The following is a 230,686-nucleotide window of genomic DNA, read 5'->3' as shown; positions in this document are numbered from 1 at the left end:
TTTAGATCGTTATATATATTTAGATGATGGTGTAGTAACAGCGATACAGAAATCTGAATAATTTGAGATGCAACCCTTATATAATTTGAATATGTAGGGGTTATATCTTATATCTTATATAAATACCATTCCAGTTTTTGTGGTATGTAATGTAATTCATATATTCTTAATATATTGTGTATGGTAGATTGACATCTATATGTAAGTACTACTTCCCCTACTCTTTTTATCTTATCTGAAAATTGAAGTGTATCTACTGTAATTTTCACTTCATTATCTCCTTCATAAAATTTAAATTTATAAGGTCTTATGTTTCCATTTTTATAAAATATAGCTATCATATCTACTCTTTTATTTATTACTTTCATAACTATACCTCCGAGTATTATTCTTATAATAATTATATTAGAACATTTGTTCGATGTAAAGGTCAAAAGTAACTTATAAGCAATCATTATAATAATAAATTTATTATCATTTATGATAAGATTACTTATGAGTATTACTACTCACTAATACTTCTATGGTCTTTTAGATAATATAACTTTATTAGAAAAATTGTTATTAATAATAAGTACAAAAACAATATCCCCTACTTGATATATATCATCATTTAGTTTTCTGATTTTATATTCTTCATTGTTAATATTAACTTTATAAGTAGAGCTATCAATTACTTCTGTTACTTTACCTTCAAGAGTTTTATTAAATTTCATACTTTTCAACTTTGCATCTATCAATATGTTACATGCTTCTAGAATATTTGTATCTTTATCTTTCATATAAACACCTCCATAAATTAAAAGAGGATAGATAATCTATCCTCTACTTGTTACCTACTTGTCGCCAATTGTTGAGCCTTTAACTTTATATTATTAAAAGCATTTTCTATGTCTTGTTGATTCCTTGCATTAGGAAATTCAACTTTTGCTATATTATATGTAATTTGTTCTGATTTACTTTCTTTTGTATTTGACATACCCTTTACTACTTCTCTAGCTGTTTTTAATACTAAATCTTCACTAGCATCGTGATTGTAAATTCTAGTTCCTTTCGGTAAATCATATACTTCATATCCTCGTTCATGAAGAGTAGTTAATCCGCCCCTCCAGTTATTATCACCTGTCCAGTTACTAGCAATTCGTGATGTCTTAGAAGGAGAATAATTGTAATTAGGTTTACTATACCCTCTTGAAGACCCTGTGTATTTAGGTTCTGAATATTTTACATTGATTTCTGGTGTTTTAGTATTAAAACTTAAATTATCCCACCAATTCTTAACCCTATCCCACTTAGACATGATTTCTCCAGTTTGTAAATCAACCTGTTCGGATATACCAGGAGTCATATCTTCAAATTTATCTATAACTCCAGCTTTTAATTGATCTGCCTTTTTTATAGTCTCATCTCTTTGTCTTTCTGCTTCTTTAATTAATTTATCAGCTTGATCTTTTGTAATAACACCTGTTTCATCTCTCATTTTTATTATTGCTCTCACTGACTCATCATACTGAGAATTAGCTGCTGATACAGCTTTATCACGAGCCTTATTAGCATTTTTTATTATTACAGAAGCTTGTTCCGCTGACATTCTACCATTATAACTAGACATTCTTTCCATGATAACTTTAGATTCCAATTCAGTTTCAGACATACTCTTAATAGCTGATTCTTTCATTTTCTGTTGAATAACTGATATTTTATTATATTCACCCTCTGTTAACTGTCTTTTCTCCTCTACTGCCTTATTTAATATAGCTTTTATATCTTGATTATATTTATCTATTTCTTTTTTCTTCTCAGTATTATGAGTTTGTAAAGATAATAAAGCTTCAGTTTCTTCTTTATTAGTTAATGTATCACTATTGACAAAGAAGGTCTCCATATCCTTATACATGTCTTCTAAATCTTTATCGAGACTTGTTTTGATTTGCTCGCCCATAGTTGAATATTTAGAAATTAAATTATTAGCTGTGTCTTCTGTTATTTTTGATGAATTAACATAAAAGCTAGTAAGAAATTTACTCGCATCATCGTTAAGCTTCATGTATGCTCCTACAGCTTTCTTAGTTGACTCACTAAAATTTACTATTTTATAATCTGCTGATTGTATCGCTTCTCCTGCTTCATTCATAACAGTTTTACTATCAATAAATTTCTCATTAAATAAATCAACTTCAGGAACTACATCCTTTTGCAAGTGCTTATATAATCCAACACCTGCTACAGTTGCTGCTCCTAATGCAACTCCCCAAGGACTTAATAGACCAGCCCCTACTTTTGCTGCTAAACCTAAACCACCTACACTACTTGTTGCACCTGCTGTCGCTGTTGCTACTCCTTGAGTAGCTATAGTTGCAGTTCCAATAGATCCAGTAAACTTACCTAAAACTCCTGCTATAGATCCAACTGTCGATACAGTACCCCCTGCAACTTTAAGGAATCCACCCATACCAAGGGTAAATAATCCTAATTTAGCAATAGTTTGTACTTGTTCTTCATCCATATCATTTAATTTATCCGTTAATTTGCCTATTATATCAGATGCCTTATCTATCATAGGCACTAAAGCATCACCCAATTTTATACTGCTATTCTTAAGTTTATTAAAACTTCTATTCAGTTTTTCTCCTGCTGTTTCATTTACTTTATTAAAAGCTTCATCTGTGTTACCTGTTACATCTTGCATATCTTCTAAGGTATCAATAAATTCTTTTGATTCATCGGATGCAATAACCATAGCTGCCGATCCAGCCTCTACAGAGCCGAACATATCTTTAAGAGTTAATCCGTTTTCTTCTGCATATTCTGTTAAATCTTGTAATACATCACCAAGATTTTCACCCTCTGCCATTAACTCCGCAAAAGATTTGCCAGATAAATCTCTTAATGCTATATCTGCTTTACTTCCTGTTTTAGATAATTCCGATAACATACTTCTAATATAAGTAGTAGATTCTGCTGTCTTGACACCATTTTTAGTAAGTAACACATAAGCGGAAGAAAGTTGATCTAATCCTAAATTAGTTGCACTTGCAACAGGGATAACTTTACCCATACTTGCAGATAATTCGTCTACACTCGTTTTCCCCAAATTTTGAGTTGCGATTAATGTATCACTTATTTTAGCTGTTTCTTCTGCCTCTAACTTATAACCATTTAATATAGTAGTTAATAGATCAACAGAATTAGTGGTATCAGTAAATCCACCTTTTGCTAATTTAACAGCACTACTTAAAAATTCGATAGATTTTCCACTTTCGACCCCAGCACTGATTGACTGATATAAAGCCTCATTTAACTCATTTACTCCATCACCAGTCTCATTGGATAACTCCACTATTCCTTTTTTAACATTATCCATAGAAATTTGAGTTTTATCTACAATAGTACTTACTTTTGCAAGACTCTTTTCAAAATCTAAGGCAAATTTCCCCGATGCTATTCCTGCCGCTGCAAGTGGAGCTGAAAACTTTAACAATTTATCTCCTGCACTAGATAAACCACTGCCTATATTTTTTAATCTTTCACTTGACCTTTGAAGTCCTTCACTAGCTTGAACCCATCTTGACTCTGATCTAGCTAGTTCTTCATTTATTTCTTCTAATTCTCCTGTAGTTCTTACTACTTGTCTTTCTGCTCTATTCATATTAGTAGTATAATTTTCAATTTGTCTAGCATTAGATTCTACTGCTCTTTCTTTCTGCTTATATTCTTTTTCAAGTTTTTGTATCTCTTCTTTTGCTTTCTTTACTTCTTCGGACTCTTTCCCATATAGCTCTATAGCCTCTTGATACTCTCTATTGGCTTTATCTAAACTACTTCTAAGCTTGTCTCTCTGTTTAACATTATCTTGCATTTTATCATTAGTTTTATCTATAGCATCTCTATATGTACTTACTTTCTTTCTCTGTAAATCTAATTGTTTATTTAATGCTTCTTGAACAGAACGTAATTTATCACTATCTTTTCCAAATGACTTAATACCCTGTGATGCTAATTGAAATTCAGACCTAACCTGCTTCAAATTAGAATTTATCCCTTTAATCGACTTATTATAGCCCGAACTATCCAAAATCATCTTAGTGGTTATTTTTCTTTCTACATTATTCGACATTATATTCCTCCTTTCTTAAAGGATTTGATCTATATAAACTCGTCTATCTTGATTTTTTTCTTTTTTGAATTTCCAACCATTAAATTCTCCATGTAATTTCCATAAGTCCACTATTTCTTTCATAGTAGAATTCATAAATTCATTTTTTGAATAATTTAAATGGACTTTAGCCATGTAAAAAAGCCGATCTATATCAATTTCAAAATCAGATACAGATCGGTCTTTTAGTTTTTTTCTTTTTTGTTATCTTCTTCCTTTTTGTCAGTTTCCTCTATCCCTATATAATCAAAATATAATTCTGCTGCAAAATTGGGTACATCCCCATTTAATTGATCTGATGTAAATAACTCTATTAATTCTTCTATATTCCATTCTTTTTCTATACAGGCACAAGATATTAGTTTTACTGCATTTGTATAATATTGTACTCCTTGCATTAAACCATATATTACACTTCCATAGTTTCCGTACTTCTCATCAACCTTAAATATAGTCTTATTTGTCATTTTAAAACTATATTCTTTTTCTCCAATTTTCATTTTTCTAACTTTATCTAACAATATAATCATCCTTTCAAATTTTAATCTTTTAAGTAAAAAAATAGAGAATAGGGTATATACCCTATTCTCTATACAACAGTACCTTCTGAAGCTTCTGTTGGTATTAAAACATCTGTAAAAAATGTTGTGTCTATTGTTGCTGGACAGTTCGGATCATCTGTATCAACTTGATATTGCCAAGTACCATCGCTTAATGGTTGGAATATAGCCTTCATTTCGTTACTCTGAATTTCTGCTTTTCCCTCTTGACCTTTTGCTCCGCCTTCTGGTAATTGCATTTTACCTTTGTAAAGTATTCCATATCTTTTCTCCCCATTACTTTTGTTAGCTAAATACAATAATGCTACATAGGGAGCAATATCATCGCTTTTAGATATAACACCACCTTCGGCAGCTAATTTATGTCCTAATAAATCTGCCTTTTGTGCATTTGTTAAAGTAAGTAAATTAATACCTACTTCTATTTCGTCTAGGGTGGTCATTTGAAGAACTAGTTTATTACCCCCATATCCTTTTTCTGTGTTTTGCTTTGGATTTATGCTTATCTCTTTTACATTATCAAGATATATGGGAGCATCATAGGCAATAAGCCCACCTCTTTCATCACTTGTTAATTTTGCATAATATAATTTTTCTAATCCTACAATTGTACTTTGACTCATCATTTATCATCCTTTCAATTTTTATATATTATTTTGAGTAAATAAAAAACGGATTGCCTTATGGTACAGTTCAGTCTCTTCTTCATAAAGATCAACCGATGCTGTTCTAATAAAACATGCGTTTATCATTTTTTCTTTTATTAATCTTTCTAACTCTGAATAACTACCTTTAGAGAATATATCAACTTGTACATAATAATTAGTAGCCACTTCTCTATTCTCTGTCCAATCTTCTCCACCTTCGTCATAGATTCTATATGTAACATATGGAGGTTGAACATCTTGACTTTTCTTTAAAAAATACACATAACCATTGCTTGTAAGATTAAGAATCTCAGCATGACTAAGTGTATCTTTAACTAGTTTTCTAATGCTCATTGCATCATCTGCCTTTCAATAATTCTTTTGCTAATATACTCAGTCCTTCTTTATATGTCTTATTAATACTTCTTTCGTAAAAACCAACATTAGCTTGCTGATAACTTGTACCAAATTCCTGGAATAATACATGATAATTTTGTATCTTTACTTCACCAATTATACCTTCTTTGGACTGTCTAACACTCGTTTTTATATCGTCTTTCATATCACCAGATAATACTGGCGTATTCTTTTCAACTTCTTCCTTTATTGGTTGAATTGCTGCCTTCATAGCCTTTTTCTCATTAGCTATATCTAATGTCATATCAGATAATAGTTCTTCTAAATCTTCCATACCATCAATTTCAAAACCATTCATCACTTCACAACCTCAGCTATGATTTCTAACCATTTATTTTCCTCATTGTAGTTATTGAGATATTGAATATCATATAAGATATTATTGTACCTTACCTTTTGAGATTCATTAATCCTTTTCCTATATCGTATTAGAAATCTAGTTATCTTTTTAGAATAATCAGAGTTAGATTTGAATATCTCCGACCCGCTTTTATTCGTAACTTTTGCCCATACTTTGTATATTTCTACAGGTATAGGCTCATCTAGTGGAAAACCTTCATCATCCTGTCCTTCTATCAATTCAACAATAGCGATTCTTTTATTAAGTTCACCTATATTAACTTTCATAAGTATCACCATAGCTATATTGAAGTTGAGTGATGATTGATTGAATTGAGTATCTAACTTTTTCAGAAGGCTTACAACTTAATTCTCTATTCTCATAAAAATCAGCTACTAAAACAAGTACTAATAGTTTAGCTTGACTCATCATTAAATTATTTGTTTCATCTAAGTATTCCACAATATTTTTAACAAAAGCCTCTGCATTATTTATCATAATTTGAATAGTTGAATCTTCTTCAGTATAATCACTTTCAATTCTTAAAAATTGCTTTACTTCTTCTAATGTTAATATCAATATATCACCGCCTTAAATATAAAAAAGGGCATAAAAAAAGAGCCTTTTTCTCTATGCCCCTATAAGTTTTATATTATTTTTTATACAGTTAATGTTCCTGCAATGTATATCTTATCAGAAGAATCTACCTGGATAACATCTACATACTCAATTACTCTAGCCATGGTGGAATTAGAGTTAAATCCAGCATGAGCAGAAGTTGCAAAAGCATATTTATTATTATCTACAAACTTTACAGCCTCTTCTAAGTTTCCATAGTATAATGGAGCCTTCAATGTTGTAGTTCCAGTAGTAGGTAATAAGGAATTACTATATACCTTTATAGGATATCCCATAAATCTCTTTTGAGTAGGATTAGTTGGATCTGGTTGTAAAATTGGTCTACCTTGAGAATCAACTTCACTATCTAATTTATCAAATCCATCTTGATTAGTTACAATAACTAAGCCATATTTTACAGCTTCATCTAAATCTATATTTATACTCTTCTTTAATGCTTTCCAGTCAGCAATACTCTTAACTGTTTTGCCAGTTCCTAGAGCACTAATAGCCATTTTGTTTTCTGTAATAACAGCTTTCTTAGCAAATACTTTAGCTACATAATCAATAAGATCATTATCTGTCATAGATAATAAAGTATTAGATAACTTAATTAAAGCACCTTTTTGCTTAAGTGCAAAAGATACATTTCTAAATTTAATATCATTTGCTTCGCTTCCATCCGTTCCATCTGTAAAATCTATTAATTCAGAAACAGTCTCAAAATCTTCTATAGGAAATGATCCACTTAGTGCAATTGTAGGCATGTAACCTAACACTTCTCTAAAACTTCTATAATCTCTTACTAAAGTATGAATTTTAGTTCTTACATCTTCAGGTAATAAATACCCCTCTCCATTAGCCCCAGTAGTTAATAATGCTCTTTCTTCAGTTGTTATATCTTTACCCATACTAGCTTTAATAATAGCTCTTAACTCTGCTGCTGTATCTACTTTTCTTGTCTCATTTTCATTCATATTATCATCGACCTTTCTATTTTCGATTTTAGTATCAATTTCTCTTTCTCCTTCCTCTTCTAGTTCTTTTTGTAGTTCAATTTTCTTTTGTAATTTCCTTACTTCTTCCATCTTAGCTTCAGCATCTTCTAATTTATCTTCTTGCATTAAACCTCTAGCCTCTGCTTTTACTTCCTCAACTTTTGCTAATAATTCTCTAATTTCTTTACTCATACATACAACATCCTTTCATTTTCAATTTATTTTAGATATAAAAAAAGACCTAGATTAAATCTAGCTCTAAAGATAATTTTCTTTTTCTTAACTCTTTATTTTCCTTTTCTTCAAGTTCTGTTTTAAAATTTTCAAAACTTCTACAACTTGCCTGACTATCTTCATAGGCGGGGAATGGAGTTGGACTTATTTCAAATAAATCTACTTCTAAAAGTGTCCTTTTATAAAGGTCTTCATCGTCTATGTATTCCCACTCGTCTTCTCTTACAAAAAATCCAAACGAAACACCATCCACATCACCTCTAGATACTGACTCGTAACAATCTTTTCCCCAGGTATTACTAGGTAGGTCTAGTTCAAACTTAAGACCATAATCATCCTCTCTTAATTTTAAAGTTGAATTTTTAGTACTCCCTAAAACATAATCATGATTATGATTCCAAAGTGCTTTTATAACATTTTCTTTAAGAGAGTTTCTAAATGCACCTTTAGCTACTACTTCAACAAAATCCCACATTACTTTACTTCTTTTGTTAAACTGGACTACATACCCAGAGATAGATAATTTATTATCTTCTTCTGTTGCCCTAGTTTCTAATTTCTCAATACTTATGTACCTTGTTTCCTTCTGTTTGCTCATCATATCACCTCCTCTCAAGGTTTCTACTCATTCTGAGTGTTATTCTTTTTATATTGCTCACCTGCCATTGAAACAGGTATCATATTTCCATTACAAATTAATTGATTGCCTTCTTCTTTAGATGATAGATTTTCTTTATCCCGCACCTCATTTATTGATAAGAAACCTGACTGAACACCTATTTGATAAGCTTCATATCTTGTCCTAATGTCGCTCCTCAAGATACTATCTACATTAAATCTAAAGAAATAACCTTGCTCTAATTCATTTTGTAGAAGTAACTTCCAAGTAAGCTCTTGTTCATACATAGTAAGAATTGGTTGTAAGGTATCTATATAAAATTCCTTATTTTGTTCTACTATGTTAGTATGAGTTGATCTATCTAAATTACCTAACTGATGAGGTTTTATTCCAAACCCTGATGCAATTTGTCTAATTGATAATTCATTGATTTCTAAGAATTGAGAATCTACCATTGAAGGGGTTATGGGCTGAAAGCTAAAAGGAGTTGGAACTGGTAAAATACGATGAGCGTTTTTAAGACCATTTGCCATCTTCTCAAATCTTTCCCTCATTCTATTTTCATCTTCTTTTGAAATGTTCCCTGTATATTGTAATAGTCCTGTAGCCTGTAAACCATTTTTAAAATAGTTATTTACATACTTTTCACCACTCTGAGCATTCTCTATTGTAGTTTTAAGATAATCTTTAATAGATAATCCAGTAATTCCATCCCTTGTCATGCCTTTAAAATGTAATACTTGATCTGATTTAAACTTAAATTCTGTATTTTTATCCTGTTTATAGATATACCAGATAGCATTATCTTTTCCTATAATACCAGCGTTATCTATCCAGACTTCTACTTTATTCATTTCTAAAGGATATAATCCTTTTATTTTCCCTGCATTTCTTCCTCTTTTTATAGTATCAATATAAACAATACTATGCCCTTTATCTAATCTCTGAAATTCAATCATCTTCCAGAAATCAGAACTAGACATATAGGGATTAGGTCTTAATTTTAATAAATTATATAGATAATGATCATTAGCTTTTTCAATACCTTCTTTGTTTTCTTGATACATCTTCAAAGGTAGCTTACTAATAGAATCAGTTAATATTCTAAAACAAGAAAAATAAGTAGCCTGTTTTAATTTATCTTCACTAACTCCATCAGCGTCTATATTAAATATCTTTAGAATTTCTTCATCAGATAAACTATATGAAGTTCTCTTTTCTGATTCCACATTTCTTCTAAATAACATATATTATCACCTCTCTTTCTTCAGTGGATTTCTAGCAAAATATATTCCTAACATTATAAATATTAGCCCCGTTACATATAGACCTATTATTATATTTACAATATAGGTAGGTATTATAATAAATAATAATCCTACTAAAATAAAAAAATCTTCTATGTAAATACATAGAAGTTCTAAAAATTTATCTTTTAATTTATTTAATTTTATAGATTTGATATTACCACCCCCATTCATCAAGCTTCTCATCTGTTATCTCATAATCATACGTATCATCTTCTTCGAGATATAATTTACTATAAGCAAAAATAGTAGCCACAACCATATCTATTCGAGTTTTATTCTTATTAACTTTTTCTAATAGAATGTCACCAGTAACTTTCTTAGGTTTTGCTTTAGCGTTACTCATATTCCAATCTAATAATTTATTCTTTTCATATTTAACCTTTTCACCATAAACATCATTTCTAAAGGTTTTAGTAGGTGCTGACAGTTCTGAATATGTCTGTTTAATTATATCAACATCATAATCATTGGCTAGATTCTGTAGATTTTGAATAAAATTAAATGGATCAGAACAAATCTTCTTTATTGTACAATTGTATTTTGATTCTATATTTCTTATATAATCTTCTAATAGATTATAGTCGACATATTTTCCCTCTACAATAGTACAATATCCTAGTTTCTCCATAAGGTTATAATCTATTTTTTCTCTTCTTTCTGATAGTGATAACCTTGGTAGAAAAGCATGAGATTTTAAGTAGTATATTCCCTTTTCCTTATACATAATATTTATAGCTGTTAAGTCTGTAGTTAAACTTGCATCAATAGAAACTACAACTTGTTTACCTTCTAAATCAATTGTTTCTACTTGACACTTTTTCCAATCATCCATATCAATGTATCTTTCTGATTTATCATTCGTTACAAATACATTCATATGTTTAGTGAGAAATTCAGTCTGTTCAGAAAGTTTTTCTTTTGCTACTTTTCTATTATCTTTAATTTCTTGATAATTTTCTTTAACTCTTAAAGGATTAGCCATTTCTAATCCTATATCATCCCATTCGTGACTCTTTTCAGCATAATATAGTAATGAAAATATTCTATCATCATCTATTACACCATCATAAACCTTACGTATATAATCTAGTTCCTCTATCATTATACTTTCAGATTCTGCATAAGCTGTTGTGATCTTAAACCTTAAAGGGTTCTTAACAGATAATTGACCTGATTTCATTGCATTAATGTTTTTAGAATCCCTAAAAGCTCCTATCTCATCTGCAATAAATGCACTTGGTCTTATAGAGTTATTTTTATTAGCTTCTGCTGTTCTTGCTTGATAAAAACTATTAGTTATTTTGCATGTAATTTTACCGTTTAATGTTTTTGAAGTTATAAAATGTTTTAATATATCAGGACTTGCATTAATTATCTGTGTCATAGCTTCTTTTACTTTACTTGCTAATTCTCTATCTAAACATATACTATAAAATTCACTATAATGATCTTCTATCAACATTAGAATTATAATTATCAAAGCACATATAAAAGTTTTTGCATTTTTTCTAGGTATAAACAATATATTAGTTCTATTCTTAAACTTCTTCTTATCTTCTTTAAATCTCCATCCAAAAACATTGCATAAAAAAAAGGCTTGGAATCCCCAAAGCCCTTCTAATATCGGTAATCCTACAACTCCCAAACCTGTAGCAAAATTTAAGAGTTTTAGTATACCTTCAATTTTTTCTATTTCTTTTTCATCAAAATAATATTTGAAATTATTATCATCTTGCCTTTTTAAATCATTTAAGAACCATTCACATTGTTTGATTACTTCTTTAGTAGCAACTTCTTCACCATTAACTACATCATTAGCATATTTTATTGCCTTCTCTTTTAGCATTAATTATCGCCACCTAGTAACTTTAAAACTGGATCATCTTTTTCTAATTGTTTTTGTATATTAATATTTGCAAGCTTAGCTCTACTTTGTGGACTTAAACTTAATTCATTAGTACATCTAAAGAATTCTTTAGTATAGCTTTCTTTTACTCGTAAAGCATTCTTAACTTTTCCATCTTTTTCAAATAATCCTTCATTCAATATTTCTTCTGCTTCTTGAATTCTAACTATTGCATTAGCACAAGTAGCTAATATATAAACATCTAAATTAGTTAATATGCCACTTTCTTTTAATTCTTCAACTATGTAATTAAATATAGATTTAGCTTTATCATTTAAGTATATAGGTGGCTTAATTTTATCCGATCCACCCTTTAAAGATTCTTCTGCTGCTTTTCTAGCTTCATATTCTTCTTTAGTTAAATTTTTAGACATAACATCTACACTTTTTGCAGGTCTTGCCATAGTACCACCTACCTTTCTTGAAATTTCATTTAGGGAAGTTATTTTTACCGAGAGGGAGGCTGCGACCTTTTAACCAATCAATTTTAAATTATTGACCTTACCCTACCCTCTAGTTTTTCGCATAAAAAAAGCCTAAGCCATTCAATAGACTTAGAACTACTTCTTATACTTATTCTTAACTATCTCAAATAACTTCTCTTGCATCTTCTCCTTACTATCTTCACCTTTGTCATACTGACTCTCAACATAGTTATGCATACCATTACTCAATGAAATAAGATTCTTAGGATCTAACTTCCTACTACTATTCTCTTTCATAGGAATAATATGATGAACCATAGATGCAAATACTATTTCATTATTCTCTAAACTTAATTGACATAATCCATTATCTCTCATCAATACCAACTCTCTTGTATCTTTCCATGGTTTCCTATTATAAAACCTCTGTTCTTCTTTATCTCTTCTCTTTTGCTTATATTCTCTATGTCTTTGTTTCTGTGTATCTTTATGCTCCTTACAGTACTTTAAACTAACATCTACTAAAGTATTACATCCCATTTTACTACATTTTTTTTTTAATGGCATAAAACTCACTCCTATTACTAAGTACTTAATCGAAACGACAAATTCTGACATTTATTTATGAAATAACTTGGTATAATAGTTTTGTAAAGAAAGGTTGGTGAGATAATGAATAATCAGTATTATATTTATAGATTTTTAGATAATAATGATAATATTTTATATATTGGAAGAACTAATGATATAGATAGAAGGATACTTAAAGAGCACTCTACATCTCTAGGTCATCTACCTTCAGAATGTTATCAATCAATAGAAAAAATACAATATTCTGAATTTAAAAATGAATCAGAAGAAATAGCTTTTGAAGCAATATTGATTAATAAGACAAAACCAAAGTACAATATTCAATTCAAAGATGAAGGAAATTTTGAAATAGACTTACCTGTGTTTGAATGGAAAGATTATGTTTTTCCTTACGATGGATATTTAAAATATTTAAAGAATAGAAAAAATAGTATTCAAGATATAAAAGATCTCATATTACATGAAGTAGCCAATATAGGTATTGATAATGACTTTTTAACTACTGGTTATTTAGATTTTGATGAACGAACTTCTATTAGTAATAGCGATTTAATTTTAGCTGCAGGAGATACCTCAAGTGGAAAAACTACATATGCATTAAATATTTGTTCTCACCTAGTAATGAATAGAAATAAAAAAGTTTTATACGTTAATCTAAAAGAGGATGCTGAAATATTAACTAAAAAATTAATATCAAGAGATTCTCATATTCCTTTAGAGATAATAAGAAATAATACATTTACCGAAGAAGAAGTTGAAACATACTCAAAATCTTCAACTAAGTTATATAAATCAAATATACAATTTACTAATTTAACTTATGAAAATAAGACTATAGATAGTATTATAAAAGTAATAAAAACCGACTCTTATGATTTAATTGTTATTGATGATTTACAATGTATTGTTAATAATAAAGAAATATATATAAAAGATAAGTTTCTTGAAATTATGCAAAAATTTAAAAGTCTAACTACAGATATTAAGACACCAATACTCTTACTATCTGGAATTTCATCAGACAAACTATTATGTCGATCAGATAAAAGACCTACAATTTCTGATTTAGAATACGATAGTATGAAATCATTCCCAGATATAATTAAATTTTTATATAGAAACGAATTATATAATGAAGATATAGAGCAAAGAAATATACTTGAAGTAATTGTATTTAAAAATAGATTACACAAGTTATATGTATTTGAGTTAGTATGCTTAGATAAATTTAGCGGTATATATAATTTGGGAAACAATTTCAATAATCTTAAGCCTATATAATATTATATAGGCTTTTAAGATTTATAATTGATACTGTATATTATAACTTATAAGATTTTTACTTGTAATTTTTATATTCTATTGATTAACGGGAATATATTCTTTATATTATCTCTTCCTTCACATACTGTTCCTAACTGTAATCTCATATTTAATAACCTTTTTTTACTATCTATAAAAAGATCTAACGGTCTAAACTTATCATTCATTTTCTCTATTTTCTTATGAACTTTATTTAATTCCTATAAAAATTTGTCACTAGCTTTATTTAAATATAATTGATCTCACTGTATTCCTACTGATATAATTCCATTATTGTATGAAAAAAAAGCCTTTTAGGCTCTTTTTAAAAAGGTAACATATCTAATCTTAACAGTTTCATGTTTTTATCTAGACTTGAAGATATTATTTTTGTCACTTGTGTCTTAGTGGGTTTAATATGATATGATTGTAATTGCATATACATGTTTATTACAGAATTTACATTGCTTTTATTTTTACTAGGTTCAGAAATAGAGAAGTTTTCTAATTTTATATTTTCTTTTTTGCAATTTTTATAAATATTATTTATTAAATTATCTAAATTAATTTCTTCACTTGATTCAATATCTAATACAAATTCTTCGGTATAAGAACTTACTTGATATTTATTAGTTATGTTGTTGCTTAAATTCTGGATTAAAGCTTCTAAATTATCAATTCTATCTATTACATATCCTTCTAAATTTGTTTCATTACTACTAGCAGCCACTTCCCTAAATATCTTATCCTGAGTAGCGGAATAAATAGGGTTATCTTTATTTTCAACATCTAAACAACTATTAACCATTTTTACTAATTTACTTTTTAATTCTTCAGTACCGTACATATCATCGTTATAAAATATACTTCGTTGATCTACAATATCAAATGGCAACTTTGTATTATTTTCGCATATATGTACAATAGGTTTCATTGTTGCATGTCTAACTGCTAATTCATACATAACATTTGGATTAAGACCAGTTAGATTCGCTATAACTAGATCATCTTCAATGATTCTATTTATTACTTGCTTATTAATAGATCCAGGTGATGTAATTTCATGAGCTGCCTTTATATCTGTAAAACCCATTTCTTTTAAAATTGGTTTGATGACGGAATTGATGACACCATCAGCTTTTCTCCTAATCTCACTACCATCTCCACCTATAGGTGTTATAATAAAGCACTTTTTATTTACAGTCATTCTATTCCCTCCCATATAATCTATATAATTAGACATAATATGGGAAATTCCTTCATTATTAACTAAAAGTATTATTAATTTCTCTATTAGACTCATAAAAATTCTTATATATCTCATCAATGGTCTTATTAACAAGATAATCTAAAGGTAAAATATGCAATGCTCCATTGTTTAATTTTCTAACATACCCTACTTCCTCATTTTTAGGATATAAGATTCCTTTTTTGATTGCTTCTTCTTTTGACATAAACCCTAAATTTAACAATACTTCTTCTTTTTCCTTATATTCTCTTTCAACTCCATCTTTAAATTCTTCATATTCATCAATTATTCCTTTCAATACCTTGAACTTAAGTTTTTTTATATAATTGTCTTCCTTAAATTCAGATATTAATACTTCTAAATCCTTAGATTTCATATCTTGAATCTCATCCATTTTCCATCCATATTTAATAAATCCAGTAAGATAGTGAATATCTAATTCCATAGTAACATCTCCTTTTAATTTATTATATCGTGCATAAAAAAACTCCCACAAGGGAGTTATCTAGTACAAATTGGATTGTATTCTACAATATTATATTCATCTTCAATATTGCCTTCTCTTAATTTAGTTTTTAAAACATGTATATCATCTCTTATATTAATTTTTATTTCGTCTCTTTTATTTCTTAATGCGTGAATCCCTACATCAATAATATTACTAACTGAGCTAGATTTTGATTGAATGTCATCAAATATGTTAAAAATTTCATAAAGTAAATCTGTATACTTCATAGTTGATTGAAAATTTAATTGATATTTCTCTTCTATATCGTTTCTTATGTTTTTATTTTGATCATCTAACGGAGGATAAAATATATAAATTCTATTATTCTCTATACTTTGTATTTCATTAAAAGAATCAAATTTCTTTGTAAAGTCTTTAGACAACAACCCAATACAACACTTTAATCTATAATTTATTAGCTTAATCCAAGTAAGAATAATTATAGTATTATTAACTTTTTCTTTATGATTTGCCACTTCTAACCTTTCTTTTTTTTTATCATATTTCAAACTCAGGTCATGTAATTTACTATGATAATCTAATAGAATATTGTTATATAGTAGACGTATATCTCTAGTAGTAATTGATTCATTTCTATTTTTTAGCAATTCTTTTTTAAAATCATTTATCATACCTTCACTACCAACACCTGAACACCAACCAAGGTTAGGTATACTTGTCAGTTTAATTGCATCATCGCTAAATGATAATTGTTTTCCTATAGTATTTCTTGTAACTCTAGTATCAGTGGCAATAATTGACATAGTATCAGTTACATAACATATAGCAACACTCATTATATTCCTCCCAAAGTAGAATTACTCATCTATAAAAGTAGATTTACATTTTTCTAATACATCTATTTTTCTTTTGAGTGTAATAATTTCGTTTTTAACTCTATTTTCATGCTCATTTGCATAGTCAATATTTGATTTATTCTGTTCATATTTTAAGTTCATCATATAATAAAACTTATCTAAAAGTATCTCTTTTTCTCTACTTTTCACCATATTATTATACTCTATTTCCTTTTCTTCTAGAGAACTTTGTAACTCATTAAACAATTCATTATATACAACTTCTTGCAGCTTTCTTCCTTCTAATAGCACAAAATCATCCCCTTAAATTTGTATTTAATTACATACTTCTACAAATAAAAGGAAATCCCTGCAAATTTCTTGCATTTATATCTCTGATTTTTGTATTGTTATTATTAATGATATATAATATTATTAGAATATGGATATATATTCCTATATAAACTAATTTAAAGAGGAGTTATTTTATGAATAGAATAAAAATACCTGTTATACTAGCTATAATATTCTTTCTAGTTATGTTATCTATTATTGGACTTACAATTTCTCAAGATAATTATAACTTAATTTCTAATAAAGCTAATTTTATTTTCAATATAATAATTGCAACAACTGCTATTATTTCTTCTATTTTTGTTATTTCTAGTTACATAGAGACCAATAATGCTTTTATTCTTAGTCAGAAACCTTATCTACTTATTCAACTAGAGAATAGACATAATGTATATACTAAAGAACCTGTTACTAGAATAGCTTATACAAATATATCAAATAATTCATTTGAAGACTTATCAATAAATATTACTATTCATTCAGATGATAAAAAAATAAACTGTAATGATTTATTTAATAGAAATATGTATATGGCTTCTCGTGATTCTAGAATACGTGATTTTGAAGTTTTAAATATTTCTTTAAATAAAGGTTTTGATATTAATAATATAACTAACCAAGGAAAAAGCGTAAAATTGAAAGTTTCTTATGAATTTACTTTTTTAAATAGATTAAATAAAATTAATGTTCAAGAATATGAATGGAGCTTTGAAAAGCAGTTATGGGAAATATTATAATTATATACTTCCCTTAACCTTACCAATCGTATTAACAGCATTATTAAGTAAATTCTCTACCATACCTTTTTCAATTCTATTTTTCTTTAATTGAAATTTAATTGTTTGCAAATCAAACTCTAAATCCTCTAATACTTCTCTAGTTTCTTTTCTATCCATCATATAATTAATCCCCTTTCTATTCTATAACTTCCTTCAGTACATCTACTAATTCCTTAACATAACCTTCTAAACTATCTATACTATTACTTAAACTATCTAATCTCTCATCTAATTTATCTATCCTATTATCAATATTCTTCTCACTATCTTTAATTCTCCCAACAATATCAAGAATAACTTCTTCAAATAGATGAGCGAATCTATCTTCTAATTTATCTAAGTCCTTTTCTTCCATCTAAAAGCCTCCTTTAATCCTTGAATAGATTGATTATACTCAGCAATACTTCTACTCAAAGTATCTTTATATTCTTTATCACTTAATATATTTTTTATTTCATCATTGTCATGTTTATTAATAAATGCTCTTCTCAAATATTCTATTAATGCTATAAGTCCAATAAAAACAATAAAAATAATTCCTAATATAATCTTAAACATTCTATCTTTCCACCTTTCCTGTGCTCCACGCATAAAATTGTTTTTCATTCATCCTAAGAGCCATAGCTCGATCTTCCCTATTAGGATAGTAGTTTATATAGTAAATTCCTTCTTCTATAAACAATATCTCGTAATACAACTTTCTCACCCCTTAATTTTCTGCATAAAAAAAGATACCTTTCGATAGGTATCTAAGTTATTAATATTCTTTTTCAATAGATTCTAAATACTTAATCCCTTTATCTGTTATCTGAGCGTCACCATTTACTAAAACTGTATCTATTTGAAATCTTTTAGTTACTTCCACATTTTTTTCTGTTATATAATCTTCTCTATAAAGATAAGTATAAGCATTAATTAAATTCTGAGGGTCAGGCATCTTTCCTGGAATTAAAATATACTCAGAACGTTCAGTTTCTTCATTATATTTTTGTTTTGGCTTACTATTTTCATCTCTTAAACTCTTTAGAATAGCATATACCAACTCTTCTTTACTTGTTACTGGTATAGATTTAGCTCTCATTAATATCAGCTCCCATATATTAGTATATATTTATTATTCTACGTGTACATTTAGTTTCCTTTAATTAACTTCCAATATTCCTATAAAATTTTCTTTTGTATCTAAATAAATATGATAATATACTTTTTCTTTGGTTTCTTGGTACTTACTATAATTAAATAACATAAGATATGCTGTATCAACTAAAACTTCATCATAATTACTTAAACCTTCTATTTTATCTGCATTAAAGTCAACCTTATCAATATAGTATTTACTTATGTACGTATTTATTAATGCCTTAGAATCTATTGTATTGTCCTGTATCTCTTTGCTCAACGACTTCATTTCCATATATAACACTTTATTCTCTAAGCCATATGGTAGAGCTGTAAAATTATAAACTAAAGCAACATACAAAATAATAAGCCCAGGAATCAATATTTTCTTCCTCATACAAAAACCTCCAGAATAGTTTTAATTAACTATTCTACATATAACTTTAATATCCTTTAAATTTATGCATTGTATCTATCAATTAGATTTGAATTAAATAAATCCTCAACACTTTCAGAATCTCCAATTTCAACCCAATTAAAAGATACACTTCCTAATGCTTGATCTAAATTATTATTATAGCTAATATTAGGATTTAATACTGTAATTAAACTCATCTCTCCATTATGTCCTTTTAATAACTTGGGTGCTTTATTGGTAAAGAAATCCATCATAGATTCCCTTAACTTATACTCACTTTTAGGATCTATCTTCATATTGTTATCTACTGTTTGAGGAGACACAATTAAAGCACTCAAATTTCCTTTGTCATAATTTAAACTACCATTAGATACAACTATAGGATATTTCCCATTAATAGGTTCAAATACTTGATTCGGACTTACTCTTTCTTTATCTCCATATGCTAATTCATATGCTAATTCATATGCCTTTTCTCTTTCTACAATAAATGTAGTGTAAAATTCTGACTTAATGGTACTTGTAATATAGTCTCCTTCAGTTCCATCGGCTAATATTGGTATTAAAGCATATTCATACTCTTGATTAGAACTATTTAGATAGTCATATAACTCAAATTCTAACTCTTCTTTATACGAGATTTCTTTTAAAGTTATCCAATTATTTAAATCTTCTATTTTACGTCTCTTAATTCTTATATAAGATACCTGATCACTATAGAAACTTACGTTACCTGCTAACAAATTATCCAGGAATTTAGCATGTATTACTGTTTCATATTTCCAGTCAGTTTTTAAATTACTATATTCCGACTTACCTTCTTGATCTACCATTACCTCATCAAAAACACCATGTTGCACTCTTAACTTCTTAAATTCGTTAATTGCAATCGGACTTGTGTCGAGACTATCTTTATCACTCGCAAAATCTAATCCTAAAAACATTAATTCACCCTCTTCATAATATTTATTCCTCTATACTTAACTTAATTTTATCTTCTTCTATATATAATTCTACCTCAATGTCATGTTCTTCTAATATTCTATTTATTGAATCAGCTTTTTCTATGTAATAATCTAATTTTCGATTAGCCTTATCGATATTTTCTAATAACTTTATAGCTTTTAACTCCTTCAACATACTTGTAGGCATCTTATTCAATACCTCTTGGTCAACATTAAATTGTAATATATCTCTATTAATTTTAGATACTTCACCTAAAACATTACTAAGCAAATCTATTAGATACTGATCTCTAAAATCCCTATTATAATAAGAATAATCCATTTCCTCTAATAACTCGTCTATCAATTCTTCCATCACATTACCCCCTTAGTATATCTTCCATATCCATTTCAGCCCATTGGCTCATATATGGATAATTCTCACTAAACTTCTTTTCAAAATCCTTCTTAAGGACTTTCATAATTGAGCTTACAGTCAACTTATCCTTCTTAGACATTCGACTAAACTCTCCACCTGTCCTTATTAATATTTCATCTAAAGCTTTGTTTATATATGTATAATCTCTACCTAGCATTTCTCTTTTTCACCTCTACATTAACGCCTAAACTCTCTAACTCTGCCATTAATATCTTAGCCTTTTCTTCTTTTTTGCGTTGTTCCTCAGCCTTCCTTTTTTCCTCTTCTTGCTTACGCTTAACCTCTTCTTCATCAACTATTGATCCTTCTTTAACAGCTGCTTTATATAATTTATTTAATTTATTATTTGCATCTTTAGTTATCTTAATATTGTCATATATCCTATCTCTTAAGAAATCGTGTTGGTCTTGCATGCTTTTTACAAACCCCTTAAATATGCGTTTTTGCATCTCTTCTAAACGTACATTTAATTCACTTTTAAAAATTTTCCTTATTTCATCATAGTCAATATCAATTTTTGAATTTTCAATTTTAACATCTTTACTTTCTTTCACATGAACAGCCCCTTTTTTATTATTAGATACAGTTTTCTTTTTTAACTCTTCTAATTTTTTCTTATCTTCATCTTTAATCATTTATAATAACCCCCTAGAATTCTATGATTTTATAATTTTTTCTCTTAAACTGTTACAAAATAATGGGGTGGAGTACAAAGCCCTCCACCAAAGGCGTAAATAATATGGTTTGACCAATAAGAATAGAAATTCAAGTAGTAGAGTATTAGCTGCCCTCTACAATGACGGTAACAGTTTTTAATTCTTAGATGTAAATCGAGTCTTTATTTTACGTCTCACTCTACTAGACAAAATTTATATAATTAAATTATTTATATAAGGAGAGCAAGGTATATAGCCCCTTGCAATGGCATCAAAAAGAATAGTTATCGCCACAATACTTATTTTGAGTCGTGATTGTGAGCCGACCAAATTTATAATAATATTAATTATTTACATAAAGGAGAGCAGAGTATTATAAGCCCTCTGCAATGGCAATAAAAGAAGAATTTTATGTTGCACAAGTTTTTTATTTTACGTCGCCCTTGTGAGTTCGACAAATCTATATAATATAAATTATTTTAAAAATAAAAGAGATAGTAACTTGTACCACCTCTTGTGTGTATAGAATCCTCGCTATACTCATCATGTTTTTAGTTTTTGTAGGAGCCTAGGACTTGAACCTAGATAAAACATGCAAAATTACCGTAATATCATGACTAAAACTAAAACAATAGTAAAGTTTTATCTTTATCAAAGAGTCTGCACACTCTCTAACATCAAATTAAATTTGTATATGACTCCATGATGTATTATATTTTATTGAATATAAAGTACCTCTTTTTACACCATAGACTAATGCAAGCTCGGTAGGACTTTCACCTTCATGCATTAATACCTTTATTTCTCTTACCTGATTTTCTGTTAGTATAGCTAATGGATTCCCACTACCCAACTTTGATCTGATAACTTAAATGTTAATGGTGCGTATGAATCATATTTAGAGTTATAATCATCTTCTGTACAATAGATATCTATGTAATGCTTCTCTAAATCTCTCAAATCATCTAAATCATCAACTTCCAATAAAATATCAAATATAAAATTATCTTCTCCATACTTATTAAAATCTTCTTGTAACTGTTTATTTATATGTTTATCTCGTCTTAACAAGCTAAGATGTTTCTGTATTCTTTTCTTATAGTTTACAGTGCTACCAATATAAATTTTATTACTTGATATATTTGCAATACTGTAAACACAAGCTACCTTTTTCAATTTCCTCATCTCCTAAATTTGCATATAAAAAACTACTCAAACCAAAATTGGTTTAAGTAGTTCTATAATCGATATAAATGTATTATGTATTAAAGGTTAAAAGCAGGCATCCCTTTTGCTTCGCTATCGCTTGCAAAACGTTTCCTTGCTATCCAGAAGAAAAAGCGTCTTCTGTCTAGCATATTAAATATTATAGTTTATGCTTTTTTGAAAAGTAACACTAATTAAAAGAGTTATATTATATATATACTATAATCCCTTTAAATGGTGTTACTTTTTTATATAATAAATATTAAATAAATTATAATTCATGAACGCAAGTGAATGTCATTTATTTGTTTGATTTGTGTTATATTTGATTAGTTAAAATGGAATAGAACTATCATCTGCTGTGTAAAATTCATTATAATTATTTATATAAAATCCTGTATTAGAACTCTTAACAGTTTCACACTTCAAATCATTTATACCTTCAGACATAATCAAATCAAAATCATACTTTGACATATATGTTTCTGGTAAATTCCATAATAAGTTGTTTAGTTTGTCTATTTGTAATGTATATTTATCGTAAGAATAAGGATAATATATATCATCCAAATCATCTTTTGTTTTTTTATTTTTAACTGCATCGACTACAGATTTAATAAGTCTTTCCCTTAATTCATCCGTATACTCTTTAACTTTATCTGTCTTTTGATTAATTAATTTAATACAATAAACATTCCAATAAGACAGTATATCTAGTTTTCTACTTACTTTATTTTTAAACTGTCTATTTACATCTAACAAGATTCTATTGTGAGGTTTTATTCCCATTTCTTCATAAGTTTCAATTTCATATTTTTTAATTAATAATTCCATTTTTTCATCTGCAAGATTTTCAGTAAGATTTTTATCTCTTATATTGATTCTTTTTTCATATGTAATAATACCATTTTTATGCAATCTATTTAACGATGTTTCTAGGCATTTTCTAACTATATTATTAAGTTTCTGTTGATATGTAAGCGTAACTCCTATACCTAATTTATTACTTTCTGCAAACTTTTTATAGCCTGCTTTATTTAAATCTACATATTTAGTAGTAAAAAAGTCTAATATATTCATCATTTCGCTAAAAGATTCTTCTATATAATTATAGTCTATTAAAGTATTTATTATTATTCTATCCATTAAATCTTCATACTTTGTGTTTGAAATGTGTCCGCCATTATTTATTCTGCCATCTGTTTTAGGCTTTGGCTCTGAGTACACTTCGTCGACTATAAACTTATGACCTGTTTTGTGATATTTACAATATCTTTCAAATTCTTTGATATGATATTTTCTACCTTTTCCTTTGGTAGGTTCTACATCTAATAAATTGCATAGTTGTTTATAATTTTTTATTACCTGTCCTTCCTCTAATTTCATAGGCTGCTCCTTTCGATATATATTCGATTAGATTAATTAATTATTATATTTAAACATAGCACTTCTTAACTCATCGCTGTCATTAAAAAGAAAAACTTTGTAATGTGAGTTTTTATCGTCATCTATAACTCTGTATAGATCAAAACCCGCTCTTATTAAATACGTCATCATTTTAATACTTTTTATTACGTAAAATTGGTTATTATCTTTCATTAAAATAGCCACCTTTCGATTAGATTAAATAGTTTAAGAATAGGCTACCTCGCCCTTTCTCGTCCTTAGCCGCGTTGTCGGCTTAGGGCGAGGTAGCCGAATAATATTAATAGAATATAAAATATATAAAATTTATTATTAAGCCCCCGCCCGTTTCTCGCCCGAAGCCACGTAGTGGCAGAAGGGCGGGGGCTGATACATTATACTTCTAAACTACTTAATTCAATATCCACTGTACTTTTATTTACTTTAACAACTTTACACTTTACTAATTTATATAGATAATCTCTCAAATACACTTCTTTCTCTAAATCCCATGTATCTTGATTTCTAATAGTTCCTAACTCTTCACCATTTAAAAATAATTTTAGATCTTCTCTATGAATACAAATCGAAAGAATATCTTCATCAGATATATTAAGTAATATATTTTTAATTTCTTTTACATCACCATTGAGTTTTAATAACCTACATTTAAAATCAATAAAATGCTCTAATTCTGAATTAATTTTAAATATTGTTTCATTCTCATTAAATTGTATTCCTTCCGATTCTTTAGGTATCTTTAAATATACATGACCTCTGAAATCTTTATCTACTTCGAATGTTCCTTTTTTGTTTTTTAACAACTTATTATTTAGAGGAATACTTTCTCCATTTACAACAACTTTGTTATTTTTAATACTTACTAAATTTAACTTCTCTTTTATTTCTTCTAACTCACGTAATCTAATTATTTCCGATGTAATTTTTCCTTTATTTTTTTCAATATTAAGAAGTAACCCCTCTTTAAATATCCAAGCAAAACTATAATCTTTACTCTTTTTGTTTAAAAATTTATCATTCTTGGTTTTATCTTCAGTCAATACATAGGAGATAATGACTGCCGCACTTGCTAATACTGAAGGATCATCGCCTAATTTAATATCTTTATCCTCAAATAACTTTATTTCTTCACATTTATTAATCGTTTCTTCATTTAACTCGGTATACTTTTTATTAATAATCTTCAGTTCTTTCTTAACTTTATCTGTTTTTCTTTTCTTTTCTTCTTCTATTTTTTCTTTGTTAATCTCTTTTCTTCTCTCTATAAAATCATTATGAATGGGAGCAATAGCTTTAATAATTTTAGTCATAGTTTTACTATCAAATCTATCGTAATCAATTAACTTGTTATATAACTTATTGTGATCTATCTCTATATTTTCAGGTTTAACTAATTTTTTATTTAATTGCTTAATGCTACCTTCCATATACACTTCTAAAGATTTTACAAATTTATTGAAAGGAGATTCCGAATCATTATAAAGAAACTTTTGACCACCCTTTACATGTCTTAAGAAATAAGCTTTTTTCTCTGCATGTTTCTTGATGATTTCTGGTATTGCAATCTCATCTCCAATTCCATTTTTAGCTGCATCTATATAGGCTGCTTGTAAATACTTAACAACTGCAATAGGTAACTCAACACTTCTTAAGTCACCTTCTTCTAAAGCACTATCTGCAATAGTAGTCCCCAACATAGTCACAGCACCTATTTTATTTTCTAGGTTTTTAAGCTCAAAGATATTGATTATATTATCAATGTTATATTCAACGCCATTCGCTGTAACTCCATCATCATCATTTACAATTACTTTATCTTCTAACACTGCATCTAATAATATTGGATTTTTAAATATTCCTAATAAATCTCCATCCATATCCATTCCGCTATATTTAGCCATTTCAGGCGATTTATTAGATATCTGAACTATATTATGTAGGTGTTGAATCCACTTATTATTACTAGTAACAAACTTTTCTTTTCCTACTTCATGCCATGAACACAGTGGATTACGAATACAAACTCTATAACCTTCTTCTCCACTTGTATAAAATTCATAAGGATTAAGGAAACCTGTTACCTTACTTTCATCTCTATATCCTGCCCACTCTAAAAATTGAATCATATCCGTAGCTACATATCTATAATTACCTTCCGTCCATATTTCTCCTTTACAAATATCTTCTAATATTCCTATGATCTTATATAATACTTCTTTCTGAATATGAGGTTCCCATATTAAGTCTTCATTTTTAGATAGTGCTTCATAAATAATGTCTATTCTATCATCGTCTTTATCTATATTTTTAATTATCCCTAAAAGGCTTTTAACTGAAGATACATCGCCTTCTAGAGCCTTTTCGATATATCTCCCTGTAGAATTTGCTAATTTTTTAATATCTTTCTTACTTAGATTAAGAGCATTAATAAATTGATATGTCATTTTCGTGTATTCATCTAATTTATCTTTTGCATAGTTAGCAACTCCTAATTTATTAAATCCATAGAAGTCTCTAAGTCCTTCATACTCCTGGAAGTTTCTAAATAACCATTCTTTTTTATCAGAGCCATCTTCTTTCCTACCTACTACCTCTAATTTTGCCTTAAACATAGATTCGGGTATAATCATATCTAACTCATTTACCGAATACTCTTTTCCCCAAATGCCCTTTATATGAGTAATACCTTTTTCTTTAAAGTAGCTCTTAAAATCCATTCTCACGACTAGCCCTTTTATATAATTTTGTCTTATTTGCATTGCATTAGTTGTATAATTTAATCCAAGTAACTTACTAATCTTGTCAGCCACATCATAACTCATTACTCCATTTCCATCAAAAATTTCTACTTCTATTTCATGCTTATCGTCTTCTACAACTTCGTAGCCTACTGTATATTTGTTCATTGGTATATCTGGACTTTCTTCAGTTTGGTCGAATTTATATTTTCTATAATAATTTCCTATGTAACCATAAGGTTTATCTAATTCATCAATTTTAACTCTTCTGCCTAACTCTCTCCATTGAGCAGGAGTATGACCGTCTTTCTTTTTCTTATAATTTTTCTTTAAATATTCATTGGTGAATTTCTTGTTAATTTCTTCCGTTTTAGTTATATAGTCTTCATTATATTCCTCTTCTTTTCTAAGCAATTCTTCATATTTTAAATACTCAGGATCATTAATATCTCCTTCATACTTTTTAACTACCTTCACATCTTCATATATAGTTCTAGTCATATCTTCTATTACACATATTCTAGGTTGTATAGGCAATAAATAAACCGAACTAAGCATAAGACCTATAGCACTTTCAAACTTTGATATAGTACATTTTTTTGGTGTCTTTCCTAGAGAAATAAAATCTTTGAGCTTATCATGCCATTCTTTTTCAATAAATAATGTTCTAACCTCTCTAGTCATTGATGCAGATTTACCAAATCTAATATAATGTTTATCTGCTATGTATACTCCATTTTTCATAATTTCTATATAATCATCGTTATCTTCTTTAATTCCATCAGCTTTTAATATAAAAATCTCTGGTATATAGTTTTTAATTTTATTTCCCTCTTGATCGAATCTCTCATAATTGTATTCTTTCTTCATAATTCTATATAAGGTATCAAATATTATATTTTCACTATTCGAATATTCTTCTCTATTGTCTTTATCTAAAATTAATATACCTTTTTCTTTCTTAACATCACCAAATCTATAAGCATTAACATAATATTGTTTTCTTTTTATTTTCATCACTATCACTTTGCCCCCTCAAATTTTTCTCTCTCTATTTTTTCGGTACTTGAATAATTTCTATAAATTAGGTAATATAATATATATAAAGTTAATTAAATATAGGCACGTTTAAAGAAGTGGACTATTCCACCCTTTAAAACAATGACGAATAAGGATGGTGCCACCCATCCTAATTCAGCCCTTTATTTAACTTTATAATCTAATTACATAAAACTTTTAGAAAATGGATGGTTGCAGCCATCTTTTTTCTTTTGCCTATTTTTAATATATATGTTCACTAAATTCCTCCTTTTAAATAGTAACTCTTATAAAAAACTTCCCCTAAAACCTATGTACCTTTCTCATTCACATAATTTGACCCCCTTTTCGCCAGGTACGTATAATTTTTATTATAACGCACCTTTTTCTCTTGACATTGAATTTGCAGTGTGTTATAATTTACTTAGGAACGTTGTATCCCTCTCCATAAACTATTATAGCATGTATACAGAATTTGTCAACTAAATTTTGGTTATTTTCTGTCTTTTTTTATGCCTTTTTTTATATAGTTTCTACTACTCTATTTTTATCTAAAATCAGCCTTGTAAATATTCTATCTAAATTACTATACTCATCCAATAGCCACCAAAATCTTACCTTTTCATGTATATTTAAATTAAGATACTTATTATAAAAATAATTAGTCCAACCTTCTATATTCTTAATATCCATGTTTTTAACAAATTCCCTAATAGATCCTTTACCTTCTGTCTCACATATTCCATATACCTCTTCTATGTAACTATTCATATTACTTTTTAACATTTACAATTCCCCCTAATTATTATTTTAAATAACCTCTTTAAACCAATCTCTATATCCCCTATCCTTGATTCTTTTTGATTTCCCTTTTAAATTGCTTGACATCCATAATTCCACCTCCAATAAATATAATTTCTTAACCCTTATCTATATAATATAACTCTTAGAGTTATTTGTCAATAACTTTATGCGATATTTTATAACATTTTATTGATAAATTTTAGCTCTCTGTAATATAATATAATCATAAGAATAATAAGGTGGTGAATTTATGATCAAGATTAAAGTTTCAGAATTACTAGGGAAACATAAAATGACTCAAAAGGATTTAGCAGAAAAAGCAGATATAAGACCAAATACCGTAAGTCTTCTTTACCATGAGAAAATTCAAAGATTGGATGTTGATATGATTGATAAGCTATGCAAAGTTTTTCAATTAGATGACATTAGAGATTTAATAGAGTACCTACCAGAAAATACTGATAAAAATAATTGATAAATTTTACCATTAATTAAAATATAATAAAGGAGCGATTAGATGAAGTGGCTTAATGAAAACACATTTGAGATCATAGATGAAGAAACAGGTATGTCTATAACCATTGAAGGCAATCCAAACGCAACTGAAAAAGAAACTGAAGAAATAAATATGGAATTATTAAAAATACTAGCGAGACAGGATATATAGTTTATCTTGTCTTTTTTATATTAATTAGTTATCCATAAAGAAAAAGAGTAGTTAACAGTTAACTACTCTTTTAATATTATCTAGACTTTGATTAACTTTTATTATATCTACCACATCACTATCTCTTACTTTTCTATTAGTTACTACTATAAGTTTAGGGAATACATTAAATGTCTTTTTCCATACATCAGAGTAATATAGTCTTTCATACTTCAGTATATCTGGAGACTCATTTCTAGTCTGTATTTCTACAAATGATATCATTAAAGATTCATCTAATTCTTTGTATGCTACCAATGCATCCGCTCTAATATTGCCTATACTATACTCTTTTCTAAAGCCTAATACTTCTGTCATCGATGCTATTTCTCCATAAAATGATGTTAGCAATAAACTATGTTTCCACTGCTTAGGAAATTTCAAGTAATATATATAATCTTCGCATATATTTTTTCTTGTTCTTCTGATTTCTTTATCTTCGGTTAATGCCTTTAATTTCATTTGACACCATCTTATAGTTTTGTCTTTAAAGAACACAGAGTGTAAACATCTAGTAGTTGCCACTTTATACTCTTCTAAGAAATTAATAAGATCCATATCAACTTTATTAAACATATTACACCTCCTAGAAAATTTTTCTAATAATACTTTTATTATCATCTTTTTTCTTAGAAGGTTTACTAAAATCTAACTGCTCATATTCTTCTTTGGTGAGTTTATTTGCCATGACTTTACTTGTATCATTCTTTACTACTTTCCTTTTCTTATTCTTAATTTTATTAGCAGATTGATTTATTAGCCTTTGAGCTTGAGCATAATCTAAATAAAATCCTTGAAATTCAGTTTTCTTTCCTTTTAACTTTAATATTCCATGTCCGTTCCCTCTTAATTGTTCTAATCCATCACTATCAATAATCATTCTACTATCTAAAGCTTCATCTACTCTTAAACCTATCTTAGTCGGTATATTAGCTTTTATTTGACCTGTAATAACCTTTTCTGTTTTAGATGGTCTTTGGGTAGCTAACAATAAATGAATTCCTGTAGACCTAGCCTGAGTTGCCAATATCTCTAATGTTTCTATACTATCTTTAGTATTCTTACCTCTTAATATAGCCATCTCATCAATAACCACTATTTCATGTTTCAGTTTGTTTTTAGGATTTTCTCTATTATACTTGTAAATATCATTGCAACCAGCTTTAGATATTTTATCTCCTCTATCCCTTACTTCTCTTTCAACTCTGGTTAATAGTTTAATAGCATCTTCTTTATTTGTAATAAACTCCTTAACATTAGGATGATTCACAAATATCCTTAATTCAGTTCCACCAAACTTAAGATCACACAAATATAATTTAATATCTAATCTAGTAAGGATATAAGTTAATATAGCTCTTAATAGTGTAGATTTTCCTGAGTCTGTTTCTCCTGCAATTAATATATGAACTGCTTCTTCTAAATCAATTGTTACCAAACTTTCTCCATAAGTGTAACCTATAGGTATTTCTAATTTACCTCCAACATCCAAGTCATCATAATAGTCATATTGAGTCTTTAACCTATTTTCGTAAACCTCAAGCAACATATTTCTACCTTGATGGTGTTTGATATTCAGTCTGTCGCAATCTATATATTGATATATAGCAGACTTTCTTTTCTCAAAATCATCAGTTGACATACCTCTAGGGATTCCAAACCTTAAGCAATAACCATAATCAGTATTAATCTTTTCTCTTAATCGAGGTTTATTTTCTATTCCCATAGAATCCCATAACTTATACCATTTATTACTTTTGTGTAGAAAATCATCAATAAAGTAATAACTTCCTACTCCAAATATTGCTGCTGGATATATTACGGGTAATGAAGGAGCTAGACTCATCATCCCAACCCCAGTTATTACACACAATATACTTATATCAAAGGTATTCTTTTCTTTTTTCATTGTATTTCCTCCAATTTCCATACATATTTTATGACTTGACTGGGAATACTAATTATAGGTATAAGTTTTGGCTCGGTTGGAGCAGGTCGGTCATCCACTTCTCTCGCTTCCGCTCGCTCGTTCCTTCCCATAACTATATAATACTTATATCTAATTCCCTAAAAATACACATTTCTCTACTTAGTTTCGAACGAATAGAAAATGAACACTAAATGAACATCAAAACGAATAGATAACGAAGTAAAGTAGACAATCTATTTACTCAAAGATAATAATCCTTGAAATTGATTCTTGAATTGTGATAAATCTTTTTTATCTTCTTTTTTTATATTCTTAATATCTATTCCTTCTAAATAATCTGCTAATATATCTTTTAACTTCTTTCCTTCTATATCCTGTCTTATTAGGTTTCTTATATATTTGCTAGAGTTATTTTGTGATTTCAGATAATCATATAGTTCTATTTCATCTAAAGGGAAACTTAAAGGAAATATTTTTCTCATTTTGACATCACCTTACCGATTTCATTAAATATTTCGGCATTGCCAAAACAATAATTATTTACTTGATATGACTGAGGAATTAATTCTTTAATATAATCTTTTAATTGTTCTGATCCTCCCCCACCTAAGAGTACATATCTTGCTTCGGTTAGATTAGTTATTAGTTTAACCTTCTTATATATCTCTTCTGATCTCTCTTTAAATAAAGGTTCATATATAGATTTAAATGTTTCTGTCTCATTTCTTCCTTGAATAAATAATCCATTTTCAAACTTACTTTCCATATCCCAGGCAGAAAAATCAGTATAATAGATATTGTTTATGCTATTAGCTATTTTGTCATAAATAGGTAAGATTCCTAAATTAAAGCTATCGTATCCATCGGTGATATTGCAATTCCTATAGACACTCACATCTACAGACAATCCTCCAATATCAATAGCAATAACTTTTTCATTTGAAAATTTACTTACATCTTCTCCATATAAAAAACCAGAGGATTCAGGTAATACCTGTATATCATTTATTTTAATTAATTTTCTATTAGATCCTAATATTACTTCTGTTTGCTTTCCTACATTTAGTAATTTTCTATAAGTGTCTTTAAACCTAAAATATTTACCTATAGGTAATCCAAGATTTACAAGATTATATTCTAAGTATTTATCATAGTGATTATTTGCTAATGCGTAGTAGATACAAACTTTTGTATTGTATTGAGTTGTTTTAGCCAAGTCTGTTGCAAAATCGTATTTATAATTTAATGCATGGTCTCCTACATAAAACTTTTTATCATCCATCTTGAATATTTCATGTTGATTTATCTTAAAGTTATCCTTAACAGGAGCTACTATAGATTTAAATACATTTCTGTTAGAGTCCTTTGTTAAAACACTTCCTTTGTCTATTCCGATACTATCAATATACATCTAATCCCTCCTTAAATTATTTACACCTGTATATACCGTCTCCTTTACCTTTTAGAAAGTATATACTCTTGTAAATATATATTAGTAATATATTAAAATTATTAATCAATTGTGACTACTTTTTGTAATTTTTAAGTGTTTTTTTTAATTATTGAGGAATTTAGATTTAATAAGAAGGATTTAAGGAAATAAAAAAGAACTTTAATAAATAAACATTTATATATAAGAATTAACGGGGGGATAAAATTGAAGATATCATATAAGGGATTGAGAATTCGAATGGCTGAGAAGAATATAAGAGCAGCTGACATAGTAAAAAATGCTAATGTTAGTCAAGCGACTATGACTAGAATTAATAGAGGGGAGTCTACTTCTCTAAGTATCTTATATGAGATATGCAAATACTTAGATTGTAATATAGGAGATATTGTAAAATTTATATATGATGAGTAAATTTTTTGATGTGGATTTTATTAATTAAAATATAATAGATAAATAGGATAATAAAAACAGCCCTTATATTTCGATTCTAAGGACTTCAATTTTCAAGGTATACAATGATACCATAACTTATTTTAAATAGTAACTTGCCTACCTCAACAGGCAGGGTATAGGTGATAATTCGTCTTTTATACTATCCAACATACTATTTATAAATAATATAATTGATACTATAAAAGAATTTATTCTATAAAAAACAGCCCCTTCCAGGACTGTATAATATAAAACTTATTCAAATGTTTTTTTGTAATTAGATATTAATTCTTTAGTATTCTTTTTATATTCTTCTCCAGAAGGAAAATATAATTTTTCTAGATATATTTTATATAACTTCTTTTGGTCTTTATCAGGATATGTTCCAAACATTCTTGCTACATCATCCCAGCTACCTATTTTATCAATAAACTCTTTAAATTTATCCCTTGCAATATCTGCTAAAACATCCATAGTAGGGCTTATATCTGGTATGTTAGAAAAAACTCGTAGATTTCTTTTCTTATCATCAGATGATACTTCTTTAAAACTTATTAAAACTTGTTTTTTCTTCATAAATGTATTTCCCATACTTATATAATCAAAGATAGATATTTTATATTCATCTAAAATTTCTCCTATTTTGTTAAATTGAGAATTTAAAACTTTTTGAATTTGATTGTGCTTTATTTCAGTATTTTCTTGATCTAGTGGTTCAGTTAGTATAGTTTTTGACTTATCAAATTTTGCATAAGAGTACTCTATTCTCAAATCATAACTAACATTGGCTTTAAACTTTTCTTGATTGTACTTAAGATATTCGTTCAGTTTATCTGGAAAATCCCTTTCAAAGATACTTGCATTAAATTTTATTTCTATCATTTTGTCATCTCCTTTTTATTAATTAGTTGAAATATAATAAATAATTTATTATAATGGTCTTAATAGATATACTTTTATCCCACCACATCTTATTTTTCAAAAAGTAAGAAATGCTGGGTTAGGAGATATAATATTTAGTTAAAAGTTTAAAAACTTAAAACTTAAATCTAACTTTTGCTTCTAAATCTTTTGCGGAGTATTTAGAGGTTCGTTGTTCAAAGTTATGGAAAGTATTTATTTTAGCTCTAGTGTTTGCGGCACTAGGGTTATTTTCTTTTTTAAATGGTATTTCTTTTATTAAGTCATACTGTTTCTTAAGATTGGTACATAGCTTAGTTAAATACTTATATAGATCATTCACTATAGTACCCTTTTCTGTAGATATTTTTAACTGTTGTAAAGCTTTATCTAATATATCTTGTCCAAATTTTTTTAATAATAATGATTTTATAAAGTAAAGAGTCATACTCTCTTCTTTATCAATATGTTTTTGTTTTGTCTTCTTTGGTGAACTACTATCTTTATTCTTCTGAACCACATGTGTAAAAAAATATTCGTTAACATCATATTCTTGCTTTACAGGGTTATAATTTGTCCTTTTTATAATTAATCCTTTTTCAATAAGTCTTTTTGTATATTTGAGTACAGTATTTTTAGATACTCCCATTTCTTCAGCTAATCTTCTAATACCTACTTTTGCTATACAAGTTTGCCAGTTCATAAATTTTCGTATTGTTACATAAGTACTAATTTCTAATCCTTTTAATTTTGATAGTATAGAATTGTCTACAGCTGTATAGTAGTTGTTTACTGTTTTTTGCATCATATCCACCCCTATTTAGTTTAGTTGTGGACATTGTACCATGATATTAATATATTATGTCCTCCTGCAGCAGCTACTTCCATTGCTCTTTTTAATGATTCTTGTCCCTTTATATCCTTAAAGTCATAAAGAACGTCATCACTAGTAACTTTATTAAAAGATTTTGTTTCCCAAGGTTCAATAATCTCTGTTTCATTTAAATATGAAACTAATTGTTCTATGTTTTTAACTGGTATAATTTTGATACCTTTCACTACACCGCACTCTTCTTTATTATCAAATGGTATTATAACTCTTTTCATATTCAAAGATAATAAAGATATAACCATAGGAAGAGCTCCATCAATTTTAGTTACTTCTCCATCTAAAGATAATTCACCTATAAAACAAGTATCAGAAAAATCTATATCTTTAATAATATCCATACATTTTAATATACCCGTAGCAATAGCTAAATCCATTTGAGATCCTTCTTTTTTCAAGTTGGCTGGAGATAAGTTAATAGTAATTCTATTTAATGGAAACTGATAATTACTATTATTTATAGCTGTCCTTACTCTATCCTTAGATTCTTTTATTGCTGCATCCGGTAGCCCTACAATATTAAAGCTTGGCATTCCATTTGATAGATCTGTTTCTACTTCAACTATACTTCCATCTAAACCCTGCAAAACACAAGTATTAATTTTTGTAAACATACCCACATTACCCCTTTTCTTATATACCATTTTATTATTCAATACGTTTATCTTATAATCCTTTAATTTTTTTAAATTTTAAATAATTGTTTATGTATTATTTATTATCAATTATGATAACATCTATTTAGACTATTTTTTTTTCCACATAAGTAAGGTTTTTCAGACGTAAAAAAAGTAGACCTAGAAGTCTACTCAAATGTTCTATATTTTATTTTTTGTCTCATATACAGAAAGTTTTCTTTATGAATATGTAATGACATGATATCTACTCCTGGATAATCATGTCTATAAAAGGGTATGCGTTTACCTAATGTTAAATCTCCTCCAGCATATATACAAGAATAATTAATAAACATTTCATCCATCAACTGCTCTTTTATTAAAATTGATATCAGACCAGGAGATTCTACTAATATTTTATCTAATCCTAGATCTTTGAGTTTTAATAAAAAAGATTTTATACTAAAGTATTTATTATCTCTTTCATACATTATAATTACTTCTTTAGTTTGCTCAAGTTCTTCTTCATAGCTATTAATTTCTATTTCTTTAATTGGCTTATCTAGTCTATTAGAAATTTTATTATAACCCATTTCTGTGGTCAAAATAATTGTAGGAATATTATCCTGTTGAATTATTTTATGGTTTATATCTATATCTCCTTTTCTGCTAATTATAATATTCCATGGTACTGTCATACTTTTCTGTAAATCATTGATTCTTATTTCTTCTAGATTCTTATCATATATGTGTCCAGTTATATTTTTTTCAACGTTCAGGGTTCTACTACCAAATATGATTGCATCACTATAGGTTCTTAAAAGATTCAAAACCCATAAATCTGCTAGTCCTCCATCTGGGTCTAAAAAATTCCCTTTGGATATTTCATTACTCTTTGTTTGATCTTCTAAACCTATTTTACCATCTAATGTCATAATTAGACTCCCATATAGATAAGGAAATTTATCTTTTATAGGTAAATGAAAATCACCATATATTTCTTTTATATATTTTGGTGTATTCATATTCGTTTCAATTTTTGATAGAAAAATATTTCTCAACTTAACTTTTTCTTTCGAAAATTCTATCCTATGTAACTTCATATATACACCTCCTTTAAAATACTGAATATTTGTTCTAATTATATCTATTGCCGGGGTAATAGTCAAATTAAGACATTGTTCATCTTTTTCTAACATAAAACTTAGTTTTTTTGGATTTCATTAATCATCTTTGAAAATGTTGTAAAGTATATTATAGTTTTTATATCAAATAATAATATTATGATAATAAAATTTGTTATGTATGGTTTAATAGGTCTATTGATTGAAGTTTTTTTTACTGGAATAGGTTCCCTTATATCTAATGATTTTACATTAATAGGTCATACTTATATTTGGATGTTTTTTATTTATGGATCTGCAGTTTTTTTAGAAAGAATACATGATATTATCAGAGATAAAAACTTTATAATACGAGGAGGTGTTTGGTCTGTTATAATCTTTTCTATAGAATTTGTTACTGGTTTTTTATTGCATAAAATAATTGGTGTCTGTCCATGGGACTATAGTGGAAATTCGCCCTATACTATTCTAGGTTATATAAGACTAGACTACCTTCCTTTTTGGTTTGTATTAGGTCTTTTATTTGAACAACTTCATGATTATATAGATAATTTTATGATCACATTAAAAGAGACTCCTAAGTAGGAGTTTCTTTTAATGTGATCTTTTATGTCCAAAAGGCATCAATAATATGATTTATATCATTGCTATCTGAATAAACCTCTATAATATCAAACCTAAATTGGGTATTATAGAGGTTTTTATATTTTGCGTATAGCTTAGCTACATTTATAATTTTTTTCTGTTTTCTATAGTCTACAGCTTCAAAAGGATGACCATAGCTTGAATTTCTTCTCAATTTAACTTCAATAAATGTCACGATATCCTTATCTTTAGCAATTATATCTATTTCTCCTAGCTTTGTAGTAAAATTTTTCTCAAGTATCTTATAATCTTTTTGTAAAAGGTATTTTATTGCTATTTCTTCTCCAAAATTACCCTTACTTCTATTTTCTTTCTTCATATAATCCCTTCTTTTTATCAATTTCATATACAAAGGCTAAAATACCTGCTATTGCCTCATATAACTCCGAAGGTATTTCACTACCTAATTCAATAGAAAAAAGCTTATTTACTAATTTCTCGTCTTTATATACATATATATCTTCTTTCTGTCCTGTTTCAAGGATATTAGCTGCCACTATACCTTTTCCTTTTGCTATTATCTTTGGGGCATTATCTTTATTTGTCTTGTATTTTAGAGCAATAGCTACTTTTCTATTTCTCTCCAATTTCATCACACCCTAGCATCGAAAATGTAATTATCATAATCTACATCATCTAATAGATTAAATGCTGCAACTTCTTTTGAAATATTTATATTAATGATAAAATTTTTAATACCTGATTGAACCAAATGCTTTTCTAAACTATATTTGTTTTCCTCAAAATAACTTGCAATATTTCTATCCTTTAAATTAAAAGTTATAGTGTTTCTACTTTCAACTATTTCATATGTGATGTTAACTTCATCTAAATTAATAGTATTAAGTGAAAAATAAATTTTAAATTTATCTTTTTTAAATTTATTTTTATTTTTATTGAATATAAGTATTTTATCCAATATTTCTTCATTTTTTATTTTTAATGGATAATATAATAAACTCATATTTTTATTTATATTTTTTAAATACTCTAGTTCATTTTTTGTAGAATCTAATAATGTTTTAATTTGATTATTGTCTTCATTAGAAACTTTCTTATTAATTTCTTCAACTACTTCAGTAAGTTTTGTATAATAATTTTTAATAAAAGATTTATCTGATTTTTCTCCTAAAAAATATTTATCAATTTCTATTAAATTCTTTATTTTATCTGATAGTTTTTCATATTTATTATTTGATGATAAATTTTTTATAATTTCTTTAAGATTAGATGACAGGAAATTTTTTCCTTCAATTATATCCATTGTAAATTTTAAATTTTCAAGGTTTATTTTCATATCATTCTTTATTAGAAACAACAAAGATTTAATAGTATTTTCTTTTAATTCTAATTCTTTGTTATTTTCATTAGATTGTTTATCATAAAAAAAATTCTTTATGATCGAAGATTCTTTATCTAGTTCTTTTAAATTTAAGCTTATCAGTTTATCTAATTCTTTTTCAGATATTTTATTATTAAATACTTGATCTTTTACAATTAATTGCTCTTTATTATTTTGTAAAGAAGTATTATCTAATTTATTATATAATACTTCTAAAATATTAATATTTTTAATAGTATTTGCTATGCTCTCTTTATTAATATTCATATCTAAACTTACTAATCCTTTGACCATTTCTATGTTTTTCTTAGATTCTACAAGATTATATTCATCAATAACTTTGTTGATTAAATCTATAGATGTTTTTTCAGCTAAATTTTCCTCATTAGGTTTTAAATATAAAATTCCATCTTTCTTATCTTTAACTATAAACTCTAGATTACTACCCACTCTTGCATCAAGTGGAATTTTCGTCTCAGCTTTAACTATCTCTCCATTAGCCAATTCAATAAGAATTTGGTTATTTAATTTTTCTAATAGTTTAACATCAATTATTGTTCCTTTAATGAATATATCTTTACTAGTATTATCTATAGTTTTATTTAATAATGAAGATATATTATTTAATTTCATTACATCACCATCTATAATATATTTTTTAAGAAAGTCATTCTATGAATTGGTGTAGGCCCTAACTCTTTAAGAGCTTCTCTATGTTCTTTTGTACCATATCCTTTATTTTTTTCAAAGGCATACCCTGAATATACTTCAGATAATTCAACAATAGTTCTATCTCTATAAACTTTTGCAATAATAGATGCGGCTGCTATACCATGACATTTAGCATCACCCTTTATTATACTTCTTTGCTCTATATCAATATCTATTTTTTCTGCATCTATAAGTAACATATTAGGAACTATTTTCTTTCCTTCTTTTGTTCTTAAGTTTTCAATAGCTTTTTTCATGGCTAAGTGAGTACTTTTTCTTATATTTATTTCATCTATAGTGTTATTATCAACTGAACCAATCCCTACTGCAATTGCTTTTTCATGTATTATATCATATAATTTCTCTCTGTTTTTTGGTGATACTTTTTTAGAATCCTTTACTCCATCTATCAATATATCCTTTGGCATAACTATAGCACAGGCTACTACATCACCAGCAAGACAACCTCTACCCACTTCATCTATACATGCAATATATTCATACCCATCATTCCATATCTCTTGTTCAATCTTTAACATCTTAACACTCCATTCTTCTTTATTACTTAAAAATAAAAGACTTCCATTATATAAAGGGAAGTCTAATTATATTCTACTATATATTCTTTGGTCTTTCCAATGAAATAAATCCTATAGTACCATCTCTAAACTCATCTAAAAGTATATTAGCCACTCGAGAATAATCTATTTCTTGACCCTTTAAAATACATCCTCTCCTTAATGCAATATCATCCATTACTTGAAGAGCTGTTTTATTTTCAGTGGAAACATTATACCTAGCTTCAATTTTATCTGGGGCCAAAATCAATAATTTTTCAATTAATTTTAAAGCTAAAGTTTCAATATCCATTATTTCATCTTTGATAGCTCCAGTAAATGCAAGTTTTAATGCAACCTCTTGATCCTCAAATTTTGGCCATAAAATCCCCGGAGTATCTAATAACTCAATATTTCCTTTTAATTTAATCCATTGCTTACCTTTAGTTACCCCTGGTCTATCTCCAGTCTTAGCACTTTTTTTACCTGCTAAAGTATTAATTAGGGTAGATTTTCCCACATTTGGAATTCCTACTATCATTGCTCTTACAGGTTTGTTTTTAATTCCTCTTTTTAAAAGTCTTTCTTGTTTTTCTTTAACTGCGTCATTAGTTTCGCTTATTATCCTTGATATTCCCTTGTTTTTAATAGCATCTACTAATACAGTATTAACACCTTGTTTTTTGAAGTATTCTATCCATTCTTTATTAATTTGCGGATCACTAAGATCACTTTTATTCATAATAACAACTCTAGGTTTATTATGAACTATTTTTTCAATTTCTGGATTTCTGCTACTTAAAGGTATCCTTGAGTCTATTAACTCATATACTATATCTACTAATTTTAAATTTTTCTGCAATAATTCTCTAGTTTTTTTCATATGCCCTGGAAACCAATTAATATTCATTAAATCACCCCGGTCTTATCTTTTTGTTTTTATAAATATATAAAATAATGGGACTGTCCCCAGCCCCATAATCTTATTAGTAATTTCTCTTCTCTTTAACTCTAGCTCTCTTACCAGTTCTTTCTCTTAGGTAGAAAAGTCTAGATCTTCTTACGCTACCTCTTCTAGTTACTACTAGCTTTTCGATTTTAGGTGAATGTAATGCGAAAGTTCTTTCCACACCTACTCCATAAGAAATTCTTCTTACAGTAAATGTTTCTCTATTGCTTCCGCCTTGTCTCTTTATTACTGTACCTTCAAAAACCTGAACTCTTTCTCTATTACCTTCTTTAATATGGTAATGTACTTGAACTGTATCACCAACATTAAAATCTGTAATTTCTTTGCTCATTTGTTCTTGCTCGATCATTTTAATTATATCCATGTGTATAACCTCCCTTCTGCCTAGACGTTCATATCTAAAGGATAGAGGACCGTCCGTGTTACCCATGTTATTATAGCACAGAATAGTTGATATTACAACTTATTTTTATCCCCTATTATTATATCCTGTAATGTCTTATTATCTTCTTCTGATAGATCTTCAACTTCAATCAAATCAGGTCTATTATAATAGGTCATTTTAATAGACTGATACCTTCTCCACTCTTCTATCTTTTTGTGATTTCCTGATAGTAAAACTTTAGGAACTTCATATCCATTAAAATCTCTAGGTCTAGTATATTGGGGATATTCTAATAATCCATTATAATGGGATTCATCCATAAAAGATTCATCACTTTTTAAAACTTCAGGTAATAAGCGAACTACTGCATCTATTACTGTCATAGCTGGTATTTCTCCACCAGTAAGCACGTAATCTCCTACCGATATAATATCATCTACGTAATTTTCTATAATTCTATTATCTATACCTTCATAGTGTCCACATAAAAAAACTAAATGCTCTTCACTTGAAAATTCATTTGCTATAGATTGATTAAATACTTTACCCTTTGGGCTTAGGTATATTACTCTAGAACTATCAGTCTTAATACTGTTTATAGCTCTATATATTGGTTCTGGTTTCATTACCATACCAGGTCCACCACCAAATGGATAATCATCAACCCTATTATGCTTATCATTAGAAAAATCCCTAATATTAATGTAATTAATATCTACTATATTATTTTGGATTGCTCTTCCAATAATACTTTCTCCTAAAACCGATTTAAACATATCAGGAAAAAGAGTTAATACATCTATTTTCATTCTAATAACCCCTCTATAGGCATTATTACCATTTTTTTCTCTTCTAAGTCTATTTCTTTAACGAATTCTTTAACTGCTGGTATTAGATATTCTTTATCTTTACCCTTAACCACATAAACATCATTTGCCCCTGGAGTTAATACATCCTTGATAGTTCCAATTTCTATACCATCCACAGTAACTACATTTAGTCCCTTTATTTGAAAAATAAAATAGGTATCTTCCTCTAATTCAATCATATCTTCTTGAGTTATATAAATATATTTATTTTTAAATATCAACACATCATTTATATCATTAAAGTTTTGAATCGTTATTATTGGAAAGCCTTTTTTATACCATACCTTTTCAATAATATATTCTTTATTATCTATATACATTTTATTCAAGTTATTAAATCTTTGAGGATCATCGGTTAAGGGGAGTACTTTCAATTCACCTTTTAATCCATGTGTATTTATTATCTTCCCAACTTGTATTTTATTAATCATATTTAGCACCTCTTAATAAATTATAAGAATATATTTAAAAAGGGACTAGATAAACTAATCCCTTTTATATAATCTCTACAACCACTCTTTTATTTTCTTTAATAGCAGCTGCCTTAACAACGGTCCTTATAGCTTTAGCTATTCTACCTTGTTTTCCAATTACCTTACCCATATCATCTGGGGCTACCTTTAATTCAATGATAACCGACTGTGATCCTTCAACTTCATTTACTTCTACAGCATCAGGATTATCTACAAGTGCTTTTGCAATCATCTCAACTAAATCTTTCATTTTTTCACCCCCTAAAAGCTATTATGCTTTTTTGGATTCCTCAAATTTTTCAATAACACCATTGTTTTTGAAAAGAGTGTTTACAGTATCAGTTGGTTTAGCACCATTATTTAACCATTTAACAGCCTTTTCAGCATCTATTTTAATTTCTTTTGGTTCAGAAACTGGGTTATAGTATCCAAGCTCTTCGATGAATCTTCCATCTCTAGGTGAACGAGAATCAGCAACTACAATTCTGTAGAAAGGCTTCTTCTTAGCTCCCATTCTTTTTAATCTTATCTTAACTGACATTTTATTTCACCTCCTTAAAAAGTAATATTTATTTGAAAAATGGGAAGTTCATTCTTCCTCTTTTTTTCATAGCTTTTTCCATACCAGAAAACTGTTTCATCATTTTTCTAGTTTCTTTAAATTGCTTTAAAAGTCTATTAACACTTTGAATATTAGTTCCACTTCCTTTAGCAATTCTTTTTCTTCTACTACCATCTATAATTGATGGATCATTTCTTTCATTCTTAGTCATTGATTTTATTATAGCTTCTATCTTAACTAATTCTTTATCATCAACATTTAGATTCTTAAGTTGTTTTGAATTCATACCCGGAACCATCTCTAAAATCTGACTTAGGGGTCCCATATTTTTCATTTGTTCTAATTGATCTAAGAAATCATCAAATGTAAAATCCTGATTTCTTAATTTATTTTGTAATTCCATTGCTTTTTTTTGATCAATATTAGCTTGGGCTTTTTCTATAAGACTTAATACATCTCCCATTCCTAGAATTCTTGATGCCATTCTATCTGGATGGAATGGTTCTAAATCTTCAAGTTTCTCACCCATACCAACAAATTTTAATGGTTTTCCAGTTACGGCTCTAATTGATAAAGCAGCTCCACCTCTTGCATCACCATCAAGCTTTGTTAGTACTACACCATCTATGTCTAGTTTCTCATTGAAACTTTCAGCTACAGAAACAGCATCTTGACCAGTCATTGCATCTACTACTAATAAAATTTCATTAGGATTGATTTCATTTTTTATATTACCAAGTTCGTCCATCAATCCTTCATCTATATGAAGTCTACCGGCAGTATCTACAATTATAACGTCATTACCATTTTTCTTTCCATGTTCTAAAGCTGCTTTAGCAATATTTACAGGATTCTGCTTATCTCCCATTGAGAAAACTGGTATGTCAACTTGACCACCAACAACTTGTAATTGTTTTATTGCGGCAGGTCTATATATATCACATGCTACTAATAAAGGTTTTTTTCCTTTCTTTTTTAAAAGGTTACCCAATTTACCTGATAGTGTGGTTTTACCTGCTCCTTGAAGTCCACATAACATTATTACTGTTGGAGGGTTATCTGCAAAATTAATTTTGCTCTCTTCTTTACCCATTAAAGATGTAAGTTCTTCATTAACAATCTTTACTACCTGTTGTCCAGGGGTAAGACTTTCCATAACTTCATGGCCTATAGATCTTTCTTTAACTTTGTTAACAAAATTCTTTACAACTCTAAAGTTAACATCAGCTTCTAAAAGAGCTAGTTTTACTTCCCTCATTGCTTCTTTAACATCTTTTTCTGTTAGTTTACCTTTTCCCTTTAATTTTCCAAGAGTATTTTGAAGTTTTTCAGCTAAACTTTCAAAAACCATTATCTCACCTCCTGATTATTCTCAAGTAATTGTTCAAGGATCTTTGTTATATTTTCAAATATATCTTTATTATCTTTGTTAATAGTAACTGAATGCTTTAATTCTTCTAATAAAACCTTCAATTCCTTCGTTTTAAATCTATTGTTCTCAAATTTCTTTACCAGGCCTAAAGTTTCTTCATACTTATACAGTATAGATTCAGCCCTTTTTACTAAATCATATGAGCCTTGTCTACTTATATTTAATTGCTCACCTATTTCAGTCAAAGTCAAATCGTGAATATAGTACAGTTCAATTGCTTGATATTGTTTACTACTTAAAAGCTTTCCATAAAAATCAAATAATAAACCTATTTCAACCACTTTCTCAAACATATAATCAACCTTTTTTATTAAAATAAATACATCTGTAAAGTTATTAACTTGACAGATGTATTGTATAATAGATCTTACTATTTGTCAATTATTTTATTCAGGAAAAATTGCATCCACAAAATTTTCTGGATCAAAATCCTGTAAATCATTTATTCCTTCTCCTACTCCAACAAGTTTAACAGGCACATTTAATTCTGATTGAACAGCAAAAATTACACCGCCTTTAGCAGTTCCATCTAACTTAGTTAAGGCTATTCCAGTTATATTACACGCTTCTTTAAATACCTTTGCTTGCATAACAGCATTTTGTCCAGTAGTAGCGTCAACCACAAGAAGAACCTCTTTAGTTGCATTAGGATATTCTCTACCTACTATTCTAAAAATCTTATTTAATTCATTCATTAAGTTTTTCTTATTATGAAGTCGACCAGCAGTATCACAAATTAAAATATCCATATTCCTTGCTTTAGCAGCTTGTATCCCATCAAATATAACAGCTGCCGGATCAGAGCCTTCACTATGGGATATAATATCTACATTTGCTCTATTGGCCCATTCAGATAGTTGCTCAATAGCTGCAGCTCTGAAAGTATCGCCAGCTGATAATAATACTTTTTTTCCTTCTTCTCTAAATCTGTAAGCTAATTTTCCAATAGTAGTAGTTTTTCCTACACCATTTACTCCTACTACTAATATTATAGCTGGTGAAGGATTAATATTTAGTTTGCTTTTTCCTTCAACATCTTCTAAGATTTCTTTTAATTCTTCTTTCAAAATAGATTTTATTTCACTGGCTTCAGTCAATTTTCTTTCCTTAACTTTATCTTTAACATCCTCAATTATTCTTTCTGTAGTTTCAAGACCCACATCTGCCATGATCAGCACTTCTTCTAAATCTTCAAAAAGTTCTTCATCAATTTTCTGATAAGACTTTATGATATCATCTACCTTATCTGATATACCTCTTCTTGTCTTTTCTAATCCTTCCTTAAGTCTACCAAAAAAACCTGTTTTACTCTGTTCAATATTATCATCAGATATATCATTTGTATCTTCAGATTCTTTTTTTGTTATAACCTCTTCCTGGTTATTAGTTAATTCCTCTTCATTTTTACTCTTTTTAAATAGTTTATTAAACATATTCTTCCTCCTAGCTAGCTATTTCTTCAATTAAATCAGATAGTTTTACAGATAATAATTTACTAACACCATTTTCTTCCATGGTTACACCATATAAACTATCTACTGACTCCATAGTACCTTTCCTATGAGTAATAATAATAAATTGAGTTTTATCAGAGAAATATCTAAGATACTCAGCAAATCTCACTACATTTGCATCATCTAATGCAGCCTCAATTTCATCTAATACACAAAAAGGAGTTGGTTTAAGTTTTAGTATTGCAAACAATAATGATATTGCTGTTAATGCTTTTTCTCCCCCTGAAAGAAGGCTAATGTTTTGAAGTTTTTTTCCAGGCGGTTGAGCTATAATCTCGATGGGACTGGTAAGAACATTTTCTTCGTCAGATAAAAATATATCTGCTTTTCCTCCTCCAAATAATTTTGAAAAAATCTCTTTGAAATTATCTTTTATAATCTCAAAGTTTTCTACAAACTGTTCTATCATTTTTGTTTCCATATCATCAATCACTTTCACAAGGCTCTTTTTGGCATTTATTAAATCTTCTCTTTGATTACTTAAGAATTCATACCTTTCAGACACCTCTTTGTATTGTTCAATCGAGTCAATATTTACATTTCCTAAGTCCTTTATTCTTCTTTTTATTTCTCTTACATTATTTTGTACCTTTGTAACATTTTCAATTTCTCTTCTAAATTCCAAAGCCATTTGATAAGTAAGTTCATACTCTTCCCATAGCTTATTATTGTAATTCTCTAACTGGGTTTCATACTTAGCTAATTTTATCTCCATAGTATTTATACTCTTTTGCAGTTCAGTTATATTTTTATTCATTCTCTTTAATTCTTCTTGTTCTTTATAAAAGGTGTCTAGATACAATGTCTTTTTATTCTTAATCTCAACTAAATCAGAATTACACTGAGAAAGTTTATCCTCTAACTCTTCTTTTTCTTCAGATATCTTTGCTATGATATCCTTAGTCTTTTCTATATTTATTTCTTTTTCCGATATCTCTTTTTCAATGTCTTTTCTTTTATGAAGTAGGTTTTTAATCTCTTCTTCTAACCTTGATGATATATTAATAATTTCATTTTTCTTCTGCTCTGTAGAGGCTAATTCCACTTTAACTTTTGTTATTTCTTCATTTAAATCTTTAGTTTCTTGTTTTTTATCTTCAAAATCTTTTAAATCTATTTCTATGTTGCCTTTTGTTAAGTTATTCTTTTCTTCTAGTTCTTTTATCTCTTCTTTTATATTATCAATCTGTACAACAGATTCACTTTTTTCATTTTCAAGACTCTGAATCTCTTTTGTAAATTTATTAATTCTTTTTTCTATTTCAATAAATTGTTCTTCCAAAGTACTAATCTTATTAGATGTACTATTAATATTAATTTTAAAAGAGCTTATTTGATCATTTAATTCCTCTAATGAATTTTCTAAAGTACTTATTTCCTCTTTAAGTGAAGAGTAGTCCTTTACTAAGCCATTATATTTTTCAACTTTATTATCAATTTCTTTTTTTAGACTACCAATCTCTCTGTCTCTACCTATTAAGCTACTATTATTAGTATTTTTATAATTACCACCAGTCATAGACCCACCAGGATTAAGTACATCCCCATCTAAAGTAACGATTTTAAATGAACTATTTATTTTCTTTGAAATAGTTATACCTGTACTTAAATCTTTAACAATTACTACTCTACCTAATAAATATTCAAAAATATCTTTAAACTTCGCATCAAACTTAACTATAGATGATGCTACCCCTAAAACTCCTTGATTATTCAGTATCTGTGACTCATAATCATTAAGATTTCTTCCTTTTATAGCATCCATAGGTAAAAATGTAACTCTTCCTAATTTATTCTCTTTCAAATAATCTATAAGTTTTTTTGCATCCTCTCTTGTATTAGTTACAATATTTTGAGCTGCTGCTCCAAGAGCTATCTCAATAGATTTATCAAATTTTTCATCTACCTTTATTAATTCTGCAACTACTCCTTTGACTCCCCTTTGTAAACTCTCATTCTTTTTGCAAGCTAAAAGAATATTCTTAACACCTTTATAATATCCTTCATAATGATCTTTCATATTTTCTAACATATTAAGTTTTGAGTTCCTACTTTGGATATCACCTTTTAGATCATTAATATTATCAGAAGTTATCTCAATATTTTTTCTTGAGCTCTCTATTTTACTTATTAAAGATATTTTTTCTTTATTAGAGTTATCTAATTGAATTTTCAATTCTTCCATTTCTTCAGTAATACAAGAAATTTGTGAGTTTAAACTTTCTTTTCGGTCAATTAATTGTGTTTTTTCTTCAATTATTTGTTCTAATCTTTTATCAATATTTTTATAAAAGGATTCTATTGTATTAATTTTACCTTTTTTCTCTGTAATATTATTCAAAAAATCTATTATACTGCTTTTTTTCTTTTCTATATTTTCTTCAGCTAAATTAACAACATCTTCTTGTGATTTTAGTTCATCAATCTTATCATCTAATATAGATTGAAATTTATTCATAGATAAACTTATTTTATCCTTCTCTTTTAATAGTGTCTCTAATTCTTCATTTTTTTCTTCAAAAGTCTTCATAGAATGTTCTAAGTCTGAATTAAGCCTTTTAATTTCTTTATTAAGAAAAGAGATTTGTTCATTTCTCAGTTTATAATCTCCTTCTTTTTTTTCATTCTCACTTTGGATGCATTGCTTCTTTTCCTGAATTTTTTCTATGCTTTTATCCATATTCTCTATAAGATTTTTTACTTCTTGAAATTTTTCTTCAATCTCATTTTTCTTTTTATTATTAAAGGTATATTGCTTTTCTACTAAATCCTTTTGATGATTAAGATGTTCTATTTGTTCCTTCAACCTTACAATTTCTCTTATAAATAAATTTACCTCCAAATCCTTCAGATCCTTTGTAAGATCAATATACTCACTGGCCTTCTCTGACTGAGATTTTAAAGGGTCTATTTGTTTAAATAGTTCATCTGCTATATCATTAATTCTTATTAAATTATCTTTTGTTTTTTCAAGTTTTCTCTCTGATTCTTTTTTTCTAGTTTTATACTTTACTATACCAACAGCTTCTTCAATAAGGTTTCTTCTATCATCAGACTTTGTAGATAGTATTTCTTCAATCTTACCTTGTCCTATAATAGAATATCCATCAGTTCCAACTCCTGTATCCATAAAAAGTTCTCTAACATCTTTTAATCTGCTTGAAGTTTTATTTATATAATATTCACTTTCACCAGATCTAAAAACTCTTCTTGTAACACTGACCTCAGAAAAGTCAATTGGAATTTCTTTATTTTTATTATCTAAGACGAGAGTAACTTCTCCAAATCCTAAAGGTCTACGTTTAGAAGTTCCAGAAAATATTACATCTTCCATTTTACTTCCTCTTAATGTTTTAGCACTTTGTTCTCCTAAAACCCACCTAATTGCATCTGATATATTACTCTTTCCACTTCCATTAGGACCTACTACTCCTGTAATTCCATTTTCAAAATCTATACTAGTTTTATCTGCAAAGGATTTAAATCCTTGTATTTCTAATCTTTTTAAATACATATTATTCCCCTCTTTTTGGTAAAAATCATATCAAATTATGCTTAAATAAATATTCTTTGATAAAGTATTCTTTATCTAATTTATATTTATTGACTCCATCACTAATTATTATATCTTCAGTCAAATTATTACCATTAACTTTTATACGAAAATGTAATTTAAGCTTTTCTAAATTTTCTCCTTTGTATCCAACAAAATTTGAAATTTCTTTATTATTTAAAGTGATATTTAAACTATCTGATTTAAAGTTTGTTTTTGAAAAAAACATATCTAATATATCCCCATATATTTTAGATTCAATGATCTGTCTGATAGCAGGATGGAATGGTCCTGTTACTATATCCTTATCAAAGGATATGTTATCAGTGGGCTGTAATCCAATTCTAATTACTGTAATATTATTATACTCAAATAGCATTAATATATCCTTAACATAATTAATTGTTTGATCTAAAGTTAGTGGATTATATAAACCATTTTTATATAGGGTTTCTAAATATGTTTCTTTAACTACTAATGTAGGATATATTCTTACAAAATCCGGTTTAAGTTCTATAAACTCTTTAGCTGTATACATGGATTTTAATCTTGTATCTCCTACCAACCCCACCATCATTTGTAATCCTAGTATAAAATCTTGATCCTTTATTAATTCTACTGCTTTATATACATCTTGTATGCTATGGCCTCGGTTACTTCTAATAAGAACTTCCTCATCCATGGATTGTACTCCTAATTCTATAATATCCACATTATAATCCTTTAGAATTTCTATTAATTCTTTGTTTATATAGTCTGGCCTTGTAGAGAGTCTTATCTTATCTATTTTTCCTAAATCTTTGTATTTCTTAGCAATACTAAGAAAAGATTTTTGAATATTTATATCTAATCCTGTAAAACTCCCCCCAAAAAAAGCTATTTCTTTTATAGAACTTTCTTTCATAGTACTTAAGTTATTTTCTATAATATCAACAACTTCTTTTTCCGTCATATCAGTATCTAACCCTGTAATTTTTCTTTGATTACAAAACACACAATCATGAGGACAGCCCTGATGAGGTATAAAAACAGGTATTATATAATGTTTCTTTGCCATTAATTAACTACCTTCTTTAAAGCAGATTTAGCCGCTTCTTGTTCAGCCTCTTTTTTACTACTTCCTTCTCCTCTACCTAAAACACTATTGTTATTTAAAACTTCAACAAAAAATCTCTTATTATGATCTGGCCCCTCTTCTTTAATAACTCTGTATTCTATACAACAATTGTTGCTTTTTTGTATTAATTCTTGAAGTTCAGTTTTATAATCTAAAAGTATTTCTCCCTTTACTGCTTCTTTTATGGTATCTAAAAGATTTTCTAAAATGAACTTTCTAGATACTTCTATACCACCATCTATGTAAACAGCACCTATTACGGCTTCAAAGGCATCAGATAATATACTCGTTCTATCTCTACCACCAGTAGATTCTTCTCCCTTACCTAATAATAAAAATCTTCCTAAGTCAATTTTTTTTGAAATCGCAGCTAAGGAAGGTTCACATACAACTAGTGCTCTTATCTTTGTTAATTCTCCTTCCGGATAATCCTTGTAGTTATTAAATATATAATCACTTACAATTAATCCCAATACTGAATCTCCTAGAAATTCTAATCTCTCATTATATCTTAAATTAAATTTTTTATATTCATTAGCAAAAGAACTATGAGTTAGTGCTCTATTTAATAATTTAATATCATCAAATTTATAATTAATAACCTCTTGAAATTTAATTAATTTTTGTTTCCTTTCTTTAGATAAATTTCTCATCGAATCCCTCCAATCATGTAGATATATTTGAAGATATTTTAAATAATTATCTAAAACATTTTCAACTATACCCTTTTATAGTTTACTATAATTTACACATATGATGCAAATTCTTTCAAATTATTTTTAAAATTTACAGTAAGAAAAGTCGACCTAGGTCGACTTTTTAAATATTACTCATACTTTTTAAATAAAACAGTTGCATTATGCCCACCAAATCCTAATGAATTTGATAGTGCATAATTTACTTCTTCTTTTATTGCAGTATTAGGTACATAATTAAGATCACATTCTTCATCTTGATTTACAAGATTAATAGTGGGCGGAATTATGCCGTTTTTTATGGCTAATGTAGTTGCAATTGCTTCTACTCCACCAGCAGCACCTAGAAGGTGTCCTGTCATTGATTTTGTAGAACTTATCTTAATATTATATAATGATTCCTCAAATAAATTTTTAATAGCTAATGTTTCGAATTTGTCATTGTAATAAGTTGAAGTACCATGGGCATTAATATAATTTATCTTAGACTTATCAACTTTTGCATCTTTAATTGCTAATTCCATTGCTCTCTTAGCTCCGCTCCCATCTTCTAAAGGAGTTGTAATATGGTTTGCATCACAAGTTGAACCATATCCCGCAACTTCAGCATATATTTTAGCACCTCTATTTAATGCATGCTCTAATGTTTCTAATATCAATACTCCAGATCCTTCTCCCATTACAAAACCATCTCTATCTTTATCAAAGGGCCTACTTGCTTTTTGAGGATTATCATTATTAGTTGATAAAGCCTTCATAGACGAAAATCCAGCTAATGCAATCGGAGTAATTGATGCTTCTGAACCACCAGTTATTAAAATATCTGCATCTCCTCTTTGTAGAACCTTGAATGCATCACCAATTGCATTTGTAGATGATGCACAAGCCGTAACTACTGTTTCATTAGGTCCCTTCGCATTAAAAGCTATTGCAATCTGACCTGCTGCCATATTACCTATCATCATTGGAATAAAGAATGGGCTTATCCTCTTAGGACCTTTATTTATTAGCTTTTCCTTTTGTTCTTCAAAAGTTTCAATACCTCCAATACCAGAACCAAATATAACACCAAATCTTTCATTATCTATCTCATCAGTATTTATTTTGGCATCATCTATAGCAAGTCTTGAAGCTGCAACGGCAAACTGTGTATATCTATCCATTCTTTTAGCTTCTTTCTTATCTATATAATTAACAGGATCAAAATCTTTAACTTCAGCTGCAATTTTTGTTGCATAATCAGTAGTATCAAATCTAGTTATATAATCTACACCACTTTTACCCGCTACTAATGCTTTCCAAAAATTATCTTTACCAATCCCTATAGGACTAATAACCCCAATCCCCGTTATAACTACTCTATTATTCATGACTTACCTCCTATATAGAAGTTTACTAATAAAGTCCCGACTGACGACGGGACTTTATTGTTATTTGTTGTTATTTATATAATCTACTGCATCCTTCACAATAGATATCTTTTCTGCATCTTCATCAGGTATTTCTATTTCAAAATCCTCTTCAATCGCCATGATAAGTTCAACAACGTCTAGTGAATCTGCACCTAAATCATTCTGAAATGATGACTCTAATTTAATATCTTCTTTCTCAACATCTAATTGTTCAGCTATAATATTCTTTAATTTCTCTAATACCATTACTAACACCTCCTTTCAATTTATACTGCTAATCCTCCATCTACTACTAAGGTTTGCCCAGTAATATATTGGGATAAATTACTGGATAAAAACAATACTGTGTTGGCAACGTCTGTAGCAGTGCCAAATTTATTTAAAGCAATATTTTTAAGATAAGCTTCTTTGATATCTTCATTAAGCTCTTTAGTCATATCTGTCTGAATAAATCCAGGAGCTATAGCATTTACTCGAATATTCTTCTTTCCAATCTCTTTAGCTAAAGATTTTGTGAATCCAATAATACCAGCCTTTGATGCGGAATAATTGCACTGACCTGGATTTCCAGTTATACCTACTATAGAACTTATATTTATTATACTTCCACTTTTTTGTTTCATCATTTTTCTAACAATTGACTTAGTTACATTGAAAGTACCTTTTAGGTTGACTTCTATAACATCATCCCATTCTTTTTCTGACATTCTCATGAGTAAGTTATCCCTTGTAATTCCTGCATTATTAACTAGAATATCAATTTTTCCAACCTTTTCATATGATTCTTCTATTAATTTATTAGCTTCCTCCATTTTAGATATATCAGCTTTTATAGCATATGCTTTTCTTCCTAAATTATTAATCATATCTACTACTTCTAAAGCTTTAGTAGAACTATTAGAATAATTTATTATAATATCAGCTCCATTTTGAGCAAGAGTGAGAGCGATCTCCTTTCCAATACCTCTAGAGCCTCCAGTGATAATAGCTGTTTTACCGTTAAGATCCATTTTGATCACCTCAATTAAATTGTTATATTAATAAATCTAAATCTTTTATTGATTCGATATTTATAATATCTACTTTTGTTTTTTGTTTTTTAGCAATTTTTTTTATAAATGTTGATAAAGATTTCCCAGGACCAATCTCGATAAACCTCGTTACTCCGTCATTTAGCATCTTTTCAATAGATTGCTGCCAATATACTGAAGTACAAACCTGTTTTATTAATAAATCCTTAATTTCATTTTCGTTAATATAATCTGCTGTAACATTGGATATAACATCACAATTTAAAGGAGTTATATCTATATCTTCTAAATCATTCTTTAAATTATTTCCTGCTGGTTTTAATAAACTTGAATGAAAAGGTGCACTTACAGGCAATAAAACAGCTTTTTTAGCACCATATTCTTTTGCTAATGCAACTGCTTTCTCTATTACATCTGACTCTCCTGTTATTACGATTTGTCCAGGACAGTTATAATTAGCTGCCTCAATAATTCCATTATCCCTAAGATCTTTAATTAACCTATGAGTGCCTTCAATATCTATACCTATTAAAGCAGCCATCTTACCATCGCCTTCTGGAACTGCTTCCTGCATATATTTCCCTCTGTTTCTTACAAGTTTTACAGCATCCTCAAACTTTATTGCTCCAGCATATAATAAAGCAGTGTATTCTCCTAAGCTTAATCCTGCTGTCACATCTGCTTTTACACCTTTATCTTCTAATACTTTTAATATTGCATAAGATGTTGTTAATATAGCAGGCTGTGTTATTTCTGTTAATGACAATTGCTCCATAGGACCCTCGAAACATAATTCTTTCATATTTATTCCCAATATATCTTCTGACTTATTGAACACATCTTGAGCAATTTTAAAGTTATTATAAAACTCTTCACCCATCCCGATATATTGAGCACCTTGCCCTGGGAATACAAAAGCTGTTTTCATGTACAATGCCCCCTTAACTATATATTACACAAGTAACTCTGTACTTTATTAGATTCTTTTATGATATCATCTATTATATTTTTGCAATTTTTTATATCCTTAATAAGACCACTACTTTGCCCAGCCATCACTGAACCTTGATCTATCTCACCATCAATTGCAGCTTTTTTATATGAGCCTATAGTTAATCTATCTATCTCACCTTTGTTTGATATATCTTTTTCAAGATTGATTAATTTCTTAGAAAATTTATTTTTAATTATTCTCACAGGGTGACCTGTAATTCTTCCAGTAACTATTGCATCTCTATCTCTAGCATTAACTATTTTATTTTTGTACTCAATATGAGCAATACACTCTTCTGAGCATACAAATCTGGTTCCAATTTGAACACCTTCAGCACCTAAAGATACTGCAGCTACATATCCTCTTCCATCTGCAATACCCCCGGCTGCTATAACAGGTATATCAACTTCATCAACCACTTGAGGAACAATAGTAAAAGTAGTAAGTTCTCCAATATGTCCTCCTGCTTCTGTCCCTTCAACAATAAGAGCGTCTGCTCCTACCTTCTCCATTCTCTTAGCTAATGCCACAGATGGGACAACAGGAATTACCTTTGTACCAATATTCTTTAATTTTTCAATATACTTCCCTGGATTACCTGCTCCAGTAGTTACTACACTCACCTTTTCTTCATAAAGCATTTCCATAATATCATCAACAAAAGGTGACATAAGCATTACATTAACTCCAAATGGTTTATCAGTCATTTCCTTCGCTTTTTGTATCTCTTTCTTTATTATATCTGCTGGTGCAGCACCACACCCAATGACTCCTAAACCTCCTGCTTCCGATACAGCTGAAGCTAATTCTGCAGTAGCTACCCATGCCATACCCCCTTGTATTATGGGATATTTAATATTTAATAATTTTGTTATTCTAGTATCAAACATAAATAACCTCCTACCTTTAGGATTTCCATTTCAATAAGGTAGCTCCCCAAGTTAATCCACCACCAAATCCTACTAATAATACATTCTCATTATCATGTAATTTGCCACTTCTAACTGCTTCATCCAATGCTACTGGAATTGAAGCAGAAGACATATTACCATATTTTTCTAAGTTGAGTTGAACTTTATCTAAGTCTATCTTCAGTCTTTTAGATGCAGATTCGATGATTCTCATATTAGCTTGATGAGGTATTAAATGATCGATTTCTTGTATTTTAACCTCTGACTCTTCCATAACTTGTTTAGAAGACTCCACCATCGTCTTAACCGCAAATTTAAAAACTGAATTTCCTTCCATTTTTATGAAATGTAATTTATCTTTAACAGTTTCTAAAGTAGAAGGTCTTAATGATCCTCCAGCAGGTTGAGATAATAAATCTCCTCCTGACCCATCAGCTCCTAATTTTATGGACATAATTCCTTTATTAGATTCAACCTTTGATAATACAACGGCTCCCGCACCATCACCAAAAAGAACACATGTATTTCTGTCTTCCCAGTCAATGATTTTGGATAGATTATCGGCACTTATAACTAAAACATTTTGGTATAATCCAGATTTAATAAAAGAGTATCCTGTTGATAGTCCATATATAAACCCTGTACAAGCTGCTTCTAGATCAAATGCTGCAGCATTCTTAAGTCCTAATTTCTCTTGTACAATACAAGCTGTAGATGGAAATGCCATGTCAGGGGTTACTGTAGTCACTATTATCATATCTATATCATCAGATCCTAATCCCGAAGCATCAATTGCCCTTTGGCCAGCAATCTTTGCCATGTATGAAGTAGCCTTACTCTTATCTAAAATCCTTCTTTCTTTTATACCAGTTCTAGTAGTTATCCATTCGTCAGAAGTATCTACTATACTTTCTAATTCTTTGTTTGTGAGTATATTATCAGGAATATAGCTACCAGTACCAATAATTCCGATACCAAATTCAGTATTATCCATTGTCACCCTCCATCTTTATGATTTCATTCTGAATTATTTCAACAACATTATTTTCACTAAATATTTTCGCTTGTCTTATTGCATTCTTAAATGCTTTTTCATCAGAACTACCGTGGGCTTTAATTACACCACCTTTAACACCTAAAAGTAATGCTCCACCATATTCTGAGTAGTCCATTCTTTTCTTAAAGTTCTTTAATCCTGATTTCAATAATAAAGCACCAAACTTGGTTTTTATATTTTTCATAAATTCATTTTTTAAAGCTGAGAAGATTGAAGATGCAAGACCTTCGGTTAATTTTAAGATAGTATTTCCTACAAAACCATCACATACCAACACATCACATTCACCTTTAGGAATTTCTCTCACTTCTAGATTTCCATAAAAATTAACTTTAGTTTCCTTAAGTAACTTGAAAGATTCCTTAGTTAGTTCATTTCCTTTACTTTCTTCATCTCCTATATTTATCAATCCAACCTTTGGATTGTTTATATCTAATACTTTTTCTGCATAAATAGATCCCATTATTGCAAACTGTTGTAAATTTTTAGGTTTACAGTCTACATTAGCCCCAGCATCTATGAGCAATGATACTCCTTTTTCAGTAGGATATACAGGAGATAAGGCTGGTCTATCAATACCTTTTATCCTACCTACAACAAATAATCCACCGCTTAACAAGGCTCCTGTACTTCCAGCTGATACTATGGCATCAGCCTCTTTATCTTTAACTAGTTTTAATGCTTTAACCATTGAAGAATCTTTTTTTCTTCTGATAGCTGCAACTGGTTTTTCATCAGTATTAATAATTTCATTTGCATTTAATATTTCAACTTTACTTTTATCAAATTTGTATTTACTTAATTCCTTTTTTATAATTTCTTCTTTACCTACAAGTACTACATTAACACCCAATTCATTAACTGCATCTACACTACCTTTCACAGTAACTTCTGTACCTCTGTCTCCACCCATTGCATCAATTGCTATTTTCATATTATCACTCCTATTTCATAGATACTAAAATAAATTTTCCTCTAAAGACTTCCTTTTGAGACTCAAAAATAAATACGTGAACAAAAAATTTATTTCCTCGTTTTCTTACCACTTCAGCTTTAGCTACTAATTTATTTCCAGCTTTAACTGGAGTTTTATACTTTATATTAGCCACTCCTGTTAATGCTACCTCAGCATCTATGACAGCCATAGCAATCGATTCTGCTTGAGCAAAGATATGGTGTCCTCTAATAATATTTGTTTTTTCAAAGGCCATATTTCCATTTGTTTCTAGTATAGATATTCCTGACTTACCTAATTCCAAATCAATAAGCTCACCAATAATCTCTTTACCACCTAAAGATCTAACCTTAGAATAATTTTTTTCAGCAACATTCTTTACTCTTTCTCTTAACTCTGGAATTCCTAGTTCTAGTCTATCCAGTCTTATAGTTTGAATACTTACATTAAAAATTTGAGTAAGCTCTTCATCTGTTAAAAATGGATCTTTTGATAATCTTTCTTTTAGTTCTCGTTGCCTATCTACTTTAGCAATTCTTTTTTTCATACTATCACCTCAAGTTATAACTTGAAATTAGTACCTGTTACTAATAGTTAGTATATATTATTAGTGATAATTTATCAAGTGCTAATTTCAACTTTTTTTATTTATAAATAATAATAAACTTGTGCATGTCAAATACACAAGTTTATTATACCAAATATTTCTTCATTTTAAAAAACAAGATAATAAAAAAGATAGCGTATAAACACTATCCTTTTATTATTTAACTTCTTTAACCTCTTTATTTTTGTAAAAACCACAAGCAGAACATACTCTATGTGGTAATTTTGGCTCATGACATTGTGGACATTCCATTATGTTCGGTTTCACTGCCTTATAGTTTGATGCTCTTCTTTTATCTCTTCTTGATTTTGATGTTTTACGCTTTGGTACTGCCATTAAAAACACCTCCTTATTAGTCCATTAATTCTTTCAGTTTAGCCAACCGAGGATCAATATTCTTATCTTCACAATTACATTGACCTTCATTTAGATCTCTTCCACAATTAGGACATATTCCTTTGCAATTCTCATCACAAATTGTCTTCATTGGTAAAGAAAGCAATATTGAAGATATAATTGGTTCTGTTAAGTCCAGAGTGTATCCAGATACTACTATAAGTTCTTCTTCAGATGCTTCTTCTTCATCATCTTCAAACTTAATCTTATAATCAAGAGTACTCTGCTCTTTAACAGAAGTATCTTTTAAGCATCTAGCACAATTACTTTGAAACTCAAAGTAAACCTTAGCCTGTAAATAAATTCCATCATCAGTATTATATATACCACCCTTTATTACTGTTGGCTTAGTTAATTTAATATCATTTTCCTCAGTTTTAATCTCATTGATTTCAATTGTATCATCCAGATCAATCTGAAAATCGCTTCCGTTGATAAGATTAGATAGGTCAATTTTCATTTTTATTCACCTCTTATTACGACCAAACTTAATTATATTAAGTAATATTAGTTTTGTCAAGTTTTTTTGTTGACAACTTACATAATATTTCTATTATAATACATATCTAGTCATGTACTATATTAAAGATTTAGTATCTCGAGCAATCATTAACTCTTCATTTGTAGGAATAAGAAGAGCTTTAACTTTAGAATCAGTAGTACTGATTACTGTTTCTTTACCTCTTACTTTATTCTTATCTTTATCAATGCTTATACCCATAAAATCTAAACCTTCACATATTGCTTCTCTTGTTTCAGGAGAGTTTTCACCTAAGCCAGCTGTAAATACAACTGCATCAACTCCGCCCATAATTGCTGCATATGCACCAACATATTTCTTTACTCTCGCTGTAAATTTATCTAAAGCTAATTTAGCTCTATTATTTCCTTCTTCTGCTGCTTCTTCGATATCTCTAAAGTCACTACTTACTCCTGAAATACCTAAAACACCTGATTTTTTATTTAGTAATGTATTTATTTCACTAATACTCATATCTTCTTTTTCCATTAAATATATAATAATAGCTGGATCAATATCTCCACTTCTAGTTCCCATAGCTAATCCTTCTAATGGAGTGAATCCCATACTAGTATCGATAGACTTACCATTTTCAACAGCAGTTAAGCTTGCACCATTACCTAAATGACAAGTGATTATTTTTAAATCTTCAAGATCTTTACCTAAAATTGCAGCTGCTCTTTGAGATACATATTTATGAGATGTACCATGGAATCCATATCTTCTAATTCCATATTTCTCATATAACTCATATGGTAATGGATAAATGTAAGATGATTCTGGCATTGTTTGATGGAATGCAGTATCAAATACAGCTACCATAGGTGTACTTGGCATTAACTCTTTGCATGCTTGAATTCCCATGATATTTGGTGGGTTATGTAACGGTGCTAATTCAGAACATTCTTCAATAGCTTTTAATACTTCTTCATCAATTATTACAGAATCAGAGAATTTCTCTCCACCATGTACTACTCTGTGACCTACTGCATTTATTTCATCCATAGATTTAATAGCTCCATGATTTTCATCAACTAATGCATTTAATACTATTTCAATAGCTTTTTTATGATCGTCCATTGGTCTTTCGATAGATACACTTTCTTTCCCTGCAGGTTTATGTTTTACTATAGAACCCTCTATACCTATTCTTTCTGCTAATCCTTTAGCTAGTACTTCTTCATTTGTCATATCAATTAATTGATATTTAAGAGAAGAACTACCACAGTTAATTACTAAAATTTTCATATTCATCCTCCTAGCTTCTTATTCTAACATATTAATGTTATTATAATTTCAATAAAAAATCAACCTTATATCTATTGTCGAATTATTCAAAAAGAATATAAAGAGAATATAGTTTGATTATTCAACCGATTAATATGTATAATATTATTAACATTTATTTGATTTATAAACTTTAGGAGGCAAATATGAGAGTTGTAGGACTTATTACAGAATATAACCCTTTTCATAACGGACATAAGTATCACTTAGAACAGTCAAAAGTTCAAACAAATAGCGATTATAGTATAGCTTTAATGAGTGGAAATTTTGTTCAAAGGGGCGAACCAGCAATAGTAGATAAATGGCATCGGGCAAAGATGGCAATAGACTCTGGAGTAGATTTGGTATTAGAATTACCTACAATATATTCTACAATGAGTGCAGAGTTTTTTTCTTACGGAGCAGTAAGGTTGTTAAATTCTTTGAATGTAGTAGATTCTCTTTCCTTTGGAAGTGAGTCAAATGACATTGAGTATTTTGATAAAATTGCTAGTACTTTACTAAATGAATCAGAAAATTTTAAAAACATACTAAAGAATTATTTAGACAAAGGGTTATCTTTTCCCCAAGCTAGAACCAATACCTTAAAAGAAATTTTAAATGATAAAAATATAATTGATATTGTAAAAAGCCCAAATAACATCCTTGCAATAGAGTATATTAAAGCACTAAAGAAATTAAATAGTACTATTACCCCTCATTCCATTCAAAGAATAGTAGCAGACTATAACCAGGCTAATTTAACAGGAGAGATATCTAGTGCTACTTCAATAAGAAAGACTTTATTAACAGATAATTCTTTTATTAAAAATTCCTATGAAGCTATGTCTACTTCAACTCTAAAGCATATAGATCAATACCTTCATAAATACGGAAAGTTTAATCAACTGGCTAATTTCAATGATATTTTATTATACAAATTACGAACTATTAATCCTCAACATATGAGAAATCTTATTGATATAGAGAATGGATTAGAAAACCGAATAATAGAAGCATCTAATCAATCAAATAATATTATTTCTATTATTAGCTCAGTAAAAACAAAAAGATACACTTATACAAGATTGCAACGAATACTTACACATATTTTATTAGACATAAATTATGATAAAAACTACATATTAAACTTTCCTTTGTATGCCAGAGTACTAGGATCTAACTCAAAAGGGTTTAAAATAATTAATAAAATAAAATCTAATTCAGAAATTCCTATTATTAACAAAGTAGCTGATTATAAAAAAAGTAATAACAACCCTATGTTTGATTTAGATATAAAGGCATCTAATATTTATTTCTTAGGTACAAACAATAATACAAAAATTAAAAGTAATTTTGATTATTATATTTCACCATATATTAAACTAGCTAATAAATAAAAAGCTAGTTTTTTTATAATTAATAATAACATAATAGCACTCCCAAATAAATATAATATAATACACTTAAACTGGGGGTCTATAATGAATTATTTAATATATTCTATATCATTTTTTATTACTATATGGGTAATTAAACAATTACTAATATCTAAATTTAAAATTAAAGGATTAATTTACCCAATTCTTTTTGTAACACTAATTATACTTATAGTATTAAACCCTAAGAATTGTATAAAAGCTGCATTAGATGGTGTTAATATATGGTTTTTTACAGTATTACCTTCATTATTACCATTTTTTATACTTTCTGAAATAACTATTAGATTAGGTGTAGTAAAATTTATTGGTTCTTTAATGAGTCCATTGATGATTCCTTTATTTAATGTTCCTGGAGAAGGAGCTTTTATATTCACAATGAGTATAACCTCAGGCTACCCCGTAGGATCAAAACTTATATCAAGGCTTAGACTTGAAAATAAAATCACTAAAATTGAAGCTCAAAGATTAGCATCATTTTGTTCTACATCAGGTCCCTTATTCATGATTGGAGCAGTTTCGATAGGTATGTTTAATAATGAAATTTTTGGTATCATTATAGCTCTATCTCATTATTTAGGTGCTTTAACAGTAGGGTTACTCTTCAGATTTTATAAGTTCGGATATAATTCAAATTATCCAATTCATAAATATAAAAATATGGTTGCAGACTCATATAATAATTTAGTATCAAAAAAAAATATAGGTTCTATAATGTCTGACTCTGTTAATGATGCTATGAGTACAATTCTAGTAGTCGGTGGTTTTATAATATTTTATTCAGTAATAATAGAGATTTTAGATTCTCTAAATTTTATTCATATTATAACAAATATAATTAATAACCTAGGAATCTCTATAGATGGCAATGTTATAAAAGGATTTGTGTTTGGTCTTATTGAAATTACAAATGGATGTAAAATATTGTCTGAATCTATTAATAGTGGAAGCTTACTAGTTATCACCCTTGTAAGCATAATTATTGGATGGAGTGGTTTATCAATTCATAGTCAATCCCTTAGCTTCTTTTCTAAAACTGATATTAATAATAAAATATATATTTTTTCTAAAATGATTCATGGTTTATTCTCAGGAATATTTACAATCATTTTATACCATTTTATAAATACTAAATCTGTAAATGTATTTAGTAATACTGTGTTAATTAGCGCTAGACAATTATATTTTAAAGGTTTTATTAATAGTTTTTATATATCATCTAGATTAATATTCTTTATCTTGCTCCTTCTATTAGTATTATCTATAGGGTCAAAAATACTTTACTCTATTTATAAGTTTGTATTTAAAAAGGACCTATCATAGATAGGTCCTTACATTCCATTTAACTCTTCTCTATTATTTTCTAATGTTTCAATTAATGAACCTACGTCCCTTTGTAAGTTACCTAGTTCACCTTGTACTGTTCTTAGTAATTCATCTGCATATTCTTTAGCACCTAATCTTATATCTTTTGCATTACTCTGTGCTTTAGAAATTATCTCATCAGATCTATCTTGTGCTCTTTTTGTTATTTCATCCTTTTCAACCATTTCTTCTATATGTACTCTAGCTTCTTCAATAACAGTCTCTGCTTCTTTTTGAGCTTCAGCTAATATTCTTTGCCTTTCTTCTCTGATCCATTCAGCTTGCTTAATTTCATCTGGAAGTTTTATTCTTATTTCTTTTATTATTTCTAATAATTCATGTCTATCAACTAGAGCTTTACCAGATAAAGGTATAGTTGAACTATCTTCTAAAATATCCTCAATTTCATTTAATAATTTTAATAAATCCAATTACTATTCCCCCTTCATTTTTTGGTTTATTGCTTTTTCTACTATATCCGGTACTAATTTACTTATATCTCCATTAAATTTTGCCACTTCTTTAACTACACTAGAACTTACAAAAGAATATTTATTACTAGTCATTAAGAAAAAGGTTTCTATATCTTCATCTAGTAACGTATTGGTAAGAGCCATTTGGAATTCATATTCAAAATCTGAAACTGCTCTCAATCCTTTTATAAATATAGATATGTCTTTTTCCTTTGCATAATCAATTAACAAGCCTGTATAGCTATCAATTATTACATTATCTAAATCTTTTGTAGCTATCTCTAATAACTCAACTCTTTCTTTCACATCAAATAGAGCTTTTTTTGATGGATTATTTAGAACAGTTACGATAATCTTGTCAAATTTTTGACTAGCTCTCTTAATAATATCTAAATGGCCGTAAGTAACTGGATCAAAGCTTCCTGGATATATTGCAGTCATTTTTATTACCTCCTCTATTTCAAAAACGAAACACTTGTATCTCCATAATTTCTTGTATTTATACTATATTTATTACTAAAAGCTGTTAAATCTAATGCTTTCTCATGTTCTACTATGATTAAACCGTCTTTTGTTAACAAGTCATACTCTATTATAAATTCTATACTTTTTTCAACTAATCCTTTATCATAGGGAGGGTCTAAAAAAATGTAATTAAATCTAATACCCTTATTTCTTAATACTCTTAAAGCCTTATCATATGTATTCTTATAAACTTCTGATCTGTCATTGAACTTTGTTTTATTTATATTTTCTAATATTGTCTTATAGCTTGAAATATCACTATCTATAAAATAACTTTTTTTTGCTCCTCTACTTAAAAACTCTATTCCTATACTACCACTACCAGCAAAAAGATCTAATATAATAGAATCAGGATGAATATCTCCAATAATATTAAATAAAGTTTCTTTTACTCTATCTGTTGTTGGCCTAGTATTTGTTCCTTTGGGAGCTTTTAATTTATGTCCTTTTGCTATTCCCGTTATTACTCTCAAAATTAATTCCTCCAATAACTTAATAATTTTATTTTAGCATATTACACTTTTGGTTACAAAGTATAATTGAAAAATATGAATATTTATGTTGAAAATAGTATAAAATAACTAAGTAGCAAAATCTATTCCCCTTTTGCTATACCTTCATCTATCACTAAACTCTTTCATAACAAACCAGAATATAGTAAATTAAAAGAAAGATTATATAATCTTTCTTTTAATTTTATTTTCACATTATTATTATAACCATAATTATTAATTAAAAGAAATTTCTTTTAAATTTTCATTAATAAGTTTATCTACTCTATTTCTGATTTTTATATTTTTAGGCAAATTTAAAGTAGCATCCTCTAATAAAATTTTTTGAGCTTCTTTTTGAGCTATTTTAAGTATTTCCATGTCGGTAAATATATTAGCTATTTTAAGTTCAGGAATACCGTGTTGTTTTGTACCAAAAAATTCTCCTGGCCCTCTTAATTCTAGGTCTTTTTCAGATATTATGAATCCATCTGTTGTTTTTTCCATAATTCTCATTCTTTCTCTAGCAACTTTGTTTTTACTTTCATTTATTAATATGCAATAAGATTTATATTCTCCTCTACCAACTCTACCTCTAAGTTGATGTAATTGAGCTAGACCAAATCTTTCAGAATTCATTATAACCATAATATTTGAATTGGGTACATTTACTCCTACCTCAATAACTGTAGTGGATACTAAAATATCGATTTCTTTCTCTTTAAATTTATTCATAATGTCTTCCTTATCCGAGGGTTTCATTTTTCCATGTAATAAACCTACACTATATTTATCCTTATATAGCTCATCTATCTCTTGATAAACTTCTGTTGCAGACTGTAAATCTAAAGTTTCTGATTCTTCTACTAGAGGACAAACAATATAAGCTTGTCTTCCTTGAACTATTTGCTTCTTTACAAAATCAAATACTCTTGATTTCATAGTATTATTAACTGCATAAGTATCAATTTTTTTTCTTCCCGGTGGTAACTCATCTATTATTGATATATCCAAATCACCGTATAATATCATAGCTAAAGTTCTAGGTATAGGAGTTGCTGTCATTACTAATACATCAGGAGTTTTACCTTTTTCAGAGAGCTTTGCCCTTTGTCTTACACCAAATCTATGCTGTTCATCTGTTATAGCTAGTCCAAGTCTCTTAAAGTCTACTCCATCTTGAATCAAAGCATGGGTTCCTACTAGGATATCAATATTACCGTTTTTAACATCTTCTAAAATTCTTAATTTTTCTTTAGCACTCAAACTTCCAACTAAAAGTTCACATCTAATTCCAAAATCTTTCAACAGCTTATTTATTTCATCATAATGTTGAGTCGCTAATATTTCTGTAGGTGCCATCATCACCGACTGATATCCTGATACAGTAGATTTCAACATAGCCAATATTGCTATAATCGTCTTACCAGATCCAACATCTCCTTGAACTAATCTATTCATTACCTTAGTAGATTCCATATCTTGCTTTATTTCTTTAAAAACACGATATTGGGCTGATGTTAAGTTAAAAGGAAGCTTATTTAAAAATTCTTCACTTCTATCATACTTATGAAATTCAATTCCTACCTTATTTTCCCTCAATTTAGATTTAATTAAAAATAAACCTAACTGTAATATAAGAAATTCCTCGAAAACTAGACGATACTTTGACTTTTTATAAGTTTCCCTATCCGTAGGGAAATGTATGTTTTTAATAGCTTCATCTATAGATATTAAATTAAGCTCATCCCTCATTTTCAAGGAAAAAATTTCATCTAATTGGGATGTGTATGTTTTAATTGTACTTTTTATTATTTTTATCATTTCATTATTTGTAAGTTTATTTGTTAATGGATATATGGGTACAATGCTTCCTACTCTTGAATTATCTTTACCTTTACTGTATATAGGACTTTGTATTTGTATCTGTCCATAGGATATATTAACTCTACCATTTACTCTAATTACATCCCCCACTTTAAAAGTATTATTAATATAAGGTTGATTAAAGTAAACCATATAAGCCAAACCAGTATCATCTTTTATAGGTATCTTTGTAATAGATACACCTTTTTTAGGTCTTAATGTAACAGATGATCCGGAAACCTTAACATATAGAGTTACCTTCTCTTTATTTTTACAATCTCTTATTTTTGTAATACTGCTTCTATCCTCATAGTCTCGGGGAAAATAAAATAGTACATCATATATTTTTTTAATTCCTATTTTTTTAAGTTTTTCTGCACGTTTGGGTCCTACACCCTTTAAGTACTGGACAGAATCATATAAATTCATTAAATCACCTCTAAACTATTATAAACCTCTACGAACATATAAAAATAATTTGTATGTTCGTAGAAGTTTAATTTTAAACCAGATTGCAAAGTTTCTTAACCTGATTTTTAAATTTTTCTGATTTTATATAGAATAAAAGGAGATAGTAACCTATCTCCTTTTATTCTATAGATATTAAATAGTAATATAAAGGCTGACCACCATATATAGTCTCAACGTCTAAATCTTCAAATTCCTCTTGTAATTTTTCAGCTAATTCATTAGCATCTTTCTCTTCAACATCTTCTCCATAGAATAATGTTATTATATCATTATCTTCATCTACAGATTCTTTTAAAAGCTCTAAAGTAACTTCATTTATACTTGAACCTACTGCTTTTATATCTCCATTAGTAATTCCTATTATATCATCTTTTTTAATTTCTTTATTATTAATACTTGTATCCCTTACCGCATATGTTATCTGCCCTGTTATAATATTAGTTATGGCATCTTTCATATTTTCAAGGTTATCTTCTAGCTCTAATTCTTCATCAAAAGCCAATAAGGCAGATATTCCTTGTGGAATAGTCTTTGTTGATAATACCTCTATGTTTCTCTCACTAAGTTCCTTAGCTTGGTTTGCTGCCAATATAATATTACTATTATTTGGTAATATTATAATGTTTTCTCCTGTCACTTTATCAATTGCTGATAATATGTCCTCTGTGCTTGGGTTCATAGTTTGTCCACCAGAGATAATAAAATCTGCATTTAAATCTTTAAATACATTTTCTATTCCTTTACCCATACTAATTGTTATAAAGCTATATTTCTTATTATCTTTCTTATCTAATTGAGTAAGATCATTATCCTCTATATGTTGATTTCTATGTTGAAATCTCATATTATCAATTTTTATATCGATTAACTCACCAATTTTTAATGCTTCTTCTAATACTTCACCAGGGTTATTAGTATGGATATGAACTTTTATAACTCCTTCAGATCCAACTACTAACATTGAGTCACCATACTTTGATATATAATTTCTGAATTCTTCTGGCTGATATTCTGTTTTATTGATAATGAATTCAGTACAGTATCCAAATTTTATTTCACCATCTTCAGTAGCTTTTTGATGTATTTTAATTTCTTCCTTTTTAAAATCTTCATCACTTATCACAATTTCTTTTCCTGTGATAGCTTCCAATCCACCCTTAAGTATATAAATAAGTCCTTTTCCTCCAGCATCCACAACTCCTGCTTGTTTTAACACATCTAACATGTCTGGAGTTCTTCTCAAAGCATCTTCACCTTGTTCAATTACTTTCTCTAGGAAGGATTGTATGTCATCTTCAGTTCCTACTAGCTCTTGAGCCTTCTCTGCAACTTCTCTCGCTACTGTTAGTATTGTACCCTCAATAGGCTTCATTACAGCCTTATATGCTGTCTCAGAGGCTAGTTTAAAGGAATTTGCTAACGTCTCAACATCTATTACCTCTTTACCTTGCAATCCTTTGCTAAATCCTCTAAGTAATTGAGACAAAATTACGCCTGAATTTCCTCTTGCTCCCATTAATGAACCACTTGAGGCAGCTGAAGCAATGGATTCAATACTATCATTACTATTATTTCTTATATGTTTTACCGCTGATTGCATCGTAAGAGACATATTCGTACCTGTATCCCCATCCGGAACAGGGAAAACATTCAATGAATTTACTGTCTCCTTATTTTCATCTAATTTATTTGCAGCATTAACAAATGCTTTTTTTACAATAGTGCTTTTTAAGTATTCAATTTTCAAAACCACTTCCTCCTAACTCTACTTTTGAACTCTTACGCTTTGTACATGAACGTTTACTTTATCTACTTCCATACCAGTAAGGTTTTCTATATTATATTTAACTTTATCAATTATATTATTTGCAACAACAGAAATTTTAGTACCGAATTGTACCACTATGTATAGATCTATAGTTAATTTATTATCATTACTATGAACTTTTACACCTTTAGTTAGATGTTCTCGTTTTAATAACTCAACTAGTCCATCCTTTGCATTTTTAAGTGACATACCTACTAGACCATAACATTCAATAGCTGCCATTCCTGCTATTGAAGCTAATACATTATCATCGATATTAATATTTCCATATTGATTACTAATTTTTCCAGGCATCCCTTAGCCTCCTTTTATTCTTTATAATTATATATATATTTTACCCTATTATTGCCTACTCTTCAACTTATCATTCTAGTAAACTATTTACCCATCTCTATTAATATAATCAAAATCAAATAAAATTTCAACTTTTTATTGCAAAAACACTAATTTTTGTGTTAAAATAATTTGTGATAAAAATATTGATATTTACGAAATAGCTTCTTGAACCATTAGAAGTTAGGAGGTGTTTTAAAATGGCTAAATTCTGTGAAGTATGTGGAAAAGGTAAAGTAAGTGGAAATAATGTAACATTCTCAAAGCGTCATACAAGGAGAACTTGGAGTCCTAATATTAGAAAAGTAAAGGCAATAGTGGACGGTACGCCTAAAAGAATATATGTATGTACAAGATGTTTAAGATCTGATAAAGTACAAAGAGCATTATAATACATCATGGCTTCCCTGGGGAAGCCATTTTATATTATCTATGTTTTATAACATCCTAAAAAATGTCCAACCTAATAGAAGAAATAATACACCTAAAATTAATAACCAAACTCCAACCGGAACAACTTGAATTATTAATATTAAACCAATTACTCCCAAAATTATTCCTATTAGTCTGTTATATTTTTTTTTATAATAATAGCACTTTCTGACAAACCTTTTCATAAAATAATCCTCCTATATAGGATATTATATTTTATTATATTAATATTTAGAATTTCTGTGACAAAAAAAAGAGACTATTACTAGTCCCTTGATAGTATCAATAAACCTCTTCCTGAATCAATTTTTATAATTCCTTTTTCATCTATAAGTCTATTACTTATCCCATATGTAGATGATTTGAAGAACTTCTCATTTTTTGTATCATATTCAAATCCTTTAAGAGTTACACCTATTAAATCTTCTAATAAAGGAACTATCGAAACATAATCAAACTTGTTCTTAGTTAAAGTAATTTCTTTCTCTATTACTAAGATCTCATTATTATCATCAATAATTCTTGCTTTCACACCCCTATCAGATAATTTAAATAGTAGCATTATATTACCTAAAGAGTGATCCATTCTAGTTCCTAATACTCCTATCATGGTTATGTTTTTAATGCCTTGTTCAATTGCATAGTCTATAGATAACTCTAGATCAGTTTTATCTTTTTCAGGAGGAAATGTATACACTTTTGTTTCGCTATTTTTATAATACTCTAAGAGTTTTACACTTAAAGTATCAAAATCTCCCACTAAAACATCCGGTAAAATACCTATATCATATAAATACTTACCTGCACCGTCTGCAACGATGATTATATCAGAGTTATCAACTAAATCCATTACTCTCTTATTACTTAAAAAATTTCCTCCACCAATTATTAATGCATTAATAAATATCACCTCTATAATTAAATATTAACTCTTATCTTTAAGATAAGAGTTAATATTAGAATAATATTTCTTTGTATTTTTGTGTTTCCGACTTTATATCCTTTGCTTTAAATATCCCGGATCCCACCACAAAGATATTTGCTCCCCAACTTTTTATTTCTTCTATATTATCAAGTTTGACTCCACCATCAACCTGAATGTCAATATCTAGATTTTTTTCTTCAATTATAGATCTTAATTTCATAACTTTTTCTTTCATTTCTTTTATTAAGCTTTGACCACCAAATCCTGGATTTACTGTCATTATTAAAACCATGTCTAAATTTTCAAGGACATATTCTATAGTTTCAATTGGAGTAGCTGGATTTAAAGATACTCCTGCTTTTATTCCATGATTCTTGATTTGTTGTATTGTTCTATGGAGATGTACTGATGACTCTTGATGGACAGTTATAATATCAGCACCTGCATCTACAAAATCATCAATATATCTTTCAGGCCTTTCAATCATAAGATGAACATCAAAGGGTTTATTAGTAATTTTTCTTAAATTCTTTATAACAGGAGCACCAAAGGTTATATTAGGAACAAACAATCCATCCATTACATCTAAATGAATATAATCAGCTCCTCCTTCTACTATTTTATTTATCTCACTTTTCAGATCACTAAAGTCTGCTGAAAGTATTGACGGCGAAATTTTATACATATCTAGTACCTCCTAAAGTTCTTTATTTCATCTAAAAACATCAAATAATTATTATAACGTTCTTCACTTATTTTACCTTCTTCTAATGCGTCTTTAACACCACATTTTGGTTCTTTATAATGCTTACAATCATTAAATTTACAATCAACACTATATTCTAATATCTCTGGAAAATAATCTTGCAACTCATTTTCCTCAATAAAGTTGATATCCAAAGAACTAAATCCTGGAGTATCCACTACCCATCCACCAAAATACAATTCCATTAATTGAGAACTTCTTGTAGTATGTTTTCCTCTTTTTGTTTTTTCACTTATTTCTCCTGTCTGTAACTTTAAGTTAGGTTGAATAGTATTAAGTAAAGAGGATTTTCCCACTCCAGAGGGGCCTGCAAAAACTGATATCTTATCTTTTAATACTTTCTTAAGCTCTTCTATTCCTTCCTCTTGCTTTGTGCTTGTATTTATTATTTCGTACCCTGAATTGTTATAAATATTATTTATTTTTTCTAATTCATCTTTTTCTAATAAATCAATTTTATTGAAACAAATAACAGCATCTAAATTTTCTTTTTCTGCTAATATCAAAAACCTATCTAATAACCATAAATTAGGTGATGGATCTTTTAAGGCAAATACAATTATAACCTGATTAACATTAGCTACAGGTGGCCTTATTAAAACTGTGTCTCGCTCTTTAATTTCCATAATATAACCCATGTCATCTATATCATTTAATTCTATTAGTACCTTATCTCCTACTAGGGGCTTTATTTTATCCTTTCTAAATAATCCTCTAGCTTTGCATTCATATAATCCTTTATCTGTTTTCACATAATATAATCCGCCGATACCTTTTATGATTATACCTTCAAGCATGTATTTTCCCCCTAAAACTTAACATCTTTAGTTTGTGCTTCTTCACCATCATAATACACAGTAATAGTTACATCACCTTCGCCTGTAATAGATGTTTCAAATTCTTTTTCTGAAGTATTATGAACTTCTTCATAGACTAGTTCTCTCTCTCCATCTTCTGTTTTATATACCTGAACTTGAACATCTCTATCTTCTTCAGATTTTGGTAATTTGAACTTAAAGTTTTTTGTTACTGGTTCTTCTTCTGGCTCTGGCTCTGGAGCAGGTTCTGTTCCTTTGCTAATACTGATATTTATTGCAGTGCCTTCTTCTACTTCTTTGCCTGATGGTTGACTTTGCTCATAAACAATTCCTTCTGGAACTCTTTCATTAAACTCATAGGTTATATCTCCCAATTTCAGATCATAGGCTGACAAACTATTTTTTGCTGAATCCACATTAGATCCAATCAATGTTGGAACTGTGGTAAGCTTTGATTCGGGGCCTTTGCTAATAACATAATCAACTTTACTCCCTTTTGCAACTTCTTCTCCCGCTTCTGGAGATTGACTTATAACTATATTTACTGGCAAATCACTGAATTCTTCAGTTACATTACCTTTCTTCAAATCCTTATCATTCAATAGTATTTCTGCATTATTGTAATATTGACCAGCTATTTTGGGTATTGTTACTACCTCTATTCCTTGACTTATGATTACATCTATTACACTTCCCTCAATAGCAGTTCTGCCCTCATTTTTACTCTGTTCTATTATTATACCTTTTTCATATTCTGAATTATATTCTTCTTTTACTACCGATATATTTAGCCCTAATTCTTCTGCTTTTAACTTAGCCTCTTCTACTGTGCTTCCTATAAAATTAGGTACTTGTACTTCGTCGTCATTTAAATAACCCTGCAACAAGAAAAATCCCAAAGCTGCTCCAGCAGTAATTAAAAATGCTAATATAATAGCTAGGGTTGCTACTCTTTTTTTCTTTTTGCTATTTTTCTTATTATTTCTTTTTGGTGATGATTCAGTGACTTTATTATTATTTATACTTTCATCATCAATAATAGGCATAGCTTGAGTCGGGCTATCTTCAAAATCATTAAATAAAATAACATCATCTTCTAAATTGTTTTTTGATAATCTTAGATCCTTTAATAGTTCCTCAGCAGTATCATATCTTAATGATTTATCTTTTTGAGTTGATTTTCTAATAATTTTATCTATATTTAACGGTATTGAATTATCGATTTCTCTTGGAGGTTTAATTGGATCTTGAATATGCATTAGAGCAACAGATATTGGACTATCACCATCAAATGGTAATATACCAGTTATCATTTCATACATTACTATACCCAATGAATAAATATCTGATTTTGCGTCAGTATATCTTCCCTTAGCTTGCTCAGGAGAAGAATAATGTACTGATCCAATAGTATTGCTTGTTTGAGTTATTGTAGAGCTAGTTACTGCCCGAGCTATACCAAAATCAGTTACCTTAACCTGACCATCCTTTGTTATCATAATATTATGAGGCTTTATATCTCTATGAATAATATGGTTTTCATGGGCATGGTTTAAAGCCTCCGCTATGTGAGTAGATATATTTATTACTTCTAAAGGTTTAAGTTTACCATTATTTCTTATATGTTGTTTTAATGTTATTCCATTAATATATTCCATTACAATATAGTAAGTATCATCTTCCTCTCCTACATCATATATATTTACTATATTAGGATGAGATAAACTAGCTGCTGCTTGTGATTCTCTGTTAAACTTTTTAATAAACTCTTCATCATGAACAAATTCTTTTCTTAATACTTTTATAGCAACAAATCTATTTAGTAGACGACATCTTGCTTTATACACTAAAGCCATACCGCCCCCACCTATTTTTTCAATAATTTCATATCTATTACCTAAAGTTTTTCCTATCATAATATCTCCCCTTTATTACTTATCAACCTTTATAATTATTACAGTAGAGTTGTCATATCCCCCATTATCGTTGGCCTTATTTATAAGAGCATCACAGATAACTTGAATATCTTCAGTAGTATTTATTAATTCAATAATCTCCCTTTCACTAACCATATTGGTTAATCCATCTGTACATAATAATATAATATCATTTTTCTGCAAATCATAAGTGTAAATATCTATTTCAATATCATTGTTAGTACCTAGTGCTCTAGTAATTATATTTTTTTGAGGATGATTAATTGCTTCTTCTTCTGTGATAGTACCATTTCTAACCAATTCTGCAACCAAAGAGTGATCTTTAGTTAATCTAGTTATCATATTGTCCCGTGCTATATAGGCTCTACTATCTCCTATATGTCCAATATATAGTTTGTTTTTATAAATACAACCCATTGTAACAGTTGTACCCATACCTTTATAGGATTTGTTTTCATTAGCAGCTTTAAATATCTCTTCATTACTTAGAGTCAAAGATTTTTTAATAAAGCTTTCAATAGATAACTTTTCTTCTAATAACTTATTTAGGTATATATCAGCATTAGTCTTTATTATCTCAATAGTAATCTCACTTGCTATCTCGCCTCCATTATGTCCACCCATTCCATCTGCTACAGCAAAAATTGGTAGTTCATCATAATGATTAATATAATAAGAGTCTTGATTGGTATCCCGTACCTTTCCCACATGAGAACATGATCCACAGTTCATAAAAACCCCCCCAAATTAATATTTCATATAATCACTTCTTAACTGTCCACAAGCAGCATTGATATCTGCTCCCATTTCTCGTCTAATAGTTGCATTAATTCCTTTTTTAGTTAATAATTCTTTAAATTCTTTTGCATAATTAGATGTAATTAAATTACTTTCCTTTATAGGATTTAAAGGTATGATATTGACATGGCATAACATTCCTCTAAGTAATTCAGATAATTTTTCTGCATCTTCTTTTCTATCATTAACATTGTTTATAAGAGTATATTCAAAAGTCACTCTTCTATTAGTTGTATTAATATAATACTTAGTAGCATCAATTATTTCTTCTATAGTGTACTTATTCGCAATAGGCATTATCTTTCTTCTTTCAGCATCAAAAGATGAGTGTAGTGATATAGATAAAGTTATTGGGATGTTTTCTTCTGCTAATTTATATATTTCTGGAACTAGTCCACAAGTTGATAAAGTGATATTCCTATTACTTAAATTTTGACCATCTTTATCATTTAATAATCTTATAAATTTAATGACGTTATCATAATTATCTAAGGGTTCACCAGAACCCATAAGTACAATATTACTTATTTCTTCATTTATATCTTTTTTTATTTTATAGACTTGATCTAAAATTTCTGAGGGACTTAAATTTTTTACTAAACCCTCTTTAGTAGATGCACAAAATTCACATCCCATTTTACAACCTACTTGAGTAGATAAACATAAAGAATTTCCATGTTTATATTTCATTCTTACACTTTCTATTATATTACCGTCTTCTAATAAAAATAAATATTTTATTGTATTATCTAGTTTAGATTCAAATTTCTTTAATATTTTAATATTTCCTATATAATATTCATTTTCTATCTTCTCTTTCAATTTATCAGAAAATACGGTTATATGTTCTATTTCTTCAATTAATTTTTCATGAATCCATTTAAATAATTGTTTTGCTCTAAATGACTTCTCACCAAGGGAAGTTAATATTTCTTTTAATTCCTCCAGGTTACAGGATTTTAAATCTATTTTTTTCAAATATATCCTCCTAACTTAAATTTCATTGAAAATATTATATCATATTTAACTCTAAATTATTTAATTCTCTTTAGTTTTGCAATAAAGAAACCATCAGTTCCATGGATATTAGGGTATAACTCAATATATCCTTTTTTTAAACTTTCATTATCATCCATATCTACTGTGTTAATTTCCACTAATGAATATTCATCATTTAATTTTAAAAATTCATTTATAACATTCATATTTTCTTTTTTTGTTAATGTACATGTACTGTATATTAATATTCCATTAGTTTTTACATATTCTGCTGCATTTCTCAAAATTGTTATTTGCATTTTTGATAGAGTATCTAAATCACCAATGCTCTTATTCCATCTTATATCAGGTTTTCTTCTTAAAAGCCCTAACCCAGAGCAAGGTGCATCAACTAAACAATAATCTACGGATTTCTTCAATGAGTCATCAAATATTAAAGCATCATACTCCTCAGTATTTATTATATCAATATTTAGTCTTAATGCATTCTTGTTAATAAGATCTAATTTATGATCAAAAATATCTCTTGAGATTATCTTTCCTCTATTATTCATTGCTTCAGCTATATGGGTAGCCTTACCTCCAGGACCACTGCAAATATCCAGTACTATGCTACCCTCTTTTGGATCCATGACCTGGGCTACAAGCATGGAACTTTCATCTTGAATAGTAAAATAACCTTCTTTAAATTCTTTTAACTCTGTGATATTTCTTGGCTTACTAACTATTAACCCATCCTTTGAGTAATTTGTTTTTTCTGCTAATATATCATGACTATTTAATATCTGAATTAATTCATCTCTGGTAACGATATTTCTATTTACTCTTACACTTAAAGGGGGATTTGTATTATTGGATTTTAATAGTTCTTCTGTAAAACTCTCTCCAAAATCCTTTATAAAAACTTCCACTATCCATTTTGGATGAGAATATTTAATTGATAAATACTCAATTAAATTATTTTTCTTATTAGGTAAGTATTCTTTACTTTTATTTCTTGAAGCATTTCTCAATATTCCATTTACATATCCAGATAGTCGTTTTTTATTAAAGCTTTTTGTTAGATCTACTGATTCATTACAAGCAGCTCTATCAGGTACATGCTCCATAAAATAGATTTGATAAACACCTATACGCAAAATCTGTAGTATAATAATATCTATTTTATTGTATTTAGTCCTTGATAAATTCTTTATGATATTGTCTATATAAAGCTTATTTTCTAACACTCCATATACTAACTCCCTTATTAGATTTTCATCTCTTATGTCCTTAACTACCTTGACTCTTTTATTAATCTCAATATTAGAAAATGCTTTTAATTCCTCTACTGAATGTAATATTTCCACTGCAATTTTTCTAGCATTATAATTCATTTACATCCTCCCATTTTATATAATTGGTTATAAGTTATGTATAATCATTTTATAATTCCTTTAAAAATAAATTAATTATAAAAAAAGGGGTATTTCCCCTTTTAATTATATTTGCTTATATTATATGTCTTTTATAAAAAATTTAATAGCCTCTTCTAAACTATCTATACTAACTTTAGTATTTATGCATGGACCATTAGGTCTCTCATTAATAACTCCTATCACTGGTAACCGTTTTACATCATTAATCCCACTAGATAAATCTCTTTCACAAGCAACAGCAACTATTGCTTTAGGTCGTAAACTCATAATCCATTTTCTTGCTAAGGTACCTCCAGTTGCTACTACAACATTAAAACCATACTCTTCTTTTAGTTTGATTATTTTATCTATATCACATTTCCCACACTTTACACAATTATTAATATCATTTGTTATTTTATACTTACATTCAGAATACTGAATGCAATGAGGCAATAATATTAATAAATCTTGTGGTTTTATTTTAATATTTTTTGATTTTATTAATAAATTATTTATTTTTGTATATATTAATCTGATTTTATCTTTATCTATTCTTGTTATTCTAGCTAGTGCTACTAGTATTGGATAATATAAAGATACAGAATAATATAATATCTTAGATTCTATCTTATTTAACTTTTTTTCTTTAAAAAGTTTTAATGTAAATATAATTATCAAAAAGATACTTATTAATACTAACGAAAATATAAATGAAAATATTAAAACAATATCTTTTATTAATGTAAAATTATCTGTTAAACTTATTGATAGTCCTATTATTAACATTATAGAAATTATTAAAACCATATATGAAAGCACTATTATGAAACTTTTTTCTTCCTTCAATTCATCACATCCAAATTTACTTACTTAATTTTTTTCCTATTTCAATAGTATTCCCCTTTAAAAAGTCCTTTACTTTCATTCTTTTCTTACCAGGAAATTGAATTTCTTCAATAATTATAACTCCATTTGAGACTTTGACATAGATTCCTTCATCCTGAACTTTTACTATTTCTCCCTTTGTACCACTAAAAGTCTCATTCAATGTATCTACTTTGTATATTTTAAATTTATTTCCATCATAATAGCTATATGCTACAGGCCAAGGGTTTGTACCTCTTACTAGATTTTTAATGTCCTCCTTATTTATATCCCAGTCAATTTCCCCTAATGTTTTATCCATCATTGGAGCATAAGTAGATAAATCATGATTTTGTTTTTCTGGTATTATTGTATTATTTTCAAGGCCATCTAATGTTTTAATGATTAGCTCTGCCCCTATATTCATTAATTCATCATGAAGTTCTCCAGCTGTCATATCTTCAGGTATTAAAATCTTTTCTTTTAAAAGCATATCCCCACTATCAAGACCTTTTTCCATTATCATCGTAGTTATTCCTGACTCTTTTTCACCATTTATTATAGCCCAATTTATTGGTGCAGCTCCTCTATATTTAGGTAGCAGAGAAGCATGTATATTAACACAACCATATTTAGGGATATTTAGAATATTCTCCTTCAATATCTGTCCATAAGCTACTACTACAATTACATCTGGATTTATATTACTAATCTTTTCAAAACTTTCAGGAGTATTTATATTCATTGGTTGATAAATTTCTAATCCCAATTCTACCCCTTTACTTTTAACAGGGGTAGGAAGTAATTTCTTGCCCCTACCCTTTGGTTTATCAGGTTGTGTTATTACTAATTCTATAGAGTGACCTTCATTATGCAGTTTTTCAAGAGCTGGAACTGCAAAATCTGGTGTACCCATAAACACTATATTCATAAAACCTACTCCTCTTCTTTTTCTAATTTATCAATATATAGTACTCCATCTAAGTGATCAATTTCATGACATAATGCCCTAGCTAATAAACCATCTGTTTCTATAATTATATCTTCACCATTAATATCCATATATTTAACCTTTACTCTCTCTGGTCTCTTTACCATACCAGATTCATCAGGTATGCTTAAACATCCTTCTACGTCTATGGATTCTCCCTTTTGTTCAATTATTTCAGGGTTTATAAGTTTTATTGGTCCTTCACCAATATCAATAACTACAGCTCTTTTTAATATACCAATTTGAGGGGCTGCTAGTCCTATTCCATCCTCTTTATACATTGTATCAACCATATCATCTAATAAAGTTAATAACCTATCATTTATATTTTCGATTTTTCTAGACTTCTTTCTTAAAACTGGATCGCCTACAAATCTTAATTGTCTAATTGCCATTTTAATACCTCCTATATAACTGAATTTGGATTAATATCTATGCTAATCGTAATTTGATTTATAGGTATATTATACTTATTTTTAATACATACCCAATATATGATATTCTTTATCATATTTAAATCTTTATCATTAGCTTTTACTAATATTTGCCATCTATACTTGTTTTTTATTTTCGGTATAGGTGCAGGATTTGGCCCCACTATACTATTATTTATGTCAAATTTACTATTCTTATACTCTATATTTTTTATTATAACATCTGAGACCCTCTTTGTTATATTTTCTAATGATTTTTGATTTGTACTACTGAATACTATAGATATTATATTAGTAAAGGGTGGATAATTAAATGCTTTCCTTAACTGTATTTCCTCTTCATAAAATCCTTTATAATCATGCTGCTTTGCATAGAGTATACTATAGTGATTAGGATCATATGTTTGAATTATTACACTCCCCTTATCTTCACCTCTTCCTGCTCTACCAGCCACCTGAGTAAGTAATTGAAAAGTCCTCTCAGAAGCTCTAAAGTCAGGTAAATTAAGTGTCAAGTCTGCAGCTACTACACCTACTAAGGTTACATTAGGAAAATCTAATCCCTTTGAAATCATTTGTGTACCCACTAATATATCAACTTTCTTATTTCTAAACCTATTTAATATTTCCTCATGGCTATTTTTTTTACTAGTGGTATCTAAATCCATTCTTTCTACTGGATTTTTTTCAAAGTTTTCCTTTACAATTTCTTCAACTCTCTGAGTTCCAATACCAAAGTATTTTATATATTTACTTTCACAGTCAGGACATATTTCAGGAGGTTTCTTAGCAAATCCACAGTAATGGCACTTAAGCCAACCTTTATTTTTGTGATAAGTTAATGAAATATCACAATGAGGGCATTTCTCTACATAGCCGCATTTTCTACAAGAAATAAAAGTAGAAAAACCTCTTCTATTTAAAAATAAAATTACCTGATTATTATTATTTAAACTACTATTAATTTCACTATATAAATCCTCACTAATAATTGATTTATTGCCTTTCTCTAATTCGTATCTCATATCGATTATTTTTACATCAGGCATATTCTGATTATTAGCTCGTTTATTCATTTCAATTAAATTATATACACCATTTTTAGCTAAATAATATGAATTTATAGATGGAGTAGCTGATCCTAAAACCAATACCGAACTTTCTAACTCACATCTTTTTTCAGCTACTTTTATAGTATCATATTTAGGATTCATACTTGATTTATAACTATTTTCATGTTCTTCATCTATTATAATAATACCTAAATTACTGAAAGGTGCAAACACAGCAGATCTAGCTCCTATTGCTATATCTACTTTACCTTCTTTTATTTTTCTCCATTGATCATATCTCTCGCCTAAAGAAAGTTTACTATGAAGAATAGCTATTTTTTTACCAAATCTACTTACAAACCTCTCTACAGTCTGAGGTGTTAGAGAAATTTCTGGAATCAATACTATAGCTTGTTTATCTTCACTTAATACTTTTTCGATTAATTGTAAATATACTTCTGTTTTTCCACTACCTGTAACACCATGAATTAGAAATTTATCATCAAATTCTTTTATTATACTATCATATATTATTTCGTGACAAATTCTTTGTTCTTCAGTTAGAATTTTATTGTTTGTTTTATTGAATTCTTTATTCAGTATTTCTCTAGTTACTTCCTGATCAACTATTTTTATCATTTTTTTATCTTCTAGGGCTCTAATAGATGAATTATTTGAATTAGTCATTTCTATGAGCTCAGATAGCTTAATAACGCTATAATCCTTTAAAAAAATAATAATCTCTTTTTGTTTATGAGCTCTACTATTAATCTTTTTTAAGGCTTCCGACATATTTTCATTATCAAAAAGTTTTAATACAAATTTTTCAGATTTCTTATTAACTTCCTGTTCTATTTTGGTTTCAATATCAATAATACCTTTATTAATTAAGGATTTTATACTGCTATGAATATGGTTTATCTCTAAATGTTTCTTTAAATTCTCTAGAGATTCTCCATTATTTTCCTTTAAATAATCTAATATTTTCTTTTGATTATTTGATTGTATATCATCCATTTTTTCCTCAGCAGAATCTAATAGATAAATACACTGTTTAACTTTTTGAGTGATACCGGTAGGCATTATTGTTTTAAACACTTCAATATATTGTGCTAGGTACTCTCGCCTCATCCATATTCCTAACTCTATTAACTCTTTAGATAGAATAGGATCTTCATCTATTATGTCACTTATATTTTTCAACTTTTTCTCATCAAAATTAATTGAATTTGTTATATTTATTATTAAACCTTGTAAAGATTTATTACCTTTACCAAAAGGAACCATAACTCTCATTCCTATTTTAACCCTATCCTTCATATCAAATGGTATTTTATATGTATAAAGGGTATCAGTGTTAGAGCTCTGATTGTCTACTATTATTTCTGCAAATATACCCATTTATATCAGCCTCTCCAAGTTTTTGTTTACTCTATTATATCAAATTTCATTATAAGCGGTTTACATTTTATCATAAAAAATTGAAGCTAGTAAACTAGCTTCATCTTTTTATTTAATATTATCTAAAATTATTTTAGCTAAATTCTTCTTACTCATTAAAGGATATTCTTTTCTTGTTCCATCATTTTTTAATATTATAGCTTTATTAGTATCTCCTTTAAATCCAGCACCCTTTTCTGAAATATTGTTAGCAACTATCATATCAAGATTTTTATTTTTCATTTTCCCATTAGCATACTCTTCCATATGTTCTGTTTCTGCTGCAAATCCTATAATCTTTTGAGCCTTTTTAATTTCTCCACATTTTCTTAAAATATCAGGATTACGAGTAAATTCTATAGACATATCTCCTTCTGATTTTTTTATTTTATTTTTACTATAATATAATGGTCTATAATCAGAAGGTGCTGCAGCTTTTATAAGTATATTAGTAGAACTAAAATATTTTATAGTTTGCTCATACATTTCTTCGGTAGTTTTTATATCAATTACCTTAACTCCAGAAGGCTTTTGAAGATTCGTGGGTCCAGTGATTAAAGTTACATTTGCTCCTCTATCTCTGGCTTCTTCAGCTAAACTATATCCCATTTTCCCACTAGAATGATTAGTTATATACCTAACAGGATCAATAGCCTCTAAAGTGGGTCCTGCAGTAATTAAAACATCTTTTCCTTTAAAGTCTTTTTTTTTATTAAAATGATCAACTACATAATCCACTATTGTTTGAGGATCTGCCAACTTACCTGGGCCTATATCACCACAAGCTAGCCTTCCTTCTCCTGGTGGTATAAATTCATATCCTAAATTCTGAAGTTTTTCCATGTTTTGCTTATATAATGGATTCATAAACATCTGAGTATTCATAGCTGGAGCAAAAATCACTTGGGATTTAGTAGCCATTATTGTAGTACTTAACATATCATCTGCAATTCCATTAGCAACCTTACCTATTATGTTAGCTGTGGCAGGAACTATTAAAAATATATCAGCTTTTTGTGCTAAACTTATATGTTCTATATCCCATTTTAATGGTTCCTTAAACATATCTACTGTTACAAAATTTTGTGACATCGATTGAAATGTTAATGGAGTAACAAATTTAGTAGCGGATTCGGTCATTATTATATCAATATTAGCATTCAACTTCTTCAAACGACTTACTACATCCACTGCTTTATAAACAGCTATTCCTCCTGTAACCCCTAAAACAATATTTTTATCCTTAAGCATAATACTCACTCCCTATTTAATACTTGTCATATCAGGTCTTGTGTAAGTTACTTTATCCTCTGCTACTTCATGTAGTGCTATGGAAACTGGTTTAGTGGAGTTTACATCCACAAATGGATCACTACCTTCTACTAATTGTCTAGCTCTTTTTGATACTAATAATACTAAAGTGTATCTACTATCAACTTTTTTTAAAATGTCATTAACTGAAGGATATAACATTTTTTATACCTCCTCTATATTTTTAATTAGATTTTTTTGTCTATTTACTTTACATTTTTCAGCTTTAATAATTGCTTTTATATTATCTACTGCAGACTCTACTGTATCATTTAATACACCATAATCATACTTAAATACATACTTCAATTCTTTATAAGCGGACTCTAATCTATTAAGCATTGCTTCTTTTGTTTCTGTTCCTCTTTTTTCTATTCTGTTTTTCAACTCTTCCATTGAAGGTGGAAGTATAAATATAAATACACCATCTGGATATATTTCTTTAACTGAAAGAGCTCCTTGAATATCAATTTCTAAAAGAACATCTTTTCCCTCTTCTAACATATCTAATACATTACTCTTAGGAGTACCATAATAGTTGCCATACACCTCAGCATGCTCTAAGAATTGTTTTTCTAATAGCATATCTTGAAATTTATCCTTGGTGATAAAAAAGTAATTCTCACCATCAACCTCACCTATTCTAGGATTTCTTGTAGTAGCAGAGATTGATATATTCAAATCCAATTCATTTAATAATTCTTTACATATAGTTCCTTTACCAGCTCCTGATGGGCCTGAAACTACAATTAATAATCCTTTAGACATCTAGATCTCCTTTCTATTCTTTGATAATATCTTCTTCTATTTTATAGTCTAATCTATGGGCTACAGTTTCAGGTTGAACAGCAGATAAAACCACATGGTCACTGTCAGTTATAATAACAGCCCGGGTTCTCCTTCCATAAGTCGCATCAATTAACATTCCTCTATCTCTTGCTTCTTGTACAATTCTCTTTATAGGAGCAGATTCTGGACTAACAATAGCTATTATTCTGTTACCTGAGACAATATTTCCAAATCCAATATTAATTAGTTTTATTGTCAAAATTTATCTCCTCCTAACTATTCAATATTTTGAATCTGTTCTCTTATCTTCTCTAGTTCACTTTTTATTTCAACTACACTATTTGTAATCTCTATATCTCCAACTTTTGAACCAATAGTGTTAGTTTCTCTATTCATTTCTTGTATTATAAAGTCTAATTTTCTTCCAATTGAATCTTCAGATTCCATTGTTTTTATGATTTGATCAATATGGCTATATAACCTTACAATTTCCTCAGTTATATTAGATTTATCAGCAAAATAAGCAACTTCATTAGCTAATTTCATTTCATCAACTTCCACTGATTCATCTAAAATTGATTTTATTCTATTTTCAAGCTTTTCTTTATATTCTTCTACAACTATAGGAGACTTCTCTTCTATCTTGTTTGCTAAAGATTTAATATATTTAGATCTCTTTATTATATCTTCACCTAATTTTTTACCTTCTTCTATTCTCATATTATATAATTGATCTAAAGCTTCGTTTAATGCTTCGTTTAATACATTCCAAATAACATCCTCTTCTTCTTCTTTCTTTTCTACATTAATTATGTCTGGATATTTTATTATTTGGTCTATTGTTATTAGTGGATTTAAACCTAGTTCTTTATTTAATGTTTCTAATGCTTTCATATAGGATTTTGCTAAATCAATATCCACCATTACTTCTAGATTTGATGCTTTTAGATTTTCTAAGTTTATGTATACCTCAACTCTACCTCTTTTAACTCTATCTTTTATATTCTTTTTAATCTTCTCCTCGAGATATGATAAATGCTTAGGCATCCTTACTATTATATCGTTATATCTATGATTTACAGACTTAACTTCAATTGTAAATCGTCTTAATCCATCATCATTTTCTCCTCTACCGAATCCAGTCATACTTTTAATCAAAAAAATCAGCCTCCTAAATATTATAATCAATTCTACCACAAATTAGACTAAAGTCAATTATAGGTATATTCCTTTACAAATTATTTCTGCTGGTCCTGTCATATATACATCCTCATTTTCTGTATTTATATCAACATCTCCTCCAGGAAGATGAAGGGTAATATGATTATCTGTATCATGAATTAATGTACTAATAACAGCACTAGCTGATGCTCCTGTACCACAAGCTAGAGTTTTACCAACACCTCTTTCCCATGTAACAAGTTTTATATTTTGTTTATCTATTATCTCACAAAAGTTGACATTTGTTTTATTTGGAAATAAATCATGTTTTTCAATCATTGGGCCTATTTTATCTACATCCACTTTATCCAAATCATCTACAAATAATACCGTATGAATATTACCTAAATCAATAGTTGATATTCTTATAGGGGTATCATCAATAACAATCTCTTTATTAATAAATCCTTTTTCATCCCCAATTGGTATACCTTCACCTTTATAATGAGCTTTACCCATATTGGCTTGAATTATAGATTCCTTTCCATCACTCTTAATTATTCTAATTTTTACTGGTCCAGCTAGTGTTTCTACTATAAAACTATCTTTACATAGTATATCATTCTCATAAACATACTTAGCAAAACATCTGATACCATTTCCACACATCGGAGCCTCACTGCCATCAATATTAAATATCTGCATTCTAATGTCATTTTTATGAGATTCTTTAATAATAATCAATCCGTCTCCACCTATTCCTAAATTTCTATGGCATATTTCTTTAGCCAATTTAGAATAATCTTCATTATTATCACTTCTTCCATCAATTATAATAAAATCATTTCCTAATCCGTGATATTTAGAAAAATTTAACATATTCATCCTCCAATCTGCTATTTTATATATATTATTCTGCAATTTATCTATATTAGTAATTATACTACTAAATTATCCTTTTGATTTAAAAAACCCTTCTATTTATTACTGAATCTTAATATTTGAATATAGTCATCTTTATAAATATCTCTATTGATGTTATAATACAAAATAAAATGAATTATCGGAGGAATAATTATGTCTTTAGATGGAATTACATTAAGAAGCTTGGTTTATGAGCTTTCTGAGAAATTAATAGATGGTAAAATAAATAAAGTTTATCAACCTGAAAACGATGAATTAGTTATAGATATACGAAACAAAGGTAAAAACAATAAGTTAATTGTATCAGCTAGTAGTAATAATCCCAGAATACACTTTACTAATCAGACCAAAGAAAACCCTCAATCTCCCCCTATGTTTTGTATGTTATTAAGAAAACATTTACAAGGTGGTAGGATTTTATCTGTTAATCAAGAAGGTTTTGAACGAATTATAAGTATTATAATATCAACATACGATGAACTAGGTGTGTTGTCGGAAAAAGAGTTAATAATTGAGATCATGGGCAGACATAGTAATATTATACTAATAAATAAAAATGATAGAACTATTATAGACTCTATAAAAAGAATAACTTCGGATATAAGTAGCGTAAGACAAATACTGCCTGGTATGAAATACACCTTACCTCCTGCTCAAGATAAGACTAGTCCGATTAACTTAACTCAAGAGAAGTTTAATGAACTTATTAATAGTATTAATGAAGGAATAAAAGTCTATAAATTCATTTATCAAAGCTTTATAGGTGTTAGTCCTTTAGTAGCAAAAGAAGTTTGTTCTAGGTCTAATATTTATGAGAATTTAAACCTAGCTGACTTAACTGACGAAAATAAGAATAAACTCTATTTATCATTTAAAGAACTTGTTGACACTGTAATGAATGGGGACTCTTCCCCCACTATGGTTTACAACGATTATAAAACAAAAATTCTAGGTTTTTCAAGTATAGACCTTGTACAATTCAACGAAAGTATTAAGATATATTTTGAATCAACCAGCGAACTATTAGATACTGTATATGAAACAAAGGACCGATTAGACAGAATAAAACAAAAATCTTTATCCTTAAAAAAGAATATTAAAACTAAACTTGATAGAGATAAAAATAAATTATCAAAGCAAAAAGAAGAACTGTTTAATGCTAAAAATAGAGAAAAATACAAGATCTATGGAGAATTAATTACAGCCAACATATATAGAATCGAAAAGGGTATGGAAATTTTGGAAACTGAAAATTATTATAATGATAACGAGTTAATACAAATAAAGTTAAATCCAAATTTTACGCCATCACAAAATGCTCAAAAATACTTTAAGAAATATAATAAACTTAAAAGTGCTTTTAACGAAGTATCAACTCAAATTTCATTTACAGAAGAAGAAATCAACTATTTAGAAAACATATTATTAAGTATTGAAAATGCAACAAATTTACCAGAATTAGAAGAAATAAGAGACGAGTTAATTGAAGGTGGATACATTAAAAATAGAAAGAAATATAAACCCCAAAATAAAAAAAGTTCTCAATCTAAACCTCTTCATTATATATCAAAAGATGGCTTTGATATTTATGTCGGTAAAAATAACAAACAAAACGATAATTTAACATTAAAATTTGCAGATAAAGAAGATATTTGGCTTCACACAAAAGATATACCAGGATCCCATGTTATAATCAAAAAAAGTAATAAAGAAGTTCCCAATGATACTATATATGAAGCAGCTCTATTAGCAGCTTTTAATAGTAAAGGAAAAGTGTCAAGCAATGTCCCAGTGGATTATACGGCAAAGAAAAATGTTAAAAAACCTAATGGTGCAAAACCAGGAATGGTTATATATGAGAATAACAGTACTATTTATGTTACACCAACAGAAAAAGAGATTAGTAATATAAAAAAAGAAAAATAATTTCTATATCAAAAAAGCTCTCAATTGAGAGCTTTTTTTGACAATTTAAGTTGAATAAATATCATAGGAATTATTATAGTAGTAAATATTCCTATAGCAAAGTATCTCAAATAGTCAAATAAGTATGTATCAGGAAATATTATTTTGAATAAAGTCCTTGTACCTAAAAGAATAGAAATACCTAAAATAAATTTAATCAACTGTATATGTATTTTTGCTTTAACACTGAATTTAACCCTATTTTCCTGAATAAAATAACCTAATAAGGCTCCACTAATCAATGCAATTAATTTTAAATTGCTTTCGCTCATAAATATAATCAATAATATATTTGGTATTACAATTGAAAAAATAAAGACATTCAATATATGATATTTAAAAGGAGTTATCTTATCTATAATATACTCACCTATCACAGCAAATAAAATACCAAATGCCAATCCACCTAATACATCTATTGGCCAATGTACCCTTAGATATAATCTTGAAAAACCAACTAACAATATAATTAATACACCTAAAATATATATACTAGTCTTTTTAAGTTTTTTCATTGTAAAAAACCAAAATGTTGTGGTGCCTTGGGTATGACCACTGGGAAATGCATACCCAGGAGCTGATTGCTCATATAGTGGATTAATTCCCTCAAACATAAAGGGCCTTTCAGTGGCAAATACTGTTTTTAAAACACTGTTGCCAAAGACCGAAAAAACCAGTATAGTAAACATCTTTGCCCCTACATTTTTGCTAATACACCAGTAAACTACTGTTAAAGCAAGTATATAGAATAACTCTCCTCCAATATTTGTAATGAATATAAATAATCTATCCAAAACTGGATTGCTTAATTTTTGAATTCCCATCAATATTTCTGTTTGCATAAATCCACCTCAAGCTATATAGATTTAATAATTAATAATATTATAATTATATACAATAAATGCTAAAAAAAACAGGGTATATTTTCATATACCCTGTAGCCAAATTCTTATACACTTTCAGGTAGTAGTTTATTTATAACTATACCTACAATAGCGGCTAAACTTAAACCAACAATCTGTATACTGTCTGTTATTTTTATACCGATTAAGCCACTGAAAGCTTGAGTTCCATCTATTGTATAAAGACCTTGTTTAACTTTTAGAATTTCTGTACCTATACCTATTACTAAAATCAATGAAGCTACTATTAAATTTCTATTACTAGAAAAGTCAACTTCAGCTGTAGTTAAAGTTCTTATACCTACACTTGCAATCATACCGAAAAGTATTAAGCTTACTCCCCCCATTACAGCTACAGGTATTGTTTGTAAAACAGCTCCAACTTTCCCTATAAAACTCACTGATATTGCTATTACGGCAGCTATTCTTAGTATAGAAGGATCATAGTTTTTTGTTACTGCTAGTACACTGGTATTTTCACCATATGTTGTGTTTGCAGGACCTCCTAAGAACCCAGCAAATAAAGTTGCTAGTCCATCACCAATAAGTGTTCGATGTAGTCCAGGGTCTTTAATAAAGTCTTTACCTACAACTGCTCCATTAGTTGTTATATCTCCAATATGTTCCATGAAAACTGCTAAAACTATTGGTGCTATTATCGCTATAGCTTCTATACTAAACTTTGGTAAAGTAAATTCTGGTACACTTAATACCGAAGCTTCTGTTATCGGAGTGAAATCTACTATTCCTAATGCCATTGACATGGTATAGCCTACTAATACACCGCACAGTATTGGAATTACTTTAAACATTCCTTTGCCAAATACAGATACAATAATTACTGTAGATACTACTACCAGTGATACAAGCCAATTATTAGATGCCATTTCAATAGCAGTAGGGCTTAATATCAATCCTATCACTATAATCATTGGTCCTGTTACAATTGGAGGAAAGAATGACTTAACCCTTTCTACTCCGAAAAATTTGATCAAACCTGCAAAAAGTAAATATAATAGTCCTGAGGCAATTATTCCCCCTTGAGCATACCTTAGATCACCAAATCTAACGGATACTGCGCCTATAACGGGAATGAAAGCAAAACTTGATCCTAAAAAAACTGGTACCTTTCCTTTTGTAACTAAGTGAAATATCAAAGTTCCCATTCCAGCACAGAACAGTGCAACCGCAGGATTTAGTCCAGTAATCATAGGTACTAATACTGTAGCTCCAAACATTGCTATAACATGTTGTATGCTTAAAATACCCTTTCTAAATACATCTTTACTTCCAATACCTTTAAAACTTTTTGTCTTTACCATAGTCTTTTCTGCCATAAAAAAAACCTCCTTAAATAGTTTAGGAGGGAGATTACTCTCCCTTTTTCAGTCTCACAGGACCGAATTAAAAGGTTACGCCTTTTCTGTAATTGTAACTTCATCTTTATTATCTGTTTCTTTAAATTTAACACTAATTACTTCTTCCTTTGAAGTTGGTACGTTTTTACCAATAAAATCTGGTCTAATCGGTAATTCTCTGTGACCTCTATCTATTAATACTGCTAATTGTATTTTTTTTGGTCTCCCATTATCTACAATAGCATCTAACGCAGCCCTAACTGTTCTTCCTGTATATAAGACATCATCTATTAAAATTATAGTTTTATTAGATATATCTGTTTCTAGATGGGATTTTTTTACTAGAGGATTATCTGCTAACTCAGATAGATCATCTCTATATAATGTAATATCAAGTTCTTGTATAGGGACTTCCTTTCCCTCTATCTCTTTAATCTTATTAGCTATACGCTGGGAAAAAGGTACACCTCTTGTTTTTATTCCTATTAAGATTAGATCTTCTACTCCTTTATTCTTTTCAATAATTTCATGAGAAATACGAGTTGTGGCTCTATTTATAGCTTTTTCATCTAATATTATTGCTTTAGTCTTCATATTCTCACCTCCATTTAATAAATAAGTTCAAAAAAACTCCTTATCACTGATAAGGAGTTTTGAATACACTACTAGCTCAAACTCTTAATTCCTTATCAGCCTCTCGTGCTAATTTAAAGGTTCACTTATTTTTTTATATCATACCATATAAAATTAATAATGTCTACTTTTTCTCTAACAAATTTAATATCTTAGCGAAATCTTCTGGTAATTCAGAATCAAACTCTAAATATTCCTTTGTTCTAGGATGTTCAAATCCTATGATCTTAGCATGCAAAAGTTGTCCATCTAGATTAAATTTTTGATCTTTAATTCCATACAATGGGTCTCCAACTATAGGGTGATTAATATATTTCATATGGACTCTTATTTGATGAGTCCTACCAGTTTCCAATCGAGCTTCAATTAGTGTATATTTACCAAATCTTTTTAAAACTTCAAAATGAGTTACAGCATCTTTACTATTTTCCCTAGTTACACACATCTTTTTTCTATCTTTAGGATTTCTACCTACTGGTGCATCAACAGTTCCTTTATCTTCATTAATATTTCCTTCTACCAACGCTTGATATCTTCTTGTGATTGAATGCTCTCTAAGTTGTTCAGATAAGCTCATATGAGCGATATTTGTTTTTGCTATCATTAGTAACCCTGTAGTATCTTTGTCTATCCTATGTACAATTCCAGGTCTTATAACACCATTGATTGATGATAAAGTCTTTAATTTATAAAGTAAGGCATTTACTAGAGTTTTATTGTAATTACCTGGAGCTGGATGAACCACCATCCCTCTAGGCTTATATACTACAGCCACATCCTCATCTTCATATACTATATTGATATCAATATTTTCTGGCTTAACTTCTAACTTTTTTGGTTCTGGTAATTCAACTAGGATTTTATCGCCTTCATTAATACTATATTTAGCTTTAATAGTACGCTTATTCACAGTAACTCTTCCATTTTTAAGAAGTTTTTGTATATAAGATCTAGAAACTTCATTCAATTCTGATGCTAAGTATACATCAATTCTTCCTTCAGACTCTTCATCTACTATTAATTCAATTATATCCATTAAATCACTCTTTCTAATTTACTTCATGTTTATTAGTTAAAACTAATACTACTAATAGGATAGTACCTATCACTATAAAACTATCAGCTATATTAAAAACTGGAAAATCATAAAATCCCCAAAAGTTAACATCAATAAAATCAATTACATATCCAACTCTTAATCTATCAATAAAATTACCTATAGCTCCGCCAATTATCATTACTAAGCTATAATTCATAATTTTAGTATTATTATATTTTTTTATGTAATAGATCATACCTAGTACTATTAAAATTGTAATTACTAAAAAGAACATACGTTGATATTTCATTATACCAAAAGCAGCTCCATAATTTTTTACAAAATTAAATTGAAGAAATTCATTGATAAGAACGATTGGTTCAGATCCTTTCAAAGTGTTTAATGCCCAAAATTTTGTTAGCTGATCTAATAAAATGATTAGAATAGGAATAATATACATCAAATCCTCCTTATGATTAATATAATAATATAATAATATAATAATAATGTATATTATCAATAATTACAACCATAACATAGAATACAATAATAAGGACTATTGACAATAGCCCTTATTATTCTTTTTGATCATCAGGGATATCTTCCCTATTTTCATTACTTAATTGACCTTTATAATAACCTTCAGGTATGTTTTCTACATCCTCTACTGCCCCACTTTCTTTTTCATCAAATACGTCAAACATATCTCCTCCATTATTTGAAGGATCCTTATCTATCTTATTAAACTCTTCTACTTTCTGAAGGATATCTTCTCCATCAGTTCCTACATAATTTTCTTCACTGTTGTCCTTATTAGTCCTTCCAAAAGAATTTTTTAGAAATTCTTCCTCTACTGGTCTGTCACTCATAATAGCTCTTTCTACTTCTTCCTTGTGATCAATACATGTTACTGTATAAGGTATTATATCTAACCTTTCCTCTTCTATTTCCTTACCACATACAACACAATTCCCATAGTTATTCTCTTCAATATTTTTTAAAGCAATATCTATTTTATTAAGTATCATCTTTTCTCTATCTTTTAAATTAATGTTTTGTTCCTGCATAAAAGTTTCAGTCCCAAGATCTGCTGGGTGATTATCGTATACTGATAATTCATTTGTAGATTCTTGTAATGAACCTTCATGTTCTTCTTCTAAATCATGAATTGTATCAATTATCTCATTTCTTTCTTTAATTAACATTTCTTTATACTTTTCCATTTCATTTGTATTCATAGATACCCTCCTAATTTTGTCTATATTATTATCATACCCAAAAAGAAAACCCCACTATCTATATAATGGAGATTTCTTTGTTTATTTATTCAACTGTAAAAAGTCAATAATAAGTAAAAAAATAACAAATTATCTTTTTTAAATTTTGCATTCCAAAATTCAGATAATAATAGGAAAAAAAACAATAGATAGTCAGTATTTTCTCTTTCCATATAAACACCTCACGCTAGTTATATTACTATTGTATGAAGTAATATAACTAGCGTGACATTATTTTATTCCAGAAATACAATCAAAAACTCTATTAGTCTCTTCAATCAATTCATCAAATGCTCTAAAATCTATAGATTGATGTCCATCAGATAAAGCCTCCTCTGGACTAAAGTGTACCTCTACCATTATACCATCAGCTTCTACAGCTGCTGATGCCTTAGACATTGGTGCAACTAGACGTCTTACCCCTGTTCCATGACTAGGATCTATTATTATTGGTAATTTTGTTAGAGCTTTTAATATTGGGACTACTGTAAGATCTAATGTATTACGGGTATAGTTATCAAAGGTTCTTATACCTCTTTCACAAAGAATAATGTTATCGTTACCTTCTAATGCAATATACTCAGCTGCCATTAACCATTCTTCTATTGTAGCAGTCATACCTCTTTTTAACATTACTGGTTTATTCACCTTACCAACTTCTTTTAACAAAGTATAATTTTGCATATTTCTAGAACCTATTTGAATAATATCAACATAATCAATAGCATCTTCTACATCTCTAGGATCTAGAATCTCTGATACTATTTTCATATTATATTTTTCTCCACACTCTTTTAAATATTTGAGACCTTCAAATCCTAAACCTTGAAAAGAGTAAGGAGATGTTCTAGGTTTAAATGCTCCTCCTCGAAGAATTTTTATATTCTTTTCAGAAAGATATGAAGCTATCTTTTCTATTTGACTTCTACTCTCAACAGAACAAGGACCACCAATTATTGTAAAATTATTATCTCCTATTTTTACATTATCTCCTAAATCTATGACCTTTTTCTCTTCTTTATCTTTTCCAATGTATTTTAAATTCACTTTAATTCCTCCATTGCTGCTTCTTATAACCTACATAAAATTCTCTTTAGTATATTTACAGATTTATTACTAGCATCAATAACAAATTCATTAAAATTATTATCTGCAGAGCCATCGGCCTTATCAGAAATTGCTCTTATTATTACGAATGATATTTCATTGATATAACATGTATGACCAATTGCAGCTCCTTCCATTTCTACACAATAAGCATTAAATTCATCCCATAAAAACTTTTTCTTTTCTGGACTTGCCACAAAAACATCCCCAGAAACAATTCTTCCTTTATACACTTTATGATCTGCTAGTTCCATTTCTGTTGAGTTTATTGCTAATTCTACAAGCTTATTATCAGATTTGAACTTTGATATGTTTAGTCTTGGTATTTCTCCTAATTTGTATCCAAAACTTCTAGCATCAAAGTCATGTTCTAAAACATCATCAGATACTACAACATCTCCTATTTCAATATCTTCTTTTACTCCGCCAGCTACACCAGTATTAATTATAGTATCTACTTTATATTCTGATATTAGAATTTGTGCTATAATTGCAGCATTTACTTTTCCTATACCACATCTTACTAATATTATATTCTTACCCTGAAACTTGCCACTATAAAATATAGTCTGGGCTTTTATATCTTCTGAATCTATTTCCATCTCATTTTTTATGATTTCAATTTCTTCATCCATTGCTCCAATAATACCTAATTTCATTATAACGCCTCCATTTTTATTACTTATTAAATTATATATATTTTTAAAATTACGTCAAGTAATATATTTCTCTTAACATTAGAAAAAGGGGTTACCCCCTTAATTTTCTTCAGCTAATTCTTCTATAAAAAGTTCTTCTGACATTTCTAGTTGGGATCTAAGTAAAGTCTTAAACTTCATTTTAAAAAGTAACATTTCTTTTTTTGAATCTTCATATTCTTGATTAATGCTAATGACCTCTTTATTAGCGCTATCAATAATATCTTTGGCTTTCATTTCAGCTTCCTTAATCATGTTATCATATTTTGCTTTAGCATTCATATTAACCTCTTCAGCAGTCTTCTGAGCAACAACTAAGGTATTCTGTAATGTCTCTTCAATACTAGTATAATGTTTAAGTTGGTCATTTAACAAAGCCATCTTATCCTTCAATTCTATGTTTTCCTTATATAATTTCTCATAATCAGCTATAATTTCATCTAAAAAAGTTTCTACTTCTTTTATGTTATATCCCCTTACCCCTTTACCAAACTCTTTGTTTTGAATGTCCAATGGTGTTAACATTGCTACCCCTCCATTATATGTATTTATAAATTTGAATTCTTAATCTTCCTTTTTTAGATTCCCCTAAGATATCTTTTAATTTTACTCTTCCTTTTTTCCTTACAGATATTAAGTCCCCTTCATTAACTAGATAGGAAATATTATCTATAGGTTTAAAATTCACCTTAGCCTTATCACTTTTTATAATATTAGAACTATCACTTCTTGATATATTAAAAGCAGCACTAATAATTGTATCTAGTCTTAGAGAGGAAACAGTGGTAATAATCTTATTGTATTCCTCTTCAACATTATCAATCTTTTGAAGGGAAATCTCTTTGGAATCTACTGATTCTTTACCAACAGTATCTAGATTAAATATTATATAATCTGATAATTCACTACTAATTATTATTTGAGTGGATTCATCAGAGACATTGATATCACCTATTTTTTCTCTCTTTACTCCTAAACCCATTAATGCTCCTAAGAAATCCTTATGACCTAGATTTGCATGTTTATATTTTGCTTGGACTTCTATTGCTGATATTGTACTTTCTAAATCTGAATACTTTAAATAGTCAGGATACATTACTATTACTTTTCTTTCAGCATTATCATATCCACCTTCTTCATGGTATGATATGTCATTAAATCTATTTAGTATAGAATATGATAACTCTCTTTGATAAGGATCAAGAAAATCAGAAGAAACAATACTATGATTTCTAATAACCTTTTCTATATTATCTAATATCTTTCGTAAAGTTATAATCTGATCTTCATCCTGTATATGTTCTAAATATTTTTTCTTATCCCCAATCATATATAACTCCTAATATAATAATCTCATTATAAACCCGCTAACTAAGTCTAAGAAAAGAAATGCGAGTAATGGTGAAAAATCAAACATACCTGTACTGATTCCTAATTTATTAATTAAGTTTCTAAAAGGAGCTAATATAGGCTCTGTAATACGATAAATAAAATTCAACAAAGGATTTCTTAAATCTCTAATTATTAAAGTTAAAAAAATCCTTGCTATAATTAATATTTTCAATAAATCCATAAACATATCTACTGCTTGAGCTAAAACGTAATTATTTAATATCACTAAATCCACCTCTTATTTATTTCTTCCAAGGAAATAATCCCTTGTTTTTTAATTCTTCATGTAATCTACCATCTATTTCAACATTACTAGGTGCTAAAATAAATATATCTTTTGCAACTTTTTGAATATTACCCTCTAATGTATATATTGCTCCACTAGTAAAATCAAACACTTTTCTCTTTTCTTCATTTTCTATTTCTTGTAAATTTAATACTACAGGCTTTCTATTTTTTACATCATCTATAACTTTAACTATATCTTCATATTTTGTTGGTTCATGTATTACTAATTTTATATTACTATTAGTATGAATATTAAATACTTTCTTTTGTTTTGATTTACTAAATGATCTGTCATCTTCTACTAGATTTTCATTTTCTTCCATCTCATCATATTCTTCTTCTAGATCCTCTAAACCAATAAAATACTTAACTTTATTTAAAATACTTCCCTTTTCAGACATTTTTATTCCTCCTTATTTTCTCTTTCCAAAAATTCCTGTTCCTACTCTTATAATATTTGCACCTTCTTCTATGGCTACCTCAAAATCATTTGTCATCCCCATAGATAAATACTCCATTTCAATATGTGCAAGCTGCTGATTCTTTACTTCTTCAAATAATTCTTTAGCTTCTTTAAATACATATCTTATGTTTTGTGGATCCTCATCATAGGGAGCCATCGTCATTAAGCCTTTTACTTTTATATTAGGATATTCTTTTAAAACCTTTAGAAACTCCATAACATTCTCTTTTTTTAATCCAAATTTACTTTCTTCTTCTGCGATATTAACCTGTACTAATACATCTATTACTTTATCTATCTTTTTTGCTCTTTTATTTAGTTCCTTTGCTAGAGATTTTCTATCTAGCGAGTGTATTAAATCTACTTTATCAATAATATATTTCACTTTATTTGTTTGCAAATGGCCTATCATATGCCAATAAAGATCAGAATCACCTAATGTCTCATACTTTTTTGTTATTTCTTGAACTTTATTTTCTCCAATATCCTTTAGTCCTAATTCTATAGCCTCTGACATAATATCCACTGGGATTGTTTTTGTTACAACTACTAGGTTAATATCCTTTCTCTCTCTATTACTTCGATTACAAGCTTCATTGATTTTCTGTTCAATTTCTCTGATATTTTCATTAATTGAAATATTAATCCCTCCCTATTTCTCAATATATTTATTTATTAAATTTCCATCAATTATTACTTCATCATAACTAGTGACAGTACTATATCTTTCTTTATCTTCTCCAATATATATGTTGCCTCTTTCTCCCTGGTCAACAATACTAAAATCTTCATTTTCATAAAGTATCTTGATAGGCTTAAACTTAATAACAGTATCAACATTTTTAGTATAAACACCTTTTAATCCATCTTTCTCTACTATTGCCTTAGAAGGTATTTTTAATCCTTCGTATGTTTTTAATATTAAATCAACCTCAAGAAATCTTTCCTTGTAATACTTATGTAAAAATGAATCAAACTCAATTAAAACTAAGGTATTTTTTTTATCTGATTTTAAATTAATAATATTACCTTTTAAATCTTGTCCATCTTCTTTTACTCTTACTCTGATATTATCTCCTTTATTCAAACTATTTGCTTTTTCAATTGGTAGCTTAGCTAATATATACCAATTAAAATTATTTATTACTTTGACTACAGGTTGTCCAAATTCTATCTTAGTAAGTTCTTTTGTATTAAATGGTGTTTGTTTATCTAAATTTATATCCTTAGGTTCCATAGTTAAAACATTTTTATAGGAATAAACCTCTTCTAAATTATCAAACTCATAAGAAATAATTCCGGGTTCTTTACTGTAATATGTATTATTATTATTGTTCATATCTTTAGTTAATCTATTCTTCTTTTCTTCTAATTCCTCTATTCTTTGGGCTAGGAATCCTTCATTCTGTGTCATTTTATTCTTTTTACCTATTTTTTCTTCCAACTTTTCCCTTAAATCATCCAAACCTTCTGTTTCATCATCTTTTACTTTTGATGATATTTTTTTAGTAAGGACGTCTATCTCATTTTGAAGTTTCTTAATATCATCACTAAATAAAATATTTGATTTATTATCATCTTTTAATTTAGCTATTTTTTTATCTACTTCTTCAATCTGAGTATTATAGTCATAATTAGAGGAGTTGGAGTTATGAGTGACTAATTTTTCACCTTTACCAATCTTTTCTCCTTCTTCATAGTGAAACTTTAAATTACCCTCACCTTTTGACTCATATATACTTTCTTTTTTAACTACTATTGTCTTACTCTCAATAGTCTTTTCAATTCTTTCTTTCTCAATTAGATGTGTGCCTGAATTACTACTATAGAAACTAGGAAAAAAAGCAAAAAGAACACATGCAATTATAGCAATTAAAATACCTAGTCTTATTCTTTTTTTTCGTTTTCTTCTAATCTTTCTTTCCTCTTTTGACATTTTCACACCTCTATATCTAATATTATATATTTCTATATTATTTCAGTTTTTCCTGCATGTTTTTTATAAAACATAGGAAATTATAAAATTCACTTGAAAATTCGTCAATTTTATAATTTCCCAATATATTTTTAGAAAAATTTTCCATACTTACTAACCACTCTAATCTTTCTTATTTTATTAACTTTTAATCTCATTATTTCATTAGAGTGTGTAACTAATAAAAGTAAATTTTCTCTTTTTTTGGCACCAATAATTATACCATTGAATTTTTCTTCATTATTTAGTACTAGAGATATTTCGTCTCCAGACCTAACTTTTAATTCACCTATTAAAAATTCACTTATATCTGTTTCTTTTATATGATCATTGGTAACTACTTTATTATCTATTAAAATAGTATTATTTTTTAAATATACTTTTTCTTTTATTACCACTAGTATATATCCTATAGAGCTAACACTCAGGAGTACATATAAAAGATTTTTTAAAAAATATATTATCAAAATCATCACTACCTTCTAATTTCATTAATATTTTTAGATTATTCTTCTATAGAAATAAGTATAACATAATTTTTGCCAATTAGAAATATGGCTAATATACCTATTATACAGTGCTTATTTAGATATTTTTAAAATAACTTTACAAAAAAGTTATTTTCTTATATAATATTTTTTATTAACGGGATGTGGCGCAGTTTGGTAGCGCACAAGTCTGGGGGACTTGGGGCCGCTGGTTCAAGTCCAGTCATCCCGACCATATCATACATTAAAGGACTAAGGTATATACCTTAGTCCTTTAATGTATGATTAAATAATAATGCAGATCAAACCTCCACTACCATCATTAATAATTCTTTGTAATGTTCTTTGAATCTTACTTCTAGCATCCATTGGCATCATATTAATCTTACCTTGTAATTGTTCATTAACTAGGTCATGTAAAGATTTTCCAAACATATTTGATTGCCAAATTTTTGATGGATCATTTTCAAATTCATCTAATAAATACTTGACTAATTCTTCGCTTTGCTTTTCAGTTCCAATAATTGGAGATACTTCTGTTGTAATGTTAGCCCTAATCAAATGAAGAGATGGTGCATTTGCCCTTAGCTTAACTCCAAATCTGTGTCCTTCTTTAAATGTTTCTGGCTCTAATAATTCTAGCTCATCTAAACTAGGAGGAACTAAACCATATCCACTCTCTCGTACATCGTCTAAAGCTTTCTCTAATCTATCATATTCTTTTTTTGCTGATGAAAGCTTAGTAATAAGACTTAGCATCTGATGCTCTCCATTAATGTCATATCCAGTAGATTCACTAATAACCTTGTAGAACAGAGCTTCATCAATTGATATATCAACATTTACAATTCCTTTTCCTAAATCTATTTCTTTAATATTAACTTTTTCAATTATGTCACATCCGTATATTTCATCTGCCGCTTTATTTATCTCACTCAATTTTTGTATTGATGACGTATTTTCTATCACTGAATCTATTATCTTTTTCTTAATCCAATGGCTAGTTGTTAATCCATCTACCCAACCAGGTAAATCAATATTTATTTCTTGTATTGGAAATTCTAATAAAACTTTATCTAAGATTTCCGTTATATCACTCATGCTTAAATTCATACAGTCAGTAGCTATAACAGGCACTTTATATTTCTCCTCTAAGTTTTCTTTTAAAGCTACTGTACTGTCTAGTTCAGGATGTTTAGAGTTTAATAATAATACAAAAGGTTTATCTAATTCTCTTAACTCTTTTATTACTCTTTCCTCTGAAGGTATATAACTTGACCTTTCAATATCTGTAAAAGATCCATCAGTAGTAACCACTATTCCTATAGTAGAGTGATCTGTAATTACTTTTCTTGTGCCTATCTCTGCTGCTTCTTCAAAAGGTATTTCTCTTTCATACCAAGGGGTAGTAACCATTCTTGGTAGCTGATTCTCTTCATGCCCTAATGCACCTTCCACCAAATAACCTACACAGTCTACCATTCTTACTTTTAACTTAATATTATCATTTAATACTAGGTCCACTGCTTCACTAGGTACGAATTTTGGCTCTGTAGTCATTATTGTCTTTCCAGCACCACACTGTGGTAATTCATCATTAGCTCTTTCCTTCCTATGTACATTTTCTATATTAGGAATTACAAGTTGATCCATGAACTTCTTAATAAATGTGGATTTACCTGTTCTAACAGGTCCCACAACTCCGATATAGATATCGCCATCAGTTCTTTCTGCGATTTCTTTGTATATATTGAACTTATCCACTAACTTTCCCTCCTTTATAAAATAAAATAGATAGTTTCATAGCTCTTCTTAACATTATATATATTGTATTTCTATTGATAATATTACATGCTTGGGAAAGTTTTTTTAAAAAAAGAACATACCTAAGTATGTTCTACCATGAAGATATTTCATTTTCAACAATATCTGCTATCTCATGGGTTTTATCTCTTAACATTAAATTGATCACAGAATTCTTAACATCTTTATTTTCATACAATACTCCATAAATTTCATCAACAATAGGCATGTCTACACCATATTTCTTAGATAAATTATAAGCAGATTTCGAAGTTTTTATTCCTTCTACAACCATACCTACTGAAGTAATTGCTTCATCCATACTTAACCCTTCACCTATTTTTATACCAGCTCTTCTATTTCTACTATGCATACTAGTACACGTAACAATCAAGTCTCCAATACCGGAAAGTCCAGCAAAAGTCATTTTATTTGCTCCCATTTTCTCTCCAAGTCTAGCAATCTCAATTATACCTCTATTCATTAATGCCGCTTTTGTATTATCTCCGTATTTTAATCCATCAGATATTCCAGCTCCTAAAGCTATAACATTTTTAAGTGCACCACCAAGTTCAACACCTATTACATCAGGATTTGTGTATACTCTAAATTTGGGAGTCATGAAAAATTCTTGAATATACTCAGCCACTTCTTTAGTTTTAGATGCAACAACTACTGCTGTTGGGATATCCTTAGCTACCTCTTCTGCATGGGATGGTCCTGATAATATAGCATATTTTGATGTAGGAACCAATTCCTCAACTATTTCTGAAATACGTTCAAGAGAACCTACTTCAATTCCTTTTGCTACATTAACTATTATCTGACCTTCTTTTAGATCGTTTTTAATCATTTCTAAGGTATTTCTAACCCCATGGGTAGGTACAGCTAATAAAATTATATCTTTATTATGTATAGATTTTTGAATATCACTTGTTATATTAATATTGTTAGGAAGAACTATACCGGGCAAATACTTTACATTTTCTCTTATCTTATTCATATTAGCTTCTTTCTCTTTATTCCTTACCCATATATCAACATCAATACCTTTTTTCGCTAATAGTATTGCTAAAGCTGTACCCCAGCTTCCTCCACCTAATATACCTATTTTTTTATCCATTGTTTACCTCCATTCTTATGCTTTCTGTCCTAACTTAGATTCTTCTCCGTTTAGAAGTCTTTTGATGTTGGTTTTATGTCTATATACAGCCATTAATGAAAGGATTACTAGAAAAATAAAATATTCCAAATTAAAAGGATTAACTACTAATAAAGATATAAAAGGAACTAAAGCCATGGCAGATATAGACCCTAATGAAACATATTTTGTTTTAATTATAATTATTATTCCTATAATTATTGCAATAATAGCCGGTATAGGATTAATAAAGGAAGCTGCTCCGATTGTAGTAGCTATTCCTTTACCCCCCTTGAACTTTAATACAACTGGCCAATTATGTCCTACAATAACAAATACCCCTGCTATAAGACCTCCAGTATCTTGTAAAATCATTCTTCCAACTATTACTGCTACTATTCCCTTTAATGCATCTACGAAAAATGTAAACAAAGCAATTTTTTTACCAAAAACTCTCAATGCATTGGTAGCCCCAGCATTACCACTGCCTTTTGTTCTAATATCAACATTTTTTAAATACTTACCTAAAATATAAGATGTTGAAAAATTACCTATCATATAAGATATTAGTATAACCAAAAGGATTTTAAACAAAATTATTTCCCCCTTTCCCTAAATTCAAATAGAATCGGTGTTCCCTCCAATCCGAAGGATGTTCTTATTTGATTTTCTAAATATCTTGCATATGAAAAATGCATTAATTCTTTATCATTTACAAAAATCACGAATTTAGGAGGCTTTGATGCCACTTGAGTTGCATAAAATATCTTTAATCTTTTACCTTTATCAGATGGTGGTTGATTCATCAATATAGCTTCTCCTACTATATCATTCAGTACCCCTGTACTTATTCTCATGGCATGATTATTAGATACAACTTTTATTAAATCAATTATTTTATTTATTCTTTTACCAGTTAATGCAGATATAAATGCTATAGGTGCATAAGCCATAAATGCTAATCCTTCTCTAACATCTTTTTCAAAAGATAAATAAGTCTTATCCTCTTTTTCTATTAAATCCCATTTATTAACTAATATTATAGTAGCTTTTCCGTTATCATGGGCATATCCAGCAATTTTTGTATCTTGCTCTGTAACCCCTTCTTCAGCATCTATAACCATTAAACATACATCTGCTCTTTCTATTGCAGTTAGTGCTCTTACTACACTGTATCTTTCAATATTTTCAGTTACTCTTTTTCTTTTTCTCATACCAGCTGTATCAATAAATACGAATTTATCATCACCTACGTTAAAGGGAGTATCTATAGCATCCCTTGTAGTTCCAGGAATATCACTAACTATAACTCTTTCTTCTCCTAGAATCTTATTAATTAATGAAGATTTTCCTGCATTTGGTTTTCCTATTACTGCTACCTTAATAACATCTTCTTCATATCCAATATCTTTATCTTCAGGGAATAGTTTGATTGCTTCATCCAATAAGTCACCTATTCCATATCCATGACTGGCAGAGATCATAACAGGCTCTCCTAAACCTAATTCATAAAATTCATAAATGGTACTTGGAGGCGTATGTGAATCAACTTTATTTGCTACTAGAATAATTCTTCTTCTAGATTTTCTTAACATATTTGCTACTTCTCTATCTGTAGCTGTTAGTCCTTCTGCTCCATCAACCATAAAAAGTATAACATCCGCAGTCTCTATTGCCATCTCAGCCTGTTGTCTCATCTGCGATAGGATTATATCTTCACTGTCAGGCTCTATACCTCCCGTATCTATCATTGAGAAATAATTATTTAACCATTCACCTTCAGCATAGATCCTATCTCTTGTTACTCCAGGTTTATCTTCTACTATTGATATTCTTTTTCCTGCAATTCTATTAAATAATGTAGATTTTCCAACGTTTGGTCTTCCAACTATAGCTAAAATTGGTCTTCCCATTTCATCACCTCTTGTTTATTAATGTACTAATAAAATCTTTTCCATTTACTTCAGAAACAAGTACACTTTTATTTAATTTATTATTTATTTCTTCTAATGTAACATCATCTAAAAAAATCTCTTCTCCACTTCTTAACATAGATCTTGGAATAATTAATTCATCAAATCCTTCTACTTTATTAACTTGCTCTAATAGGTCAGATCCAGTTACTAATCCAGATACAGTTATAGTTTCACCAAAGAATCTGTTTTTAATAGATATTACTTTAATATTCAACCCTTTTATTTTAGAACTAATCATTTCACTAACTTCTTCCATAAATTTATAAGCAGAAGTTCCTGTTGCTATTAATACTGTTTTATTTAATTCTATGTCTTTTAAATTTAATAATTCATTTTCTATACCATTTTTAAATTCCCTCAAAAGTCCAACTCCATTTTCAATTTGAGGAAATCCTTCATATTCTTCAAAGGAAGGTATAGGTTTTTCCGCCAATATATAAAACTCATCAGAAGCAAATACAAATCGTGTACCTATCTTTACTAAATAATCATTTTGATAAGATTTGATTTCTTCTAATAATCTCTGGGATTTTTCTTTATCATAATAATCTAAAACAGGTAGTTCTTTTCTATGCTCTGTTATTCCAACTGGCACTACTGCCATACTTTCTATATTAGGATAAAATTCAGCTAATTCCTTTACTGTTCTTTTTAATTCACTACCATCATTTACTTCTGGTATTAATACAATTTGAGCATTCATCTTTATATCAGCTTCATTAAATCGTTTTAATATATTATATAACTTTCCAGCATTTTTATTATTTAACATTCTAATTCTTAAATCTGGATTTGTAGTATGAACTGAAATATTAATAGGACTTATTCTATATTTTATAATCCTATCAATTTCTTCTTCACTCATGTTCGTTAATGTAATAAAATTTCCCTGTAGAAAAGATAATCTTGAGTCATCATCTTTAAAGTATAGCGTTTCTCTCATTCCTTTTGGTAATTGATCAATAAAACAAAACATACAGTTATTTCTGCAGTTTTTTGCCCTATCTATTAGAGGATTAGAAAAGTTTATTCCTAAATCTTCATCATATTCTTTTTCTATCTCTAATTCCCATACTTCACCATTTGGTTTTTGAATATCAACCAAAACATAGTCATCTGCAATGTGAAATTTATAATCAATTATATCTTTTATATCTTGTCCATTTATTGAGAGTAGAATATCTCCCTTTTCTACTCCTAGCTCTTCAGCTATACTATCTTTCATTACTTCTTCTACTATATTTGCATTCTTATCAATATTTCTTAATTCCATAATTTACTCCTTCTAATTAGTACCAGGTATTAATATTATACCATAACTATCCCTTTTTTCCTATCACACTTAGGTTATACTATCACTATATATTATAAAAATCAAGATATATTACTTTGCTATGGTTAATGTCTAACAACCACAAAACAATCGTTTTCTAGATCATGAATCATGCCTAGAGTCACCTTAGCAACCTTTAATGCTATTTGCTCCATTTCTTCTTTATCATTTGCGTAAAAAACAGGAACACTTCCCCCTTGTACTACATCTTTATTTGTAGTAATAATTGCTAGTATTGCTTCTTTAATACCTATATCCATAACTCTCCTCCTTTAATCAGCAGCCTTTTTACCGTATTTTGATGCTAAAGGTTTTCTTTTAGCACTTTCTAAAACTAAAGTACTTTTTACTATTTCAATTAAACACTCAACGTCAGGTTCTAATGCAACAATAGAAAGCACTAGATTTCCATTCTCAGAATTTCTTCTGATCATAGGTGTAAAGTCAGGTTCATCAACATCTTTTCTAATTCCTAACTGTGCAGCTGCTTCATGGGTAATTGCTTGTCGTTGACCTACATTTGCAATGGTAGCTAATCCATTTTCATCTTTAGGAATTATCTCTACAGCGATTCCTTTTTCTATATATATCTCTCGGGAATCTTCAAATCCTACATTCATGATAACTATTCCATTAACTAATAATAAAGGACCATCAAAACTAATAGTGGCCTCTTTAACATCAGCTATTTCTCCTAATACAGATCGCTTGATTTTTTTATTTAAATAGATTATTACTGCTATACCTATTATTACTCCTATTAATACGGATATTTGATCCCCTACTCCAAATCTACTAGAACTAAAAATAGAAATGCTTACTAAAACTGATGTGATCATAGATACATAGTTTCTAGCTTCGAAAGATTTTGCAATATCTTCAATATAAGCTGTACCTCTAGGTATTAATTCCGTAGGCTCAATATTATCAAGACTCTGTCTTTCTAAGTTTCTAACATCTCTAAACTGTTGAGCAGCTAAAGATAAAAATGTAACAGCACTATACTGCTCTGCTGCTATGGCTGGTATTGCTAATGCTCCTAAACTAGCTGCTATGGCCCCTAATGTAATATGTGAAAATGCAGCTTGAGGATAGCTAGGATATTGCCTATAATCTATTCTTAACATTGATAATCTAGATAAAAATCCCAATATAAATGATGGTACAATAATATATCCATAATCAATCATTTAATCACCTTTACAAAGTTTTATAAAATTAGTGTACCTCAATTAATCATAAATATTCTAATACTTGATGGAGTAGGGATGGAATTTTAAAATATAGATTTCATAGAATAAAAAGAATAAAAAGAATATCTTCCATACTGCTAGATAGTTTAATAAAAAACTAACAGTTGAAGATATTCTCCATAGTATAAAATACACTTTTAATGCAACAGTTTGTTAATAACTTAGTTCATTTTTATTTCTTAAAAAAACCACCTATATAAAAATGTTCTTTCTCTCCTTCAGTTGTATCCAAATCTACTTGATTCTCAAGTTCTAATTTATCCTCACTAAGAATATATTTATATAAATTTTTCTCATAATCTATTGCATATAATATATTATCTTGAATTTCAATCTGGCATACATTATGTCCAAGTTCTATTAACTCGATTTCTTTTGTTTCAATATCATAAATAGAAATTTCGTTCCCTTCACCTATTACTAAATTACAATGAACAATAAACAATTTATTATTATATTCTATAATATGTGAAGGTGAATCGGATTCTAGCTGTATCTTTTCAAAAGTTTCATCATTCATATGGAAGACAGACATTGTATCATTTTCTAAATCTTCTTTTCCATCGCCTTGTTTTGTAGTATTTGTAAAATAGAGATCATCACCGATTACTACTGCCCCCTCATGGACTAGTCCATGCTCTATAATATTATATTCTTTCTCTATTCTTAATTTTTCAATATCAATTTTATACAGATAAGATTCCACTTTCGACCCTCCAAAAGCCATAAGATTATCATCAGTAGGTTCCATTAATTCAATAAAAATCTCTGAAAATTCTAATGTTTTTATTTCCTTTAAGTTCTTATCATAGCGAGCAATGATGGAAGTGTGATTCCATGTAGCTACACCAAAAATATACTTATCTGTGATGCAAAAGCTATTCATATTTTGGAGTCCCATATCGTACTCTTTAGTCTCACCTGTTTCTAGATTCAATTCAAAGATAACAGTTTTTTCCTTCCGATTACCAATCCCTTGTGGAACAACATACATATAATTATCAAATACTTTAGGCGGGTAAAAGTAAGATCCCATACTTCCTAAATTATATTCTATTGAATTAACTTTGGCTAAGTCAATATCATAAAAAGTTAGTCTACTTCTATTTTTCTGTTCAGTGGTTTCAATAACACCAACACTGTAATCCTTATTGTATTCTGTTTTCTCTTTTTCTGTATCACAAGCAAAAAGTAATAATACACTTATTACTACCATAAGTATTATTATTAGACGTTTCAAACTCACACCCCCTCGTATAATTAAGTATATTCCAGTAGTTTAATTACTGGAATATACTTATAGTTCAGTATTATTTCTGGTAAATTGTATAAGTATTACTTGAAGTAACAAGCTCTAATGGGTGTATAGCTGATCCAAATTCGGCGGTATCTAAATTAATACCATATAAGTCAGCAAAAGCCGCATATACAAGCTGTGAACAATAGAATTTAGATCTTGTCCATTTATTAGGGTAAACCCAATTGTATGGTTTTCCTCTTTGTCTGTATGCCCAATTCGATGCCTCATTATCTTGTGAGGTAGTAGTACCACGTACTGTAACACCATAACAAGTAGTTTTCGAGGTATTCCAGTTATTTTTACCTGTTGTAACACCATTACTTAGGGATTCAACAACTTTTTCTTTAGTCCATATGATAGCAGCATGTCCTGTAGGTATTAACCCTTTATAGGCATCTGCTGTAACCAAAATCACACCATATCTCGTAGGATAAGTGCCAAATCCCATTGTCGTAATACCGCTCTCTCCGGTTGCTTTATCTGGGAGAATAGGCTCAGAATTTGCATCCTCAAGAAGTTTTTCAACTTCTTCTGTATCAAATTCAAAATTACTATCAGCCGTACTTTGGATATTATCAATATCGTAATTGCTATCAGGAACTGGATTGTATTTTGAGTCATCTGAAGCATATACGCTTAATCCAAACCCAACAACCATTATAAGGGTCATTATCAAAACTGTTGTTAATCTATAAATACTTTTTTTCATCCCAAATTCCTCCTAATTTTTAGTAAGTTATATTATTTATCTTTGCCTTATTTTCTTGAGTAAAAGAAAATATTATTCTAACTTATACATCGGAATCCCCCCCTGAAAAATTATTGATAGATTTAGTGATAAGATATTAATAAGTCAATATACTGTGTTTCACTTAATATTTTATGATATTTCCTTTTAGAATTTTCATTTATGATATTTTTTAATATTCTGTCATTTTCTACTAATATAATACCATTTTTTAGTATTTTTGTAAATTAAAATTTAAAAGAATTTACCATTATAAAAACTGATACTAATAAAAGATTGTTTAGTGGAACTAACTAACTTTAAAGAGAAAAATAAATAAAAACAGGGTGCAGATCAATTTACTATCCGCTACCCTGTTTTCCTCATTATAACTTTATTTTTGTACTTATAATCACTACTACATTCATTCCTGTAATCACTAAGATAATTATCTCGTAGGTAGATCAAATTTACTTGTCAATTGGTGAACCTCTTCTTTCAATCTTTCTGGACTTTCTTTTTGTGTTAAGCATCTAAATATTATATCTGCTATTATATCCATTTCTTTTTCCTTCATGTTTCTAGTAGTTATAGCAGGAGTACCTATTCTAATACCACTAGTAACAAATGGGGACTCTTTATCAAAAGGAATTGTATTCTTATTTACAGATATATCTATTTCAGTAAGTAATTTTTCTGCCTCTTTTCCAGTTAGACCATTCCCGATAACATCTATTAATATTATATGATTATCCGTTCCTCCTGAAACTAATTTGAGACCTCTATCTTTAAGCCCCTCTGCCAATGCCTTTGCATTCTTTATAACTTGGTTTTGGTATTCAATAAATTCCTTACCCATTGCCTCTTTAAATGCCACTGCTTTAGCAGCAATTATATGCATTAAAGGTCCTCCTTGTATTCCAGGGAATATTGCCTTATCTATTTTCTTTGCATGTTCTGCCTTACAAAGTATAGCTCCCCCTCTAGGTCCCCTTAAAGTTTTATGGGTTGTAGTTGTAACGAAATCTGCATACTCTACTGGATTCATATGTAGACCAGCAGCTACTAAACCAGCTATATGAGCCATATCTACCATTAGATATGCTCCTACTTCATCAGCTATTTCTCTAAATTTCTTAAAATCTATTTTTCTAGGATAAGCACTAGCTCCAGCTACTATAAGCTTCGGCTTATTCTCTTTAGCCATTTTAAGTACTTCATCATAATCTATAGTTTGTGTTTCTTTGTCTACACCATAGGAAACGAAGTTATAGTATACTCCAGAGATATTTACAGGGCTTCCATGGGTTAAATGTCCTCCGTGGGATAAATCCATACCTAGAACTGTATCTCCAGGCTTTAATATACTAAAATAAACTGCTATATTAGCATTTGATCCGGAATGAGGTTGTACATTTGCGTGATCTGCTTTATATATTGTTTTCAATCTTTCTCGAGCTAAATCTTCAGCTAAATCTACATATTCACATCCTGCATAATATCTTTTCCCAGGATATCCTTCAGCATATTTATTTGTCAATATACTACCCATGGTTTCTAGCACAGATTCACTAACATAATTTTCAGAGGCTATTAATTCTAGTCCCTCTTTTTGTCTGTTAAATTCTTTGTTAATTATTTCATATATTTCTTTATCTTTTTCTTGTATGTTTTTCATAACCCTCATCACCCTTTCTATGTAATACTTATTATATTAATCAAAAACCACAAAATAGTCAAAACATTATTTTCCTATCATCCCTTTATAATAATATACCCATAATGTTATAATATATATTAAAATCATAATCCTTTCTAAGGAGGATCCCAATGGAAAAAAAAGAAATTAAAAATTTATTAGTAATGTCTATATTAGCTGGAAAAATAATGCTTCGAAATGGTGCCGAAACCTATAGAGTAGAGGATACCATAGCAAGGATATGCAAATCAAGAAATATACAGTATGTCCAAACCTTTGTCACTCCAACTGGGATATTTCTCTCAGTTGAACATGAGGATGACTTATTTTCTTATATACAAAGAATTAAATCTATAACTATTGATTTACATAAAATAGATGTGGTTAATAATTTTTCTAGAAATTTCGTTAATTCCGATATGACTATATCTGAAGGGATGGATATTCTAAATAATATAGAGCAAATTCTTCCCTATAAAAGTATTATAAGATACCTATTTGCTGGCTTTGCCGGTAGCTTTTTCACTCTTATGTTTGGAGGAAGTTTATTAGATTTTTTAGCTACATTTTTAACAAGTTCCTCCCTATTAGTTCTAATAGACAATGTAAAAAAATTGCCTATCACATTCTTTTTAAGTAATGTAATAGGAGGTATATTTGTTACTCTATTTTCTATTATTTTATATAAATTAGGAATAGGAGAAAATATTAATGTAATAATTATTGGTTCACTTATGTTATTAGTTCCAGGTGTTGTTATTACCAATGCTATAAGGGATTCAATATCAGGAGACTTTATATCAGGAGTATCAAGAGCTGTTGAAGCAACAATTATTGCTTTAGCTATTGCCTTTGGTGTAGGGGTTACATTAAAACTTATTTTTAATACATTTGGTCAAATCTCAAATATTGGAGGATTAATTTATGCTCTACTTTAAAAACTTTATATTTGCCTTTATATCAACTATAGGTTTTTCTATAATATTTAATATCTCTAGAGACTCAATCATTAAGTCTGGACTAAACGGTGCTATAGGTTGGATTATATATACTATACTTAATAACACATTTAATTCTCCAGTGGTTGCAGCTTTCTTTGGAGCCTTAAGTGTAGGGTTATTAGGAGAATTTTTTGCAAGGTTCTTTAAAAAACCAGCAACTATTTTTATAATTCCTGGAATGGTTCCATTAGTTCCTGGCTCAGGTATGTATTATACAATGCTTGCAATTACAGAAAAAAGATTTATCGATGCAGCTAATATAGGTAGTGAAACAATATTTATTGCAGCAGCAATCGCCAGTGCTATAATCATATCTATATCTATGAGTAAAATAATAAGAGCATCAAAGTCAAAGAAAAGTTATTTATAAAAAGCAAGATATAAGATTGTACTTAACTGGTTCTTAGATTGGGTGCCAGTAAATCTAAAGTATTCTTTATTATTTTTAAAACATATTATTGCCGGTATCGTAGTAATCTCAAACTCAGATAATACTTTTGAGTTTAGATCTATATCAATAGTATGAATAATTATATTATTTTTCTTAGAATTCTTTAAATTATTAAAGAATTCTAAAGCTTTTGAATCAATTATAAGTTTAGTTGAAAAAAAATATATTAATACAGGAAATTTATTATTTACTATGTCATCAACAATATTATCATATATATCTTTAGACAAAAAAATCCCTCCAAGTATATCTATTTATAAATAGATATACTTGGAGGGATAAAAATATACATTATTTTGTGTATTTAACCATAATGTTTATTAAATCTTGTATAGCTTCTTCACTATTATCATTATCAATTATGTCACGTTTGATACAGTTTTTCATATAATTCTCCAGTATTAAACCTCCGACTTTATTTAGAGCAGACTTAGCAGCAGCAATCTGGATTAATATATCTCCACAATATTTATCCTCATCTACCATTTTCTGAATACCTTTTATTTGGCCTTCTACTTTTCTTAATCTAGTTATCGTACTTTTTTTAGTATCTAAATCTTTCATTTGAAGTTCCTCCATAGACTATAATACTCTCACTAATTTCAATTCTGAAGATTTGCTGTTTTTTATTCTATTATCGATAAATTTCAATATGAAATAGGACAAACCTAGAAAACCCAGTCCAGTTAGAAGTCCTAAGGATTCATAATTGCCAAATCCCCTAGATTGGAAAAAATAGATTCCACTTGAGATTCCTACTATAAGCATAATAAGTGGAATAACGTATGCAATAAAGGCAGATTTCATTAAACTCTTTGTTTCCATTTCTACCTCTACAAAATTACCAGTTTCTGCACCTATTGTATTCTTAATATTTATTCTCATGGCAGGTACACTACATCCACCGCCACAACTACTACATTTATCACCACAAGCTGTGGTTCTTCTTACATCCACTACTGCAATGTCATCTTTTGTCTCAATAACATAGCCTATTTGATCCATTGTTCTCCCTCCTCATGGCTACCGACTTAGTTCATATTATAATAATATCATAACATATTCTTCCCATCAATTTATTCTATATTAATTAATACTTAATCATTTTTGCTAATTAAAGATATGTTTAGTTCTTCTAATTGATCCTTGTTTACTCCAGAAGGTGCCTCTGTTAATAGAGATGTAGCATTCTGTGTTTTGGGAAATGCTATTACATCTCTTATATTTTTCATACCCGTTAATAACATTATCAATCTATCGAATCCGTAAGCAATACCTCCATGAGGTGGAACACCATATTTAAAAGCTTCAAGTAAAAATCCAAACTTACTCCATGCTTCTTCCTTAGTAAAACCTAATGCATTAAACATTCTTTCTTGTAATTCAGAGTTGTTTATCCTGATACTTCCCCCACCAATTTCATCTCCATTTATAACTATATCATAAGCTTTAGCTCTAACTTTTTCTGGTGAAGTTTCCAATATATCTATATCTTCATCTACTGGATGGGTAAATGGATGATGCTTAGCTACATATCTATCTTCCTCTTCATTGTACTCAAATAATGGAAATTCAGTTATCCATACAAATTCGAATTTCTCATCATCAATAAGGTCCAATTGTTTAGCTACTTCAATTCTTAAATGTCCTAAAGAATCAAGTACAACTTTTTGCTTATCAGCCACTATAAATATTATATCTCCTAATTTAGCATTAAAGTTTTCGATTATATTATTAATTTCTTCTTCACTTAAGAATTTTGATATAGGAGAGTTAATTCCCTCTTCATTTATCTTGATCCATGCTAATCCTTTTGCCCCATAGGTTTTGATATATTTTTCTAATTTAGAAATTCCTTTTCTACTGAATTCACTTTCATATCCATTTACATTAATAGCTCTTACTTCTCCTCCGGTATCTACCGTATCACTAAATACTTTAAATTGAGAGTCTTTAACTATTTCTGATATATTACTAATCTCAAAACCAAATCTTAAATCAGGTTTATCTGAACCATATTTATCCATGGCTTCTCTATATGGCATTCTCTTAATTGGTAAATCAATCTCAATACCCTTTAATTCTTTAAATATTTTATAAATAAGTTTTTCATTTAATCTAATTATGTCCTCTATATCAACAAATGACATTTCCACATCAACCTGTGTAAATTCTGGTTGTCTATTAGCTCTTAAATCTTCGTCTCTAAAACATTTTACTATCTGATAATATCTATCCATACCAGAGACCATTAACATCTGTTTCATAAGCTGAGGTGATTGTGGTAATGCAAAGAATTTATTTGGGTTAACCCTACTAGGTACTAAATAATCTCTAGCACCTTCTGGTGTAGGTTTAGTTAGAATTGGAGTTTCAACTTCTACAAAAGAATTCTCATCAAAGAAATCTCTAACTAACTTTGCGGTCTTATGTCTTATTTTAAGATTATTTTGCATAAAAGGTTTTCTTAAATCAAGATATCTATACTTTAATCTCATTGCATCTGAAACATCATCATCATCTTTTATATAAATTGGCGGTGTTTGAGATTCATCTAATATTTTAACCTCTTTAACGAAAACTTCAATATCACCTGTAGGTAAATCCTTATTTTTAGAGTGTCTCTCAACAACATTTCCTTTTATAGCTATAACATATTCATTTCTTATTTTATCAGCTTTATTAAAAGCATCTTCAGAAATGTCTGTATCAAATACAATTTGGGAGATTCCTGTGGTATCTCTTAAATCTACAAATATTAATCCACCTAAATTTCTTCTTTTCTGAACCCATCCCATCAACACTACTTCGTCATTGATATTACTACTTCTTAAATCTCCACACATATGTGTTCTTCTTAGACTACCTAATTTTTCACCCATCATATTACCTCCCTAACTTAACTTTTATACTTTCTACTAAATTACTTAGTTTAATTTCTTCTTGTTCTCCAGTTTTCATATTTTTAATGCTTAATACATCTTTATCTATTTCATCTTCTCCAATAACTATAGTATAAGTAGCATCTATTTTATTAGAATATTTGAATTGAGCCTTAACACTTCTATCAAGATGATCCATATCTGAAGATATACCTATTCTTCTTAATTGATTAACTAGTTTCATTGACAATTCTCTTGCCTTTTCACCCATAGTAACAATAAAAATATCTAATCCTTCTGGTTTAGGAATTTCAATATTATTATTCTCTAGAGTAAGTAATAATCTTTCCATACCCATACCAAAACCTATAGCAGCAGTTTCAGGTCCTCCGATTTCTTTAACCAGACCATCATATCGACCACCACCACACACTGTACTCTTAGCACCTATTTCACTTGAAATAAATTCAAAAGCAGTTTTTGAATAGTAATCTAACCCTCTAACTATTCTAGGGTTAACCAAATAATCTATATCTAATACATCAAGATACTTTTTTACCCCTTCAAAGTGAACATTGCACTCTTCACATAAATAATCGATCATCACTGGAGCCTCTTCTAATTGAGTTTGACAATTATGATTTTTGCAATCTAATATTCTCATTGGATTTTTGTCAAATCTCGAATTGCATGTATCACATAAATTTTCCAATTTAGATTCTAAATAATCTTTTAAAGCTTTGTCATAATCCCCTCTACATTCAGGACAGCCTATACTATTAATCTGTAACTCTACATTAGTGATACCTAATTTCTTATATAAAGTATCCACGATACTGATTACTTCTGAATCCACTGAAGGATTTTCACTACCATATACTTCTACTCCAAACTGATGATGTTCTCTAAGTCTCCCCTTTTGTGGTCTTTCATATCTAAAAACAGGTGTTACATAAAAAGTTTTAATAGGTTGAGGATCAGCATAAAGTTTATTTTCTACGTAAAGTCTAGCTGCTGGCGCTGTACCCTCAGCCTTTAGTGTTATACTCCTTCCACCTTTATCTTCAAATGTATACATTTCCTTTTGTACAACATCAGTTGTTTCTCCTACACCTCTTTCAAATAGTTCCGTATGCTCAAAAGTAGGGGTTCTCAGTTCATGGTATCCAAAATCCTTGCATACCTTTCTAAACATATCCTCTAAGTATTGCCATTTATAAGATTCCTTTGGTGCAACATCCTTCGTTCCTCTTGGAGCTTTTGTTAACATAATGTAACCTCCTTTAAAAATATATGTAATTATTATTTTAGACAATAAAAAAACTCTTATCCCTGAAAAGGGACGAGAGTTTTGATTCCCGTGGTACCACCCTAGTTGATTATATAATCCACTCATTAGATCCTTAACGGAGATAACCGGATAATCCTAGTATTATTTCAGATTATCTACTCTGAGGTGTCTTCATTAATCATTAGTATCGGTTCCCAGCTACCACCGACTCTCTGGAACTAATTAAATCAATTACTCTTCCTCTTCACAGTATTTTTATATTGTAGACTATTATAGTTTATTATGCTTCCGCTGTCAACATATTATTTATCCCGATACTTTTCCTATCAATCATCTCATCTATTCTATCAATATAATCTTTTAGACTTTTAACATTTGGTACCCTTTCTAACCTATTCTGACTTGGATAATACACTTTAGATATAGCTCCTGCTCCAACACCTATTATCGTTTGTTTTTCTTCCATTATCAAAATATTATATATGCACTCCTTATCTTCTTTTGCATATCCAACATTTTCAAAGTTACCAAGGATTTGTTTCTGTCGATACATATAATAAGGTTTCATACCCATTCTTGCTGCATAGTCTTCAGTTAATTTAAGCATTTTTTCTATTTTTTCACCTTCAGCAATATCATATTTTTCTTTTTCATTATTTAGTTTAGACGTCTTCTTTATGGCTAAAGTATGAACTGTTAGGTTCTCTGGGTTTAATTTTGATAAATGATTCATAGTATTATTAATATCTTCTAGATCTTCCCCAGGTAACCCTACAATGATATCCATATTTATAGATTTAAATCCCTTATCTTTAGCTATTATATAAGCTTCTTCTATATCCTTTGGACTATGATTTCTACCTATTAATTTCAAGGTTTCTCCATTCATCGTTTGGGGATTTATACTTATTCTATCTATATGATTATCTCTTAGAGCTTGTAAAATTTCTTCATTAATTGTATCTGGTCTTCCAGCTTCCACAGTAAATTCAGTTATATTCTCTCTTCCAAATAGATCATTTATAGAACTAATAATCTTCACCAAATTTTCTTTAGGTATCGATGTAGGTGTACCTCCGCCGATATAAACAGTATTTATTGTTTGTCCTTTCATTAATTCAGCAATCTGTCTTATTTCATATAATAATGTCTCTGTATAACTATCTACTAAATCTTCCCATTTCTCTAGGGTATATGAAGGAAAAGAACAATAGACACATTTAGTCGGACAAAAAGGTATACTTACATATAGATTATAGTTACTTTTATCTAGAGGATAAAGATATTTTGACTCAACTTCTGTTATTTCTAATAATAACTGGGCTTTCTCCTTTGCAATCAAATATTGCTCAGTTAATATATTAAAGATCTCATCTTTATTAATACCTTTTTCTCTTAATTCATGAACAATTTTAGAAGGTCTAATTCCTGTTAAAATACCCCATGGAGAACTGATATTATTTACTTTTTTAATAGCTTCATATAAGGATTTTTTTGTCCCTACACTTGTTTTCTTTTCAAAGTCTCTTCTAATATTAATATTATCTATATCATTAATAATATTATCACTTATTAACTTTCCTTCTTTATAAATCTCAGTTCTAATAACATTATCTTCTAAACTACTAATAATATATAAATTTTCATTATCGATAGAGTCATAATCCACAAATTCAATTTCTGAAGTCTCCATAAGTATACGTAATAACTCATAGATATTATGAGAATTTTTATGACCATTTAAATATACTTTTATCATATTATTATCCCCATTAATTTAATAGTTTTTTATAAAAGGATTTGTTGCCTTTTCGATGCCTATGGTACTAGAGGGGCCATGTCCTGACAATACAGTGATATCGTCATCATATTTAAGCAATTTATTTTGAATTGATATAATTATATCATCAAAGGAACCGCCAGGTAAGTCCGTTCTACCAATAGATCCTTTAAATAAAGTATCCCCTGTGAAAATTTTATTATCTATTTTTATTGAAATACTTCCAGGGGTATGTCCAGGAGTATGTATCAATTCCCCTTCAAGATCTCCAATTTTTAATTTTTCGCCATCTTTTATTAATCTATCCGGTTTCACTTCTATAGGAGATATTGGCATTTGGCTAGATAAATTAATATCTTTGTTCATCAACATTTCTTTATCTAACTCATGTATTAATATAGGAGCATTGATTTGTTTTTTCAGTTCAATTAATCCCCCTATATGATCTCCATGTCCATGGGTCAATATGATATATTTGATATTTAACTCATACTTATTGATGATACTCATTATTTCATCTACATCACCAGCTGGATCTATTACTATTCCATCCTTTGTATTTTGTGAACCAACTATATAGCAGTTTGCTGCATATACTCCACAAGGAAGTCTTTCTAATATCATATATAAATCCTCCTTAGTTAAAAATTCTTTTTACTATCTAATAATATTGTTACTGGACCATCATTTACTAAGTCAACTTTCATATCAGCTCCAAATTCTCCTGATTCAACATTTATATCATACTCAGAACAAGTAGAAATAATTTTTTCATAAAGAATATTCGCATCCTTAGGTTTAGCTGCACTCATGAAATTTGGTCTTCTTCCTTTTCTACAGTCTCCGTACAAAGTAAATTGGGAAACTATTAATAGTTCCCCTTTTATATCTAAAAGCGATAAGTTCATTCTCTCATTTTCATCTTCAAAAATTCTTAAATTTATAATCTTATCTGATAGATACTTTATATCATCTAAACTATCTTCTTCTCCAATTCCTAAAAGTACTAATAGACCTTTGGAGATTTCACCTGAAATATTATTATCTACAGTTACCTTAGCTGTACTTACTCTTTGAATAACAGCCCTCATTTATTATCACCTCTATGTTATTACTCTATATACATCAATAACACCTTTGATTCTCTTAAGCTTCTTTATTAAATCATTAAGTTGTTCTACATCTTTGATTTCTAGCGTAAGATTAACTATTGCTAATTTCTCTTTATTTGTTCTAGCATTTAAAGATGATACTAATAAATTTGCATCAGAAAGCAATTTAGTTACCTCCGATAAGAGTCCTGGTCTATCAGTCCCTTTGACTTGGATTTCTGCTTGATAGGATACTTTATCTTCTGTATCCCAATCCACTTCTATGAATCTTTGATCTTTACCTAAATCTAATATGTTTGGACAGTCACTCCTATGGACTGATACTCCTCTACCTCTAGTAATATATCCTTTAATATCATCTCCAGGTACAGGATTACAACACTTTGCAAACCTTACCTTAACATTGTCTATACCGCTTATTTTAACCCCTTGGACAGGTTTTTTATTTTTTCTAATCTTTAATTGATTATTAAGATGCTCTTCTTCATCGGAAATCTTATAATATTCCTTATGATATTCTTTAAGCTTTGTAGTGATTTGTGCTAAAGAGATATTTCCATATCCTAAAGCTGCATATAGATCATCTACATTACTAAAGCTTAGTTTATCAGCAACTCTTTCTAACCACTCTTCCTTCAATATCTCAGTAATTTTATATCCCTGTCTTTTAATATCTTTTTCTAACTTATCTTTCCCTTTAATAATATTTTGAGATCTCTCTTCCTTCTTATACCATTGTTTGATTTTACTTTTGGCATGGCTACTCTTTACTATTTTTAGCCAATCTCTACTAGGTCCATTACTATTAGGAGAAGTTAGTACAGTAACTATATTTCCGTTTTTAAGTTTATAATCAAGGGGGACAATTCTACCGTTTACCTTTGCTCCTACACAGGTATTACCAACAGCAGTATGAACTCTATAAGCAAAATCTATAGGGGTAGATCCAGCAGGTAAATTTATTACATCTCCCTTAGGCGTAAACACAAATACTTCATTATTAAATAAATCTATTCTTAAAGATTCCATAAATTCTTTAGGATCTTTCATTTCTTTTTGCCATTCAAGCATTTGTCTTAACCAAGTCAACTTTTTATCAAAATCACTATCTTCAGTATTTCCTTCTTTATACTTCCAATGGGCTGCAATACCGTATTCAGCAGTCCTATGCATATCCCAAGTCCTTATTTGAATCTCGAAGGTTTCCCCATTTGGACCGATTAAAGTAGTATGCAATGATTGATACATATTTGGTTTGGGCATTGCTATATAGTCTTTAAATCTACCAGGTATTGGTTTCCATAAAGTATGAACAATTCCTAAAGCACCATAACAGTCTTTAACTGAATCTACTATTACTCTTATAGCAGTTAAGTCAAAAATTTGTTCAAATACTTTGTTTTGATATACCATTTTTCTATATATACTATAAAAATGTTTAGGTCTACCGCTTATTTCACACTCTATATTAACATCATCTAGATTTACTTTTAATTTTTCAATAACTTGATTGATGTATTCTTCTCTCTCTTTTCTCTTTTTAGAAACTTTATCTACTAAATCATAATATCCTTCAGGATCAATATATCTTAAAGATATATCTTCTAGTTCCCATTTAATTCTAAATATACCCAATCTATTGGCTATAGGTGCATAAATCTCAAGAGTCTCCAATGCCTTTTCTTTTTTCTTCTCGTCAGACATATATTCTAGCGTTCTCATATTATGGAGTCTATCAGTCAGTTTTATTATAATAACTCTGATATCTTTAGCCATAGCAATGACCATTTTCCTTAAATTTTCAGCTAATCTTTCTTCTTTTGTACTATACTTAATTTTTTTAAGCTTAGTAACACCATCTACTAGATTAGCAACTTCTTCTCCAAATTCTTCCATAACATTATCATAGGTATTTTCGGTATCTTCGATAACATCATGAAGTAGACCAGCCACTATAGTATTTATATCCATATTTATATCAGCTAAAATCATCGCAACATTAACAGGATGAATAAAGAATTCTTCACCGGAATTTCTAAGCTGCCCCTCATGGGCGGACTTAGCAAAATAGAAGGCCTTTTCAACCTTCTCTAAATCACCTTGAGGGTTATATTGTTTTATTTTATCTAGTAGTCTTTCTAATGACAACTAACCCACCTTCTCTACTGTCAAAATTTAATAATACTAATAGTATACCACATAGAATAGGAAGTCAAAAGTAAATAGTTCCTAACTCTATTTAAGATTATTATAGTATATTATTTTATTATTGTGAATTTTAAAAACTACAATTTACTATTAAAATTCTTGTACAAATTGTATAAAAAAATGCACCTAAGTGCATTTAATATTTTATTAATGATTTAACATTGTACCCTTCTAATTTTTCGATACCTTTTAAGAACTCTAATTCAATCATGAAGTAAACACCTACCACTTCTCCACCTAATTTTTCAATCATATTTATAGTAGATTGAACTGTTCCACCGGTAGCTAATAAATCATCTGCTATAATTACTTTGTCTCCAGGATTTATAGCATCTTTATGAATTTCTAATGTATCCGTTCCATATTCTAACTCATATTCATAACTGTAAGTATCTGCTGGTAATTTGCCTGGTTTTCTTACCGGTACAAATCCAGCTTTTGTAGCGTATGCTAAGGGTGCTCCTACTAGAAACCCTCTTGCTTCAGGACCTACTACAATATCATATTCTACCTCTTTTGCTATTTCTGCTAATGCATTAATGCAATAATTGAAAGCCTCTTTATCTTTTAAAACAGTAGTTATATCCTTAAAATTAATACCTTCCTTAGGAAAATCCTTAATATTTCTTATTTTATCTCTTAAGTCCACTTTTTTTCCTCCTCCATATCCTATAAAATATAATTATTCAAACTTTTCAATAGTGGAGCATCACTAATATTAACTTTAGATGATACTTTATTTATTTTAATATAATAATTATTATTATCTAATTTTTTATAATCTAATAATCCAGTTTCCTTAAATATATCCAACGATAACTGTAATTTTACTACATTAATATTTATATTCCTACTTCTTAAAGAATCAATATATTTTATCATATTAAGTTTAAAAGATTTATTAGTCAAGAATGATTTATATATATTTCTTAATTCTTCAATATTTGGCGTCCATTCTGATATCATCTCTTTATTGTAATTTAGATCATTTTCTTCACATAATATCTCCACATTGTCATGAACAGTTCTTATAGTATAATATATTTCCTCAATAAAAGGCAAATCATATAATATTACTTCATCATATTTTTCTTTTAGTATGCTTTCATTAGTAGGATTTATAATAATTATATTTTTTCGTATTTTTTGCTCTTCACTATATCCAAAAGAGGTATTTTTAAATATATCTCTTCCTTCTCTATTCATTGCATTTAATATATTTTTTAAGTTGATTAAGTTATTAATATATACTTTTATATTTTTATCACTTTTTAATTTTTTAATTAAATAATTTAATTTATTATCTAAATTATTAAAATTAAAATCCTTAGAGTATAATTTGTATCCCTTACTAAAGACATCATTCAAGCTATTATAGTATCGATTTTCTATATCATATTCTATCTTTGGTTTAATAATATCTTTTATCATTATTTGAACCTTTTTATTTCCCATATATTCATTTATATCTAATGAACCTATTATATTTATCAAGTCAGTATTGCAAATATCATCTACATAATATCCTAAATTAAATCCAATACCATCAATTTGAATCCCTTTATATAATATTTCCATTTTAAGATGGGTTTTATCTTTTCCTACTCCCTTGATATTTGTAACTATTGCATCTTCAAATAAAAAAATTGGACTAGAATTACCCATACCAAAAGGAGCAAGTTTTTTTAGTTCATTTACTGTGTTTAAGCTTATATCATCTACTTCTACTGTTGAATCGATAACTATCTCTTGACAAAAATCTTCCTCTTCTAATTCTTTATCAACCCAAGTGTTTATTTTTTCTCTAAAAATTTCAATATTTTCTTCTTTAATTGATAATCCCGCAGCCTGTTTATGACCTCCGAAACCTAAAAAAAGATCTTTTGAATTCTTTAGTGCATCATATATATTTAACGTTGAAATACTTCTTGCAGATCCTCTACCTTCTTTATTTTCATCAATAGAGATAAGAACAGAGGGTCTATGATATTTTTCAGTTATTCTAGAGCTAACTATACCTATAACTCCATGATGCCAGTTATTAGATGCTAATACTATAACGTTATCTTTCTCTAAATTTCTCTTTTTTATAATTTCTTCAGCATCTTCTAGTATTTTTCCTTCTACTAATTGTCTGTTCTTATTTTCCTCATCTAATTCTCTAGCAATATTTAATGCTTTTTCATAATCATCTGAAGTGAATAGTTCTACTCCTTTTGTAGCATAGTTCATTCTTCCAGCTGCATTTATTCTTGGACCTATTACAAAACCTATATGACCACTAGTAATATCTTTATCTTTCAACCCAGTAACTTCAAGTAAGGCTTGTATCCCTAGATTAGGAGTTTCCTTAATCAATTCCAAACCTTTTTTCACTATTAGTCTATTTTCATCCATTAAAGAAACTACATCTGCAACTGTTCCTATAGCAACAATTGGAAGAAGTAAAGAGTAGTCAATATCAATTTTTAACGCCTTACTAATTGACTGTACAAGCTTAAACGCTACTCCTACTCCAGCTAATTTTTTAAAAGGATAATTACTGTCTTCTCTATTAGGGTTTATAACAGCTATAGCATTAGGAAGTATATCTCCGCAGGTATGGTGGTCAGTTATAATAATGTCCATTCCTAATTCATTGCAGTATTCAACCTCTTCAACAGAAGTTATACCACAATCTACTGTTATTATAAGATCCCCTTTATTTTCATAAATATATTTGATAGCATCTTTATTAACCCCATAACCTTCTGTGTGACGATCTGGTATGTAATACCTTACTTCAATTCCAATTTGAGATAAAAAAGTAACAAGCAATGAGGTACTTGTTACGCCATCTACATCATAGTCACCATAAATCCATATAGTATTATCTAGCTCTATAGCTTCTAGTATTCTATCAGTAGCTTTACCCATATCATTTAATAAATAAGGATCATAAAAATAATTATAATCAGGATCTAAAAACTTAATTATTTCCTGATTATCTTTTATTCCTCTATTAAATAAAACTCTAGATACTAATGGAGATATTTTCAATTCTTGGGAAATTCTTTGTATATCACTTTTTTCTTGTTGTAAAACCTTCAAAAACTTTTCATCATTTTTTCTCATATAATTCACCTACAATATTTTAAAAACACATATAATATTATAGCTAATAGATGGATTATATTCAACTTAAGTTATCATTCTTTTTATTATCTAAGTTTTCAGCTGATATATTTTCTGTGTTTTCTTCGTTAACTAATATATCATCTTTAGTATCATTTTCAAGGGTTTCAACAGGAGATTCTGCTATACTATTTATTTCTTGTAGCTTTGTATTCTCTTCTTTTAATTTACTAATTTCATGCTTCTGATCTTTGATTTTCTTAGTTAATTTTAACTGTCTAAACAATCCTAAAATCGTCACAATAATTGCTCCAAAAGCCGCTGATATAAAGATTACTAAGGCTTGGGATACTGGTATGTTTGTAAATAAAAAGTTAATATTTACTACATCAGAGTTCTGTAATGCAAATACTGTAATAAGAATAGCGAATAATAATGACACAATGAATCCTAATTGCATATGTAATCCTCCTTTTATTTTTTATTTCCCCAAGAATGAAAAATTATAGATAGAGCTAAAATAATCCCCATTATACCAGCTATTAAAAATCCTATTAATCCAATTCCAGACATCCCTAAGATTTCAGGCCCAGTCTTAGATTGTATTATAGTTGAAGAACCTATTATTATAGCTGCTATTATAAGACTTATTGATAGCTTATTTGATACTGTATTTAATTCTCTTTTTATTTCATCTATTCCTTCATGATTCATTGTAATGTTTACTTTATCTTTATCAATTTTATACAATATATTATTTAGCATCCCGGGTATTTCTTTAATATCATCCAATCCATCATATATTGTATTATATGTATTTTTAAATATTTTTTTAGGACTTAACTTATCCCGTCTTATTTCTTCTAGTAAATCTTTTGATACATCTGTAAGGTTAAACCTAGGATTTAATCTTTTACCTGTACCTTCTATAGTTATTATGGCCTTTATTAATAGTATCAGTTGACTAGGCACCCGTACTTTATGTTTAAAAGCTATTCTTAATACATCATTTAAAGCATCACTAAACCTAAGCTTATCAAAAGGAACATTATAATAATAATTTAATGCATAATTAATATCTCTTTTAAAAAGCATCAAATTCGTTTCTTTAGGGATACTATCCATTTTATATAAAACTTCCACTATTTTATCTGAGTTTTTATGTACTGAAGACCTTAATAATAATATCAATAATTTCATACTTTCATCATCTAAGTAACCTACTATTCCAAAATCCACAAATCCAATTTTATCTTCATTCACTACAAATAAATTACCAGGATGAGGATCCCCATGAAAAAAACCATGTAAAAATACTTGTTCCATATAAAGTTTTGCTATATTAAATGCAATTTTTTCTTTATCATATTTTCTATTATTAATTTCTTTAATATTACTTATTTTTAGTCCATTTATCTCTGAAGTTATTATTACTTTTTTAGTTGTAAATTTCCAAAATACTTTTGGTATAATTATATTATTATTATCTTTAAAAGTTTCTCGAAAGTTTTCATAGTTTTGTGCTTCAATAGTATAGTCCAATTCTCTATTTATTGTTATAGAAAAATCATTAAGTACCTCTCGAAATCTCACTACATTTTTCTTTACTAAATAATCATCTAAAATACCAGCTATTGTCTCTAATATATCTAAATCTCTTGAGATTATTTTATCTATATTAGGCCTTCTTAGTTTTACTACTATATTTTCTCCTGATTTAAGAGTACCTCTATATGCCTGACCTATAGATGCTGCTGCAATAGGTGTTTTATCAAATTTCAAAAATACTTCTTCAATATTTAATCCCGTCTCTTCTATAAATATTTTCTCAGCCATTTCCCATGGAAATACAGATACGTTATCTTGTAATTTCGAAAGTTCTTCAACTATATTCTCTGGCAAGAGATCATATCTAGTACTTAGTAATTGTCCTAGTTTTATATATGTAGGCCCTAATTCTTCTAAAGCCATTCGTATCCTTTCAGGTTTACTAAAATCTTCACTTAATTTACTAGATCTTTTAAAGAATACTTTTTTTATTATACCTTTATTATGTAATTTTTCAGCTATCATACTAAACCCATATTTTCTAAGTATATCTGAGATTTGTTTATATCTCTGCATTTTATTAAATTTATTTTTAATCATAAATAACCTACCTTAACCATATTTACTCTATTATTAATTTACCCTAAAAATAGTGATATTAATTAATTTAATGATATTATGAGAATAAATTATAGTTATATCTATTTTTCTAGTCATTTTTGGTAAAAAAAATCTCAGGAAACCCTGAGATTTTATTTTGCTTTTACTTTTAAGAGATACCATACTGGACTTGCAATGAAAATTGATGAATAAGTACCTACTACTACCCCTACAATCAATGGTAGAGCAAAGTCTTTTATAGCCTCTACTCCAAAGATATAAAGACATGCAATTGCTAATAATGTAGTAAAAGATGTATTTATTGATCTTACAATTGTTTGAGATACACTGGTATCAATTAATTTATTATATTCTGTCTTTTTAAATAGCTTTTGATTTTCCCTTATTCTATCGAAAACCACTATTGTATCATTTATAGAGTATCCCACAATAGTTAACATTGCAGCTACAAAGGATGAATTAACTGGCAATTTAAAAATTGCATATACAGCAAGAGCAATTAATATGTCATGAATTAATGCCAAAATAGCTGAAATACCAAATTTAAATTCAAATCTAAAAGTAATATATATAAGCATACCTATTGTAGCTATTACTATAGCTAATAAGGCTTTATTTCTTATCTCTTTCCCTATAGAGGGTCCAAATTGTTCAGACATCATAGGTTCATCAGCTTCTAAATTGTATTTTTCTTTAAACTGATTAAATACTTCAATTCTTTCATCACTATTTAAACTTTTAGCAGTTTTAATAATAACTTGATTTCTTTCATCTCCTGCATGAATAACGTCAGCATTTTTATCAAATTCATCTGTAATCTCTCTAATTTCTTTTACTGGAATTGTTTCACCTAGATCTATCTGAATATGGGTACCACCAGTGAAATCAATTCCAAAGTTAAGCCCACTGATCATCATCATTACTATTCCAATCAAGATAACTATTGATGATATTATAAAAAATATATTTCTCTTTTCAATAATTTGTAAATTCAATTTTCTCCCCCCTATGCTACGAATAATTTTGTATTCTTAGTTATATTCATTCCAATAAATAATTTTAATAATAATCTAGTAACAACCACCGCTGTAATCATAGAGGCGATAATACCTATTATTAAAGTTACTGCAAATCCTTTGATAGGTCCTGTACCAAAACTAAACAAAACTATACCTGCAATAAGGGTAGTTATATTAGCATCTAAAACAGTTGATAATGCTTTTTTAAATCCTGAGTCAACAGAAGATCTTAATGACTTACCTGCTCTAATCTCCTCTTTAACACGCTCAAATATTACAACATTAGCATCTACTGCCATACCAATAGATAAAATTAATCCAGCTATACCAGGCAAGGTTAAAGTAGCCTTTAAACTAACCATTGTAAATAGTACCATCATAATATATATACTTAAAGCTATAACAGATACCAGGCCTGGAATTCTATAGAATAATAGCATAAATATAAATATTAAAATTATTCCAATAATACCTGCATATATTGATTTGTCAAGAGATGTTAATCCTAAAGTAGGTCCTATTACAGAAGCTTGAACCTCTTCCATCTCTACTGGTAGTGCACCTGCTCTAATCAATGTTGCAAGTTCTGTTGCGTATTCAATATCGAAACCGCCTTCAATAGAAGCTTCACCATTGTTTATAACACTACTAACCGCTGGAGCTGAAATCTCCTTACCATCTAATACTATGCTTATTATCCTTCCATCACCCACAGGCTTTGCCATGGCTCTCTCAGTACCTTCTCTAAATAACTCCGCTCCTTCTGAGTCAAAATTTAATGATACTGCAGCTTCCTTCTTTCCAGTAACTTGATTTTCAATATACATTGGTTCAGATTCCTCTACATTCTTACCAGTAACAATAATATTACCTTCAGAATCAATGAACTGAAGCTCTGCAGTCTTTCCTATCATATCTAAAGCTTCTTGAGTATTTTTAAGACCTGGAAGTTCTACTCTAATTCTATTATCACTTTCGATAACAATATTTGGTTCTGTTACTCCTAATCCATTAACCCTTTGATCAATAATGGATTTTGCCTCTTGCATTTTTTGATTTAATTCATCACCAGTTGCATCAGTTTGAGCTTCCAAAACAACATATACTCCACCTTCTAAGTCTAGTCCTAAATTAATAGACTCTCTCACCGGCTCAATCTCGTACTTTCCTAAGTTTAGACCATTAGCTGCAATATATCCCCCTAGCACTACTAATGAAACTATTAAAAGGAAAATAATCAATTTTTTCCCATTCATATATTTGCCTCCTTAATTTATGATAATAACTATTATATCAAAAATTTAATACTTGTACTATTTATCTTTTGATTAAGTAAATAAATATAATCTTTATACTTACTTAAATATTTATTTATGTCCTTGAGAAAGTTTCACATAATGGTCTGCAGAATCTTGTAAGCTCTTTATTTCTTCTTCAGTTAAATCCCTTACAACCTTAGCAGGGGATCCTAATACAAGAGTTCCTGATGGGAATCTTTTCCCTGGTGTAACAACACTTCCTGCTCCTACAAGAACATTTTCTTCTATGATAGCTCCATTTAATATAATAGCACCCATTCCAATTAAAACATTATTCTTTAATGTACATGCATGTACTATTGCTTTATGACCTATAGTAACATTATCTCCTATTATAGTAGGGTAATTATCCTCTATATGCATTATTGTTCCATCCTGTACATTTGTATTTTCCCCTATCTCAATTTTATTACCATCAGCTCTTAAAACGCAGTTATACCATACACTCGAATTTTTCCCAATTGTTACATCTCCGATAACATCGGCGCTTTCTGCTATAAAACAACTTTTATCAATTATAGGCTTTTTTTCTTTATAGTTTTTTATCATTTTATCTCCTCCTAATCATTAAGATTCGCTAGTATAGAAATTGAACTTTCTATTCTTTTCTTTTCCATTTCACACCCAATTTTAAATGGTTTCATTATATCATTATTGAAGTTATATGCATTAGCATGACAACCACCACTACAATAGAATCTTGCCCAACAATCATTACACTCATCTTTGTTATATACATTTGCTTTATTAAATTCATCTACTAATTTATTGTTTTGAATTCCAGTATCTAAAGTACCAAGCTTAAAATGTTCATCTCCAACAAATTGATGACAAGGATATAAATCCCCTTCTGGTGTAACAGCTAGATATTCTACCCCGGCACCACAGCCTGATACTCTTTTAATAGCACATGGGCCTTGATTTAGATCTATTGTAAAATGGAAGAAATTAAATTCTTCATCTTTTCTTTTAATATTGATATAATCCTTTGATAACTTATCATACTCTTTTAATATATCTCCGATATGTTCTTCTAATATAGCATACTCTTGGGTAGGTTCAGTCACCACTGGTTCAACTGATACACTTTTAAATCCAATATTATATAATTCCTTTATGTCCTTAGAAAAATCAAGATTTTTTGAAGTAAATGTACCTCTTACATAGTAATCTTTATCCCCTCTTAATTTTACCATTTCTAAAAATTTGGGAACTATGATATCAAAGCTACCTTCTCCATTAATTGTCTTTCTCATATTATCATTAACATCTTTTCTTCCATCTAAACTTAATACCACATTAGACATATGCTCATTAATGAAATTCATCTTATCTTCATCTAATAATAAACCATTTGTAGTTATGGTAAATCTAAAGTTTTTATTATATTCTTCTTCTAAGGTTCTACCATAGTGTACTAATTCTTTTACTACATCAAAGTTCATTAAAGGTTCTCCACCAAAGAAGTCTACTTCTAAATTTCTTCTATTTCCTGAATTATTTACTAGATAGTCTAATGCCTTTTTACCTACCTCTAAACTCATAAAGGACTTGTCCCCATCAAAATCTCCTTGAGAAGCAAAACAGTATTCACACTTCAAGTTACAGTCGTGAGCTATATGTAAGCATAGAGCTTTTACTATTTTTTCTTCATTGAATTTAATATCTTTTATATAACTATCCTCAGTAAATAAAATACCATTTTCTTCAAGCTCTTTAACTTCCTCATAACCTTCTTTTATTAGATCAGTATCATACTTAGATGATAATATCTCATATATTTCTTCTAAAGCTTTTTCCACATACAAATCAATCATATCCCATATCAATTCATCAACCACATGAACTGACCCACTGTTTATATCAAGTACTACATTCTTATCATTCTGCTTAAACTTATGTAAGTTTCTCATTTTCTTCCTCCCATATTCTGATAATATCTATTTTATAGTAAACATCCTATATCTTCAATATATTTATAGATTGAACTTTTGGTTTAATTTCATATAAAAATGCTAAACGATAAAAAAGTAGTGATTAACCACTACTTTTTTATTACTTAGTATTTTCGCAAATTTGATTTCCTACGGTACATGATGTTTTACATGCTGATTGACAAGAGGTTTGACATTCTCCACAGCCGCCATTTACTATAGTGTTTTTTAGGTTTTTACTACTTAATGTTTTAATATGTTTCATAAGATACCTCCTAATCCATAATTTACGTTTAAATTATATCACAAAGTATATTTCCTATAAAGTTTTATTTTAAGTTCACTCCTATCATTCCTGCTAATATCCCGGTTACCAAACCGATAATGAGTTTAGTCAGAGTATACGTAGAGAATTGGAAATCCTTCATAAATATCATACTAAATATGATAAGAATAACGATATATACTAAACCTACTACTCCTCCATTTAAAAATCCTCTTTTACTAGTATTTATCGACATTTTAATGGCTCCAAGACTTATCGATATTATTAAAATTATTGAATCAATTAATGGTATCAAGTTCTCCGATAGTTTAGTATAAGTTAATATTAATGTAAATAAAACAAAGAAGATTAAAGTTACAATAAAGCTTAAGATCAAGCTCTTTCCTAATAATACCCCATAATTAATAGATGTTTTATTACTATTCACACGAACACCTCCTACCCTTAATCAATACATATGCTATTATTTTTGTTTTATGCCAACAAAAAAAGTTAGGTGTGTTTAATTACAATAAAAAAAGATTGGTTTAAACCAATCTTTTTTTATTCGTTTATATTGTTTCCTATTGCCCACTTCTTAACTTCAAATTTTGTCTTGTCAGATCCAATTTCTATAGTTACATCATCTTCTTTGATTTTCACAATCTTACCAATTATTCCACCGATAGTAGTAATCTTGTCTCCTACTTGAAGATTATTTCTCATTTCTTTAATTTTTTTATCCTTCTTTTGTTGTGGTCTAATTAAAAGAAAATAAAAAATTGCTAAAAAACCAATGGGAAGAATTAATGCTCTCAACGTATCTACCATTGTATACACCCCTTTCAAATATAATATATATTTGTATCACTATTTAGTATTCTACAAAAACTTTAAAAACCCTTTAATTCTATAAATCATATCCATACTTTTTATAAAATTCTTCTCTATACTCTAATAATCTATCTTCTTTTATTGCTTCTCTTATGTTTTCCATAAGTTTTATTAAGAAGTATAGATTATGAGTTGTAGTTAATCTTGATGCTAGTATCTCATTTGCTTTAAATAGATGTCTTACATATGCTCTAGTATAGTTTTTACATGCATAACAATCACACTCAGGATCTAAAGGTGTAAAGTCTTTTGCATACTTTGCATTTTTTACTACTAATTTTCCTCTACTAGTTATAACAGTTCCATTTCTTGCAATTCTAGTTGGAAGTACACAATCTGCCATATCAATTCCTCGTATTACAGCTTCAAATAGATAATCTGGAGTTCCCACCCCCATTAAATATCTTGCTTTATCTTTAGGTAATAATGGAACTGTATAATCTAATACTTCATACATTATATCAGCAGGTTCTCCTACACTAAGTCCTCCTACTGCATATCCTGGAAAATCTAATTCTGTTATTTCTTTTACGCTCTGTTCTCTTAAGTCTTTATACATTCCACCTTGAACGATTCCAAAAATTGCTTGAGTATCAGGTTTTTTATGAGCTTCTTGGCATCTCTTTGCCCATCTTGTTGTTCTCTCTAATGATTTTTTTACATACTCTCTAGAAGCTGGATAAGGAGGGCATTCATCAAATGCCATAGCTATATCTGAACCTAATGAATTCTGTATCTCTATGGATTTTTCTGGACTAATAAAGTGTTTGGACCCATCAATATGAGACCTAAAATGTACTCCCTCTTCTTTTATTTCTCTTAGCTCACCTAAACTAAAAACTTGAAAACCACCACTATCAGTAAGTATCGGTCTATCCCAATTCATAAATTTATGAAGACCACCGGCTTCTTCTATTAACTCATGTCCTGGTTTAAGATATAAATGATATGTATTACTTAATATTATTTGAGCCTGCATATCTTTCAATTCTTCTGGTGTCATAGCCTTTACTGTGGCCTTAGTTCCCACTGGCATAAATATTGGAGTTTCAATTACCCCATGAGGAGTATACAATTTTCCTAATCGTGCTTTTGTGTTTTTTTCTTCTTTTATAAGTTCATATGTTACAGCCATCTTAATCCTCCTATTTGTTTACTAAATTATAAGCATAGCATCGCCAAAGCTGAAAAACCTATACTTTTCATCTACAGCTACTTTATAAGCATTTAATATGCTCTCTTTTCCTGTTAATGCACTAACCAACATTATTAATGTAGACTCTGGCAAATGAAAATTAGTTATTAATCCATCAATAACTTTAAATTCATATCCTGGATAAATAAATATCTCTGTCCATCCTGAACATTCTTTTACTTTACCTTCTTCGTCAGTAGCAGATTCTAAAGTTCTAGTAGATGTAGTCCCTACAGATATTATTCTACCACCATTTTCTTTTACCTTATTAATAATTCCCGCCGTTTCTTCGCTTACCTCGAAAAATTCTGAATGCATTTTATGTTCATTCACATCATCTACCTTTACGGGTCTAAATGTACCTAATCCTACATGTAATGTAACATAGGCGATTTGTATACCTTTTTTTTCTATTTTGTCTAATAAGTCTTTAGTAAAATGTAATCCTGCTGTAGGTGCAGCAGCTGAACCTTCCTTTTTAGAATATACAGTTTGGTATCTTTCTCTGTCTTCTAATTGAGCAGTAATATATGGAGGTAGGGGCATTTCACCTAGCTGATCTAAGATCTCTTGAAATATACCTTTGTAGATAAATTTAACTACTCTAGTTCCTCCTTCTTTTATATCTAATACTTCTCCTTTAAGTATTCCATCACCAAATTCTATAACATCTCCAACCCTTGCTTTCTTTCCTGGCTTAACTAGAGTTTCCCACTGGTCACCTTCTATGTTATTTAATAAAAGAAACTCCACTTTACCTCCAGTGTTTTCTCTCTGGCCTAAAAGTCTTGCAGGAATAACTCTAGTATTATTTAATACTAAACAATCTCCCTCTTCTAAATAATCAATTATATCACTAAATACTTTATGTTCTATATCTCCATTTTCCTTATCTAATACTAACAATCGAGACTTCTCTCTATCTTTAAGAGGATGTTGTGCTATTAATTCCTCTGGCAAATCAAAATAAAAATCACTAGTTTTCATACAATCATCCTTTGCTTATTACTTAATAATACTTCTTAATATTATTAGAAAAATTTTCTAATAATATTAAGAATAACTGTCAAAATAATACTTAATACTATTGATGTTATTACTGGAAAGAAAAAAGTAAAATTTCCTTTTTTTATTACTATATCTCCTGGTAATTTTCCTAATCCAAGTTTACTACCTATTGATACTATTATCCCTATAATTATAATAATAAATCCAATAGTAATTATGGTTCTTCCAATATCATACATGTTTATTCCTCACTTTTAATATTGAAATGATCTAAACATCTTTTAGTGACTACTCTACCCCTTGGAGTTCTATTTATAAATCCAATTTGTAATAAATAGGGCTCATAAACATCTTCTATAGTATTTCTTTCTTCTCCTATGGAGGCTGCCAGGGTATCTAAACCTACTGGGCCATGATTAAACTTGTTTATAATTGTTAATAGTAGTCTCTTATCAACATTATCTAACCCAAGCTCATCCACTTCTAATAGATCTAATGCCTTTTCAGCTACAGCTTTTGTAATATTACCATCTTCTACAACCTCTGCATAGTCCCTTACTCTTTTTAATATTCTATTAGCTATTCTAGGAGTTCCTCTTGACCTTTTTGCTATCTCTAAAGCTCCTATTTCATCTATTTTTACATCTAAAATACTTGCTGATCTGATTATGATACTTTTTAAATCTTTCACATCATAATAGTCTAATTTACATATAACACCAAATCTATCTCTTAGGGGTGAAGTAAGTAACCCTGCTCTAGTTGTTGCACCAATTAAAGTAAATTTAGATAAGTCTAACCTAATCGACCTTGCACTTGGTCCTTTACCTATTATTATATCTAGTGCAAAATCTTCCATAGCAGGGTATAGTATCTCTTCTACACTTCTATTTAAACGATGTATCTCATCAATAAATAGCACATCGTTTTCTCCTAAGTTGGTAAGAATCGCCGCTAAGTCCCCTGGCTTATCTATAGCAGGGCCTGATGTAATTCTTAAGTTAACCCCCATTTCATTAGCAATGATACTTGCCAGGGTAGTTTTCCCCAACCCAGGAGGGCCATATAATAATACATGATCTAATGATTCTTCCCTGCTCTTTGCTGCTTTAATGAATATCTTTAATTTTTCTTTGACCTTATTTTGTCCTGTATAATCATCTAATGACTTAGGTCTTAATGAAGTTTCTATATCAAAATCTTCATTTTTCACATCACTAGTCACAATCCTATTTTCCATCTCTTCCATAATTATCTCCTTCTATTGTTTTGATAATTCATTTAAAGAAAGTTTTATTATTTCTTGAGTCTTTAAATTTTCAGTATTTAGTTTATTCATTGCATTAGTTGCCTCATATTTAGTATACCCTAAAGACATTAGAGCATCTAAAGCTTCATCAATATTTGAATTCATAGAGACTGGTTTAGATTCTAATTTATTAATATCATAATCTTTAACCTTATCTTTTAATTCTAATATCATTCTATTAGCGGTCTTTTTACCTACTCCTGGTGCTTTAGATAAAGTATTTGGATCTTCACTTATGATAGCAAATTTCACTTCATCAACTGATAATGCAGATAAAATTCCCAAACCTACCTTTGGACCTATCTTTGACACGGATATCAGGTTTAGAAATAATCCTAATTCTTCCTTCGAAATAAACCCATACAGACTCATATCATCTTCTCTAACATGTAGATGAGTAAATATCTTATACTCCTCATTTAACTTAATATTAGCCATTGTTTGCATGGATGTATTTATTTTGTATCCTATCCCATTATTATCTAATACAATATAATCTTCTGATATTTCTTCAATATATCCTCTAATATAACTATACATTATATACCTCCATTATTTCATTCTAAATAAGCTATCAAATTGTCCTGAGTGAGCATGACATATAGCTACTGCAAGGGCATCTGCTACATCATCAGGTTTAGGTATTTCTTTTAAGTTCAATAATATCTTTACCATCTCTTGAACTTGTCTTTTCTTAGCTCTACCATAGCCAACAACTCCTTGCTTTACTTGTAGAGGAGTATACTCAAATATATCTAATTTCTGATTCATAGCTGCTAATATCTCAACACCTCTAGCTTGTCCTACCTGTATAGCTGTTTTTACATTTTTATTGAAAAATAGTTCTTCTATAGCTACTGCATCAGGTTTATATTTCAATAAAACTTCTGTCAAATCATCATAAACAGATTTTAATCGTGCTGGTGAACTCATTGTTGAAGGGGTAGTTATTGCACCATAATCTATAACTTTAAAGTTATTTCCTTTATATTCAACTACTCCATATCCAACTATAGCAATACCTGGATCTATCCCTACTATTATCATAATATCCTCTCCTATGTCCTAAAACTTTAAGCTATGTACTATGTATCGTATCTTATTGTATGTATAAGCATCTATAATTTTATCACATTTTAATAATAAAGAAAAAATAGAAAGTAATAAAATCCAGCTACTATATTAAGCTCTGTAATTCTAACTTATTATATATATTCAAATCAACAAAAGTTAAACTGGATCAGTTTAACTTTTGTATGATTATTTAACTTATAAAATTTTCTATAACTTCTCCTATATCATCTAAGTCATCTACAACTATTCCATTTCTTAATCTCTCTTTATCATATTCACCTAATAATTGAATAGATTGTTCTAAAGTTTTGAACAATACCCTATCACCATTCTCATCTATTTTATATATGGCAACCTTACCTTCATTTTCACCAACAATATAATGATCTGGACATAAGCTATCCTTTACTTGTTTAATTACCACTCTATTAGAATCAAATTTTAAAACCTCTTTATTGGACTCTTCATCAAAGCTATCTTCTAAAGCTTTTCTGTTCATTCCAATATAATCATTCTTATTTACCTGGAAATCTCTTATGTTATGCTCACATTTAGTATAAAAAATATCATATTCGATGATAGTATCCTCAGTGATTTCTTTCCCTTCACTTCCATTTATTTCAGTAGTTAATAATTCATCCATACTTTCATTCTCTTCATTCTCCTTGGTGATATTATCATTTGAATTCTTATCAAATCCTATTTCTAAAATTGTAAAAACCAAAACTACTACTGAAAAAATCAATCCTATAGATAGATAAAAAATTTTAGAAGAATTTTTCATAATATCCCTCCTATACTTTATAAAGGGTTATTATTTCCAATAAAAAATATTATATACACTATAGGACGTATAAGACCCCTATTACAACTTTGTGAAGTACGTAAGTTATTAATAGGGGTATCTTTTTAGTACTCTATCATTTAAAGCATACCAGCATGAATCTTTAAATATATTCATAAGGTTTTTGTTCAGTTCACGAATTATTGCATTATATACTTTGTCTAATTCTTCATCAGTGAAATTAATTTTCTCCTCTTTTATATTAAACTCGTGAGGATTGAATTCTAGTTTTAATTGTCTATCTATATAGTTATCTATATTTTTTAATTTAGGTCTAATAACTTTATTTGCAAATATATCTATTAAATCAGTATATTCTCTAGTTTCTTTTTCTTTGTACTCTATTTCATCTCTTATATTTCTTCTTATTTTATTTACTTCGTTATTATTGTAGTTAAAATGAAAAAGGTATTTTTTCTCATATAGAATATCTAAATCAAAATATTTTAACGCCATTTCCTCTAATACATTTATCCATTTATTATTATAAAATCCATATTTATACCCCTCTAAATAAAAACAAAGTTCAATTCTATCAATATCTTCATGTATAACTTTAGTAATTGCTCTAGAAGTAGCTGAGGGATTATTTCTGTCCTTCAAAATATTCTTAATTCTATTATTAATATTTCTTGTGCAAATGTACTGAGGGTAAATGTTGCTGATGTTTTCCTCTAAGTCATACAGTGATAGTAATATGTAAATAGAATTAATATCGTTATTAAATAAAAATCTATTTTTTAGACCTTCGTATAATTCCCATAGTTTTACTGCGGAAGCTGGCAACTCTATCCCTCCTTCTCTAGCAATTATTGCCAATATAAATTAAAATAAACCTATATAAATATAGAGTTTTTTTGTTCTTAAAGTTATGGTAATATATTATCTAATAATAGTATTGGGAGTGATTCATTATTAAATTCTGGGATCCTAAATTAAAAAATAATTTAAAGAGATATATATTCCAATGTACTCTTGCAACAATTTCAATAATGTTTATTTTACTATTTCTAAACCTATTTGTATATACTACTATAATAGCAAGTTTAGGTGCAACTACTTTTATAATTTTCACAATGCCCAGTGCTTATTCAGCAAAAACAAAAAACATATTAGGTGGATATACAGTAGGTATAATCTCAGGAATTATATTTAATAGCATGTCCTTAGTATTAGTAGACAAAATAGACATGATAAATTTGTCTATGCTATATATGATAACAGGAGCTTTATCAGTTGGTATAACTATTTTTGTCATGGCTATAACAAATACTGAACACCCACCTGCAGTGGGTATGGCTTTGTCACTCATACTAACACCATGGAATTATCAATCACTACTTTATGTTTTTATTTCAATCCTTTTAATGATCTTAGTTAAAAGACTATTAAGAAGGTGGTTAATTGATTTACAATAAATTCCGACAAAAAAAGTCTTGAGTCTTTATTATACTAGTATATAATGTTTTTTTCAATACTTATTAGTCGAATCTTGTAGTTATATGGATAAAACTCTTAAAAAAAATATAAAAGTGAGGGCACCTCACTTTTATGCTAAATTAAACCCAGTCAATTATGTTTATATGCTTATATTATATATTAATTTAATAATAAATAAAACACCTCTATAGAGGTGCTTTATTTATATAAGCTATAAAATTTATAATTTTTTCCTTCTTAATTGAACTCTTTTTTTCCAGGCATGTAATCCCAATGAGACTCCTATTACTCCATAAGCAACGAAAGCTCTGAAAAATTCCCCTATTTGAGCATCCCCAAATAAATTTTTTCCCGCTAAGGGTGATACTATAAATAGGGTGTGGAATAAAGTTGTTCCTAAAATGGCCTGACCTATGGTTGCTTTAGATACTGAAGCCCCCCCAATAAGTAAAGCTGCTATAGAAAACATACCAATTTGCTCATGACTACCATAAGTGTTTAATGTCCCTAAGTTTTGTAGGAATATAATCTGTCCCCAAGCAGCCAAGACTATAGAAATAACAATTGCAAGTACCCTTATCCTGCTTACATTAATTCCAGATACCTTAGCAATATGTTTATCCTGACCTACTGTTCTAAACTCTTGACCTATTTTTGTTTTGACTATAAGAAGATTAAACGCACATAAAGCCACAATCACTAACATAGTAACTAAAGGTAATTTGATCATACTAACAAGTGAGTTACTTGTAATTACATATATAGATACTCCAATGCCAATAACTAAAAGTATCATAGTAGTTATATATTTACTTTTACTTAATGTATTTTTATAGGAATCTTTTTTGCTCCTAAAATAAAGATAAGAGTATATAATTATGCTGACTACACAACTAACTAGGAGTACCTGAAATAAAGGAAGCTTAATGATATCATCTAAAGCATATTTAATACCTGTAGCTTTAACTCCCCCGGATAAATCTATAGTATTTCTAATCCCAACTCCTCCACTAAGCATTAGTACTGGATTTTTCATAGGTATTAATGTACCTACTAAAAATAAAAATATTAATTGATAGATACCATTAGCAAAAAAGCCAGTGATCATGCTAGCAATCATTTCTTGTCCTTTGGTTTTATTTAATAACTTTCCAGTTAAAAGCCCTAATAATAATGCTATTGGAAATGCTAAGGCTATAGCTAAAAGAAAGCCATTAAGACCTGTTATTCCCCAATGAGTTACACAAATGATAGCTATTTGACCTGCCATAGCTCCCACTACAATACTAAAGTTCAAACCCATACCAGCTAATACCGGAATTATAAGAGCTAATACAAGAAAAGAATTTCTAGTGATTCTTGTTACTAACTCATTTAAAATAAAAGATATAGGCAATTTAGATAGTACTACTCCAATTAAACATAAAATTACAAATATAATAGTAACCATATTATTAAACATAATTTTTTTCGTCTTTTTTCCTAATGTTTCGTTATTAATACTCTCCTTCAATAAATCATTTGAAGTTGTCATATTAATCATCACCCCCTACTTTTGTTAAAGCATATAGGATAATTCCGTTCTGAATTATCATTCTAGCAACTTCAGATAAATTACCCTCACTTACTATCTTATTGGCTACAGGTAATGATATTGTTAATAAACCTTGGAACAATAAAACACCTAATATAACATGAGAAATTTTTGCCCTCTGTGCAGAAGCTCCTCCTATTAGAATTGCAGCTACTGCTGGGAAAGCCATCATTAAAGGTGCTTGATATAATTGTAAAAAACCATAACTTTGAGCATATACCAATATACCAATAGCTCCCAAAACAGTAGATAATATAGTACCTACTGTCCTTGCATTATTCACATTGATACCAGAAGCTACTGCAAACTTAGGGTTATCCCCCGCTGCTTTCATTGATATACCAGTCTTACTTCTTAAGAAAACCCAAACTATTAGGCATAGCATTAAGAAGAAAGCTAAAAGCCCTGTTGGAATAGTAATATTTCCAATAGAAACAGGGGCAATTTTATTTAATATTTGTGCATATCTACCATCTAATGATATAGTTACCCTCAACCCTTTACCTATGGGCCAAATCATCTCAGGGCTTTTAAAAGGCATTAATATCCAAGCAATACTCATAAAAAACACTGCTGAAAATCCAGTATAAGTAGCTACCATCATCTCTGATCCTTTTACTGCATTTAATATTTTCGCATATAAATATCCTATTATTAGTGCAAAAGGAATAGAAATTGCGATGGCTGCAAAAAAACCTGTTAAACCGGTTAAGTTAAGTTCAATACTTATTAAGCCCCCTAACAAACCACAAATTATTCCTAGGGGCAGTCCAAAGTTTGGCCCGGTTCCTGATAGTATTGCTGGTACCATAGCTAAAACTAATACACCATTCATACCTATCCTTACTAATGTATCCTCCATTAATATACTCACAGGTAATTTTAAGACATATGCCAATATAATAAGTAAAAAGAAAAAACTGATTATTATCAATCTAGGAAGGCCTAATGTATTGATCATTCTTTTTAAACTACTTGTCATTTATAAAGCCCCCTTTTTATTTATTTTGTTATATTCACCGGCCATCATTAATCCAAAGGTTACATCACTTTCATCAGGACTTAATATACCCTCTACTTTTCCTTCTGCTATTATTGCGATTCTATGACATATTGTTCTTAGCTCTGCTAGTTCACTAGAGGTCATTATTATAGTCATTCCCAATTCTTTATTGAGTTTATATAATAAATCTAACACTAGTTTTTTAGCCCCTATATCTATACCACGAGTAGGTTCAGAGACTAGCAAAATATCAGGTTTTAAGGTTAACGCCCTAGCTATACATACCTTCTGCTGATTCCCACCACTCAATCTTCTAGTAATTTGTTCCGGGCCTCTACATCTAATATCAAGATCCTTAATCATTTTTAAAGCATGACTTCTGATTTCTTTTTTGGACTTTTGTGTAAAGGGACCAATTTTTGAAATATACCTTCCTTGCATTTGAATTGCAGTAAGTACTATATTCATTTCAATAGAAGTATCTAAAAGTAACCCTACCCCTCGTCTGTCTTCTGATACAAAAGATAACCCTTTATTTAAGGATTCAGTAGTATCATTTAAGTTTAATTTTTTATTGTTTATTGTCACTTCTCCACTAGATTCATATAATCCCATAAGACCATTAGCAATGCCTATCTTTCCTTGACCAGCTAAACCACCAATACCTAAGATTTCTCCTTTTCTAACCTCTAAATTAATCCCTTTAGCTGTTTCTCCAGGCATATCAACTTCAAAATTTTTAATAGAAAGTATTACTTTTTTATTTTTAAATTCCTCTTCATTACTTTCAGCATTAGCTATCTTTTCTATTTTTCTTCCTACCATCAGTTGAGCTAATTCAATGATATTTGTATCTTTTTTTGGCTTAGAGGCAACTAATTCTCCGTCTCTAAGAATAGTAATATTGTCTGAAACCATCATAACTTCTTCTAACCTGTGGGTAATAAATACTATTGCTATTCCATCAGTTGCTAATTTTTTCATAGCTGATAATAGATTCTCAGCTTCACTTTCAGTAAGGACAGCTGTAGGTTCATCAAATACAAGCACTTTAATATTACTTTTATCTATTTCTCTTGCAATCTCAATAAATTGTTTATATCCTACTGGTAATCCCTCTACCATTGACCACTCTTCAATATCCATTTCTAATTTATCCAAAGCTTTTCTCGTATCTTGATTCATAGATTTCACATCTAAAGTTTCTAACTTCTCACCTAATATTTTACTTATTAAATTACTCTTACTTTTTTCTCTGTTTAATTTTACATTTTCAGTTATTGTAAATCCAGGAATCAACATGAACTCTTGGTGTACCATTCCTATGCCTAAATCCATAGCTTCTTTAGGGGACTTTATGTCCACTTTTTTCCCATCAATTAATATATCACCAGTATATCCACCAGTAGAGTGAATAACAGGCATGCCAAATAATATATTCATTAAAGTAGACTTCCCTGCTCCATTTTCTCCTAATATGGCATGAATTTCTCCAGGTTTGATCTTTAAGTCTATACCTTTTAATACTTTATTATTAAAATATTCTTTTTCAATATTTTTCATTTCCAAAGCAACATTGCTCATCTGCCAATCCCCCTTCTATATTATCGGAGAGTAAATTATATAAGGCTATCTGACCAGATAGCCTTATATTTGATTAACTATTAAAAATCAATAAAATCAGATAAAATCATTAAATAGTTATCATAAGTCTTCTCTGTATTTTCATCTGTATAAGGAACTATAGTCATATCTATTTCCATTCCTGCATTCTCTTTTACATATTCATTAAATTTCTCTGTTACTTTATCTACGTCTAATTTACCATCAGTGTCACCCTCTATATATGCTTTTGCATATTCTGCTCCAGCTTCAACAAACATCATATTCATAGGTACTGGCCAAGTAGAGAATCTTCCCTTTCCGCCACCTTCTTCAATTTTTCCACTGATTTCATCTATAATAAAATTAATATCACCTTTTTTATCTTCAGGAATTTCTATTCCTAAAGCTCCTGGATATCCGTGGAATGGAGATGGACAACATTGTTGTGGTAAAATAGCTCCTTCAGTTAATGCTGATTTAATTAAAGGTTCTTGCATAGAGCAATTTGTAGCAAATAGAGCAGTATTTTCACCATACTCTGATATCTTTCTAGGAACATCTTCTAATATAAACTGTTGTGCTCCAGATACTCCAGCATCTCCTGTTGGGTCTGGTGCAGTTGCATCTACAAACTCTAAACCTAATTCTTCACAAGTCTCTTTAAATAAATCTCTTCTTGCAGCTAATAATGCATATGACATATGTCTAGGGAATGAATAATGAACAAATGTTTCTGCTCCTTGCTTCTTAGCCTGTTCTATAACAGCTGTACCCATTCCTAATTCATCCATTTGGAATACTACATCTGCTTTTGAAGCGATCATATTTGGATCTTCACCAGCAGTTCCTACTACAAACAGGATATCTTCTCTCATTTCCTTAACCTTATCTATAGCAGCAGATGTTCCAGGAATACCTTGAACAATTACTATAGCTTTAACCTTAGGATCAGATGCCATACTAACTATGTTAGCAATAGTAGTTTCTTGCTCTTTCATAAATTGATCAGGATAAGTTTGGATAATAACTCTATCTTCTCCATACTTCTCTAATACTCTTTCAGCAGCTCTATATTCTTCTTCATTCTGAGATACAGTACCAGTCATAATACCTATTTTCCAATCTCCTTTGGGTTTATCACTAGCTGAGTCCCCTCCACAAGCAGCTAAACTTAGTACCATTACTAAAATCAATGTTAAACTTAATAGCTTCTTCATCAAAAATTCCCCCTCATTTAATACTATTTTTCAAAGCTTAAGTTTCGAAACTATTCCTCCTTTCTCATTTTAAATACTATGACTTGTCTTTAAAATTAAATTTATTATTTTTATATGTATATTCTTGTACAAAAAAATAATTCCTAAAACTTTAATAAATAATGAAGTATACAGAATATTAAAAATATTTAAAAGCTAATTCACTGGATTTTGTAATATAATATAAATATAGAGATAAAAGGATCGTGATATTATGAAAATAAGTAGAAAAGAAAGGAAAAAATTAAGAGAAAAATATCCAAAACAGGTCATAAAAAGAGCCCTAAAAGCATCTAGTTCAGAAAAGGATCTAAAAACCAATCTTGAAATGTTCTTAGAGTCCTACAAAAGAACATCAGAATTAAATTATAATCCTTACTCTGGCACTCAAGTGAACGATACTAAAGGGCCTTGTCATCAATAATAAAAACAGGACCTGAATCAGGTCCTGTTTTTGATTAATCAATTTTTTTAAAGTACTCTTTTATATGAAAATATATAACACTAAAAAATAATTAAATCTTTCTTCATCGATTACTCCTTTTATTTTTTATATATCTTATTATTATAATGATATAAGTAAATAATAGTAGAATAAAAGAAATAAGATGACTAATTTTATATGTTTCATAGATCATTAATGTAACAGCAATATAAATCCAAATAATTAATTGAATAAAAACTACTATTAAATTTACTTTTTTATCATCTATCATATGTAAGACCCCCTAGAATAATTCTAATATAATTTCAAATAGAAGTTTTAAAGGATTTTTTGACTTATAAAATATCCCAAGTCCTATCAATATTACTCCTAAAGTAGTTAAAAACCAACCCAAAATACCATTAAACATATAAAAATTAAATTCAATAATAAGAGTGATTATTCCTAAACCTATTAGTATAATATTAATATTATTTTTTATCCCTTTCATTAATTAACCTTCTTTCATTATAAATTCCATACTACATTCCAATTATAAAATCCTGATATGACTTTTCATCAGCAAAATAGTTATTAATAATACTGTAATCAGATTCTTATTCATTTCCATCCCCCATAATTTACATAAATTGAACTAAAGCTAAAAATCCAATTCCTAATAATAAATCTACAATCCCTGCTGTAGGAAATAATTTCAAGTTTACTTCTTTAATTTGATTTGATAGCTCTTTTAATAATTCTTTATAGAAATCTAAGTGTCTTATCTCTTTTAAATTAATTTGTAATGAATTAAGAGGTTTGCGGTAAAATATAACCTCATTATTATAACCTTTTAATACTAATTCATCTTTATTAACCACATATGATATGTTTTTCTCCTCTAAAATACTCATAAGAATTGATGAGAAAGTTTCACCATTTACATTATACATGGTATAGACTCCTCTCTGTCCTAGAAATATTAAAGCAAATATTAGTATGAAAATAGATATTATAAATATTCCACCATCAATTTCAATAAATCGCGAGATGATAATTGCTAAGAAAAAAAAGTTTTGAATTATTGCTTCATACTTGCTTCTCACCATAAACTTTTTACCACTAATAACAATAAGTCCATAAATAATATAGAAAATCCCAAAAAGTATAAAAATCACCTTATCCATTATTTTCCTCCCCACTTTATAAAATTTCAAATAAATTTTCCTATAAATAAAAACATCTGAATTGTCAGATATTTTTATTTATGTTAATCATACCATATATTAACAGTTTTTACTTTCAAAAATTAAAAACACCTCTAAAATCTATAGATTTTAGAGGTGTTTTATTATGCTATATAATTATTCTTCTTCCATATCCTCAGGCATGTCCCAGTTATGATAAACTTCTTGAACATCGTCATTATCTTCTAATGCATCTATAAGTTTTTCCATAGTTTTGATGTCTTTAAATGTCATGATTACAACATTTAAAAGGTATAGATTGAAAATATCATTGATATAAAATTTCTCTATTTTTTTATTATGTATATCGTAGTTCAACTAAGATTTTAAATTTTCATAAAAACCGTAGTTCAGATATAGTGAATTTTTCAGTATATCATAGTCTAATTATAACAGTTTTTATATTATAATAAAAATAAAAATTTCAAAAGTAAATCTAGCTTAATGGATATATTTAGTAATTATATTAGTTAAATCACTCTACTTCTCTCACAGTTACAAAAAATGTTTTACATTCTCTTTCTATATTTTGTTGTTTATTCTCTTTTGCTTTTTTTCTCCTCACTAAGACACAATGCAATTTTATGAGTAATGATACAAACAATATTACCCATGAAGTATTAATAATTATCTGAATTGCTAATTGATGGTTAGAAGGTTCAATTACTGTTTGAAAAATCCATTCATTAATATACCCGATAACCATTGCACTGTTTATAAATATAATTCCCGAAATAATGTCCACATGAGCTAATTGTTTCTCTTTTTTATTTCCGTTAAGACTTTTAAGTAGAGTATAATTTATATCATCCTCTTTAGAACTTTCAAATAATGTTCCATCTATTACTACTAAAGGAAGTATAACGGTAATCATCAAGGATGCTATCTCAAAAAATAATCTTAATATATTTTCTCTAGTAACACGAAGAAAGAAAATAGGAATTATTATAAATAATATTGATATAAATATTGTCTTGATACATAATATTATATATTTACTCACCATGAGAGTAACTTGATTTTTTGACATACTTAACCCACCTTTTAATTAATTTTAAAAATAATTTATTGTTATCAATATTCTTTTCTTGAATATGTTATAAATAAGAAACAAATATTTATTTATTTTTAAAACCACTAATATGCTAGTAATTATAAGTTTAAAGGATAGTATAATGATATATAAAATGCTTTATTATTACACTATATCTTCTCCATACCATAAATCAGTAATATCTAAATCACATTCTCTAGGATTTGCTAAATGATGATTAACCTCAAATGTACAACAATAGCATTTTGCTTCATATGTATACCTAAAATGTTCTATCATCTGCCCTTCTTCATCTATGTTCAATTCTTCATCTTCATAAATTGTTAATGTTCTTTGTCCACAAACAGGACATTTAATAATTTTAGAAACATTCTGAGACTGCTCTTCATAATTCAGCATCTCAGTTGTTCTTCTAATAACTTGGTCATCGAAAATTTTAAAACTAGAGTTAAGCGGATTTTCATATGATGCACGACCTATTTCTTTTAAATATGCTACTTTATCCATATTATAATCCACTTCCTCAAAAACATTAATTATTTCATCTATTACATCAATGCCTAAAAAGTTATTTTTATACTTCCATACATTTCCTAGTTTTTCTCCTTCATTTAATTCTAAGATTTTTTTTATTATAGGTAAAAGATACTTACCAATAAATATATCTAGTGATTTATACTTTAATATAAAGCTCCCACGATGCACTATTCTATTTCTAAAATTATTTAATTTAATTAATGCATCTACATTTTTTCTTTCAATTAAAAAATCTATCCTTCCATCAGAGTAGATTGATTTACTTTTAACTAAATCTACCAGCATTCTTAACGATTTAGAAAATTCAATAGTAAATATTTTATTATATTCTTCTGGACTAATCTCTTGTTTTTTTATCAATTTATGAAGAATTAGTGGGTCTCTAACAAAATCAATTACTAATAATTCATCTTCATTTCTTAAGTACTCCTTAATTATAAGTTCAAAAAAATGATGTAAGTATACTATAACTTTAGAGTATTCTTCATAATAATTATATGTAAATAAATTAACACCTTCAGAGTTAAATTTTAAAGCTCCTATACGATATTTTATAGAAGAATATGTTGTGAAATATGATTTCAAAGCAATCCTTAGAGATAATATTGCTAAATCTGACATCCTTTCGTTCTCATCTATGTGTAGTAATATGGTATCTTTTTCCAATTCATCCAAATCCATCTTTTACCCTCCTAAATAGTAGTTTAGTTAAAGTTTCTTTTTTATAATTAAATGTTCTTACTCTATCTCCATAAATACTATATAAAAAAATTGTCTAGAAAATCTAATTGATTAATTACAATACACTTATTATTTTCCCATAATCGATTTAAGTTATATTCACCATAAATTGAATCAAATTTCAAATTAAAATCTTCATATTTGGATTCAGCGTTACTTTTTAAGTTCCTATTTAAGAAAGCTGATAATGTATCAATCATTATTAATCGTAATTGATTATTAAAATATTTATCCAATTTAATATCATTTATATTGATTTCATTTATAAGTGATGAAGTTTTATAATTTTTTAAAACTATTTTATTATACAATAAAGGTTTTTTTAACTTTATTGATATTAAAAAAGAATATACAATCCCCATTACAGCTGAATAGGCGTCTGAATATTCTTTACCATCCTTATGAAAAATTGTAGATGGTAATATGATTTTTAAATAATAAAATAATTTGTCAATATCTCTTAAGCTATAATCCATTAAGTCAATCATCTTTTTAAGATATACCCAAAACCAATTATCTCTATTAAGTTTATATGTATTAATCATCATTTCAACATAATTTCTTTTATCTGGAATCGGTAAACTGTAATCCAAATCTATAAATCTTCTTAGATATCCTAGTGAGTCCATATCTTGTCCATATAAAGTAGAAATAGAACAAGAAAGTTGTTGCTTATCTAAAGAAATAATAAAAAAGTAATTATCAATATCAAATAAATGTTTTATCTTCTCTAGTGTTTCTATAGCAAAAGAAGGTCTACATCTATCTAGCTCATCAATGAAAAAAATTATTTTCTTATTTTGCTCTTTTTGAAATTCTATTAAAGTTTTTTTAAATTCACTTTTTGCGTTTTTACTTTGCTTAAACTTACTATATTCTACTTCTCCTAATTTACCAGCCAAATCTACAAATTCACTTTCATTGAACTCACCTAATTTAACATCTTTAACATCCAAAATTCCATTAGTTAGTAATCTTAGTCCAATTGGCACAGTTTTCTTAATAAGTTGAGCACCATATTTTTTAATGTTATCAATTTTATCATTTTTCCCATTATACTGTTCTTCTAATTGATAAATTATGGCTAATAATGGGTCATCACTATCATCATTTTCCCAAGCATTAAAATATATTGTTTTATAGTCCTCTATGGATGCTAAATATTCTTTCCACATTTTTATAAATGTTGTTTTACCGGTTCCCCAAGGAGCATCTATTCCAACAACTAAATTCCCATCCATATTATTAAAAATTTTAGTAAAGTTTTCAGCGATTGGTTTCCTGTTTAATATATCATTTTTAAAAGGTTCTTCTCTTGGAATTTGGATATCGTTGTCCTTCATATTTATTCCCCCACCCCTTCTTATAAGTAGAATCTTATGATTTCATCAAATATTCACTTATAATAGCTTTTAGTAGTTATTCTGCATTACTATTAATTTCCTTGTTTTTATATTAAATTATATATTGTCCTGTAGGTATTTATCAATATCACCAAATTAAAAATACTGGTAATTACCAGTATTTTTAATTTACTTCTTTTTATATCGAAACTTACTTTTAATTCTTGTTATCTTATGTTCTATTTTATTTTTTTATTTTTAATATTTACATAATTCCCATAGATATCATTTAACTGTATTTTTAATAAGTTGTTATAAAAAGTAATTACTTTGTTTATTTCAGTATTATTTTTATTTACAAGTTCTAGTGCAAATTGATACTCTTTTTTCTTCTCTTTTTTATATTCCTCATCAATTTTAACCTCTTTTTCTATATCCTTTTTTAATTCAATAACATTATTTAATATTATAAACTTAATATTGCATATATTTTTAAAAATATGTTGACCTTTTGAAATTACTTCATTCAAATCATGTTTATATTTTAAAAGTAGAATTTCATTAGTATCTACATAATTATTAAAAATTTCTAACTTTCTTCTAAATCTACGATTTAAAGTATCAATTTCTTCATTCAAATCAGAGTTTCTTTTAAATCTTTCTTGTAAAATATTATTATCATTATCCTCAGAATAAGATTTTTCATAATATATAACCATATTCATATGATAAAGATATATTCTATTATTTAGCTTTTCAAGTATGTTTATAAGTTCTTCTATATATTTTTTAGTTTCTATATAACGTTCTTGTTGTAACTCAAATATTACTTTTTTCTTTTGTATAGCAAGATTACTCCACCATGTTATAAAACCACCTATCAAAACTCCACCAATTCCAGAAAGTAAATTTGATAATATATTCACCCTATCCCACCTAATTAATTTTATTTAATAGTATTTTTTTCTTTTCTATATATTCTTCCTCCGTTAATACTTCTTTTTGTTTTAAATTAAATAATTTCTCTATTTCATTTAAAACATCTAATTTCTCATGAATTATGTCTTCTGCTATAACTGGTGTTCCTGAAATAGAGAACATAATCATATTATTCTGTGTAATTAAATATTCAACTTCAGTTCCCACTATTGCATTTGCCCCTAATTTATATGTCTTATATTTTATTAATTTCAAAACATCTTCTTTTATTGTTTTAAATTTACTACTATATGCACCTTGACCTCCTATAATATCATTAATAGATGCACTAAACTCACTTAAAATTCCAGTTCCTATCATTGACTCTTCTGTAAGCATATTAAAATATTTGACTATTCTTCTATTTTGAAGTATCTGAGTGGTAGTAACTAATATAGAATTTATTTTTTCTTCTTTATCAGAGGAGCTTAAACTTATGTCTTCTATTTCTGCTAATTCTTCTATTTCATTCTCATCTAATTCAACTTTAAAATCTTTATTTATATTACCATCTTTTCCTGTGCCACAATTCCAACAAATATCAAATTCATCTTGATGTTTTTCTCCACATTTTTTACAGTTCCACATATTATTCCCTCACAGTCACAATATTTTTAACACATAAAATATATAACTTATTATCACATAAATTTATAAAAAGAGATAAATTATTCATGATTGTACTTAAGATTTATTAATCAATTAGAGTTCAATTTAAATAAATATTCTACATTTTCCATTATAATCCTTCATATTTCTAAAAATTAAATAAAATGAAACTGAATTTATTGCCCAGTGATATACGTACTAATTCAAATAAGATAGTAAAAGATACCTATTTTACTGTAAACTACCCCCCTTCTATTATTTCTATAATCTATTTAAACTTATTTGTTTATTTATCAATACTTTCAACTTCCGAGAATTATTTGAAAACACTAATGAATTTTTCAGTTGTTTTCAATTTGTTTGCATTTATTAATCATTGACATTGGAATTAACTAGTTATAAACTATCTATATAATAGTTACTGGAGGTGAATTATGAGGAAACAAATGGCATTTTATATGACACAAAAATCATCTAAGCAACTTGATGAAATTCAGAAAATTTTCGAAGAAAAAGAAGGTAAAGTCACTAAAGCATATATTCTTAATCAATCAATTAATAAATATTATGACTACATTATAGACTTTTATAACTTAGATAAAAAGTCAGAAGAATAAATATCATTATATACATAAAGTAGTAAACCTAAAACAAATGTTTTAGGTTTTCTTTTTTTATAGAGTATTGACTTTTATATATTTATTATATATAATTTAAGTAGTTAATAGCTAGTTTATGGCTATTTATTTTATAAGGAGATAAGTAAATGACTAAAATTAAAAACTGGAAGAAATTAAAAAAAACAAAAAAGGAGGAATATAAAAAATATGAGAAGTCAAAATGACATTATAAAAACTTTAAAGCAACAACCAATAGAAGATGTTAGAAAAAAATATTATGAAAGTAAAACTAAGCTTTTATCTCGAGATGTTCAAAAATTATATCATTTAACAAAAGGGTTTAATCTTGCTCTGTATGATATGGCTAAAGAATTTTTTGATGAAAATATTGTAAATAATGGAAAAGGTTTAAATGATAATCAAAGAGGTCTTAACTTCCTTGGATATCAGCGACTTATAGCCATGACCTTATAAGAGATGCAATAGTAAAAAATATAAAAGAATTTGATAAGCTTTCCCCCTAAGGATAGCAATGAGACAAATCGTAAACTAAATTCAAATCAATTTGTAAAGCATTAAATAAAAAACAAGAAACACTTTTAACTACAACTGTAAAGAGTAAAGTTATTGAGCAAAAATGTAGTAAAATATATACACAATTTTATAAGAAATATGAGGAGTGTCTAGAAAATGGGTCAATTAGCAATCAGGATACAACAATTGACTGATGAGCTCAACAGAATAGTAAAATATATTGATAAAAAAGATGACGATGATGATAATGAAATGCTTTTCAGAGCTATTTTTATCCTAGAAGATATTAGAAAATTTATTATGGGGAACCCAGTAGTAAGATATGATGTAAAAAACAACCAACCTTTTTTACTTTTTCCAGATGGAAGAAAAGAATATTAATAATAATTTTATTGTATGATAAAGTTTTCAATATTATAAAAAAGAGCATGAAAACCTTGTTTTATCTTAGCTTCATGCTTTAAATTATTATACCTATCCGTATAATAAGTATATTAATTGTTACATTATATAAATACTCTCACTTGCTTTGTCTATCTCTTCTTGATGCGCTCTGATATATCTTTGTTTTGTTGCTATGCTATAATGATTTAATAGTTCCTTTACAAGCTCAATATTATTCTCATTATGTTGATAAATAAATAAAACATACATTTTTCTAAAACTATGAGTAGATATATTTGATAGCTCCAAATAGACTACTAATCCTTTAATAAATAAATTCTATAAAAATATACCAACTCATCTAAATTATGTATTCTTAATCATAATAATCTATGTTTTAAAAGTTACAAATAAGAAAAAGCTAGGATTTCTCCTAGCTTAATTGAGTTACATATCTACATAATAAAATTATTTTTCTATATTAAATTCACTTTTCCAATTTATTAATTTCTCCTCCCAAATGCTTAATGTTTTCATATTTCTTTGCATCCTAATAGCTTCTTTTAAGGTGTTAGTACATTCTTCATCATTCATCATAAATTCAGTATTTGCTTTATCATGTAGAAAGGCACTTTGAAAGTACCCACTTACTTTCTTTTCTTTGCCTTTTTCTATTGCTTGATTAATATAGTTTAGTGCTTCTTCATAATTCTTTAATCCTCTTTCAACTTTACACATGTTTTGCAAGTAAAATGGTTGTGATTTATCATCAAAAACCTCTGAATACTCCTTAGCCAATTCATATTCTTCTGCTTTAATATATAAGTCCATTAATAATTTCCTATCATAATCTTTATTAATATCACTTCTAAGAAAAAATTTTTCGCTAATTTTAAATATTTCTTTCATTTTTTCATTTTTCTCTTCTTCTTTAGTTATAATCTGATTATATTTAATCATATTATAATACGATGAAAAAATTTCTGCATAAGACTTACATATAGTTTTATTTTCATTTATGTATTGAGGATATGGCAAATTTTCACACAAGATATTGAATTGTTCTGGAAAATTATATGACAAGTCTCTAGCAAATTTATTAATTATTCTATATGGTTGGTCAAATTCTGAATGTAAAGATATTAATAAAATTTTAATAAATTTATTAATATCTTTATAGATATATTTATACTTTATGTCTGAACATACCTTTTGATGTAACAAATCATAAAATGACAATACTATTGTAATTGGGACATTTGAAGTATTATCACTTCCCAAAACAATATTAAAATAATCAATACTTTCATCTAATTCCTTTTTAGATACATATATTCTTGCTAATTGTAACATAGATTGATAATATTCATTATTCATATCAAGAGTCTTTAGTAAGTAGTTCTTAGCTTCAGTTAAATAATTAATCCATTTATATATTTTACCAATATGATGAAAAACTAAAACTTTTGTTTCTAAATCTAATTCTTTTGTTTGTTCAATATTTACAAGTTTATTTATATACTCTTTAGCTTTGAGTTCATATTCTTCTTTACTTTCTTTTTTAGTTAATAATAAGTCTAATTCGCATTTTTCAATGTATATTGCAATATCATAATAATTATTCAAGTCTAAGTTCACTGTCTCAATTTTACTTATTATTTCTTTAGCTTCTGAAAAGTAATCTTTAGACATTATGATTGCATATAGTAAAATCTTTTTATCTATTTTAATATTTTTATTATTATACTTATTATATATCAAATTATTATGTGTCCATATAAAAGTATAATAATTTATATCTTTAATTATATTCTTTTCCTTTAAAAAGCTAACTAGCTTTTTGTCAAAACTATCTTCAAATTTGTTTTCATCAATTAATGCATTTATTGAGTCCATTACCAATTGATGTACTGTAAAGTATTCATTATTATCGTTAATTATATTTCTCTTAGTTAGATTGCGAACTTTAATAGAACTTAGTAAATATTTGATAAATTCTACATGTATCTTAGTAGAGTTTAAGTAGTTAAGAGAAGATAGTTCTTTTTGATAGTTATCCAAATATCTCCCTATTAATCGGGTACATATTTTCATATTGTTTTCATCATCAATACTATGTATATCATCAATATCACTAGAAATATCGTCCCAATTAAAATCATCATTATTAATTCCATTTTTTATTAGATTTAATACTAATGGGTAACCATTTACTTTATTAATAATCTTTTCTAACTGATTTTTGATAGGATTTGGATAGCATTCATTTAATATTCGTTTCGAAATACTTTTATTAACACCATCTAATTTATAAACTTCACTCTCATGTAAATCTTTTTGCAATGAGGTAATAATTAGTTTAGATTTATTTTTATTTATTTTTTTAAACTGCTTTTTTATATTAGTTACATTATTGTTTAAGTTATCAATAATTACTAAAACACTGTATTTTTCAATAAAGTATTCAATATTAACTTTTTGACCATAATTATCTAATCTAATACTACTAAAATTAATAATATTATTATTTTGCAAATCACTACTTATCCATAAAATAGCATCAAATGAGTTTTTTAACTCACTGGCTATTTTAATACTAATCTCTGTCTTACCTACCCCACTTAAACCATATATTTGAATTAAATCAACTTTTTCCAATTGATTTATTATCTCTTGTTCTTCTTCTCTTGAATAATAGTGGTTTTTATATCCTGGTAACTTGTTATTATTAGGTAATATTTTGTATATTTCTGATGCAATAGGTGTGTACTTTAGAATATCATCAACTTTATTGTGTGTTAAATTTTCAAATATTACTTCACCAATTCTTTGAGCATCATATACATATATTTTTTTATTTTTAAATCTTTTATCATCCTTAATCTTGCTTTTTAAATTATTAAAATGATTACCAGTACAATACAAATTAGAAAACAAGTATATATTCTCGCATTTTTGTGATTTTTCAATACATTTTAGAGCATCATTAATTGGTTTATCATAATTGGTAAAGTAATCTTTGTCAGTTCCTGCTTGTCCTACTATGCTAAAATCATCCTCATAAAAATCCCTAGTGTAACCAACAGGCTTAGCAAATAAATTGTGTCCCTTATGTATAACTTCGTCTTGAATTATTATATTTAGTATATCTCTGCAAAAATACTCAAATTCTGTTCCGTTTAAAACTTCTAGTTCTTTAACGATACTATTAATAAAATTCCTTTTTAATAACTTCATTTTATTCCTCCTACTTGAATTGAATAACATTTCAGCATTACCCTCTTAATATATTCAAAATATAATAAAATCTTCGTTTTATTTAGTTATAGCAATATAATTGTTTTTATATTCTATTGATTTTACAGATTTAATTTCTATATCTTCGTGCTTTTTCAAATTAGTAAATGCAAAATTATTATAATCTAATTCCGTTACACCATTATAAATAATTCCATTATATCCAATTATATTGCAACAATCTCTAATATAGTTAGTAAATAAGTAACATCTATTTACTAATTTATTTTCAGTATTTTCTACACTAATAAACCCTTCAAACTCATTGAAGATATTGTTAATATTTAATACTTTTAATTCCCTTTCAACTGTAAATTCACCAATATCAATTATATCTCCAACTTGTGGATGTATTTCATAAGGTATGCTATCTTTCAAATCTGAACAATACAAAACTGAAACTCCTACAGAATTATATCTTCCATGCGAAGCTAACCCACTTGGAGGACTCCATAATTGCTTCTTACTATATTGCCTTTCATATTTTTTTCTTTTTCTTCCTCTATACAATTTCATAGAAGGTTGTACAGTTTCGAAATAGTTCTTCTTATAACATTTCTTCAGTAAATTGTATATTTTCTCGCCAATAATATGTTTGTATGCCACCATAGGATTATAATATATATGTTCAATAAAATCCTCAACTTCATTCTCTTTAAACTCTATATCAAATTCATCACCTAATCTATTTAGTCCTTCAGTGTCAATATGAATTTTTTTGTGGCAATTAGGACATACGAGAAGATAATCACCAGTATTATATACATCAGATTTTTCATGAGATTTAACTTGGTGTAATTCTAAAATTTGTTTATTCTTTGGTTGGAATCCGCATATATCACAACCTGATTTTTTTAGTAATAATTTTTCTCTTATATATGGAAGTTCTTTACCTCTTTTTATATTTCTTACTCGCTTTTTTTCACAACTAAATTCGTCAATCATTTCTTCTTCATATTTTTTTCAAATTTATCCTTATCTAATTCATTACTCATCTTAATACCTCACTTTTCATAAAGCTATTTATCTACCTAATAGATTAATTATATTTTCCAAAATTAACTCTTCTGCTTCTATATTTTAAAAAAATTGCTAAACCTTTAGGGTTATGGAATTACTTCCAATCTCTATTATCTCTGAATTTAATAATTTCTAAAATTACTTCTTCTAGACTTTTATTCAACTTATTGTGCATCCTTTCTTAACAAACTAATTATGTGTAAATTATTATACTTGTAAGAAGTTTTAGATTTAATTATATTTCTTTTTTCTTTTATAATTAAATCTATCTAACTTAAAACTTTTTATTATCTAGTTACTAATATATAATACTTCTACAACAATTGTCATATTCCTCCATATTTTTTATTCTTTGAATTTCCTCTGTACCAGATGTACTCCACATTCAACCAAAATAAAAAACACCCATTCTACTGTAAACTACCCCCCCTCAGTAAAATAGGTATCATAATCTCTATTACATTATGCAAATACTCTCACTTGCTTTGTCTATCTCTTCTTGATGTACTCTTATATATCTTTGTGTTGTTGCTATACTAGAATGATTTAATAATTCCTTTACAAGTTCTATATTATTATTATTGTTTTGATATTGAAGTATAGCATACATTTTTCTAAAGCTATGTGTTGATATATTTGACAGTTCCAGATAATCAGTAATAATTCTTAATTGTTTTTGTACAGCTCTAACTCCAAATCTATTAAATAACTTTTGATTAGATTTAATACTATTCTCTATAGCATAATCCTTTATCAATTCTATAATTTGTGGATTAACTTTGCGATTTTGAATTTTAGAGGTTTTCTCTTCTTCCAGAATTAACTTTCCATTTCTAAAATTACTTACTTTTAGACTTAATACATCCCCAATTCTCAAACCTAAGTTAGCTTGTAGTATTAAAGCTAAGAATAATTTTTGATTAGGTCTAAAGTTTTTTGTTTTCCCATCTTCTTGATATGTAAATCCATCTGTAATAAGTTTCATTATTTCTTTATACTCTTGCAAATCTATAGGTCTAGTAATCAATGCTCTATTCCCCTTTCAATGTTCTTTTTCTTTATTATATCACAATAGTTCGTGTTTTGTATCGAAAGAGTTCGTGATATAATTATGATTTTAATTACTGACCTCTTCAATTGAGTTAATTACTCATCTACATTAAATAGTTCGTGTTTTAAGGAAAAGACGAACTTGAATATACTCTAAAACTTCACATGGTAATTTTTTGTAACAGAGTGAAGTTTACTAAGTCTATAATTGTAACAATATCAATTAGCCTAATATACATAATTACTAGAAATAATAAGTCACTTTTATTAACGCAAAAAAATAACACCACCACGGTAACACACGTGGTTTAGTGCTTTTTTATTATTTAATATTAGTTTTATGTTATGATGTTCTAATTTTTTAGAAAAATATTATACTTTAAGTAGTAAAATCATGTTTCTGAAGATATATAAAGGAATATATATTATATGTAGGACAAACGTATATTAGATGAAAATGGCAAAGTGCAAAGTATTATAAAGAGATAGTAGGAAAATATTGTTTTGACTAATTCAAATACATCTAACATAGTTAAATAAAGTGTTACTATAGTTTAAAACACTTACATATAACTAAGATTAGATAACACTTGTATTTATTAAAAATGACTAACTAACACTTGTATTTATTAAAAATGACTAACTAACACTTGTATTTATTAAAAATGACTAACAATAGGAGGTGATATAATAGAATGAAAATGAACACTACAAAAGTGAAAAAGCCACTTTACACTATAGGAACTAGCGTTATAGCAGCTTTAATCACTCATATCATTATCCAATTTGTTCAAACCTCGACTGCATGGACACAACTCTATATAATATTATAAGGTCTAGTCCACCCTATATTAATCATAATAAATATAATGTTTTCCATTTTCCTGGACATGATGAATATCTTTTTCTCTCCATATATCATTGATTAAACTACTTCTCTTTTTCAGTTTACTCCAATAATCTCCTGTTATATCAAGTTCTTCTCTTATCTGCTTAATCTCAGTTTTTTCTCCACTCCAGTTTTTTAGCCATTCACTTAATTTAACTTCCTTGTTATTTGCCCCATTCTTACCTTTTCTTTTAGAAACAAGTAATAATTCATTAACCTCTATCTTATCAATTTTACATCCTGTAAACCTTTGTTCAAGCATTTGTAATAGCATTTTATCAGGATTGAATATATAAGCTGTAACTTCTTCTTCAGAGCTGAAATCTCTTAGTTTTGTTCTGAAAATCTCTTGTTCAAAGTCTGATACAATTTTACAAAACTTATGAAAAGTTATATTAGGAACATTAAATTTATATCCATCTAACTTAACAAGTCCTGTAGTTAGAAATTTTCTTGCTTCTTCATCTTCTATAAATTCAAAGTACTTTTCATGGAGTTTATCAAATCCAAAAACACATAAATATGATGCTATATACTCATCACTTGGATACACATTCCATCCTATATGCACTATTTGATTACAGTCTTGCCATGTATTTTTACCTTTTGTATTGTTAAAGTAAGGTATTATTTCTTTATCATCTTTTATATCAAAAACAATATTATCATATCCTTTAAGTTGCTCTTTAACAATTGGTGAATAATTCATATAGGTAACAGCATATACTTTCCCTTTATCAACTATATCTCTTTTAATCCAATCTGTTACTGCTTTTATCTTCTCTGGTTTTTCTTTTAAAGCATTCTTAGAGAAATTATCATCAATAACCTTAAACTCTAAATGTTCATATTTTTTGTAATCATTAATATCTAGATAATTAAAAATTTCACTGTAGGAGGGGTCACTTTCAGATGTAGCATCAAATATAACTGTATTTATACTATTGTTCCAGTCAAAATTGATATATTCTAATATATTAAAATACCTCCTATTCTTAGTATTACACCATAGACCACCTTTAGTGAGTAATGTTTCAATTGCATTAATTTTATATCTATATCTAAATTTATAATATTTATTCCAATTTATGATGAATTTACTACTAAAAAACTTGTCTTTATCCTCATAAATTATTGCATTTCTATCATCAGAATGTTTATTCATTAGCTCTATAATTTTTTCTTGTGCTTGTACAAGTTCGTCTTTAAGAAGTTTTTTATCACTTTTGATATTCTCATTACTATATGCAGATATTTGATTAATATTTGTAATCATTTCCTCTATAATTCTCATGTCAATGTCATCTGTATTCTCAAGTTTAGGTTTTTCATCAATTAATAATAATTCCCTTTTTCCTTTGCTCTTATCTATTTTTTCCCAATTAACAAATTCTTTCAACTTATTTTCTGATAAATAATTATACAATCTTGCATTACTCATAGCAACTATTGGACTATTTATCTGTTCATAGAATTGTCTAAAGACCTTACATCTTTCAAATTTAGGACAATTAGTTCTTGTACAATTTCGCTCATCATACTTCTTTATATTATTTAAGCATATACTTTCACTCCAACCTTCTAATACATATATCCATGGAGTTAATTTTACTTTTTTATTTCCTCTATCATCATAATATTTATCCTCTTTGTATGCTCCAACATTGTCTTCAATATATTTTTGTAATTGTTTTAAATCTTCTATTCTATCTGTAACTATTACTGCTCCCCATCCATCATCTTTAATTTTAGCTTCATTAATTTTAGTTTCTAGAAAAGTTCTAATAAGTGTTGACTTTCCAAAACCAGCTTTTGCTGGTATTAATACTGGCTTATTATCTTTAAATCCACCACTTAATACTCTAGTACAATCATATGAAAATCTTAATTGCTGAGGTGATATTTTCTTCTTATATGATTGGGTGAAAATATTATTATACTTATTCACAACTTTATTTGCAAAGTCGTTTACTTTATCATCATTATAAATCAAAGCATCAACTTTTAAATTTTGTATCATCTTTTTTTGCATATAAAGTAATTTTTTTCCTGTTGCTGAATACCACACTTTGCTAATAACATCATGAAATATTTCTTTCTCTTTTGAAATAGGTTCTTGTGAATTACTTTCTATATCATCAATATTAATTTTAGGATAATCCATTGTTGTTTCTTCTTCGGTTGCTTCTTGATTATCAACATCCTTATCATTTTTTTTCTTTAATAGTTCAGGATGATTTTTTAAAAATGTACTGGCTTTACAATAGATACTTTCTAAAATTTCAATGTCTTTATCAGTTAAATACCACTTAAGTTCATCTTTAGAGTCCAATGCACCCTTCAGAAAGTTTAAAATAGTATTTGGTTCTATAATTTTATCCTCCATGTTATAACCTTTTTCGCACTCTACTTTAATCATTGATTTTAAAAATTCTAAAGTTCTATCATCAATTTGAGGTGAAGTGAATATTTTAATATCTGGTAACTTAGGAAGTCCACTATTCAACGAGTATATACTTTCACTGAAATAATTATAGAGATAATACATTGTCTTTATTTGTTCAGTACTTTCAAACTTAAATCCTAGTATATCAAACTCAGGTTTCTCATTACTTGTATCCAAAATTACGAATAGAAGTTTATAGATATAATCATAATCTAAGTGATTACTTCTTAATATTTTTTCAACTTCAAAATTTTCTCCAAATTCACATTTTTCATTTAAATCTAGTATAAGTCTTTTATTTAAATCAGATTTTTTCTTAAATTCATTGTAATCAATGGTCTCTTTAAACTTTTTTATAGCTTTTTCATCTACATATTTAAACAATTCATCTATATCCAAGGATTGCTTTGTCTTCATTTAATCACCCCTTTTAATCCCTTTTATTTCTCTCAATAATTTTCAACTGTATATATTACCATTTAATGAATATTGTTTTACTAATTATACCATATTAATTTTAGCTAATTCACTTAACATTTGTTAACTGAGCCATTTATAGAGGTTTTAATCTTGATAAAATCAAGGTTTTAATGTCAAATTTTACTTATTAAATTATTTAATTAATTTATCGTAACATATTTTAAAACTCCTATCATGACAATCAAATCAGTTAAGTAGTTAGTGATTTTTATATATGGTAAAATAAGTATAAGAAAGCCATACAAATATATGTTTTCTTAGAAAAGTTACTATAATTTGAAAGGGAGGTATTTATATGTCATTAACTTCTATGCTAAAAGGTAAAACTGACAAGGATAAACAGTTCCAGAGTATATTAAGAAATATAGTTACTCCGAGACCAGTATTTTCTACAGTATCTGGAAACAAACCTTTTTCTTCTGAATACAAAGAATTAGCACCATATAATTTGAGTAAAACTTATTATTCAACTATTGTTGGAACGGGGTTTGATTATCTTGCAAGATTTATGATTGCTAGAAAATTAAAAATTAAGGACAGTAAAGTACTTGCTTATAATAATCTTGTCGCTGAATATGGTCTCAAAGTATTAGAAGAAATGCTAGAAGGAAGACAATACAAAATTCTTAATAAAAAATATAATAAAGGCATTAAATTATGTAAAAGATTTGTTTATAATAAAAATATCGATTTTGATAAATTACTAAACTTTTCTGGATATTTAGCTTCGCTTGAAGTTATTAGAAGGTCAGGACTTCCACCTATGAATATCCAAGAAAGTCTAATAGAAGATATAAGCATAGAAATTATTAATGATTTAAGGAGATTGTGTGATATCTTTCAAAATAAATTCATTAATTCAGGAGTTATAAACGAAGATAGTAATGTCATATTTAATCCTCGATTTGGAATAGGTTCTTTGTGTTGTAAAGGGGCTGATGCAGATTTATTTATAGATGGTACATTGTACGATTTTAAATGTACTAAAATTAGAGGGTATAGATGGAAAGACTCTGCACAAATTGTTGGATATTACCTATTAAACAATATCGATATTAGATGTGGTGGAAAAGGTATGGGAATTGATGAGCATGGAATGGAATACAGAATAGAGAAACTTGCTTTTTATAAAGGTAGATATGGTGAAATAGAAATTGTTGACGTAAAATCATTAGATAAAAATAAGATTGAACAAGGGATAGAAGAATTGAGAAAACTATGGAACTTAACCTTTATATAATAACTATTAAAGCGCTTATGCTTATAATTTATCTATCAATAAAAAGTATTAGAGTTTTGATTTGTTATAATAAATTACCACTCTAATACTTCTTATTATATTTATATACTATAGTATATACAATCAGCAAAAGAATGAAATAAAATATAATTTATATTAGTAATTATGTATTAATCGTCTTATACCTAAATATTATTTATATCTTAGATAAGTATTTTTTTAGTACTTCTACAAACTTTATAAACATAACTCCTACCTCTTCAGTGTAATTAATTAACCCTTTATTCATATCACAACTCATCTCTTTATAAACTCTTAACCAATCTGAATTTTTTACCCCTTCTTTTACTTCACAGGAATATTGTAATTCATTTTCAATATATTCTTTTTTGGCAAAATATATATCATTTAGTTTTTCTGATACTATACTGTTCCTTGCAGAAAGTTCTAATCTGAATTGTCCTTCTCTCTTCTTATAAACAAGCGCAAAAACTAAATTACTATCTATTCCTGAATAAATCTTGACATATGGTTTTCTATTATTATAATAAGCCTTATGTCCTCGTTCATTTGCCATAGAAACTATTTTATTAAAGAAATGTATTACTTCATCTGATTGCACTATTTTTCCTTTTGATTTATTAACTTTTTTCTTGTTTATAAAATAATCCTCTATATTATATGGAGGTATAATTTGATTAACATCAATAATTATTTCTTCATTATTATTTATTAGATATGGAACAATTGATTGACATTTTATATCAATATTGTTTTGTGATAACCACGCACATACCGATAAAATTCGTTTATCTATTTCTTTTCCAATAATTATAATTCTTTGAGATGAATTTAATAGTCCATTCAATAAATCTTCAGAGTCTACTTCTAAAAAATTCATTATATTATCAAGTGCATCTTCCTCTATATTGAATTTTTTTAAATACTCATCATATATATCTACAATTTCATTCGGTGTTAGATTAGAGCAATATGAACAATATTTAAGTGCTTGAAAATCAACATTTCCACCTGTCTTATCCCTTTTAACTTCAATTATTACTAGATTACCATCTTTATCTAAACCTAATAAATCTAGTCTTTCGTTAACTTCAAATTTATCATACTCATGAGCAATAATAATAATTTCTTCTCCTAGTATAGATGAGTCTTTTCTTATCCATTCTTCTATATTATCTCTTTCTTTTAAATTGTTATCTGAAAATGTAGTCATTGTAATTTTTTCTAGTTCGTTGTTATTTTGATTAAGTTTATACATATTTTCCCCCTTTGAATATATACCTGAACAATACCTATACTACTTAAAATTTTCATTACAATTTCTAATAATGTTTATCCAATATTTTAAAAAAATCATCACATTATTCCCTTGATTTGATTTTATATTTATTGTATCATATTCACCTTTGATATTTTTACCTTTGGAGTTATATTGCTTCATCTTTGACAAACTTGATAGCCTAATACATCTACCTTTTTATTTTTTCTTCAAATATAATTACATATATACTTGTTACAACAGAACAACAGACCTTAAAATAATAGTTTCACTCCTGTATGATTCATCCCTCACAATAAAATTAATAATAGGCATTTATTGTACTGAAAATTTAAATCATTCATTAAATGAAAAGTTTGGACATACTTATTTATTAAAATGTTTAAAAGAAGGAGTAGTTAATGTCTCAGAGCTTACATTACTTAAACAAATTGTTCATTAATAAATTATCATTTATATCATACAATAAGCTATAGAATGTAATCTTATTTAATTTATATTAGTATTAATATTTAAAATAGAAGGTATATTTAAATTCCTTACTTCAACAATATATTCTAAAAACTCTTCTCTAGTATTTCCTACAGTCCCAAACACATTATGATAACTACCACTTTTATTAGGATTATGACATTCCTTACATAATGTAATTCCATTATCAATAATAAATCTTTTCTCTATGAAGTCTGCAAAGTTATCTAAATGATGGACTTCAAGATTACCACTTTTTTTATTTCCACATATTTGACAACTATAGTTATCCCTCTGCATTACTTTATTTCTCCATCCCTTATATTTTGGTGTGTTCATTATTATTTGTTTTTCAGGTGTTCTTCCATTTTTCCAATTAGGATTAAGACTTCCTGTTCTTCTTACCCCATACATAGGATTTTTTTCACCTTTAAATATTCCTCTTTTTCTAAGAGTCTCTGATATTTTATCCTTCCATTCTTGGGTACTTTTTTGTCTAATCATTCTTTCAGTTGTTTCAATGTTTTTATATAATTTTATTCCTTTTTGTATCCAAATTGTGTATGCTTTGTCTTGCAAATTCTTTAATGTACGGTTAGGAAAATGTTCTTTTATAAGTTCTGTATTCGTCTTAGATGAATATAGTTCAATAAAAACTTCTTCTTCTTCCAAAGACCATTGTTGAGCGTCTGATATTGCAAAATTCTCTCCTTTACATTCCTTACAAATATTTCTATATCCATCATTACATGCGATATCCTTAGGAAAATGAATTGCATCAAAAGGATAATATTCTCTACACTTTTTGCATTTTTTATGTTTTATATTATCTATACTTTTATATAATTCATCGTCTGGTATATTTTTATAATCATTAGTACGTTTCAAATTCATTTTATTTGCTCTACTTCTAATTGCCTTCCATGTTCTACTAGGCAATAATTTTTGCAATTCTTCTTTTGTCAATATGAGATAACTTTCTATTAAAATATCAATTTCTCCATCTGACCATAGAGTATATTTCTTCTTTGGATTAAATTTTCTTCCAGCACACTCTAAACAAGTATTTTCTAGTCCATCAAAACTTGTTTTAGATATTAAAAAGAATTTATTTGTACTTGGAAGTTCTCTCTTACACTTTCTACATATTTTATGACCTTCTTTACACCCAATTCTTCTTCTTTTTATTAAACAAGAAGTACAAGCCATGTAGTATCCATCCTTTGAATTTTTGTTCGTTTTAAAATTAGAAATATGAAGTATTTTTTTACAGTCTATACATTTCTTATGTTCTTCTGGAATAACCTCTTTTTTCACGTTGAATATTTCCTTCTTGTATCTACATTCCTTACATTGAGTTGTAAGTCCATCTGGTCTGTTTTTATCAGCATTAAAATATTCTTTACTTTCAGGAAGTTCTCTTTTACATTTACTACACTTTTTAAAGCCTTCCTTTACAGGATTAGGTATTAAATAGTTATACCCTTGACACTTTCTACACGTCCCTCTAAAACCATCTTTACTATCTTTACGCTTCTGATAATAAGTTTTATTTAAAGGAAGTGTACTACCACATTTTGAGCATGTTTTTTCACGCATTTACAATCACCTATTCAACATTAGATTTATTGTTAGAAAACATATAATTTTCTTCTAGTTAGTTATATACTTGAAATCTTACTTTTTTATAATTCTATTAGTATCATTATGAAATTATCTCTTAGTTTGAAAGTGAAATTTATCTTTTCTTATAACTACTTATAATGTAATCATAGCTACGCCTACTATCTTTATCATCCTTTCCAACAAATATATATCTTTATTTTCAAAAATTTTATTATACTCAAATATCCCAACATAACTCTTCACTATCACATAACATCTAAGAATGTATTTATATTCCATTATTTTACACGTTTCTTGTTTTTTTATAAAGTTATTATATCATACTAAATCCATTAAACATCTGTCAACTGAGCTATTCACAAAAGTTTTGAAGTTGATAAAACCAGAGTTTTAATGTCATATTTCATAGTTAATTTTATAATTAAATTATTGTAATGATATGTATTCTATATAAAATAATCATCAAAGTAGAAGTTTGCTAATAAATGTAAATTATAGTATCATAATATTAATCTTTTTTTAAGGAGGGGGATATAAATTAATAATCAACAGTTATTACCATATGATGAAACAAATCCTGTATCAATAGAAGAATACGCTAAAAAACTTATAGGAAAAACATTTAGAGAAGTAATAGATGATATTGAAATGAAGAAAGGTAATAAGGGTGGACTCGGTCAATTATTAGAAAAATACTACTTTCAATATCAACTAAATTCTGATAGTGAACCTGACTTTAAAGAAGCAGGTGTAGAATTGAAAGTAACCCCTTTTAAGAAAAATAAAAGTAAGAAAAAGCCTTTCTCTGCTAAGGAAAGATTAGTGCTTAATATTATAAACTTTGAAACTATTGTTTACGAGACTTTTCACAATAGTTCCTTTCTTAATAAAAACAAACTATTACTTTTAATATTTTATCTTCATGATTTCGATATACCTAATAAACTTGATTTTCTTATCAAATATGTACAGTTATTTGAATATCCTCATGAAGATTTTAAAATTATTGAGCAAGATTGGAATACAATAGTAAATAAAATTAAATTAGGTAAAGCACATGAATTATCAGAAGGAGATACTATGTATCTTGGTGCTTGTACTAAAGGTAGTAAAAAAGCAGATAGTTATAGAGTTCAACCTTTTTCTGATATAAAAGCACCCCAAAGGGCTCTTTCTTTAAAAAGCACTTATATGAACTACATACTGAGAAACTATATACTAAAACATAAAACTACTTATGAGCCTATCATTAAAGATAAATCTATACTAGAAAATCAAACTTTTGAAGAGTATATTGTAAATAAAATATCTGAACACCATGGAAAAAGTATTGATACACTTTGTGAAGAATTTAATGTTAGTAAAAGTGCTAAACAAAAAACTACTCAAGTAGCATTAAAAATCTTAGGCTTAAAGTCAAATAAAGCAGAGGAATTTGAAAAAGCAAATATAAAGATGAAATCAATACGTATCCAATCTAATGGAAGAATAAAAGAACATATGTCTTTTCCAACTTTTAAATTCATTGAATTAATAAAAGAAGATTGGGAAACTTCAACCTTTAGAACTATGTTAGAAGAAACTAAGTTCTTCTTCATTATTTATAAATTTAATTCAAATAATGAATTGATATTAGAAAGAACTATGTTCTGGAATATGCCTATTAATATCTTGGATACAGAAGTAAAATATGTTTGGGAAAAAACTGTTAAGATAATAAATGATGGTGTAAAGTTAGAAAAAGTGGGAAAAAGAACATTTAATAATTTACCATCAGCATCTAAAAACCCTGTCTCACATGTTAGACCGCATGGTAAAGATGGTAGTGATACTTACCCTCTACCTGATGGTAGAGATATGCCTAAGCAAAGCTTTTGGTTAAATAACTCTTTTATATTAGAACAAATTCTAGAGAATGGAGATAATTATGACTAAAAAAAGCAATTTTCAAGCAGATATGCAAGGAGAAAAAATATTAGCTGGATTTATGGATAAATTCTTTTATAATAAATTGGATATATCAAATTTTAAAAGATTTAATGCTGATTCCAGTGTAGAAGATTTAAACATACAAAGAGATGGCATTGATTTGAATTTCACTTTTGATAATAAAAGATATATAATAGATGAAAAAGCATCCCTTCATTATCCAGAGGGTTTACCAACTTTTGCCTTTGAATTAAAATTTAAAAATAGCAGTAATCTTTGGAGAGATGGATGGTTTATTGATAACTCTAAGTTAACTACTCATTATTTAATATCTTGGGTAAAAAGAAAATCTATTGACCTTATAAATTTGAAAGAAGATGATATTAATACGGTGGAGGTTATTTTATTAGAGAAAAAGAAACTTAAAGATTTCATAGAAGAGAATTACAAACTTAATAATGAAGGAATTAAAAATCAAGTTAAATCAATAATTAGTAAAAATAAATTTGGACAGTTACATTCTATTGGAGATTACAAGTTTCCTCGGTTTCATTATACTCCTTCTAATAAATTGCAAGAAACACCTATTAATTTAGTAATTCATAAGAAAACTCTAATTAAGTTATCTGATTTTCGTTTTATTGTTTATCGAGATAGACCTTATGCTAAGTCTGATAATTCTCACCTTTGGTTGAAGAGTGAATTTCAAATAAATAAATAAATAGAGGTCATAGACCTCTATTTTATTCTTCTATTCTTCTATTCTTTTAATTGGTATTCGTAAAATTTCTTCATTCTCAAGGTAGTAATACCTTTCATCTTCATTACTTATCCATTCATCTTCTTTTAGGATTTTATCTAGTTCAAAAGCTATACTAAAATGTAAATCTATAACTTGATTTGTTTCTTTATCGAAATCTACCCCTACTCCGTTATTTTCCATCTTTACATCAGCATACATTAAATTTTCTTTCTTATGAGTACTTAGTAATTTCAACTATATCACTCTCCCCTATTATAACTATTATACAATACATATAATGTATTTAAAAAAAGTATTAGTATGACTAATTATTTATCTAAATATTATATAATATTATTTATTCCTCTTTCTTAAATATATCAACTAAAGCATTTCCCATTTTTTCAACAAGTCCAACAACTAAAGCATTTCCCATACAAAAATATCTAAACCTTTCTGACATTCCTTTATTAGTCCAGTTATCATCAAACCCGTTTAATCTTTCACATTCAACAGGTGTTAATTTTCTCAATCTATTTGTTTGAGGGTCTCTAATTATATGTGTACTTCTATTTTTTGAAGACTCACTTGTTAACATTGTTCTAGATGGTTTATCTATAGGGTCAGGAAATGCTATGGCTCCTTCTGAGAAAGTATATTTATGTCCAGTTTTGCTTACTCTCTCTATCCTCTTAGAACCTTTCATATAATCCCAATCATCAAGTTCGCCATTCAAATAATACTTTTCATCAACGTCTTTCTCCAAAATATCTCCTAGAGTTTTAACATCTCCTTTAAAGTCAGGTAAAGTTTCTTCTGTATAAATTTTACCTTTTCTCATTATGCCTGAGTTTAAAAACATAAAACTAAAATTATCAGAGACATCTACCAAACCATTATAATCAAATTCAATTTCTTTAGGAATTTTCTTTGGATTAGAATTATCTTGAATTGGGAACTCTTTTTGAAAAAATCCCTCTTTATGTAGATATTCCCTTAAAGAATTATACTCTAAACACTCAGAAAATCGAGTATCATTTTTATATGCAAATATGAAAACTCTTCTTCTTCTTTGAGCAAATCCATACTCTGCTGCATTAATTACTCTCCATTCTACAGAGTAATTAAGATTGTTTAAACATGCTAACATGACTCCAAAATCTCTACCCCTTTGTTTACTAGGAGATTTCAATAGTCTATCCACATTTTCTAATAAAATAAATGAAGGATTTTTCACTTTTAAAGTTTCATATATACTCCACCATAAAACTCCTTTTTTACCTTGTATTCCTTTGGCTCCTGTACTTGCTACACTATAATCTTGACAAGGGAAACCTCCAACCAAAAGGTTATGATTAGGTATAATAGATTTATCCACTTTATTAATATCTATATTTACATGCCTATCAGACTCTCCAAAATTATGTATATAGCATTGAAAAGCATCTTGTGACTTTCTCTTTGGCTCCCATTGATTTGACCATACAAAATCCCAATCTTTAGATGCTTTCTCTAATCCTAAACGAAAACCTCCTACACCAGCAAATAATTCACAAACCGTTCTTTCCATGTTCATCCTCCTACTAATTACCTTTTCAATAAATATGATAATTACTTATTTTTTCTATTTTTTATTTCACTAGCAATTAGTTCAACTGCTTTTTCTGAAAAATTACTCCCTTTACCATGTTTTAATATTTCTTGTTTTGTATTTTCTCTTATATAAATCTTAAAACCTTTTTTCTTTTCGCACTCATCTAAAGGTGTTCTTCCTGCCCCTTTACGAGTTCCTCCTCGTTTTCCATTACTCATCTAATCACCTTCTTGATTATATCATTGTTTGTTTGATTTTACAACCCTTAAAATCAAACATTTGTTCTTTTCTAGTTTAATTATAATATCTATACATTATTTTATTATAATAGTTATTATCCAATATGTACATAGTTGCTTGAACCTAGTCAACTTCAACATATAGATGGTAATAAAGTATAAATATTATTTATTTAAACTACTCAACGGACTTGTACATATACCTTTCTCTATTATTTTCTCGTTTGTCAGCGATGATAAGTATGTCTGAGTGATATTTATTTTAGAATGTCCAAGCAATTTTGAAACTGTATAGATATCATTATTTTCTAACATTTTTACTGAATAATAATGTCTTGCAGTATGTGGACTACACCTTATTTGATTTCTTACTTGTGCAATTGTTCCAGCTTTCTTATATATTCTTTCTAAAGCCTCAACTGTTAAAGGTCTTCCAGTTCTACTTAAAAAGTAATTGTTAGGGATTTCTTTACCTTTAAAATATATACTTTTATGTTTATTGTATCTTTTAATAACTTTTCTAAGTTCCAATGAAATAGGTACATATCTTTCTTTATTCCCTTTTCCCCTAATAAATAACCTATCTTCTTGTATATGATTATTCATGATATTAATAGTCTCACTTGCTCTTATACCAGTATCTAATTGTATTGATACAATCGTTTTATTTCTGGCATTTAAATAATTAGAAAAATCATAAACTAATAACATCTTACTAACTTCATTATCATTAAATACTTCTATCACTTTTTTCTCTTCCCTTGAAAATTTCACTTTCTCCATTGGATTAATTATTATATATTCTTCTTCTTTACAGTACCTAAAGAATGCTCTTAGAACCTTGTTTATAGAATTAAGGTATACATTTGTACATCCACTATCACTTTTACTCTTAAAATACTTTTTAACGTGGATTGGTTTGATATCATTTATATCCTTAATATTCATTTCATTATCTAAATATTTTAAGAATAATGCTGTTGTATTTCTATAACTTTTAATTGTTTTTGGTGATAATCCCCTTGATTGACTATTAAATAAAAAATCTTCAAATTCTAAATACAAAAAAAACACCTCCATATTATTGTTGTTTATACACAATAAAAATAGAGATGTTTATCTTAATTCATATTTTTATATCAATGAAGTTCACCTTAATTCAAGTATATATAGATAGACTTCAAAATTAATGTTTATCATAATACACCTTAAAAATTAAAGTTTTATATTTTCCATCATTGGCTATACCTATTGAAATCACTTAGACATAAACACTATTCATCAAGGTCAGACGGCATGTCCCAATTATGATAAACTTCTTGAACATCGTCATTATCTTCAAGAGCATCAATAAGTTTTGCCATAGTTTTAATGTCTTTTTCCTCATCAAGCTTTGTTTCATTTTGTGGTACAAAGGTTACTTCAGCTGTAGCAAATTTATATCCTTCAGCTTTAAGAGCATCTCTTACATCCTTGAAGTCTTCTGGTGCTGTAGTGATCTCAAAGTATTCATCTTCTGCTCTAAAATCCTCTGCTCCAGCTTCTATTGTCTGTATCATTAGCTCTTCTTCGTCAGTATCTTCAGTTCTCTCAATGATAAAAACACCTTTTCTATCGAACATGAAGGATACGCATCCTGTTGCTCCTAAATTACCATTATACTTTGAGAAATAGTGTCTTACATCTGCTGCTGTTCTGTTTTTATTATCTGTAAGACATTGAACCATTACTGCCACACCATTTGGTCCATAACCTTCATAAGTAATTTCTTCATAATTAGCTCCATCTAGATCTCCAGAGCCCTTCTTTATAGCTCTATCTATATTATCATTTGGCATATTCTCTGCCTTTGCTTTTTCTATAGCATTAGCTAGATCTGTATTATACTCTGAATCATCTCCACCTTCTTTTACAGCAACTGTTATTGCTCTTGCTAGTTTAGTGAAGACCTTAGCTTTCTTTGCATCTTGTCTTCCTTTTCTATGTTTTATATTGGCCCATTTTGAATGTCCAGCCATAATTATACCTCCTTAAAATACCATAAATATTAGTTGTAGAAAACTAATATTATTCTAACATAATAATCAAATATATTAAAGTAAAAAGAAGTAGGCAATCACCTACTTCTTAAAGCTATCTTATCTAATTGATTATCTGCCTATCCAAAGATTCCTGTACTTAAATATCTTTCTCCATTATCCGGAGCTATAACTACTACTTTTTTACCTTTTCCTAACTCTTTAGCTTTTTCTATAGCCACATGTACTGCCGCTCCTGAAGATATACCAACTAGTATTCCTTCTTGTCTTGCTAATTCTCTCATAGTATTAATAGCATTTTCTTCTTCTATTTTTATAACACTATCTATTATTTTCATGTTTAGTACCCCTGGAATAAACCCTGCTCCAATACCTTGTATTTTATGGGGTCCTGGATTACCTCCGGACATAACTGGAGATCCCTCAGGTTCAACAGCTAATATTTCTATGCTTTCAATCTCGTCTTTTAATACTTCTCCTACACCTGTCACAGTACCACCAGTACCTACCCCTGCTACAAATGCATCAAAGTCATTATTCATCTGTTCTAATATTTCTTTAGCTGTAGTTTTTCTGTGAACATCTGGGTTGTGTAAGTTCTCAAATTGTTGAGGCATAAAGTATGTCTCATTATTATCAGCTAACTCTTTAGCTTTATTAATAGCTCCATTCATCCCTTGGGCTCCCGGTGTTAATATTAATTCTGCTCCATAAGCCTTTAATAAGTTTCTTCTTTCCATACTCATTGTATCAGGCATAACTAATATAACTTTATAACCTTTAGCTGCGCCAACCATTGCTAATCCTATACCTGTATTCCCACTAGTTGGTTCGATAATAGATGTATCTTCTTTTAATAAACCTAGTTCTTCTGCCTTTTCTATCATATTTAAGGAAATTCTGTCTTTTATACTACTTCCTGGGTTAAAGTACTCTATTTTCACATATACATCTGCTGAATTATCACTAACCATTTTGTTCAATTTTACCATTGGTGTTTTCCCTACTAAATCACTGATATTATTTACAACTCTCATTTATACAACCTCCTATTTTTATACCCATTAATTCCGACTGGTTTTAATGGTTTTATTATATTTTATGTAATTTATATTGTCAAGTGCATATATTATATCCTTTTAGTAAAAATTATAATAAAATCTTTTAAAGGTGATATCTTATGAAAAGAACTTTATCTCTGGTTGTTATTGGTCTAATTACAGGACTAGTTAATGGACTTTTTGGTGCTGGTGGTGGGATGTTAATTGTTCCATCCCTTATTTATATAATTCATCTTGAAGAACATAAAGCTCATGCAACAGCTATTACTGTTATTTTACCCTTATGTATAACAAGTACTTATATATATTTTAGAAATGATTTAATTAATTTTAATATAGCTTTATTTGTAGCTATTGGTAGCACTATAGGAGGTTATATAGGAGCTAGACTTTTAAAACATGTTCCTAATAAAATACTCCGTAAGGCCTTCAGTATTTTAATAATCTATATTTCTCTTAGGATGATAATAGTATGAAACTAATTTTAATTGGTTTCTTATCCGGGATATTAGGAGGTATGGGCATAGGTGGAGGCACTATACTTATTCCAGCGCTAATATTTTTTGTTTCTATAACTCAACAACAGGCCCAAGGAATCAACCTTATAGTTTTTATACCTACTTCTATTATCGCTATCTTTATCCATTATAAGAATAAAAACCTAGAAACTAAAATAATTCTTCCAATAATTATCACAGGATTAGTAGGTTCAATTTTTGGTAGTATAGTAGCAACAAAAATCGAGCCTGAAAACTTAAGAAAAATATTTGGTGTATTTATGCTTCTAATAGGAATTTATCAATTTTTCAATAAAAAATAGACGACGAATTAAATTCGTCGCCTTTATTTACTTATTTTAATGCCCTAATGCTACTAACACACAGTCATTATGAATTACTTTAAATTCATTGTCTTTTGCCTTATTTACTACTTCATCATTAGAAGTACCAGGTTGAAACCATAAATTCTCAATACCTTTATCCTTTGCCTTATCAATAGCTGCTAAACTTACTTGTGGTGGAACAACAAAATCCAACACATCTGGAGTTACCGGGAGATCTTCAATGCTTTTATAACATTTTTGTCCTTCAATATCATCATACTTTGGATTAATAGGATATACTTCATAATTATTATCTTTTAGCTTTTTATATATTTTGTAACCAAACTTCTCTTTATTAGGACTTACACCTAAAACAGCCCATACTTTTTTATCTAACATTTCATTCCTTAAATTCTCGTTATTCATATTTATCCCTCCTAAATTTAATAGTACCCTCACTATTATATTAATAACATTTCTATTTTATTATATTTCCATCCTTAATGGATAAAAATTCTTCATCCAATTCTATTATCTCAACTTTACCACTAGTTAAGTTCATCAATAAGCTTTCTAAATTATCCCGTTTATTTTTCTCAGATAGTATAACAATATTTACTGCATCATCATATATAACATCATCTATTATATATATTGAATTATTTAATTCATTTTCTACTTTTCCATATAAGGTATAGTCTATTCTAGCTTTTATCCTATTAAATAATACTTTTTGTACTATTAATGAAGCTTTTAGACCTATCTTAGCTCCTCGTGTATATGCCCTTACTAATCCCCCAGATCCCAGTTTAATGCCTCCAAAGTATCTTGTAACAACAACTACTACATTTCTTAAATCTTCCTTTTTTATAACTTCCAAAACAGGTATCCCTGCTGTTCCAGTAGGTTCACCATCATCACTATATCTTTGAATATTACTATTTTCTCCAAAAACATAAGCCGACACATTATGATTGGCATCTTTATGCTTTTGTTTTATTTCATTAATAAACTCTATCGCTTCTTCCTCTGACTCAATAGGTTTAGAATATCCAATGAACTTTGACTTTTTCTCTATAAACAGATCTTCACCATATGTATGTACTGTATTGTATTTATCCTTCATAATATCGCTCCTTACAAATACTAAAAATATTATAACATAGAGTGACATACTCCCACCACTTGAAGAAGTGGGGGCTTCTCGTTCGAATAGCCTAACGGCTACAGCATAAGCGAGCTATCCCCGTGTGCCCCACGGTTCTATTCGTTTACGCAAATAACATGCGTAATCCTTCATTCCTTATGTTTATACTTGCGTTATAATCCCTGTCTAGAGTTGTATCACAGACTTCGCAGTGGTATTCACGTTCAGAAAGCAATAATACCTCTTTTACTTCACCACACCTACTGCACATTTTTGAGCTTGGAAACCACTTATCTATTTTGACTAGCTGTTTACCTTGTTCTCTCAACTTGTAATCAAGCATTGATACAAATAAGCCAAAGCTATTATCAGCGACACTTTTTCCAAAGTTTAGTGCCCTGGACATCCCCTTCATGTTCAAGTCTTCAATACACACGACATCTACGACATTGGTTATCTGCCTCGATAATTTGTTCAAGAAATCTTTTCGTTGATTCGACACCTTTTCATGAAGTTTTGCCACTTTGATACGCTGTTTGTTTCTGTTATTACTGCCTTTCTCACACTTGGATAATTTTACTTGTTCTCTTTTCAGTTTCAATAGGGATTGTCGATAATACCTTGGGTACTCGGCTGATTTTCCATCAGATGATACAATTAATTCTTTCATGGAATAGTCAAGCCCTAAGAAAATTTCCGGTTCAACCGGCTCTATATAATCCTCGTATTCATACAGGATACTTGCATAATATTTCTCAGTCGGTGTTCTACTAATCGTTACAGATTTAAGCCTGTAATTATCAGGTACAGCTCTATGCTGTTTAATTTTCACTGCTCCCAGCTTCGGCAACTTGATATAACCTCGCTCTAATTTTATGTTCCCATTTACACAGTTTGTTGTATAACTTCGATGATTATTTTTCTTGGATTTGAATTTAGGAAATCCAATAGCCTTATCACGAAAAAAATTCTTATAAGCTTTATTCAAGTTGAGCTGTGCATTAGCAAGAGCCAAGCTATCTACTTCTTTTAGCCATTCAAACCCTCTTTTATACTGAGATGGCGTATTGCTTAGACTTTTACCTGTTTCTTTGTAATGTTCAATTCTATCAGCAAGCATTCTGTTATAGATAAAACGTACACACCCGAAAGTCTTGGCTATTAAGATTTGCTGTTCAGTATTTGGATATATTCTGAATTTAAATGCTTTATTCAATGTTTTTCACCTTGACTTTCGATATATTTCTTAATCACTTCAATAGGTGCACCACCTGTTGTCAACAAACAATAGCTTCTTGACCAAAAATATTCTTTCCAAAGTTTTTTGCGAACACCTGGATATTCTTTTTTTAACAACCTTGAGCTTGCACTTTTATAGGCATTTATGAACTTCGATAATTCGCTATTTGGATGGGCTTTGAATAATATATGAACATGATCTTCGTCATGATTCCATTCCATTAGCATTATATTGTAATTTGGTGCAATATACTCGAATATTTCTTTCGCACGTTCTGATATGACATCATCAAATGCTTTTCGCCTATATTTGATGACTAGCACCAGATGATAATACATCAAGAATACTGAATGATTATTATTGTCTAATTGCATTGCTCTTACCGCCTTTAGTATTATACTACTGAATATAATATATCACTTTTATAAGGCAAAAACAACCGATTCATCTCCCACCTACGCTCTCACTGCGTGAGCAAGGAAGGGTAAGAGGAGGAAGATTTCTCGGTTTTTAGATTAAATTTTATTATAATATAATTAAATTTTTGACAGTAAAAAAGGAGCAATATCGCTCCTTTTTTATACTACAGCTAAGTCTTCTTCTTTAAATTTTAAGTATTTTTTATAGGAAAGATGAACAAGGGATTTATCCTGGCTATAGGTTATTTTTTCTACAGCATCCTCAATACTATAAAATCCTCCATCCTTAAATTCATCTTTGTTTATATTATAATCAAGGCTATTTGCTTCCATGATAAACCATATTATTTCATTACAAACAGGTTTTTGTCTAGATAAAGAATAAAATTCGTAGCTGGTTTCTCCGGCAGTAGACACTATTTTGAAACTTAAGCCAGTTTCTTCCCTGACTCTGTTCACGGCAGTCTCTATCGCAAGATCTCCAGTACGAATTTTTCCTTTAGGCAATACCCACTCATCTTTTTCATTTTTTAAAATAAACACCATGTCTTTATGAAAAACAACTCCACCAGCGCATATTCTTAAGAGCATATGTAACGCCTCCTTATTTATTTATTAATTATATAATATAATAATTTGTCAGAAAATTCAATACATTTCCATAATATTTAATGGTAATAATAAACCATATTATTGCAAATTATAATAAAATAATGTTTAGGAGGTATGAAATGCACATCATATATCATTGTGTAGGCGGAACTCATTCATCTGCAATTGCTGCAGCTATTCATTTAGGTATGTTACCTAATGATAAAAAACCACAACTAAATGAATTAATGGATTTTCCTTTTTTTGATAAATTAAAAAAGGATCAGCAAGGAAGGATATTATTACGGGGAATTGATGAGAAAGGTAATCAAGTATATACAATCAGTCGACAATTTGCCCCAGAGTTAGTTATTCCTGCTATCATTGATTCTTATACTATTGCTGGGGGAAATTTAGATAATTTATTATTAATTGATACTATGCCCGCTGTAAACCTTTTAATGAAAATAGGCGGATTTAGTTCTAGAAGACTACATTTAGTCTCCTTCGGAAGACCTATCGTAGCAAAGGGTACATTACAAGCCTATGAAGATTTAATAAAAATAGTAAAGGATACAAAATCTAAGATGATTTAGTATCCTTTATTTCTGATATAACTTCTTTTGCAGCTCGTTTTACATAATCTTTTTCCCTTGTGTCCTGCAATATGTGTTCTAATAAGCTAATAGTATTATTATCTCCAATTTTTCTTAGGGATTTTATAGCATATTGTTTAACTTGTGGATTTTTATCTTCAAATAATCCCTCTAGAATTTCTTTATATTCTACTTTGCCAATTTTTCCTAAAGCCGAACAGGCTAATCTTCGAAAATTAACATTTTTACTTTTTAATTCCATCTTTAGAAATGGAACTAACTTCTCATCTTTTATTTCACCAATCAACCATATAAGTATCATTCTATCTTCTGGGTTCTTAAATTTAATATATCTTTTATAAATCTCTTCTGTTAAACTTTGTATTTCTTCCTCAGATAAGTTATTCAGATAACTAACCCTTTTGCTTTTTTCCATACTAATTATATTTATTAATCTATCATTTTTCTTAAATTCAGAGTACTTAATTTTTCCTTCAATAATATGTTTTTCTACCTCTTTATGTGGAATATTTCTAATCTTAGATATAATTTCGATGCTTTTCCCTTCCGAATATAATAGATAACTTATATGAAAGCTTTCCATTTTATCTATATTGCTCCATTTAAGAATCATATTAAATCACCTAGTCAATAATATATTTTTTATATTTATTATAGTCTTTATTATTTAATGTTACATCTATAAAAGTTCCATTATCTTTATGCTCAAACTTTTGGACATTGTAATTATTAAAGATATAGGATGCTATATCAGTATCTGCATAAGGAATCAATAAATTAGATCTATAAAATTTATCATTAAGGGCTAATTCGATTTCATTCCATAGCTTATCGATATTTATCTTCTCTTTTGCGGAAATGTACACCTTAGGTCCTTCTATACTATAATTAATATCTTCACTATTTTTCTTATCGATTTTATTAAATACAGCGATAATTGGTTTTTCTGTAGCTTTTAGTTGTTTTAATATATCTAAAGTTGTTTTTACTTGAATATCAAAATCATCATTAGTAACATCCACCACATGAAGTAATACATCTGCATAATTAACTTCTTCTAATGTCCCTTTAAATGCGGCAACCAAATGAGTAGGTAATTTACTTACAAAACCAACTGTATCAATAACAAGGGCCTTTTGACCATTAGGCAAATTAGTCTTTCTTAGAGTAGTATCTAAGGTAGCAAATAACATATCCTCAGTATAGACATCCTTTTCCTCTGAGTATTCACTGCTAAATTTGATTAATTCATTAAATAATGTAGATTTACCTGCATTTGTATATCCTACTAATGCAATGATAGGAATATCAGAGGAAAGTCTATTTTTTCTCTTAACTTCTCTTACATTTTCTACTTCCTTTAATTGTTTTCTTATTTCATCTACTCTAGATTCAATATGTCTTCTATCCGTTTCTAGCTTCTTTTCTCCCGGGCCTCTCGTTCCTATCCCTCCACCAAGTCTTGAAAGTTGTGTGCCTAGTCCTGTTAATCTAGGAAGTCTATATTTTAATTGAGCAAGCTCTACTTGTAACTTTCCTTCTTTAGTAGTAGCTCTTCTTGAAAATATATCTAATATTAATGTAGTCCTATCAATAACCTTCCTCTCTAATACCTCTTCAATATTTCTCAGTTGTGCACCAGATAATTCATCATTAAAAACTACAGTATCGATATCAAGCTCATCACAATAATTTGCAATTTCACTTAACTTACCTTTTCCACTATAAAAGGTAGCATCTATTCTGTGTTTATTTTGAATAACAGTGCTTACAGGAGTACCCTCTGCAGCTTTCACTAGCTCTTTTAACTCCTCCATAGAACTTTCGATATCAAAATCCTTTTTACTATTTAAATTTACTCCTACTAATAACGCTCTTTCTTCTAAATGTTTTTCCATTAAAATCACCTCATATTCTTCATATTATATAGTATACCAAAAAAATATATTATTTTAATCAACTACGTTTAAAAAATCTTCCTTAGGTACATTTATATAACTATCCGGTACATCCCCTACTATTACTGTTTCTGCTATAGGTATAGTTGTAGTTATACTTGCGGTGTCAGAAGCTAGTGGAACAATAATCCTTACATCAGCTTTAATTATTAAATAAACCCTGTGTATTGTTTGGTTAATTCCTGATTCCTGAAATTCAGTTGCAAAATCTACTGTTACAGATCCCTGGGGGACCATCTCCATGTTTATTTTAGGACCGTATTGGGATAAAATTTCACTACCGAAAGCATTTCCTAAAGGTATCTTCACCTTATTTATCCCTGTTTGTCTTATCTGATCTTGAACTCCCAATGCTACATCCGAGGCTATATTTGTCATTAGTATTGTATTAGCTTGCATTAAAGTTAATTTACCCTCATTATCATATTTTAAAAATATCAAATCTCTATATTGTATTTCTCTACCTATCTTCTCTTTTACAGCATCGTTTATTGCTTGGGTTGCAACCATTCGTGCTTTTACTTCACTTATAGCAAGTATAGTAGGTCTAATATTCCTATCTACTATAATAAATCCATAAAATAAAAATACAATTATAACTACAATTACTACATATCTTTTCTTAAAAGGTTTATTTCTCATTGATACCCCTCCCTGTATACTATTATATGTGTAACTAAATCTTAATTTACCTATTATTAAATTTGTTATATAATATATTTTAATGGATATCATTAATAAGGTGATACTTAGGTAATTAATTTAACAACATATTATTTTCTATGGTATAATTATCTTGAAATTATTTATCATTACCTTCATGAATATAAAGGAGGTCTACAAAATGTCGAATGAAAATGAAAAGAAAAATAAAAGAACCAAGCCTAAAAAGAAGAATAAAAACAGTAAAAAGAAGGTATTTACTGTTTTAAAAGTAATTTTAATTGTGCTTCTATTAGGTGCATTTATTGGTGCAGGTACAGTAGGTGGATTAGTATATGGAGTAGTGAAGGATACCCCAGAAATCAACCCATCCTATGATATCAATACTTTAAATGAAAATTCAAAGATTTATGATGCAAATGGTACTCTAATTGAAGAAGTACTTACAGAAGAAAAGAGAACAATTGTAAGCCTTGATCAAATGTCTCCTTATATAGAAGATGCTTTTATAGCTGTTGAGGATGAAAGGTTTAGAGATCACTTTGGTATTGATTTAAGAGGTATTGCAAGAGCAATTGTTGTGGATATAAAAACTAGATCCTTAGATGAAGGAGCTAGTACAATAACTCAGCAGTTAGTAAGAAACCTCTACCTTACCAAGGAAAAAGCCTTTACACGAAAGATAAGTGAAATGTATTTAGCAGTGAAAATGGAAAAAGAAATATCTAAAGATGATATTTTAGAAGCATATCTAAATACAATCTACCTAGGACAAGGATCCTATGGTGTGCAAGCAGCTTCTAAAACTTACTTTAGTAAAGATGCCAAGGACTTAACCATAGCAGAAGCTGCATTGCTTGCTGGTATCACAAAAAATCCTACAAGAAATCAACTATATAGTAGATTAGATCCAGAAACTGTAGAAGAAGATAATCCTCATATTGTAGGTACTGTTGAAGTCCTAGGTAAAACATATGTGGCAGTATTTAATGATGATATAGTCTCTAGACAACAAACTATATTATCTAAAATGAAGGAACAAGGTATGATTTCAGAAAGTGAATATAATGAAGCTATAAATGAAGATGTAGTTTCCCTTATAAATCCAGGACAAATGAAAAATGACAATATAAGTACTTCTTACTTCAATGACTATGTAAAAGATAAAGTTAAAGAAGATCTTATCAACAAAGCAGGCTATTCAGAAGAAGAAGCAGAAAATGCATTGTACACCCATGGACTTAAAATATATACTACTATAGATATTGATATGCAAAAGAAGATTGAAGGTATATATGAGTCCTTTTCACAGACAATGAGTAAGGGTGGATATAATAAGTTAATAAACATACCATTTTCTAATGGAAATATTGTAGATAGTGAAGGAAAAATACTATATTATAAGAAAGAAAGTCTTCTAAATGAAGAAGGTAATCTTATAATTCCAAAGGATTCTTATACTTTAGATGAAAGTGGAAACTTAACAATAAAGTCCTCTAGAATATATTATGCAAACTTAAATATAACTGATTATTATACTATGAAAGATGGAGTATTATATACCCATCCTACTTGGTCTTTAGATATACCTAAAGAAAGTTGGACTGTTAACAAAGAGGATAAAAGCTTTACTATAAGTTCAAGTTATTTAAATGAAAATAAAAACTTTTATACTGTAACTGAAGATAATACATTATTGATTACATCAGAAAGATTTTATGCAGATGAAAAAGGAGTAATACAACCTCAATCAGCAATAACTATAATGGATCAGCATACAGGCCAAGTTAAAGCTATTGTTGGTGGTAGAGATGATGAAGGTCAAAGAATATTTAATAGAGCAACTAATGGTGCTAGACAACCCGGTTCTGCTATGAAGCCTTTAGGGGTATATACTCCGGCTCTAGATAATGGATTCACTGCAGCATCAGTAATTGATGATGTGCCCCATTATGATAAGGGTAGACTATGGCCTAAAAACTATAATTCCAATGCTTACTATGGGCTTACACCTTTAAGAGAAGCTGTAAGAAAGTCCTATAACGTTTCAGCAGTTAAATTCTTAGAAAAAGTAGGTACTAATACTTCAATGGATTATCTAGCACGTTTTGGTATCATTAATACAGAAAATCCATCTGATGATACTTTCATAATGGCTGAGGAAGCTAAAGGTGGAAATTTTGATGAGGATAGTCTTGGTGCTTTGGCATTAGGTGGTATGACAAAGGGTGTCAGCCCCTTAAGAATGACAGCTGCTTACGGTGCCCTAGCAAATAAAGGAATATACACTGAGCCAATAGTCTATACAAAGATAGAAAATAATAAAGGTGAAGTAATAATAGATAATAAGCCTAAACAAAATACAGTAGTAAATCCTCAGGTAGCATATATGATGACAAATGTTTTAGAATCTGTTGTTAAACCTGGTGGTACTGGTACTAGAGCTAGAATACCTGGTATTTCTGTAGCTGGTAAAACCGGTACAACATCCGATAAAGCAGATACGTGGTTTGTAGGATACTCACCATATTATACTGCTGCTGTATGGATTGGTAATGATAGTCCTGCTATTAGAATGACTGAGAGTAGTGCCATCGCTTCTCATTTATGGGGATATATCATGAATCAAGTTCATGATGGCCTTGATAATGCTAGATTTGATGTACCAGATGGTCTTGTACGTAGAGATGTATGTATAGATTCAGGAAAATTACCTACAGAATTATGCTATAAAGATCCTAGAGGTAGTAGAGTCCGTACAGAACTATTTGTAAGTGGAACTCAGCCTAGAGAAAGATGTGACGTACACGTTGAAGCAAAAGTTGATACATCAACTGGAAAGATAGCTACAGAATATTGTCCTGAGGATTTAGTAAAATCAGGAGTATTTATACAAAGGCCTATCCCCTATGATCCAGCAAAGAATAAGGGAATCAAACCTAGGGATTATCAATATCAAGTGATCAATGAAGTATGTGATGAGCATAACGAGAAAACATTGAAAGATTATTTAGATGATTTATTAGGTGACGATGAAGAAGATGAAGATGAGGATGGTAAGGATAAACCAGAACCACCACCTGAAGAAGATGATCCAGAGATAACGAAAAAGACTGAGAAAAAAGAAGAAGAAATTGCATTTAACACAATCAAAACAAGTAATCCCGACGAAGCTAGAAATGGTGAACCTGGTATTAAAGAAGTAACTTATGAAGTAACCTATACTGATGGTAAGGAAACAAGCAGAAAAAAGCTAGGTGAAAAAGTAATTAAAAATCCAGTAGACAAGGTTGTATATGAGCCTAAAGAAGAGGATCCACCCCCTGAAAAACCAGAATAAGAAGAATAACATATTTAAAGGAAGGCAAATGCCTTCCTTTATTTTTTTGATGTTTTATCAATAGGCCTTAATATCTCTGGTCTTCTTTTCACTTCAGGAATTGGTTTTCTAGTTACGATGGTTGATAAAGCTCTCCTATTAAATGGTACCAATGGCCACATGTAGTTTATACCACCAAAGGACTTAGTATTAAATAACACTATTATAAACAGAATAAACCCTACCAATAGACCATAGGGTCCAAACAGTCCTCCAGCAACTAGCATAACCAATCTAAAGAGTCTCATTGCTAAAGAAAACTCTACACTAGGAGTAGCAAACATTCCTATACCAGATATGGCTGTATATAATACAGTCTCAGGAATTATCCATCCTACCTTAACTGCAAAATCACTGAGTAGTAATGCTCCTATAATACCTAGAGAAGTTGTCAATGCATTAGGTGTATGTATTGAAGCAATCCTAAGCATATCTAATCCTATCTCTAGTACTAAGAATTGTAAAAGTAATGGTATCTCCCCTATTTCCTTTGGCCCAATAAAACTCAAAGCTTCAGGTAACAACTCAGGATTATTTGCTAAAACAAGCCATAAAGGACTGGCAACTAATGAAAAGAAAATAGCTAAGAATCTGACCCATCTCATATATGTTCCTATTGTTGGGTTTTGATAATAGTCTTCTGCATGTTGTGTAAAATGAAACATAGTAACAGGCAATATCATAACACTGGGAGTAGTATCTACTATTATAACAATATGACCTTCCAATAAATGAGCAGCTGTTACATCAGGCCTTTCAGTAAATCTAGCTTGAGGAAATGGATTCCAGGTCTTACCTAGAATATATTCTTCTAAACTTTTTTCTGCCATTACTAATGAATCAATATCTATTTGTTCTAATTTTTCTTTTATGTCCTTTACTAAGTCTTCATTTGTTATATCTTCAATATAGCCTATGACTACATCTGTTTTAGATCGTCTTCCTACATTAGTAATATGAAATCTTAGATTAGGATCTCTAACTCTTCTTCTTATAAGAGCGGTATTAAAAATTACTGTCTCTACAAATCCATCCCTAGATCCTCTTGTGACCTTCTCTAAATCCGGTTCCTGTGGACCTCTTGCAGGATAGGTCCTTGTATCTAAAATGATAGCTTTGTTAATTCCATCTATAACCAATACTGATGCTCCAGATAAAATCATATATTCTATTTCATCATAGCTATCAGATTCACTACATTCAATATAAGGTATTTTTTTAGTGATTAACTTTTCTAATGTATTAGGTACTATCTCCTCATGCTTTGTATTCTGCAATATAGCTAATAGATATAACATAATGTCATCTTTAGCAAATCCATCTATAAAAAATACTGCTGCCTTTTTACCACCAATAACTATGTCTCTTCTTACAGTATCAAAACTAGACTCTACACCGATTTTTTTAGATAAATAATTGATATTATCTTCATATTTATCAAATAATTTCATTTGCTTTTCTTCCTCTTAAGTATTTCCGTGAAAGCCTTTGTTATAACAGGGGCTCCTATCTTGCAATCATCTTGTCCATTCATCTTACCAATATCACCAATACCTACAATAAGAGGAAAATTATAGTCCTCTAATATATCTACAGTATCTCCATATACTCTATCTACCCCGGTTGGCTCACCATTTTTATCTACTCCACTATCTACTATATTTCCTCTACAATCTATAGAAAAATCTACCTTTACTCCAGCCACACCTTCAGTATTAGATGCTACAGCCACCACTCCTACTACTTCTACTCTATCGTCTGTTACTATATCACTAAAAGCATGTTCCCCTACTCCATATCCTGGATCCCCTTTATCATCAACCATAACAACTACAGGGTCATACTTTGCAGTAACTACTAAATTAACTATATCCTTTCCCGTTAATTCAGTGGGATTCCCCCAGGACTTTGATATACATCTTCCACCTACATTATTTATTGCTACCTCTATAGCTTTTCTTGCCTTCTTATCTCCATCGGTTACAACTATAATTTTTCTTTTTTCTATCATATAATCATTCCTTAACTTTTAGTTTTAGGGTCAAATATTACTGCCATAATATATCCAAAAACAATTGCTGCTGCAACTCCTCCTGCAGTAGCTATTACTCCACCAGTAAAAATACCAATAACCCCGGATTCTTTTACTGCTTTCACTGCCCCTTTTGCTAGTGCATATCCAAAACCAGGCAAAGGTACAGTGGCTCCTGCTCCACCAAAATTTACTATAGGCTCATATATTCCAATAGCTGTTAAAATAACACCAGAGGTTACAAAGCTAACCAGTACATGGGCAGGGGTTAATTTAGTACCATCCATAAGAAGTTGGCCAATAACACATATCAGTCCACCTACTATAAAAGCTTTAATATAATCCATTTTAACCCTCCTTCCCTAAACTAGTACAAACACTTACTGCATGAGCTATACCTGGAATTGACTCTCCCTGTTGAGCACTAGTTGGAGAATGTAGGGCTCCAGTAGAAACTAATAGGATTCTATTTATTTTTCCATTCTCTAATAAATTATAGAAGTATCCATTAAATACAGAGGCGGAGCATCCACATCCACTTCCTCCTGCATGGGTATCTTGTTTTTCATTGTTAAATATCTCTAACCCACAGTCTCTATGCTTTTCAGTTAAGTCTAACCCTTCTTCTTTAGCTAAATCAAGCAATATTTCTTTACCTATAGTTGCTAAATCTCCTGTGACTATATAATCATAATCATCTAAAGTGAATCCTGTGTCTTTAAAATGACTTATTATTGTATCTGCAGCCGCTGGGGCCATAGCTGCTCCCATATTATTAGCATCTTTAATTCCAGGATCTATAATTTTCCCGGTAGTTATATGGGTGATATAGGGACCATTACCTTCAGAGGAAACAATTGATGCTCCAGATCCTGTAACAGTCCATTGAGCTGTAAGAGGTCTTTGATTCCCTAATTCTAAAGGGAATCTAAATTGTCTTTCTGCCGTACTAAAGTGACTTGATGTTACACAGATTACTTTATCTGCATATCCACCATCTACAATCATTGCTCCTAAGCTTAATGATTCTGACATTGTAGAACATGCTCCATATAGTCCAAAGAAAGGAATTTGTAAATCCCTAGCTGAAAATCCTGAAGCTATGATTTGATTTAAAAGATCTCCTCCAAAAATATAATCAATTTTATTTAATGGAAAGCTTATTTTATCTAGAGCATTTTTAATAGCTTCTTTTTGTAATTTGGATTCACTCTTTTCCCAAGAATCTTCTCCAAATAGGTCATCCTCAATTATTACGTCAAAATATTCCTTTAAAGGTCCCTCTCCTTCTTTTGGTCCTACTATTGTTCCAGTGGATACTATAGAAGGTGGATTCAATAACTTCACCGTTTGAGCTCCCATTTTTTTAATAGCCATCTTATATTCCTCCTACTTAGTTACTAAATAATATATCAGTGCATATATTACCGAAGAACCATATCCATATACTAGTACAGGTCCAGCTATATTAAACATTCTAGCAGCTACTCCAAATACATAACCTTCCCTTTTATATTCCATTGCTGGAGACACTATAGAATTAGCAAATCCTGTGATAGGAACAATAGATCCAGCCCCAGCAAATTTACCAAGTTTATCATATAATCCTAATCCAGTAAAAAAGGCTCCTAAAAACACAAGAATAATCGGGGTTGCTGTAGCTACATCTCCTTTACTTAACCCTTTAGAAGTAAAATAATTTGTAAGCCATTGCCCTAAAATGCATATCAATCCTCCTACAAAAAATGCCTTTATCGAATTCTTCAAATAGTCTGGCTTAGGTACTTTCTTATCAACGTATTTACTATATTCTTTATTGTTTATATTTTTCATAACTGTCATCCTTTCATCAAATCATTATAATTTATCTAAGATTAACCAATCTAACAAAGATCCAATAACCTTTCCTAGAGAAATAGCTAAAACAGGTATATGTACAAGATCCCCTAGTTTAAATCTCTTCTCCAATACAGGTATAACATTTAATACTTCAGCTAAAGCTGCAGCTAAAAGTCCAATAAATGCCCCTAAAAGTACTCCAATAGGTATAAGTAATAGCTTAGAGCTAAATATTGAAATATAAAAAAATTCAACTACTGTTATAAGTACTACTGAAGATACTAATACCCTTTCATAAAAAACTATTAGATTTGAAGAATCGCTTACCTGGGCTAATCTTGGTACCAAATCTAATAAAGTTAAAAAAGATGCTATGGCTGTACCAACAGTAATCCCTCCAGCAATTCCAATTATTATAAGTAGTATATATCTATACATAGCTTCACCTAGTTTCCTTTTTTATTATGTTTAGTTATATCTAGAATATAATCATCAATATTTTTTTTATAGGAATGCATCTCAAGTTCTAATGGACTGGGCTCATTTTTATTTTTCTTTCTTAATAATCTATTAAAAAAAGTTACCATTCCCACTCCTAATCCCAATGAATATGGTACTTTTAGATAAAGAGGACTTATTTCCCTCTCCCCAGTAACTATATAATTAATATCTTCTAAACTATCCTCCATATTTACATCATCATGAAAATTGATTATTGCTATTGCAGCACCAAAAAATAATAACAATGAAATAACTCCTATTTTTAAAAATTTCAAGATACTTATTTCTTTTTTATCATTTGTTATATTAATCAATATTTCAGGGGATCCAAAAACTGTTATATTTACATCCCTATCAATCTCTTTAATTTTTTTGATTAAAGAGATTAAGGAGATAACCTGATTTTTGTCATAGTTCCCCACTTCTCCCACATGCAAATCTTCTATTCTTATTTGAAATCCTTTATCTTCAGAAAATGCTGATGCTACATCCTTTAATTTTATCTTTGAATTTGGTTTCATTGTTACTTTAGGTTCAATTTGTAAAAACAATTCTTTATTATTAATAATAAACCACCCCTTAATTAACCATAACCAGAGTTGAACCACTAGGCTTTTCATTATAAGAATTGTTATTTTCATATAGAAAATATAAAAAACTAAATAATAATAAAAATAATATTATAATTAAAACATTTCTATAAAAATTTTTCATATATCACATCTCCAGTTTTAATTATTATTTGCAATTTGGTGTTTTTAATGCAAAAAAATGAAGACATAAACTATGCCTTCATTAAATCATCCTTTAAATCATTTAATATTCTTTTTTCTATTCGTGAGACCTGAACTTGAGAAATACCCATTTTTTTAGCTATTTCAGTTTGAGTTTGATCTTTAAAATATCTTAATATAATTATCTGCCTTTCTCTAGGCTCTAATTTTCTTATTGATTCTTTTAAGGTAATCTTATCAACTATTTCAAAATCACCTGGAGCCTCATCTTCAAGTTTATCTATCAAATGTATAGGTGATCCATCATTTTGATGAATAACATCATATAAATACTCTGGAGAGTAGTTTGACTCTAATGCCATGACGATCTCTTCTTTATCCACCTTTATCTCATCAGATATCTCTTGGATGGTAGGTTCTCGTCCATATTGCTTAGAAAGTCTTTCTTTACTCTGTTTAACCTTATTGGCAGTTTGTTTCAATGATCTACTTACCTTTATAATACCATCATCTCTTAAAAATCTCCTTATCTCTCCTATTATCATAGGAACAGCATAAGTAGAAAATTTCACATTATAGCTAGTATCAAATTTTTGAATTGCTTTTATGAGTCCAATTGAGCCTAATTGAAATATATCCTCAGACTCATATCCTCTGTTAGAGAACTTTTTTATTACACTTCGAATAAGCCCTAGATTATGATTCACTAAAATATCTTGAGCATTTCCGTCTCCACCTTGAGCTTTCAAAATTAGTTCGATTGTTTTTTCATGACTTAATAAGTCATGACTTTTGTTTTGAGCATTAGAAGATTCCATAAATCTCTACTCCTCGAAAGATATTTTATTGAATTCTTTTACCATTTTTATCCTAGTTCCTTTATTCTCTTCAGAAAAAATCTCAAGGTTATCCATAAAAGTTTCCATCACAGTAAATCCCATTCCTGATCTTTCTAATTCTGGTCTAGATGTATAGAAAGGTTCCATTGCTTCTTCGATATTTGATATACCAGTACCAAAGTCTTCTATTATTATTTCCAACCTGTTTCCTATAATATTGCATTCAATGATGATCTTTTCAATTCTATTTTCATAACCATGAATTATTGCATTTGTAACGGCTTCCGAAACAGCAGTTTTAATATCTGCTAGCTCTTCTATTGTTGGATCTAGCTGAGATGCAAAAGAAGCAACAACAACTCTTGCAAATGCCTCATTTTGAGATTTACTAGGTATTTCTAATTTCATCGTGTTATCCTTCATTTTTTTAACTCCCCTTTATAAATGTTGTAGGACTTCTTCTTCAGAATCATAAACATCAACTAACTTATGTATTCCCGACATATCCAGAATTTTTGCTACTCTAGGATTTACATTAGTGAGAAAAACAGTTCCCCCTAATTCATTTACTAGCTTATATCTCCCCATTATTAGACCAATTCCTGAACTGTCCATGAAATTCAATCCTTGGAGGTTAAGAGATATATTCTTATATCCATTCTCATTAATATGGGAATCAATCTTTTCTCTTATTTTTTGGGCATTATGATGATCTAGTTCACCATTCAAATCAACAAATAAAGTATTTTTTTGATTATTAAATTTTATATTCACTATTTTTTCCCTCCTATTTTTGTTGCTAGTTTTCTTATTCTCTAATTATAATATATATCCCTTCAATGAAATCTGACTTATTTTATATTCTTTTAGCTTGTTTTGTAGTATTTTGGCATATAGATGATAAATAAATCAATATTAAAGTTAATTTATCTATTCAAATGGTATAATAATTATAGGAGGTGGTGTTTTTGAAGGCACTTTTTACATATGATTACGGACAAGAGGAAATGAAAAGAATAGAAAAATTAGGATATGATATTATAGTAAAAAAGGAAAAAGGAATTGAAGTTACCAAAGATATAAAGGATATTGATGTATTAGTATGCTATAATCCATTTGAAACTTTAGAAATAAATAAATTAGACAATTTAAAATGGATACAAGTATCTAGCATAGGAATAGATCAAGTACCTAAAGAAACAATAAAAGAAAAGAATATTATACTTACTAATAATAGAGGTGGTTATAGTATCCCTATGGGAGAATGGATTGTACTAAAGATTCTTGAGATGCTTAAAAATAGTAAGGAATTATATGAAAATCAAAAAAATAAAAAGTGGAAGATCGATACCTCTATATTAGAATTATATAATAAGACAGTAGGGTTTGTAGGTACAGGTACCATCGCCCAAGAAGCAGCTAAAAGACTACAGGGATTTGGTGTAGAAGTACTAGGCCTCAATACTAAAGGTAGGGATGTAGAGTACTTTGATAAATGCTATGCAAATGAAGAAATAGAAACACTATATAAAAAATCAGATGTAGTTATTATCTCAGTCCCTTATACCAAAGATACCCATCATATGATAGACGAAGAAGCCTTTAATAAAATGAAGGATGGAGTTTATTTAGTAAATATAGCAAGAGGTAGTATAATTAATGAAAAGGATATGATAAAAGCCCTAAAATCTGGTCAAATCAAAAAAGCTGCATTAGATGTTTTTGAAGAAGAACCATTACCTAAAAATAGTGAACTATGGGACTTAGATAATGTAATAATCACTTCTCATAGCTCATGGATGTCCGAGATGAGGAATGAAAGAAGATACAATACCATATATAAAAATATGAAAAGATATATTAATAATGAAGGTCTGATAAATAAGGTAAACATAGAGAAAGGATATTAGAGGCATATGCCTTTAATATCCTTTTATTTTATTCACTAACAATTCGTTCACTAAGTCTTTCCAACACTTTATTCTTATCCATTCCTAGACTTATATCTTCTCTATAAAGTATCTCTATTACTTTTTTATCTAACTTAGAATATTCTTGATTTAAAGATTCACCTTCATACTCATGAAAGATACTATCTTTATATTTTGGTGAGTCTTTTCCCATACCTAGTGCTTGGGTTACCTCTTCTATAATAAGATGACTTCTGTCCCTTTGGTTTGTTCCAAAGGTACCTATTAGAATAGTAGCCCTATCTATTTCAAATTTCCCTTTTGTATAATATGTAAAATAGCCCACATTGCCTTTTACAGCCCCTGGAATATACTCTCGAAAATCCCCTTGGGGCACGAAGTACATATTAATATTTTCATTATCTTCTACAATACTAAGCTCTATTGTTTGAATGATATCATTCAGTTCACCTACAACTCCTCTAAGTTTTTTCAAATCATTTTCAGTTGGATTACCACCAACTTTTATCCTTACATCTGATACCCACTTTTTCACATAGGGGGAGCCTCCATATTCGGCTCCAAGGGCAATCTCAGTGAAGTAATTTACTTCTTTCTGAGTATAAGTAGTATTATCAATAGTAAAGGGAATTTCCTTCTCTACACTCAAATTATTTCTTTCCTTTACAGCAACTATCCTAAAAACATGTTCACCCTCTTCTTCAAAAGTAGAACCTAATTCGTATTCATTATCATCGATCGTAGTTTTGTAGCTTACACCCTCTACTTTTTCAACATTGATCTTAACACTTTTAAAATAGATTTTATTCTCTTCTATTCCTGCCACTGATGGTGTCTCTGGAGGTATAGTGTCAATCTCAAATGAAATTTCTAATTCGGTTGATTTCTCATCCCTTGTAGCTTCTATTACTAAAGTATGTTCACCTTCCTTTTCATAAGGACTCCCAAGTTCATACTCTTCTCCATCTATAGTTGATCTATATTGAACGTCTTCTTCTCTTTGCTTTAATGAAATCTCTATTGGCTCTCCATATATCTTTCCTTCTTCTACCCCTTCAACAATGGGCTTTTCAGGAGCAGGCTTACTGCAACCAATAAGTGCAAGGGAAATAATCATAATAAAAAGTAAAACTACAACTTTTTTCAATGTTTGAAACCTCCTAAATAAATATTAATAACTTTAAATAAAAGTTCAAGTCATTATAAGTAAATAGCCACATATCTATAGATACGTGGCTATTTACTTATAACATGAATTTATTTACTACTGAAACATATTATATACTTCTTCAACATTAACTACCTTGCTTCTTCCAAATCTAAGCATCTCTAAACCCATCTTCTTTCTTTCAGGACTAAATGAAGCTGTTGTTTCAATTGGTACAATACAATTATAATTTAATGAAAATGCATAACTACAAGTTTCTAATACACAAACATCTGTAGCAGCTCCCACAATTATTAGATTACTTATGTTATGATCCTTTAATAATTCATCTAACTTTGTATTAAAAAATGCATTCCATCTGTTCTTTACTATCAATTCTTCATCTTCCCTAGGTGCTAAAGGTGGTATAATTGCAGCATCTTTAGATCCTTTCACAAAGTGATTGTACTTTTTCACTTCAAATCTTTCATCTAACATTTTCCAGTCATTAAAGTCTTTATCATACTCAGTTTTGATATTGACAACTAGCATATCATTCTCATTAAAATAGTCTTTTAATTTAACCATAGGAGTTACTATATCTTCTTGCTTTGTTACATCAACATCCAACATTTGTACTAAAGACCCGTCTGGTGCCCCACCACCATATTGCATATCAACAACTAATAATGCTGTTTCCATTTTTTTCAACATTTAAACTCCCCCTTATATTATTTACTCACAATAATATAATACTATTTTAATTAGAGAAATCTGTCAATAAATATACTATATATTGTAATCATACCCTATATGGATATAATAAAGCTCTAAGAGAATTATATTCAGTAGATAATGTTTTTTTAAAGGCCCTATTAAATACTTAGGAATTCAAACATATAAAAATAAATCCGTACCCAAGGATACGGACTTATTATACTCAACCATTTAAAGAAACTTACCTTTGATATAGAATGGTCTGTGCTATTCCTATAAAATACTCACTTTCTCTTCGAATATGATTTATTACAGTTTCTGCTACAGGATTATTAATTGCCCCTTTACTTTCAGCTAAAATTTGTTCTAGTAACATAATAAATTGTTGACTTTGCTCGATTGCATAACAGATAAATTCCATTATTTGTTGAGTAAATATAGGATCTACTCCACCTTTAGATCTAATTAATGTTTCAATATATCTTACTGCCATCCCTTCAGTTTCATTGAAACTTTTTTGATAACTTTCCAGTTCTTTTACAAACCTATCTTCTAGATTAGGTATGATTTCTCGAATAACTACCGTATGTTCAGCTTCTTGTCTTTTCCAAAATTCCATTTCATCTAATACTCTATATAGATTCTTCTCACCATAATAAAACCTCATAATATACCTCCTAAATATAAACTATTCGATTTATATTATTCGGTCTATTAAAATATAGTGACTTTAGATAAAATATTCTTTTAATCTATATACAAAGTATTTTATATAAATAATTTCTCAAGTATATCTCTCTGTTCATCCTCATGTAACTTACCTTCGGGAGCAAGATGAAATATAACTTCATCCTCTCTCCATAGCCCCCCAATAATTGATGTCATATGAGTAGCACATTCTTTTAGCATTTCAAATTGTACATCTAGATTATTAGTTTCATACATTTTTCTAATATACTCATATAACACTGAATCATTATTTTTTATGTAATTTAGTTGAGTCTTTGGTTTACCTACCTCTAAATTCTTGATTCTAGCATAGCATTCTAAAAACCAATCAAAGGATGAATATATAAAGTATCTTGAATACAACTCATTATCATGTAAACGGTGCTTTAATTTATCTATAACATGCTGAAAAGTAAATCTATACATACTTATTTCAAAGTTTGATAAATCCTTAGGAACCTTCCATTTAGCCTCTATATGATCTAAAGCTGCTTTAACTCTATTATCCCTATCATAAAGTATTTTAGAATTTAAATGAGCTAGCATAAACTCATTTGATGGACTATCTTTGAAAAGTTCATCAATAGATAAGAGCATACAGTCAATAGGTATCCCAGCAAGATGAAAGTGTAATCCATTTATATTCTCTGATATGGTTTTATCAAATATAACGGTTAAATCATAGTCTCCACCCTGCTTCATATCCTTATAAGTTCTTCCACCGTATTCAACAATTCCTATAACTTCATCATTTTTCTTTAAATGTTCAATAAAACTTTCAATATCCCTAAAAGTATTTGTATCTAACATTATATATAACCCCTCCATAAATATAAACATTATATCAGTTTATATTTAACAGAATTTTTTGTCAATAGTTTTATTATAATTTTCTTAGCAAGTTTAAAACTACATTACTAAAGTAAAATAGATACCTAATTTGTGTTAAAATTAAATATATAAATCAACTCAAAGGAGAATTTTTATGTACAAAATTTTAATTATAGAAGATGATAAGACAATCGCAAAATCTATAAGGAACCATATTAAAACTTGGGGATATGAAGCTGAATATGTAGATGATTTTCAACAAGTAATGACCAAATTTGTATCCTATGACCCACAACTTGTATTACTAGATATATCTTTGCCCTTTTATAACGGGTTCCACTGGTGCAATGAAATTCGAAAAGTATCTAAAGTCCCTATTATCTTTATCTCATCCGCATCTGACAATATGAATATTGTTATGGCTGTAAATATGGGAGGAGACGACTTTATTGCAAAACCCTTTGATTTAAATGTTTTAACAGCAAAGGTTCAAGCTATACTTCGCCGTACATATGATTTTGTAGGCCAAACAAATCTATTAGAACATAGAGGTGCAATTTTAAATACTAGTGAAGCTTCAATAACCTACAATAGTAAAAAATTAGATCTTACTAAAAATGAATATAAGATACTGCAAATACTAATGGAGAATAACGGTAAGATAGTTAGTAAGGATTCAATTATGACCCGTTTGTGGGAAACAGATAGTTATGTTGATGAAAATACCCTATATGTTAATATTACAAGACTCCGTAAGAAATTAACATCTATAGGTTTAGAGGACTTTATTGTGACAAAAAAAGGTATTGGATATATGGTGAAGTAACATGAAAAGAACTCAATCATTTGAAATATTTAAATCTTTTTTTAAAAGCAACCTAAAAAAAATCATCTTATTTTTTATTTGCATATTGATTTTTGTTTTTGTGTTTTTTTTATATAACCTCCCAATTGAACCTGTATTATATGGAGCAATTCTTTGTGGAATAATAATTATTATTGTTAACATCATAGAGTATTTGCATTATTATTATAAAATTAAGAGTCTTCGAGCTGTTAAAAACAATATGAACTTTAACCTAGATAATCTACCAAGTACAAATCATTTATTAGAACAAGAATATCAAAATGTTATTGAAAATTTTTATCAAGATAAATTAAATATGACCTCTAAATTTGATAAAGATAAGAGTGATTTAATAGATTACTTTACTTTATGGGCCCACCAAATTAAAACACCTATTGCTGCCATGGACTTACTACTCCAATCAGGGGAAAATATTGATAGTGATGAACTTTCATTGGAGTTATTTAAAATTGAGGAATATGTAGAAATGGTACTCCAATACCTTCGATTGGATAGTGAATCCTCTGATCTAGTATTAAAGTATCACAATCTTGATAACATAATAAAACAAGCTATCCGGAAGTATGCAAAAGTATTTATTCGTAAAAAAATTAAGCTAGAATATTTAGAATCAAATTGTGAAGTACTTACAGATGAAAAATGGCTTTTATTTGTTATTGAACAGATACTGTCAAATTCATTAAAGTACACAAATAAAGGTGAGATATCCATCTATATGGAAAGGGATCATAAAAAAGTATTAGTTATTGAAGATACAGGTATAGGAATTGCTCCCGAAGATTTACCTCGAGTTTTTGAAAAAGGTTTTACAGGCTATAATGGAAGAATAGATAAAAAATCTACAGGTATTGGTTTGTATCTCTGTAAACGAATCCTTACCAAACTATCCCATTCTATTACTATTGAATCTCAAGTTAGTAAAGGTACAAAAGTAAAAATAGACCTAGATACTATTGATATAAGGTTAGAATAAAGTACTAAAAGGAATATATTCTAACCTTACAATATTGAAAGGTTAGAATCAGAAATGTAAGTTAAAGCAATGGCAAGGTTATTGTGTCCTTTGTTATACTGAACATGAGTAAAAAAGGAGGTTTTTTATATGACTATTTTAGAAGTAAATAATCTTAAAAAAGTATACACCACTCGCTTTGGTGGAAATCATGTTCAAGCATTGACTAATGTATCCTTTACTGTAGAAAATGGAGAATACCTTGCTATTATGGGAGAATCAGGCTCCGGGAAAACAACTCTTTTAAACATCCTGGCTTCCCTGGATAAACCGACTAGTGGTGAGGTACTTCTAAATGGGAAAAGTATAGTGTCTATAAAAGAAAAAAATATTTCGAAATTTCGTCGGGATAATTTGGGATTTGTTTTCCAAGACTTTAATTTACTAGATACTTTTTCTATACAAGATAATATCTTCTTGCCTTTGGTTCTGTCCAGAACATCCTATGAAGAGATGAACAATAGATTAAAACCAATTGCAAAGAAGCTAGAGATCGAGGACATCTTGAATCAGTACCCTTATGAAGTATCCGGTGGACAAAAACAGAGGGCAGCAGTTGCTCGAGCCATAATCACCAATCCAAAGTTAATTCTTGCAGATGAACCAACCGGAGCATTAGATTCTAGAGCAACAGAGGGACTCCTTCGTCTCTTTAAAGATATCAATAACGAAGGACAAACAATCCTTATGGTAACCCATAGTATAAAAGCTGCAAGCCATGCGAAAAGAGTACTATTTATAAAAGATGGGGAGGTTTTCCATCAGCTTTATAAGGCATCTATGACAGATGAACAAATGTATCAAAAAATTTCCGATACTTTAACTACCATTGCAACAGGTGGTGAAAGAAAATGAATAGATTCTTTTATATGAAACTAGCTTATATAAATATCAAGAAAAATTCCCAAACCTATATACCTTATATTTTGTCCTGTATTGGTACTGTGATGATGTATTATATCATGTATGCTTTATCAGCAAATAAGGACCTTGATAATATCTCAGGTGGTGCACAATTAAAAAGTATACTTTTTCTTGGTTCTTTTGTCATTGGTTTTTTTGCTGTAATTTTTCTCTTTTATACCAATAGCTTCTTAATAAAACGGAGAAAAAAAGAATTTGGACTATTTAATATCCTTGGTATGGAGAAAAAACATATTGCAAAAATAATATGCTTCGAAACACTATATGTAGCATTTATTAGCTTTGTAGCAGGGATACTAGGGGGTATCTTACTTTATAAACTTATGTATCTACTATTGCTTAAAATTTTAAACTTTGAAATCACTCTAGGTTTTTACGTCTCTACATCAGCTATGTTTACTACATTAGTGCTTTTTAGCATTATATTTCTATTAACATTATTAAATACCTTAAGACAAATCCACCTTGCAAAGCCAGTTGAACTCCTGAAAGGTGGTCAAGTAGGAGAAAAAGAACCAAAAACTAGATGGTTACTAGTAATTATAGGTCTATTGTGTCTAGGGGCTGGATATTATATTGCCGTAACTACGGAATCCCCTATAAGTGCTATAAATCTTTTCTTCGTGGCAGTAATATTGGTAATTATCGGTACCTATTGCTTGTTTACTGCAATAAGTATAGCAATCCTGAAAGCACTTCGCAAAAATAAAAACTATTATTATCAAGCCAATCATTTTACATCTATATCAGGAATGATTTACCGAATGAAACAAAATGCGGTAGGTCTTGCTAGTATCTGTGTACTAGCCACCACAGTACTAGTTATGGTTTCTTCTACTGTGTCCCTTTATAGTGGTATGGAGGATGTATTACGTACTCGTTACCCAAGAAATATAATGATTACATCACAAGGTATTTCAAATCAACATATTGAAAATATTAATGATTCTGTTTCAAATATATTGGATAATCATAAGGTAGAAGCTAAAAATATGTTTGACTATAGATATTTAAGTTTTCTTGCAAGACAAGAAGATAATACTTTTACAGTAGATAGTGACATCTCATATTCCACTAAAAATTTAATTAATCTCAATTTTATACCTTTAGAAGATTATAATCGAATTGAGAATAAGTCTTTAGAGTTAAATGATGATGAAATTTTTATTTATTCGGTTCGGGAAGAATATAACAAAGATACTATTTCAATTTTTGACAAAAAGTTTAAGATAAAAGATAAACTAAATTCTTTTAAAGAAAACGGATGGTATTCATCCTTAATAATAGGAACTCATTATATTGTAGTAAAGGATATGAATGTGTTAAAAGAAATATATCAAACTAAAAAGGAAATCTTAGAAAAAAATAAATCTAATCCAAGTTATTATTTAGGATTTGATTTAAATACCGATGAGAAGGAATCTATTGCTATATATAAGAATCTACGTGCCAACCTAAATGAAAAATATCCTGATAGTTTTATAGAATCAGTGGCATCAGAAAAGGAATCCTTTTATTCACTGTATGGTGGACTTTTCTTTCTAGGAATTTTTCTAAGTATACTCTTTCTCCTAGCAACAGTATTAATTATATATTATAAACAAATATCAGAAGGCTACGATGATAAAATTAGATTTGAGATCATGCAAAAAGTGGGTATGAGCCATCAAGAAATCAAAAAATCAATAGGCAGTCAGATCCTAACTGTGTTCTTCATGCCTCTAGTTGTTGCAACAATCCATATCGCCTTTGCTTTTAAGGTAATTACTAAAATGCTTGCAATACTTAACTTGACCAATATAAGCTTATTCGTATGGTGTACAATTGGATCTATAGCAGTGTTCTCACTATTTTATGCTATTGTATATATAGTAACCGCCAGAGTATATTATAATATTGTGAGATAAAAACTACCTGTCAGGAGTGCTTTCTTATTGCACTCCTTTGAACAGGATTTAAAAATATATCATCACATTAATACGTCCTTAATAACACTCCACTTTTCAAACTTGTAATCATACTTTTGAGTATTAGCTGGACTAGTAGAAGGGAGTAAATGAAACTCCTTAATTCCTTCAATATCATATCCTATATACCTTTTAAATAATTGCTGTGATTTTGTACCATTAAAGAAAACATACTCTATATTTGGATACTCTTTAAAAAATTCATGAAAATCATTAGAAGTTTCCTCTTTTATATTTGTATCAAGACTCCCTTCCCTCTTACAATACTTAAGCACATCCCATAAGGCTATATTGTTATCCAATATAAATCTATATCTCTTATCAAAATCCTCATCAATATCTTTATTAAATAACTCATATATTATCTTCCAAAATTGATTCCTGGGAAAAGCATAATAATTACTTTGTCTTAGAGATTCAGCTCCAGGCATAGATCCTAGAATCAATACTCTACTATTTTTATCAACAATTGATTCAAAAGCTTCTAACATTAAATCACTTCCTTATGTTATTATTTAAATAAGATACCCTATAAGAATTAGTATTAATTAAAAATTACTTTGATTTACTGATTCTTTTTTATAAACTATAGAAACGGAGATGATTATATGTACAAAGTTGGCTTTATTGGAGCAGGAAATATGGGATATAGTATGATGAATGGATTATTAGAAGTATATTCACCTCAAGATATTACTTTTAATTCTAATACGATAAGTACTAAAGAGAGAATTAAAAATGAATTAGAAATTGATTATAGAGAATCTAATATAGAGGTGGCAAAGGAATCACAGTTTATAATATTAGCTATTAAACCTTATATGTATGGTAAAATTCTAGAAGAAATTAAAGAAGAACTAACATCAGATAGTATAGTAGCAAGTATTGCTCCTGGAATATCAGTAGAAGAAATAAAGAAAATGATAGATAATAAATCAAAAGTAATGAGGGTTATGCCTAATACCCCTGTTCTAGTAAAAGAAGGAATGTCTCTAATATCCTATAATGAAGAAGAATTAACTCAAGAAGAAATTAGTGATATAAAGAAAATATTCTCTTCCTTTGGAAAGATAGAAATATTGGAAGAAAAGTACATAGATATAGCAATGCCAGTAACAGGAAGCTCTCCTGCTTACGTATTTATGATGATCGAAGCCTTAGCTGATGGAGCTGTAAAACTAGGTCTTAAGAGAAACATCGCATACAAGGTAATATCCCAAGCAGTTCTAGGCTCAGCAAAACTAGCTCTAGAAACAGGAACTCATCCTGGTGAATTAAAAGACCAAGTATGCTCCCCTGGTGGAACTACAATAGAAGCAGTAAGAGTACTAGAAGAAAAAGGCTTCAGATCTTCTCTTATAGAAGCAGTAATAGCAAATTATAATAAAGCACAAAATATGAAATAGAATCAAAATTAGGATACTAGCAAATTGCAGTATCCTTTTCTTTTACCACTAATCTTTATCTATAGAACGCCGAGCATGTCATTCAAAGCGTAGCGAAGAATCTTATCTTTTATTAATCCAGATATTCTTCATCAAATAGTAAACTATAATTATTGGTATAGAAAAAATGATAGCCATCACTGGATCCTCAGTATATGTAACCAAACTCACACCTAAAATAGCGAATATAAAAGCTTCTATTAAATCTCTAAATTTAATTTTCTTCATACATAATCCCCTTATTTTTTGTCCTAAACGTACAAGTATATCTCCCAATTTAAACATTTCACCCACATATCCAGCAAAATTCATCCAAAGTTTCATAATTACCATCCCAATAAATACTATTGCTAAAATTTTCATGCCCAATTGAATATAACCCATATATATCTCCTCTCCTATAACTCTTATTTATGGCTGTATTAGTTGAAGATTTTAATACTGTTTAAATAAGTTTTAATTGACTATTTCGTAGTTTATTGTATGTTTTTCTAGCTGAAAAAATTTTATCTAGATGTGTATTTGTAGTCAATAAATAACATTCCTATAATTTGCATTAAATGAAAAGTCAGAAGAGAGTAAAAATGTATAGGATTTAATATAAGGTATTCCTCTGAACTATAGACAAAAGGAGTAATACCCCAAAAAACAACTATAATATAAGGTAATAAATAATAATACCTATAGTATTTATAATGTTTTTCTATTATTTTAACATCTTTCTTAATATGAATAGGTCTCCTTTTTCCTATGAATAAATTAATAATCCCGTATGATCCTAAAATTATAAAGATAATAGACGCAATTTTCCAATAAGTCATAACAAATCTTCCTAAAGAAATAAAGATATATGCTATTGGTTGGTAAGTTTTAAATATACTCTTAATTATCATAATAGTACTTTTGACAAATTCAATCTGAAGTTATCATATTGCATAGTTTAAAAATATTGTATCTTAAGTTTTTATATACTTAATATAAAAGATATAATGAAAAAAGCACTACTAAGTATAGGTATATACCAATATCTCTTTTCACTTTTGGGAGTATTTAGCCAATCCGGTTTAAATACTACTATAGAGTGTAAAAGTAAAAAAAGAAGTGGATATAAAAAAACTACTATGTTCTTTGATGAAAAACTATAACCACCAGATCCAATATGGCGAACTAAATTTTCAGGTATTAAACTCCATAATATACTTCCTAACAAAATTGGTAATAAACAAATAATCGAACCAATTAAAAACTTTTTTTCTTATTCATAAATAACTCCCCTAAATTTAAAATTATATTTACTTCGCATAATTCTACAATTCTGTATCTAAAATTAAGCTTCTATATAAAAGCATTAAATTCCTTTAAAAAACATCAATATTTTGTCATATATACTATTTTCTGTGGGCTTCAAAATGAAATAACATATCATTATTTCTAACTATTGGGTGCTTTTTATACTTTTATCAAACGAATAACATAATAATAGTGACAATTCCAACTATTAAACCCACTACCATAACTGAATACCTTACTATCTTATTTGGAAAAACGATACTAAAATTCTTTAATCTAATAAATCCTAAAACAATAAATAAAGCAACAAATATTTTTGTAAGATTATTCATAATTACCCCCATTTTATTTATGTTTTTAGTCTAACACATGAAATAATACTATAAACAATACACTTAAACTACAATTTCATTTCTATATAAATTATATCATAAATTTGGTAATAAATTACACTTTATTGTATCTAATATTATCTAAAATCTTCTCTATATTCTAATAGTCTAATACAAAAATAGAAACACTTACATCAGTAAGTGTTTCTATAGTTAGTAAAGCACAATTTTTTTAGTTTTATCACTAAATTTCTAAATTATATAACTAATTTAATTAGATTTTCTGAAGGATCCTTTGTGTATAAATGATCTCCTTCTTTCATTACAGGATATTCTAATTCCTTCAATCTATCAATAGCATCATTTCTTGACTTTTCATTAGGAAATTGAATACTATAATACTCCATTCCTGCTGAATTCTCTGGTAAGGGCTCTGCCCCAACTCCATTCCAAGTATTTATAGCTATATGATGATGGTATCCTCCAGAGGATAAGAATAAAGCTGAATTTCCCATTTCTTGAACTAAATCAAATCCTAATCCATCCATATAAAATTCTCTAGATTTACTTAAATCTCCTACATGGAGATGAATATGTCCTATAATTGTATCCTTAGGCATTCCCTCCCAGGTATCATTTTCTGCTTCTGCTAAAAGATCATTATAATCTAGAGGATTAGTTGTCATTTCTACTTTATTATTTCTCCATTCCCATTTACTACTATCAACATCAGAATATACTTCTATTCCATTATCATCCGGATCTTGAAGATAGATTGCTTCACTTACTCCATGATTTGACCCTCCAATTATTGGATGATCTTTTTCCTGAATGTTTTTTAAGAATAATCCTAATTGGGATCTGCTCGGCAATAATAGAGCAAAATGATATAGCCCAGTTCTCTTTTCTATCTTTCTTCTAATATCCTTTGGCTCCTTCAGTATAACTAAAGGATTTACACCATCAGTACTTAAAGTCGCTTCCTCTTCTGTCTCTTTTAATATTTTAAATCCCATAATATCTTTGTAAAATTCTAAAGACCTTTCTAAATCTTCTACCTTTAGTACGATTTGAGTTACATATTTATTTTTATTATTGTGAAATTTTTTCATTTTCATCACCTTTAATTAAAATATTTTATTCTAACTAATTTATACCCTTATAGAGTCTATTAAAAAATATATTTTAATTAAAGTACCATAATTAAAGGTATCAAGGTAGCTAAGAAAATACTCACTACATTCACAATATCATTATTAATATATTTTATACCTCTTTTTAATATCGTCTCTTTTCCATCAATGAATTTCTTTTCAGTTTCTTTTCTTTCTTCATCCATATATATACCTTGTATAAAAGCACCTAACATAGAATCAATCACAGATCCAAGTAATCCAGATAAAGAGACGATTAATACATAAAGAATGTTTACATCAAGCTCTAGAACAATATTAAAATATATTGAGGAATATACTGCTATTAATAAGGCTCCTAGAAAGCCTGAAATTGTCCCTAGGGGACTCACTGCTCCTGATGTACCCTTAGGTACTCTTTTAAAACTCCTTAAATGGAAAGGCCATTTCTTGTCCAATATACCGATTTCCGTAGACCATGTATCTGCATTTGCTGCAGCAAATGCAATAGTAAATAACATTAAATATATAGGAGAATCAAAAATTAAATATAATATTCCATATATTAACCCAACTCCTCCATTGGCAAAGACCTGGGTCATATCCCTATTCCCCGTCTTATCAAACTGATCAGATACTTGTTTTTTATCCCTCTTCTTATAATGACTCAATACTGAAGATGAAATAAAGAATAAGATCATAGTAGAAGCTCCATAAAATCCGGTAGTTAGATATATACCAGTACCTAAAACAATAGCCCCTATCATACCACTTTTAGTTAATGATTTCTTTTTATATGCAAGGATGCCTATAATTCCACTGAATATTAAACCTACAACAAATCTATAATTATATATTATTATACTATTATCAAATGATACTAATATATATCCCACTAATGCACTTATAAGTGGTACAGTAATATTGTCTAGTCCATAGGGTGTAACCAACTCTAATACCGTAGCAATAAAAGCTATAATAATTGAAATCATTAATATATTTATACTAAAGGATATTGAAAAACTAAGAACAATTAAACTCACCATCATAGATACTGCAAACATAGTAAGGGTTCCTATGATAGACTTCTTGTTCTTACCTATGTGAAACTGGTTTAGACCATAATTTACCCCTATTAATGCAGCTAGTCCATCTCCATAACCCATGATAAGGATACCAATAGCCCCTATATAAATATTTCTTTCCCAGAATAACAAAACTAAAATAAGTAAAGATATAGGATAATATACAGTACCTAGAGAATCTTTATCTTCTCTCTCCATACTACTAAATACACCTTTTTTATAAGATAAATAATTAAGTATGATAAAAATAATCGGCGGTATCATAGCATAGTACATATTATCTATAAGAAACATAGCTACAATCCACCAATTTGATACACCTATATGTACAAACTTTCTATTAAATTCTTCATCCGCATTAGTAAATCTATTTAAAATTTCTCCTAATATAAGAATCATAAAAACAAATATAAAAGATATAATTAATCCAATTAAATTACTACTCATCCACAAACCTCCCCAAATTGCCAATTATCTACATTAAGGATATTATATATTATTAGAAAAGTTTGTTCAATTTATTTTAGTTTTACACACAAAAAACCAGACTCATGTAAATCCGGTTTTTAGTGTGTAATTTATTTATAGTTTTTAAATTTATCTTAACCATTAATTTAATCTATTCTTTCCATGCTTCGAGATGCTATAATATCTACTCCTGTATCTAATATATTTCTTACAATTACATCATTTGATTTTATAGGAGCTACTATATCTAAATCATTAATTATTTCCATACATTGAAATAATTTATCTTTAGGTAATCCATCATTGCTTATAACTGGTATTCTCTCATAAAAAGCACCTTTTATTTTTACTGTTGTAGTTAATACTCTAGTAGGATTGGTTACTTCTTTTATACCATACTTTTCTCCCCTAATACATTCATTACCTTCTACTTTATATCCACTATCATAATTTGAATCTTCCTGTATAGTAAGTCTACATCCTACTGGACATACTATACATATTTTTTCATATTCCTTCATATTAATTCTCCTCCCCTTGAACTTCAACCGTAATATTAGAAATATTTTTATCCTTTATATTTATAACTGGTATTTTAATTCTTTCCATTTCACCGGGAGCCAAATGTTTCTTTTTCATTTCTTTTATTGTTTCTCCATCTGCTTTAATAACTAATTTTACGTCTTTATATACATCTGATACTCTCATAAACATATCTAAAGTATTATCTAAATTTTCAACTCTTATTTTGTGAGGGATTATATATCTTATCCCCTTTTTTGCTTTTGTATTTATTACGTGATTATCTCTTGTAATTTCTTTTTTTATAAATTTAGCGGCATTTTTTCCTGCTCTCATACTTTCCTCAGTCACATAATCTACAAGGTCATGAACATGCACAACATTACCACATGCAAATATACCTTTTATATTTGTTTCCATAGATTCATTTACTTTTGGTCCATTAGTAATTGGATCTAGTTCTACTCCCGCACTCTTTGATAATTCATTTTCTGGTATTAATCCAACAGAAAGCAGCAGAGTGTCACAATCGTAAAGTTTCTCAGTTCCTGGTATAGGCTTTTTATTTTCATCTACCTTAGCTATAACTACACCTTCTACTCTATCTTTTCCCTTTATATCTACTACTGTGTGACTTAATAACAAAGGTATATCAAAATCATCTAAACACTGAACAATATTTCTTGTAAGTCCACCTGAATATGACATAAGTTCTGCAACAGCCTGCACTTCTGCTCCTTCAAGTGTAAGTCTTCTAGCCATTATAAGCCCTATATCTCCAGATCCTAATATTACTACTTTTTTCCCTACCATGTATCCTTCCATATTTATAAATCTTTGAGCTGTTCCAGCAGTATAAACTCCTGCAGGTCTAGTTCCAGGTATTGATAATGCTCCTCTAGGTCTTTCTCTACATCCCATCGCCAATACTATTGCTTCTGATTTTATCTCCATAAATCCGTCTTTTGAATTTATAGCACTTATTATTTTGTCTTCTGTTATATCCAAAACCATAGTATCTAACTTATATTCTATATTTAGACTTTTTAATTCATCTATAAACTTTTCTGCATATCCTGGACCTGTCAACTCTTCTTTGAATACATGAAGCCCAAATCCATTATGAATACATTGTTGAAGTATTCCTCCTAATTCTTTATCTCTTTCTATAATTAAAATGCTATCAGCACCATTTTTTTTAGCCTCTATCGCAGCAGCTAACCCTGCTGGTCCTCCTCCTATGACCACAATATCATAATTTAACATAATACCACTCCTATTATTTATATTCTAAATATACTAATAGCATCTTAGGATTTAGTTTTTCCTGTCAATATATTAGATTTCTGCCCATCTTTCATTATTTCTTCTATATCCTTATCTAGTTCTCTTGCTAATATTTCCATCACCCTTGGACCACAAAAACCACCTTGACATCTTCCAGCTCCTGGTCTAACTCTGCGTTTTATCCCATCAACTGTTGTTGGTCCTCCATTTTTCTTTATACTATCTACTATCTCACCCTCTGTTATATTTTCACACCTGCAAATAACTCTACCATACCTTGGATCTTTCTTTATTAACTCAGCCTTTTCTTCTTTACTTAATTCATCGAATACAATCATTTTTCTTCGAGGATTAAACTCTTTGTTTTCTTCTAAATTATTAGATATATTTTTAATTATATCTAATACATATTCTGCTATTGATGGAGCAGATGATAAACCAGGTGATTTTATTCCCGCAACATTTATAAACCCTTTTGCATCTTCAGATTCTTCAATTATAAAATCTCCTGTATTAGGCTCTGCCCTAAGACCTGAAAAATTAGTTATTGTTTTATGAAATGGTATGTTTTCTATACTCTTTGAAGCGGTATTCTTAACATAGTCAAGATTATCACCGGAAGTTTGTGTTTCATCCCTTTGATCATCATTCAATGCCTGGCTATCTGGACCAACTATGATATTTCCATGGACTGTAGGAGCTATTAAAACTCCTTTTCCAAATTTATTAGGAACTTGAAATATAACATGATTAGTTATATTTGATGCACTTTTATCTAAGATATAGTATTGTCCTCTTTTAGGGGTTATTTTAAAACTTTCTTTGGCTACCATATTATTTATTTTATCAGCATATACACCAGCACAATTTATTATATATTTTGATTGCATTTCTAAATTATTAGTTAATATTTTATATCCTTTATCTATCTTTTTAATGTCCTTAACTTCATTATTAAGAAAAAGCTTTGCTCCATTATCCATTGCATTTTCAGTAAGAGCTATAGCTAATTCATATACGCCAACTATTCCTGCTGTTGGAGAATATAATGCACCTATTACATCATTATTTATATTAGGCTCCATTTTTAAAATCTTATCTTTATCTATTATTTCCACATTAGGTATTTGGTTTTCTATTCCTCTGTTGTATAACTCTTTTAATGCCTCCATTTCTTCATCATTGAAAGCTAGTACTAAAGATCCTATTCTTTTAAAAGGTACATCTAATTCTTTACATACCTTATCAAACATAGGATTCCCTGATGCATTGAATTTGGCCATTTTTGTACCTGGCTTTGCATCATATCCACCATGGACTATGGCACTGTTTGCTTTAGTTGTACCATTAGATACTTCATTATCTTTTTCTACAATAGCTATATTTAGTTTGTACTTTGATAATTCCCTTGCTATATAACTTCCTATGACTCCAGCCCCTATTATTGCTACATCATACATTAAGACTGCCTCCTTTTTTTATTAATAAAAAAGACCACACTAAATTTGACCTATCATTCCATAGGTAAATTAATGCGGTCCTCTTCATCTCAAACCTTTATTTTTTATTTTTAAATTATTTATGTCTTTTACTTATCTTCTTCCCACTTTAGTGATCTAGAAATGGCTCTTTTCCAATTTGAATATAGATAATCTGACTTTTCTGAATCCATTTCTGGTTTGAATGTTCTATCTACTGAATACTTTTGACAAATATCATCTTTGTCTTTCCAAAAATCCACAGCTAAACCAGCTAAATATGCAGCTCCAAGAGCAGTTGTTTCTGTTACACTTGGTCTATTTACTGGAACTCCAAGTATATCAGATTGGAATTGCATTAAGAAATTATTTACTACTGCTCCTCCATCAACCTTTAATTCCTTTAGATCTATACCTGAATCCTGTTGCATAGCTTCAAGTATATCTTTACTTTGATATGCAATAGATTCTAGTGCTGCTCTTATAATATGGTTCTTATTAGCTCCTCTAGTAAGTCCAACAATTGTACCTCTAGAATACATATCCCAATGAGGTGCTCCTAATCCAACGAATGCTGGTACTATATACACTCCATTAGAATCCTTAACTTTACTTGCAAAATACTCACTATCTGATGCATCACTTATTAATCTTAATTCATCTCTTAACCACTGGATTATAGCTCCTCCAACAAATATACTTCCTTCTAATGCATAATTAACTTTTCCATCTATTCCCCAAGCTATTGTCGTGAGAAGTCCATTACTTGATTTCACCATTTTTTCACCAGTATTCATAAGCATAAAACAACCAGTTCCATAGGTATTTTTAGCCATACCATCATCATAACAAGCTTGTCCAAAAAGTGCAGCTTGTTGATCTCCTGCTATACCAGATATAGGTATTTCTGCTCCTCCGTAAGTTTGAGGATCAGTGTGTCCATATACTTCACTAGAAGACTTAACCTCGGGTAACATTGAAGCTGGAATACCTAACTCTTCTAAAAGCTTTTCATCCCACTTAAGTTCTTTAATGTTATATATCATAGTCCTTGAAGCATTAGTGTAATCAGTTATATGATCTTTACCTCTTGTTAAATTCCATATGAGCCATGTATCTACATTTCCAAATAGTAATTCACCATTTTCAGCCTTTTCTCTAGCACCTTCAACATTATCCAGTATCCATTTGATTTTTGTACCTGAAAAATAAGCATCTATTACTAATCCTGTATTTTCTCTTACATAATCTTCTAACCCTTTTTCTTTTAAATTATCACATATATTAGCGGTTCTTCTACATTGCCATACTATTGCATTATAAATAGGTTTTCCAGTTTTCTTATCCCAAACAATAGTTGTCTCTCTCTGATTTGTGATACCTATAGCAGCAATTTCTTGAGGTCTTATTCCAGCAGTTTCTAGTACTTCTCTAGCAACACCACTTTGAGACCCCCATATTTCCATAGGATCATGTTCTACCCAACCTGGTTTAGGATAAATTTGTTTAAATTCCTTCTGAGCAACATTTACTATTTCACTATTATGATTAAATAGTATAGCTCTTGAACTTGTAGTTCCTTGATCTAATGCCATAATATATTTCTTTTCCACACTATCTCCTCCTCATATAATATACTGATTTTATTAAAACTTTTCCTTAAACCCAAACACTAAGAATAGCTTGGTATACTACAGCACCTATTATACCACCTACTATCGGTGCAACAACTGGTATTATGCCATAGCCCCAGTCTGAATCTCTTTTTCCTTCTATAGGAAGTATAGCATGGGCAATTCTTGGTCCTAAATCTCTAGCAGGGTTTATAGCATATCCTGTAGGTCCACCTAAACTTAGACCTATACTCCATACTAAGAAACCAGCTAATAATGCACTCAATACACCTACTCCATTATTTCCATTATTTATTCCTAAAATTCCTATTACTAATAATGCAGTACCTATTACTTCTGTTATAGCATTCCACTTATAATTTCTTATTGCTGGGGCTGTACAAAACACTCCTAATTTTGTATCTGGATCATCAGTCTTTGTAAAATGATTCCTAAAGGATACAAATACCAATATTGCTCCTACCATAGCTCCAAGTACTTGAGATATTATATATCCTGGCACTAGTGACCATGATATCTTTCCAATTACAGCAAATCCAATAGTTAATGCAGGATTTATATGAGCTCCACTCACCCATCCAGTAATATATGCTGCCATAGCAACTGCAAGTCCCCATCCAGTAGCAACAACAATCCACCCTGAACCTTCTGCTTTTGTCCCTTTCAAGGAAACGTTTGCAACAACTCCATCACCTAATAGTATAAGTATCATTGTTCCTAAAAACTCCGCTAAATACATAGCCATATTTGACATAAAAAGTCCCCCTTAAAATATTTAATTATACGTTAATAAGATCACTAACCACTACATATACCATACATCTTTATTACTTGTAGATACACCGACAGCTCCTGCGCTAATACTTTCAATCACATCCCCCTTATCTCTTATTAAGCCCCCTGTAATGATGGGTATTTTTGTTTCATGGTGTATCTCTTTTATTATTCTAGGCATTATGCCTGGAAGAATCTCAATTGCATCTGGTTTTGTAGACTTAACAAGATTTATGCCTGATTTCAAAGATAATGCATCTAATATAAAGAGTCTTTGAATAGTAAACATATCAAATTCTCTGGAAATCCTAGCTATATTACTTTTTGTTGTAATTATTCCGTCTGGCTTGATGTTCTTAGCAATATATTCCAAGCTCCATTTATCTTGAGAAATACCATCTATTAAGTCAATATGAACAAATACTCCTTTTCCCTTTTCTTGGAACTTATTTATTATGTCTTTAAGATTCATAATATTACCCGTCAATAAAAAAACATTTTTTGAAGGAGATTTTAATGCTTCATCTACCATATTTAGATCATTTACTGCGCTTATTATAGGATTCTCATGTATGTTTGTAAAGAATTTAGTTGCCATATTCTAACCTCCAACTTATATTTACAATAACTCTATATTATATTTTCCAATAACTACAACTTATATTTTAAAATAAAAAAAGGGCGCTTTAAAAGTTGCCTATCATTCCATAGGCTTCTCTTGCGCTCTCTTAGTCTCAAATTATATTCTATTTTCACAATCTTCTTACATTTAGTTTATTTGTTTTAAAGTAGCTTGTCAATAATCGTTATATCTTTATCAATGTCTATTTATCTATATTTCTCATTTTTATTTATATAAATTCTTTATTGTACTGAATCAGTAACTTCTTCCCTACTTGCAATTTTATTCATTGGAATATTCTTATACATGAGTATCAATTTCTTAAATCTAAGCCTTCAAAACATCCCTTGACAATTCCCAATTCCAGCTGTAGTTCTTTTTTATATCATTTACAAACTCTATTTTTATATTTATATTTATTGCATCTATAATTTCAGTTTCAGTTACTTTTTCACACCTAAATATAATATTTTTTTCAGGGTTTTTTGTCAGATATTTTTCCATTGAAGCTCTTTTTATCTATTATAATAGGTTCTCTATATGGAATTATTTTTTTATTTTTAACTAGTTCCACTCCCTATTTCGTTAAAATATATACAATATTTGATGCTATAGCTACACCTAAAACTACGCTCCAATTATGCTTACATAATACATATGATTACCCCTTTACGATTTTTAAGGTACGTATTAATTCTATAACCATAAATTTATAATAAAAAAACCAATAAGTATTTCTTAAAATTTTAAGAAATACTTATTGGTAAAATTATAACTCTATCCTTTATTGCTAAATGATGCTTTTAACTAAAACTTACATTATTACCTTAACTCTATCTTCTAGTGATTCAAACTCTTTATCTCCTGCTGGTACAGTTGGTTTACCAAAAGGCATCTGAGCTATAAGCTTCCAATTACTAGGTATGTTCCACTCATTTTTAACATCCTCTTCAATTAACTCATTATAGTGCTGTAAAGTGGCTCCTAATCCTTGAATATCGAAAGAAGTCCATACTATAAACTGTAAAATACCTGAAGCTTGTTGTGACCACATAGGGAAATTATCTTTATACAATTCAAATTGCTCTTGTAATCCTTCTATTACACTTTGATCTTCAAAGAATAATACAGTACCATATCCACTTCTAAAAGACTCAATTTTTTCCTTAGTATCACTAAAATTCTTCTCTGGTACTACTTTTCTTAGAGCATCTTCAGTTATATCCCATAACTTCTTGTGCTTATCTTTAAGTAATAATACTACTCTACCACTTTGAGAATTAAAAGCAGTAGGAGTATATTTCACAGCTTCCTTCACTACTTCTTCTATTCGTTCATCAGAAATAGGTGATTCATCACTTATTCCATATTTACTTCTTCTTGACTCTATAGCTTCATAAAAATTTCTAGTCATTTATTAAAACCCTCCTAAATTTAGATACAATCATTATCTATATTTATAATTTACCTCTTTTAGAAGGAATATAACTAATATTTCATTTAATTAACATTGAATCCTTATATATCTTTTTTAGCATCCTCATTATAATTTGTTTATCAAATTAATCCTTTCTTTATAATTATATGTCTAAAAATCTATATAGTAATATATAATACAACTTAATATTCTTTATTATTAAGAATTAGACATGTTGTTTTTATACTAATGGATATTAAAGTGATTAATATTAATAAACTAGTAATATATAATATACTATTAGATATATTATTGAATTTTAGAAATGTAAAGATGCTATTACTTAGCTTTTTAGGTATCAGTCCTATTAAAAATGGGGTTAAAAATATTACACTTGCACTAACTATTTGAAGCTTAACATATCCAAGCTTAAAAGTTAAAGGAACATAAATTGAAAAAAATAATTCTACCAGTAAAAAAGTTACTAAAACTTCACTTTGTTCTATACTACCTACCTTAGTAATATCTAATTTTGATAACGATACAAATATACCTGTAATAATAAAGAATACTATTGTAACAACAATTATTTTAGATAAAGCAATTAAATGATTTGGCATTGGTGTAGTCTGTATATAAATCATTCCTTTATGTTTCATTTCCTCAATAGAAATCATATGATACGTCATGAAAGTTAGCATAAATATTAACAACATATATAACAAAAACCCATTAGCTTGAAATTCAGGAGTTCTAAAAGATATAAAAATTGGAGCTATTATACTAAATAATAACATTACAATTATATACTTTTTTATTTGTAAAAAATCTTTCTTTACCAAATTTATTAATGATTTCATAAATTAATACACCTCCGTTTTTGCTAAAAATATTTCATTTAAATTTGTTCTTTCAATAATTATTTCAGGAAATTCCTTTCTTATCTTTTCATATTTATTGGTAATTGCACTAAATCCATAATTTGTTTTATTTATAAGACTTAAATCACTCTTATTTAACTTTTCTAATATTTCATTATTTCCTTTTATAAGTCTGTATTCTTCCAAGAGCTCATCTTTACTAACTTGTTCTAAAATTTCTCCATTATTTATAATTATTATTTCATCAGCTACTTGCTCCAAATCACTGGTAATATGAGTTGAAAAAAATACACTTTTGCCATCTTGTTGCACATATTCACTTAAAATTTGCATTAATTCCTTTCTCACTTCTGGATCTAAACCTGATGTAGGTTCATCCATAATTAATAAATCTGCATTATGAGATAGAGCTAAGGCTAAAGCATACTTCATTTTCATTCCTTTTGATAGAGATGATATTAATTGTTTTCCATCTAACTTAAACCTCTTTATATAATTTTCATATTTCTTATTGTTCCAGTTAGTATAGGTCGACGAAACTAGATCCTTCATCTCATTTAATGTTAAATTATCATAAAAGTATCCTTCATCTAAAACTACACCTAATCTATCTTTTATATCTTTCTTATTTAAATTAGGATTACTAAAATAATGAATCTCTCCTTCATCTTTATGTACAAGTCCTAAAATTATTTTTATTAAAGTAGTCTTTCCAGTACCATTTTTACCTAGAAATCCGGTTATACAATTTTCTTTAATATTTATATTAATATTATTGAGAATAAAGGACTTAAAATGCTTTGAAACTTTACTTATACTTAATACATCTTCCATAATTATACCTCCTCATAAACTATATCTAACATTTTATGTAATTCTTCTATATTAATATCTAACATATTTGATATAGTAATTAAATCAATTAATTTCTCTTCTATAAGAATTCTTTTGGTATCTTCAATTAAGTCTTTATTCCCTGCAAGTACAAACGTTCCCTTTCCAGCTTTACTAGAAACAAATCCTTCCTTTTCCAACTCATCATAGACCCGTCTAATAGTGAGAATACTAACATTTAAATCTGTAGAAAACTTTCTAATAGAAGGTAGTAGTTCTCCATTATCTAAGTCACCTTCTAGAATTGCTGATTTAACCTGTTCCTTAATCTGCTCATATAAAGGTTTTTCTGAGGTATTAGATATAATAATATTTAAATTTCTCAACGTTCCACCTCCAATGTGTATGTCTATACATCACATTATACACACTAAATACTTTAAAGTCAATACAAAAATTATTTTATTTAAAAACCTCCTCCTATCATAGGTATCCTCCAATATCCATAATTCTTTAAGACAATCTAAATTTCTTATAATAGGATACATAATTATAAATTATTAGAACTTAAGTTTAGTTTATATTCAATAGTAATTAGAATATTTATTCTATTTATTATCTATACACACATAAAAAATCCTTCTTATTCTGTTAAAGAAGGATTTTTAAATAATTATTTATTTATATTGTACTATCTGCTATAGGTAAATGTTCAATTTCTCCCAATCTAAACTCTACATTTGTATACCCACTTTCCATAGCATTTTCTCTTGATAGCTTAATCATATCCGGTGTCATATCCACACCTATCACATACCCAGTATGCCCCACCTGCATTCTAGCAAGAAAACAATCAAAACCACCTCCACTACCAAGGTCAAGTACCGTTTCTCCTTCTTTAAGTGAGGCAATAGCAATAGGGTTTCCACATCCTAATGCCATATTAGATTGGGACGGTACATTCGAAAGATCATCCTTGGAATACCCAATCTTGATAGATGTTTCATTAATATCCACTGGATCATCACTGCAACTGCATCCTCCTCCACAACAACTGGCTTCAGCGCCTTTCTGTGCTACTTCGGAATATTTTTTTCTAATAAAATCTCTAATATCTTCTTTGTTTTTAGTCATTAAACACCCTCCATCCATTTTTCATTTAATATGTTCTCAACTATACAGACGTATTAAAAGAAAAAAAGACGCAATTTTACGCTAAATTCTCTAACAATATTTGCATTCACTACTTTTATGTTTATAATCAATAATATTACCTCTTCTATCCATATCCAGTTGACAGCATTCTAGAAGCATCCTCTTCAACATTTTCCTAGCACGTTGTACTCTTGATTTTGCTCCAGATATAGATATACCAGTTTTTTCGCTCAACTCTTTCTGTGTCATGTTTTGAAATTCAGTTAGAATAATAGCTTCTTTGTATATATCAGGTAAATTATCTACCATTACTTTTAAACAAGAGGCTATTTCAGCATTATTTGACAGTTCTTCTTCTTTAAAATTCCCTAAATTTTCAGGCAGTTTTATACTCAAATGATTCTTATCATTTCTCCTATAGAAATCAATTATAGTGTTACGAGTTATTTTATATATCCATCCATGAATTTTATTATCATTCTCCAAACTCTCAATATTATTATGTATTTTAATAAAAATTTCCTGCAAAATATCGTCACAGTCTTGTTCATTTGATACTCGTTTCTTAATATATCTTTTTAGTGGTATACTGAAGTCATCCCAAACACAACTTATACATCTATTCACAGTAACTCCCATCCCTTTCAATTAACTCTGTTTCTACATATATATTATATTCTATAATAATTTTTATATTATTCATGTACATGTTACAGTTGTATATTAAAAAATTAATCGGTATAGTATGCTGATATATCTGTTCTTCTGATAACCCTTAGTATAATGTTTTGTCACTACATTAATCATCGTACCTATCTACCAGTTCTCCTTTAATGTTATATAATTCTGCAGGATCATTTTTAGTATTGTTCCAGGTACCTCGACTATCAAGCCAATGAAAATCTATATCTGAATTTCTTTCAGAATCCCCTACTTTTACATCTGAATTTGGATCTAAAGTAAATTTAGGAAATGTAAAAGATTGATTACCATTTACTGATATAATTTTCCAACCTTTAAGATTTACTGCCTGGTTTCCTGAATTTTTAATTACAATATATTCAGCCTTTTTATCCAATTCAGTAATCATTACTTCTTTATTCATAGATTCTGTTTGTTTCTCCGATGGTGCTTGAGATTCTAATTTTGCATTTACTTCATCTGGATTTATATTATCAAATTCATCCTTTACAATATTTCCTTTTATATTATATGTGTAACTATAATGACTCGGAATCTGTGTTTCAGTATTTGGATAAGTTATAATAGCCACAAAGTCTGTACATCCACCGGCATCTCTAATTACCTTTTCCATGTATGCCTGGTCACCATGTCTATTAAGTGTACTATTCTGTGGGGTTATATTATATGCATTGGAAACCCCTCCAAGAGAATCGGCAATCACATGACCCTCATCCAAGGTTGGACTTTCAACACCAGGCACTTTTGCTTCATCAGAATAATATCTTCCAGTTGATAAAACATCTTCAGTTGAATCATCCTGAGGTATTATTTTCTTTGCAGTTACTTTTACTAATTGACCATATTCATTAGTAAATGCATAATATTCTCTATCACCAAACCCTATATCAACTACCACATTAGCTTCTCTATGGCCGGATTGATCCCCACCTTCAACTTCAATAAGTGTATATCCTTCAAAGGGATCGCTACAACCTACAAATATAAATAAAGATGTTATGATTAAAGTAAGAACAAATAATTGTAATCTTTTCTGCGATATATACATAAATAATTCTTTTATTTTAGCCATCTTATATACTCCTTACAATTTAGTATTTTTCAGTCTTATTATTAGCACTAAGGTTTTCTTTCTCCTTTAGTGCCCATTACATTTTATATTAAGATAACAATAAATTCAATTGATCTAATAGTGCTAAAAAATAGCTCATTTTAATAATAAAAGAATCTTCTTAGCCTTTATTAAGAAGATCCTTACACTCACAGTTAAGTATTAATTTCATCCTATATAATATCCAAACTTAGTTGAACATTTTTCATACGGTAAGATTCCATCTTTCTGTCAGTAATCTTATCATATTCTTCTACATTCCCTATTAACATTGGTGAATTAACATCATGTTTTAATTTATTAATCTTCATTGATTTATCACTAAAATTAGCATAGCAGTATAAACACCCATGCTTACAGGTATTATATGCTCCTATATCTATACTACTGACACATCCACAGATTTCCCTTTGATTTTTATCTTTCTTTATATCTAAATCTTGTCCAACTATCTTTGATATTATCTCTAAGTCTATGCACCTAGCATTATTAATGCCTACTTGACATAAATCAACCTCTTCTGAGCAAGATTCTAACCTAATATTATATTTATCAGCTATTTTATATAGTTTTTCTCCTAATATAAGCATCTTTTCTTTATCTATATCTATTAGATCTATATTTTTCATATTTTTCTCTGTCTTTCTATACATTTCAATAAAGCTAAATACACATTTCTCAGTATAAGAAGATAATCTAGATGCTAAGTATTCAAAATATTTTTCATGATAATCTATGTCTATATCCTCAGTTAATATTATAGGGTCATACCTCCATACTACTCTTTCTCTCTCTATTTTCTCTGAAAGGTTTTGAAAAGAATCTATTATATCATTCTTTTTAGAAACATTTCTTTCTATAGTCTTATCATAAGGGTTAATAGTCACTTGAAAATAATAATTATATTCTTTAAGCTTATCCAAGTGCTCTAACATATTAGTAGGATCTTTAGTCCAGAATACAATACAATCAATTATATCAGGATTTAATTTCACTCTACTTACCTGATGATAATTCATAGGATTTCTGACTAATACCTCTCCTGCTTCAAGCCTATTAAAAAACCATTCAGTATAGTATGCTGGTATATCAGTTCTTCTGCTTACACTTAGTATCATAGTATATCCACTCCATTAATCAACTTTCATAGTGCTTTTATTACCAATTTATAGATTTATTTTAAAAATATATACTGTTTTTAAAAACATAAAATTTTTCATTGTCCCACTTTATATTCTTCATATATTCTCCCTCATTAAATTTAAAAGTTATTTTTAAGCTTATATGCCGTTACACTAATTTGATAAGCTCTCTTCTAATCATTTAGTTTAATAAGTCTTTATAAGTATCTCATTATCTACTACTCCCTATCCACCACATGTATAATCCCTTCATTAGATAACAACTTTTCATCCTTAAAAAATGAAGGATATATATTATAATTCTCTATATCATTTAGAGGAATCCACTCTAAGCTTTCTTCGATACCATCTTCTGTTAGACTTTTATTAATTAAACTATAGTCTTCAATTGGTTTCATATAATAATACATGGACAATTCATGGTATTCTTCTCCTGTGGGATCTAATATGAAAAAATTCTCATGGATATATCCCATTCTATCTATTTCAAAGGATATACCAGTCTCTTCATATACTTCTCTCCTGATAGCTTCTTCCATACTTTCGTGTAGATGCACACGGCCCCCTACTGAATAATAATAGGGACTGCTACTGCTTTTGACCATTAATACTTTATTATCATGAATGATTATTGCTCCAACTCTATAATTAAATTTTCCTTTTTCTGTTTTGAAGGTACAATCCATTATAATCTCCCCCGCTTCATAGTTAGTTGTATTCAATAGTTTCCATTTCATTAAATACTTCTTCTATTAGTTCAATATCTATCTCACCGTTAGTTGCTTCATAATTTTTATTTTTTCCTCCAGAAGCATACCTGGTTGAATTATCTTCCTCTATCTTTTCTATAATATTAACATCTACATATATATTTTTTTCATCTAAAACAGCAATCCTTAAGGATTCATAGGTGTTGTTATTTGCTAACCTAATATAATATTTATCAAGAATACTACTGTGTTCTACTTCTTTAATTTCTAAATCCTTAAATATTCCTAATAACCTTTCTACATCCTCTGGCTTTTCACTTCTCTTATCTATAAAATCATTCTCATCAGTAGGATACTTTGTCATTGATACTCTATGATAACTTTCCTCTTTATAATTATCTAGAATTAGTTCTTCAAAAGTTCCCTTCTCTCCCCTATTAACTATCATAAATACTAAAACTAATATAATTGCTATAGCTAAAGTACCTATTATTCTTTTCTTCAAATATATCTCCCCCTGTGAACCTTTTATTTATATCATATATTAAAAGATCAACACTTCCTTTTATTATCCTATTTCATCAGAAGGAGGTTCCACTAATTCTACAAAATTCCAAGTCTTACCCTTATCTTCGGATTTATATTTTGCTTTAACTCTGCCTCCCATAATATCTCCTTCTGGTCCCTGACCTACTAAAAGAAATAATTCTCCATCTTCCATGTAGGGGGTTTCTGGTTGGATAAAAGGCTCATAAGTATTATCCATATATTCCACTTCATGAACAGGTAATATTATAGGTTCAAATGTTTTGCCTCCATCTTCTGTCCTATAAAAGTTTGTTTCTTGATAAATAATAAAGCCTATATTTTCATCTATAAAGCCTACAGAATGTAAAAGCCAAGTCCAAGGTCCATTTCCTACTTTTGTCCAAGTAATGCCCCCATCTTTAGTTTTATAAATTGTTTGCATTTCTTGGGACATTGTTCTTTCTCCTGTGGCTATAACATAACCAGTTGTAGGCGTTGGAAAACTTACAAATTTTACTCTATTACTTTTTAATGTTTGATTTATTACTGAGGTTTGCCACGTATTGCCCCTATCCTCAGAATATATAATCTTAAGGTTACTTTCCCTATTACCACCATAGACAAAAGCTGTTTTTTCGGGAGTTATTATATAACTTCCTTCTTGAAGTTTATTATAATGCTCTCTTCCATCTCCAACTTTTACTAAGGTTTCTAATAAAATAGGAACCTCTTTCCAGCTACTTCCCTCATCATAGCTTACATAACAGATTCCATCTTCTATTTTATAAGTATATTGCTCCTTTTCATAAGGGATTTCAGCTATATACTCTTGCTCATATTCGTCCTTTTCCTTTTCACCACTAGTATTATACTTTTCTAAGTCATATCCTGCGGGTCTCTGTAACTTACTTAGGGTATAGATAAAATCCCCATCGGTGTAGCTCCCCTCTTCAAACCATAGCACCCATTGACTTCTAATTTTATTATCCTCTATAACGCCATTCCAGTTAGAGGCAGTCATCTCATCGATTTCCTTGGGTACAATATCGAAAGTAATTTGAACTATATTATCTTCTTTTATTTCAATACTATCAACAGTATATTCAGTAATCTTTTTCTTTCTAGGTACATAATCCCTCTGATATTGTTTAATGTATTCCTCTAGCCATTTCTCTCCCACTTTTGTTATATCACTTGTATCAGTCTCAACAGTAAATCCCTCGGGAGGCTGATAAACAAGCTTATTTTGTTGATATTTATAATAGCTATAATACCCTATAGATATAATCGCTATAGTTATAAAAATAATTAATCCTATCTTATATATTTTCTTCTTTTGTTCCATGAATCTACTCTCCTTATTAAGGTTAATATTATTAAATATATATTACCATATATGGATCTAGTGGAGTCACTATCTCCATCATGATTTACAGCCCTGATTAAAGCTTTTTTAAATTCTTTTTCTTTTAGGGCACAATACAGAGCAATAGCTAATGCTTCTTCAGCAATCTATCCTTTTCCTAAATTTGATATACTATTTCACTTTCATCACTACTATTAGCTATTTCTATTATTCATATAACTCATTAAGTAACTTAAAGTCAATATTTTCATCTATTACTTCATACCAATAAAATTTAGAGTCATTATATAATTTATTAACCTTTTTATCTTTGTCATATTCTTCCTCTAATGTAGATACTATAATTAGAAACTGATTTTTACTAGCTATATTTATAGATATTTCATCATATCCTTCACTACTTTTAATCCAGATTTCTTCAATAGGAAGATTATCTTCTCCTTCTATTTCTCCTGCTTCTTTAACTGTTAGACTATTTAAGTATTTTATTAGATTTTCTACATCTCTCTTATTTAAATCTGATCTTTCATCTTTATTAAGTATCTTAGAAGGTTTTCTCATATAGACTTCATCAAATTCTATTTCTATTGAATGCTTTGATTTTAAGTAATCTACTAGTCCCCCTTCTATTTTCTTCTTTCCAAATTGTGATAGAATACTAAATACAATAAATATAAGGACTAAAATTAATATTTTCTTCTTCATAAAACCCTCCTGATATTTCTACTAATAATATTTATTAAATCATTACTCACCTTATCCTACTTATTAAGAATTTCTATATTTAATATCCTTTCCCCTTCTTATTTTACAAAATATTCTATTTTGAAACTACACTATCCCCTCGTACCTTAGTGTAGCATCTAATTCTATCTTTTTCTCATTTATAGCATTATAGATACAGGTCTTTAAATAGCTTATTGTATTTTTAATATTTATACTTTGACTTATTTTCTTAAATTTATTGATAGCATATTTTATTGTGAAGTGATCTAATTTTCTTATATCCTTCTCTACTATATTAGAGAGGATATAGTTCTCTCCTATTTTTACTCTTTTTTCCTTTTCAATATCTAATAATAAGAGCCTTATAGTATGGGCTACTGCATCTCTATAGGTTTCATCTAATGAGTCTATATAGCAATTTGTTTGATATTGCATATCATTTTAAAAGAGGATAGAACAGTAATAACAAGTTGAGAAATGAATTTGAATTAATAGAGATTATAGGTTAGTATTAATTTATTATAAATTAAACTCAAATTTAGAGGGGGATAAAATGAAAAAGCGTCTAATAATTATCTTAATAAGCGTTACAGTATTATTAACTCTATCAATAGACTATGGTTGGAGGATATTTGGCTTTGATGCTTGTTCAAGTAGTATACCTTCTGTTACTGAGATAAAGGTAGAAGATAATACAGTTAATTTGAGGGGAACAACATACTATAGTGCAGACCATTTTGTGGGGCACATCACAGAAATCAAGGATAAAACTTTATATGTGGGAATGAGATATCAATTATTTACAATATTTCATGGCGGTGGAAGTTTTAATATTAATATCTCATTAAAAAATGTTGATATTGATAAAATATATATTAAGGGCAAAAGTTCATCGGAGTTAATCTGGGAAAAGGAAAATAAAAAAGAATAGAGTGTGAAATTCACTCCATTCATGTAATATCAATATGTGTATATGTAAGTTAAGCTAATTTTGTCATGCTGTACTTTAAGTTATCTTTTTAAATAGTTTTAAAAAAGTACAAAGTATTATTGGACTTCTTTTCTTTGTTTAATTGATAATTTAGAAAAGACTAAATTTACTATAAAGTAAGCAAATGCCCATATTGCTATGTCAATTATTAGCTTCATCAAATTAAACTCTTTAGTAAATATATTATAAGACAAACCAGTTGCTAAAGTAATTGCTTTTGCAATAATGTAAATAAATAAAAATTTAATAATTCCATTCTTTTTCAATATATTTTCCTCCTATGCTATTTCTAGTGGTGCAATATTATAAAATTCTATAACAAAGCATTAAACCCTTTAAATCAGTACCTATATTTTATCATATATTACTAAAACATGATAAGATAATGATAAATACTTTTATTTGGGAGGTTATATATTTGTACTACACTATTCAAAGTATTATATATATTTTAATAATGATACTTGGATTTGGATATCTAGTTGTATATCTTAAGAAAAAAGAAGAAAATAATCATCATGAGAAAAAATATAGGTTATTTTTCTTAATAATATTGATATTTCTTTTTATTCTCCAAGGATTAGTTGATTATATATATGGAATAAATTAAATATTATAGATATAGTTAAATATTAATAAATAACTTAACTTTTTAATATTAAGTATACCTTTGTATAACTCTAGCATTATTCCCTATTCTTTTTAATTCTTTTAGATTCAGTCGTTATTGATCCAATGATAGCATATATACATATAAAAATAATAATTACAACTGAAACTTTTCTCATAAAAGGAAACTCAAATATTAAATCTATTAGACGAGTTCCAAATGAAATTGCTATACCTAAAAAAATAATGGCAACAAAATAATATTCATCTTTTGTTTTTAGTTCCTCTCGATCTTCTTTCTTTGAAATGATGTAGATAGTAGAAAATAAAGGACCTTTTTGTAAAAATGATAAAATAGAAACAATCAAAGATAGACTCATCATTATTGTTAATGTAATAATTAGCATTATAAATGTCACTCCTTTTATATAATGTAACTAATCTTTATTTTTCTTTTTTGAAGATTAAGTATAGCCCTATTCCTATAGCTATAATAGTACTTATATATATTGTATTTGGTATGTAATTACTAATATCTGTCCAATATTCAGGGGTTGTTTGGTCTATGTACATTGTTAACTGTGATAGTGAGGTTTGTATACTAAAGGTTAAAATACTTAAGGCTATTATTAATAATCCTGCTATTTTTTGAGCTTTCATTTATATTCCTCCTACAAAAGATTATATTTTTATTAATATTTTTAATCTTTTTTGATGGTGATTATTTATCATATGTAGAGTTAGTATCTTTTTAACTTTGCCTTACTTTTCTTATATAAAGACTTATAGAATAAATAAGAGATGTTGCAGCTAAGAATATAAGTACTATACTTAGCCAATTAGGTATTGGTACTATATAGCGATCTATTAAAGATGTCCCTGAAGAAATTGCTAATGACAATATTAAGAAAGCTAAACTTCTACTTTTCATTTTTTTCCTCCTGATTAATATTTTAAACTTATAACTTTTTGAGGTAATAATACTAATCCGACTTTTTATATTTATAGAATAATAATTATAAATACTATTCCTACAAAAATATGTAAAAGACCTGAAAGAGGAAATGTTTTTTGGTTAATTCTTTTAATTTTTATTTTAAGCTCTTTTTTCAGTTCTTTATAAAAGGGTAAGTCTCTGATTTCACGAAATTTAATATCTACTGAATTAAAGCTGCCTCTACAATATATAGTCTTATTTTTATAATTTTTCAAGATCAGCTTATTTTTCTCCTCTTCATAAGAAATATCCTTTTCATTTAGAATGTCAATAAGTATAGACTTTACCATTTCACCTTTAATATTTCTTATAGTATAATTTTCTCTATTAAGCACAATAAGCATTATCCACACTGGGGTTATCACAATTAGTAATCCTAATAAATGATATTTTCCATATTCCATTTCAAAAGTATCCATAATGAGTGGAGTCATGGAGATAAACATTACAAATATATATCCAAACTCCCCCTTTTCAATAAATTTTCTTCTAGTTAATAAAACTATTCCATGTATTATTAATATAATTCCTCCTATTATAATAATATTCTTATTCATTTATTTTCCCCCGATCAATATAGATAGCGTTAAACATTAATACCTTATTATGTGACAATTATCCCCTCCCAATTATCAATGATAAAGATTCTATTCTACTATTACCTAGCTAAGATTGATTACTTTCGTACCTTCTAAAAACAAACTTAATTATGAGCAATAATAAAAGTGCATATAAAAGATATGATAATATTCTTATATCATAAGAAGCAGAATTTTCTAATGTTCCTTTAATCCCTATAAACTTTATACTTGCAGATACAAAAAAACTATAAAAATTTTTATTAGATAATTAATGATACTCATTTGAAAATATCCCCTTTAAGTTAAATTTCAACTATTATTATACTTATTTTACCATATATAGGGGTTCTTATAAAACTATTATTTCAGGCTTATTGATAACATCTGAACTTCTCTATTTAAACCTTCATAGTTAGCCCTTTTCCATTTTCCATTGGTTCACAAATTACTTCGAAACTCTACATTTTTTCATATTGGAGTCTAACAAATAGCACATATAGTAAAATATAGATTATACTTTAAAGGAATTTAATTGTGAATTTACTCATAAATTTGCCACTTACAGAACCATATATCGACCAATTATTCTTTAATACTATATAGAAATTGTGCAATATTTTAAATCTTTGAATCATATAATGTCCAATGTATTTATATTATAAAAATAGGCTGTGTTATTCTTAATTGTTGATATTATTTAGTTAAGATCTAATTTGTCATAATATAGCTAAAATTTTAGTTATGACAAACTCAAATAGTAAAAAATAAAAAGGAGAGAATGCAAAATACACGCTATCCTAGTAATATCAATATGTATGTAGCTTTATATGAGTTTGTCATAATGATAGTTAAGACAAACTCATATAAAGCTATATTTTGATTCTAATAGTCATAAAACATAATTATGAAAATAAAGAAGATATTGAACTATCAATTCAACCAATTAAAATCCAACCAATCAAGTGGTATAAAGGGTAAAATCATTTTAATAGTTAGTGCTAATGGACCTTCAATCCCCCCCATTAAAGATGCGAACATGAAAAATAAGATAATACATACATTAATTAGTACTAATAATATATTTATCAAACTTACACCAACAAAATACATTAAAATAATAGAGCTATAAAATCCTATCCACATTGTTGAAAACATGGGATTTAAAAATTCTATGCTAAGAATATCAGTTATATCTAATAAAAATATTGTAGGATATATTAATGTTGAAATTATTATAATTAATTTTAAAAAAATGTTTTTTTGAATTAAGTTCTTTAAAGTACTTATATTTTCTCTTATAATCATATCTATTAGCGCCCCCTTTATTTTTCTCATAATCTTACTATCGATAGCTTTATTTTCAACTAAGTTCTATTCAATTTGGGATCTATATTTTACCATATATGAGATTTTGCGGCTAGTGAGTGGAATGAGTTTGTCATAATTACTATTAAGTAAAACTCATTTTATTAAATATTATATATATTCAGGTACTATGATAGCTTAGATACATAGAAATATAAGAGAAAAGCTATCAATATCACCGATACTATAATATTAATATAAGCACCTTTCTTTTTATATATTTTAATTAATCTTATTCCTATAAGAAGCATAAACAGTAATTGCGAAAATAACGCTAAAGTAAGTAATATATTCTGATATTGAGTACCTGCATATCTAACTCCTATAGAGAAAAGAATTATTATAGATAGTATTGGTAATAAAGGAATTCCTATTTTATAACCTATAAAGTTCTTATCATTAATATTAAACATAAATTTCCCCCTAAATTTGAAACAGATAATTAATTACAAATATTATACCATATATTAACAATAAAAATAAGGAGAAGTACTGTTTCGTAGGCTATTGTACATTATAATCTCAAAATATTTTTTTAGAATATTAATGACGTATAAAAAATTTTTGTGTAAGAACGTCATTTTTAGTACGAAACCATACATTATTTCACGTTGGAATCCGATAATAAATAGAACATTTGGAAAAATATTGATTATAATTTAGAGGGAATTAATGCTTTCATATAGAACTTTAGGTTAGACACATAGTTGTAGAAAAGTGTGAAGTAAAGGATGTGAACATATGAATTGGAAAAGACCATGGGGAGTAACTTTGATTGGATATTTTTATATCTTTAGTGTACTTATCTTGATGATTACATTAATTACTAACTCTACTGAATCAACTGACCTTGCAATTAGGTTTGGGTTGCCAAATATATCAGAAAATGCTGTTAAAGTACTAGTCATTTTGATTTACTTAACAATGATATATGGATATTTAAAACTAAAAAAATGGGGTTATTGGATATTAATGACTAATTCATTCTATTTACTATTAAGAAATATAATCATATTTCAGGAAGATAGTCCACAACTATCTTATTCTAGTATGATAGTATCTATTATATTTTATAGTACAATAATTATATATACTCTTATAAAGAGAGAATATTTTTATGTAAAATATATTAGATCATAATATTTAAGAAGCAAGACAATAAGAGTAATTTATAACGTATTGTTTCAAAACTATGCCACAAAATTATTCAATATTGAATTTTACTTAATAGTAAATATGACAACCTGAGTAAATTTCATAGTTATGAAGTCTCAGATATGGTAAAATAAGTATAACTGAACAGTAGGATATTTTTTATTCATATGGGGGTGTTAAATGAAATTATATAGGTTTATTGGAATATTGGGTTTATTAATAGTTATGGTAGGGCTACTGGAATGTGAAAACTTGGATGTAGATCAAGAAGTATATACCTCGACAGAAGATGAATTAGTTGAAATTGTAAAGGTTTTAAAACAAAATAAATATGAATTTAAAAAGTTGAATATTACTATTGATCAGTTTGTAGAAAATACTAAAGAGATTCGACCAAATGGTTACGAAGATTAAAATATACAAAAGGAGGTATTATGAAGAACTATATAAAAGTAATTATATTTGGAATTATTGAGATATTGTACTTTGTAATATTAGGTAAAAAT

Annotated in this window: 264 protein-coding genes, 1 tRNA gene, 2 pseudogenes and 1 other annotated feature (1 of these 268 cut by a window edge); of the genes and pseudogenes, 37 read left to right on the top strand and 230 right to left on the bottom strand. The window is 28.6% G+C overall.

From position 1 onward, the window contains the following. A protein-coding gene (locus GOQ27_RS15270) for an outer membrane protein assembly factor BamD (RefSeq protein ID WP_203367744.1) crosses the window boundary here: on the top strand, positions 1 to 61 show its end. It extends 1,196 nt beyond the left edge of the window; the window shows 61 of its 1,257 coding nt (coding positions 1,197-1,257); its start codon lies off the left edge, out of view; the stop codon is at positions 59 to 61. A gap of 46 nt (positions 62 to 107) precedes the next feature. Here the strand turns inward: GOQ27_RS15270 and GOQ27_RS15265 are convergent, their stop codons facing one another. The 17 genes from GOQ27_RS15265 to GOQ27_RS15185 all read right to left on the bottom strand — a co-directional run bounded on the left by GOQ27_RS15265 (position 108) and on the right by GOQ27_RS15185 (position 12,797). Further along, on the bottom strand, positions 108 to 368 hold the full coding sequence (locus GOQ27_RS15265; RefSeq protein ID WP_203367743.1) for a hypothetical protein: 261 nt from the start codon (positions 366 to 368) through the stop codon (positions 108 to 110). Positions 369 to 521: 153 nt separating this feature from the next. After that, positions 522 to 782, bottom strand: a complete 261-nt coding sequence (locus tag GOQ27_RS15260) for a hypothetical protein (protein ID WP_203367742.1) — start codon at positions 780 to 782, stop codon at positions 522 to 524. A 50-nt stretch (positions 783 to 832) separates the two neighbouring features. Further along, on the bottom strand, positions 833 to 4,117 hold the full coding sequence (locus GOQ27_RS15255) for a phage tail tape measure protein (RefSeq protein WP_203367741.1): 3,285 nt from the start codon (positions 4,115 to 4,117) through the stop codon (positions 833 to 835). A gap of 15 nt (positions 4,118 to 4,132) precedes the next feature. Further along, the gene (locus tag GOQ27_RS15250; protein ID WP_203367740.1) at positions 4,133 to 4,291 is read right to left on the bottom strand and encodes a hypothetical protein; all 159 of its coding nucleotides are present in this window, start codon (positions 4,289 to 4,291) and stop codon (positions 4,133 to 4,135) included. 50 nt (positions 4,292 to 4,341) lie between these two features. Next, entirely contained in the window at positions 4,342 to 4,677 is a 336-nt protein-coding gene (locus tag GOQ27_RS15245) for an RNA polymerase subunit sigma (RefSeq protein ID WP_203367739.1), read from the bottom strand. A 68-nt stretch (positions 4,678 to 4,745) separates the two neighbouring features. Then, positions 4,746 to 5,339 carry a major tail protein gene (locus GOQ27_RS15240; protein ID WP_203367738.1) on the bottom strand — a complete coding sequence of 198 codons (594 nt, stop codon included), beginning with the start codon at positions 5,337 to 5,339 and terminating at the stop codon, positions 4,746 to 4,748. A gap of 21 nt (positions 5,340 to 5,360) precedes the next feature. After that, positions 5,361 to 5,717 (bottom strand): prohead protease, encoded by a 357-nt coding sequence (locus tag GOQ27_RS15235; RefSeq protein ID WP_203367737.1) that lies wholly within the window; start codon positions 5,715 to 5,717, stop codon positions 5,361 to 5,363. Positions 5,718 to 5,721: 4 nt separating this feature from the next. Further along, positions 5,722 to 6,078, bottom strand: coding sequence for an HK97-gp10 family putative phage morphogenesis protein (locus GOQ27_RS15230; protein ID WP_203367736.1), 357 nt, complete (start codon positions 6,076 to 6,078; stop codon positions 5,722 to 5,724). After that, on the bottom strand, positions 6,078 to 6,407 hold the full coding sequence (locus GOQ27_RS15225; protein ID WP_203367735.1) for a phage head closure protein: 330 nt from the start codon (positions 6,405 to 6,407) through the stop codon (positions 6,078 to 6,080). The genes GOQ27_RS15230 and GOQ27_RS15225 overlap by 1 nt, the downstream gene beginning before the upstream one ends. Then, positions 6,397 to 6,699 (bottom strand): head-tail connector protein, encoded by a 303-nt coding sequence (locus GOQ27_RS15220; RefSeq protein ID WP_203367734.1) that lies wholly within the window; start codon positions 6,697 to 6,699, stop codon positions 6,397 to 6,399. The genes GOQ27_RS15225 and GOQ27_RS15220 overlap by 11 nt, the downstream gene beginning before the upstream one ends. An 80-nt stretch (positions 6,700 to 6,779) precedes the next feature. Next, positions 6,780 to 7,928 carry a phage major capsid protein gene (locus GOQ27_RS15215; protein ID WP_203367733.1) on the bottom strand — a complete coding sequence of 383 codons (1,149 nt, stop codon included), beginning with the start codon at positions 7,926 to 7,928 and terminating at the stop codon, positions 6,780 to 6,782. Positions 7,929 to 7,977: 49 nt separating this feature from the next. Beyond that, positions 7,978 to 8,568 carry an HK97 family phage prohead protease gene (locus GOQ27_RS15210; protein ID WP_252187865.1) on the bottom strand — a complete coding sequence of 197 codons (591 nt, stop codon included), beginning with the start codon at positions 8,566 to 8,568 and terminating at the stop codon, positions 7,978 to 7,980. Between the two features lie 23 nt (positions 8,569 to 8,591). Continuing rightward, complete coding sequence (locus tag GOQ27_RS15205) at positions 8,592 to 9,836, bottom strand: phage portal protein (protein WP_203367731.1); 1,245 nt, start codon at positions 9,834 to 9,836, stop codon at positions 8,592 to 8,594. 6 nt (positions 9,837 to 9,842) lie between these two features. Beyond that, a complete protein-coding gene (locus GOQ27_RS15200) occupies positions 9,843 to 10,082 on the bottom strand; it encodes a hypothetical protein (RefSeq protein ID WP_252187864.1) in 240 nt (79 codons plus the stop codon). Further along, positions 10,054 to 11,745 (bottom strand): terminase large subunit, encoded by a 1,692-nt coding sequence (locus GOQ27_RS15195; RefSeq protein ID WP_203367730.1) that lies wholly within the window; start codon positions 11,743 to 11,745, stop codon positions 10,054 to 10,056. The genes GOQ27_RS15200 and GOQ27_RS15195 overlap by 29 nt, the downstream gene beginning before the upstream one ends. Then, the gene (locus tag GOQ27_RS15190) at positions 11,745 to 12,209 is read right to left on the bottom strand and encodes a phage terminase small subunit P27 family (protein WP_203367729.1); all 465 of its coding nucleotides are present in this window, start codon (positions 12,207 to 12,209) and stop codon (positions 11,745 to 11,747) included. Before GOQ27_RS15190 ends, GOQ27_RS15195 begins: the two co-directional genes overlap by 1 nt. Before the next feature lie 156 nt (positions 12,210 to 12,365). Continuing rightward, positions 12,366 to 12,797, bottom strand: a complete 432-nt coding sequence (locus GOQ27_RS15185; RefSeq protein ID WP_203367728.1) for an HNH endonuclease — start codon at positions 12,795 to 12,797, stop codon at positions 12,366 to 12,368. Positions 12,798 to 12,902: 105 nt separating this feature from the next. On the opposite strand from GOQ27_RS15185, the gene GOQ27_RS15180 reads away from it, so the two are divergent. Further along, positions 12,903 to 14,102, top strand: coding sequence for a DnaB-like helicase C-terminal domain-containing protein (locus tag GOQ27_RS15180; RefSeq protein WP_203367727.1), 1,200 nt, complete (start codon positions 12,903 to 12,905; stop codon positions 14,100 to 14,102). A 346-nt stretch (positions 14,103 to 14,448) separates the two neighbouring features. On the opposite strand, the gene GOQ27_RS15175 is transcribed toward GOQ27_RS15180, so the two are convergent. Genes GOQ27_RS15175 through GOQ27_RS15160 form a run of 4 tightly spaced genes read right to left on the bottom strand, consistent with a single transcriptional unit; the run spans position 14,449 to position 16,989 of the window. Further along, on the bottom strand, positions 14,449 to 15,330 hold the full coding sequence (locus tag GOQ27_RS15175; protein ID WP_203367726.1) for a hypothetical protein: 882 nt from the start codon (positions 15,328 to 15,330) through the stop codon (positions 14,449 to 14,451). A gap of 58 nt (positions 15,331 to 15,388) precedes the next feature. Further along, positions 15,389 to 15,817: a hypothetical protein gene (locus tag GOQ27_RS15170; RefSeq protein ID WP_203367725.1), complete on the bottom strand. Its 429-nt coding sequence runs from the start codon at positions 15,815 to 15,817 to the stop codon at positions 15,389 to 15,391. A gap of 56 nt (positions 15,818 to 15,873) precedes the next feature. Next, positions 15,874 to 16,677, bottom strand: coding sequence for a hypothetical protein (locus GOQ27_RS15165; protein WP_203367724.1), 804 nt, complete (start codon positions 16,675 to 16,677; stop codon positions 15,874 to 15,876). A 21-nt stretch (positions 16,678 to 16,698) separates the two neighbouring features. After that, the gene (locus GOQ27_RS15160; protein WP_203367723.1) at positions 16,699 to 16,989 is read right to left on the bottom strand and encodes a hypothetical protein; all 291 of its coding nucleotides are present in this window, start codon (positions 16,987 to 16,989) and stop codon (positions 16,699 to 16,701) included. A gap of 176 nt (positions 16,990 to 17,165) precedes the next feature. On the opposite strand from GOQ27_RS15160, the gene GOQ27_RS15155 reads away from it, so the two are divergent. Then, the gene (locus GOQ27_RS15155; protein WP_203367722.1) at positions 17,166 to 17,768 is read left to right on the top strand and encodes a hypothetical protein; all 603 of its coding nucleotides are present in this window, start codon (positions 17,166 to 17,168) and stop codon (positions 17,766 to 17,768) included. Here GOQ27_RS15155 and GOQ27_RS15150 read toward each other — a convergent pair whose 3' ends face one another. The 15 genes from GOQ27_RS15150 to GOQ27_RS15085 form a co-directional block, all read right to left on the bottom strand. Continuing rightward, positions 17,769 to 17,930: a hypothetical protein gene (locus GOQ27_RS15150; protein WP_203367721.1), complete on the bottom strand. Its 162-nt coding sequence runs from the start codon at positions 17,928 to 17,930 to the stop codon at positions 17,769 to 17,771. A gap of 16 nt (positions 17,931 to 17,946) precedes the next feature. Further along, the gene (locus GOQ27_RS15145) at positions 17,947 to 18,165 is read right to left on the bottom strand and encodes a hypothetical protein (protein WP_203367720.1); all 219 of its coding nucleotides are present in this window, start codon (positions 18,163 to 18,165) and stop codon (positions 17,947 to 17,949) included. Then, entirely contained in the window at positions 18,147 to 18,368 is a 222-nt protein-coding gene (locus GOQ27_RS15140) for a hypothetical protein (RefSeq protein WP_203367719.1), read from the bottom strand. Before GOQ27_RS15140 ends, GOQ27_RS15145 begins: the two co-directional genes overlap by 19 nt. A gap of 1 nt (position 18,369) precedes the next feature. After that, a complete protein-coding gene (locus tag GOQ27_RS15135) occupies positions 18,370 to 18,507 on the bottom strand; it encodes a hypothetical protein (RefSeq protein WP_203367718.1) in 138 nt (45 codons plus the stop codon). 60 nt (positions 18,508 to 18,567) lie between these two features. Then, positions 18,568 to 18,891 (bottom strand): BTB/POZ domain-containing protein, encoded by a 324-nt coding sequence (locus tag GOQ27_RS15130; RefSeq protein ID WP_203367717.1) that lies wholly within the window; start codon positions 18,889 to 18,891, stop codon positions 18,568 to 18,570. Between the two features lie 60 nt (positions 18,892 to 18,951). Then, entirely contained in the window at positions 18,952 to 19,326 is a 375-nt protein-coding gene (locus GOQ27_RS15125) for a hypothetical protein (RefSeq protein WP_203367716.1), read from the bottom strand. A 62-nt stretch (positions 19,327 to 19,388) separates the two neighbouring features. Further along, positions 19,389 to 20,291 carry a hypothetical protein gene (locus GOQ27_RS15120; RefSeq protein WP_203367715.1) on the bottom strand — a complete coding sequence of 301 codons (903 nt, stop codon included), beginning with the start codon at positions 20,289 to 20,291 and terminating at the stop codon, positions 19,389 to 19,391. Positions 20,292 to 20,313: 22 nt separating this feature from the next. Beyond that, entirely contained in the window at positions 20,314 to 20,667 is a 354-nt protein-coding gene (locus GOQ27_RS15115; protein ID WP_203367714.1) for a hypothetical protein, read from the bottom strand. 4 nt (positions 20,668 to 20,671) lie between these two features. After that, on the bottom strand, positions 20,672 to 20,887 hold the full coding sequence (locus GOQ27_RS15110) for a hypothetical protein (RefSeq protein WP_203367713.1): 216 nt from the start codon (positions 20,885 to 20,887) through the stop codon (positions 20,672 to 20,674). Further along, the gene (locus GOQ27_RS15105) at positions 20,877 to 21,365 is read right to left on the bottom strand and encodes a hypothetical protein (protein ID WP_203367712.1); all 489 of its coding nucleotides are present in this window, start codon (positions 21,363 to 21,365) and stop codon (positions 20,877 to 20,879) included. Before GOQ27_RS15105 ends, GOQ27_RS15110 begins: the two co-directional genes overlap by 11 nt. Before the next feature lie 852 nt (positions 21,366 to 22,217). Further along, positions 22,218 to 22,562, bottom strand: coding sequence for a GIY-YIG nuclease family protein (locus GOQ27_RS15100; protein ID WP_203367711.1), 345 nt, complete (start codon positions 22,560 to 22,562; stop codon positions 22,218 to 22,220). A 363-nt stretch (positions 22,563 to 22,925) separates the two neighbouring features. Then, positions 22,926 to 23,978 carry a hypothetical protein gene (locus tag GOQ27_RS15095; RefSeq protein ID WP_203367710.1) on the bottom strand — a complete coding sequence of 351 codons (1,053 nt, stop codon included), beginning with the start codon at positions 23,976 to 23,978 and terminating at the stop codon, positions 22,926 to 22,928. Between the two features lie 36 nt (positions 23,979 to 24,014). After that, complete coding sequence (locus GOQ27_RS17555; protein ID WP_350445927.1) at positions 24,015 to 24,191, bottom strand: DUF5659 domain-containing protein; 177 nt, start codon at positions 24,189 to 24,191, stop codon at positions 24,015 to 24,017. 200 nt (positions 24,192 to 24,391) lie between these two features. Further along, entirely contained in the window at positions 24,392 to 27,772 is a 3,381-nt protein-coding gene (locus tag GOQ27_RS15090) for an RNA dependent RNA polymerase (protein ID WP_252187878.1), read from the bottom strand. A 543-nt stretch (positions 27,773 to 28,315) separates the two neighbouring features. Continuing rightward, positions 28,316 to 28,579: a hypothetical protein gene (locus GOQ27_RS15085; protein WP_203367708.1), complete on the bottom strand. Its 264-nt coding sequence runs from the start codon at positions 28,577 to 28,579 to the stop codon at positions 28,316 to 28,318. 268 nt (positions 28,580 to 28,847) lie between these two features. Here GOQ27_RS15085 and GOQ27_RS15080 point away from each other — a divergent pair, with 268 nt between their 5' ends. Both GOQ27_RS15080 and GOQ27_RS15075 read left to right on the top strand, forming a co-directional pair. Then, positions 28,848 to 29,072, top strand: a complete 225-nt coding sequence (locus GOQ27_RS15080) for a helix-turn-helix domain-containing protein (protein WP_203367707.1) — start codon at positions 28,848 to 28,850, stop codon at positions 29,070 to 29,072. 42 nt (positions 29,073 to 29,114) lie between these two features. Then, positions 29,115 to 29,264 carry a hypothetical protein gene (locus GOQ27_RS15075; protein WP_203367706.1) on the top strand — a complete coding sequence of 50 codons (150 nt, stop codon included), beginning with the start codon at positions 29,115 to 29,117 and terminating at the stop codon, positions 29,262 to 29,264. 51 nt (positions 29,265 to 29,315) lie between these two features. Here the strand turns inward: GOQ27_RS15075 and GOQ27_RS15070 are convergent, their stop codons facing one another. From GOQ27_RS15070 to GOQ27_RS15055, 5 genes are all read right to left on the bottom strand, one after another. After that, a complete protein-coding gene (locus GOQ27_RS15070; RefSeq protein WP_203367705.1) occupies positions 29,316 to 29,879 on the bottom strand; it encodes a hypothetical protein in 564 nt (187 codons plus the stop codon). A gap of 10 nt (positions 29,880 to 29,889) precedes the next feature. Continuing rightward, complete coding sequence (locus tag GOQ27_RS15065; RefSeq protein ID WP_203367704.1) at positions 29,890 to 31,212, bottom strand: FtsK/SpoIIIE domain-containing protein; 1,323 nt, start codon at positions 31,210 to 31,212, stop codon at positions 29,890 to 29,892. Then, positions 31,209 to 31,343 carry a hypothetical protein gene (locus GOQ27_RS17375; RefSeq protein WP_286673039.1) on the bottom strand — a complete coding sequence of 45 codons (135 nt, stop codon included), beginning with the start codon at positions 31,341 to 31,343 and terminating at the stop codon, positions 31,209 to 31,211. Before GOQ27_RS17375 ends, GOQ27_RS15065 begins: the two co-directional genes overlap by 4 nt. 123 nt (positions 31,344 to 31,466) lie before the next feature. Then, the gene (locus tag GOQ27_RS15060) at positions 31,467 to 31,715 is read right to left on the bottom strand and encodes a hypothetical protein (protein ID WP_203367703.1); all 249 of its coding nucleotides are present in this window, start codon (positions 31,713 to 31,715) and stop codon (positions 31,467 to 31,469) included. Beyond that, entirely contained in the window at positions 31,712 to 32,644 is a 933-nt protein-coding gene (locus GOQ27_RS15055) for a ParM/StbA family protein (protein WP_203367702.1), read from the bottom strand. The genes GOQ27_RS15060 and GOQ27_RS15055 overlap by 4 nt, the downstream gene beginning before the upstream one ends. Positions 32,645 to 32,890: 246 nt before the next feature. On the opposite strand from GOQ27_RS15055, the gene GOQ27_RS15050 reads away from it, so the two are divergent. Beyond that, on the top strand, positions 32,891 to 33,097 hold the full coding sequence (locus GOQ27_RS15050; protein ID WP_203367701.1) for a helix-turn-helix domain-containing protein: 207 nt from the start codon (positions 32,891 to 32,893) through the stop codon (positions 33,095 to 33,097). A gap of 276 nt (positions 33,098 to 33,373) precedes the next feature. Here GOQ27_RS15050 and GOQ27_RS15045 read toward each other — a convergent pair whose 3' ends face one another. From GOQ27_RS15045 to GOQ27_RS15030, 4 genes are all read right to left on the bottom strand, one after another. Beyond that, a complete protein-coding gene (locus GOQ27_RS15045; protein ID WP_203367700.1) occupies positions 33,374 to 34,000 on the bottom strand; it encodes a hypothetical protein in 627 nt (208 codons plus the stop codon). 154 nt (positions 34,001 to 34,154) lie between these two features. Then, on the bottom strand, positions 34,155 to 34,823 hold the full coding sequence (locus GOQ27_RS15040) for an Lrp/AsnC family transcriptional regulator (protein ID WP_203367699.1): 669 nt from the start codon (positions 34,821 to 34,823) through the stop codon (positions 34,155 to 34,157). Between the two features lie 20 nt (positions 34,824 to 34,843). Then, the gene (locus GOQ27_RS15035; protein WP_203368064.1) at positions 34,844 to 35,551 is read right to left on the bottom strand and encodes a magnesium chelatase domain-containing protein; all 708 of its coding nucleotides are present in this window, start codon (positions 35,549 to 35,551) and stop codon (positions 34,844 to 34,846) included. A 161-nt stretch (positions 35,552 to 35,712) separates the two neighbouring features. Next, complete coding sequence (locus tag GOQ27_RS15030) at positions 35,713 to 36,627, bottom strand: dihydrofolate reductase family protein (protein WP_203367698.1); 915 nt, start codon at positions 36,625 to 36,627, stop codon at positions 35,713 to 35,715. A 180-nt stretch (positions 36,628 to 36,807) separates the two neighbouring features. Here GOQ27_RS15030 and GOQ27_RS15025 point away from each other — a divergent pair, with 180 nt between their 5' ends. Further along, positions 36,808 to 37,233 (top strand): putative ABC transporter permease, encoded by a 426-nt coding sequence (locus GOQ27_RS15025; RefSeq protein WP_203367697.1) that lies wholly within the window; start codon positions 36,808 to 36,810, stop codon positions 37,231 to 37,233. A gap of 22 nt (positions 37,234 to 37,255) precedes the next feature. On the opposite strand, the gene GOQ27_RS15020 is transcribed toward GOQ27_RS15025, so the two are convergent. From GOQ27_RS15020 to GOQ27_RS14890, 27 genes and pseudogenes are all read right to left on the bottom strand, one after another. Continuing rightward, complete coding sequence (locus GOQ27_RS15020; protein WP_203367696.1) at positions 37,256 to 37,612, bottom strand: YraN family protein; 357 nt, start codon at positions 37,610 to 37,612, stop codon at positions 37,256 to 37,258. After that, positions 37,596 to 37,886: an EscU/YscU/HrcU family type III secretion system export apparatus switch protein gene (locus tag GOQ27_RS15015; RefSeq protein ID WP_203367695.1), complete on the bottom strand. Its 291-nt coding sequence runs from the start codon at positions 37,884 to 37,886 to the stop codon at positions 37,596 to 37,598. Before GOQ27_RS15015 ends, GOQ27_RS15020 begins: the two co-directional genes overlap by 17 nt. Continuing rightward, on the bottom strand, positions 37,886 to 39,268 hold the full coding sequence (locus GOQ27_RS15010) for a hypothetical protein (protein ID WP_203367694.1): 1,383 nt from the start codon (positions 39,266 to 39,268) through the stop codon (positions 37,886 to 37,888). Before GOQ27_RS15010 ends, GOQ27_RS15015 begins: the two co-directional genes overlap by 1 nt. Positions 39,269 to 39,279: 11 nt before the next feature. Then, positions 39,280 to 39,894, bottom strand: a pseudogene (locus GOQ27_RS15005) (ribonuclease HII); the annotation flags it as partial. A gap of 67 nt (positions 39,895 to 39,961) precedes the next feature. Beyond that, the gene (gene ylqF / locus GOQ27_RS15000) at positions 39,962 to 40,813 is read right to left on the bottom strand and encodes a ribosome biogenesis GTPase YlqF (RefSeq protein WP_203367692.1); all 852 of its coding nucleotides are present in this window, start codon (positions 40,811 to 40,813) and stop codon (positions 39,962 to 39,964) included. Positions 40,814 to 40,889: 76 nt separating this feature from the next. Further along, positions 40,890 to 41,237: a 50S ribosomal protein L19 gene (gene rplS, locus GOQ27_RS14995; RefSeq protein WP_203367691.1), complete on the bottom strand. Its 348-nt coding sequence runs from the start codon at positions 41,235 to 41,237 to the stop codon at positions 40,890 to 40,892. 92 nt (positions 41,238 to 41,329) lie between these two features. After that, positions 41,330 to 42,067: a tRNA (guanosine(37)-N1)-methyltransferase TrmD gene (gene trmD / locus GOQ27_RS14990; protein ID WP_203367690.1), complete on the bottom strand. Its 738-nt coding sequence runs from the start codon at positions 42,065 to 42,067 to the stop codon at positions 41,330 to 41,332. Beyond that, a complete protein-coding gene (gene rimM, locus GOQ27_RS14985) occupies positions 42,064 to 42,558 on the bottom strand; it encodes a ribosome maturation factor RimM (RefSeq protein ID WP_203367689.1) in 495 nt (164 codons plus the stop codon). Before rimM ends, trmD begins: the two co-directional genes overlap by 4 nt. Positions 42,559 to 42,622: 64 nt before the next feature. Further along, positions 42,623 to 42,850 carry a KH domain-containing protein gene (locus GOQ27_RS14980; RefSeq protein ID WP_203367688.1) on the bottom strand — a complete coding sequence of 76 codons (228 nt, stop codon included), beginning with the start codon at positions 42,848 to 42,850 and terminating at the stop codon, positions 42,623 to 42,625. A 21-nt stretch (positions 42,851 to 42,871) separates the two neighbouring features. Next, positions 42,872 to 43,141: a 30S ribosomal protein S16 gene (rpsP, locus tag GOQ27_RS14975; protein WP_203367687.1), complete on the bottom strand. Its 270-nt coding sequence runs from the start codon at positions 43,139 to 43,141 to the stop codon at positions 42,872 to 42,874. A gap of 28 nt (positions 43,142 to 43,169) precedes the next feature. Next, positions 43,170 to 44,513 carry a signal recognition particle protein gene (gene ffh, locus GOQ27_RS14970; RefSeq protein WP_203367686.1) on the bottom strand — a complete coding sequence of 448 codons (1,344 nt, stop codon included), beginning with the start codon at positions 44,511 to 44,513 and terminating at the stop codon, positions 43,170 to 43,172. Further along, positions 44,513 to 44,887, bottom strand: a complete 375-nt coding sequence (gene ylxM, locus GOQ27_RS14965; protein ID WP_203367685.1) for a YlxM family DNA-binding protein — start codon at positions 44,885 to 44,887, stop codon at positions 44,513 to 44,515. Before ylxM ends, ffh begins: the two co-directional genes overlap by 1 nt. 93 nt (positions 44,888 to 44,980) lie before the next feature. After that, positions 44,981 to 46,027: a signal recognition particle-docking protein FtsY gene (gene ftsY, locus GOQ27_RS14960; protein WP_203367684.1), complete on the bottom strand. Its 1,047-nt coding sequence runs from the start codon at positions 46,025 to 46,027 to the stop codon at positions 44,981 to 44,983. A 10-nt stretch (positions 46,028 to 46,037) separates the two neighbouring features. Continuing rightward, complete coding sequence (gene smc, locus GOQ27_RS14955) at positions 46,038 to 49,622, bottom strand: chromosome segregation protein SMC (protein ID WP_203367683.1); 3,585 nt, start codon at positions 49,620 to 49,622, stop codon at positions 46,038 to 46,040. Positions 49,623 to 49,647: 25 nt separating this feature from the next. After that, the gene (locus GOQ27_RS14950; RefSeq protein ID WP_203367682.1) at positions 49,648 to 50,718 is read right to left on the bottom strand and encodes an elongator complex protein 3; all 1,071 of its coding nucleotides are present in this window, start codon (positions 50,716 to 50,718) and stop codon (positions 49,648 to 49,650) included. Then, positions 50,718 to 51,431 (bottom strand): ribonuclease III, encoded by a 714-nt coding sequence (gene rnc, locus GOQ27_RS14945; protein WP_203367681.1) that lies wholly within the window; start codon positions 51,429 to 51,431, stop codon positions 50,718 to 50,720. Before rnc ends, GOQ27_RS14950 begins: the two co-directional genes overlap by 1 nt. Before the next feature lie 173 nt (positions 51,432 to 51,604). Continuing rightward, complete coding sequence (fabF, locus tag GOQ27_RS14940) at positions 51,605 to 52,843, bottom strand: beta-ketoacyl-ACP synthase II (RefSeq protein WP_203367680.1); 1,239 nt, start codon at positions 52,841 to 52,843, stop codon at positions 51,605 to 51,607. Positions 52,844 to 52,903: 60 nt separating this feature from the next. Beyond that, entirely contained in the window at positions 52,904 to 53,131 is a 228-nt protein-coding gene (acpP, locus tag GOQ27_RS14935; RefSeq protein WP_203367679.1) for an acyl carrier protein, read from the bottom strand. A 20-nt stretch (positions 53,132 to 53,151) separates the two neighbouring features. Further along, on the bottom strand, positions 53,152 to 53,895 hold the full coding sequence (gene fabG / locus GOQ27_RS14930; protein ID WP_203367678.1) for a 3-oxoacyl-[acyl-carrier-protein] reductase: 744 nt from the start codon (positions 53,893 to 53,895) through the stop codon (positions 53,152 to 53,154). Positions 53,896 to 53,917: 22 nt separating this feature from the next. Beyond that, positions 53,918 to 54,844, bottom strand: a complete 927-nt coding sequence (fabD, locus tag GOQ27_RS14925) for an ACP S-malonyltransferase (RefSeq protein WP_203367677.1) — start codon at positions 54,842 to 54,844, stop codon at positions 53,918 to 53,920. Between the two features lie 17 nt (positions 54,845 to 54,861). Continuing rightward, positions 54,862 to 55,800: an enoyl-[acyl-carrier-protein] reductase FabK gene (fabK, locus tag GOQ27_RS14920; protein WP_203367676.1), complete on the bottom strand. Its 939-nt coding sequence runs from the start codon at positions 55,798 to 55,800 to the stop codon at positions 54,862 to 54,864. A gap of 16 nt (positions 55,801 to 55,816) precedes the next feature. Further along, positions 55,817 to 56,815 carry a beta-ketoacyl-ACP synthase III gene (locus GOQ27_RS14915; RefSeq protein ID WP_203367675.1) on the bottom strand — a complete coding sequence of 333 codons (999 nt, stop codon included), beginning with the start codon at positions 56,813 to 56,815 and terminating at the stop codon, positions 55,817 to 55,819. Beyond that, the gene (gene plsX / locus GOQ27_RS14910; RefSeq protein ID WP_203367674.1) at positions 56,808 to 57,812 is read right to left on the bottom strand and encodes a phosphate acyltransferase PlsX; all 1,005 of its coding nucleotides are present in this window, start codon (positions 57,810 to 57,812) and stop codon (positions 56,808 to 56,810) included. Before plsX ends, GOQ27_RS14915 begins: the two co-directional genes overlap by 8 nt. 10 nt (positions 57,813 to 57,822) lie before the next feature. Continuing rightward, the gene (fapR, locus tag GOQ27_RS14905) at positions 57,823 to 58,380 is read right to left on the bottom strand and encodes a transcription factor FapR (protein WP_203367673.1); all 558 of its coding nucleotides are present in this window, start codon (positions 58,378 to 58,380) and stop codon (positions 57,823 to 57,825) included. Positions 58,381 to 58,596: 216 nt separating this feature from the next. After that, a complete protein-coding gene (gene rpmF / locus GOQ27_RS14900) occupies positions 58,597 to 58,776 on the bottom strand; it encodes a 50S ribosomal protein L32 (RefSeq protein WP_203367672.1) in 180 nt (59 codons plus the stop codon). 16 nt (positions 58,777 to 58,792) lie between these two features. Further along, the gene (locus GOQ27_RS14895; RefSeq protein ID WP_203367671.1) at positions 58,793 to 59,296 is read right to left on the bottom strand and encodes a YceD family protein; all 504 of its coding nucleotides are present in this window, start codon (positions 59,294 to 59,296) and stop codon (positions 58,793 to 58,795) included. A 117-nt stretch (positions 59,297 to 59,413) separates the two neighbouring features. Beyond that, positions 59,414 to 60,604, bottom strand: a complete 1,191-nt coding sequence (locus GOQ27_RS14890) for an acetate/propionate family kinase (protein ID WP_203367670.1) — start codon at positions 60,602 to 60,604, stop codon at positions 59,414 to 59,416. Positions 60,605 to 60,789: 185 nt separating this feature from the next. Between GOQ27_RS14890 and GOQ27_RS14885 the strand changes: the two genes are divergently transcribed. Together GOQ27_RS14885 and ylbJ are read left to right on the top strand one after the other, a co-directional pair. Continuing rightward, on the top strand, positions 60,790 to 62,022 hold the full coding sequence (locus GOQ27_RS14885) for a nucleotidyltransferase (RefSeq protein WP_203367669.1): 1,233 nt from the start codon (positions 60,790 to 60,792) through the stop codon (positions 62,020 to 62,022). An 84-nt stretch (positions 62,023 to 62,106) separates the two neighbouring features. Then, the gene (gene ylbJ, locus GOQ27_RS14880) at positions 62,107 to 63,384 is read left to right on the top strand and encodes a sporulation integral membrane protein YlbJ (RefSeq protein WP_203367668.1); all 1,278 of its coding nucleotides are present in this window, start codon (positions 62,107 to 62,109) and stop codon (positions 63,382 to 63,384) included. A gap of 8 nt (positions 63,385 to 63,392) precedes the next feature. Here ylbJ and GOQ27_RS14875 read toward each other — a convergent pair whose 3' ends face one another. From GOQ27_RS14875 to GOQ27_RS14850, 6 genes are all read right to left on the bottom strand, one after another. Continuing rightward, positions 63,393 to 63,857 carry an ATPase gene (locus GOQ27_RS14875; RefSeq protein ID WP_203367667.1) on the bottom strand — a complete coding sequence of 155 codons (465 nt, stop codon included), beginning with the start codon at positions 63,855 to 63,857 and terminating at the stop codon, positions 63,393 to 63,395. Between the two features lie 3 nt (positions 63,858 to 63,860). Continuing rightward, a complete protein-coding gene (coaD, locus tag GOQ27_RS14870) occupies positions 63,861 to 64,340 on the bottom strand; it encodes a pantetheine-phosphate adenylyltransferase (RefSeq protein WP_207751322.1) in 480 nt (159 codons plus the stop codon). 14 nt (positions 64,341 to 64,354) lie between these two features. Beyond that, the gene (rsmD, locus tag GOQ27_RS14865; protein WP_203367666.1) at positions 64,355 to 64,897 is read right to left on the bottom strand and encodes a 16S rRNA (guanine(966)-N(2))-methyltransferase RsmD; all 543 of its coding nucleotides are present in this window, start codon (positions 64,895 to 64,897) and stop codon (positions 64,355 to 64,357) included. Between the two features lie 255 nt (positions 64,898 to 65,152). Continuing rightward, positions 65,153 to 67,210 (bottom strand): ATP-dependent DNA helicase RecG, encoded by a 2,058-nt coding sequence (gene recG / locus GOQ27_RS14860; RefSeq protein ID WP_203367665.1) that lies wholly within the window; start codon positions 67,208 to 67,210, stop codon positions 65,153 to 65,155. A 160-nt stretch (positions 67,211 to 67,370) separates the two neighbouring features. Beyond that, positions 67,371 to 69,005 (bottom strand): DAK2 domain-containing protein, encoded by a 1,635-nt coding sequence (locus GOQ27_RS14855; protein WP_484477135.1) that lies wholly within the window; start codon positions 69,003 to 69,005, stop codon positions 67,371 to 67,373. 12 nt (positions 69,006 to 69,017) lie between these two features. Beyond that, positions 69,018 to 69,374, bottom strand: a complete 357-nt coding sequence (locus tag GOQ27_RS14850; protein WP_203367663.1) for an Asp23/Gls24 family envelope stress response protein — start codon at positions 69,372 to 69,374, stop codon at positions 69,018 to 69,020. Between the two features lie 239 nt (positions 69,375 to 69,613). Here GOQ27_RS14850 and rpmB point away from each other — a divergent pair, with 239 nt between their 5' ends. Continuing rightward, positions 69,614 to 69,805 (top strand): 50S ribosomal protein L28, encoded by a 192-nt coding sequence (gene rpmB, locus GOQ27_RS14845; protein WP_203367662.1) that lies wholly within the window; start codon positions 69,614 to 69,616, stop codon positions 69,803 to 69,805. A gap of 45 nt (positions 69,806 to 69,850) precedes the next feature. Here the strand turns inward: rpmB and GOQ27_RS14840 are convergent, their stop codons facing one another. The 18 genes from GOQ27_RS14840 to dapF form a co-directional block, all read right to left on the bottom strand. Continuing rightward, complete coding sequence (locus tag GOQ27_RS14840; RefSeq protein WP_203367661.1) at positions 69,851 to 70,030, bottom strand: hypothetical protein; 180 nt, start codon at positions 70,028 to 70,030, stop codon at positions 69,851 to 69,853. An 80-nt stretch (positions 70,031 to 70,110) separates the two neighbouring features. Then, positions 70,111 to 70,755, bottom strand: coding sequence for a thiamine diphosphokinase (locus GOQ27_RS14835; protein ID WP_203367660.1), 645 nt, complete (start codon positions 70,753 to 70,755; stop codon positions 70,111 to 70,113). Positions 70,756 to 70,801: 46 nt separating this feature from the next. Next, complete coding sequence (gene rpe, locus GOQ27_RS14830; protein ID WP_203367659.1) at positions 70,802 to 71,455, bottom strand: ribulose-phosphate 3-epimerase; 654 nt, start codon at positions 71,453 to 71,455, stop codon at positions 70,802 to 70,804. Between the two features lie 2 nt (positions 71,456 to 71,457). After that, positions 71,458 to 72,333 (bottom strand): ribosome small subunit-dependent GTPase A, encoded by an 876-nt coding sequence (gene rsgA, locus GOQ27_RS14825; RefSeq protein WP_203367658.1) that lies wholly within the window; start codon positions 72,331 to 72,333, stop codon positions 71,458 to 71,460. Positions 72,334 to 72,344: 11 nt separating this feature from the next. After that, positions 72,345 to 74,270: a Stk1 family PASTA domain-containing Ser/Thr kinase gene (pknB, locus tag GOQ27_RS14820; protein ID WP_203367657.1), complete on the bottom strand. Its 1,926-nt coding sequence runs from the start codon at positions 74,268 to 74,270 to the stop codon at positions 72,345 to 72,347. A gap of 15 nt (positions 74,271 to 74,285) precedes the next feature. Next, the gene (locus GOQ27_RS14815) at positions 74,286 to 75,023 is read right to left on the bottom strand and encodes a Stp1/IreP family PP2C-type Ser/Thr phosphatase (protein WP_203367656.1); all 738 of its coding nucleotides are present in this window, start codon (positions 75,021 to 75,023) and stop codon (positions 74,286 to 74,288) included. A gap of 15 nt (positions 75,024 to 75,038) precedes the next feature. Next, a complete protein-coding gene (gene rlmN, locus GOQ27_RS14810; protein WP_203367655.1) occupies positions 75,039 to 76,067 on the bottom strand; it encodes a dual-specificity RNA methyltransferase RlmN in 1,029 nt (342 codons plus the stop codon). Between the two features lie 56 nt (positions 76,068 to 76,123). After that, complete coding sequence (rsmB, locus tag GOQ27_RS14805) at positions 76,124 to 77,464, bottom strand: 16S rRNA (cytosine(967)-C(5))-methyltransferase RsmB (RefSeq protein WP_203367654.1); 1,341 nt, start codon at positions 77,462 to 77,464, stop codon at positions 76,124 to 76,126. Between the two features lie 120 nt (positions 77,465 to 77,584). Then, positions 77,585 to 78,334 carry a DUF116 domain-containing protein gene (locus tag GOQ27_RS14800; protein WP_252187862.1) on the bottom strand — a complete coding sequence of 250 codons (750 nt, stop codon included), beginning with the start codon at positions 78,332 to 78,334 and terminating at the stop codon, positions 77,585 to 77,587. Positions 78,335 to 78,350: 16 nt separating this feature from the next. Continuing rightward, the gene (fmt, locus tag GOQ27_RS14795) at positions 78,351 to 79,283 is read right to left on the bottom strand and encodes a methionyl-tRNA formyltransferase (RefSeq protein ID WP_203367653.1); all 933 of its coding nucleotides are present in this window, start codon (positions 79,281 to 79,283) and stop codon (positions 78,351 to 78,353) included. Between the two features lie 5 nt (positions 79,284 to 79,288). Then, complete coding sequence (gene def / locus GOQ27_RS14790) at positions 79,289 to 79,738, bottom strand: peptide deformylase (protein ID WP_203367652.1); 450 nt, start codon at positions 79,736 to 79,738, stop codon at positions 79,289 to 79,291. 11 nt (positions 79,739 to 79,749) lie between these two features. Next, complete coding sequence (gene priA / locus GOQ27_RS14785; RefSeq protein ID WP_203367651.1) at positions 79,750 to 82,230, bottom strand: primosomal protein N'; 2,481 nt, start codon at positions 82,228 to 82,230, stop codon at positions 79,750 to 79,752. Between the two features lie 108 nt (positions 82,231 to 82,338). Beyond that, positions 82,339 to 83,520, bottom strand: a complete 1,182-nt coding sequence (gene coaBC / locus GOQ27_RS14780; protein WP_203367650.1) for a bifunctional phosphopantothenoylcysteine decarboxylase/phosphopantothenate--cysteine ligase CoaBC — start codon at positions 83,518 to 83,520, stop codon at positions 82,339 to 82,341. A 12-nt stretch (positions 83,521 to 83,532) separates the two neighbouring features. After that, positions 83,533 to 83,742 (bottom strand): DNA-directed RNA polymerase subunit omega, encoded by a 210-nt coding sequence (gene rpoZ, locus GOQ27_RS14775; protein ID WP_203367649.1) that lies wholly within the window; start codon positions 83,740 to 83,742, stop codon positions 83,533 to 83,535. A 3-nt stretch (positions 83,743 to 83,745) separates the two neighbouring features. Continuing rightward, positions 83,746 to 84,348, bottom strand: coding sequence for a guanylate kinase (gene gmk / locus GOQ27_RS14770; RefSeq protein ID WP_203367648.1), 603 nt, complete (start codon positions 84,346 to 84,348; stop codon positions 83,746 to 83,748). A 13-nt stretch (positions 84,349 to 84,361) separates the two neighbouring features. Continuing rightward, complete coding sequence (gene remA / locus GOQ27_RS14765; RefSeq protein WP_203367647.1) at positions 84,362 to 84,628, bottom strand: extracellular matrix/biofilm regulator RemA; 267 nt, start codon at positions 84,626 to 84,628, stop codon at positions 84,362 to 84,364. A gap of 17 nt (positions 84,629 to 84,645) precedes the next feature. After that, positions 84,646 to 85,527, bottom strand: coding sequence for a YicC/YloC family endoribonuclease (locus GOQ27_RS14760; protein ID WP_203367646.1), 882 nt, complete (start codon positions 85,525 to 85,527; stop codon positions 84,646 to 84,648). A gap of 57 nt (positions 85,528 to 85,584) precedes the next feature. After that, positions 85,585 to 86,409: a diaminopimelate epimerase gene (dapF, locus tag GOQ27_RS14755; RefSeq protein ID WP_203367645.1), complete on the bottom strand. Its 825-nt coding sequence runs from the start codon at positions 86,407 to 86,409 to the stop codon at positions 85,585 to 85,587. Between the two features lie 198 nt (positions 86,410 to 86,607). Between dapF and GOQ27_RS14750 the strand changes: the two genes are divergently transcribed. Next, complete coding sequence (locus GOQ27_RS14750; protein ID WP_203367644.1) at positions 86,608 to 88,380, top strand: Rqc2 family fibronectin-binding protein; 1,773 nt, start codon at positions 86,608 to 86,610, stop codon at positions 88,378 to 88,380. 20 nt (positions 88,381 to 88,400) lie between these two features. Here the strand turns inward: GOQ27_RS14750 and GOQ27_RS14745 are convergent, their stop codons facing one another. From GOQ27_RS14745 to GOQ27_RS14675, 15 genes are all read right to left on the bottom strand, one after another. Next, the gene (locus GOQ27_RS14745; protein WP_203367643.1) at positions 88,401 to 89,261 is read right to left on the bottom strand and encodes a phosphatase PAP2 family protein; all 861 of its coding nucleotides are present in this window, start codon (positions 89,259 to 89,261) and stop codon (positions 88,401 to 88,403) included. 107 nt (positions 89,262 to 89,368) lie between these two features. Continuing rightward, entirely contained in the window at positions 89,369 to 90,658 is a 1,290-nt protein-coding gene (locus tag GOQ27_RS14740) for a uracil-xanthine permease family protein (RefSeq protein ID WP_203367642.1), read from the bottom strand. Between the two features lie 75 nt (positions 90,659 to 90,733). Next, the gene (gene pyrR / locus GOQ27_RS14735) at positions 90,734 to 91,273 is read right to left on the bottom strand and encodes a bifunctional pyr operon transcriptional regulator/uracil phosphoribosyltransferase PyrR (RefSeq protein ID WP_203367641.1); all 540 of its coding nucleotides are present in this window, start codon (positions 91,271 to 91,273) and stop codon (positions 90,734 to 90,736) included. A gap of 163 nt (positions 91,274 to 91,436) precedes the next feature. Then, positions 91,437 to 92,348, bottom strand: coding sequence for an RluA family pseudouridine synthase (locus GOQ27_RS14730; RefSeq protein ID WP_203367640.1), 912 nt, complete (start codon positions 92,346 to 92,348; stop codon positions 91,437 to 91,439). 13 nt (positions 92,349 to 92,361) lie between these two features. Next, positions 92,362 to 92,811 (bottom strand): signal peptidase II, encoded by a 450-nt coding sequence (lspA, locus tag GOQ27_RS14725; RefSeq protein WP_252187861.1) that lies wholly within the window; start codon positions 92,809 to 92,811, stop codon positions 92,362 to 92,364. Positions 92,812 to 92,926: 115 nt separating this feature from the next. Beyond that, positions 92,927 to 93,589 carry a TraR/DksA C4-type zinc finger protein gene (locus GOQ27_RS14720; RefSeq protein ID WP_203367638.1) on the bottom strand — a complete coding sequence of 221 codons (663 nt, stop codon included), beginning with the start codon at positions 93,587 to 93,589 and terminating at the stop codon, positions 92,927 to 92,929. Positions 93,590 to 93,859: 270 nt separating this feature from the next. After that, positions 93,860 to 94,675: a bifunctional 3-deoxy-7-phosphoheptulonate synthase/chorismate mutase gene (locus tag GOQ27_RS14715; RefSeq protein WP_203367637.1), complete on the bottom strand. Its 816-nt coding sequence runs from the start codon at positions 94,673 to 94,675 to the stop codon at positions 93,860 to 93,862. Between the two features lie 23 nt (positions 94,676 to 94,698). Continuing rightward, positions 94,699 to 95,394 carry a 5'-methylthioadenosine/adenosylhomocysteine nucleosidase gene (locus tag GOQ27_RS14710; RefSeq protein WP_207751321.1) on the bottom strand — a complete coding sequence of 232 codons (696 nt, stop codon included), beginning with the start codon at positions 95,392 to 95,394 and terminating at the stop codon, positions 94,699 to 94,701. Positions 95,395 to 95,493: 99 nt separating this feature from the next. Next, positions 95,494 to 95,958, bottom strand: coding sequence for a DivIVA domain-containing protein (locus GOQ27_RS14705; protein ID WP_203367636.1), 465 nt, complete (start codon positions 95,956 to 95,958; stop codon positions 95,494 to 95,496). 13 nt (positions 95,959 to 95,971) lie between these two features. Further along, positions 95,972 to 96,763 carry a YlmH family RNA-binding protein gene (locus GOQ27_RS14700; protein ID WP_203367635.1) on the bottom strand — a complete coding sequence of 264 codons (792 nt, stop codon included), beginning with the start codon at positions 96,761 to 96,763 and terminating at the stop codon, positions 95,972 to 95,974. A 9-nt stretch (positions 96,764 to 96,772) separates the two neighbouring features. After that, positions 96,773 to 97,051 (bottom strand): YggT family protein, encoded by a 279-nt coding sequence (locus GOQ27_RS14695; protein WP_203367634.1) that lies wholly within the window; start codon positions 97,049 to 97,051, stop codon positions 96,773 to 96,775. 16 nt (positions 97,052 to 97,067) lie between these two features. Then, positions 97,068 to 97,514 carry a cell division protein SepF gene (locus GOQ27_RS14690; RefSeq protein WP_203367633.1) on the bottom strand — a complete coding sequence of 149 codons (447 nt, stop codon included), beginning with the start codon at positions 97,512 to 97,514 and terminating at the stop codon, positions 97,068 to 97,070. Positions 97,515 to 97,526: 12 nt separating this feature from the next. Continuing rightward, positions 97,527 to 98,210 (bottom strand): YggS family pyridoxal phosphate-dependent enzyme, encoded by a 684-nt coding sequence (locus GOQ27_RS14685; RefSeq protein WP_350445936.1) that lies wholly within the window; start codon positions 98,208 to 98,210, stop codon positions 97,527 to 97,529. 18 nt (positions 98,211 to 98,228) lie between these two features. Beyond that, positions 98,229 to 99,512 carry a biotin/lipoyl attachment domain-containing protein gene (locus GOQ27_RS14680; RefSeq protein WP_203367632.1) on the bottom strand — a complete coding sequence of 428 codons (1,284 nt, stop codon included), beginning with the start codon at positions 99,510 to 99,512 and terminating at the stop codon, positions 98,229 to 98,231. A 131-nt stretch (positions 99,513 to 99,643) separates the two neighbouring features. Further along, a complete protein-coding gene (locus GOQ27_RS14675; RefSeq protein WP_203367631.1) occupies positions 99,644 to 99,949 on the bottom strand; it encodes a hypothetical protein in 306 nt (101 codons plus the stop codon). A gap of 248 nt (positions 99,950 to 100,197) precedes the next feature. Here GOQ27_RS14675 and GOQ27_RS14670 point away from each other — a divergent pair. Continuing rightward, positions 100,198 to 100,274, top strand: a tRNA-Pro gene (locus GOQ27_RS14670). Between the two features lie 50 nt (positions 100,275 to 100,324). Here GOQ27_RS14670 and spoIVA read toward each other — a convergent pair. The 10 genes from spoIVA to GOQ27_RS14620 form a co-directional block, all read right to left on the bottom strand. Further along, the gene (gene spoIVA / locus GOQ27_RS14665) at positions 100,325 to 101,803 is read right to left on the bottom strand and encodes a stage IV sporulation protein A (protein WP_203367630.1); all 1,479 of its coding nucleotides are present in this window, start codon (positions 101,801 to 101,803) and stop codon (positions 100,325 to 100,327) included. 133 nt (positions 101,804 to 101,936) lie between these two features. Further along, the gene (locus tag GOQ27_RS14660; protein ID WP_203367629.1) at positions 101,937 to 102,965 is read right to left on the bottom strand and encodes an NAD(P)H-dependent glycerol-3-phosphate dehydrogenase; all 1,029 of its coding nucleotides are present in this window, start codon (positions 102,963 to 102,965) and stop codon (positions 101,937 to 101,939) included. A gap of 15 nt (positions 102,966 to 102,980) precedes the next feature. Beyond that, positions 102,981 to 103,577 (bottom strand): glycerol-3-phosphate 1-O-acyltransferase PlsY, encoded by a 597-nt coding sequence (plsY, locus tag GOQ27_RS14655; RefSeq protein ID WP_207751320.1) that lies wholly within the window; start codon positions 103,575 to 103,577, stop codon positions 102,981 to 102,983. A 2-nt stretch (positions 103,578 to 103,579) separates the two neighbouring features. Next, positions 103,580 to 104,896, bottom strand: coding sequence for a ribosome biogenesis GTPase Der (der, locus tag GOQ27_RS14650; RefSeq protein ID WP_203367628.1), 1,317 nt, complete (start codon positions 104,894 to 104,896; stop codon positions 103,580 to 103,582). Between the two features lie 4 nt (positions 104,897 to 104,900). Beyond that, the gene (locus GOQ27_RS14645) at positions 104,901 to 106,232 is read right to left on the bottom strand and encodes a DUF512 domain-containing protein (protein ID WP_203367627.1); all 1,332 of its coding nucleotides are present in this window, start codon (positions 106,230 to 106,232) and stop codon (positions 104,901 to 104,903) included. Positions 106,233 to 106,357: 125 nt separating this feature from the next. Further along, on the bottom strand, positions 106,358 to 106,552 hold the full coding sequence (locus GOQ27_RS14640) for a capping complex subunit for YIEGIA (RefSeq protein WP_203367626.1): 195 nt from the start codon (positions 106,550 to 106,552) through the stop codon (positions 106,358 to 106,360). Positions 106,553 to 106,564: 12 nt separating this feature from the next. Next, positions 106,565 to 107,482 (bottom strand): YIEGIA family protein, encoded by a 918-nt coding sequence (locus GOQ27_RS14635; protein ID WP_203367625.1) that lies wholly within the window; start codon positions 107,480 to 107,482, stop codon positions 106,565 to 106,567. A 235-nt stretch (positions 107,483 to 107,717) separates the two neighbouring features. Further along, the gene (locus tag GOQ27_RS14630; RefSeq protein WP_203367624.1) at positions 107,718 to 108,785 is read right to left on the bottom strand and encodes a hypothetical protein; all 1,068 of its coding nucleotides are present in this window, start codon (positions 108,783 to 108,785) and stop codon (positions 107,718 to 107,720) included. 70 nt (positions 108,786 to 108,855) lie between these two features. Further along, positions 108,856 to 109,554 (bottom strand): YiiX/YebB-like N1pC/P60 family cysteine hydrolase, encoded by a 699-nt coding sequence (locus tag GOQ27_RS14625; protein WP_252187860.1) that lies wholly within the window; start codon positions 109,552 to 109,554, stop codon positions 108,856 to 108,858. 466 nt (positions 109,555 to 110,020) lie between these two features. Continuing rightward, the gene (locus GOQ27_RS14620; protein WP_484477134.1) at positions 110,021 to 111,259 is read right to left on the bottom strand and encodes a serine hydroxymethyltransferase; all 1,239 of its coding nucleotides are present in this window, start codon (positions 111,257 to 111,259) and stop codon (positions 110,021 to 110,023) included. Positions 111,260 to 111,402: 143 nt separating this feature from the next. Here GOQ27_RS14620 and GOQ27_RS14615 point away from each other — a divergent pair, with 143 nt between their 5' ends. Continuing rightward, complete coding sequence (locus GOQ27_RS14615; RefSeq protein ID WP_203367622.1) at positions 111,403 to 112,209, top strand: threonine/serine exporter family protein; 807 nt, start codon at positions 111,403 to 111,405, stop codon at positions 112,207 to 112,209. Beyond that, positions 112,196 to 112,642, top strand: coding sequence for a threonine/serine exporter family protein (locus GOQ27_RS14610; RefSeq protein WP_203367621.1), 447 nt, complete (start codon positions 112,196 to 112,198; stop codon positions 112,640 to 112,642). Before GOQ27_RS14615 ends, GOQ27_RS14610 begins: the two co-directional genes overlap by 14 nt. Here the strand turns inward: GOQ27_RS14610 and GOQ27_RS14605 are convergent. The 28 genes from GOQ27_RS14605 to GOQ27_RS14470 form a co-directional block, all read right to left on the bottom strand. Then, complete coding sequence (locus GOQ27_RS14605; protein ID WP_203367620.1) at positions 112,633 to 112,953, bottom strand: thioredoxin family protein; 321 nt, start codon at positions 112,951 to 112,953, stop codon at positions 112,633 to 112,635. The two genes, GOQ27_RS14610 and GOQ27_RS14605, sit on opposite strands and share 10 nt — an antisense overlap. Positions 112,954 to 113,014: 61 nt before the next feature. Further along, positions 113,015 to 113,287: a metal-sensitive transcriptional regulator gene (locus tag GOQ27_RS14600; protein WP_203367619.1), complete on the bottom strand. Its 273-nt coding sequence runs from the start codon at positions 113,285 to 113,287 to the stop codon at positions 113,015 to 113,017. An 18-nt stretch (positions 113,288 to 113,305) separates the two neighbouring features. After that, complete coding sequence (locus GOQ27_RS14595; RefSeq protein ID WP_203367618.1) at positions 113,306 to 113,728, bottom strand: SoxR reducing system RseC family protein; 423 nt, start codon at positions 113,726 to 113,728, stop codon at positions 113,306 to 113,308. Between the two features lie 92 nt (positions 113,729 to 113,820). Further along, on the bottom strand, positions 113,821 to 115,605 hold the full coding sequence (gene aspS, locus GOQ27_RS14590) for an aspartate--tRNA ligase (RefSeq protein WP_203367617.1): 1,785 nt from the start codon (positions 115,603 to 115,605) through the stop codon (positions 113,821 to 113,823). A 4-nt stretch (positions 115,606 to 115,609) separates the two neighbouring features. Beyond that, a complete protein-coding gene (gene hisS, locus GOQ27_RS14585) occupies positions 115,610 to 116,875 on the bottom strand; it encodes a histidine--tRNA ligase (protein ID WP_203367616.1) in 1,266 nt (421 codons plus the stop codon). Between the two features lie 65 nt (positions 116,876 to 116,940). Continuing rightward, positions 116,941 to 117,153 (bottom strand) — a binding site (T-box leader). A gap of 23 nt (positions 117,154 to 117,176) precedes the next feature. Continuing rightward, positions 117,177 to 118,655 carry a coproporphyrinogen dehydrogenase HemZ gene (gene hemZ, locus GOQ27_RS14580; RefSeq protein ID WP_203367615.1) on the bottom strand — a complete coding sequence of 493 codons (1,479 nt, stop codon included), beginning with the start codon at positions 118,653 to 118,655 and terminating at the stop codon, positions 117,177 to 117,179. 18 nt (positions 118,656 to 118,673) lie between these two features. Then, positions 118,674 to 119,300, bottom strand: coding sequence for an MBL fold metallo-hydrolase (locus GOQ27_RS14575; protein ID WP_203367614.1), 627 nt, complete (start codon positions 119,298 to 119,300; stop codon positions 118,674 to 118,676). Positions 119,301 to 119,317: 17 nt separating this feature from the next. Next, entirely contained in the window at positions 119,318 to 119,767 is a 450-nt protein-coding gene (dtd, locus tag GOQ27_RS14570; protein ID WP_203367613.1) for a D-aminoacyl-tRNA deacylase, read from the bottom strand. Positions 119,768 to 119,779: 12 nt separating this feature from the next. Next, the gene (locus tag GOQ27_RS14565) at positions 119,780 to 121,936 is read right to left on the bottom strand and encodes a RelA/SpoT family protein (RefSeq protein WP_203367612.1); all 2,157 of its coding nucleotides are present in this window, start codon (positions 121,934 to 121,936) and stop codon (positions 119,780 to 119,782) included. Between the two features lie 196 nt (positions 121,937 to 122,132). Further along, a complete protein-coding gene (locus tag GOQ27_RS14560) occupies positions 122,133 to 122,645 on the bottom strand; it encodes an adenine phosphoribosyltransferase (protein ID WP_203367611.1) in 513 nt (170 codons plus the stop codon). A gap of 20 nt (positions 122,646 to 122,665) precedes the next feature. Beyond that, complete coding sequence (gene recJ, locus GOQ27_RS14555) at positions 122,666 to 125,110, bottom strand: single-stranded-DNA-specific exonuclease RecJ (protein WP_203367610.1); 2,445 nt, start codon at positions 125,108 to 125,110, stop codon at positions 122,666 to 122,668. Positions 125,111 to 125,171: 61 nt separating this feature from the next. Continuing rightward, positions 125,172 to 125,570: a LapA family protein gene (locus GOQ27_RS14550; protein ID WP_203367609.1), complete on the bottom strand. Its 399-nt coding sequence runs from the start codon at positions 125,568 to 125,570 to the stop codon at positions 125,172 to 125,174. Positions 125,571 to 125,584: 14 nt separating this feature from the next. Further along, positions 125,585 to 127,258: an ABC1 kinase family protein gene (locus tag GOQ27_RS14545; RefSeq protein ID WP_203367608.1), complete on the bottom strand. Its 1,674-nt coding sequence runs from the start codon at positions 127,256 to 127,258 to the stop codon at positions 125,585 to 125,587. A 152-nt stretch (positions 127,259 to 127,410) separates the two neighbouring features. Continuing rightward, complete coding sequence (gene secF, locus GOQ27_RS14540; protein ID WP_203367607.1) at positions 127,411 to 128,274, bottom strand: protein translocase subunit SecF; 864 nt, start codon at positions 128,272 to 128,274, stop codon at positions 127,411 to 127,413. An 11-nt stretch (positions 128,275 to 128,285) separates the two neighbouring features. After that, on the bottom strand, positions 128,286 to 129,554 hold the full coding sequence (gene secD / locus GOQ27_RS14535; RefSeq protein WP_203367606.1) for a protein translocase subunit SecD: 1,269 nt from the start codon (positions 129,552 to 129,554) through the stop codon (positions 128,286 to 128,288). A gap of 111 nt (positions 129,555 to 129,665) precedes the next feature. Then, complete coding sequence (locus GOQ27_RS14530; protein WP_203367605.1) at positions 129,666 to 130,166, bottom strand: gamma carbonic anhydrase family protein; 501 nt, start codon at positions 130,164 to 130,166, stop codon at positions 129,666 to 129,668. An 11-nt stretch (positions 130,167 to 130,177) separates the two neighbouring features. Next, positions 130,178 to 131,530 (bottom strand): thioether cross-link-forming SCIFF peptide maturase, encoded by a 1,353-nt coding sequence (gene scfB / locus GOQ27_RS14525; RefSeq protein ID WP_203367604.1) that lies wholly within the window; start codon positions 131,528 to 131,530, stop codon positions 130,178 to 130,180. A gap of 142 nt (positions 131,531 to 131,672) precedes the next feature. Then, entirely contained in the window at positions 131,673 to 131,816 is a 144-nt protein-coding gene (gene scfA / locus GOQ27_RS14520; protein ID WP_203367603.1) for a six-cysteine ranthipeptide SCIFF, read from the bottom strand. A 64-nt stretch (positions 131,817 to 131,880) separates the two neighbouring features. After that, positions 131,881 to 132,264 (bottom strand): TIGR04086 family membrane protein, encoded by a 384-nt coding sequence (locus GOQ27_RS14515; protein ID WP_203367602.1) that lies wholly within the window; start codon positions 132,262 to 132,264, stop codon positions 131,881 to 131,883. A gap of 116 nt (positions 132,265 to 132,380) precedes the next feature. After that, positions 132,381 to 132,647: a preprotein translocase subunit YajC gene (gene yajC, locus GOQ27_RS14510; protein ID WP_203367601.1), complete on the bottom strand. Its 267-nt coding sequence runs from the start codon at positions 132,645 to 132,647 to the stop codon at positions 132,381 to 132,383. Positions 132,648 to 132,726: 79 nt separating this feature from the next. After that, complete coding sequence (gene tgt, locus GOQ27_RS14505) at positions 132,727 to 133,845, bottom strand: tRNA guanosine(34) transglycosylase Tgt (RefSeq protein WP_203367600.1); 1,119 nt, start codon at positions 133,843 to 133,845, stop codon at positions 132,727 to 132,729. 21 nt (positions 133,846 to 133,866) lie between these two features. Next, on the bottom strand, positions 133,867 to 134,892 hold the full coding sequence (gene queA / locus GOQ27_RS14500) for a tRNA preQ1(34) S-adenosylmethionine ribosyltransferase-isomerase QueA (protein WP_203367599.1): 1,026 nt from the start codon (positions 134,890 to 134,892) through the stop codon (positions 133,867 to 133,869). Between the two features lie 44 nt (positions 134,893 to 134,936). Beyond that, positions 134,937 to 135,152: a DUF2905 domain-containing protein gene (locus GOQ27_RS14495; RefSeq protein ID WP_203367598.1), complete on the bottom strand. Its 216-nt coding sequence runs from the start codon at positions 135,150 to 135,152 to the stop codon at positions 134,937 to 134,939. A gap of 2 nt (positions 135,153 to 135,154) precedes the next feature. Then, a complete protein-coding gene (gene ruvB, locus GOQ27_RS14490; RefSeq protein WP_203367597.1) occupies positions 135,155 to 136,162 on the bottom strand; it encodes a Holliday junction branch migration DNA helicase RuvB in 1,008 nt (335 codons plus the stop codon). A gap of 12 nt (positions 136,163 to 136,174) precedes the next feature. Continuing rightward, positions 136,175 to 136,762 carry a Holliday junction branch migration protein RuvA gene (gene ruvA / locus GOQ27_RS14485; RefSeq protein ID WP_203367596.1) on the bottom strand — a complete coding sequence of 196 codons (588 nt, stop codon included), beginning with the start codon at positions 136,760 to 136,762 and terminating at the stop codon, positions 136,175 to 136,177. 12 nt (positions 136,763 to 136,774) lie between these two features. Next, positions 136,775 to 137,269, bottom strand: a complete 495-nt coding sequence (ruvC, locus tag GOQ27_RS14480) for a crossover junction endodeoxyribonuclease RuvC (protein ID WP_203367595.1) — start codon at positions 137,267 to 137,269, stop codon at positions 136,775 to 136,777. A gap of 217 nt (positions 137,270 to 137,486) precedes the next feature. After that, positions 137,487 to 138,080, bottom strand: a complete 594-nt coding sequence (locus GOQ27_RS14475; RefSeq protein ID WP_203367594.1) for a BofC C-terminal domain-containing protein — start codon at positions 138,078 to 138,080, stop codon at positions 137,487 to 137,489. Positions 138,081 to 138,188: 108 nt separating this feature from the next. Beyond that, positions 138,189 to 138,926, bottom strand: coding sequence for a hypothetical protein (locus tag GOQ27_RS14470; protein WP_203367593.1), 738 nt, complete (start codon positions 138,924 to 138,926; stop codon positions 138,189 to 138,191). Between the two features lie 125 nt (positions 138,927 to 139,051). Here GOQ27_RS14470 and GOQ27_RS14465 point away from each other — a divergent pair, with 125 nt between their 5' ends. Continuing rightward, positions 139,052 to 139,558, top strand: coding sequence for an HPP family protein (locus GOQ27_RS14465; protein ID WP_425475022.1), 507 nt, complete (start codon positions 139,052 to 139,054; stop codon positions 139,556 to 139,558). Positions 139,559 to 139,800: 242 nt separating this feature from the next. Here GOQ27_RS14465 and GOQ27_RS14460 read toward each other — a convergent pair whose 3' ends face one another. From GOQ27_RS14460 to GOQ27_RS14445, 4 genes are all read right to left on the bottom strand, one after another. After that, positions 139,801 to 141,123, bottom strand: coding sequence for an ABC transporter permease subunit (locus GOQ27_RS14460; RefSeq protein ID WP_252187859.1), 1,323 nt, complete (start codon positions 141,121 to 141,123; stop codon positions 139,801 to 139,803). Next, positions 141,116 to 142,156 (bottom strand): ABC transporter permease subunit, encoded by a 1,041-nt coding sequence (locus GOQ27_RS14455; protein ID WP_203367591.1) that lies wholly within the window; start codon positions 142,154 to 142,156, stop codon positions 141,116 to 141,118. The genes GOQ27_RS14460 and GOQ27_RS14455 overlap by 8 nt, the downstream gene beginning before the upstream one ends. Continuing rightward, the gene (locus GOQ27_RS14450; protein ID WP_203367590.1) at positions 142,157 to 143,761 is read right to left on the bottom strand and encodes a sugar ABC transporter ATP-binding protein; all 1,605 of its coding nucleotides are present in this window, start codon (positions 143,759 to 143,761) and stop codon (positions 142,157 to 142,159) included. 80 nt (positions 143,762 to 143,841) lie between these two features. Next, entirely contained in the window at positions 143,842 to 144,999 is a 1,158-nt protein-coding gene (locus GOQ27_RS14445; RefSeq protein ID WP_252187858.1) for a DUF3798 domain-containing protein, read from the bottom strand. A gap of 253 nt (positions 145,000 to 145,252) precedes the next feature. On the opposite strand from GOQ27_RS14445, the gene GOQ27_RS14440 reads away from it, so the two are divergent. Next, a complete protein-coding gene (locus GOQ27_RS14440) occupies positions 145,253 to 145,462 on the top strand; it encodes a hypothetical protein (RefSeq protein ID WP_203367588.1) in 210 nt (69 codons plus the stop codon). Positions 145,463 to 145,565: 103 nt separating this feature from the next. On the opposite strand, the gene GOQ27_RS14435 is transcribed toward GOQ27_RS14440, so the two are convergent. The 9 genes and pseudogenes from GOQ27_RS14435 to GOQ27_RS14395 all read right to left on the bottom strand — a co-directional run bounded on the left by GOQ27_RS14435 (position 145,566) and on the right by GOQ27_RS14395 (position 151,950). Beyond that, positions 145,566 to 145,754, bottom strand: a complete 189-nt coding sequence (locus tag GOQ27_RS14435) for a hypothetical protein (RefSeq protein WP_203367587.1) — start codon at positions 145,752 to 145,754, stop codon at positions 145,566 to 145,568. Positions 145,755 to 145,766: 12 nt separating this feature from the next. Further along, a complete protein-coding gene (locus GOQ27_RS14430; protein WP_203367586.1) occupies positions 145,767 to 145,973 on the bottom strand; it encodes a hypothetical protein in 207 nt (68 codons plus the stop codon). A gap of 130 nt (positions 145,974 to 146,103) precedes the next feature. Beyond that, complete coding sequence (locus GOQ27_RS14425; RefSeq protein ID WP_203367585.1) at positions 146,104 to 146,649, bottom strand: hypothetical protein; 546 nt, start codon at positions 146,647 to 146,649, stop codon at positions 146,104 to 146,106. A 177-nt stretch (positions 146,650 to 146,826) separates the two neighbouring features. Next, positions 146,827 to 146,931, bottom strand: a pseudogene (locus GOQ27_RS14420) (YebC/PmpR family DNA-binding transcriptional regulator); the annotation flags it as partial. Between the two features lie 253 nt (positions 146,932 to 147,184). Then, a complete protein-coding gene (locus GOQ27_RS14415; RefSeq protein WP_203367584.1) occupies positions 147,185 to 147,739 on the bottom strand; it encodes a hypothetical protein in 555 nt (184 codons plus the stop codon). Between the two features lie 168 nt (positions 147,740 to 147,907). Beyond that, on the bottom strand, positions 147,908 to 148,981 hold the full coding sequence (locus GOQ27_RS14410) for a hypothetical protein (protein ID WP_203367583.1): 1,074 nt from the start codon (positions 148,979 to 148,981) through the stop codon (positions 147,908 to 147,910). 77 nt (positions 148,982 to 149,058) lie between these two features. After that, on the bottom strand, positions 149,059 to 150,384 hold the full coding sequence (locus GOQ27_RS14405; protein WP_203367582.1) for a KAP family P-loop NTPase fold protein: 1,326 nt from the start codon (positions 150,382 to 150,384) through the stop codon (positions 149,059 to 149,061). A 239-nt stretch (positions 150,385 to 150,623) separates the two neighbouring features. Continuing rightward, positions 150,624 to 151,310, bottom strand: a complete 687-nt coding sequence (locus GOQ27_RS14400) for a hypothetical protein (protein WP_203367581.1) — start codon at positions 151,308 to 151,310, stop codon at positions 150,624 to 150,626. A gap of 10 nt (positions 151,311 to 151,320) precedes the next feature. Next, on the bottom strand, positions 151,321 to 151,950 hold the full coding sequence (locus tag GOQ27_RS14395) for a heavy metal-binding domain-containing protein (RefSeq protein WP_203367580.1): 630 nt from the start codon (positions 151,948 to 151,950) through the stop codon (positions 151,321 to 151,323). A 455-nt stretch (positions 151,951 to 152,405) separates the two neighbouring features. Here GOQ27_RS14395 and GOQ27_RS14390 point away from each other — a divergent pair, with 455 nt between their 5' ends. From GOQ27_RS14390 to GOQ27_RS14380, 3 genes are all read left to right on the top strand, one after another. Continuing rightward, positions 152,406 to 152,588, top strand: a complete 183-nt coding sequence (locus GOQ27_RS14390; RefSeq protein ID WP_203367579.1) for a hypothetical protein — start codon at positions 152,406 to 152,408, stop codon at positions 152,586 to 152,588. Between the two features lie 210 nt (positions 152,589 to 152,798). Beyond that, a complete protein-coding gene (locus tag GOQ27_RS14385; RefSeq protein WP_203367578.1) occupies positions 152,799 to 153,065 on the top strand; it encodes a hypothetical protein in 267 nt (88 codons plus the stop codon). 216 nt (positions 153,066 to 153,281) lie between these two features. Beyond that, on the top strand, positions 153,282 to 153,506 hold the full coding sequence (locus tag GOQ27_RS14380) for a hypothetical protein (protein WP_203367577.1): 225 nt from the start codon (positions 153,282 to 153,284) through the stop codon (positions 153,504 to 153,506). 120 nt (positions 153,507 to 153,626) lie between these two features. On the opposite strand, the gene GOQ27_RS14375 is transcribed toward GOQ27_RS14380, so the two are convergent. The 5 genes from GOQ27_RS14375 to GOQ27_RS14355 form a co-directional block, all read right to left on the bottom strand. Further along, positions 153,627 to 153,818 (bottom strand): site-specific integrase, encoded by a 192-nt coding sequence (locus GOQ27_RS14375; protein ID WP_203367576.1) that lies wholly within the window; start codon positions 153,816 to 153,818, stop codon positions 153,627 to 153,629. A gap of 159 nt (positions 153,819 to 153,977) precedes the next feature. Further along, positions 153,978 to 156,746, bottom strand: a complete 2,769-nt coding sequence (locus tag GOQ27_RS14370) for a tetratricopeptide repeat protein (RefSeq protein WP_203367575.1) — start codon at positions 156,744 to 156,746, stop codon at positions 153,978 to 153,980. 78 nt (positions 156,747 to 156,824) lie between these two features. After that, complete coding sequence (locus tag GOQ27_RS14365) at positions 156,825 to 157,751, bottom strand: HNH endonuclease signature motif containing protein (protein ID WP_203367574.1); 927 nt, start codon at positions 157,749 to 157,751, stop codon at positions 156,825 to 156,827. 532 nt (positions 157,752 to 158,283) lie between these two features. Next, the gene (locus GOQ27_RS14360) at positions 158,284 to 158,853 is read right to left on the bottom strand and encodes a tyrosine-type recombinase/integrase (protein ID WP_203367573.1); all 570 of its coding nucleotides are present in this window, start codon (positions 158,851 to 158,853) and stop codon (positions 158,284 to 158,286) included. Between the two features lie 874 nt (positions 158,854 to 159,727). Further along, positions 159,728 to 162,628: a hypothetical protein gene (locus GOQ27_RS14355; RefSeq protein WP_203367572.1), complete on the bottom strand. Its 2,901-nt coding sequence runs from the start codon at positions 162,626 to 162,628 to the stop codon at positions 159,728 to 159,730. Between the two features lie 358 nt (positions 162,629 to 162,986). On the opposite strand from GOQ27_RS14355, the gene GOQ27_RS14350 reads away from it, so the two are divergent. Further along, positions 162,987 to 163,931: a hypothetical protein gene (locus GOQ27_RS14350; protein WP_203367571.1), complete on the top strand. Its 945-nt coding sequence runs from the start codon at positions 162,987 to 162,989 to the stop codon at positions 163,929 to 163,931. 196 nt (positions 163,932 to 164,127) lie between these two features. Here GOQ27_RS14350 and GOQ27_RS14345 read toward each other — a convergent pair whose 3' ends face one another. After that, the gene (locus GOQ27_RS14345) at positions 164,128 to 165,210 is read right to left on the bottom strand and encodes a PDDEXK family nuclease (RefSeq protein ID WP_203367570.1); all 1,083 of its coding nucleotides are present in this window, start codon (positions 165,208 to 165,210) and stop codon (positions 164,128 to 164,130) included. 510 nt (positions 165,211 to 165,720) lie between these two features. Beyond that, on the bottom strand, positions 165,721 to 167,301 hold the full coding sequence (locus GOQ27_RS14340; RefSeq protein WP_203367569.1) for an HNH endonuclease: 1,581 nt from the start codon (positions 167,299 to 167,301) through the stop codon (positions 165,721 to 165,723). 564 nt (positions 167,302 to 167,865) lie between these two features. On the opposite strand from GOQ27_RS14340, the gene GOQ27_RS14335 reads away from it, so the two are divergent. After that, entirely contained in the window at positions 167,866 to 169,263 is a 1,398-nt protein-coding gene (locus tag GOQ27_RS14335; RefSeq protein WP_350445934.1) for a Sau3AI family type II restriction endonuclease, read from the top strand. Continuing rightward, on the top strand, positions 169,256 to 169,978 hold the full coding sequence (locus GOQ27_RS14330) for a hypothetical protein (protein WP_203367567.1): 723 nt from the start codon (positions 169,256 to 169,258) through the stop codon (positions 169,976 to 169,978). Before GOQ27_RS14335 ends, GOQ27_RS14330 begins: the two co-directional genes overlap by 8 nt. Before the next feature lie 30 nt (positions 169,979 to 170,008). Here the strand turns inward: GOQ27_RS14330 and GOQ27_RS14325 are convergent, their stop codons facing one another. The 6 genes from GOQ27_RS14325 to cysK all read right to left on the bottom strand — a co-directional run bounded on the left by GOQ27_RS14325 (position 170,009) and on the right by cysK (position 174,908). Continuing rightward, on the bottom strand, positions 170,009 to 170,254 hold the full coding sequence (locus GOQ27_RS14325) for a hypothetical protein (protein ID WP_203367566.1): 246 nt from the start codon (positions 170,252 to 170,254) through the stop codon (positions 170,009 to 170,011). A gap of 103 nt (positions 170,255 to 170,357) precedes the next feature. After that, entirely contained in the window at positions 170,358 to 171,569 is a 1,212-nt protein-coding gene (dcm, locus tag GOQ27_RS14320) for a DNA (cytosine-5-)-methyltransferase (protein WP_203367565.1), read from the bottom strand. Positions 171,570 to 171,610: 41 nt separating this feature from the next. Beyond that, complete coding sequence (locus GOQ27_RS14315; RefSeq protein WP_203367564.1) at positions 171,611 to 171,811, bottom strand: hypothetical protein; 201 nt, start codon at positions 171,809 to 171,811, stop codon at positions 171,611 to 171,613. A gap of 186 nt (positions 171,812 to 171,997) precedes the next feature. After that, a complete protein-coding gene (locus tag GOQ27_RS14310) occupies positions 171,998 to 172,897 on the bottom strand; it encodes a tyrosine-type recombinase/integrase (protein WP_203367563.1) in 900 nt (299 codons plus the stop codon). Positions 172,898 to 173,106: 209 nt separating this feature from the next. Continuing rightward, positions 173,107 to 173,850: a YebC/PmpR family DNA-binding transcriptional regulator gene (locus tag GOQ27_RS14305; RefSeq protein ID WP_203367562.1), complete on the bottom strand. Its 744-nt coding sequence runs from the start codon at positions 173,848 to 173,850 to the stop codon at positions 173,107 to 173,109. A gap of 140 nt (positions 173,851 to 173,990) precedes the next feature. Next, a complete protein-coding gene (gene cysK, locus GOQ27_RS14300) occupies positions 173,991 to 174,908 on the bottom strand; it encodes a cysteine synthase A (RefSeq protein WP_203367561.1) in 918 nt (305 codons plus the stop codon). Positions 174,909 to 175,051: 143 nt separating this feature from the next. Here cysK and GOQ27_RS14295 point away from each other — a divergent pair, with 143 nt between their 5' ends. Together GOQ27_RS14295 and GOQ27_RS14290 are read left to right on the top strand one after the other, a co-directional pair. Further along, a complete protein-coding gene (locus GOQ27_RS14295) occupies positions 175,052 to 175,408 on the top strand; it encodes a sulfite exporter TauE/SafE family protein (RefSeq protein WP_203367560.1) in 357 nt (118 codons plus the stop codon). Continuing rightward, the gene (locus GOQ27_RS14290; protein WP_203367559.1) at positions 175,405 to 175,752 is read left to right on the top strand and encodes a sulfite exporter TauE/SafE family protein; all 348 of its coding nucleotides are present in this window, start codon (positions 175,405 to 175,407) and stop codon (positions 175,750 to 175,752) included. The genes GOQ27_RS14295 and GOQ27_RS14290 overlap by 4 nt, the downstream gene beginning before the upstream one ends. A gap of 36 nt (positions 175,753 to 175,788) precedes the next feature. Here GOQ27_RS14290 and GOQ27_RS14285 read toward each other — a convergent pair whose 3' ends face one another. The 5 genes from GOQ27_RS14285 to GOQ27_RS14265 form a co-directional block, all read right to left on the bottom strand. Then, positions 175,789 to 176,181 carry a CoA-binding protein gene (locus tag GOQ27_RS14285; protein ID WP_203367558.1) on the bottom strand — a complete coding sequence of 131 codons (393 nt, stop codon included), beginning with the start codon at positions 176,179 to 176,181 and terminating at the stop codon, positions 175,789 to 175,791. A 52-nt stretch (positions 176,182 to 176,233) separates the two neighbouring features. Continuing rightward, positions 176,234 to 176,881, bottom strand: a complete 648-nt coding sequence (locus GOQ27_RS14280) for a YigZ family protein (RefSeq protein WP_203367557.1) — start codon at positions 176,879 to 176,881, stop codon at positions 176,234 to 176,236. A 145-nt stretch (positions 176,882 to 177,026) separates the two neighbouring features. Continuing rightward, the gene (locus GOQ27_RS14275) at positions 177,027 to 178,118 is read right to left on the bottom strand and encodes an RNA-guided endonuclease TnpB family protein (RefSeq protein WP_203367556.1); all 1,092 of its coding nucleotides are present in this window, start codon (positions 178,116 to 178,118) and stop codon (positions 177,027 to 177,029) included. Continuing rightward, the gene (gene tnpA / locus GOQ27_RS14270) at positions 178,115 to 178,516 is read right to left on the bottom strand and encodes an IS200/IS605 family transposase (RefSeq protein ID WP_203367555.1); all 402 of its coding nucleotides are present in this window, start codon (positions 178,514 to 178,516) and stop codon (positions 178,115 to 178,117) included. Before tnpA ends, GOQ27_RS14275 begins: the two co-directional genes overlap by 4 nt. A 204-nt stretch (positions 178,517 to 178,720) precedes the next feature. Then, complete coding sequence (locus GOQ27_RS14265) at positions 178,721 to 179,152, bottom strand: NUDIX hydrolase (RefSeq protein ID WP_203367554.1); 432 nt, start codon at positions 179,150 to 179,152, stop codon at positions 178,721 to 178,723. 140 nt (positions 179,153 to 179,292) lie between these two features. On the opposite strand from GOQ27_RS14265, the gene GOQ27_RS14260 reads away from it, so the two are divergent. After that, complete coding sequence (locus GOQ27_RS14260) at positions 179,293 to 179,748, top strand: DUF3189 family protein (RefSeq protein ID WP_203367553.1); 456 nt, start codon at positions 179,293 to 179,295, stop codon at positions 179,746 to 179,748. Here the strand turns inward: GOQ27_RS14260 and GOQ27_RS14255 are convergent. The 3 genes from GOQ27_RS14255 to yunB are packed head-to-tail and all read right to left on the bottom strand — an operon-like array spanning position 179,735 to position 182,369. Continuing rightward, positions 179,735 to 180,382: a HEAT repeat domain-containing protein gene (locus GOQ27_RS14255; RefSeq protein ID WP_203367552.1), complete on the bottom strand. Its 648-nt coding sequence runs from the start codon at positions 180,380 to 180,382 to the stop codon at positions 179,735 to 179,737. The two genes, GOQ27_RS14260 and GOQ27_RS14255, sit on opposite strands and share 14 nt — an antisense overlap. A 10-nt stretch (positions 180,383 to 180,392) precedes the next feature. Beyond that, the gene (gene hflX, locus GOQ27_RS14250) at positions 180,393 to 181,667 is read right to left on the bottom strand and encodes a GTPase HflX (RefSeq protein ID WP_203367551.1); all 1,275 of its coding nucleotides are present in this window, start codon (positions 181,665 to 181,667) and stop codon (positions 180,393 to 180,395) included. A 54-nt stretch (positions 181,668 to 181,721) separates the two neighbouring features. After that, entirely contained in the window at positions 181,722 to 182,369 is a 648-nt protein-coding gene (yunB, locus tag GOQ27_RS14245; RefSeq protein WP_203367550.1) for a sporulation protein YunB, read from the bottom strand. Between the two features lie 202 nt (positions 182,370 to 182,571). Here yunB and GOQ27_RS14240 point away from each other — a divergent pair, with 202 nt between their 5' ends. Beyond that, positions 182,572 to 185,730: a PBP1A family penicillin-binding protein gene (locus GOQ27_RS14240; RefSeq protein ID WP_203367549.1), complete on the top strand. Its 3,159-nt coding sequence runs from the start codon at positions 182,572 to 182,574 to the stop codon at positions 185,728 to 185,730. A 38-nt stretch (positions 185,731 to 185,768) separates the two neighbouring features. Here the strand turns inward: GOQ27_RS14240 and GOQ27_RS14235 are convergent, their stop codons facing one another. From GOQ27_RS14235 to spoIIAA, 10 genes are all read right to left on the bottom strand, one after another. Then, positions 185,769 to 187,220, bottom strand: coding sequence for a spore germination protein (locus GOQ27_RS14235; protein WP_203367548.1), 1,452 nt, complete (start codon positions 187,218 to 187,220; stop codon positions 185,769 to 185,771). Beyond that, positions 187,217 to 187,780, bottom strand: a complete 564-nt coding sequence (spoVAEA, locus tag GOQ27_RS14230) for a stage V sporulation protein SpoVABEA (RefSeq protein ID WP_203367547.1) — start codon at positions 187,778 to 187,780, stop codon at positions 187,217 to 187,219. The genes GOQ27_RS14235 and spoVAEA overlap by 4 nt, the downstream gene beginning before the upstream one ends. 11 nt (positions 187,781 to 187,791) lie before the next feature. Then, complete coding sequence (spoVAE, locus tag GOQ27_RS14225; RefSeq protein WP_203367546.1) at positions 187,792 to 188,148, bottom strand: stage V sporulation protein AE; 357 nt, start codon at positions 188,146 to 188,148, stop codon at positions 187,792 to 187,794. A gap of 1 nt (position 188,149) precedes the next feature. Continuing rightward, positions 188,150 to 189,178 (bottom strand): stage V sporulation protein AD, encoded by a 1,029-nt coding sequence (gene spoVAD, locus GOQ27_RS14220; RefSeq protein WP_203367545.1) that lies wholly within the window; start codon positions 189,176 to 189,178, stop codon positions 188,150 to 188,152. Positions 189,179 to 189,190: 12 nt separating this feature from the next. Beyond that, complete coding sequence (spoVAC, locus tag GOQ27_RS14215) at positions 189,191 to 189,634, bottom strand: stage V sporulation protein AC (protein ID WP_203367544.1); 444 nt, start codon at positions 189,632 to 189,634, stop codon at positions 189,191 to 189,193. Positions 189,635 to 189,658: 24 nt separating this feature from the next. Beyond that, positions 189,659 to 190,078: a stage V sporulation protein AB gene (locus GOQ27_RS14210; RefSeq protein ID WP_203367543.1), complete on the bottom strand. Its 420-nt coding sequence runs from the start codon at positions 190,076 to 190,078 to the stop codon at positions 189,659 to 189,661. Positions 190,079 to 190,086: 8 nt separating this feature from the next. Beyond that, a complete protein-coding gene (locus tag GOQ27_RS14205) occupies positions 190,087 to 190,761 on the bottom strand; it encodes a stage V sporulation protein AA (RefSeq protein WP_203367542.1) in 675 nt (224 codons plus the stop codon). A 164-nt stretch (positions 190,762 to 190,925) separates the two neighbouring features. Next, positions 190,926 to 191,693, bottom strand: a complete 768-nt coding sequence (gene sigF / locus GOQ27_RS14200) for an RNA polymerase sporulation sigma factor SigF (protein ID WP_203367541.1) — start codon at positions 191,691 to 191,693, stop codon at positions 190,926 to 190,928. Positions 191,694 to 191,699: 6 nt separating this feature from the next. Next, a complete protein-coding gene (gene spoIIAB / locus GOQ27_RS14195; protein ID WP_203367540.1) occupies positions 191,700 to 192,137 on the bottom strand; it encodes an anti-sigma F factor in 438 nt (145 codons plus the stop codon). A gap of 15 nt (positions 192,138 to 192,152) precedes the next feature. Next, positions 192,153 to 192,488, bottom strand: a complete 336-nt coding sequence (spoIIAA, locus tag GOQ27_RS14190) for an anti-sigma F factor antagonist (protein WP_350445925.1) — start codon at positions 192,486 to 192,488, stop codon at positions 192,153 to 192,155. Positions 192,489 to 192,682: 194 nt separating this feature from the next. On the opposite strand from spoIIAA, the gene GOQ27_RS14185 reads away from it, so the two are divergent. Then, positions 192,683 to 193,624, top strand: coding sequence for a phosphoglycerate dehydrogenase (locus GOQ27_RS14185; protein WP_286673038.1), 942 nt, complete (start codon positions 192,683 to 192,685; stop codon positions 193,622 to 193,624). 28 nt (positions 193,625 to 193,652) lie between these two features. Here the strand turns inward: GOQ27_RS14185 and GOQ27_RS14180 are convergent, their stop codons facing one another. The 4 genes from GOQ27_RS14180 to GOQ27_RS14165 form a co-directional block, all read right to left on the bottom strand. Then, positions 193,653 to 194,792 carry a DUF2927 domain-containing protein gene (locus tag GOQ27_RS14180; protein ID WP_203367538.1) on the bottom strand — a complete coding sequence of 380 codons (1,140 nt, stop codon included), beginning with the start codon at positions 194,790 to 194,792 and terminating at the stop codon, positions 193,653 to 193,655. 117 nt (positions 194,793 to 194,909) lie between these two features. Next, positions 194,910 to 195,506: a cysteine hydrolase family protein gene (locus tag GOQ27_RS14175; RefSeq protein ID WP_203367537.1), complete on the bottom strand. Its 597-nt coding sequence runs from the start codon at positions 195,504 to 195,506 to the stop codon at positions 194,910 to 194,912. Between the two features lie 244 nt (positions 195,507 to 195,750). Further along, positions 195,751 to 196,176, bottom strand: a complete 426-nt coding sequence (locus GOQ27_RS14170; RefSeq protein WP_203367536.1) for a DUF2935 domain-containing protein — start codon at positions 196,174 to 196,176, stop codon at positions 195,751 to 195,753. A gap of 101 nt (positions 196,177 to 196,277) precedes the next feature. Next, positions 196,278 to 197,048 carry a hypothetical protein gene (locus GOQ27_RS14165; RefSeq protein WP_203367535.1) on the bottom strand — a complete coding sequence of 257 codons (771 nt, stop codon included), beginning with the start codon at positions 197,046 to 197,048 and terminating at the stop codon, positions 196,278 to 196,280. Between the two features lie 175 nt (positions 197,049 to 197,223). On the opposite strand from GOQ27_RS14165, the gene GOQ27_RS14160 reads away from it, so the two are divergent. The 4 genes from GOQ27_RS14160 to GOQ27_RS14145 all read left to right on the top strand — a co-directional run bounded on the left by GOQ27_RS14160 (position 197,224) and on the right by GOQ27_RS14145 (position 201,780). After that, positions 197,224 to 197,895 carry a response regulator transcription factor gene (locus GOQ27_RS14160; protein ID WP_203367534.1) on the top strand — a complete coding sequence of 224 codons (672 nt, stop codon included), beginning with the start codon at positions 197,224 to 197,226 and terminating at the stop codon, positions 197,893 to 197,895. A gap of 241 nt (positions 197,896 to 198,136) precedes the next feature. Next, entirely contained in the window at positions 198,137 to 198,910 is a 774-nt protein-coding gene (locus GOQ27_RS14155) for an ATP-binding protein (protein WP_350445924.1), read from the top strand. 129 nt (positions 198,911 to 199,039) lie between these two features. Beyond that, positions 199,040 to 199,804, top strand: a complete 765-nt coding sequence (locus tag GOQ27_RS14150; RefSeq protein WP_203367532.1) for an ABC transporter ATP-binding protein — start codon at positions 199,040 to 199,042, stop codon at positions 199,802 to 199,804. After that, positions 199,801 to 201,780 carry an ABC transporter permease gene (locus GOQ27_RS14145; RefSeq protein WP_203367531.1) on the top strand — a complete coding sequence of 660 codons (1,980 nt, stop codon included), beginning with the start codon at positions 199,801 to 199,803 and terminating at the stop codon, positions 201,778 to 201,780. Before GOQ27_RS14150 ends, GOQ27_RS14145 begins: the two co-directional genes overlap by 4 nt. 62 nt (positions 201,781 to 201,842) lie before the next feature. On the opposite strand, the gene GOQ27_RS14140 is transcribed toward GOQ27_RS14145, so the two are convergent. Then, positions 201,843 to 202,331, bottom strand: coding sequence for a DNA-deoxyinosine glycosylase (locus tag GOQ27_RS14140; RefSeq protein ID WP_203367530.1), 489 nt, complete (start codon positions 202,329 to 202,331; stop codon positions 201,843 to 201,845). A gap of 117 nt (positions 202,332 to 202,448) precedes the next feature. Here GOQ27_RS14140 and proC point away from each other — a divergent pair, with 117 nt between their 5' ends. Next, positions 202,449 to 203,246 carry a pyrroline-5-carboxylate reductase gene (gene proC, locus GOQ27_RS14135; protein WP_203367529.1) on the top strand — a complete coding sequence of 266 codons (798 nt, stop codon included), beginning with the start codon at positions 202,449 to 202,451 and terminating at the stop codon, positions 203,244 to 203,246. A 102-nt stretch (positions 203,247 to 203,348) separates the two neighbouring features. Here the strand turns inward: proC and GOQ27_RS14130 are convergent, their stop codons facing one another. Next, a complete protein-coding gene (locus GOQ27_RS14130; protein ID WP_203367528.1) occupies positions 203,349 to 203,648 on the bottom strand; it encodes a hypothetical protein in 300 nt (99 codons plus the stop codon). A gap of 626 nt (positions 203,649 to 204,274) precedes the next feature. On the opposite strand from GOQ27_RS14130, the gene GOQ27_RS14125 reads away from it, so the two are divergent. After that, entirely contained in the window at positions 204,275 to 204,430 is a 156-nt protein-coding gene (locus GOQ27_RS14125; RefSeq protein ID WP_203367527.1) for a hypothetical protein, read from the top strand. Positions 204,431 to 204,745: 315 nt separating this feature from the next. Here GOQ27_RS14125 and GOQ27_RS14120 read toward each other — a convergent pair whose 3' ends face one another. The 24 genes from GOQ27_RS14120 to GOQ27_RS14005 all read right to left on the bottom strand — a co-directional run bounded on the left by GOQ27_RS14120 (position 204,746) and on the right by GOQ27_RS14005 (position 224,917). After that, positions 204,746 to 204,907 carry a hypothetical protein gene (locus GOQ27_RS14120; RefSeq protein WP_203367526.1) on the bottom strand — a complete coding sequence of 54 codons (162 nt, stop codon included), beginning with the start codon at positions 204,905 to 204,907 and terminating at the stop codon, positions 204,746 to 204,748. A 257-nt stretch (positions 204,908 to 205,164) separates the two neighbouring features. Next, positions 205,165 to 206,019, bottom strand: a complete 855-nt coding sequence (locus tag GOQ27_RS14115) for a VOC family protein (protein WP_203367525.1) — start codon at positions 206,017 to 206,019, stop codon at positions 205,165 to 205,167. A gap of 77 nt (positions 206,020 to 206,096) precedes the next feature. Then, positions 206,097 to 207,572, bottom strand: a complete 1,476-nt coding sequence (locus GOQ27_RS14110; RefSeq protein WP_203367524.1) for a DUF92 domain-containing protein — start codon at positions 207,570 to 207,572, stop codon at positions 206,097 to 206,099. Positions 207,573 to 207,739: 167 nt separating this feature from the next. After that, positions 207,740 to 208,114: a DUF1667 domain-containing protein gene (locus GOQ27_RS14105; protein WP_203367523.1), complete on the bottom strand. Its 375-nt coding sequence runs from the start codon at positions 208,112 to 208,114 to the stop codon at positions 207,740 to 207,742. A gap of 1 nt (position 208,115) precedes the next feature. Beyond that, positions 208,116 to 209,381 (bottom strand): NAD(P)/FAD-dependent oxidoreductase, encoded by a 1,266-nt coding sequence (locus GOQ27_RS14100; RefSeq protein ID WP_203367522.1) that lies wholly within the window; start codon positions 209,379 to 209,381, stop codon positions 208,116 to 208,118. 44 nt (positions 209,382 to 209,425) lie between these two features. Further along, positions 209,426 to 210,862, bottom strand: coding sequence for an NAD(P)/FAD-dependent oxidoreductase (locus GOQ27_RS14095; protein WP_203367521.1), 1,437 nt, complete (start codon positions 210,860 to 210,862; stop codon positions 209,426 to 209,428). A 128-nt stretch (positions 210,863 to 210,990) separates the two neighbouring features. Then, positions 210,991 to 212,493: a glycerol kinase GlpK gene (gene glpK / locus GOQ27_RS14090; RefSeq protein WP_350445923.1), complete on the bottom strand. Its 1,503-nt coding sequence runs from the start codon at positions 212,491 to 212,493 to the stop codon at positions 210,991 to 210,993. A gap of 46 nt (positions 212,494 to 212,539) precedes the next feature. Further along, positions 212,540 to 213,268, bottom strand: coding sequence for an MIP/aquaporin family protein (locus GOQ27_RS14085; RefSeq protein WP_484477133.1), 729 nt, complete (start codon positions 213,266 to 213,268; stop codon positions 212,540 to 212,542). A gap of 51 nt (positions 213,269 to 213,319) precedes the next feature. Further along, the gene (locus GOQ27_RS14080; RefSeq protein ID WP_203367520.1) at positions 213,320 to 213,886 is read right to left on the bottom strand and encodes a glycerol-3-phosphate responsive antiterminator; all 567 of its coding nucleotides are present in this window, start codon (positions 213,884 to 213,886) and stop codon (positions 213,320 to 213,322) included. A gap of 351 nt (positions 213,887 to 214,237) precedes the next feature. Next, positions 214,238 to 214,414, bottom strand: coding sequence for a bacterioferritin-associated ferredoxin (locus GOQ27_RS14075; protein ID WP_203367519.1), 177 nt, complete (start codon positions 214,412 to 214,414; stop codon positions 214,238 to 214,240). A gap of 310 nt (positions 214,415 to 214,724) precedes the next feature. After that, positions 214,725 to 215,324, bottom strand: coding sequence for a nitroreductase family protein (locus GOQ27_RS14070; protein WP_203367518.1), 600 nt, complete (start codon positions 215,322 to 215,324; stop codon positions 214,725 to 214,727). A gap of 206 nt (positions 215,325 to 215,530) precedes the next feature. Then, positions 215,531 to 216,187 carry an ABC-2 transporter permease gene (locus tag GOQ27_RS14065; RefSeq protein WP_203367517.1) on the bottom strand — a complete coding sequence of 219 codons (657 nt, stop codon included), beginning with the start codon at positions 216,185 to 216,187 and terminating at the stop codon, positions 215,531 to 215,533. 3 nt (positions 216,188 to 216,190) lie between these two features. Continuing rightward, a complete protein-coding gene (locus GOQ27_RS14060) occupies positions 216,191 to 217,042 on the bottom strand; it encodes an ABC transporter ATP-binding protein (protein WP_203367516.1) in 852 nt (283 codons plus the stop codon). Between the two features lie 2 nt (positions 217,043 to 217,044). Next, positions 217,045 to 217,428, bottom strand: coding sequence for a GntR family transcriptional regulator (locus GOQ27_RS14055; protein ID WP_203367515.1), 384 nt, complete (start codon positions 217,426 to 217,428; stop codon positions 217,045 to 217,047). Between the two features lie 295 nt (positions 217,429 to 217,723). Beyond that, the gene (locus GOQ27_RS14050) at positions 217,724 to 218,176 is read right to left on the bottom strand and encodes a methyltransferase domain-containing protein (protein ID WP_203367514.1); all 453 of its coding nucleotides are present in this window, start codon (positions 218,174 to 218,176) and stop codon (positions 217,724 to 217,726) included. A gap of 90 nt (positions 218,177 to 218,266) precedes the next feature. Then, positions 218,267 to 218,824, bottom strand: coding sequence for an RNA polymerase sigma factor SigZ (gene sigZ, locus GOQ27_RS14045; RefSeq protein ID WP_203367513.1), 558 nt, complete (start codon positions 218,822 to 218,824; stop codon positions 218,267 to 218,269). Positions 218,825 to 218,996: 172 nt separating this feature from the next. Further along, positions 218,997 to 219,971 (bottom strand): lamin tail domain-containing protein, encoded by a 975-nt coding sequence (locus GOQ27_RS14040; protein ID WP_203367512.1) that lies wholly within the window; start codon positions 219,969 to 219,971, stop codon positions 218,997 to 218,999. A gap of 212 nt (positions 219,972 to 220,183) precedes the next feature. Then, positions 220,184 to 221,128: a DUF1848 domain-containing protein gene (locus GOQ27_RS14035; RefSeq protein ID WP_203367511.1), complete on the bottom strand. Its 945-nt coding sequence runs from the start codon at positions 221,126 to 221,128 to the stop codon at positions 220,184 to 220,186. A gap of 242 nt (positions 221,129 to 221,370) precedes the next feature. Beyond that, positions 221,371 to 221,838 carry an NUDIX hydrolase gene (locus GOQ27_RS14030; protein WP_203367510.1) on the bottom strand — a complete coding sequence of 156 codons (468 nt, stop codon included), beginning with the start codon at positions 221,836 to 221,838 and terminating at the stop codon, positions 221,371 to 221,373. 22 nt (positions 221,839 to 221,860) lie between these two features. Continuing rightward, on the bottom strand, positions 221,861 to 222,367 hold the full coding sequence (locus GOQ27_RS14025) for a hypothetical protein (RefSeq protein WP_203367509.1): 507 nt from the start codon (positions 222,365 to 222,367) through the stop codon (positions 221,861 to 221,863). 63 nt (positions 222,368 to 222,430) lie between these two features. Beyond that, positions 222,431 to 223,735, bottom strand: coding sequence for a WD40/YVTN/BNR-like repeat-containing protein (locus GOQ27_RS14020; RefSeq protein ID WP_203367508.1), 1,305 nt, complete (start codon positions 223,733 to 223,735; stop codon positions 222,431 to 222,433). After that, entirely contained in the window at positions 223,705 to 223,902 is a 198-nt protein-coding gene (locus GOQ27_RS14015) for an ADP-ribosylglycohydrolase family protein (protein ID WP_350445933.1), read from the bottom strand. The genes GOQ27_RS14020 and GOQ27_RS14015 overlap by 31 nt, the downstream gene beginning before the upstream one ends. A gap of 61 nt (positions 223,903 to 223,963) precedes the next feature. Then, positions 223,964 to 224,461 carry a hypothetical protein gene (locus GOQ27_RS14010; RefSeq protein ID WP_203367507.1) on the bottom strand — a complete coding sequence of 166 codons (498 nt, stop codon included), beginning with the start codon at positions 224,459 to 224,461 and terminating at the stop codon, positions 223,964 to 223,966. A gap of 126 nt (positions 224,462 to 224,587) precedes the next feature. Further along, positions 224,588 to 224,917 carry a hypothetical protein gene (locus tag GOQ27_RS14005; RefSeq protein ID WP_203367506.1) on the bottom strand — a complete coding sequence of 110 codons (330 nt, stop codon included), beginning with the start codon at positions 224,915 to 224,917 and terminating at the stop codon, positions 224,588 to 224,590. A 118-nt stretch (positions 224,918 to 225,035) separates the two neighbouring features. Between GOQ27_RS14005 and GOQ27_RS14000 the strand changes: the two genes are divergently transcribed. After that, positions 225,036 to 225,413, top strand: a complete 378-nt coding sequence (locus GOQ27_RS14000; protein ID WP_203367505.1) for a hypothetical protein — start codon at positions 225,036 to 225,038, stop codon at positions 225,411 to 225,413. Between the two features lie 116 nt (positions 225,414 to 225,529). Here the strand turns inward: GOQ27_RS14000 and GOQ27_RS13995 are convergent, their stop codons facing one another. After that, a complete protein-coding gene (locus GOQ27_RS13995) occupies positions 225,530 to 225,739 on the bottom strand; it encodes a hypothetical protein (RefSeq protein WP_203367504.1) in 210 nt (69 codons plus the stop codon). A 152-nt stretch (positions 225,740 to 225,891) separates the two neighbouring features. Here GOQ27_RS13995 and GOQ27_RS13990 point away from each other — a divergent pair, with 152 nt between their 5' ends. After that, positions 225,892 to 226,083, top strand: coding sequence for a hypothetical protein (locus tag GOQ27_RS13990; protein ID WP_203367503.1), 192 nt, complete (start codon positions 225,892 to 225,894; stop codon positions 226,081 to 226,083). A gap of 76 nt (positions 226,084 to 226,159) precedes the next feature. Here GOQ27_RS13990 and GOQ27_RS13985 read toward each other — a convergent pair whose 3' ends face one another. The 6 genes from GOQ27_RS13985 to GOQ27_RS13960 form a co-directional block, all read right to left on the bottom strand. Then, positions 226,160 to 226,489 (bottom strand): hypothetical protein, encoded by a 330-nt coding sequence (locus GOQ27_RS13985; protein WP_203367502.1) that lies wholly within the window; start codon positions 226,487 to 226,489, stop codon positions 226,160 to 226,162. A 37-nt stretch (positions 226,490 to 226,526) separates the two neighbouring features. After that, positions 226,527 to 226,742: a hypothetical protein gene (locus GOQ27_RS13980; RefSeq protein WP_203367501.1), complete on the bottom strand. Its 216-nt coding sequence runs from the start codon at positions 226,740 to 226,742 to the stop codon at positions 226,527 to 226,529. Positions 226,743 to 226,833: 91 nt separating this feature from the next. Further along, entirely contained in the window at positions 226,834 to 227,013 is a 180-nt protein-coding gene (locus tag GOQ27_RS13975) for a hypothetical protein (RefSeq protein ID WP_203367500.1), read from the bottom strand. A 71-nt stretch (positions 227,014 to 227,084) separates the two neighbouring features. Next, positions 227,085 to 227,636, bottom strand: coding sequence for a hypothetical protein (locus tag GOQ27_RS13970; protein ID WP_203367499.1), 552 nt, complete (start codon positions 227,634 to 227,636; stop codon positions 227,085 to 227,087). A gap of 954 nt (positions 227,637 to 228,590) precedes the next feature. Beyond that, the gene (locus GOQ27_RS13965) at positions 228,591 to 228,995 is read right to left on the bottom strand and encodes a hypothetical protein (RefSeq protein WP_203367498.1); all 405 of its coding nucleotides are present in this window, start codon (positions 228,993 to 228,995) and stop codon (positions 228,591 to 228,593) included. A gap of 158 nt (positions 228,996 to 229,153) precedes the next feature. Further along, positions 229,154 to 229,438 carry a hypothetical protein gene (locus GOQ27_RS13960; protein WP_203367497.1) on the bottom strand — a complete coding sequence of 95 codons (285 nt, stop codon included), beginning with the start codon at positions 229,436 to 229,438 and terminating at the stop codon, positions 229,154 to 229,156. 328 nt (positions 229,439 to 229,766) lie between these two features. Between GOQ27_RS13960 and GOQ27_RS13955 the strand changes: the two genes are divergently transcribed. Together GOQ27_RS13955 and GOQ27_RS13950 are read left to right on the top strand one after the other, a co-directional pair. Beyond that, positions 229,767 to 230,165: a hypothetical protein gene (locus GOQ27_RS13955; RefSeq protein WP_203367496.1), complete on the top strand. Its 399-nt coding sequence runs from the start codon at positions 229,767 to 229,769 to the stop codon at positions 230,163 to 230,165. A gap of 195 nt (positions 230,166 to 230,360) precedes the next feature. Then, positions 230,361 to 230,594, top strand: a complete 234-nt coding sequence (locus GOQ27_RS13950) for a hypothetical protein (protein WP_203367495.1) — start codon at positions 230,361 to 230,363, stop codon at positions 230,592 to 230,594. The last annotated feature ends 92 nt before the right edge of the window (positions 230,595 to 230,686 follow it).

Origin of the sequence: Anaeromonas frigoriresistens, assembly GCF_016820655.1 — a bacterium.
Taxonomy (GTDB): Bacteria; Bacillota; Clostridia; order Tissierellales; family SIT17; genus Anaeromonas; species Anaeromonas frigoriresistens.
This window is presented reverse-complemented; position numbering and strand designations above follow the sequence as displayed.

Coding starts and splice junctions, on each gene's coding strand:
- GOQ27_RS15265 (WP_203367743.1), bottom strand. CDS start 368: ATGAAAGTAATAAATAAAAGAGTAGATATGATAGCTATATTTTATAAA.
- GOQ27_RS15260 (WP_203367742.1), bottom strand. CDS start 782: ATGAAAGATAAAGATACAAATATTCTAGAAGCATGTAACATATTGATA.
- GOQ27_RS15255 (WP_203367741.1), bottom strand. CDS start 4,117: ATGTCGAATAATGTAGAAAGAAAAATAACCACTAAGATGATTTTGGAT.
- GOQ27_RS15250 (WP_203367740.1), bottom strand. CDS start 4,291: ATGGCTAAAGTCCATTTAAATTATTCAAAAAATGAATTTATGAATTCT.
- GOQ27_RS15240 (WP_203367738.1), bottom strand. CDS start 5,339: ATGAGTCAAAGTACAATTGTAGGATTAGAAAAATTATATTATGCAAAA.
- GOQ27_RS15235 (WP_203367737.1), bottom strand. CDS start 5,717: ATGAGCATTAGAAAACTAGTTAAAGATACACTTAGTCATGCTGAGATT.
- GOQ27_RS15230 (WP_203367736.1), bottom strand. CDS start 6,078: ATGAATGGTTTTGAAATTGATGGTATGGAAGATTTAGAAGAACTATTA.
- GOQ27_RS15225 (WP_203367735.1), bottom strand. CDS start 6,407: ATGAAAGTTAATATAGGTGAACTTAATAAAAGAATCGCTATTGTTGAA.
- GOQ27_RS15215 (WP_203367733.1), bottom strand. CDS start 7,928: ATGAGTAAAGAAATTAGAGAATTATTAGCAAAAGTTGAGGAAGTAAAA.
- GOQ27_RS15210 (WP_252187865.1), bottom strand. CDS start 8,568: ATGAGCAAACAGAAGGAAACAAGGTACATAAGTATTGAGAAATTAGAA.
- GOQ27_RS15205 (WP_203367731.1), bottom strand. CDS start 9,836: ATGTTATTTAGAAGAAATGTGGAATCAGAAAAGAGAACTTCATATAGT.
- GOQ27_RS15200 (WP_252187864.1), bottom strand. CDS start 10,082: ATGAGAAGCTTGATGAATGGGGGTGGTAATATCAAATCTATAAAATTA.
- GOQ27_RS15195 (WP_203367730.1), bottom strand. CDS start 11,745: ATGCTAAAAGAGAAGGCAATAAAATATGCTAATGATGTAGTTAATGGT.
- GOQ27_RS15190 (WP_203367729.1), bottom strand. CDS start 12,209: ATGGCAAGACCTGCAAAAAGTGTAGATGTTATGTCTAAAAATTTAACT.
- GOQ27_RS15185 (WP_203367728.1), bottom strand. CDS start 12,797: ATGCCATTAAAAAAAAAATGTAGTAAAATGGGATGTAATACTTTAGTA.
- GOQ27_RS15180 (WP_203367727.1), top strand. CDS start 12,903: ATGAATAATCAGTATTATATTTATAGATTTTTAGATAATAATGATAAT.
- GOQ27_RS15175 (WP_203367726.1), bottom strand. CDS start 15,330: ATGACTGTAAATAAAAAGTGCTTTATTATAACACCTATAGGTGGAGAT.
- GOQ27_RS15170 (WP_203367725.1), bottom strand. CDS start 15,817: ATGGAATTAGATATTCACTATCTTACTGGATTTATTAAATATGGATGG.
- GOQ27_RS15165 (WP_203367724.1), bottom strand. CDS start 16,677: ATGAGTGTTGCTATATGTTATGTAACTGATACTATGTCAATTATTGCC.
- GOQ27_RS15155 (WP_203367722.1), top strand. CDS start 17,166: ATGAATAGAATAAAAATACCTGTTATACTAGCTATAATATTCTTTCTA.
- GOQ27_RS15150 (WP_203367721.1), bottom strand. CDS start 17,930: ATGATGGATAGAAAAGAAACTAGAGAAGTATTAGAGGATTTAGAGTTT.
- GOQ27_RS15145 (WP_203367720.1), bottom strand. CDS start 18,165: ATGGAAGAAAAGGACTTAGATAAATTAGAAGATAGATTCGCTCATCTA.
- GOQ27_RS15140 (WP_203367719.1), bottom strand. CDS start 18,368: ATGTTTAAGATTATATTAGGAATTATTTTTATTGTTTTTATTGGACTT.
- GOQ27_RS15130 (WP_203367717.1), bottom strand. CDS start 18,891: ATGAGAGCTAAATCTATACCAGTAACAAGTAAAGAAGAGTTGGTATAT.
- GOQ27_RS15125 (WP_203367716.1), bottom strand. CDS start 19,326: ATGAGGAAGAAAATATTGATTCCTGGGCTTATTATTTTGTATGTTGCT.
- GOQ27_RS15120 (WP_203367715.1), bottom strand. CDS start 20,291: ATGTTTTTAGGATTAGATTTTGCGAGTGATAAAGATAGTCTCGACACA.
- GOQ27_RS15115 (WP_203367714.1), bottom strand. CDS start 20,667: ATGGAAGAATTGATAGACGAGTTATTAGAGGAAATGGATTATTCTTAT.
- GOQ27_RS15110 (WP_203367713.1), bottom strand. CDS start 20,887: ATGCTAGGTAGAGATTATACATATATAAACAAAGCTTTAGATGAAATA.
- GOQ27_RS15105 (WP_203367712.1), bottom strand. CDS start 21,365: ATGATTAAAGATGAAGATAAGAAAAAATTAGAAGAGTTAAAAAAGAAA.
- GOQ27_RS15095 (WP_203367710.1), bottom strand. CDS start 23,978: ATGAAATTAGAGGAAGGACAGGTAATAAAAAATTATAAACAACTATGC.
- GOQ27_RS17555 (WP_350445927.1), bottom strand. CDS start 24,191: ATGAAAGATAATAACCAATTTTACGTAATAAAAAGTATTAAAATGATG.
- GOQ27_RS15090 (WP_252187878.1), bottom strand. CDS start 27,772: ATGAAAATAAAAAGAAAACAATATTATGTTAATGCTTATAGATTTGGT.
- GOQ27_RS15085 (WP_203367708.1), bottom strand. CDS start 28,579: ATGTTAAAAAGTAATATGAATAGTTACATAGAAGAGGTATATGGAATA.
- GOQ27_RS15080 (WP_203367707.1), top strand. CDS start 28,848: ATGATCAAGATTAAAGTTTCAGAATTACTAGGGAAACATAAAATGACT.
- GOQ27_RS15075 (WP_203367706.1), top strand. CDS start 29,115: ATGAAGTGGCTTAATGAAAACACATTTGAGATCATAGATGAAGAAACA.
- GOQ27_RS15070 (WP_203367705.1), bottom strand. CDS start 29,879: ATGTTTAATAAAGTTGATATGGATCTTATTAATTTCTTAGAAGAGTAT.
- GOQ27_RS15065 (WP_203367704.1), bottom strand. CDS start 31,212: ATGAAAAAAGAAAAGAATACCTTTGATATAAGTATATTGTGTGTAATA.
- GOQ27_RS17375 (WP_286673039.1), bottom strand. CDS start 31,343: ATGGGAAGGAACGAGCGAGCGGAAGCGAGAGAAGTGGATGACCGACCT.
- GOQ27_RS15060 (WP_203367703.1), bottom strand. CDS start 31,715: ATGAGAAAAATATTTCCTTTAAGTTTCCCTTTAGATGAAATAGAACTA.
- GOQ27_RS15055 (WP_203367702.1), bottom strand. CDS start 32,644: ATGTATATTGATAGTATCGGAATAGACAAAGGAAGTGTTTTAACAAAG.
- GOQ27_RS15045 (WP_203367700.1), bottom strand. CDS start 34,000: ATGATAGAAATAAAATTTAATGCAAGTATCTTTGAAAGGGATTTTCCA.
- GOQ27_RS15040 (WP_203367699.1), bottom strand. CDS start 34,823: ATGCAAAAAACAGTAAACAACTACTATACAGCTGTAGACAATTCTATA.
- GOQ27_RS15035 (WP_203368064.1), bottom strand. CDS start 35,551: ATGGTATATAAGAAAAGGGGTAATGTGGGTATGTTTACAAAAATTAAT.
- GOQ27_RS15030 (WP_203367698.1), bottom strand. CDS start 36,627: ATGAAGTTACATAGGATAGAATTTTCGAAAGAAAAAGTTAAGTTGAGA.
- GOQ27_RS15025 (WP_203367697.1), top strand. CDS start 36,808: ATGATAATAAAATTTGTTATGTATGGTTTAATAGGTCTATTGATTGAA.
- GOQ27_RS15020 (WP_203367696.1), bottom strand. CDS start 37,612: ATGAAGAAAGAAAATAGAAGTAAGGGTAATTTTGGAGAAGAAATAGCA.
- GOQ27_RS15015 (WP_203367695.1), bottom strand. CDS start 37,886: ATGAAATTGGAGAGAAATAGAAAAGTAGCTATTGCTCTAAAATACAAG.
- GOQ27_RS15010 (WP_203367694.1), bottom strand. CDS start 39,268: ATGAAATTAAATAATATATCTTCATTATTAAATAAAACTATAGATAAT.
- ylqF (WP_203367692.1), bottom strand. CDS start 40,813: ATGAATATTAATTGGTTTCCAGGGCATATGAAAAAAACTAGAGAATTA.
- rplS (WP_203367691.1), bottom strand. CDS start 41,237: ATGGATATAATTAAAATGATCGAGCAAGAACAAATGAGCAAAGAAATT.
- trmD (WP_203367690.1), bottom strand. CDS start 42,067: ATGAAAATAGATGTATTAACTCTTTTTCCTGATATGTTTAAATCGGTT.
- rimM (WP_203367689.1), bottom strand. CDS start 42,558: ATGATTAATAAAATACAAGTTGGGAAGATAATAAATACACATGGATTA.
- GOQ27_RS14980 (WP_203367688.1), bottom strand. CDS start 42,850: ATGAAAGATTTAGTTGAGATGATTGCAAAAGCACTTGTAGATAATCCT.
- rpsP (WP_203367687.1), bottom strand. CDS start 43,141: ATGTCAGTTAAGATAAGATTAAAAAGAATGGGAGCTAAGAAGAAGCCT.
- ffh (WP_203367686.1), bottom strand. CDS start 44,513: ATGGTTTTTGAAAGTTTAGCTGAAAAACTTCAAAATACTCTTGGAAAA.
- ylxM (WP_203367685.1), bottom strand. CDS start 44,887: ATGTTTGAGAAAGTGGTTGAAATAGGTTTATTATTTGATTTTTATGGA.
- ftsY (WP_203367684.1), bottom strand. CDS start 46,027: ATGTTTAATAAACTATTTAAAAAGAGTAAAAATGAAGAGGAATTAACT.
- smc (WP_203367683.1), bottom strand. CDS start 49,622: ATGTATTTAAAAAGATTAGAAATACAAGGATTTAAATCCTTTGCAGAT.
- GOQ27_RS14950 (WP_203367682.1), bottom strand. CDS start 50,718: ATGGCAAAGAAACATTATATAATACCTGTTTTTATACCTCATCAGGGC.
- rnc (WP_203367681.1), bottom strand. CDS start 51,431: ATGAGAAATTTATCTAAAGAAAGGAAACAAAAATTAATTAAATTTCAA.
- fabF (WP_203367680.1), bottom strand. CDS start 52,843: ATGAATAATAGAGTAGTTATAACGGGGATTGGGGTTATTAGTCCTATA.
- acpP (WP_203367679.1), bottom strand. CDS start 53,131: ATGGTATTAGAGAAATTAAAGAATATTATAGCTGAACAATTAGATGTT.
- fabG (WP_203367678.1), bottom strand. CDS start 53,895: ATGGATCTTAACGGTAAAACAGCTATTATCACTGGAGGCTCTAGAGGT.
- fabD (WP_203367677.1), bottom strand. CDS start 54,844: ATGAAAACAGCTTTTGTATTCCCAGGGCAAGGTGCTCAATATATCGGG.
- fabK (WP_203367676.1), bottom strand. CDS start 55,800: ATGTTTGATACTAGAATAACAAAATTATTAAATATTAAATATCCCATA.
- GOQ27_RS14915 (WP_203367675.1), bottom strand. CDS start 56,815: ATGGATAATACTGAATTTGGTATCGGAATTATTGGTACTGGTAGCTAT.
- plsX (WP_203367674.1), bottom strand. CDS start 57,812: ATGAAAATAGCAATTGATGCAATGGGTGGAGACAGAGGTACAGAAGTT.
- fapR (WP_203367673.1), bottom strand. CDS start 58,380: ATGAAAAAAAGAATTGCTAAAGTAGATAGGCAACGAGAACTAAAAGAA.
- rpmF (WP_203367672.1), bottom strand. CDS start 58,776: ATGGCAGTACCAAAGCGTAAAACATCAAAATCAAGAAGAGATAAAAGA.
- GOQ27_RS14895 (WP_203367671.1), bottom strand. CDS start 59,296: ATGAAAATTGACCTATCTAATCTTATCAACGGAAGCGATTTTCAGATT.
- GOQ27_RS14890 (WP_203367670.1), bottom strand. CDS start 60,604: ATGAAAATTTTAGTAATTAACTGTGGTAGTTCTTCTCTTAAATATCAA.
- GOQ27_RS14885 (WP_203367669.1), top strand. CDS start 60,790: ATGAGAGTTGTAGGACTTATTACAGAATATAACCCTTTTCATAACGGA.
- ylbJ (WP_203367668.1), top strand. CDS start 62,107: ATGAATTATTTAATATATTCTATATCATTTTTTATTACTATATGGGTA.
- coaD (WP_207751322.1), bottom strand. CDS start 64,340: ATGACTGCAATATATCCAGGAAGCTTTGATCCAGTTACTTACGGCCAT.
- recG (WP_203367665.1), bottom strand. CDS start 67,210: ATGAATTTATATGATTCTGTCCAGTACTTAAAGGGTGTAGGACCCAAA.
- GOQ27_RS14850 (WP_203367663.1), bottom strand. CDS start 69,374: ATGCCTGGAAAAATTAGTAATCAATATGGAAATATTAATATCGATGAT.
- rpmB (WP_203367662.1), top strand. CDS start 69,614: ATGGCTAAATTCTGTGAAGTATGTGGAAAAGGTAAAGTAAGTGGAAAT.
- GOQ27_RS14840 (WP_203367661.1), bottom strand. CDS start 70,030: ATGAAAAGGTTTGTCAGAAAGTGCTATTATTATAAAAAAAAATATAAC.
- rpe (WP_203367659.1), bottom strand. CDS start 71,455: ATGTATAAAATTTCGCCGTCAATACTTTCAGCAGACTTTAGTGATCTG.
- rsgA (WP_203367658.1), bottom strand. CDS start 72,333: ATGCTTGAAGGTATAATCATAAAAGGTATCGGCGGATTATATTATGTG.
- pknB (WP_203367657.1), bottom strand. CDS start 74,270: ATGATAGGAAAAACTTTAGGTAATAGATATGAAATTATTGAAAAAATA.
- GOQ27_RS14815 (WP_203367656.1), bottom strand. CDS start 75,023: ATGAACTGTGGATCATGTTCTCATGTGGGAAAGGTACGGGATACCAAT.
- rsmB (WP_203367654.1), bottom strand. CDS start 77,464: ATGAATTATAATGCTAGAAAAATTGCAGTGGAAATATTACATTCAGTA.
- fmt (WP_203367653.1), bottom strand. CDS start 79,283: ATGAATATAGTGTTTATGGGTACACCAGATTTTGCAGTTCCAGCTCTT.
- def (WP_203367652.1), bottom strand. CDS start 79,738: ATGGCAATTAGACAATTAAGATTTGTAGGCGATCCAGTTTTAAGAAAG.
- priA (WP_203367651.1), bottom strand. CDS start 82,230: ATGGGTATATTTGCAGAAATAATAGTAGACAATCAGAGCTCTAACACT.
- coaBC (WP_203367650.1), bottom strand. CDS start 83,520: ATGCTTAAGGATAAAAATATTGTTTTAGGGGTTACAGGAGGAATAGCT.
- rpoZ (WP_203367649.1), bottom strand. CDS start 83,742: ATGTTATATCCTTCAGTTAATGACATTTTAAAAAAAGTTGATAGTAGA.
- gmk (WP_203367648.1), bottom strand. CDS start 84,348: ATGTCTAAAGGATTATTAATTGTAGTTTCAGGCCCATCAGGAGCTGGT.
- dapF (WP_203367645.1), bottom strand. CDS start 86,409: ATGTTAAATTTTTCTAAATATCACGGATTAGGAAATGATTTTATTATA.
- GOQ27_RS14750 (WP_203367644.1), top strand. CDS start 86,608: ATGTCTTTAGATGGAATTACATTAAGAAGCTTGGTTTATGAGCTTTCT.
- GOQ27_RS14745 (WP_203367643.1), bottom strand. CDS start 89,261: ATGCAAACAGAAATATTGATGGGAATTCAAAAATTAAGCAATCCAGTT.
- GOQ27_RS14740 (WP_203367642.1), bottom strand. CDS start 90,658: ATGGCAGAAAAGACTATGGTAAAGACAAAAAGTTTTAAAGGTATTGGA.
- pyrR (WP_203367641.1), bottom strand. CDS start 91,273: ATGAAGACTAAAGCAATAATATTAGATGAAAAAGCTATAAATAGAGCC.
- GOQ27_RS14730 (WP_203367640.1), bottom strand. CDS start 92,348: ATGGATATAATTGAATTAATAGTAGATGAAGAGTCTGAAGGAAGAATT.
- lspA (WP_252187861.1), bottom strand. CDS start 92,811: ATGTATATTATTCCTATTCTAATCATTTTATTAGATCAGCTAACAAAA.
- GOQ27_RS14720 (WP_203367638.1), bottom strand. CDS start 93,589: ATGAATACAAATGAAATGGAAAAGTATAAAGAAATGTTAATTAAAGAA.
- GOQ27_RS14710 (WP_207751321.1), bottom strand. CDS start 95,394: ATGAAATTAGGTATTATTGGAGCAATGGATGAAGAAATTGAAATCATA.
- GOQ27_RS14705 (WP_203367636.1), bottom strand. CDS start 95,958: ATGTTAACACCATTGGACATTCAAAACAAAGAGTTTGGTAAAGGGGTA.
- GOQ27_RS14700 (WP_203367635.1), bottom strand. CDS start 96,763: ATGATTGGGGATAAGAAAAAATATTTAGAACATATACAGGATGAAGAT.
- GOQ27_RS14690 (WP_203367633.1), bottom strand. CDS start 97,514: ATGTCTGAAAAGGGAAGTATTTTAAATAAAGTTAAGTATTTTATTGGT.
- GOQ27_RS14680 (WP_203367632.1), bottom strand. CDS start 99,512: ATGTCAAAAGAGGAAAGAAAGATTAGAAGAAAACGAAAAAAAAGAATA.
- GOQ27_RS14660 (WP_203367629.1), bottom strand. CDS start 102,965: ATGGATAAAAAAATAGGTATATTAGGTGGAGGAAGCTGGGGTACAGCT.
- der (WP_203367628.1), bottom strand. CDS start 104,896: ATGGGAAGACCAATTTTAGCTATAGTTGGAAGACCAAACGTTGGAAAA.
- GOQ27_RS14645 (WP_203367627.1), bottom strand. CDS start 106,232: ATGGAATTAAGAAATATTGATAAGAATGCAAATATAGTAGAAGAAGTA.
- GOQ27_RS14640 (WP_203367626.1), bottom strand. CDS start 106,552: ATGGATATAGGTATTAAAGAAGCAATACTAGCAATTATTACTACAAAT.
- GOQ27_RS14635 (WP_203367625.1), bottom strand. CDS start 107,482: ATGATTGATTATGGATATATTATTGTACCATCATTTATATTGGGATTT.
- GOQ27_RS14625 (WP_252187860.1), bottom strand. CDS start 109,554: ATGAAAAAAAGTATTTATAGATTAACAACAGTTTTGATAATGACCCTT.
- GOQ27_RS14620 (WP_484477134.1), bottom strand. CDS start 111,259: ATGAGGGTTATGAAAAACATACAAGAAAAAGATAAAGAAATATATGAA.
- GOQ27_RS14615 (WP_203367622.1), top strand. CDS start 111,403: ATGGAAAAAAAAGAAATTAAAAATTTATTAGTAATGTCTATATTAGCT.
- GOQ27_RS14610 (WP_203367621.1), top strand. CDS start 112,196: ATGCTCTACTTTAAAAACTTTATATTTGCCTTTATATCAACTATAGGT.
- GOQ27_RS14600 (WP_203367619.1), bottom strand. CDS start 113,287: ATGAAAGATTTAGATACTAAAAAAAGTACGATAACTAGATTAAGAAAA.
- GOQ27_RS14595 (WP_203367618.1), bottom strand. CDS start 113,728: ATGGATCAAATAGGCTATGTTATTGAGACAAAAGATGACATTGCAGTA.
- aspS (WP_203367617.1), bottom strand. CDS start 115,605: ATGGGTGAAAAATTAGGTAGTCTAAGAAGAACACATATGTGTGGAGAT.
- hisS (WP_203367616.1), bottom strand. CDS start 116,875: ATGTTAACAAAAGCTCCAAGAGGAACGAAGGATGTTGCACCAAAGGAA.
- hemZ (WP_203367615.1), bottom strand. CDS start 118,655: ATGATAAAAGTATATTTAAATGGTCATAAAAATTCTCATAATATCTAT.
- GOQ27_RS14575 (WP_203367614.1), bottom strand. CDS start 119,300: ATGATATTAGAAAGACTTCCTTGTGGAGTATATGCAGCAAACTGCTAT.
- dtd (WP_203367613.1), bottom strand. CDS start 119,767: ATGAGGGCTGTTATTCAAAGAGTAAGTACAGCTAAGGTAACTGTAGAT.
- recJ (WP_203367610.1), bottom strand. CDS start 125,110: ATGAGAAAAAATGATGAAAAGTTTTTGAAGGTTTTACAACAAGAAAAA.
- GOQ27_RS14550 (WP_203367609.1), bottom strand. CDS start 125,570: ATGCAATTAGGATTCATTGTGTCATTATTATTCGCTATTCTTATTACA.
- GOQ27_RS14545 (WP_203367608.1), bottom strand. CDS start 127,258: ATGATTAAAAATAAATTTAATAAAATGCAGAGATATAAACAAATCTCA.
- secD (WP_203367606.1), bottom strand. CDS start 129,554: ATGAATGGGAAAAAATTGATTATTTTCCTTTTAATAGTTTCATTAGTA.
- GOQ27_RS14530 (WP_203367605.1), bottom strand. CDS start 130,166: ATGATAAAAAACTATAAAGAAAAAAAGCCTATAATTGATAAAAGTTGT.
- scfB (WP_203367604.1), bottom strand. CDS start 131,530: ATGAGAAACTTACATAAGTTTAAGCAGAATGATAAGAATGTAGTACTT.
- scfA (WP_203367603.1), bottom strand. CDS start 131,816: ATGAAACATATTAAAACATTAAGTAGTAAAAACCTAAAAAACACTATA.
- yajC (WP_203367601.1), bottom strand. CDS start 132,647: ATGGTAGATACGTTGAGAGCATTAATTCTTCCCATTGGTTTTTTAGCA.
- tgt (WP_203367600.1), bottom strand. CDS start 133,845: ATGGCTGTAACATATGAACTTATAAAAGAAGAAAAAAACACAAAAGCA.
- queA (WP_203367599.1), bottom strand. CDS start 134,892: ATGAAAACTAGTGATTTTTATTTTGATTTGCCAGAGGAATTAATAGCA.
- GOQ27_RS14495 (WP_203367598.1), bottom strand. CDS start 135,152: ATGTATGATATTGGAAGAACCATAATTACTATTGGATTTATTATTATA.
- ruvB (WP_203367597.1), bottom strand. CDS start 136,162: ATGGAAGAGATGGAAAATAGGATTGTGACTAGTGATGTGAAAAATGAA.
- ruvA (WP_203367596.1), bottom strand. CDS start 136,762: ATGTATAGTTATATTAGAGGATATATTGAAGAAATATCAGAAGATTAT.
- ruvC (WP_203367595.1), bottom strand. CDS start 137,269: ATGATAATAGTAGGGATAGATCCAGGTATTGCTATAGTTGGATATGGA.
- GOQ27_RS14475 (WP_203367594.1), bottom strand. CDS start 138,080: ATGAAAAATTCTTCTAAAATTTTTTATCTATCTATAGGATTGATTTTT.
- GOQ27_RS14460 (WP_252187859.1), bottom strand. CDS start 141,123: ATGATTAATATGACAACTTCAAATGATTTATTGAAGGAGAGTATTAAT.
- GOQ27_RS14455 (WP_203367591.1), bottom strand. CDS start 142,156: ATGACAAGTAGTTTAAAAAGAATGATCAATACATTAGGCCTTCCTAGA.
- GOQ27_RS14450 (WP_203367590.1), bottom strand. CDS start 143,761: ATGAGCAATGTTGCTTTGGAAATGAAAAATATTGAAAAAGAATATTTT.
- GOQ27_RS14445 (WP_252187858.1), bottom strand. CDS start 144,999: ATGAAGAAGCTATTAAGTTTAACATTGATTTTAGTAATGGTACTAAGT.
- GOQ27_RS14440 (WP_203367588.1), top strand. CDS start 145,253: ATGAAAATAAGTAGAAAAGAAAGGAAAAAATTAAGAGAAAAATATCCA.
- GOQ27_RS14435 (WP_203367587.1), bottom strand. CDS start 145,754: ATGATAGATGATAAAAAAGTAAATTTAATAGTAGTTTTTATTCAATTA.
- GOQ27_RS14430 (WP_203367586.1), bottom strand. CDS start 145,973: ATGAAAGGGATAAAAAATAATATTAATATTATACTAATAGGTTTAGGA.
- GOQ27_RS14425 (WP_203367585.1), bottom strand. CDS start 146,649: ATGGATAAGGTGATTTTTATACTTTTTGGGATTTTCTATATTATTTAT.
- GOQ27_RS14415 (WP_203367584.1), bottom strand. CDS start 147,739: ATGTCAAAAAATCAAGTTACTCTCATGGTGAGTAAATATATAATATTA.
- GOQ27_RS14410 (WP_203367583.1), bottom strand. CDS start 148,981: ATGGATTTGGATGAATTGGAAAAAGATACCATATTACTACACATAGAT.
- GOQ27_RS14405 (WP_203367582.1), bottom strand. CDS start 150,384: ATGAAGGACAACGATATCCAAATTCCAAGAGAAGAACCTTTTAAAAAT.
- GOQ27_RS14395 (WP_203367580.1), bottom strand. CDS start 151,950: ATGTGGAACTGTAAAAAATGTGGAGAAAAACATCAAGATGAATTTGAT.
- GOQ27_RS14390 (WP_203367579.1), top strand. CDS start 152,406: ATGAGGAAACAAATGGCATTTTATATGACACAAAAATCATCTAAGCAA.
- GOQ27_RS14385 (WP_203367578.1), top strand. CDS start 152,799: ATGAGAAGTCAAAATGACATTATAAAAACTTTAAAGCAACAACCAATA.
- GOQ27_RS14380 (WP_203367577.1), top strand. CDS start 153,282: ATGGGTCAATTAGCAATCAGGATACAACAATTGACTGATGAGCTCAAC.
- GOQ27_RS14370 (WP_203367575.1), bottom strand. CDS start 156,746: ATGAAGTTATTAAAAAGGAATTTTATTAATAGTATCGTTAAAGAACTA.
- GOQ27_RS14365 (WP_203367574.1), bottom strand. CDS start 157,751: ATGATTGACGAATTTAGTTGTGAAAAAAAGCGAGTAAGAAATATAAAA.
- GOQ27_RS14355 (WP_203367572.1), bottom strand. CDS start 162,628: ATGAAGACAAAGCAATCCTTGGATATAGATGAATTGTTTAAATATGTA.
- GOQ27_RS14350 (WP_203367571.1), top strand. CDS start 162,987: ATGTCATTAACTTCTATGCTAAAAGGTAAAACTGACAAGGATAAACAG.
- GOQ27_RS14345 (WP_203367570.1), bottom strand. CDS start 165,210: ATGTATAAACTTAATCAAAATAACAACGAACTAGAAAAAATTACAATG.
- GOQ27_RS14340 (WP_203367569.1), bottom strand. CDS start 167,301: ATGCGTGAAAAAACATGCTCAAAATGTGGTAGTACACTTCCTTTAAAT.
- GOQ27_RS14330 (WP_203367567.1), top strand. CDS start 169,256: ATGACTAAAAAAAGCAATTTTCAAGCAGATATGCAAGGAGAAAAAATA.
- dcm (WP_203367565.1), bottom strand. CDS start 171,569: ATGGAAAGAACGGTTTGTGAATTATTTGCTGGTGTAGGAGGTTTTCGT.
- GOQ27_RS14315 (WP_203367564.1), bottom strand. CDS start 171,811: ATGAGTAATGGAAAACGAGGAGGAACTCGTAAAGGGGCAGGAAGAACA.
- GOQ27_RS14305 (WP_203367562.1), bottom strand. CDS start 173,850: ATGGCTGGACATTCAAAATGGGCCAATATAAAACATAGAAAAGGAAGA.
- cysK (WP_203367561.1), bottom strand. CDS start 174,908: ATGAGAGTTGTAAATAATATCAGTGATTTAGTAGGGAAAACACCAATG.
- GOQ27_RS14295 (WP_203367560.1), top strand. CDS start 175,052: ATGAAAAGAACTTTATCTCTGGTTGTTATTGGTCTAATTACAGGACTA.
- GOQ27_RS14290 (WP_203367559.1), top strand. CDS start 175,405: ATGAAACTAATTTTAATTGGTTTCTTATCCGGGATATTAGGAGGTATG.
- GOQ27_RS14285 (WP_203367558.1), bottom strand. CDS start 176,181: ATGAATAACGAGAATTTAAGGAATGAAATGTTAGATAAAAAAGTATGG.
- GOQ27_RS14280 (WP_203367557.1), bottom strand. CDS start 176,881: ATGAAGGATAAATACAATACAGTACATACATATGGTGAAGATCTGTTT.
- tnpA (WP_203367555.1), bottom strand. CDS start 178,516: ATGCAATTAGACAATAATAATCATTCAGTATTCTTGATGTATTATCAT.
- GOQ27_RS14265 (WP_203367554.1), bottom strand. CDS start 179,152: ATGCTCTTAAGAATATGCGCTGGTGGAGTTGTTTTTCATAAAGACATG.
- GOQ27_RS14260 (WP_203367553.1), top strand. CDS start 179,293: ATGCACATCATATATCATTGTGTAGGCGGAACTCATTCATCTGCAATT.
- GOQ27_RS14255 (WP_203367552.1), bottom strand. CDS start 180,382: ATGATTCTTAAATGGAGCAATATAGATAAAATGGAAAGCTTTCATATA.
- hflX (WP_203367551.1), bottom strand. CDS start 181,667: ATGGAAAAACATTTAGAAGAAAGAGCGTTATTAGTAGGAGTAAATTTA.
- yunB (WP_203367550.1), bottom strand. CDS start 182,369: ATGAGAAATAAACCTTTTAAGAAAAGATATGTAGTAATTGTAGTTATA.
- GOQ27_RS14240 (WP_203367549.1), top strand. CDS start 182,572: ATGTCGAATGAAAATGAAAAGAAAAATAAAAGAACCAAGCCTAAAAAG.
- GOQ27_RS14235 (WP_203367548.1), bottom strand. CDS start 187,220: ATGAAATTATTTGATAAATATGAAGATAATATCAATTATTTATCTAAA.
- spoVAEA (WP_203367547.1), bottom strand. CDS start 187,780: ATGATAGAAAAAAGAAAAATTATAGTTGTAACCGATGGAGATAAGAAG.
- spoVAE (WP_203367546.1), bottom strand. CDS start 188,148: ATGGATTATATTAAAGCTTTTATAGTAGGTGGACTGATATGTGTTATT.
- spoVAD (WP_203367545.1), bottom strand. CDS start 189,178: ATGGCTATTAAAAAAATGGGAGCTCAAACGGTGAAGTTATTGAATCCA.
- spoVAC (WP_203367544.1), bottom strand. CDS start 189,634: ATGAAAAATATAAACAATAAAGAATATAGTAAATACGTTGATAAGAAA.
- GOQ27_RS14210 (WP_203367543.1), bottom strand. CDS start 190,078: ATGTATAGATATATACTACTTATAATAATTGGAATTGCTGGAGGGATT.
- GOQ27_RS14205 (WP_203367542.1), bottom strand. CDS start 190,761: ATGAAAAGCCTAGTGGTTCAACTCTGGTTATGGTTAATTAAGGGGTGG.
- sigF (WP_203367541.1), bottom strand. CDS start 191,693: ATGGAATCTTCTAATGCTCAAAACAAAAGTCATGACTTATTAAGTCAT.
- spoIIAB (WP_203367540.1), bottom strand. CDS start 192,137: ATGAAGGATAACACGATGAAATTAGAAATACCTAGTAAATCTCAAAAT.
- GOQ27_RS14175 (WP_203367537.1), bottom strand. CDS start 195,506: ATGTTGAAAAAAATGGAAACAGCATTATTAGTTGTTGATATGCAATAT.
- GOQ27_RS14170 (WP_203367536.1), bottom strand. CDS start 196,176: ATGAGGTTTTATTATGGTGAGAAGAATCTATATAGAGTATTAGATGAA.
- GOQ27_RS14165 (WP_203367535.1), bottom strand. CDS start 197,048: ATGTTAGATACAAATACTTTTAGGGATATTGAAAGTTTTATTGAACAT.
- GOQ27_RS14160 (WP_203367534.1), top strand. CDS start 197,224: ATGTACAAAATTTTAATTATAGAAGATGATAAGACAATCGCAAAATCT.
- GOQ27_RS14155 (WP_350445924.1), top strand. CDS start 198,137: ATGAACTTTAACCTAGATAATCTACCAAGTACAAATCATTTATTAGAA.
- GOQ27_RS14150 (WP_203367532.1), top strand. CDS start 199,040: ATGACTATTTTAGAAGTAAATAATCTTAAAAAAGTATACACCACTCGC.
- GOQ27_RS14145 (WP_203367531.1), top strand. CDS start 199,801: ATGAATAGATTCTTTTATATGAAACTAGCTTATATAAATATCAAGAAA.
- GOQ27_RS14140 (WP_203367530.1), bottom strand. CDS start 202,331: ATGTTAGAAGCTTTTGAATCAATTGTTGATAAAAATAGTAGAGTATTG.
- proC (WP_203367529.1), top strand. CDS start 202,449: ATGTACAAAGTTGGCTTTATTGGAGCAGGAAATATGGGATATAGTATG.
- GOQ27_RS14130 (WP_203367528.1), bottom strand. CDS start 203,648: ATGAAAATTTTAGCAATAGTATTTATTGGGATGGTAATTATGAAACTT.
- GOQ27_RS14125 (WP_203367527.1), top strand. CDS start 204,275: ATGAAAAAAGCACTACTAAGTATAGGTATATACCAATATCTCTTTTCA.
- GOQ27_RS14120 (WP_203367526.1), bottom strand. CDS start 204,907: ATGAATAATCTTACAAAAATATTTGTTGCTTTATTTATTGTTTTAGGA.
- GOQ27_RS14115 (WP_203367525.1), bottom strand. CDS start 206,019: ATGAAAAAATTTCACAATAATAAAAATAAATATGTAACTCAAATCGTA.
- GOQ27_RS14110 (WP_203367524.1), bottom strand. CDS start 207,572: ATGAGTAGTAATTTAATTGGATTAATTATATCTTTTATATTTGTTTTT.
- GOQ27_RS14105 (WP_203367523.1), bottom strand. CDS start 208,114: ATGAAGGAATATGAAAAAATATGTATAGTATGTCCAGTAGGATGTAGA.
- GOQ27_RS14100 (WP_203367522.1), bottom strand. CDS start 209,381: ATGTTAAATTATGATATTGTGGTCATAGGAGGAGGACCAGCAGGGTTA.
- GOQ27_RS14095 (WP_203367521.1), bottom strand. CDS start 210,862: ATGTATGATGTAGCAATAATAGGGGCTGGAGTCATAGGAAGTTATATA.
- GOQ27_RS14085 (WP_484477133.1), bottom strand. CDS start 213,268: ATGTCAAATATGGCTATGTATTTAGCGGAGTTTTTAGGAACAATGATA.
- GOQ27_RS14080 (WP_203367520.1), bottom strand. CDS start 213,886: ATGGCAACTAAATTCTTTACAAACATACATGAGAATCCTATAATAAGC.
- GOQ27_RS14075 (WP_203367519.1), bottom strand. CDS start 214,414: ATGGAAAAATATCTGACAAAAAACCCTGAAAAAAATATTATATTTAGG.
- GOQ27_RS14070 (WP_203367518.1), bottom strand. CDS start 215,324: ATGACTAGAAATTTTTATGAAGCTATAGAGTCAAGAAGAAGTAAATAT.
- GOQ27_RS14065 (WP_203367517.1), bottom strand. CDS start 216,187: ATGAAATCATTAATAAATTTGGTAAAGAAAGATTTTTTACAAATAAAA.
- GOQ27_RS14060 (WP_203367516.1), bottom strand. CDS start 217,042: ATGGAAGATGTATTAAGTATAAGTAAAGTTTCAAAGCATTTTAAGTCC.
- GOQ27_RS14050 (WP_203367514.1), bottom strand. CDS start 218,176: ATGACTAAAAACAAAGAAGATATTAGAGATTTTATTAGAAAAAAATAT.
- GOQ27_RS14040 (WP_203367512.1), bottom strand. CDS start 219,971: ATGGCTAAAATAAAAGAATTATTTATGTATATATCGCAGAAAAGATTA.
- GOQ27_RS14035 (WP_203367511.1), bottom strand. CDS start 221,128: ATGATACTAAGTGTAAGCAGAAGAACTGATATACCAGCATACTATACT.
- GOQ27_RS14030 (WP_203367510.1), bottom strand. CDS start 221,838: ATGGATTGTACCTTCAAAACAGAAAAAGGAAAATTTAATTATAGAGTT.
- GOQ27_RS14020 (WP_203367508.1), bottom strand. CDS start 223,735: ATGGAACAAAAGAAGAAAATATATAAGATAGGATTAATTATTTTTATA.
- GOQ27_RS14010 (WP_203367507.1), bottom strand. CDS start 224,461: ATGAAGAAGAAAATATTAATTTTAGTCCTTATATTTATTGTATTTAGT.
- GOQ27_RS14005 (WP_203367506.1), bottom strand. CDS start 224,917: ATGCAATATCAAACAAATTGCTATATAGACTCATTAGATGAAACCTAT.
- GOQ27_RS14000 (WP_203367505.1), top strand. CDS start 225,036: ATGAAAAAGCGTCTAATAATTATCTTAATAAGCGTTACAGTATTATTA.
- GOQ27_RS13985 (WP_203367502.1), bottom strand. CDS start 226,489: ATGCTAATTATTACATTAACAATAATGATGAGTCTATCTTTGATTGTT.
- GOQ27_RS13980 (WP_203367501.1), bottom strand. CDS start 226,742: ATGAAAGCTCAAAAAATAGCAGGATTATTAATAATAGCCTTAAGTATT.
- GOQ27_RS13975 (WP_203367500.1), bottom strand. CDS start 227,013: ATGAAAAGTAGAAGTTTAGCTTTCTTAATATTGTCATTAGCAATTTCT.
- GOQ27_RS13970 (WP_203367499.1), bottom strand. CDS start 227,636: ATGAATAAGAATATTATTATAATAGGAGGAATTATATTAATAATACAT.
- GOQ27_RS13965 (WP_203367498.1), bottom strand. CDS start 228,995: ATGAGAAAAATAAAGGGGGCGCTAATAGATATGATTATAAGAGAAAAT.
- GOQ27_RS13960 (WP_203367497.1), bottom strand. CDS start 229,438: ATGTTTAATATTAATGATAAGAACTTTATAGGTTATAAAATAGGAATT.
- GOQ27_RS13955 (WP_203367496.1), top strand. CDS start 229,767: ATGAATTGGAAAAGACCATGGGGAGTAACTTTGATTGGATATTTTTAT.
- GOQ27_RS13950 (WP_203367495.1), top strand. CDS start 230,361: ATGAAATTATATAGGTTTATTGGAATATTGGGTTTATTAATAGTTATG.